Source organism: Corallococcus sp. M7, from assembly GCF_054512695.1.
Genome location: NZ_CM137252.1, coordinates 2797055 through 3026280 on the forward strand (window position 1 = coordinate 2797055; position 229226 = coordinate 3026280).

The window sequence follows — 229226 nt, forward strand, 5'->3', positions numbered from 1 at the left end:
CCATCGGCTCGGCGGTGGGGCGGCTGGACAAGCGCGTGCAGCAGATCGGGAAGATCGTCGAGTTCATCAACGGCGTCGCGGACAAGTCGGACCTGCTGGCGCTCAACGCGGAGCTGGAGGGCACCAAGGCGGGCGAGGTGGGGCGGGGCTTCTCGCTGGTGGCGGCGGAGATGCGCCGGCTCGCGGAGAACGTGCTGGAGTCCACGAAGGAGATCGAGGGGCTCATCGAGGAGGTGCGCGAGGCCTCCGCCGCCGCGGTGACGGTGACGAGCGGCGGTGTGCGCGCGGTGGAGACGGGGACGGGGCTGGCGGAGCAGGTGTCCGAGTCGCTTCGCCAGATTGTCGACCTGGCGGGGCGGACGTCGGACGCGGTGCGGATCATCTCCCGGTCCACGCAGCAGCAGCAGGCGGGCACGGATCAGCTCGCGGAGACGATGGCGGACATCCTCCGCATCACCCAGCAGAGCCTCAACGCGACGAAGCAGGTGGGCGCGGCGAATGGGGACCTGTTGGGGCTGGCGCAGGACCTGCGTGGCGTGGTGGAGCGCTTCCAGATCCACCAGGCGACCCTGCGCAAGGGGGGCGGCGGGTGAACCCCAGCGAACGGCTCCTCAAGCAGTTCCGCGACCTGGTCACGGTCCGTCTGGAGCGCATCAACCGCTCCCTGATGGAGCTGGAGTCCGGGGGCAACCTGGAGGCCGGGCAGCGGGTGCTGCGCGAGCTGCACGGGCTCAAGGGCGAGGCCCGGATGATGGGCTTCAGCGAGATCAACACGCTCGCGCACGAGATGGAGGAGTTGGTCCGGTGCGCGGAGCCGCAGCGCTACCGGCTGTCGTCGGAGTCCACCGACGCGCTGCTCGCCACGGCGGACACGGTGCTCGCGCTGTCGGGCGCGCTCCAGGCGGGAGAGCCGCTGCTGGCGGTGGAGACGCTGGTGGCGACGCTGCAGCAGCGGGTCATCGCGGAGTCCGCGCGTCCGGTGGAGGGCGGCCGGGCCGCGAAGGCAGAAAGCGCATCGCACCTCATCGTGACGGACCGCCGGGAGCCCTCCTCGGCCGTGGTGGTCCCCGCGCACTGGGGAGCGCCCACGTCACGCCCGGACGCGCCGGCGGGAGGTGCATCGCCGGGAGCCGCCGCCTCTCAGTTCCTCACGACAGCCCTCCGGACAGAGCCGTCCGGGAGTCCAACGGGAACGCAAGGGGAGACGCCTACCGCGGGTGGCGCATCGGGTAGCGCGCTCGGGAGTGCTCATCCAGGGCATGCCGCTGGATCAACGCCGGGCTCTCACGCTGTCCCGCCATCTCACGGAGCTGCACCGGGCGCACCGCATGGAAGCCCGGGGCCTGCCCAAACCGTGGGAGCCGCGCAGGGCTCTCACACAGTCCATCCTGGCTACGGAGCTGCACCGGGCGCAATGCACGCGAGTCCAGCTCCTGGCTACAGCGCAGGATCCGCGCCGGGCACTCACGCAGCCCATCCTGGCTATGGCGCGGCACCGGGCGCACCGCATGGGAGTCCTACTCCTGGCCAAACCGCGGGAGCCGCGCCGGGCTCTCACCCAGCCCATCCCGGTTACGGAGTGGCACCAGGCTCAATGTACGGGAGTCCAGCTCCTGGTCAGACCGCGGGAGCCGCGCCCGGCTCGCACGGGCTCCATCCGGGAGGCTCGGGCCATTCGCACCTCGTGGCCCCGGTGACGGGGAGCCCAGGAGGCTCTCAGTTCGTGGCCCCGGCGACGGGAGTCCCGGGAGGTTCGCACCTCGTGGCCCCGATGACGGGGAGCCCAGGCGGCCCTCAGTTCGTGGCTCCGGTGACAGGAGTCCCGGGAGGTTCGCACTTCGTGGCCCCGGTGACGGGGATCCCAGGAGGCCCTCAGTTCGTGGCTCCGGTGACAGGAGTTCCGGGAGGCTCGCACCTCGTGGCCCCGATGACGGGAAGCCTGGGAGGCTCTCAGTTCATGGCCCCGGCGACGGGAGTCCCGGGAGGTTCGCACCTCGTAGCCCCGATGACGGGAGGCCCGGGGAGTGCACACCTCGTGGCGCCCGCTTCCGGAAGCGCGGGGACTCATCTGGGCGGAGCCGCCGGCAGCCCTGGGAGTTCGCACCTCGTGGGCCCCGCGCCGGGCACGCCCTCGACTCCCGCCGCGTCTCCCGGCACGCGGATGGTCGACACCGCCCGCTCGCGCGTGCCCTCCACGACGAAGCACGCGACGGGCACGGTGCGCACCGGCGACGTCCGCATGGACACGGCCGTGCGCATCGGCGTGGCCAGCCTGGACATGCTCACCAGCGCGGTCACCAACCTGGGCCAGGTGGCCCGCCGCCGCGAGCTGGCCACCGCGCGCCGCCTGGAGCTCGTGCGCGAATTGAGCGAGCTGGCCCGCGCCGCGGAGGACCTGGGCCCCGCGGGTGTCGCGCTCGCGGAACGCCTGGGCCGCGCCAAGGAACTGGCCGCCACCCTGCACCGCGAGGCCAAGCTGCTCGCCAACGCGGAGCTGCGCGACCTGGATCAGGTGTCGGAGGAGATCCAGGGCCTGCGCATGCTGCCCCTCTCCGTCCTCTTCGAACCCTACCCCCGCATGGTCCGCGACCTCGCGCGGGAGCTGGGCAAGGAGGTGGAACTCGTCGTGGACGGCGAGGACACCCGCGCGGACCGCTCCGTCGTGGAGGCCCTGCGCGAACCGCTCATGCACCTGGTCCGCAACGCGCTGGACCACGGCCTGGAGACGCGCGTGGACCGCGTCGCCTCCGGCAAGCACCCCCGGGGCTGCCTCACCCTGCGCGCCGCCCGCGAGGGCAGCCGCATCATCCTGCGCGTGGAGGACGACGGCGCGGGCATGGATCCCGCGCTCCTGCGCCGCGTGGCCGTGCGCCGGGGCGTGCTGGACGAGCCCGCCGCCAACGCCCTGTCCGACGCCGCCGCGCGCGAGCTCGTCTTCCTGCCCGGCTTCACCTCGCGCGACGTGGTCACCGACCTGTCGGGTCGGGGCGTGGGGCTGGATGCCGTGCGTACCTCCCTCCAGGCCCTGGGCGGCGACGTGGGCGTGGAGTCCGCGCCCGGCTGGGGCACCATCTTCACCCTGCGCGTCCCGGTGTCCCTCACCGTGGCGCCCCTGCTCTTCGTCCAGGTCTTCGATGAGACGCTCGCCCTGAGCGCGGTCCACGTCTCCCGCGCCCTCAAGGTGGACGCCTCCGAGGTGGGAGAGGTCGCCGGTCGTCCCACCCTCCGGATGGAGGGCCGCGTGCTGCCCTTCGCCTCGCTGGCGTCGCTCCTGGGGCACGCCACCGAGCGCCCCGCCCGGGAGGGCGAGCTGGTGCTGGTGGTGAAGGGTCAGGGCATGGAGGCCGCACTGGCGGTGGACCGCGTCCTGGAGGAGCGCGTCCAGGCCATCCTCCCCCTGAAGGGCATCCTCGCGCGCTACACGCACCTCACCGGGGCCACGTCGCTCGCGGACGGGCGGCTGGCCATGGTGCTGTCCGCGGCCGCGCTGGCGGCGGGCGTGCATGGCGTCGCGCCCCTGAAGCTCGCCCGGCCCCCCGTGCGCGCCCCCGCGCCCCGCCGCCGCCGCATCCTGGTGGTGGACGACTCGCCCCTCACCCGGGAGCTGGTGGCCAACCTGCTGGAGGCGGTGGGGTACGACACCCTCCGGGCGCCGGACGGCCCCTCGGCGCTGGAGCAGCTGGAGCAGGAGGGCCCCCCGGTGGAGCTGGTCGTCACCGACCTGGAGATGCCGGAGATGGACGGCGTGGAGCTCACCCGGCGCCTGAAGACGGACCCGGCCCGCCGCGGGCTGCCCGTCGTCATCCTCACCACCCGGGGAGGGGAGGCGGACCGGGCGCGTGGGTTGGCGGCCGGGGCGGACGGCTACATCACCAAGGGCGACCTCGTCCGCCAGGACCTGGTGGACGTCGTGGGGCGGCTCCTGGCCTGAAGTCCCCGGAGACTTGGGGAGAGCGCCCGGGGCCCATCGCATTGCTATACTCCCGCGGCGCGTACGGGGTATTGAACGGACATGGGCAAGAAAGTGACGGTGCTGGTGGTGGATGACTCGGTCATCTGCCGTCAGCTCATCAGCGCGGCGTTGAGCGACGACCCGGACATCCAGGTCGTTGGCACCGCCGCGAACGGCCAGGAGGCCGTTGCCCTCACGAAGGAGCTGCGCCCCCACGTCATCACCATGGACGTGGACATGCCCGTGATGGACGGGCTCACGGCCGTGGAGCACATCATGGCCGAGTGCCCCACGCCCATCCTGGTGCTGACGGGCGATCCGCGCTCGCAGGCCCCCGCGCTGACGTACCGCGCGCTGGAGCTGGGCGCGCTGGCGCTTCAAATCAAGCCCGCCATCGACGCGGGGCCTGAGGCGTGGAACCTCACCAAGGAGGTGAAGCTCATCTCCTCCGTGCGCGTCATCCGCCACGTGCGCGGCCAGAAGCGCGGCGCGCCGGGGACGCCGCACACGCCCGCCCCGGTCCTGCCCGCGGCCTCCATGGGCATCGTCGCGGTGGCCGCCAGCACGGGCGGCCCGCAGGTGCTCTACCGGATGCTGTCGGAGCTGCCGGCGGACTTCCCGGCGCCCATCGTCATCGTCCAGCACATCAACGCCGCCTTCTCGGAGTCGCTGGCCAGCTGGCTCGCCAACGCGAGCAAGCTGAAGGTCCGCCTGGCGGTGGACGGCGACACGCTCCAGCCCGGGCTGGTGCTGGTGGCGCCGCCGGATCAGCACATGGTGGTGCCCGTGCGAGGCCGCGTGGCGCTCAAGCCCGGCGTGGAGCGCGACGGGCACATGCCCAGCGGCACCGTGCTCCTGGAGAGCGTGGCCAAGGTCTACGCCCGGCGCGCGGTGGGCGTGGTGCTCACCGGCATGGGCGCGGACGGGGCGGACGGGCTTTTGGCCATCAAGCAGGCCGGTGGCCTGGCGCTGGCGCAGAACGAGGAGTCCTGCGTGGTGTTCGGCATGCCGGGCGCGGCGGTGGAGCGCAAGGCGGTGGACCACCTCATCCACGGCGATGACGTCGCGGCCACCCTGGCGCGACTGGCGCGCGGAGAGTCGCTGGCCGCGAGCCGCTGACCTCGCATGACGTCCTCCTCCGAGCGCTGGGCTCCCGTCCACGCCTGGCTTCAGGCGCACACGGGCATGGCGCTGAGCGGGGTCCAGCAGCGGCGGTTGGACGCGCGGCTGGAGGCGCTGGGACACGGCCAGAACGCGGTGCGGCTGGTGGCGCACCTGCGCACTCCGGCGGGCGCGGCGGACCTGGCGCGGCTGGTGGACGCGGTGGCGGTGCACACGTCGGAGGTGTTCCGGGACGAGGTGCAGCTGTCCGCCTTCCGCGAGCACGTGCTGTCGCCCCGGGTGCAGCGCTCCAGGTTGCCGCTGCGCGTGTGGAGCGCGGGCTGCGCGGCGGGCGAGGAGGTCGCCACGCTGCTCCTCCTGATGGCGCAGGAGGGAGCGGACCCCGCAAGCCGCGTGCTGGGCACGGACATCTCCGAGCAGGTGCTCACCCGGGCGCGCGAGCTGAGCTTCCTGTCGGATGCGCTCCGGCGCGTGCCGGAGGCCGCGCGCTCGCGCTACTTCGAGCCGAAGGGCCGGCGCCACGTGCTGGTGGACTCGCTGCGCGCGCAGGCCGAGTTCCGGCGCCACAACCTGATGGAGGCCCCCTATCCGGAGGCCCCCGGGGGCGGCGGGTTCGACATCATCTTCTGCCGCAACGTCCTCATCTACTTCACCCCGGAGGCCTTCCAGCGCACGGTGCGCAACCTGGGGGAGCGGCTCGCGCCCGGCGGGGTGCTGGTGCTGTCCGCGGCGGAGCCCCTGCTCCAGGTACCCCCGGAGCTGCGGCTGTTGCCCAGCGAGCACGCGTTCTTCTACGTGCGCGAGGACGCCGCGCCCGCGGAGCCCGCCCGGCCGAAGCGGGACTCCGGCCGCTTCCCGAGCATCGCCACCGGCCCCACCACACCGAAGCCGGAAGCACCCGCCTCCCCGGCTCCGGACGAGGCCGCGATGGCCCAAGCGGACTGGCTCTTCTCGTGCGTGCTGGACGGGGTCTCCACGGGCGTCCCGGACGAGAAGTCCGAGCGCGACCTGCGCCGGTGCCTGGACCTGGATCCGGACCACGTCGCCGCCCGCTACCTGCTGGGGCTCCTCTTGGAGCAGTGCGGCCAGCCCGGCGCGGCCCTGGAGGCCTACCGCCGGGCCCTGCGGGCGGTGGAGTCCGGGCGGGCGCGGCCGGTGCCCTTCTTCCTCAACCTGCCCCGGCTCCGGGTGGCCTGCGCCCGGGCCGTGGAGCGGCTGGAGGCGGAAGGGGCACGCTGAAGGGCAGGGGGGCGGCCGGGCGTGACGCAAACAGAAGCGGCGCGCGGGGCACTTTGGACCTAGGATACGCGGCCCATGCGCAGGCTCGTGCTCTTCGCCCTGTTGACCGCCGCCGTTCCCGGCTGTTTCTACCCCGCCGACCGCGGCCGTGCCCTGGAAGCCAAGGTGGACCGGCTGGGCGCGGACAACGCCAAGCTGGCCGCGGAGCTGAAGGAGGCGCGCGACCAGCTCGCCGTCACCCAGCCGAAGCTCGACGAGAAGATCGCCCAGGTGACGCAGGCCCTGCAGAGCCTGGACACCGCCGCGCGCCGCAAGGACGCGGACATCGGCGTGCAGTTCCAGAAGACGGTGGAGGACCTGGCGCAGCTGCGCGGCCAGGTGGAGACGTACCTCTACAAGATTGGCGAGCTGGAGGCCGCGCTCGGCAAGAGCACGGAGGAGACCAACCAGCGGCTGCTGGCGCTCCAGGGCACGGAGGCGGTGAAGGAGGCCGAGGCCAAGAAGAAGGCCGAGGAGCTCCAGCGCCCCACGGACAAGAAGGAGTTCCTCGCGCTCGCGCAGGAGAAGGCCAAGGCCGGCGACGCGCTGCTCGCGCGCCAGCTCTACAACGAGTTCGTGAAGAAGTGGCCCAAGGACGCGCTCGTGGGCGAGGCCCACTTCGGCCTGGGCGAGACGTACTTCACGGAGTCCAAGTGCCGCGAGGCCCTCTTCGAGTACGGCAAGGTGGTGCAGGACTTCGCGAAGACGCCGTCCGCGCCGGACGCGTACCTGCGCTCCTCCGACTGCTTCCAGAAGCTGAAGATGAAGGAGGAGTCGAAGCTGGCCCTGGAGGAGCTGGTGAAGGGCTACCCCAAGTCGGACGCGGCCAAGACGGCGAAGACGAAGCTGGCGGAGCTGGAGAAGAAGCCCGCGCCGGCCCCCGCGCCGAAGAAGGCGAAGAAGTGATGCGCCCGCGCGCCCCACGGCTCGCTGCCCTGGCGCTCCTCTTGCTCCTGCCGCTGGTGGCGGGGGCCGCGCCGAAGAAGCTCGTGCTGCTCTTCACCGGAGACAATGGGGGCGAAGTCGCCCCCTGTGGTTGACGCCACAACCCGTCTGGCGGTCTGGCCAGACGAAAGACGGTCCTGAATGAGGAGCGCGCGAAGGGCGTGCCGGTGCTCGCACTGGACGCGGGCAACGCGCTCTTCAAGACCCTGGCGGAGGGCCCGGAGGCGAAGCCTCGCGCGGAGCTGGTGCTGGAGCAGCTGGACGCGCAGGGCTACGCGGCCATGGCCGTGGGCCAGCGCGACCTCGTGCTGGGCGTGGACTTCCTCAAGAAGAAGACGAAGGGCGCGAAGCTGAAGCTCGTGTCCGCGAACCTCGTGGACGCGAAGGGGCAGCCGCTCTTCCCCGCGTCGGTGGTGACGACGGTGGGCGGGCTGAAGGTGGGCATCCTCGGCGTGTCCCCGGAGTCATCGGACGGCACGGCCCTCTTGCCCGCGGGCGTGCGGGGCCTGCCGGTGGGGCCGGCGGTGACCTCCGAGGTGAAGCGCCTGCGCCAGAAGGAACAGGTGTCGCTGGTGGTGTTGCTCGCGGCGGTGCCCTACGTGGAGGCCGTGAAGCTGGCCCAGGGCGCCGAGGGCGTGGACTTCGTGGTGCAGTCGCACGACGGCCGGGGCGTGGGCATGGCGCAGCGCCAGGGCGTGTCCACGCTGGTGCCACCCGGAGAGCGGGGCCGCCAGGTCGCGAAGCTGGAGCTGTCCGTGGAGGGCAACGGTCCCTTCGCGGACCTCTCCGAGGCGAACCGCGCCCGGGAGAGCCAGCGCATGGTGGAGGCGAACATCGCGCGCGTGCAGGAGCGCCTGAAGGCGGAGAAGAACGAGGACACGCGCCGCTCGCTCCAGGAGACGCTGAGCTCCTTCGAAGCGCGGCGCGACGCCCTGGCCCGCACGGCGGCGGCGCAGGGCCCGGCGACGGGGCGCACCTACCAGCTGACGTACCTGCAACTGGGCGCGGACGTGGCGTCGGATGCCGCCGTGCGGAAGCAGGTGGAGCGCGTCGAGCCGCCCGGCTCCGCGGGTCACTGAGCTTTCGCGAGCGTGGCCAACCCCGTCCATCCTGGGACGGGGCTGAAACACCTGTTTCATTCCCTGTCGCGGGATGTGTCACGCCCGTTCCAGCCCTGCTGGAGAGCAGGCGGGCGCGGGGACATGGAACGCATGGCAGGTCGCTCTTCGACCGAATAATGTGATCAACAGGTTTCCTGGCCTCCCCCACGCCACTCGCACGACGAGTGGCGGGCCGCGCGTGATCGACATCGACCGGCACTGACCCTTTGGGCACTGCGTCCGGCTTTCCGGGCGTCCCTCGGGGCCGTGTCGTGTCCGGAGTTCGGAGTCAATTCGATGAGCAGCAGCGGTGATTTGTCGAAGCGGATCGCGAATCTGTCTCCGGAGAAGCGCGCGGAGCTGCTGAAGAAGATGGCCGCGCAGAAGAACGCGGCAGGGACTCCGGCGCGGGCGGCCTTCCCGCTGAGGGACCGAGCGAAGCCGGCGGAGCTGTCCTTCGCGCAGCAGCGGCTGTGGTTCATGGACCAACTGGCGCCGGGCAGTCCGCTCTACAACGTGCCCGTGGCGGTGCGGCTGGAGGGCACGGTGGACGTGCCCGTGCTGGAGCGCGCGCTGCGCGAGGTGGTGCGGCGCCACGAGTCGCTGCGCACGACCTTCCAGGGCACGGAGAGCGGGCCGGTGCAGCACTTCGCGGACGCGGCCTCGCTGGAGCTGGAGCGCACGGACGTGAGCGCGCTTGAGCCGGACGCGCGGGAGGCCGAGGCCTGGCGCCGGGTGCGGGAAGGGGCGCTGCGTCCCTTCGACCTCGCCACGGGCCCGCTGATGCGCGCGCTGCTGGTGAAGCTGGGGGACGCGGACCACCTGATGCTGGTGGCGATGCACCACATCGTGTCGGACGGGTGGTCGCTGGGCGTGCTCGTGCGCGAGGTGGCGGTGCTCTACGCCACGTTCCTGCAGGGCCAGCCGTCGCCGCTGCCGGAGCTGGCGGTGCAGTACGCGGACTACGCGGCCTGGCAGCGGGAGACGTTGCAGGGCGCGGCGCTGGAGCGGCAGCTGTCGTACTGGCGCGAGCAGTTGTCGGGCGCGCCGCCCGCGCTGGAGCTGACGACGGACAAGCCCCGGCCCGCGGCGCGCGGCTTCCGGGGCGCGCGCACGCCCATCCAGTGGCCGCGGGAGCTGACGGACGCGCTCCGGACGCTGGCGCAGCGCGAAGGCGCGACGCTGTTCATGGTGCTGCTGGCCGGGTGGCAGTCGCTCCTGTCGCGCTACTCCGGACAGGACGACGTGAGCGTGGGCTCTCCCATGGCGGGCCGGACCCGCTCGGAGCTCGAAGGCCTCATCGGCATGTTCGTCAACACGCTGGTGCTGCGCGCGCGCTTCACGCCGGAGCTGTCGTTCCAGGGGCTGGTGCGCCAGCTGCGCGAGACGATGGTGGGCGCGACGGACCACCAGGACGTGCCGTTCGAGAAGCTGGTGGAGGCGCTCCAGCCGGAGCGCGACTCGGGACGCACGCCGTTCTTCCAGGCGATGTTCGCGCTGCAGAACGCGCCGCGCGGGCCCGTGGCCGTGCAGGGCCTGAAGCTGAACGCGATGGAGGTGGACACCCAGACGGCCAAGTTCGACCTGCTCCTCCAGCTCACGGAGGCGGATGGGAGCCTGAGCGGCTACGTGGAGTACGACACCGACCTCTTCCACGCCGCCACCGTCGCGCGGATGGTGGAGCACCTGCGCGGCCTGCTGGAGTCCGCGGTGGCCCACCCGGCGATGCCCGTGGCCCGGCTGCCCATGGTGAAGGCCGCCGAGCGCCGCGTGCTGGCCGAGGACTGGAACCGGACGCAGGCGGCGTACCCGCGGGAGCGGCCGGTGCACGCGCTCTTCGCGGAGCAGGCGCGCAAGGCGCCGGACCGGGTCGCGGTGGTGCAGGGCGTGGATGGCCGGACGCTGACGTACGGCGAGCTGGACGCGAAGGCGAACCAGCTGGCGCACCACCTGCGCGGGCTCGGCGTGAAGCGTGGCACGCGGGTGGGCGTGTACGTGGAGCGCTCGTGGGAGATGGTGGTCGGGCTGCTCGGCATCCTGAAGGCCGGCGGCGCGTACGTGCCGGTGGACCGCAACTACCCCGCGGACCGCATCGCGCTGCTGCTGGGGGACGCGGGCGTGGGCGTGACGCTGACGCAGCAGTCGCTGCTGGAGAATCTGCCGGCCGGCGCGGGCACACCGCTCTGCGTGGACGCGGCGTGGGAGTCCATCCGCCGCGGACCGGAGACGGCACCGGACGTGGAGGTGGGCGGAGAGGACCTCGCGTACATCATCTTCACGTCGGGCAGCACAGGGCGTCCGAAGGGCGTGTGCGTTCCCCACCGGGGCATCACCCGCCTGGTGCTGGGCAACGACTTCATGCGCTTCAGTCCGGACGCGGTCTGGTCGCAGACGGGACCGGTGGCCTTCGACGCCTCGACGCTGGAGCTGTGGGGCTCGCTGCTGCACGGCGCGAAGCTGGTGCTGGCGCCGCCGCACGCGCTGACGCTGGAGGAGCTGGGCGCGCTGGTGAAGCAGGAACGCGTCAGCACGTTGTGGCTGACGACGGCGCTCTACGAGCAGATGGTGCTGCACCAGGGGGAGGTCCTGGCGGGCGTGTCGCAGGTGTTGTCGGGCGGTGACGTGATGCCGCCCCAGCGCGTGCGGGAGCACCTGGCGCGGCTGCCGGAAGGCCCGGTGCTGGTGCACGCGTACGGCCCGACGGAGAACACCACGTTCTCCACCACCCACACGATGACGGGGGGGATGCAGTTCGAAGGGTCGGTGTCCATCGGCAAGCCCATCGGGAACTCGACGGCGTACGTGCTGGATGCGCACGGCGACCTGGCGGGTGTGGGCGTGCCGGGGGAGCTGTTCGTGGGCGGCGAGGGCCTTGCCTGGGGCTACCTCCATCGCGCGGACCTCACGGCGGAGCGCTTCGTGCCTCACGCGTTCAGCACGGAGCCCGGCGCGCGGCTGTACCGCACGGGAGACAAGGCCCGGTGGAAGGAGGACGGGACGCTGGAGTTCCTGGGCCGCACCGACTTCCAGGTGAAGGTGCGTGGCTTCCGCATCGAGCTGGGCGAAATCGAAGGGGTGCTCGTCCAGCATCCGGACGTGGCGGAGGCCACGGTGGTGGTGCGGGGACAGGGTGTGGACAAGCAGTTGGTGGGGTATGTGGTCGCGAAGCCGGAGCGGACGCTCGACGCGGCGGAGCTCAAGGCACACCTGCGGCAGCGGCTGCCGGAGTACATGGTGCCCACGGCCCTGATGTCGCTGGACGCGCTGCCCCTCAGCGCCAACGGCAAGGTGGACCGCAAGGCGCTGCCGGAGCCGGAGGCCCCGCGCTCGGAGAAGGTCTTCGAGGCGCCCCGCACGGAGACCGAGACGAAGCTGGCGGCCATCTGGGCGCAGGTGCTGCGCGTGCCCCAGGTGGGCGTGACGGACAACTTCTTCGAGCTGGGCGGCCACTCGCTGCTGGCCACGCAGGTGGCCTCGCGGATCCGCGCCGGGTTCGGCGTGGAGCTGCCGCTGCGCGAACTGTTCGAGTCCGCCACCCTGGAGGCCCTGGCGCTCCGCCTTGAGCGAGCCACCCGCTCCGTCGTCCCGCCGCTGGCGCGGGTGTCGCGAGAGCAGCCCCTGCCGCTGTCGTTCGCGCAGCAGCGCTTGTGGTTCATCGACCAGTTGGAGCCGGGCAGCCCGGTCTACAACGTCCCGCTGGCGGTCCGTCTGGAGGGAGCGCTGGACGTCGCGGCGCTCCAGCGTGCGCTGGATGCGCTGGTGAGCCGTCACGAAGCGCTCCGCACGACCTTCACGTCGCATGAAGGCACGCCGGTGCAGGTGGTGCATCCGCCCTCGGCGATGCCGCTGGAGGTAGAGGACCTGCGCGGAGTCGAAGCGGGCGGGCGGGAGGAAGAGGCCCGCCGCCGGGTGATGGCGCAGGGGCTGCGGTCCTTCGACCTGTCACGAGGGCCGCTGGTCCGGGCGCAACTGGTGCGGTTGGAGGAGCACGACCACCTGCTCGCGCTCACGATGCACCACGCCATCTCGGATGGCTGGTCGTTGGGCGTGCTCGTGCGGGAGATGGGCGCGCTGTACGCGGCGTTCGTGCAGGGCCAGCCCTCCTCGCTGCCGGAGCTGCCGCTCCAGTACGCGGACTACGCGGCCTGGCAGCGCGGCTGGTTGCAGGGGGACGCGCTGGAGCGCGAGGTGTCCTTCTGGAAGGGCCGGCTCGCGGGAGCGCCCGCCGCCCTGGAGCTGCCCACGGACCGTCCGCGTCCGGCGGTGCGGGGCAACGCGGGCACGATGCACTTCTTCCAGTGGTCCCCCGAGATGACACAGCGCCTGCGGGCGCTGGCGCAGCGCGAGGGCGCATCGCTGTACATGGTGCTGCTGGCCGGGTGGCAGGTGTTGCTGTCCCGCTACTCGGGACAGACGGACATCAGCGTGGGTTCGCCCATCGCGGGCCGCACGCGGGCGGAGCTGGAAGGCCTCATCGGCTTCTTCGTCAACACGCTGGTGATGCGCGCGCGGGTGGACGGGGAGACGTCCTTCCGTGAGTTGCTGAAGCAGGTGCGGGGCACGGTGCTGGAGGCCTACGAGCACCAGGACGTGCCGTTCGAGAAGCTGGTGGAAGCGCTCCAGCCCGAGCGCAGCCTGAGCCACACGCCGCTCTTCCAGACGCTGCTGGCGCTCCAGAACGTGCCGCAGGGTGACCTGGGGCTGCCGGGCATGGCGCTCAAGCCGGTGATGATGGAGAGCCGCACGTCGAAGTTCGACCTGAGCGTCTTCTTCGTGGAGGAGGGCGAAGGGCTGCGGGGCTCGGTCGAGTACAGCACCGAGCTGTACGACGCCGCGACGGTGCGCCGGATGGTGGAGCACCTGCGGGTCCTGCTGGATGCGGCGCTGTCGCGTCCGGAGTCGGCCGTGTCCCGGCTGCCGATGGTGGACGCGGAGGAGCGCCAGCGGATCCTCGACGGTGGCAACCGCATGGCGGCGGAGGCCGTGGGCACGACGCCGGTGCACGCGCTGTTCGCCGAACAGGCCCGGAAGACGCCGGACGCGGTGGCGCTCCAAGCGCATGACGGGCGGACGTGGACGTACGGCGAGCTGGACGCGAAGGCGAACCAGTTGTCGCATCACCTGCGAAGCCAGGGCGTGAAGCGCGGCACGCGAGTGGGCGTGTACGTGGAGCGCTCGCTGGAGATGGTGGCGGGGCTGCTGGCCATCCTGAAGGCGGGAGGCGCATACGTGCCGGTGGACCGCAACTACCCGGCGGAGCGCATCGCGCTGCTGCTGGGGGATGCGGGCGTGGGCGTGACGCTGACGCAGCGGTCGCTGGTGGAGAAGCTGCCAGCGAGCGCGGGCACACCGCTGCTGCTGGACACGGTGTGGGCCGAGGTGGCCCGTCATCCGGAGACGGCGCCTCAAGTGGAGGTGTCGGGCGAGGACCTGGCGTACGTGATGTTCACGTCGGGAAGCACGGGCCGCCCGAAGGGCGTGAGCGTGCCGCACCGGGGCATCACGCGGCTGGTGGTGGGTACCGACTTCCTGCGCTTCGGACCGGAAGAGGTCTGGCTGCAACTGGCGCCGGTGGCCTTCGACGCCTCGACGCTGGAACTCTGGGGTGCGCTGCTGCACGGGGCGAAGCTCGTGCTCGCACCACCGCACGCGTTGGCGCTGGAGGAACTGGGAGCGCTGCTGCGAAAGGAGCGCATCAGCACGCTGTGGCTGACCGCCGCGCTGTACGAGCAGATGGCGCTGCATCAAGTGGATGCGCTGGCGGAGGTGACGCGGGTACTGGCGGGTGGCGATATCCTGCCAGCGCAGCGCGTGCGCGAACACCTGAAGCGACTGCCTCAGGGGGCTGTGCTGGTGAACGGCTACGGCCCGACGGAAAACACCACGTTCTCCACGACGCATGCGCTCACCCGTGACACGTCACTCGTGTCGTCGGTACCCATCGGCAAGCCGATTGGAAACTCGACGGCCTACGTGCTGGAGCCGCACGGAGACGTGGCGGGCGTGGGTGTCCCGGGTGAGCTGTTCGTGGGCGGCGAAGGCCTCGCCTGGGGTTACCTCTCCCGTGCGGATCTCACGGCGGAGCGCTTCATCCCCAATGCCTTCAGCCCGCAGCCCGGCGCGCGGCTCTACCGCACGGGCGACAAGGCGCGCTGGAAGGAAGACGGGACGCTGGAGTTCCTGGGGCGCACCGACTTCCAGGTGAAGGTGCGCGGTTTCCGAATCGAGTTGGGCGAAGTGGAAGCGGCCCTCCTCCAGCATCCGGACGTGGCGGAGGCCACGGCGGTGGTGCGCGACGTCGGCGGGGACAAGCGGCTCGTCGCGTGGCTCGTGGCGAAGCCGGGTCAGAATATCGACCCGAAGGCCGTGGAAGCGGAGCTGCGGCAGCGGTTGCCGGAGTACATGGTGCCGTCCGCCATGGGCGTGCTGGAAGCGTTGCCGCTCACGGCCAACGGCAAGGTGGACCGCAAGGCCCTCGCGGCACTGGATGCTCACGAGTCAGGCCCGGCCTACGAGGCGCCCCGCACGGAGGCGGAGCGGAAGCTGGCGGCCATCTGGGCGGAGGTCCTGCGCGTGCCCAGGGTGGGCGTGAAGGACAACTTCTTCTCGCTCGGTGGGCACTCCCTGCTGGCGACGCAGGTGGTGTCACGGCTCCGCTCGGAGCTTGGAGTGGAACTCTCGCTGCGAGTCCTCTTCGAAGCGCCCGTCCTGGAGGTCCTGGCCGAGCGGCTGGGAACGGCGACGCGTTCGCAAGTCTCGACGCTGGAGTCCGGCGCAAGCGGTGAGGCGCTTCCGCCGCTGTCGTTCGCGCAGCAGCGCCTGTGGTTCATCGACCAGTTGGAGCCGGCCAGCCCGCTCTACAACGTCCCGGTAGCGGTCCGGTTGCAGGGCACCTTGCAGCGAGGGGCGCTGGTCCGGGCCCTGAACGAAATCGTCCGGCGCCACGAGTCCCTGCGCACGACGTTCGAGCTGCACGAAGGTCAGCCCGTGCAGCGCATCCATCCGCATGCGCGCCTGTCCCTGGCGGACGTCGACCTGGAGTCCCTCACCCACGAGCAGCGGGAACAGGAGGTCCGGAGGCGGCTCGGGGCGGAGTTGGCGGAGCCGTTCGACCTGAACAAGGGACCGCTCATCCGGGCGAGCCTGTTGCGGCTGGACAACACCGACCACGTGCTGCTCATCACGATGCACCACATCGTGTCCGACGGCTGGTCGCTGGGCGTGCTGATCCGTGAGGTGGGCGCGCTGTACGCGGCCTTCTCCGCGGGGCAATCGTCGCCGCTGCCGGAGTTGTCCCTGCAGTACGCGGGATACGCGGCGTGGCAGCGAGGCTGGTTGCAGGGAGAGACGCTCCAGAAGGAAGTGGACTTCTGGAGGGGGAAGCTCGCCGGGGCGCCGCCGGTGCTGGAACTGCCGACGGATCATCCGCGTCCGGCGGTGCGAAGCAACGCGGGGGCGGTCCATGCCTTCCTGCTGCCGTCGTCGCTGTCCCAGTCGCTGCGAGAGCTCGCGCAGCGCGAGGGCGCGTCGCTGTACATGGTGCTGCTGGCCGGGTGGCAGGTGCTGCTGTCGCGCTACAGCGGTCAGACGGACATCAGCGTGGGGTCGCCCATCGCGGGCCGGACACGGGCGGAGCTGGAGGGGCTCATCGGCTTCTTCGTCAACACCCTGGTGCTGCGTGCCCAGGTGGACGGAGAGGCGTCCTTCCGTGACCTGCTCAAGGAGGTGCGGGGCACGGTGCTGGAGGCCTATGAGCACCAGGACGTGCCGTTCGAGAAGCTGGTGGAGGCACTCCACCCGAAGCGCAGCCTGAGCCACACGCCGCTCTTCCAGACGCTACTGGCACTCCAGAACATGCCCGAGGGAGAGGCACGCCTGCCCGGGCTGACGATGAAGCCGTTGGAGCTGGAGATCCGTACGTCGAAGTTCGACGTGAGCCTCTTCTTCACGGAGACGCCGCAGGGCTTGAGCGGAAGCGTGGAGTACAGCACCGACCTGTTCGAAGCGTCGACGGTGCACCGGATGGTGGAGCACCTGCGCGTGCTGCTGGAAGGCGTGGTGGCAAAGCCGGAGGAATCGGTGAACCGGCTCCCGCTGCTGACGGAGACGGAGCGCCAGCAGGTGCTGGTGGCGTGGAACCAGACGACCACACAGATTCCACGCGACGTGCCGGTACATGCACGTTTCGCGGAGCAGGCCCGGAAGACGCCAGACGCGGTGGCGCTCCAGAGGCCGGACGGGCGGACGCTGACGTACGGCGAACTGGACGCGAAGGCGAACCAGTTGGCGCACCACCTGCGAAGCCTGGGCGTGAAGCGAGGCACGCGAGTGGGCGTGTACGTGGAGCGCTCGTTCGAGATGGTGGCGGGCCTGCTGGCCATCCTGAAGTCCGGTGGCGCGTACGTGCCGGTGGACCGCAACTACCCGGCGGAGCGCATCGCGCTGATGCTGGAGGACGCGGGCGTCGAAGTGACGCTCACGCAGCAGTCGCTGCTGGAGAAGCTGCCGGCGAGCGCGGGCCGGCCGCTGCCGCTGGACACGGTGTGGAGCGAAGTCTCCCGTCAGTCGCAGGCGGCACCGCAGGTGGACGTCAGTGCCGAAGACCTGGCGTACGTGATGTTCACGTCGGGAAGCACCGGCCGTCCGAAGGGCGTGAGCGTGCCGCACCGGGGCATCAACCGGCTGGTGGTGGGCAACGGTTTCCTGCGCTTCGGGCCGGAGGAGGTCTGGCTGCAACTGGCACCGGTGGCCTTCGATGCATCGACGCTGGAGCTCTGGGGCGCACTGCTGCACGGGGCGAAGCTGGTGCTGGCGCCGCCGCACGCGTTGACGCTGGAGGAACTGGGCACGCTGCTGAAGCAGGAGCGCATCAGCACGCTGTGGCTGACCGCCGCGCTGTACGAGCAGATGGCCCTGCACCAGGTGGACGCACTGACGGGCGTGGCGCAGGTGCTCGCGGGCGGCGACGTGCTGCCAGCACAGCGCGTGCGCGAACACCTGAAGCGCCTGCCGCAAGGCGCGGTGCTGGTGAATGGCTACGGCCCGACGGAGAACACCACGTTCTCCACGACGTATGCGCTGACGCGTGACACGGCGCTCACCTCATCGGTGCCCATCGGCAAGCCGATTGGAAACTCGACGGCGTACGTGCTGGACGCGCACGGAGACGTGGCCGGCGTGGGCGTGCCCGGAGAGCTGTACGTAGGCGGCGAAGGCCTCGCCTGGGGCTACCTCAACCGCGCGGACCTGACGGCCGAACGCTTCGTGCCGAATGCCTTCAGCACGGAGCCCGGCGCGCGGCTCTACCGGACGGGAGACAAGGCACGCTGGAAGGAAGACGGGACGCTGGAGTTCCTGGGCCGCACCGACCTCCAGGTGAAGGTGCGCGGCTTCCGCATCGAGCTGGGCGAAATCGAAGCCGCGCTCCTGAAGCAGGACGGCATCGCGGAGGCCACGGTCGTGGTGCGCGACGTCGGTGGGGACAAGCGGCTGGTCGCGTACATCGTCGCGAAACCGGGCCAGAACATCGACCCGAAGGCGGTGGAGACGGAGCTGCGCAAGCACCTGCCGGAGTACATGGTGCCGTCCGCCATGGGCGTGCTGGACGCGCTGCCGCTCACGGCCAACGGAAAGGTGGACCGCAAGGCCCTGCCTGAACTCGATACGTCCAGCGCCGGGCGCGACTACGAAGCGCCCCGCACGGAGGCGGAGCGGAGGCTGGCGGCCATCTGGGCGGAGGTCCTCCACGTGCCCAGGGTGGGCGTGAAGGACAACTTCTTCTCGCTCGGCGGGCACTCGCTGCTGGCGACGCAGGTGGTGTCGCGGATCCGCATGGAGTTCGGAGTGGAACTCGCGTTGCGGGTCCTCTTCGAAGCGCCCGTCCTGGAGGCACTGGCCGAGCGGCTGGGAACGGCCGCGCGCTCGCGGCCCTCGGCGCTGGAGTTCGCCGCGAGCGGCGGGCCGGCCCCCCTGTCGTTCGCGCAGCAACGCCTGTGGTTCATCGACCAGTTGGAGCCGGGCACCTCGCTCTACAACGTCCCTGTCGCGGTTCGGCTGGACGGCGTGCTGGACGTGAGCGCTCTGGAAGAGGCCCTGCGTGAGGTCGTGCGCCGCCACGAATCCCTGCGCACGACGTTCGAGCGGCGGGATGGACAGCCCGTGCAGCGCATCCATTCCGATGCGCGTCTCCCGATGACGGAGATCGACCTGACGACGCTCCCCAGCGAGCAGCGGGAGCAGGAGGTCCGGCGGCGAGTGGGCGTGGAGCTTGCGTCGCCCTTCGACCTGAACAAGGGACCGCTCATCCGGGCGAGCCTGTTGCGGCTGGACAACACCGACCACGTGCTGCTCATCACGATGCACCACATCGTGTCCGACGGCTGGTCGCTGAGCGTGCTGATCCGTGAAGTCGGCGCTCTGTATGTGGCTTTCACGGAAGGCCGCCCGTCGCCCCTGCCGGAGCTGTCCCTGCAGTACGCGGGATACGCGGCGTGGCAGCGAGGCTGGTTGCAGGGAGAGACGCTCCAGAAGGAAGTGGACTTCTGGAGGGGGAAGCTCGCCGGGGCGCCGCCGGTGCTGGAGCTGCCGACGGATCGTCCGCGCCCGGCGGTGCGAGGCAACGCGGGAGCGGTCCACACCTTCGTCCTGCCGTCATCCCTGGAGCAGCAGTTGAAGTCGCTGGCCCGGGATGAAGGCGCGTCGCTGTACATGGTGCTGCTGGCGGGCTGGCAGGTGCTGCTGTCGCGCTACAGCGGCCAGACGGACATCAGCGTGGGTTCGCCCATCGCGGGCCGCACGCGGGCGGAGCTGGAAGGGCTCATCGGCTTCTTCGTCAACACCCTGGTGCTGCGTGCCCAGGTGGACGGAGAGGCGTCCTTCCGTGACCTGCTCAAGCAGGTGCGGGGCACGGTGCTGGAGGCCTATGAGCACCAGGACGTGCCATTCGAGAAGCTGGTGGAAGCGCTCCACCCCGTGCGCAGCCTGAGTCACACGCCGCTCTTCCAGTCGATGCTGGCACTGCAGAACATGCCCGAGGGAGAGGCACGCCTGCCCGGGCTGACGATGAAGCCGCTGGAGCTGGAGCTTCGGACGTCGAAGTTCGACGTCAGCGTCTACTTCACGGAGACGCCGCAGGGCCTGAGCGGAAGCGTGGAGTACAGCACCGAGCTGTTCGAAGCGTCGACGGTGCGCCGGATGGTGGAGCACCTGCGCGTGCTGCTGGAAGGCGTGGTGGAGAAGCCGGAGACAGCGGTGGGCCGGCTGCCCATGCTGACGGAAGCGGAGCGCCAGCAGGTGCTGGTGACGTGGAACCAGCAGCAGGCGGAGTACGAGCGCGACGCGACGATTCCGGCGCTCTTCGAGGGGCAGGCGAAGCGCACGCCCGAAGCAATCGCGGTGGTGAGCGGCAAGCAGCGGCTGACGTACCGGGAGGTGGAGGCCAAGGCGAACCAGCTGGCGCACCGACTGCGCAAGCTGGGGGTGGGCCCCGAGTCCCGCGTGGGTCTGTGCGTGGAACGCACGGCGGACGTGGTGGTGGGCACGCTGGGCATCCTGAAGGCCGGTGGCGCCTACGTGCCGTTGGATCCGAGCTACCCGAAGGAGCGCCTGGGCTGGCTGCTGGAGGATGCGCAGGGACCGGCGCTGGTGGCGCACTCGCACCTCTTGGAGTCGTTGCCTGCCTTCAGTGCGCAGGCGGTGTGCCTGGACACGGACGCGACGTTGGCCGCGGAGCCGAAAGAGGCACCGGAAGCAGGGCTGCGCCCGGAGAACGTGGCGTACCTCATCTACACGTCGGGAAGCACGGGCCGTCCGAAGGGCGTCGCGGTGACGCACCGGAATGCGATGGCGTTCCTGTCGTGGGCGACGGAGACGTTCACGGCAGAAGAGACGAAGGCGGTGCTGGCAGCGACTTCGCTCAACTTCGACCTCTCCGTCTTCGAGCTCTTCGCCCCGCTGGTGCGAGGCGGCAGCGTGGTGGTGGTGCGCAATGCCCTGCATCTGGCGGAGGAGAAGCCAGAGGCAGAGGTCACGCTCATCAACACGGTGCCCTCCGCGATGGCGCAACTGGTGCGGCTGAACGCCGTGCCGCCGTCGGTACGTGTGGTGAACCTCGCGGGCGAAGCCCTGCCGGAGACGTTGGCGAAGGGCGTCTACGGCATCCCCACGGTGAAGAAGCTCTACAACCTGTACGGCCCGTCTGAAGACACGACGTACTCGACGTGGTCGCTGGTCGGACGGAATGAGGTGCCGAACATCGGCCGCCCCCTCACCAACACGCGGGCCTACGTACTGGACAAGTACCTCCAGCCCGTACCGGTGGGAGTCGCGGGAGAGTTGTTCCTGGCAGGCGAAGGGCAGGCACGCGGCTACCTGCTGAGGCCCGAGTTGACGGCGGAGAAGTTCCTGCCGGAGGTGTACGGCCCCGAAGGCAGCCGCATGTACCGCACGGGCGACCGGGTGCGGTACCGCGCGGACGGCGTGCTGGAGTACCTGGGACGCGTTGACTTCCAGGTGAAGGTGCGCGGCTTCCGCATCGAGCTGGGCGAAGTCGAAGCGGCACTGCGTCAGCAGGAGGCGGTGAAGGAAGCCGTGGTGGTGGCGAAGGGGGAGGGTGCGGAGAAGCGCCTCGTGGCGTACGTGGCGCCGAAGGCCGGCGCGACGCTGGAGGCGGAGGCGCTGAAGGCGAGCCTGCGCCAGCGGTTGCCGGAGTACATGGTGCCCGGAGCCGTGGTGGTGCTGGAGGCACTGCCGCTCAACTCCAACGGCAAGGTGGACCGCAAGGCCCTGCCGGAGCCGGAGGCACCGGTCTCCACTCAGACGTACGAAGCGCCGCGCACGGAGATGGAGGCGAAGCTCGCGGCCATCTGGGCGGAGGTGCTGCATGTTCCGCGGGTGGGCGTGAAGGACGACTTCTTCGCGCTGGGTGGCCACTCACTGCTCGCGACGCAGGTCGTGTCGCGGGTGCGCGCGGAGACGGGCGCGGAGCTGCCGCTGCGCGCGTTGTTCGAGGCCTCCACCCTCGAGGCCCTGGCCCGACGGATGGAGACGGCGAACCGCGCCCAGGACTTCCTGCCGGGCGACACGGTCATGGACGCAGCGCCTCCGCTGTCCTTCGCGCAGCAGCGCCTGTGGTTCATCGACCAGTTGGAGCCCGGGACGGCGCTCTACAACGTGCCCGTGGCGGTGCGGCTGGTGGGCTCGCTGGACGTGGTGGCCCTGGAGCGGGCCCTGCGCGAGGTCGTGCGTCGGCATGACTCCCTGCGGACCACCTTCGAGGAGCGCGGCGAACAGGCCATCCAGGTCATCCAGCCCGCCCTGCCGTTGGAGCTGGGCCGGGTGGACCTGCGGACCGTCGACGAAGCGCTCCGTGAGGCGGAAGCCCGCAGGCAGGTGGAGCAGGAGATGCTCCGGCCGTTCGACCTGGTCCGCGGGCCGTTGATCCGCACCCGGCTGTTCACGCTCGGGGAGCGCGAGCACGTCCTCGTGGTGACGATGCACCACATCGTGTCGGACGGCTGGTCGCTGGGCGTGTTGATCCGCGAGGTGGGCGCGCTGTACGCGGCCTTCTCCGCGGGGCAGCCGTCGCCCCTGCCCGAACTGCCCGTGCAGTACGCGCGCTACGCCGCCTGGCAGCGCGGCCGGCTCCAGGGCGACGTCCTGGCGCGGCAGGTGGAGCACTGGAAGCGGAAGCTCGCGGGTGCGCCGCCGGTGCTGGAGCTGCCCACGGACCGCCCCCGGCCGTCCGAGCGGGGCATCGCGGGCGCGACGTACGCCTTCACCCTGTCCCGAACGCTGACGGGCGCGCTCAAGGCCCTGGCCCAGCGGGAAGGGGCCTCGCTGTACATGGTGCTGCTGGCAGGGTGGCAGGTGCTGATGGCGCGCTACAGCGGCCAGCAGGACATCAGCGTGGGGTCGCCCATCGCGGGCCGCATGCGCGCGGAGCTGGAGGGGCTCATCGGCTTCTTCGTCAACACGCTCGTGCTGCGCGCGAACGTGGAGGGCTCCCTGTCCTTCCGGCAGCTGCTCTCCCAGGTCCGCGAGACGGTGCTGGATGCGTACGAGCACCAGGAGGTCCCGTTCGAGAAGCTGGTGGAGGTCCTCCAGCCGGAGCGCAGCCGCAGCCACACGCCGCTCTTCCAGACGATGCTCACCCTCCAGAACATGCCGCTGGGTGAGCTGCGGCTTCCGGACCTGGCGCTCCAGCCGGTGAGCGTGGAGAGCCCCATCGCGAAGTTCGACCTGAGCGTGACGCTCATGGAGGTGTCCCAGGGCATCTCCGGCACGCTGGAGTACAGCACGGAGCTGTTCGACGCGGGCACCATCCAGCGGATGGTCTCGCACCTGCTCACGCTGCTGGAAGGCGCGGTGGCGCGCCCGGACACGCGCGTGTCCCGCCTGCCGCTGCTGACCGCCTCCGAGCGTGCCCAGGTGGTCTCCACCTGGAACGACACGGCCCTGGCCGTGGACTGGGATGGCTGCTTCCACGAGTGCGTGGAGCGGCAGGCGGTGCTCCGGCCGAAGTCGCTCGCCGTGCTGGACGGGGCGCACCAGTTGGACTTCGCGCAGCTCAACGCGCGCGCCAACCAGCTCGCCCACTGGCTGCGCCAGCGCGGGGTGGGGCCGGAGGTGCGCGTGGCGCTCTTCGTGGAGCGCTCCGTGGAGATGATGGTCGCCGCGCTGGGCGTGATGAAGGCCGGTGGCGCCTACGTGCCGTTGGATCCCGCCTGGCCGTCTGAACGGTTGGGCTGGCTGGCGAACGACTGCGGCGCGCGCTGGGTGCTCACCCAGCGGCGGCTCGCCGGAGCGCTCCCGGAGGGGCTCGACGTGCTGTGCCTGGATGACGCCGGACCGCTGGAGGAACTGGCGCGGCAGTCGCGGGAGAACCCGGCCCATCTGAGCCTCCCGACGCACCTGGCGTACATCATCTACACGTCGGGCAGCACGGGCCGCCCCAAGGGCGTGATGGTGCAGCACGCCTCGATGATGAACCTGCGCGCGGCGCACAAGGTGTCGACGTTCGCTGGAGTCAACGCGCCGGTGCGGGTGAGCTTCAACGCGCCGCTGGCCTTCGACGCGTCGGTGCAGCAGTTGGTGCAGCTGGCGGACGGCCACGCGCTGTGCATCGTGCCCGCGGACGTGCGCGAGGACGTGGCCCGCATGGCGGCGTGGCTGGAGGCGCACGAGGTGGACGTGCTCGACTGTACGCCGGCACACCTGCGCCTGCTGTTGGACGAGGGGCTCGGCACGCACCGGCCCATGCGCGTCCTCGTGGGCGGTGAAGCGGTGGATGAAGCGCTGTGGGCGCGGCTCGCGGCGCTCCCCGGCCTCAAGGCCTTCAACGTGTACGGCCCCACGGAGTGCACGGTGGACGTCACCGCGCGCCCCATCGTGGCGGACACGGTGCGTCCGGTGCTGGGGCGGCCCATGGCCAACCTGCAGGGCTACGTGCTGGACACCGAGCTCCAACCGGTCCCGGTGGGCGTGCCGGGCGAGCTGTACATGGGAGGCGCGGGGCTCGCGCGCGGCTATCTGGAGCGGCCGGAGCTGACGGCGGACCGCTTCATCCCGGACAGCCTGGGCTCGCAGCCGGGCGGACGGCTCTACCGCACGGGCGACCGCGTCCGCTGGCTGGCCACGGGCGAGCTGGAGTACCTGGGCCGCCTGGACTTCCAGGTGAAGGTGCGCGGCTTCCGCATCGAGCTGGGTGAGATCGAAACCGCGCTCGCGCAGCAGCCGGGCGTCAGCGAGGCCGTGGTGCTGGTGCGGGGCGACGGCGCGAACAAGCGGCTCGTCGGCTACGTCGTGGCGAAGGAAGGCCACGCGCTGGACGTGGACACGCTGCGCACGGGCCTGCGTCAGGGGATGCCCGAGTACATGATCCCCTCGGCGCTGATGGTGCTGGACGCACTGCCGCTCAACGCGAACGGCAAGGTGGACCGACGGGCGCTGCCGGAGCCGGAGGCCGCGAACGCGGCTGACGCCTACGTGGCCCCGCGCACGGCGACGGAGGCGAAGCTCGCGGCCATCTGGGCGGAGGTCCTGCGCCTGGAGCGAGTGGGCGTGAAGGACAACTTCTTCGCGCTGGGCGGCCACTCCCTGCTGGCGACGCAGGTGGTGTCGCGCCTGCGCACCTCGCTGGGCGTGGAGATGCCGTTGCGCCTGCTGTTCGAAGCGCCCACGGTGGAGGCGCTGGCACAGCGGCTCGCGCGGCTGGGGCGCTCCGGCGTGCCCATGCTGCGCGCCGGAGTGCGTCCGGCGTCGCTGCCCCTGTCCTTCGCACAGCAGCGGTTGTGGTTCATCGACCAGCTGGAGCCGGGCAGCCCGCTCTACAACGTGCCCAGCGTGGTCCGGCTGGAGGGCGACCTGGACGCCGCGGCGCTGGAGCAGTCGCTGCGCGAGGTCATCCAACGGCACGAAGCCCTGCGCACGACGTTCGAGGAGGAGGCGGGCCAGCCCGTCCAGCGGATCCACGCGTCCGTGGACGTGCCGCTGAACACCGTGGACCTGTCGGCCGCCGGAGAGGACGAGGCCCGGCGGCGGGTACTGGAGGAGATGGCGAAGCCCTTCGACCTGGTGCGGGGCCCGCTGCTGCGGACGCTGCTGCTGCGCCTGGGGGCGCGTGACCACCTGCTGGTGATCACGATGCACCATGCCGTGTCCGACGGCTGGTCCGTGGCGGTCCTGCTCCGCGAGCTGGGCATGCTGTACAGCGCGCTGGCTCGGGGACAGGCGTGGACGCCGCCGCCGCTGCCGGTGCAGTACGCGGACTACGCGGCCTGGCAGCGCGACTGGCTGCAGGGGGAGACGCTCCAGCGGGAGGTGGACTACTGGAAGCAGTCGCTGACGGGAGCGCCGCCGGTGCTGGAGTTGCCGACGGACCGTCCGCGTCCGGCGGTACGCACCAACGCCGGCACGACGCTGGGGTTCCGGCTGCCACTGGAGCTGTCCCAGAAGCTGAGCGCGCTGGCACAGAAGGAGGGCGCATCGCTGTACATGGTGCTGCTGGCCGGGTGGCAGGTGCTGCTGTCGAGGTACTCGGGGCAGACGGACATCAGTGTGGGTTCGCCCATCGCGGGCCGCACGCGAGCGGAGCTGGAGGGGCTCATCGGCTTCTTCGTCAACACGCTGGTGCTGCGTGCCCGGGTGGACGGAGAGGCCTCCTTCCGAGAGCTGCTGGATCAGGTCCGGGGGACGGTGCTGGGCGCGTACGAGCACCAGGACGTGCCGTTCGAGAAGCTGGTGGAAGCGCTCCAGCCCGAGCGCAGCCTGAGCCACACGCCGCTCTTCCAGACGATGATGTCGCTCCAGAACGTGCCCACCGAGGAGGCCCAGCTCCCGGGCCTGGTGCTCAAGCCGATGGAGTTCGAGGGCCGCACGTCGAAGTTCGACGTGAGCCTCTTTTTCACGGAGACGCCGCAGGGCCTGAGCGGAGGCGTGGAGTACAGCACCGACCTGTTCGAAGCGTCGACGGTGCGCCGGATGGTGGAGCACCTGCGAGTCCTGCTGGAAGGAGTGGTCGCGAATCCAGAAGAGGCAGTGGGCCGGCTGCCCATGCTCACGTCCGAGGAGCGCCAGCAGGTGCTGGTGACGTGGAACCAGCAGCAGGCGGAGTACGAGCGCGACGCGACAATTCCTCAGCTCTTCGAAGCGCAGGCGAAGCGCACGCCGAATGCCGTGGCAGTGGTGAGCGGCAAGCAGCGGCTGACGTACCGGGAGGTGGAGGCCAAGGCGAACCAACTGGCACACCGGCTGCGCAAGCTAGGCGTAGGCCCCGAGTCCCGGGTGGGCCTGTGCGTGGAGCGCACGGCGGACGTGGTCGTGGGCACGCTGGGCATCCTGAAGGCCGGTGGCGCCTACGTGCCGTTGGATCCGAGCTACCCGAAGGAGCGTCTGGGCTGGCTGCTGGAGGACGCGCAGAGCCCGGCCTTGGTGGCGCATTCGCACCTCTTGGAGTCGTTGCCCACCTTCAGTGCGCAGGCCGTGCTCCTGGACCGTGAAGAGGAGTGGGCGGAAGAGTCCTGCTGCCCGCCGACGCCGGAGGTGCGGCCGGAGAACGTGGCGTACCTCATCTACACGTCGGGAAGCACGGGCCGCCCGAAGGGCGTAGCGGTGACGCACCGGAACGCAGTGGCCTTCCTCGCGTGGGCAACGGAGACGTTCACGGCAGAAGAGACGAAGGCCGTGCTGGCGGCAACGAGCCTGAACTTCGACCTCTCCGTCTTCGAACTCTTCGCCCCGCTGGTGCGAGGCGGCAGCGTAGTGGTGGTGCGCAATGCCCTGCATCTGGCGGAAGAGAAGCTGGACGCGGAGGTGACGCTCATCAACACGGTGCCGTCCGCGATGGCGCAGTTGGTACGGCTGAACGCCGTGCCGCCCTCCGTACAGGTCATCAACCTGGCGGGTGAAGCACTGCCGGAGACGCTGGCGAAGGCCGTGTACGCGGTGCCGACGGTGAAGAAGCTCTACAACCTGTATGGCCCGTCGGAAGACACGACGTACTCGACGTGGTCGCTGGTGGGGCGGAATGAGGTACCGAACATCGGCCGGCCGCTCACCAACACGCGGGCGTACGTGCTGGACAAGTACCTCCAGCCCGTGCCGGTGGGAGTGGCCGGAGAGTTGTTCCTGGCAGGCGAAGGCCAGGCACGCGGCTACTTGCTGAGGCCGGAGCTGACGGCGGAGAAGTTCTTGCCGGAGGTGTACGGCCCCGAAGGCAGCCGCATGTACCGCACGGGAGACCGGGTGCGGTATCGCGCGGATGGCGTGCTGGAGTACCTGGGTCGAGTGGACTTCCAGGTGAAGGTGCGCGGCTTCCGCATCGAGCTGGGCGAAGTCGAAGCGGCACTGCGTCAGCAGGAGGCGGTGAAGGAAGCCGTCGTGGTGGCGAAGGGGGAGGGGGCGGAGAAGCGCCTTGTCGCGTACGTGGCGCCGAAGGCCGGCACCACGCTGGAGGCGGAGGCGCTGAAGGCGAGTCTGCGCCAGCGGCTGCCGGAGTACATGGTTCCCGGGACGCTGGTGGTGCTGGAGGCACTGCCGCTCAACTCCAACGGCAAGGTGGACCGCAAGGCCCTGCCGGAGCCCGAAGCTCCCAAGGCCGGAAGCACCTACGAAGCGCCGCGCACGGAGACGGAAGCGAAGTTGGCGGCCATCTGGGCGGAGGTGCTGCGAGTCCCGCAAGTCGGCGTGAAGGATGACTTCTTCGCGCTGGGTGGCCACTCGCTGCTCGCGACTCAGGTGGTGTCACGGGTGCGGGCAGCGATAGGCGCGGAGCTGCCGCTGCGTGCGTTGTTCGAAGCGCCCACGGTGGAGGCCCTCGCCCGCCGGCTGGAGAAGGCAGGGCGCGCGCAGGCACCGGCCATCGTTCCTGTGTCGCGGGAAGGCTTGTTGCCACTGTCGTTCGCGCAGCAGCGCCTGTGGTTCATCGACCAACTGGAGCCGGGCACACCGCTCTACAACGTGCCTGTCGCCATCCGGCTGGAAGGCGACCTGGACGTCGCGGTCCTGGCGCGAGCCCTGCGTGAGGTCGTGCGCCGTCACGAAGCCCTGCGCACGACGTTCGTCGCGGGCAACCCCGAGCCGGTCCAGCTGACCGCGTCCGACAGCGCCTTCACGGTGGAGGTGGAAGACCTGTCGGCGAACACCGCCGAAGTCCGGCGCCGCGTGGAGCAGGAGGTGCTGCGGCCCTTCGAGCTGGCACAGGGTCCCTTGATCCGGGCATTGCTGCTGAAGCTCGGCGCGCGCGAGCACGCGCTTACCGTCACGATGCACCACATCGTGTCGGACGGATGGTCGGTCGGGGTGTTGGTCCGCGAGGTCGGCACGCTTTACGCGGCGTTCGTGCAGGGCCAGCCCTCGCCGCTGCCGGAGCTGCCGGTGCAGTACTCGGGCTACGCGGCCTGGCAGCGCGGCTGGTTGCAGGGCGCGACGCTCCAGAGGGAGGTGGACTACTGGAAGCAGAAGCTCGCCGGTGCGCCGCCGGTGCTGGAGTTGCCCACGGACCGTCCGCGTCCCGCGGTGCGCGGAAACGCGGGCGCGACGCAGGGCTTCCTCTGGCCGCAATCGTTGGTCCAGGACCTGCGCGGCCTCGCGCAGCGCGAAGGCGCATCGCTGTACATGGTGCTGCTGGCCGGGTGGCAGGTGCTGCTATCGCGCTACTCGGGCCAGACGGACATCAGCGTGGGTTCACCCATCGCGGGCCGCACGCGCGCGGAGGTGGAGGGCCTGATCGGCCTCTTCGTCAACACGCTGGTGCTGCGTGCCCAGGTGGATGGAGACCAGTCCTTCCGGGCTCTACTCACGCAGGTCCGGGGGACGGTGCTGGGCGCGTACGAGCACCAGGAGGTGCCGTTCGAGAAGCTGGTGGAGGCGCTCCAGCCCGAGCGCAGCCTGAGCCACACGCCGTTGTTCCAGACATTGTTGGCGCTGCAGAACATGCCCGAGGGAGAGGCGCGCCTGCCCTCGCTGACGATGAAGCAGCTGGAGCTGGAGAACCGCACGTCGAAGTTCGATGTGAGCCTCTTCTTCACGGAGACACCGCAGGGCCTGAGCGGAGGCGTGGAGTACAGCACCGACCTGTTCGAGGCGTCGACAGTGCGCCGGATGGTGGAGCACCTGCGAGTCCTGCTGGAAGGCGTGGTCGCGAATCCAGAAGAGGCAGTGGGCCGGCTGCCCATGCTCACGTCCGAGGAGCGCCAGCAGGTGCTGGTGACGTGGAACCAGCAGCAGGCGGAGTACGAACGCGACGCGACAATTCCTCAGCTCTTCGAGGCGCAGGCGAAGCGCACGCCGAATGCCGTGGCAGTGGTGAGCGGCAAGCAGCGGCTGACGTACCGGGAGGTGGAGGCCAAGGCGAACCAACTGGCACACCGGCTGCGCAAGCTGGGCGTGGGCCCCGAGTCACGCGTGGGCCTGTGCGTGGAGCGCACGGCGGACGTGGTGGTGGGCACGCTGGGCATCCTGAAGGCCGGTGGCGCGTACGTGCCGTTGGATCCGAGCTACCCGAAGGAGCGCCTGGGCTGGCTGCTGGAGGACGCCCAGGGTCCAGCACTGGTGGCGCATTCGCACTTGCTGGAGGCACTGCCCGCCTTCAGCGCCCAGGCCGTGCTCCTGGACCGTGAAGAGGAATGGGCGGAAGAGTCCTGCTGCCCGCCGACGCCGGAGGTGCGGCCGGAGAACGTGGCGTACCTCATCTACACGTCGGGAAGCACAGGCCGCCCGAAGGGCGTGGCGGTGACGCACCGGAACGCGGTGGCGTTCCTGTCGTGGGCAACGGAGATGTTCACCGAGGAAGAGACGAAGGCCGTGCTGGCAGCGACTTCGCTCAACTTCGACCTCTCCGTCTTCGAGCTCTTCGCCCCGCTGGTGCGAGGCGGAAGCGTGGTGGTGGTGCGCAATGCCCTGCATCTGGCGGAGGAGAAGCCAGATGCGGAGGTGACGCTCATCAACACGGTGCCGTCCGCGATGGCGCAACTGGTGCGGCTGAACGCCGTGCCGCCGTCGGTGCGCGTGGTGAACCTCGCGGGCGAAGCCCTGCCGGAGACGTTGGCGAAGGGCGTCTACGGCATCCCCACGGTGAAGAAGCTCTACAACCTGTATGGCCCGTCGGAAGACACGACGTACTCAACGTGGTCCCTGGTGGGTCGTGGAGAAGTGCCGAACATCGGCCGGCCCCTCACCAACACGCGGGCCTACGTGCTGGACAAGTACCTCCAGCCCGTACCGGTGGGAGTCGCGGGAGAGTTGTTCCTGGCAGGCGAAGGGCAGGCGCGCGGCTACCTGCTGAGGCCGGAGCTGACGGCGGAGAAGTTCCTGCCAGAAGTCTACGGTCCGGAAGGCAGCCGCATGTACCGCACGGGAGACCGGGTTCGGTACCGCGCGGACGGCGCGCTGGAATACCTGGGGCGCGTCGACTTCCAGGTGAAGGTGCGCGGCTTCCGCATCGAGCTGGGCGAAGTCGAAGCGGCACTGCGTCAGCAGGAGACGGTGAAGGAAGCCGTGGTGGTGGCGAAGGGAGAGGGCGCGGAGAAGCGCCTCGTGGCGTACGTGGCGCCGAAGGTCGGCACCACGCTGGAGGCGGAGGCGCTGAAGGCGAGTCTGCGTCAGCGGCTGCCGGAGTACATGGTGCCCGGAGCCGTGGTGGTGCTGGAGGCACTGCCGCTCAACTCCAACGGCAAGGTGGACCGCAAGGCCCTGCCAGAGCCGGAGGCGCCGATCGCGCGGAACACCTACGAAGCGCCGCGCACGGAGACGGAAGCGAAGCTGGCGGCCATCTGGGCGGAGGTGCTGCGAGTTCCCCAGGTGGGCGTGAAGGACGACTTCTTCGCTCTGGGTGGCCACTCACTGCTCGCGACGCAGGTGGTGTCGCGAGTGCGCGCGGAGACCGGCTCGGAGCTGCCGCTGCGCGCGCTGTTCGAAGCGCCCACGGTGGAGGCTCTCGCTCGCCGGCTGGAGAAGTCCGGACGCGCGAAGTCATCGGCCCTCGTGCCTGTGTCACGGGGGGCATCGCTGCCGCTGTCGTTCGCGCAGCAGCGCCTGTGGTTCATCGATCAGCTGGAGCCGGGCACGGCGCTCTACAACGTGCCTGTCGCTGTGCGGATCGAAGGCGACCTGGACGTGGCAATCCTGGACCGGGCCCTGCGTGAGGTCGTGCGCCGTCACGAGGCCCTGCGCACGACGTTCGTCGCGGGCAACCCCGAGCCGGAGCAGCGGACCACGCCCGATAGCGCCTTCACGCTGGCGGTGGATGACCTGACGTCGAACACCGCCGAAGTCCGGCGCCGCGTGGAACAAGAAGTGCTACGGCCCTTCGATCTGGCACACGGTCCGCTCCTCCGCGCGCTCCTGCTGAAGCTCGACGCGCGCGAGCACGTGCTCGTCGTCACGATGCACCACATCGTGTCGGACGGGTGGTCGCTGGGCGTGTTGGTCCGCGAGGTCGGCGCGCTCTACACGGCGTTCGTGCAGGGCCAGCCCTCGCCGCTGCCGGAGTTGCCGGTGCAGTACGCGGACTACGCGGCGTGGCAGCGCGGCTGGCTGCAGGGCGCGACGCTCCTGAGGGAAGTGGACTACTGGAAGCAGAAGCTCGCGGGCGCGCCGCCGGTGCTGGAGTTGCCCACGGACCGTCCGCGTCCCGCGGTGCGCGGAAACGCGGGTGCGACCCAAGGCTTCCTCTGGCCGCAATCGCTGGCCCAGGGCCTGCGAGGCCTCGCGCAGCGCGAAGGGGCGTCGCTGTACATGGTGCTGCTGGCGGGCTGGCAGGTGCTGCTGTCTCGCTACAGCGGCCAGGAGGACATCAGCGTCGGTTCGCCCATCGCGGGCCGCACGCGCGCGGAGGTGGAGGGCCTCATCGGCTTCTTCGTCAACACGCTGGTCCTGCGCACGAACCTGTCCGGTGACCCCAGCTTCCAGGGCCTGCTCCATCAGGTGCGCGAGACCGTCCTGGAGGCGCAGGAGCACCAGGACGTGCCGTTCGAGAAGCTGGTGGAGGCGCTGCAACCCGAGCGCAGCCGCAGCCACACGCCGCTGTTCCAGACGCTGCTGGCGCTCCAGAACGTGCCCGTCGGTGAAGCCCGTCTGTCCGGCATGACGCTCAAGCCCGTGGAGATCGCTGGCGGGACGTCGAAGTTCGACCTGAGCGTCTTCTTCATGGAGACCGCGGAGGGCCTGAGCGGAACGCTCGAGTACAGCACCGACCTGTTCGAGGCCGCGACCGTGCGCCGCATGGTGGAGCACCTGCGCGTGCTGCTGGAGGGTGTGCTGGAGCATCCCGAAGCGCCGGTGTCACGGCTCCCCCTGCTGGACGCGGCCGAGCGTCGGCAGGTCGTGGAGGCCCGGAACCAGACGGCCACGCGGTACCCCCGCGAGGTGCCGGTGCATGCGCACTTCGAGGCCCAGGCCCGGAAGACGCCGGACGCGGTGGCGCTCAAGCTCGGGGCAGGGGAGAGGACCCTGACGTACGGCGAGCTGGACGCGAAGGCGAACCAGTTGGCGCACCACCTGCGAAGCCTGGGCGTGAAGCGAGGCACGCGAGTGGGCGTGTACGTGGAGCGCTCGTTCGAGATGGTGGCGGGACTGCTGGCCATCCTGAAGGCCGGTGGCGCGTACGTGCCGGTGGACCGCAACTACCCGGCGGAGCGCATCGCGCTGATGCTGGAGGACGCGGGCGTCGAAGTGACGCTCACGCAGCAGTCGCTGATGGAGAAGCTGCCGGCGAGCGCGGGCCGGCCGCTGCCGCTGGACACGGTGTGGAGCGAAGTCTCCCGTCAGCCGCAGGCGGCACCGCAGGTGGACGTCAGTGCCGAAGACCTGGCGTACGTGATGTTCACGTCGGGAAGCACCGGCCGTCCGAAGGGCGTGAGCGTGCCGCACCGGGGCATCAACCGGCTGGTGGTGGGCAACGGTTTCCTGCGCTTCGGGCCGGAGGAGGTCTGGCTGCAACTGGCACCGGTGGCCTTCGATGCATCGACGCTGGAGCTCTGGGGCGCACTGCTGCACGGGGCGAAGCTGGTGCTGGCGCCGCCGCACGCGCTGACGCTGGAGGAGCTGGGCACGCTGCTGAAGCAGGAGCGCATCAGCGCGCTGTGGCTGACCGCCGCGCTGTACGAGCAGATGGCGCTGCACCAGGTGGACGCACTGACGGGCGTGGCGCAGGTGCTCGCGGGCGGCGATGTGCTGCCAGCGCAGCGCGTGCGCGAACACCTGAAGCGCCTGCCGCAAGGCGCGGTGCTGGTGAATGGCTACGGCCCGACGGAGAACACCACGTTCTCCACGACGCACACGCTCACCCGTGACACGTCACTCGTGTCGTCGGTCCCTATCGGCAAGCCGATTGGAAACTCGACGGCGTACGTGCTGGACGCGCACGGAGACGTGGCCGGCGTGGGCGTGCCCGGAGAGCTGTACGTAGGCGGCGAAGGCCTCGCCTGGGGCTACCTCAACCGCACGGACCTGACGGCCGAACGCTTCGTGCCGAATGCCTTCAGCACGGAGCCCGGCGCGCGGCTCTACCGGACGGGAGACAAGGCACGCTGGAAGGAAGACGGGACGCTGGAGTTCCTCGGCCGCACCGACCTCCAGGTGAAGGTGCGCGGCTTCCGCATCGAGTTGGGCGAAATCGAGGCCGCGCTCCTGAAGCGGGACGGCGTCGCGGAAGCCACGGTCGTGGTGCGCGACGTCGGCGGGGACAAGCGGCTGGTCGCGTACATCGTCGCGAAGCCGGGCCAGAACATCGACCCGAAGGCGGTGGAGACGGAGCTGCGCAAGCACCTGCCGGAGTACATGGTGCCGTCGGCGATGGGCGTGCTGGACGCGCTGCCGCTCACGGCCAACGGCAAGGTGGACCGCAAGGCCCTGCCGGACCTGGACGTCTCCACGTCCCAGGCCGAGGACTTCGTCGCGCCCCGTGACGCGCTGGAGTCCCAGCTCGCGGCGGTGTGGGAAGAGGTCCTGGGCGTGAAGCCCATCGGGGTGCGCACCAGCTTCTTCGCGCTGGGAGGCCACTCGCTGCTCGCGGTCCGCCTGGTGGCCGCGCTGCGCGAACAACTGGGCCGCGATGTCCCCCTGGCCGCGCTCTTCCAGCACCCCACCGTGGAGGAGCTGGCGAAGCTGCTGCGCGCCGAGACGGAGACGTGGTCGCCGCTCGTCCCGCTGGAGAAGGGCGACGCGGGCCGCCGGCCCCTGTTCCTCGTCCACCCGGGTGGCGGCAACGTGCTCGCCTATCCGGAGCTGGCGCGGCTCCTGGGGCCCCACCAGCCTGTCTTCGGCATCCAGGCGCGTGGCCTCCAGGCCGGCCATGCCGTGGTGGAGACCGTGGAGGAGATGGCCACCCTGTACGTGGCCGCCATCCGCGCGGAGCAGCCGGAAGGGCCGTACCTCCTCGCGGGCTGGTCGCTCGGCGGCGTCATCGCCTTCGAGATGGCCCGCCAACTGCGCGCAAACGGCCAGGCCGTGGGGCTGCTGGCGCTGGTGGACGCCTTCGTCCCCGGCATCGGAGCGTCTTCCAGTGACGCCCCCAGGAAGGACCCTGACGCCAGCACGCGCGTCGCCTTCGCCCAGACGGTGGCCCAGGCCTTCTCCCTGACCCTGCCCGTGTCCGACGAGGCCCTGGAGCGCATGGAGGACGAAGCCATGCTGGGGACGCTCCTCGCCGTGGGCGTCCAGGCCGGCCTCCTGGAGGAAGCGACGGGCCGCGAGCAATTGCGCGCCCTGTTCCGCGTGTATCAGGCCAACCTGCGCGCCATGGACCGCTACGTCCCCAGCCCCTACGACGGACCGGCCCTGCTGCTCGCCGCGACCGAAGCGACCCCCACCCCCGGGGTGCCCCGCCACCGTGGCTGGGAGCCCTTCGTCCGGGGGGGACTGGACGTGAGGGACGTCCCTGGGGGACACCATCAACTCATGCAGGAGCCGTACGTGCGGCACGTGGCCACGCTGTTGCGCGAGGCCCTGGAGGACAAGTCATGACCGTTGAAACATCCGCGACATCCAGCGGGGGCTCACCGTGGCCCAACCGCATCATCCTGGCCATCTGGTTCGTGTGCTTCTCCGTGGGCTCGCTGGCCCACATCTCCATCGTGGCGAAGTACGGCCTCTTCGCGAATGATCCGGCGGACCCGCTGCCCATGCCGTTCGTCGTCGTGAACGAGCTGTTCACGGTGCTCAACCCGCTCACCATCGCGCTGCTCATCTTCAAGCGGCGGGCGGGCATCCTCTCCGCCCTGGGCGTGGTGGCGCTCGTCTACGTCCTCAACCTGGCGCTGATGGTGTGGTTCTGGACCGCGAAGCAGCACCTCCACATCGCGTGGCTGTACCTCAACGGCACCATGGGCGTGTTCATGGCCCTGACCGCGAAGCGCCTGTGGCGGGCCGCCCCGGAGGCGAAGGCCCTCCCACCTGCCACCACCCCGAGCCCGACCTAGCCTCACCGGGCCCCTGGCCCCCTGTCTGCCCGCCAGCCGGCCGCAGGGGAGGGGGCTCCGAGGCGAAACCCCCGGCCCGGACGCGCATCCTTGAGAAAGGCCGGGGGGATGGCTATAAGCCCCGGCCCACTACAACGCTGGACCTCCCTCCCATCCTGGGTGGGGGCAAGGCGCACTGGAGAGAAGCCATGAAGCCCGAACTGCACCCGGTCTATCCGCCCTCCCGCATCACCTGCGCGTGCGGCAACGTCGTCGAGACCAAGTCCACCCGCGGCTCGTTCAGCGTGGAAGTCTGCTCGAACTGCCACCCGTTCTTCACCGGCAAGTACAAGCTGCTGGACACGGCCGGCCGCATCGACCGCTTCAAGAAGAAGTACGCGAACAACGCGCCGGCCGCCAAGAAGGGCGCCAAGGCCGCCGAGCCCGAGAAGGCGTAGTCCTTCGGCTCGACAGCATCCGTAGCACCCCACGAGCAGGGTCGTGGAGGGCCTCGAAAGACAGAGGCGCTCCCGCCCTGCTCGCGGTGTTTCAGCTCCACGCGCGCGTCAAATTTTCGCGCGCGTTTTCGGTGCTACAGCCAATTACAGGCCAGAAATTCGACGTAGCAGCCAACTGACCGCACAGTCCGCCGCGTCCCAGAAAGACGTCTGTCCCAAAGACGGAGGCGTGATGTTCGCGGAAGCTGCTGCCCCTGCCCTGAAGGTTGTTCGACGCTCCCAGAACGACAGCGTCTTCGCGAAGCGCGGGGAGGCCTACACGCTGCTGCAGGGCGACAGCCTGGAGCTGATGGCCCAGCTGCCCGAGCAGTCCTTCGACCTCATCTTCGCGGACCCGCCGTACTTCCTCTCCAACGGCGGCACCACCTGCAAGGGTGGCAAGCGCGTCTCCGTGGCCAAGGGCCAGTGGGATGTGTCCCGCGGGGTGGAGGAGGACCACGCCTTCACCACGAAGTGGCTCGCCGCCTGCCAGCGCCTGCTGCGCCCCACCGGCACGCTGTGGGTGAGCGGCACCCAGCACGTCATCTTCAACGCCGGCTTCGCCATGCAGAAGCTGGGCTACAAGCTGCTCAACACCGTCACCTGGTACAAGCCCAACGCGAGCCCCAACCTGGCGTGCCGCTACTTCACGCACTCCACGGAGCTGCTCATCTGGGCCTCGCCGTCCTCCGGCGGCAAGCTGAAGCACGTCTTCAACTACCAGCGCATGAAGGCGGAGAACGGCGGCAAGCAGATGCGCGACGTGTGGAACCTGCCGCGCAACGGCGAAGAGGAGCTCACCGCCGACGGCTCCGGCCGCATGTGGACGCAGACGGCCCCGCGCGGCGAGGAGAAGGCCTTCGGCAGCCACCCCACCCAGAAGCCGGTGGCGCTGCTGGAGCGCATCCTGGAGGCGAGCTGCCCGGAGAACTCGCTCATCCTGGACCCCTTCAACGGCAGCGGCACCACCGGCGTGGCCGCCCTGAAGCACGGCCACCGCTACGTGGGCATCGACATGAACCCGGAGTACCTGGCCCTGTCCAAGAAGCGCCTGGACGCGGCCCTCAAGTAGTCCCGTCTCAGGCGCGGGTGAGGATGAGCTCCACGCCCTGCCGGGCGATGGGGTGATACCTCGCCCCGTTCTTCTCGAACGCCGCGCGCGCCACCTTGCGGTGGTCGCGCGACGAGGCGAGCACGCTGTAGAGCGGCTTCAGGTACTTCATCCGGCCCACCTCGCCGAGGAACTCCTCGGCCCGGCCGAGCGGAGCATCGAAGCCCGCGCGCAGCGCCGCCACCAGCCACGCGACCAGCACCTCCGAGTTGCGGCTGCCCGTGAGCGAGTACTTCGCGTCCAGCTCCCGGAAGACGTCCTGGCCCGTGTCCGCCGGCATGGACTCCAGGAAGAGCTGCCACTCGGTGGGCGTCCAGTCCTTCGTGTCCGCCTGCGAAGGCACCTTGCCGCGCAGCTTCTCCAGCGCCTCCAGCCGCGCGGAGGTGGGGCGGGGCGCGCCAGGCGGCACGCCGGGCCGGTTCAGGTACGCGTCCGCGTCCACCTTCGCCAGGGCCCCCGGCAGCTCCTCTTCCGTGAAGCGGACGAACTCCTCCGTGGTGAGCGCCTGGAAGCGGTACTTCGCCAGGTAGCGGCGCAGGAAGCCGTCGAAGGTGGGGCGGCCCACCGCGTCCTCCAGCGCGCGCAGGAGCAGGTAGCCCTTCTCGTAGGGAATCTGGGAGAAGGCCTCGTCCGGGTCCACGCCGGACAGGTGCGTGCGCAGCGCGGTCAGCTGCGGGTGCGCGCGGAAGTGGTGCAGCGCTTCATCCAGCGAACGGCGCCCCAGCGCCGCGTGCAGCGCCGCGACCTCCGGCCCCGCCAGCGCCTCCAGGATGCGGCGCTCCGCGAAGACGGTGAAGCCTTCGTTGAGCCAGAAGTGCTCCGCGGACGCGTTCGTCACCAGGTTGCCCGTCCACGAGTGCGCCAGCTCATGCGCCACCACGTTCACCAGGCTCTTGTCCCCCGCGATGAGCGTGGGCGTGAGGAACGTCAGGCGCGGGTTCTCCATGCCGCCGTAGGGGAACGATGGCGGCATCAGCAAGAGGTCGAAGCGCTCCCAGTCGTACGGCCCGAAGAGCGACTCCGCGGCCTTGAGCATGTCGTCCACGCCCGCGAACTCGTCCGCCGCGTCCTCCAGCGCCTCCGGCTCCGCCCACACCCGCGAGCGCGGCCCCAGCTCCTTGGACGTGAGGCTGCCCACCGCGAACGCCAGCAGGTACGGAGGCACCGGCTGCGGCATCTCGTAGTGCTCCTCCGCCTCCACGCCGTGCTCTTCACGCGCCACGAAGGACGCCGCCATCACGGACTTGAGCTGCTTGGGCACGCGCAGCGACGCGCGGTAGCGGATGCGGATCCGCGGCGTGTCCTGCAACGGCACCACGCTGCGCGCATGGATGGCCTGGCACTGGCTGAACAGGAACGGCTGCTGCCCTCCCGCCGTCTGTGACGGCGTCAGCCACTGCAGCGCGCTCGCCTCCGGCGACGTCCGGTAGCGCACCGTCAGTTGCTTCACCCCCGAGGGCAGCTCGATGCGCAGGCGGCTGCCAAGAATCGGTTCAGGAGGGGAGAGGATGTAGGGCAAGGGGCGACCCTGGGCATCCACCACGCCCCGGATGTCCAGGTCGCGGGTGTCCAGGTCGAGGGGGCCTGCTGACGCTTCCTTGAGGGTCAGCGTGGCCTCCGCGTGCAGGCGGCGCGTCCGGAAATCGACGCGGGCCTTCCACTCCAGCGTTTCGGTCTCAGGCTGCGTGCTGTCGTTGTACGAGTGCGGGTCGAGGCGAGCCATGGGGCCCGACTTGTAGTCGGGGAGCCGACCTCCTGGCGAGCACACCCGACGGCAATGCCGGTTGACTTCCGGGTCAATCGCCTACATTTGTGCAGTCCCCTACTTCCTTTCATGGGAGCCGATTTCCGATGACGACCCGGATCCGAAAAGTGGCGGTGCTTGGCGCTGGCGTGATGGGCAGCGGCATCGCCGCGCATCTGGCCAACTCCGGCGTGCGCGCCCTGTTGCTGGACATCGTTCCGCCCCAGGCCGCTCCGGGCGAGGACACCGCTTCCAAGGCGTTCCGCAACAAGTTCTCGCAGGGCGCCATCGCGAACCTGCGCAAGGCGAAGCCCAGCCCCATCGTGTCCGAGCAGGTGCTCGCCGCCATCGAAGTGGGCAACCTGGAGGACGACCTCGCGCGCCTGGGCGAGTGCGATTGGATCATCGAGGTGGTGAAGGAGGACCTGGCCGTCAAGCAGGCCCTGTTCGCCAAGGTGGAGAAGCACGCCCGCAAGGACGCCATCATCTCCTCCAACACCTCCGGTCTCTCCATCGTGGGCATGACGGAAGGCCGCGGCGCGGAGTTCAAGAAGAACTTCCTCGTCACGCACTTCTTCAACCCCGTCCGCTACATGAAGCTCCTGGAGCTCGTGGCGGGCCAGGAGACGAACCCGGAGGTCGTGAAGACCATCCACAAGTTCGGTGAAGAGGTCCTGGGCAAGGGCATCGTCTACGGCAAGGACACCACCAACTTCATCGCGAACCGCATCGGCGTGTACGGGATGATGCGGACCATCTCCGAGATGCAGAAGTCGGAGATGACCATCGAAGAGGTGGACAAGATCTTTGGCCCGGCCATGGGCCGCCCCAAGTCCGCCGTGTTCCGCACCGCGGACATCGTGGGCCTGGACACGTTCACCCACGTGGCGAAGAACTGTTACGACACGCTGACGCACGACGAAGAGCGCGACGTCTTCGCCGCCCCGGACTTCCTCCAGAAGATGGTGGAGAAGAAGATGCTGGGCGACAAGAGCGGCGGCGGCTTCTACAAGAAGGACCGCTCCTCCGGCGGCAAGGACATCCTCGCGCTGGACCTGAAGACGCTGGAGTACCGGCCGCAGGCGAAGGTGCGCTTCGACTCGCTGGGCGCCGCGAAGGACATCGAGAACGTCAAGGAGCGCGTGGCGTCCGTGATGAACGCGGACGACAAGGCCGGCAAGTTCGCCGAGCGCGTCACCCTGGACGTGCTGGCGTACTCCAGCCGCCGCATCCCGGAGATCGCGGACGACCTGGTCAACGTGGACCGCGGCGTGCGCTGGGGCTTCGGCTGGGACCTGGGGCCCTTCGAGGTCTGGGACGCCTACGGTGTCCAGAAGGGCGTGGAGCGCATGAAGGCGCTGGGCCTCAAGCCCGCCGCCTGGGTGGAGGAGATGCTGGCCAAGGGCCGCACGTCCTTCTACGGCGTGCAGGACGGCCGCGACACCTACTGGGACATCCCGTCCAAGTCCGTGAAGCCGGTGTCTGAGAACGCCCGCACCTTCCGCGTGGAGTACCTCAAGCGCGGCAACAAGAAGATCACCGGCAACGACAGCGCGTCGCTGTGGGACATGGGCGACGGCGTCACGCTCTTGGAGTTCCACTCCAAGATGAACTCCATCGACGATGAGATCATCGCGATGATGAACACCGCGCTGGATGAGACGGAGAAGAACTTCAAGGGCCTCGTCATCGGCAATGACGGCTCCAACTTCTCCGCCGGCGCGAACATCATGGCCATGCTGATGGCGGCCAAGAGCGAGGACTTCGACTCCATCCGCAAGATGGCGTCCGCGTTCCAGGCGGCCAACCAGCGCATGCGCTACAGCCCCGTGCCCGTCGTGACGGCGCCCTTCAACCTCACGCTGGGCGGCGGCGCGGAGGTCACCATGGGTGGCAACGCGGTGCAGGCCAGCGCGGAGCTGTACATGGGCCTCGTGGAAGTGGGCGTGGGCCTCATCCCGGGCGGCGGCGGCACCATGATGCTGCTGCGCAACGTGTTCGGCACCTACGCGGCGGACAAGGACTTCGACGCGCTGCCCTTCCTCAAGAAGGTGTTCCTCGCCATCGGCATGGCGAAGGTCGCGACGAGCGCGGAGGAGGCCCGCGAGATGGGCTTCCTGTCGCAGCAGGACGGCATCACGGGCAACCGCGACTTCCTCCTGTCGGACGCGAAGTCGCGCGTGCTGGGGCTGGCCAACGGCGGCTTCCGCCCGCCGCGTCCCACGCGCTTCCGGCTGCCGGGCCCCAACGGCGCGGCCACCATCGACATGATGCTGTACGACATGCAGCTCAACAATCAGATCAGCGCCCACGACCGGAAGATCGCGCAGAAGCTGGCGCGCGTGCTGTCCGGTGGTGACACGAGCCCCTCCGTGCTGGTGACCGAGGAGAAGCTGCTGGAGCTGGAGATGGAAGCGTTCCTGAGCCTCATCGGCGAGGAGAAGACCCAGGACCGCATGATGTTCATGCTCGAGAAGGGCAAGCCGCTGCGCAACTAGCGCGAGGCGTTTACCCAATGGTTTTCCAGACGCGAATTCCGAAGCACGCCCGGACGCTGTCCGGGCAGGGAGACATCTAAAATGTCCGGTCGAGTCGTGATTGCCAGCGCGGTGCGCACCCCCTTCACCCGCGCCCACAAGGGAGAGTTCAAGGACACGCGGCCGGATACGCTCGCGGCCCTTGCCATCAAGGAGGCCGTCGCCCAGGTCCCCGGCCTGAAGCCGGCGGACGTGGAGGACGTCATCATGGGCTGTGCCATGCCGGAGGCGGAGCAGGGCATGAACGTGGCCCGCAACGCGAGCCTGCTCGCCGGCCTGCCGGACACCGTCCCGGGCCTGACCATCAACCGCTTCTGTTCCTCGGGCGTGCAGTCCGTGGCGCAGGCGGCGCAGGGCATCAAGTCCGGCATGCTCCAGGTGGCCGTCGCCGGTGGCACCGAGTCCATGACCATGGTGCCCATGGGCGGCAACAAGGTCTCCGCCAACCCGGAGATCATGCAGAAGCTGCCGGAGGTCTACACCTCCATGGGCGCGACGGCGGAGAACATCGCCTCCCGCTACAGCGTCACCCGTGAGGACGCGGACAAGTTCGCCGCCGAGTCCCAGCGCCGCGCGGCCACGGCCCGCGAGCAGGGGAAGTTCAAGGAGGAGATCTTCCCCGTCACCACCACGATGTTCGACGAGGACGGCAACCAGAAGCAGGTGACCGTCACGGTGGACACCATCCTGCGCCCGGAGACGACGGTGGAGGGCCTGGCCAAGCTGCGCCCGGCCTTCAACGCCAAGGGCGTGGTGACGGCGGGCAACGCGTCGCCGCTGACGGACGGCGCGGCGGCCGCGGTGGTGATGAGCGAGGAGAAGGCGAAGGAGCTCAACGTCAAGCCGCTGGGCTACTTCGTGGACTATGTGGTCGCCGGCGTGCCGCCCGAAATCATGGGCGTGGGCCCGGTGCCCGCCATCCGCAAGCTGCTGGAGCGCAACAAGCTGAAGATTGAAGACATCAGCGTCTTCGAGCTCAACGAGGCCTTCGCGGCGCAGGCGCTGCACTGCATCCGCGAGCTGGGCATCCCCCAGGACAAGGTGAACCCGAACGGCGGCGCCATCGCCCTGGGCCACCCGCTGGGCGTGTCCGGTGCGCGCATGGTGGCCACCATCCTGCGCGAGCTGAAGCGCCGGGACGGCCGCTACGGCGTGGTGAGCATGTGCATCGGCGGCGGCATGGGTGCCGCGGCGCTGGTGGAGCTGGCGAAGTAGTCCGCTTCCCGTTCGCGCCCCCTGTGACTCGAAGGGGGCGCGAAGGGGATAAGTCAGGAGGCCGGGGCGTCCGGGTCGTTCACCGGGACGCCCGCCAGGCGCAAGACCCGCAGCGCGTTGGTGGTGTCCACCACCCCCTGCCGGAGCCGGTAGTCGAACACCATCTTCCCGTCCTCCAGGTGGTCGCGGAAGTGGACGTTCACCACGTGCGAGCCCGGCTCGTCCGCGAGCACCGCCAGCGACAGGTCGTGCGTCGTCACCGCGCCACACGCGCCGGAGGCGAGCAAGAGCCGCAGCACCTCGCGTGAGGCGATCTGGCGCTCGCGGGTGTTGGTGCCCAGCAGGATTTCGTCCAGCAGGAAGAGCGCCTGGCCCTTCGCGGCCGCCGCCGCGTCCAGCACCATCTTCAGCCGCAGCACCTCCGCGTGGAAGTACGACACGCCGCGCTCCAGCGAGTCCTTCACGCGCATGCTGGTGAGCACCTGCACCGGAGACAGCCGGAACGACGCCGCGGACACCGGCGCGCCCGCCAGCGCCAGCACCACGTTCGCGCCCAGCGCTCGCATCAGCGTCGTCTTGCCGCTCATGTTGGAGCCCGTAATCAAGAGCGCGTGACGCGGGCCGGGCAGGGACACGTCGTTGGGCACGGGCGCGTCCAGGAGCGGGTGTCCCAGCGCGGTGGCCTCCACGCTCGGGCCCTCGGTCTGCATCTGGGGCCAGGTGAAGGCGGGGCGGTCATGGGCCAGGCCTCCCAGGCAGCAGAGGGCCTCCAATTCCGCGAGCCCCTCGAACCACTGGCGCACGTCGCGGCCGTGGGCGGCTCGCCAGTTCTCCAGCGCGAAGAGGGCGTGGATGTCCCAGAGCGTGAGCCAGTGGACCAGGGGGTGGAACTGGTGCCGCTTGAACTCGATGAGCGAGTACAGCCGGCTGAAGCGCTGGAACAGCACGGACACCGGAGGCCCGCCCTGCGCCGTCAGTCCGGCCTGGAGCTGCTTGAGGCGCGGGTGTTCGAAGGACTGCTTCTCCACGCGCTCGAAGAGGGACGCGTAGCGCACGAAGCCGCGCTCGCCGCGCTCCACGCCTTCGTCCATCTGGCGCAGCGTGCGGCGCGTGGCCACGGCGATGCCCAGTTGTGCGAGCAGCCCCAGCCACACGAGGCTGTCTGGAATCACGCCGACCGTGCCCAGGATGAAGAGGGTGAGCGTCACCGGGGGCAGCAGGATGGCCAGGGGCCGTGACCAGCGGATGGCGTCCAGGGATGGGCCGGCCTCCGCCCACTGGATGAAGAGGGCCGGGTCCGCCTTGTCCTTCGCCACCACTCGGGCGTCCACGCAGAGGTCCTGGCGGAAGTCCACGCGCGGGGCCAGTTCGCGCGCGGCGCCCTGGCGGGTCACCACCGTCTCCGCGGAGGCCGGGGCGGACAGCCACGTGGCCAGCCGCTCCTCTCCCGCGCGCGTCGCCGTCTCGTTGATGAGCTGGAAGAGGCTGCCCTGGCCAAAGACATCCAGGTCGGTGGCGTAGAGGTGGTTGGGGGAGAGGAACCGCTCCCCCGTGTCCGTGAAGGAATGCCAGCCGCCCTCCAGCCGCGCCAGGCCGCGCTCGTTGAGCAGCACGAAGAGGCGCGCGCGCTGCTCCTTGAGGAACACCTGGTGGTGCAGCACCGCCAGCACGCCATAGACGGCGAGCGCCCCGGCCGCCGCCCACCACCAGGGCTTGGGCAGCCGGCCCATCAGCGTCAGCGCGGCCACGACGAGCGCCGCCACGAAGGCCACGGTGCGCAGGTTGGCGTACCGGGCGCTGACGCGGTCCAAGGCTGTCAGGTCCGCCTGGGCGGCGGCGCGGCGGTCGGTGTACGTGCGATGCGGGCTCTGGGACTCGGTCGGGACGGGCACGATGGCCGCGCATGCTGTGCGGCCCCCCGTCCGAGGGCAAGCGCTCAAGGCGCTCCGTCACGCTTCCGGTGCGAACCGACAACATTTCTTCCCGTTGGGAGCGCGTGGAGGCGAACGGGTACGGAGGGGACTGCTGGGGGCGGCGCCGTCCTGGCTCGACGATGACACAGGCGTCACGCGGCGCATCCCAGATGATATGGATTGGGAGGGTCTACACGGTGTCACAATGGCTCACGTCCGTGGCGATTGACTCGCTCGGGGGCGCTGGGTCAAAAACCGCCGCCTATGTCTCTGTCTCTCCATGGCATGCCCCTGCGGCTCATGAGCGTTCTGCTCATGTCCGTGTCTCTCGTGTTGTCCGCCTGTGGCAAGGATGAGCCGTCCGACCCGGACGGTGGTCCGTCGACGGGCCAGCAGGATGCCTCCACCGCGGACAGCGGCACGGATTCGGGGACCGGCCCTGTCGCTGACGCCGGGACGGATGCAGGCACCGACGCGGGAACGGATGCGGGGCCCGAGGAGGACGCGGGGACGGAGGCCGATGCAGGGGCGGAGGAGGACGCGGGGACGGATGCAGGGACGGAGGTTGATGCAGGGACGGAGGCCGACGCGGGGACGGATGCGGGGACGGAGGCCGACGCGGGGACTGAACGTTGTGGTGATGGTCTCAAGCAAGCCACGGAGGCATGTGACGACGGCAATACGGTCGGCGGCGACGGTTGTTCGGCGACCTGCGCTGCGATTGAGCCCGGATGGATGTGCGAACAGGAAGGTCAGCCGTGCGTCTGGATTCCGGTGTGCGGCGATGGCCGGGTGGATGGCACCGAGTCCTGCGATGACAGCAACACGGTGAGCGACGATGGCTGCGATACCTCGTGCCACCTGGAGCCGGGCTACACGTGCCCCGTCGCTGGCCGGCCCTGTGTCCCGACCGTCTGTGGCGACCGCAAGGTCGAAGGCACCGAGCAATGCGACGACGGCAACTACGACTTCGGCGATGGCTGCACGCCGCTGTGCACACGCGAGCCGCGCTGCTCCAACGGAGTTTGCCAGGGCGTCTGTGGCGACGGCCAGTTGCTGCCGAACAGCACGGCGGAGCAGTGCGACGACGGCAACACGCGAGCGAACGACGGCTGCTCTCCGACATGCCAGCTCGAGCCGGGGTTCACCTGCCAGGTGGTCGAGTCACCCCTTCCGGATCCGCTGACCCTGCCCATCGTCTACCGCGACTTCCGTGGGTACGACCTGCCGGCCTCAGCGGGACTGCCGCGGGGCCACATCGACTTCGAGAACGCGAACGGCTCGGAGACGGGCATCGTGGGCAGCACGCTGGATGCAGCGGGCAAGCCTGTCTATGCGAAGGAAGGCCTCAGCTCCCTCACCACCCATGGCCGGGCGGCCTTTGATCAGTGGTTCCGGGACGTGCCGGGCGTGAACAGGCCCCTCGTCAAGAGCCTGGCCCTCCCGCGTGGGTCGGGCGCCTCGTACCAGTTCGACGCCCCGGCCTTCTTCCCGCTGGATGACGCGGGCTGGGTGGCCTCCGGTGAGGAGCCCCTCCGTCCGGACAACAGCAGCCCCAGCGTGCTTCGCAACTTCAGCTTCACCAGCGAGACGCGCTACTGGTTCGAATACAAAGGCAACGAGGAGCTCTCCTTCCGGGGAGATGACGATGTCTGGGTGTTCATCAACGGCCGACTCGTGCTCGACCTGGGCGGGGTCCATGGCCCCACCACGGGCAGCGTCAATGTGTCGCAACGGGCCAGCGCGCTCGGCCTCATCATAGGGGGCATCTACGAGCTCGCGGTGTTCCAGGCCGAGCGCCACACGACCGGTTCTTCCTACCAGCTCACGCTCAACGGTTTTGGCTATCCCCTGCGCCACACCGAATGCGCACCCCATGGTGGGCTCACGGGAGCCTCCGGAGTTGACTCCCAGTAGGCCTCCGGGATTTGAATACCCCTCGTGTGGGGCGGTCGGGCCGGCCGTGTCCCGCCGAGGGGGCTTCACCCCATGTCGTTACCCAAGGTCGTGCTGGGCGGGGGGCTCGTCGCGAGCCTGCTCGCCGCGCCTTCCGCCGAGGCGCGCTTCGGCAAGCGCTCGGACTCCCACGAAACGTCGAAGCCCGTCCACGAGGCGACCGCCATCGGTTCGGACAGGGACGACGATTCGAAGAAGGACGACGAGAACAAGAACCCATCGTCCAAGAGCAAGAGGACGACCGTGGCCTCCACGGACGACACCTACGCGTTCAACTCGAGCGCATCCGACGATGCCGCCGCCGTCATCCTCGGCGCGCTCTTCGAGCTGATGTTCAGCGGCCTGGGCCAGGCCATCGCCCACACGGGGACCCACCACGGCCATGACGAGGGCGCTCCGGGCGAGCCACCCCAGCGCAACTCGCTGCGGCACGCCGTGCCACTCTCCTTCCGCGCGGGCGTGTTGGTGTCACCCGTGCCGGGCGGCACGGGCGTGGACTTCGACATCGGCTGGGACATGCAACGCTTCGGCGTGGACCTGCGAGTCTCTCGCCTGGTGGGCACGGGTGCGGGCGCGATGGCCTACGACACGCGGACGCTGGCGGAGATGCACGTGACGTACTCCCCCTACGTCCGGGAGGATCTGCGCCTGCGCGCGGAGGCGGGCGTCTCCACCCTGGACCTGCCCGGGCGCATCTACGTGGCGCCCAGCCTGGGCATGTCCGTGGAGGCGTGCGTCCTGGGCCCCCTGGACGCGGAGGCTCGCGTGCAGGTGTCGCCCGGGCCCTACCGGCAGCTGGATGCGCGCGCGGGGCTGGCGTTGCACCTGGGCAGCCTCATGCTGCGGGGCGGGGCGCGCTACCTGGCCCTGGACTCGGAGGTGGCCCCGCTGGGGCTGACCCTCGGCTTCGGCCCCGAGTTCGGCGCGGGCTTCGTGTTCTGAGGCACAAACACCACGGGCCCGGCCGCGAGTCATTCCCGCGGACAGGCCCGTTGGACGTCCCGAAGGGACGGTGGGGATTACTTCTCCTTGGAGGCCAGCTTGCGCAGGGCCTTCTGGTCGCGCACGCAGAGGATGCGGCCGACGTTGCCGAGCACGCCCTCGCGCTTCATCTCGTTGATGAGGGTGGACACGAAGGAGCGCGAGGCGCCCACCAGGTCCGCCAGGTCCTGCTGCGTGATGCCGCGCAGGTCCGTCTCACCACCGTGCGGGCAGCGCTCGCCGTGCGCCTCCACCAGCGTGAGCAGGGTGTCCGCCAGCCGGGCCGGGACCTCCTTGAAGGTCAGGCCCAGGACGCGCTTGCGCAGCGAGCGCACGCGGTCCGCGTAGGCGCGCACCACGTCCACCGCCAGGGCCGGACGGGCCTCCAACTGGGCGCGGAAGTCACGGCCCTCGATGCTCCACACCTCGGCCTCGCCCGCCGCCACGGCCATCTCCTCGATGGGCGTGCCTTCCGGGCGGAACAGCTCGCCGAACAGGTCGCCCGGGCGGAGGATGGAGACCACCGAGCGGGTGCTGTTCTTGCCAATGCGCATCAGGCGCACGCGGCCGGACTTCAGCAGGTACACGCGGTCCGACGTGTCGCCGGGGCGGTAGATGGTCGAGTTGTGCGGGAAGGACTCGACCTTGAAGTACCCCTTGAAGTCGATGGCTTCCTGGCCAGGGACCAGCTTGTTCGCGGTCACCATCATGCCGGAGGACGTCGCCTGCAGCGGCGCCACGACGTTGGAACCGATGGGGCCGAGGGGGCGGTTGAAGCCGTGCATGGGAGTCTCCTGGAAAGACGGAAAGGGATGGGGAAGGTTGGTCGCTGCTGCTGCTGCGGACGGACCTTGCCCTTTCCAAGAGGCGTGCCATGGGCACTTGAAGTATTCCCAGGGGAACAGTTCGAGGAATGCCGGGTACTTAGCGCTACGTCCCCGTTTCTCCCCCCCCACTGTGTCTAAAACCTGAAACAGAACGTTCAAACAGTCTGATCAGTTTGAACGAAACGTTAAAGCGCCACACCGGTTTGTCCGGGCTGGGACAGTGTCAGGAAGCATCCTTCACCGGATAAGGGTGCACCTGTGGACCGTGCCCCTGTGCGAGACCGAACTTTTGAAGCTTTCGTTCAAGGGTCGGACGGCTGATGCCCAGGATCTGACATGTGCGGCCCTTGTGGCCCTTGGTGACGGCCATGGCCCGGGCAATGAGCTGCCGTTCGGCCTCTTCCAGGGTGGGGATGAGGCTCACGTCGTCCACGGCGGGGGCGGCGAACATGCCGCTCGCGCCTCCAGGAGCGCGCTGCCCGGCGTCCAGGGGGCCTGAGGGGTTCGCCTCCAGGGCGGGCAGGTCGTCCCCCCGGAGCACGTCACCGGGCGCGAGCACCACGGCGCGGGTGAGGACGTTCTCCAGCTCGCGCACGTTGCCGCGCCAGGGGAGCAGGGTGAGGCGCTCCATCACCTCGTGGGGCACGCGGGTGACGCGCTTGTGTACCTTCTCGTTGATGCGCTCCAGGAGGTGCTTCACCAGGAGGGAGATGTCCTCGCGGCGCTCGCGCAGGGGCGGGATGAAGAGGGTGATGACCTTGAGGCGCTGGTAGAGGTCCTCGCGGAAGCGCCCCTGGGCCACCTCGTCCGCCAGGTTGCGGTGGGTGGCGGCGATGACGCGGGCGCGCAGCTTCACGCGCTTGACGCCGCCCACGCGCTCGAACTCGCGCTCCTGGAGCACGCGCAACAGCTTCGCCTGGAGCATCAGCGACATGTCGCCAATCTCATCCAGGAAGACGGTGCCGTCCTCGGCCAGCTCGAACTTGCCGGGCTTGCCGGACACGGCGCCGGTGAAGGCGCCCTTCTCGTGGCCGAACAGCTCGCTCTCCAGGAGCGTGTCCACGATGGCGGAGCAGTTGATGCCGATGAAGGGGCGGGGCTCGTCGTAGGAGTAGTTGTGGATGACGCGGGCGATGAGCTCCTTGCCGGTGCCGCTCTCGCCGTTGATGAGCACCGTCGCGCTGCTGCCCGTGACCTTGCCAATCTCCTTCACCAGCTGCTGCATGGAGGGGCTGGTGCCCACGATGTCGCCCAGGCGGACGACGGCGTTCTCGCGGTGGACCTCGTCCGCGCGGCGCGACAGCTGGCGGTACTCCAGCGCGCGCTCCACGACGAGGTCCAGCGCCGCCGGATCCGGGAAGGGCTTGTGGATGTAGTCGAACGCACCGGCCTTCATGGCCCGGATGGTCGTCTCCATGTCGTGGTAGGCGGTGACGAGGATGATGCGCGCGTCGCCGCACAGGGTCTTCATCTCCTCGATGATTTCCAGGCCCGTGCGGTCCGGGAGCATCATGTCCAGGATGACCACGCTGGGCATGTTCTCCTGGGCGGCCTTGAGGCCCGCGGCGGCGCTGGTGGCCGTCACCACCTGGTAGCGCGGCTGCCCGTCGTCCTGCTCGATCTCCTCGAAGTGCATCGTGAGGGTTTCGAGCAGCGACACGTCATCGTCGACGATGAGGAGGGTCTCCATGGGGTCCTCAGGCGGCGAACGTCAGCGTGAACACCATCCCCGGTTCCGCGCTCCCCTGGGCCGCCACATCGCCCCCCACACCCGTCATCACCCGCCGCAGGGCGGCCAGGGACAGCCCCGCGCCTCGCGCCAGCCGCGAGCCGAACGGGTCGAACAGCGTGCCCCGCTCCTCCGGAGGCAGGGCCGCGGCCGGATCATCCAGGATGAGGCTGACGTGGCCGGGGTCGTCCTGGCGCAGCGTCACCTGGACGCGGCCCTCTTCGGGCAGGCCCATGGCCACGTTGAGCAGGACTTGAGCGAGCACGGGCCTCAACCGGTTGGGATCCACCCTCACGCGGGGCAGGTCCGACTCTTCCTTCACATCCACCTCGATGCGGCGCTCGGCCAGTTCCGGGGCCACCATGGCGGTCGCTTCCTGGACGACCGAGCGCAGCGCGTGGGCATCCAGGTTCGCGGCGCTCTCGCGGCCGTACTCGGAGAGCAGCCAGAGCATGCGCTCCATGGTGCGGATCTCCCGGTTGGCGATGGTGAGCCGCCGCTTGTCCCGGTCCGACAGGCCGGTGTTCCGGGCCAGCGTCTGCACCGCCATCTTCACGGAGGACAGCGGGTTGCGGATCTCATGGCTGAGCGACGAGGACAGCTTGGAGATCTGCACCGGCGGGGCGCCCTCCAGCACGGCGCCCAGGTCGAGCACGCCCGCGGCGGCCTCCTCGCCGTCCATGCCCAGCACGAGCCGCAGGTGGTTGGCGGGAGGGTTGCCGCCGGGGCCTCCCGCGGAGACGGTGACGAACTCCACGGCGCGGCGGTCCTCGCGCGCTCGCGCATCCAGTTCGCGGGCGCGCTCCTGCGAAACCCCGAGCGCGGTGTGCAGGGATATGCCCACGAGCGCCTTGGCGTCGCGGCGCAGCACCTGGGCGCAGTCACCTTCGGCGCGTGTCACCCGGAGGTGAGGGGACCAGGCGAGCTGAGCGGCTTGCAGGAGATGGGCGTTCATTGGTGGACCTGAAACATACCGGGTAACGTCGAGCGCTGTCCTTATGACCAGCACCGCACGTCCTCCGAAGAACCTTGTGGCGGCCCTTCTGTTCCTGTCCGGGGCCACGGCGCTCGTCTATGAGCTGGTCTGGTCCAAATACCTGGGGAATGTGCTGGGCAACAGCGGCCAGGCGCACGCCGTCGTGCTGGCCACGTTCATGGGGGGGCTGGCGCTGGGGGCGTTTGTCTTCGGGCGGACAGCGGACCGGGTGAAGAACCCCCTGGCGCTCTACGGCGTGCTGGAGCTGGGCGTGGGCCTGTACGCGCTGGCGTTCCCGTACGTCCTGGGGGCGCTGGAGCACCTGTGGCTGGTCCTGGCCCCCCACGTGCCGGAGGGCCTGCGGGTGGCGCCGCGCCTGCTCGTGTCCTCGCTGTCCCTGGTGGTGCCCACGCTGCTCATGGGCGGCACGCTGCCGGCGCTGGTGCGCCACTTCGCGGCGAGCCTCGCGGGGGTGCGCAAGGAGCTGGCGCGCCTGTATGCCATCAACAGCCTGGGCGCGGCGGTGGGTGTCTACGTGGCGGGCACGCGGCTCGTTCCGCTGGTGGGCCTGTCCGCGTCCGCGCAGCTGGCCGCGGCCATCAACGTGCTGCTCGCGCTGGCCGCCCTGGCGCTGGCCCGCCAGCACCCGCCCGCGGTGACGGTGGGGGCGGCGGCCGCCGCGGAGGACGTGGCCTATCCCCGGCGGGCGGTGCGCGCCGCGCTCATCGGCGTGATGCTGTCCGGCTTCACGTCCATGCTGTATCAGGTGACGTGGATCCGCCTGTTGTCCATCGTGCTGGGGGCGTCCACGTATGCCTTCACGCTCATCCTGACGGCGTTCATCCTGGGCATCGGCCTGGGCAGCTTCTGGCTGATGACGCGCAAGGAGGGCGGGGACTCGCTGAAGCTGTATGGCTGGACGCAGGTGGGGCTGGTGTTGAGCCTCTGCCTGGCGCTGCCCCTGTACGTGCGGCTGCCGCACCTGTTCCGCTGGTCGGAGTGGATGCTCACGCGCGCGGTGGAGACGTGGCCCATCTTCCAGGGGGTCACCTTCATGTTCTGCTGCGCGGTGCTGCTGGTGCCCACGTTCATCATGGGCGTGGCGTTCCCGGCGGCGGCCCGCGTGGCCACGGCGAAGGTGTCCGAGGTGGGGCGCGAGCTGGGCGGCGTCTACCTGTGGAACACGGCGGGCACCCTCTCCGGCTCCGTGCTGGGCGGGCTGGTGCTGATGCCCTTCTGGGGCATGCAGGGCAACTTCATCGCGGGGGCGGTGGCGAACCTGGTGGCCGCGGCCCTGGCGTTCCACGCGCTGTCCGCGCCGAAGGACGGGGCGGGGGCGGTGCCCGCGTGGCGGACGTTCGCCCCGGTGGGCGTGGCGGCGGTGCTGGCAGCGGTGGTGCTGGGCGGCATGGTGGGCTGGCCGCAGCGGCTGTCCGCCATCGCCTCCATGCGCGCGTATCAGAAGCCGCCGGAGAGCTACGCGAAGCTGGTGGAGGAGACGGAGAAGGCGAACATCACCCGCTTCTACGCGGACGACACCTTCGCCACGGTGATGGTGGGGGACGTGCCAAGGGAGAACCTGCGCTTCCTGCGGATCAACGGCAAGACGGACGCCTCGAACGGGAGCGACATCGAGACGCAGGTGATGTTGGGCCAGATGGGCGTGCTGCTGCACCCGCGCGTCCCCAAGAACGTGCTCGTGGTGGGCGCGGGGTCCGCCGTCACGGCGGGCAGCGTGCTGACCCACCCGGTGGAGCGCCTGGACATGGTGGAGATCTCCCCGGCGGTCGTGGACGCGGCGCGCCTGTTCAAGGCGGACAACCGCAACGCGATGGAGGATCCGCGCACGCACGTGCACATCGACGACGCGAAGACGTTCATGGCGCTGGCGCCCATCCGGTACGACCTCATCATCAGCGAGCCGTCCAACCCCTGGGTCGCGGGCGTGGCGGGCCTCTTCACGCGCGACTTCTTCCAACTGGTGGACAAGCACCTGACGGAGGACGGCGTGCTGGTGCAGTGGATCCACACCTACGAGAGCAACCGCGAGCTGCTGCGGCTGGTGATGCGCACGCTGCAGGACACCTTCCCCCACGCCACGACCTGGCTGGGGCCGGATGACCTGATCCTGGTGGCCAGCCGCAAGCCGCTGTCGTTCGACGCGGCGGCGGTCGCCGCGCGCATGGCCCTGCCGGAGGTGAAGGCGGACCTGTCGCGGGTGGGGATCCAGGACATGTTCACCCTGTTGTCCAAGCAGGTGCACACCGAGGCCGGGTGGCGGACCTTCGCGGGAGAGGGCCCCCTCAACACGGATGATCACAACCTGCTGGAGTACGCGTCTCCGGTGGCGTTCTTCCTGGCGGACCTGGACGTGCGCGTGCAGGACGAGCGGCGGTCGCCGGACGGCGGCCCGGGGCTGCTCCTGCATCAGTACCTGCGCGACCATCCGCCCACCGCGGAGCAGGCCGCGGGGCTGTACCGCAACGTGCAGCGTTCTCATTCGAACAATGATCCGCTGGTCCGAGGCGTGGCGGCGCTGTGGCGCTCCCTGGCGCCGGAGGACCCCGCGGCGGCGCTCGCGCTGGCCCGGGCGGTGCTGGTGCAGGGGGACCTGACCCTGGCGGCGTCCCTCCTGGAGCCGGAGGTGGCCCGGGGCGGCCGTTCCCCCGAGCTGGTGACGGAGTATCTCAATCTGGTGACGGCGCGGATCTGGCAGTCGCGGACGGTGTGGACGCCCCTGAACGTGGACGGGGCGCTGGCGGTGGGCCGGGAAGTGGTGGCGCGCCACCCCGAGGACGCGAAGCTGCAGGCGGCGTTCAAGGCCTACTGCGAGGCCCTGCCGCCGGGCGCCTGCGCGGGGACGGCCGGGGTGCCCACGGCGGCCCCTGGCGGGCCCTGAAATCGCGGGGCGGAAGACTTGAGAGGCTCCAGGCCCGCGATATTCCTTGATCCGGCCCCCCATCCTCCCGATGACGGATGGAGGCGCTTGCCCGCCCGTTGTACTGTCTGTATCGACCCTGACTTCCCGCAGGGTGAGTTTTTCCACCGCTGCAACGACCCCCGGAGTTTCCCATGAACGCGATCGCGAAGGCCGCCCCGAAGAAGCAGTTCCGCAAGAACCGTGGTCAGGGCATGACCGAGTACATCATCATCGTTGCCCTCATCGCGATCGCCGCCATCGGCGTCATCACCCTGTTCGGCGACAACATCCGCAAGCTGTTCGGCGCCTCGGCCGCCGCGCTGGCCGGTGAGGACAACGTGGCCAACGACGGCCAGCTGTCCAACGAGAAGCTGAACAAGAAGACCATGAAGTCCTTCGGTCAGAACAACACCTACTGAGCCACGCTCGGCGGTGCGTGCAATGGCAGGTCCCTCCATCTGGAAGGGCCTGCCATTTTGCTTTTGCGGGCTGGAGGACTTCCAGGACTCAGGGGGCCGGGCGGGGAGCGGAGAAGCCCAGGCGGCGCAGCATCACCTTGCGGATGGAGGGGATGCGGAAGCGGAAGATGAATGCGTCCGCGAAGTAGTGCGCGAGCACGCACGCGAAGCCCAGCGAGGTGAACGCACGCAGCAGGGGGTTCGCCTGCGCGCCGCCGCCGATGCCCAGTGAGCCTCGCATGGGGCCCTCCAGCAGGAAGCCATGCAGCACGCCCAGCGCGAACAGCGGGAGCATGGACACGACCATCGCGGGCCAGATGAGCTTCTTGGTGAGGCGGGGAGCATCGCCCTCGCGAGGCTCCAGCATGCGGGCGCTGAGGAAGTAGTACTCCAGGCCGTGCATGCCCGGGAGCATCACGTAGCCCCAGGACGGCGCCACGAGCGCGAGGCCGGTCGCGGTCGCCATGCCCAGGAGGTAGAGCACCTTGGGGCCGCTGGTGGTGCCGGAGCGGAGCACGGAGCGGAAGAGCAGGAGGAAGTAGCCCAGCCAGATGGCGATGAGCACGGGCAGCGTCTGCCACGGAAGGACGACGCCCTGGCCCACGTCGAGGTAGGCGGGGGCGTCCGGGGCGGCGGACTCGGGGACGAAGAAGATGCGGACGAGGAGGATGGAGAGGAGCAGCGGGACGTAGAACTGCTGGAGCTTGCGCTCGAGCGGGGAGGGCGCGGGGAGGCCCTCCTGTCCCGCGCGAAAGCCATGCAGGGACCACAGGCCGCGTTGCTGGGACAGGGTGTGGTGCATGCCGAAGACGTTGAAGATGACGGCCACGGCGAAGGTGTGGAGGGAGCGGTCCGCGTAGAAGATGGCGAACAGCGCCGCACCCACGCCGAGCGTGCCCAGCGTCCCTGCGAGGATGGTGCGCGGCTGGTGGGGCGCGGCGGTGAGCACGTCGCGGTGCACGCCGAAGAGCAGGAACGTGAGGATGACGTGCGTGGCGTTGCCCAGGAGGTTCTGGGCGGTCCAGGCCAGCAGCCGGTGGGCGTTGTCCTCGGCGGCCGGGGCGAGGAACCCGCTGGCGACCGCGGCCACCAGGCTCAGGGCCAGGGGGATGCCCAGGATGGCGAGGTCGGCCCGGGGGGAGAACAGCCACAGGCGGCGAAAGCGCAGGGAGCCGGGCGCGGCCGGCGTGTCCTGCTCCGTAGCGGTGGCGACTCCGGGGCTCAGCGGTGTCATGGGACCGGGAGTATACCGGGTCTCCAGGGGCCCAGGACCCAGGCCGCCCGCCTGCCAGGCGGGAGGCAGGGGCGGGGTGGGGTGCCCGGGGTAGGGCTCACGCCGACGGAGGTGGGACGGATGCCTCGGGGAAGACAGGCCATCTCAATCGTCTGGATCTTCGTGGGGGCGTACCTGGGGCCTCGGTTGAGGGTCCTTCTCGCGCGGTACGTATTGGAAAGTCCATTGGGGAAGGGGCGGCCCTGCCCGGAATCGCGGTGCTGTGTTTGCTGTCCCTGGCGTTGGGCGCATTCGCCGCGTTCTGGACTTGGAGGTGGCGCTTCGAGCGCCAAACCCAGGAATGAGCGTGTCTCCCCGCTGGCTCCCACGATTGGGAATCATTGGATTGGTGTGCGGCTTCGGGCCGACGGTGCGTTATCAGATTCGAGACGGAGCCTGAGCTCGTCAGGATTCACATGAGGAGGACCAACCCCCCGTATCTGGTGGTCGATTTCGGAGACGGACAGCATGCGGTCTTCGATCCGGTGACGATGCGCTGTGTCTACTCGGATTGACGAGAGGTGGGAGTCCGCGTGGGTCTGTGTCTTGTTGTCCTTGAAGATGATGAGGATTTGAAGGAGGTCGCGGTTGGGGGATATTCGGACTTCAACGCGTTACGCGATTACGTCACTCGCGAGCTGGAGGCAGGGAAGCTGGGGTCTCGATTCCCTGTGTTCATCGTGCACTCGGATGGTGATGGCGAGTGGTCCGTCCCCGAATGCGAGCGGTTGCGTGATGAACTGGCGGTCATCGCAAGGGAGATGCAGGCGCGCCCACCGGTCGCTTTCGCGTCGGAGTGGCAACGAAGCGAGGCGGGCTCCATGGGCCTCGTGGCTCGAAACGCGTTCGAGTCGTTCCTCGCCGTGAGTGGCGGGTTCCTGGTGGAGCGTCTGCAGGACCTGGTGGCGTTCGCGCTCGAGCGCCGGGCCCCCATCTCGTTTCAGTGAGTTCCCGGGCCGGCGCCCTGCATGGATCCGCCCTTCGGGGACTCTTCCTAGGAGACGGGGTTCATCCTCCACCCACCCCGTGCTAAAACGGGGATGTCCATGGAAGGCCGACTGCTTCTGAAGAACTGCGCCGTGTTCCGTGCGGACGGTCGCGTCCGCCACGGCATGGCCGTCGTGGTCGAAGAGGGCATCATCCGCCGCGTCGCCCCGGACGCCGAGGTGCCCGTGCTCCCCGGTGACTGGGAAGTGGCCTGTCGCGGCCGGCTCGTCGCCCCCGGGCTCGTGGACTGTCACTCGCACATGGTCAACGGGCAGCTCCTGCCGCCCAATGGCGACTTCCTCCTGCGCCAGCCCCGCTCGCGCCTGGAGCGCATGCGCTCGGTGGCCAACCTCCTCACCGCCGAGGACGTGGAGGTCCTGACCCGCTTCGCCGCCGCCCGCGCGCTGCTCGATGGCGTCTCCCTCGTCGTGGACCACCTGTCGTGCCCCTCCGACGTCGCCGGCGCCCTGGAGGCCCAGGCCCGCGCCGCGAACGCGCTGGGCCTTCGACTCGTCACGTCCCACTCCACGCACAGTCTGGACGGCGCGGACGTGGCCAACGCCCAGGCGGACGCCAACGCCGACTTCGTCCGCCGCTACCGCGAACACCCCCGCGTCCGTGGCGCGCTCGGCTTCCACGCGTCCTACACCTGCGAGGATCCGCTCCTGGCCCGCATCGCGGGGCTTCGCGCGGAGCTGAGCGCGCCCGTCGTGTTCCACCTGGCGGAGAACGAGGACGACCTCTCCACCACCTACGCCACGCACGGCAGCCGCGTCGTCCCCCGCCTGGACGCGCTGGGCCTCTTGGGCCCCCACGCCATCGCCGGCTATCCGCGCGCCGTGGAGCGCTCCGAGTCCGAACGGCTCGCCGCCTCCGGCACCTTCATCGCCCTCACGCCCCGCGCCACCCGCTCCATGGACCGCGCGGCCGAGTCCGCCGATGGCGCGCTGTCCAGCCTCCACCTCGTGGGCCTGGGCACCGGCGGCCATGGCACCCTCCAGGAGGAACTGGCCGGGGCGCTCGTCAGCATGCTGTCCCTGGCGCGCTCCGGGCGCATGCCGGACCTGGATGACTCGCTGGCGCACCTGTTCGTCAGCGGCCCCGCGGAGCTGTGCACCCGCCTGTATGGCAAGCCGTCGGGCGGCGTGGACGAGGGCAGCATCGCGGACCTCGTCGTCTACGACGCCATCCCCGCCGCGGACCCGGAGACGGGCTACTCGCCGTACCTCCTGGGGCAGCTCACCGCCGCCCGCGTGGCGTGGACCATCGTGGATGGCCGCGTCTGCGTCCGCGAAGGGCAACTGGTGGGCAATGACTTCGTGGACCTGTCCCGGGACGCCGCCGCCGCGCTCGCCCGCGTCTGGTCCCGCGCACGGCTGGGTTCGTAGGGTAGAAGGGGCGCGTGAGTGCCCTGCCTCCCCGCCTCGTGGACCTGCTGCGCGCCTCCCGCGCCCGCCGGGGTCCGCTGCTCTCGGACCCCGCCACCTCCGCCTTCCGCCTGCTGAACGGCGCCGCGGACGGCGTGCCCGACGTGACCGCGGACCTCTTCGGCGACGTCGTCGTGGTCAGCCTCTACCGCGACCTGACCGACGCCGAGGAGGTCACCCTGCTCGACGCCGCCGTCGCCGCCTGGACGCCCCGGAGCGTCTACCTGAAGCGCCGTCCCCGCGAGGCGCGCGTGCTCGCCAACGTGGCGAAGGACGCGCTCGCTCCGGAGTCCGCCGCGCGGGGCGAACCCGTGGAGGACTTCGTCGCGAAGGAGAACGGCCTGTCCTTCCACATCCGCCCCGGACAGGGCCTCTCCGTGGGCCTCTACCTGGACATGCGCGACACCCGCGCGTGGCTCCAGACGCAGGCCTCCGGCCTCACCGTCCTCAACCTCTTCGCGTACACCTGCGCCTTTGGCGTGGTCGCGACGGCAGGGGGCGCGAAGCGCGTGCTCAACATGGACGCCAGCCGCCGCGTCCTGGAGTGGGGCGAGGAGAACGCGCGCCTCAACGGCCAATCCGTGGATCGCTACGACTACGTGGCTGGCGATGTCTTCGATTGGCTCGGGAGGCTCGCGAAGAAGGGGGAGTCCTTCGATGTCGTGGTCGCGGACCCTCCTTCGTTCTCCACCACCAAGACGACGCGCTTCTCCGCCGCCCGCGACTACGCCCGGCTGGCCGAGGCCGCGGCGAAGGTGGTGGCTCCCGGGGGCCGTCTGGTCGCCTGCTGCAACCTGGCGGGACTGCCCTCGCGCCGGTTCGAGGCCATGGTGCTGGAAGGCGTGACGCGGGCGGGCAGGGCGGGGAAGACAGCGGGGTCGCTCGGCCCCTCGGGGCTCGACTTTCCGACACCTCCGGGTGAGGAACCGGCACTCAAGGTGCACGTCGTCCAACTTCGTTAGCGCCTCCGGGTGGGGCGCGGCTAGATTGCTTCCATGGCTCCCGCCGCCTCCTCGCCCCCGCGCGATGCGTTCCGCTTCGGCAACTACCGGCTCATCGATCGGATCGCCGTGGGGGGCATGGCGGAGATCTTCCTCGCGCACCAGTTGGATGCCAGCGGTGACGAGACGCCCATCGTCATCAAGCGCATCCGTCCGCATCTGTCCAAGCACGCGGCCTTCGTGAAGATGTTCCTCAACGAGGCGCGGCTGGCCGCCCAGCTCAATCACCCCAACATCGTGCAGATCCACGACCTGGGGAAGATCGTCGACAGCTACTTCATCGCCATGGAGTACGTGTCCGGCCGCGACATGCGCCGCGTCGTGCCCAAGGCCGAGTCCCTGGGGATTCCCTTCCCCATGGTGTACGCGCTGAAAATCGCCTCCTGCGTCTGCGCGGGTCTGCACTACGCGCACCAGAAGAAGGACCGCTACGGCAACCCGCTCAACATCGTCCACCGCGACGTGACGCCGGAGAACATCGTCGTCGCGTTCGACGGCTCGGTGAAGGTGCTGGACTTCGGCATCGCCAAGGCCGCCAACCAGGTGGAGGAGACGCGCTCGGGGGAGATCAAAGGCAAGCTCAGCTACCTCTCCCCGGAGCAGTGCCTGGGCCGGCCGCTGGACTGCCGCAGCGACATCTTCTCGCTGGGCACCGTGCTCTACGAGTGGCTCACCGGCTTCAAGCTCTTCACCGGCGACTCCGACGTCGCCGTCATGCGCAGCATCACCGAAGCGAAGATCTACGCGCCGTCGTACTTCCGCGAGGACCTGCCGGAGCGCGTGGAGGCCATCCTGATGCGCGCGCTCGCCCGCGACCGCGAGCGCCGCTACCAGACGGCGCTGGAGATGCAGCGCGACCTGGACGCCTTCCTGGAGTCCTACGACTTCACGCCCTCGCCGCTGCACCTGGCCAACTTCGTCAAGCAGCTCTTCGAGGACGAGCGTCCGCAGGAATTGAAGCGCCTGTCCACGCGCCAGTCCTCCGCGCCCACGTCGGAGATGGCGCTGGAGGTGGCGGAGGTGGTGGCGAACGTGGATGGCCCGCCCACGGAGGCCATGCGCCTGGATGACCTCCCCACCACGGAGCCGCGCCTGCTCGCGCTGACCCTGGACCCCGCGCTGTACGAGAAGCTGGAGGCGCATGCGCGCAAGGCGAATGTCTCCCTGGCGAAGCTCGCGGCGGACGTGCTGGAGGGATGGCTGAAGTCGCGTTGAACCGCGTGCCCTTGCCCGCCCCATGCCCCGGCTGAAGCTGACGCTCGAATACGAAGGCACCCGGTACGTGGGCTGGCAGGTGCAGCCCAATGGCCCGTCCATCCAGTCCACGCTCCAGGACGCGCTCCAGAAGCTGCTGGGGGAAGAACGCGTGTTCGTGGCCTCCGCGGGCCGCACCGACGCGGGCGTGCACGCGACGGGGCAGGTGGCCTGCTTCGACACGCCGCGCGTGCTGCCGATGAAGGCCTACACCATGGGCCTCAACAGCATCCTCCCGCCGGACATCGCGGTGGTGGCGGCGGAGGAGGTGGCGGCGGAGTTCGACCCGCGCCGCTGGTCTCGCGGAAAGCGCTACCGCTACCGGGTGAGCAACCGGCGCACGCGCTCACCGCTGTTGCGCACGACGCACTGGGAGCTGTTCGCCCCGCTGGACGTGGAGGCCATGCGCCGCGCGGCGCAGGCGCTCGTGGGCCGGCATGACTTCTCCGCGTTCCGTGCCGCGGACTGCCAGGCCAAGCACCCGGTGCGAGAAATCCGGCAGATGCTTGTGGAGGGCGCTTCCGGCGACACCGTGGCCTTCGTGGTGGAGGGCACGGCGTTCCTCAAGCACATGGTGCGCAACCTGGTGGGCACGCTGGTGGAGGTGGGCAAGGGCCGCCGCCCCGAGGCCTGGGTGGCCCAGGTGCTGGCCTCGCGGGACCGCAAGCAGGCCGGGGCCACCGCGCCGCCACAGGGGCTGGTGATGGAGGAGGTCTTCTATGGCGACGGCCCGCCTCCTCGCTCGGCGGGGGACGCGGCTGTCGGGGAAGAGGACGAAGGGTGAGAGTGCGCTAGGCTTTCGGGCCGTGAGCTCCAAGCCTGGTGTCCTCGAACCCCTGCGCGTCCGCGTCCGGCGCTTCCAGTTCATCGTCGGACTGGGATTCCTGTCGCTGGTGGTGGGCGCGATGCTCAGCGTGTCGCTGGTGCTGCGCCTGCACGCGCGGGTGAACGCGCTGCCGTCCGACTTCCTGCGCATCCCAGTGGCGGTGGTGCTGGAGGACCTGTGGGTGCTCGCGGTGCTGCCGGCGCTCTGCTACGGCGCCGCGCGCATCGTCGCGCTGCGCACGTGGACCACCGCCGTGGGAGCCGCGCTGTCCGGTGGCGTATTCGTCATCGCGCTCAACTTCGTGCGCGACGGCATGGACAGCCTCACCACGGGCTGGAGCTTCGCGTCGGCGTTGCGGATCGTGGCCTTCGTGGGAGGCATCCTGCTGAGCGCCCGGGCCATCCGCGCGGGCCGCGCCGCCGCCGAGAAGGGCTCCGCGGAAGCCGAGGCGAAGGCCGCCGCCCGCAAGTCGGAGTACGACGAGTTCCTCAAGGCGGCCGAGGCTGGCGGCGCGAGGCTGGAGCAGCGCGAGGGTGGGGCCGCCGCCGAAGCTCCGGCCGCATCCCAGGAGGCGCCTGCCGCTGGGAATCCCGCTGCGACGCAGGCACCTGCCGCCACCGCGCCGACGGGCGACGCGAGCAGCGCGGGAGAGGCCACCGCGTCCTCGGGCGACGTGCCGAAGACGCCCGCGGCTTGAGGCCGCGAGCAGCGCGGGGGAGGCCACCGCGCCGACGGGCGACGCGAGCAGCGCGGGGGAGGCCACCGCGTCCTCGGGCGACGTGCCGAAGACGCCCGCGGCTTGATGACGGCAGACGACAGAGGCGGCCCCGGCATGGCGCCGAAGCCGCCTCGCATTCAATGACCTACGGGTAGCAGGCCGCCTGGCGCAGGCCGGTGTCCTCGGGGAAGCCGAGGGCCACGTTGAAGTTCTGCACGGCCTGGCCGGCCATGCCCTTCACCAGGTTGTCCAGCGCCGCCATCACCGCCACGGAGCGGCCCTTCGTCGCCACGGAGATGTCGCAGAAGTTGCTGCCCGTCACGGCCGCCACGCGCGGCGTGCCCTCCACGATGCGCACGAACTTCGAGCCCTCGTAGTAGCGGCGGTACGTCTCCGTCAGCGACTGCGTCACCACCGCGCCGCCGTGCTCCGGCCACTCGAACTGCACCGTGGCGAAGATGCCGCGCACCATGGGCGCCGAGTGCGGCACGAAGGCCAGCCGGTGCCGCTGCGAGCCGTGCGCCACCAGCATCACCTCCACCTCCGCCTCGTGCTGGTGCTCCAACGGCTTGTACGCGCGGAAGTCGTGCGCGCGCGTCGGGTGGTGCGTACCCTCGCCCGGCAGCGAGCCGGAGCCGGACGAGCCCGTCACGCCCGACACCGCCAGGAGCCCCAGCCCCTTCGTGGCCGCGATGGGCAGGAGTGCCAGCTGCACCGCCGTGGCGAAGCAGCCCGGGTTGGCGATGCGCTTCGCCGTCTTCACCTGCTCACGCTTCCACTCCGTGAGGCCGTAGGTGAACGTGCCCAACAGCTCCGGCGACGGGTGCGGCCGGCCGTAGGCGCCCGCGTACCGGCCCGGGTGGTCCAGGCGGAAGTCGGACGACAGGTCGACGAGCAGCAGCCGGTCCGCGAGCCCCGCGTCCGCCCACTGCTTCTCCATCCCTGCGAACTGCGATGCCAGGTCGCCGTGCCCCAGCGCGCTGAACACCACCGGGCGCGGCGAGTCCGCCAGCCAGCGCCAGTCCGGCTCCGCCTCGAAGCGGCCATCCACCAGGCCGCGCAGGTGCGGGTGCACCTTATGGATGGGCGAACCCGCGTGGTGCCGGGACACCACGCGGATGCCGGCGTTGCCGGGGTGGCCCGCGAGCAGCCGCAACAGCTCGCCTCCGCCGAAACCGGAGGCCCCCAGGATGTAGATGTGCGCAGGCGACGTCATGACTTCCTCCCCGCTCCCAGCTTGGGCGCGAGCTTCTCCACGATGAGATTCCCCAGGGCGTTCGGATCCGCGCGCGCGTTGCGAGCGGGCAGCCCCACCACCTGCTCCACGAAGCGCACGCCCACCGCGTTGTCCGTGGCGGGCCCGGCCACCATGTCCATCTCGATGCCGTACACCTCGCGCAGGTGCCGCACGCCGCCGGCCGCGCCCACCGGGTCGTTCGCGCACAGGATGTACGCGCCGCCCAGCGCCTTGAGCTCCGGGTCCGCCAGGATGGCCTGCACGCCGTACTCACCCATGATGCCGTCGCCCGTCTCCGCGACGATGACGTCCACTTCCTGGGCCGCCATCTCCGAGAAGACGATCCGCGCCACCTTGGACGCGGTGCGCGCGCCGGTGCACACGACGCCCGCGTCGGTGAAGTCCATCACCACGTCCGCGCCGCTGTCCTGCATGGACAGGGTGTCCCGCATCAGCGACACACCCGTGAGCTTCGCGCCGCCCACGCGGTAGCCCGCCTGGGCGAGCTTCCGCACCACCACGCTGGCCGCGTACGTCTTGCCCGCGTTCATGCAGGTGCCCACCACGTACACCACCGGGCACGTCACCGCCCGCGACGTGCCCTTGAGCGCGCCGGTGGAGATGTGCGCGTGCTGGCCCGCGCGCGACTGGAACTCCGGGAAGGTGAGGACCTGGCCCAGCACCTCCGCCTCGAACGGCGGCCCCACGCCCGGATTGTGCGACGTGCACTTCCCGATGACGCCGCCCATGTTGAGGATGTTGAGCTTGTCGCCCACCGTGACGGACGCGGGCACGATGCCCTCGTAGCCGTGCAGCGCGTTGCGGTGGCCCAGCGCGCCCACGACGATGTCGCCCGCGTGGAGCGTGACGAGCCGACCGTTCACGTCCTCCAGCTGGTTGTAGACGCTCTTCTCCCCGTGGATGCGCACCGCGATGACGGCGCCTTCCTCGCACTTCACCTCATCCGTGAGGTGCACCGTGCGCCCCACCTGGAGGTTGCGGGTGACACTTCCCACCTTGTCGACGTGGATCTTCATGTCGTCACTTCGCTTTCTGCGAGAGCATCTGCGCGACGCCGTAGAGCTTGGCGAACCCCGCCGCCTCCGTCCCCGTCCACAACACGTTGGCCTCTCCGTACGTGGCCACCTTCGCGTCCATCAGCGAGTGCGGCGAACGCACGCCTTCCACGACGTGGGCGCGCGGGGTGAGCACCAGCTTCACCTCGCCCGTCACGCGGTCCTGCGAGGAGGCGAGGAACGCCTCCAGGTCCTTCACCACCGGGTCGAAGAAGTGCCCTTCGTGCAAGAGCGACCCGTACAGGTTGCCCACCGTCTCCTTCCAGAAGAGCTGCTTGCCCGACAGCACCAGCTTCTCCAGCTCGCGGTGCGACGCGATGAGCAGGTGCGCCGCCGGGGCCTCGAAGCCCACGCGGCCCTTGATGCCCAGGATGGTGTCGCCCAGGTGCACGCCCCGGCCGATGCCGTACGGACGGCCGATGGCGTTGAGCTTCTCCACCACGTCCACCGCGGACATCGCCTGGCCATCGAGCGCCACCGGCACGCCCTTGTCGAAGGAGATGATCAGCGGCCGGGGCTTCAGGTCGGTGGGGATTTCACCCCCGGGGAAGGCCGCCTCCGGCAGGGTGCTCCACGAGTCCAGCGTCTCGCGGCCACCCACGGACGTGCCCCACATGCCCTCGTTGACGGAGTACGTGCCCGTCTTCGCCGGCATGTGGAAGCCGCGCTCCGCGAGGAAGGAGATCTCCTGCTGACGGGAGAGCGCCAGGTCGCGGATGGGGGTGATGAGCTGCAGCTGCGGCGCGAGCGTGCGGAAGGCCACGTCGAAGCGGACCTGATCATTCCCCGCGCCGGTGCTGCCGTGGGCCACGGCCTGCACGCCCAGCTTCTCCGCCATGCGCACGGCCTCCACGGCCTGACAGGCGCGCTCGGCGGAGACGCTCAGCGGGTAGAGCTGGCCGCGCAGCACGTTGCCGGCGATGAGGAAGCGCAGGTAGCCCTGGAACAGGGTGTCGCGCGCGTCCACCGTGTGGTGCGCCACCGCGCCCAGCTTCTGGGACAGGGCCTGGATGCGCTCCAGCTGCTCGGGCGGGAAGCCGCCCGTGTCCACGGTGACGGTGGTGACGTCCCAGCCCTGCTCGCGCAGGTACACCGTGCAGAAGGCGGTATCGAGGCCACCGGAGAACGCCAGCACCACGGACTTCTTGCTCATCTTCGGACTCCTGTTGCTGCGAAAGGGGGTGAGGAAGCTTTCAGGGGGCCCAGACGCGGATAGCGGCCTCGGCCTGCTGTGCGTGGGTGCGCGTGAGCCAGTCGCGCGCATCCGCCAGTTCCTCGCGCGCGGTGGCGAGGCCCAGGTTGCCGGCGCCACCCAGGTGGGTGGCCGTCAGCGCGCCGCGGTCCGGCTGGAAGGTGCCTTCGTTGAGCTGACGGCCCACCTCCCGGTACGCGTCGCGGAAGGGCTGGCCCTTGGCCACGAGCGCGTAGGCGTGGTGCGCGGCGTAGAGCGTGTCGTCGCACGCCGCGCGCGCCTTCTCCGCGTTCACCTTCAGCGCGGGCACCAGCCGCGCCAGCACGTCCAGCAGCGCCTTGGCGCTGGTGAGGGCCTGGAGGGTGGGGCGCTTCAGCAGTTGGAAGTCACGGTGGTAGCTGGAGGGAAGACCGCCGGCCACCGCCTCCACCTGGTGCGCAAGGCCGCGCAGCTCGCGGCAGCGGCCCCGGGCCAGCTCCACCACGTCCGGGTTCTTCTTCTGCGGCATGATGGACGAGCCGGTCGTGAAGGCATCCGGCAGGGCCAGGAAGCCGAACTCGTCCATGCTGTAGAGCTGCACGTCCCAAAGCCACTTCTCCAGAGTGCCCGCCACCGAGCACGCCCAGGTGAGCAGCGCTGCTTCATGCCGCCCCCGACTGTCCTGCGCGTCGATGGGGCTGCGTTGAACCCGACTAAAACCGAGCAACCGCGCGACATATTCACGGTCGATGGGCAGCGGCACACCGAAGCCCGCGGCGGCGCCCAGCGGGCAGCGGTCGAGCCGCCCCCACACGCCCTTCAGCGCCTCCAGCTCCTCCAGCAGCCCTTCGGCGAACGCCATGCCCCACAGGCCGAAGGTGGACGGCATCGCGCGGCGCAGGTGCGTGTAGCCGGGCAGGGGCAGGTCCGCGTGCGCGTCCGCGAAGTCCAGGAACGTGCCCGCCAGCTCCGCCGTGCGCGCACCCAGCGCGAGCAGCTCCTCGCGCATGAACAGGCGCAGGGCCAGCAGCACCTGGTCGTTGCGCGAGCGCGCCAGGTGGATGCGCTTGCCCGCCTCGCCGGTGCGCTCCACGAGCGCGGCCTCCAGCGCGGTGTGGCCGTCCTCCTGCTCCGGGCGGATGGTGAAGCGGCCCGCGCGGGCCTCGTCATGGAGCGCGTGCAGGGCGCCCACGAGCGACGCGGCGGCCTCCGGCGCGAGCAGCCCCACGTGCGCGAGCATGCGCGCGTGCGCGGCGCTGCCCAGCGCGTCGTGCGGAACGAGCGACAGGTCCACCACGGGGTCGTCGCCCACGGTGAAGGCGTGGATGGCCGCGTCCAGCGGCTGGCCCTTGCCCCACAATGTCTCAGCCACGCGACACCTCCCCGGCATAGCCGTGCAGCAGTCGTCGATAGAACGCGAGCCCCGCCTCCAGCTCCGCGCGCGTGAGGTACTCGTTCGCCTGGTGGCTCCGGAGCGTGTCGCCCGGACCCACCTTCACCGCCGGGAGGTCTCCCAGGAACGCCCAGTCGGACGTGGTGCTGGAGCCCACCGTGTCCTGGCCCGACGCCACCACCGCCGCGCGCACCAGCGGGTGCGACGCATCCGTGCCCTTGGGCAGGTAGCGCGCGGAGTGCACCACCACCTCGCTCTCCAGTGCCCGGCCCACGTCCTCCGCCACCTTCGCGTGGTCCATGCCCGGCGTGGTGCGCAGGTCCACGAAGAACTCGCACCGGTCCGGCACCTGGTTGCGCGCGAGGCCCCCGGACACCTGCGTCACCTGTGCCCGCGCCTCACCCAACAGCGGGTGCGCGGGGAATCGCAGCGCGGACACGGCCTGGATGTCCCGGGCCGCCTTGAGGATGGCGTTGGACTCCGAGCCCAGGCCACCCGTGTGCGCGTGCGCCACGTGGCCGCTCTTGCCGTGCGCCACGCAGCGCAGGAGCAGCATGCCCCGCTGCGCCGTGCAGGGCTTGAGCGACGTGGGCTCTCCCACGATGGCGGCGTCCAGCGGCCCCAGCGTGGGCAACAGCGGCCCCAGCCCCTTGCCGCCCGTCTCCTCCTCGGCGGTGAGCGCGAAGACGCACTCCACACCCTTCGGCGCGCCTTCTTCGAGGAACGCCTTCGCGGTGAGGAGCATGGCGGTGACGCAGCCCTTGGCGTCGTTGGCGCCCAGGCCGTAGAGCGTGTCGTCCTTCCACACGGCCTCGTGCGGCTCCGTGTTCCACCCGGCGCACGGCTTCACCGTGTCCAGGTGGGAGTTCACGAGCAGGCGCTTCGGCCCGCTGCCCACGCTGAACCACACGTTGTGGCCCTGGCGGTGCACGCGGGCACCCCAGGACTCCGCATGGCCCGCGACGAGGTCCGCGATGCGGGCCTCGTCGCCGGAGACGCTGGGCGTGGCGACCAGCGCGGTGAGCAGCTCGGCGGGGTTCAACCCTTGGCCTCGCCGTGCTTCACCGGGTGCTCGCGCACGACCATGGTGCCGCTGCCCTCGTTGGTGAAGACCTCCTCCAACAGGGCATCGGACTGCTTGCCGCTCACCAGGTGCACGCTGCCCACGCCGCCCACCAGCGCGTGGCGCATGGCGTGCGCCTTGGGACGCATGCCGCCCGTGAGCCGGCCCTCGGCCTCCAGGGACGCCAGGTCCGACAGCGTGGCCAGCGAGATGAGCGACGAGGGGTCGGAGACGTCCTTGAGGAGCCCCGGCACCTCCACCATGAAGAAGAGCTTCTCCGCGTGCAGCGCCGCCGCCAGGGCCGCCGCCACCGTGTCCGCGTTGGTGTTGTACACGGCGCCGTCCTGGCCGCCCGACAGCGGGGCGATGACGGGCACGTAGTCGGCGGAGCGCAGGTGCTCCACGACACGCGTGTCCACGGACTCGATGTCGCCCACGAGGCCGTAGTCCACCATGCGCCCCTGGGTCTCGCCGGGCTCGGTCACCAGCACGGGCGGGCGCTTGCGCGCCTTGATGAGGCCCGCGTCCACGCCGGACAGGCCCACCGCGGGCACGCCCGCGGCCTGGAGGTCCGCGAGCAGGTCCGTGTGCAGCTTGCCCGCCAGCACCATCTTCGCCGCGTCCAGCACGGGCGCGGAGGTGACGCGGCGGCCGGCCACCTTCTCGATGGGCAGGTGCAGGGCGTCACAGAGCGAGTCCAGCTCCGGACCGCCGCCGTGCACCACGACGGGACGGATGGAGAAGGCCCACAGCAGGGCGATCTGCTCGCACGCCGTCTTGCGGGTGCGCGGATCCGTCAGCACGGCTCCGCCCAGCTTCACCACGAAGGTCTTGCTGCGGAACTGCTTCACGTACTTCGCCGCGTTGCGAAGCGCGGCGTACGGGTCGGGAGACAAAGGCACGGTGGACCTCTGAGAAGTCGAAAGGGGACGAAGAAGAGCGGGGCGGCGGGCTTCTAGAGGCTCAGCCGCCGCGCATCCAGGCCAGGAGGGCGCGCTGCACGTGGTAGCGGTTGCCCGCTTCGTCCACGACGCGGCTGCTGGCGTGATCCAACACCTCGTCGGCGACCTCCACGTTGCGGCGCACGGGCAGGCAGTGGAGGAAGGCCGCGTCCTTCGAGGCCTTCGCCATGTGCCGGCGCGTGGGCATCCAACCCGAGTACGACGCGAGCAGCGCCGCCACGTCCGTGGGCGTGGCTGCCGTCTGGGCGGTGGGGCCCCAGGACTTCGCGTACACGGCGCGGCTGCCCACCAGCGCCTCGTCCTGGTCGTGCGTGTACGTGATGCTGCCGCCGGTGGCCTTGGCGTACGCCTCCGCCTCCGCGCGCACGGCCGGGTGCAGGTCGAAGCCCGGCGGATGCGCCACGCGCACCTCGCAGCCCGCGGCCGCCGCGGACAGCAGGAACGAGTTCGGCACCGCCTTGGGCAACGGCTTGATGTGCGGCGCCCAGGTGAGCGTCACCGGCAGCTTCTTCGTGGTGCCGAACGTCTCGCGCAGGGTGAGCGCGTCCGCCAGTCCCTGGCAGGGGTGCTCGCGCGCGGACTCCATGCTCACCACCGGCACGGTGGCCCACTTGCGGAAGGCGTTGATGACGGGGTCGGCCTCGTCCTCCTCGTCACCGCCACCCTGGGAGAAGGTGCGGATGCCGAGCATGTCCACGAAGCGCGACAGGACGGGCGACGCCTCCTTGATGTGCTCCGCGCGGTCCGCGTTCATCACCGCGCCGGGCCGGTCCTCCAGCTTCCACACGCCAGAGCCCACGTCGAGCACGATGGCGTGCCCGCCCGCGCGCAGCATCACCGCCTCGAAGGACGTGCGCGTGCGCAGGGACGGGTTGAAGAACACCATGCCCAGGAGCTGCCCCGGGAAGATGTGGCCCGGATCCTTCTGCTTCCACGCGGCCGCCTGCGAAAGGACCGCCTCGACGCCTTCCGGGCCCAGGTCCTGAATGCGGGTGACATGCTTCATGGGCTTCGTGCTCCCCCGGCCGCGCCGGATGGATGGGGACTGCTGAATATGCACTTGAATTCGTGCATATTCGTTGAGGAGGCGCGGATATTATGCAGAACGGCGCAGCGCGCAAGAACATTCACTGGGATTTTTCATGCGCCTTGCGTGCGTATTCAGCCGCATGCATGGTGAACGTGAATGAACCTGGACGACGCCATCCTTGAGCTCATCTCCCGGCAGGACGTTCCGGATCAGTTCGTCCTGCAGTCGTTGCTCGAAGAGGCGGGGCACACGCCCAGCCAGTCCACGCTGTCGCGGCGGCTGAAGAAGCTGAGCGTGCAGAAGGTGAACGGGCGCTATCAGCGCGCGGAGCCGCCTGCGGCGCCCGTGGCGCTCGCGCCGTCGGTGACCATCATCGAGGCGCCGCCCAACATGCTGGTGCTGAAGACGGCGCCCGGCTACGCGCAGATCTTCGGGCTGGCGCTGGACCGCGAGGAGCCGGAGGGCCTGGCGGGCACGGTGGCGGGTGACGACACCATCTTCATCGCGGTGAGGGATCCGTCGTACCTGCGGGACGTGCGCGAGGCGGTGGAGGAGCTCATCCAGCGCGGCCCGTGAACGGGAAGCGGCGCACGGACTCCCACGGGCCGCCGAGGTAGCGCCAGAGCAAGAGCGCGGGGGCGTGCGAGTCGAAGGCGGACCAGCCCGCGCCCAGCTCCACGAGCGCGGCCTTCGCCTCCTCCACGGTGGCCTTGTTCATCAGCGTGACGTGGGGACGGAAGGGCTGACGGTCCTGCGGCGTGAGCCACTCCACGTAGGCGCGGGACAGCTCGCGGTGCACGGGCACGAGGCCGGGCGCTTCCACGTCCACCGCCATGCCGCGTCCCAGGCTCCGCAACTTCGTGAAGCGCAAGCCGGGCGCGGGGCGCTCGGTGACGACCTCGAGCGCGGCCTCCACGGCGTCCTGCTCGTGCGCGGGCAGGTGGTGGAAGAGGGAGACGTGCGCCGGGATGAGGTTTCGCTCGGGCGGGAAGTAGCGGCGGCGCAGGCCGTCCAGGCGTGTGAAGGCTTCCGGCTCCAACTCGGCGGTGACGAGCAGCGGGGCTTCGGGGAGGGCGGCCATGCGGCGCACACCTTCCGTCCGAAGCCCCGGGGGCACAAGAGGGGCCTACTTCTGCGAAGCGAAGAAGGCCCGCAGCGAGTCGTCGGCCTTCTTGCGGTATTCCGGCAGACGCGAGCGCTCCGCCTCGGCGAGGGCCTTCTTCACGCCCGCCGCGTCGAGGTCGTGGGTGTAGACCGGCGTGCCGGGCTGCTGGCGCCACGAGTCCGTGATGCCGCCCGCGTCGATGGCGTCGAAGCCCAGCTCCTCCACGAGCTTGAGGACCTTGGCGCGGTGCTCGGGCGGATCCCCGGCGATGGGCAGCGCGACGCGGCCGGGCGTGCCCTTGGGCGTGCCCTTCTCCAGGAGGCTCTTGAAGAAGATGTTGTTGAAGGCCTTGATGACAGGGCGGCCGAGATGGCTCGCGACCCACTCGCTCTCCGTCGTGCCGTCGAGGAGGGCCGCGATCTGCCCGTCGCGCACGGGGTAGTAGTTGCCCGTGTCGATGACGACGACGTCCTTCGGCACGTTCGCGAACAGGCCCTTCGGCAGGTCCGGCACGGCCTTCTGGGGGATGGTCACGACGACGACCTCGCCCGCCTTCGCCGCCTCTTCGACAGTGACGGCCTTCGCGCCCGTCTCCTTCGCGAGGTCGCGCAGTGTCTCCGGCCCGCGTGAGTTCGCGATGGACACTTCATGGCCCAGCTGCGTCCACCTGCGAGCCAGGGTCCCGCCAATCAGCCCCGCGCCAATGATTCCGATCTTCATGTCGTTCTCCACCAGGAAGTGAATTCCGCGACGGCAAGCGCCGGTCGGATGCCCGACCTTTTTCCGCGATGCGCGGGACCTGGCGGGTTTGTCGCGTCCCCGGGCGGGGAGGGGCCTTCCTCAGGGGCGGACCCATTCGCTAGCATTCCCGCTTGACCGGTCCTTGGGAGCCCGGCCGTTGCCATGGCGAACAATCCATCCGAGCTGGTCGCGGCATTCCGGGGGGCCGCGCGACCCCTGACCTCCGAGGAGGAGGCGGGGCTCCCGGCCATGCTGGACTCCCTCCTGGAGCGCTGTGAGGCGGCGTGGCCCGGCATCCAGTTGGAGCCCGGTCCCTTCGTCGCGCACCTGGGCCAGCACACGCCCTCGGGTGAGCCTCTCGCGCAGGCCCTGTCCGCGCTGCACTGCGAGGACCTGTACCTGGCGCTCGCCGCGCTGGACGGACAGCGGGCCGCGCTGGATGCGCTGGAGTCGGCCGTGCTGGTGCCGGCGGGGCGAGCGGTGCGCCGCGTGGAGGACTCGGACGCGTTCGTGGACGAGGTGCTCCAACTCACGCGCCTGCGGCTCCTGGTGGAGGAGGGCGGCCGCGCGCCGCGCCTCACGGAGTACGCGGGCCGGGGACCGCTGCGGCGGTGGACGGAGGCCGTGGCGCTGGGCATCGCGCTGTCGCTCAAGCGCAAGCCGGAGCGGAGCACGCCGCTGGATGACGCGCTCATCGCCGCGGATCTGGGCGCGGCGGATCCGGAGCTGGAGCACATCCGCCACCGCTACCGTCCCGCCTTCCGCGCCGCCTTCGCGGAGGCCCTGGGCTCCCTCTCGCCGCGCGACCGCAACCTGCTGCGCATGGGGCTGGTGCAGGGCCTGGGCGTGGAGTCATTGGGCGCGCTGCACCAGGTGCACGCCTCCACGGTGTCGCGGTGGATGGCGAAGGCGCGCGAGGCGCTCCTGGTGCACACCCGTCAGGGCCTGGCCCGGCGGCTCGCGCTCGACACCTCCCAGTTGGACAGTCTGCTGCGCGTGCTCGACGGCAGCCTGGAGCTCAGCCTCGCATCCCTGCTGAAGGAAGGGTGACTCCCTCCATGCCCGAGTCCACCGCCCACCTCGACGAGGTCGAGCTGCTCGACCTCGCGGACGGCATTCCGTCGCAGTCCCTGCGCGAGCGCGCGGAAGCCCACCTGGACACCTGCGCGTCCTGCCGCGAATCCCTGGCGGAGTTCCTGCGCGTGCGCGCCGCCCCCGCGCCGGACGTGCACGCCGCGCGCACCGCGGTGATGCTGTCGGATCCGCTGACCCGCTCCGTCAGGCCGCGCATCCCCCAGGTGGCGCAGGGAACGCTGCTGGGGCGCTACGTGGTGCTGGAGCGGCTGGGCGCGGGAGGCATGGGCGTCGTCCATGCGGCGTATGACCCCAGCCTCGACCGGCGCATTGGCCTGAAGCTGCTGCGCGCGCCGCCTTCCTCGGGCGGCTCCCAGGGGATGACGGAGCGGCTGCTGCGCGAGGCCCAGGCCGCCGCGCGCACGCGTCACCCGCACGTCGTCGCCGTGCACGACGTGGGGACGTTCGGAGACGTCGTCTTCATCGCCATGGAGCTGGTGGACGGCGGCACGCTGCGCCAGTTCCTCCAGGCCGCCGACAGGCCCTGGCGCGACGTGGTGCGGCTGTACGTCCAGGCGGGCAGGGGGCTCGCGGCGGCGCACGCGGCGGGCGTGGTGCACCGGGACTTCAAGCCGGACAACGTGCTCGTGGACAAGGAGGGCCGCGCCCGCGTGACGGACTTCGGTCTGGCCCGCCTGGAGTCCGCCGGGGACGTGGGCCCTGACACGGCCAGCCCCGCGCTGGCGCCTGGCAAGGCCGCGTCTCCCAGGAACACCTCGGGAGACGCCGCGTCGCCGAAGGGGGCTCCGCTGGTCACCAGCGTCGCGGGCACTCCCGGCTACATCGCGCCGGAGGTGCTCACGGGCGCCCCCGCCGACGCGCGGTCGGATCAGTACGCCTTCTGCGTCTCGCTGTACGAAGGGCTGCACGGACAGAAGCCCTCCGCCTCGGAGTCAGGCGGCCTGTCGAACCGGAGCAACGTCCCGCGAGCCGTGCACGCGCTCATCGTGCGTGGGCTGTCAGCGGATCCCGCGGCCCGCCATCCCTCCATGACGGTCCTGCTCGACGCTCTGGAGCGCGCGGCCTTCCCACGCACTGGCGCGAAGAGGGTGGCGGCGGGCGTGGGCGCGGGCCTGTTCGCCATCGCGGCGGCGGTGGTGTTCGCGCGAGGCCCGTCTCCCTGCGCGGATGACCCCACGCGGCTCCAGGGCATCTGGGACGCGGACCGCAAGGCGGCGCTGCTCAAGGCCTTCCAGGCCACGGGCGCTCCGGACGCCGTCGCCGCCCATGAGGCCACCGCCCGGACGCTGGACGCCTTTGCCTCCGGTTGGAATGACAGCCGCCGTGATGCATGCCTGGCCACGCACGAACACGGCACCCAATCCACCGCGGTGCTGGACCTGCGCAACAACTGCCTGGAGCGCCGCCGCCGTGAGCTGACCTCGCTCACGGAGGTGCTCTTCTCCGCGGACCGCGTGGGCGTGGCCAGCGCTCCAGAAGCCGCGCAGGCGCTGAGCCCGCTGTCGCGCTGCGCGGACGTGGAGGCCTTGTCCCAGCCGGTGCCCCCACCAGAGCGGCCCGAGGTCGCGGCTCGCGTGAAGGCCGCCTACGCGAAGCTGGACGACGCACGGGCCCGCCTGGGCGCGGACCGGTGGCAGGACGCCGTGGACCGCGTCGCCCCCATCGTGAAGGAGGCGGAGGCCCTGGGCTACAAGCCGCTGTTGGGCGAGGCCCTGCTCATCGAAGGCGAGGCCCGCGCCTTCCTGCGCGAGGAGGCCGCGGGACCCGCGCTGCGCCGCGCGATGCTGGCGTCGCTGGCGGGCCGCGACGACCTGCGCGCCGCGGAGGCCGTCGTCCACCAGGTCTTCGTCGACGGCGAGGTGACCCAGCGTCCGGAGCAGGCCAAGGCCCACGCCGACGAGGCCCGCTCGCTCCTGGAGCGCTCCGGGGGCAACCTGGAGCTGGAGTCCCAACTGCTCGCGTACGAGGGCAACTCGCTGGAGCAGCAGTCGCGCTCGTCGGAGGCGCTGCCCGTGATCCAGCAGGCGCTCGCGCTCCAGGAACGGCTGCACGGCCGTGACTCGCCAAGGCTCGCCCGCGCGCTGCTCACGCTGGCCTCCACCCAGCGCTCGATGGGGCGCGCGGAGGAGGCGCTCGCCACCATCCAGCGCGCCAGGAACGTGCTGGAGGCCGCCTACGGCCCGGACCACCCGAAGGTCGCCATCACCCTCAACAACATGGGCGGGACCCTGATGGAGCTGCGGCGCTACGAGGAGGGGCATGCGGCCTTCCTGGAGACCCTGCGCCGCTACGAGCGCATCTACGGCCCGGACCACCAGCCCCAGCGCTACGTCGCCGGCCTGCGCTCGAACCTGAGCGCGGCGGCCTTCCGCATGGGCCGCTACGAGGAGTCCGAGCGCCGCATGCTGGAGGCCCGGGCCATCTACAAGCAGCTGTTCCCCAAGGGCTCCATCTTCCGGATCCGCTCGGGCACCAACCTGTCGCAGATCCTCATGTACCAGAGCCGGGTGGCGGACGCGCAGGTGCTGCTCCAGGAGATGGAAGAGGAGGTGGTGGCGGCCCGAGCCGATGGCCGCAGCGATCCCGCCTTCGCGTCAGTGTCGCGCTGCCAGGCGGAGGCCTGGATGCGACTGGGACAGACCGAGCGTGCCGTCGCGGCGGCGAAGCGCTCCGTGGCCATCGTGCGGGAGCTGAAGGGGGAGACCGAGCTGGGAGAATCGCTGCGCGTCCTGGCCGTGGCCCTCACCCGGGCGAAGCAGCTCAACGAGGCCCGGGACGTGGCGCGAGAGCTCCTGACCCTGCACCACAAGCTCGCGGGCGCGGAGACCCGGCCTCCCATGGAGATGGAGGAGATGATGGCCGAGCTGTCCCTGGAGCGGGGCGAACTGGACGAAGCCCGCGGGTGGGCGGAGCGCTCCCTGGAGGCCTGGGGCCAGACGGCGGCCCCGCCCCTGGAGATGGCCAACATCCGCTTCGTCCTGGCCCGCGCGCTGCGCAAGGCCCACGCCGAGCCGGAGCGGGCCCGCGCCCTGGCCACCGCCGCCCGCGACGCCGTGCTCTCCACCGCCGAGCCCCGGCTGCTCAAGCTCCCCGAACTGGACGCGTTCCTGCGGGAGCGCTGAGGCGCGCGGGGCTGCTAGGGTCCCGCTCCCTATGCGAACCCTCGTTGGACTGAGCTCGTCGGGCTGGACGGAGAAGGCCCGCTGGGCGTTGGACCACCACCGCGTCGCCTACCGCTACCAGGACTACGTCCCCCTCATCCAGGAGCGCTGGCTGCGCAAGCAGGTGGCGCCCGGCGTGAAGCCCTCCGTGCCGCTGCTCGTGGATCCGCCCCAGCCGGCCACGCACGGCTCGTTCGCCATCGCGAAGCACGCGGAAGGGGTGGGGCAGGGCAGCCCGCTCTTCCCGGCCGCGCAGGTGGACGCCATCACCGCGTGGAACGACATCAGCGAACACGTGCTGGACCTGGCGCGCGCCTACGCCATGCCGCGCATGCTGACGAACGCCCGCGCCCAGGCGGAGATGCTGCCGAAGTTCGTCCCCGGCTGGCTGCGCCCGGTGTTCGCGCCCTCCGCGCGCCTGGGCATGCGCTTCGTGGTGAAGAAGCACCAGGTGGCGGACACCTCGCCAGAGGCCATCGAGGCCGCCGTCGCCCCCTCCTACGAGAAGCTGCGCGCCGCGCTGGGCGGCCGGCCCTACCTGCTGGGCGAGGGCTTCACCTACGCGGACATCACCACCGCCGCGATGCTCGTGCTCCTGGGGCCGCCCGCGGACCGGCACCTGCCCATGGGGCCGGGCACGCGCGAGGTGTGGACCCATGCGGGGCTCGCCGCCCGCTTCCCGGACCTGCTCGCGTGGCGCGACGCGCTCTACGACAAGCACCGCCGCACCTGAAAAACACCCCGGGCCGCCTCCCGGTGAGGGAAGGCGGCCCGCCGTGTGAATCACCGGTGCTTGAGGCTGGCTACCCCGCCTGCTTCACACCCTTCGAGTTGTCCACCAGCACCTTGGCGAAGGTGAGCCCGTCGGGGCCCGCGTCCGCCTGGATGTGCTCGCCCGGCGCGAACTCGCCGTTCAGCACCTTGAGCGCGAGCGGATCCAGCAGGTACTTCTGCACCGCGCGCTTCAGCGGCCGGGCACCGTAGGTCGGGTCGTAGCCGCGCTCCGCCAAAAGCTCCCGCGCGCTGTCCGTGAGGTCCAGCGTGAGGCGCTTGGCCTGGAGCAGCTTCTGGAGCCGGCCCAGCTGGATGTCCACGATGCGGTAGATGTCCTTCTTGCGCAGCGGCTCGAAGACGACGATCTCATCCACGCGGTTGAGGAACTCCGGCCGGAAGTGGCCGCGCAGCGCTTCCATCACCTCGCCGCGCGTCTTCTCGTTGAGCGTGTCCGTGCCCGCCATGCCCTCCTGGATGGCCTGCGAGCCGATGTTCGACGTGAGGATGAGCACCGTGTTGCGGAAGTCCACCGTGCGGCCCTGGCTGTCCGTCACCCGGCCCTCGTCGAGAATCTGGAGCAGGATGTTGAACACGTCGTGGTGGGCCTTCTCGATCTCGTCGAAGAGCACCACCGTGTACGGCCTGCGGCGCACGGCCTCCGTCAGCTGGCCGCCCTCCTCGTAGCCCACGTAGCCCGGAGGCGCGCCCACGAGCCGGGACACCGCGTGCTTCTCCATGTACTCGGACATGTCGATGCGGACCATGGCCGTGTCGTCGTCGAAGAGGAACTCCGCCAGCGCCTTGGCCGTCTCCGTCTTGCCCACGCCCGTGGGGCCCAGGAAGATGAACGAACCGATGGGGCGGTTCGGGTCCTGCAGCCCGCTGCGCGCGCGGCGCACGGCGTTGGACACGGCTTCAATCGCGCTGCGCTGGCCAATCACGCGGTCCGCGAGCCGGTCCTCCATCTTGACCAGCTTCTGCATCTCGCCCTCCATCAACTTGGAGACCGGGATGCCCGTCCACTTGGCCACCACGGAGGCGATGTCCTCGGAGTCCACCTCCTCCTTGAGGAACTTCTGGTTCTTCTGGAGCTCCGCCAGCTTCTCGTTCTGCGCGGCGACTTCCTTCTCCAGGCCCGGGATGACGCCGAACTTCAGCTCCGCCGCGCGGTTCAGGTCGCCCTGGCGCTCGGCCGCGGCCTGGTCGTTGCGCGCCTTCTCCTGCTTCTCCTTGAGCGAGCGCAGCGCCGCGATGGCCTTCTTCTCCTCGTCCCAGTGGGCCTTGAGCGAGTTGAACTTCTCGTTCAGGTTCGCGAGCTCCTTCTCGATGGTGGTCAGGCGCTCACGCGAGTGCGGGTCGGTCTCCTTGCGCAGGCCCTCGCGCTCGATTTCGAGCTGCGTCACCTTGCGGCGGATGTCGTCGATCTCCGTGGGCATGGAGTCGATTTCGATGCGCAGGCGGCTGGAGGCCTCGTCGACCAGGTCGATGGCCTTGTCCGGCAGGAAGCGGTCCGCGATGTACCGGTGGCTGAGCGTGGCCGCCGCGACGAGCGCGGAGTCCTGGATGCGCACGCCGTGGTGCACCTCGTAGCGCTCCTTCAGGCCACGCAGGATGCTGATGGTGTCGTGCACCGTGGGCTCGCCCACGAACACCGGCTGGAAGCGGCGCTCCAGCGCGGCGTCCTTTTCAATGTGCTTGCGGTACTCGTCCAGCGTCGTCGCGCCAATGCAGTGCAGCTCGCCGCGCGCGAGCGCCGGCTTGAGCATGTTGCCCGCGTCCATGGCGCCCTCGGCCTTCCCGGCGCCCACGAGCGTGTGCATCTCGTCGATGAAGAGGATGATTTCCCCCGCCGCGTCCGCGACCTCCTTGAGGACCGCCTTGAGGCGCTCCTCGAACTCGCCGCGGTACTTGGCGCCGGCCACCATGGAGCCCAGGTCCAGCGTGATGAGGCGCTTGTTCTTCAAGCCCTCCGGCACGTCGCCGTCCACGATGCGGCGGGCCAGGCCTTCGGCGATGGCCGTCTTGCCCACGCCCGGCTCACCGATGAGCACCGGGTTGTTCTTGGTGCGGCGGCTCAAGACCTGGATGCAGCGGCGGATCTCCTCGTCGCGGCCGATGACGGGGTCCAGCTTGCCGCTGCGCGCGGCCTCCGTGAGGTCGCGGCCGTATTTCTCCAGCGCCTGGTAGGTGGACTCCGCGTCCGCGCTCGTCACGCGCGAGGAGCCACGCACTTCCTTGAGGCCCGCCTGCACGCGCTCGCGCGTCACGCCGGAGGACTTCATGGCCTCGCCGACGGCGCCCTTGTCCTGGGTCAGCGCGAGCAGCAGGTGTTCGGAGGAGGTGAACTCGTCCTTCAGCGCCTTGGCCTCGTCCTCGGCCTTGTCGAAGGTCTTCATCAGGCGCTGGCTGAGCATGGCGCTCTCGCCGCCCTGGATGCGCGGGAGCTTCTGGAGCGCTTCGCCCAGCCGGCCCGCGAACAGCTTCACGTCCACGCCAATCTTGCGAAGCAGGGGGTCGACGATGCCGTCCTTCTGCCCCAGCAGTGCCGCGGCGAGGTGCTCCGGCTCGTAGTGGGGATTGTCGGCCCGGCGGGCCAGGGACTGACCCTCCTGGATCGCCTCCTGCGCCTTCACCGTGTATTTGTCGAGTCGCATGACCTCAACGTAAGGGTCAGGGACCCCTTGGCAAGGCGACACTGCCCGTATGCCCTGCGTTTTCCCCGGAATACTTTGAGCCGCTGGAAGCGGCCGGGAAAGCGTGGTGGCGAAGTTGCCAGGGGGTGGGGGGGTCGGTTATAGGCGGCGCCCATCCTCGGGGGCTTCACTCTGGACGCGCACGGCGGCTATCTCGTTCGACTCGACACCTTCTCCGGGTTGGCGCTCGTGCGTCTGGCCCGGGAGGCCCTGTCGATGGACAGCGTGCCGGCCGCCACGGCGCTGCGCGTCACCATCAACCGCCGCCGCAAGGTGGTGCGCCTGGCCTTCCTGGGGCCCTTCTCGCAAGGAAGGCAGGGCGCCCACTGGTACGCGGCGCACCATGCCCTGGCCCGCCTCCTGTCCGCCGCCGCCAACGCCACCGTGCACGCCTACGTGTACGACGCGGACGAGGGCGAAGAGGTCATCGCCTACGGCAACGGCCGCCGGGTGGGTGGAGAGAAGGTGGTGTACGAGGACGCGGAGCTGCCGTGTCCCCTGGAGGAGCTGGATGACGAGGCCTTCGCCCGGCTCCAGTCCCGCTGGCCCATGGGGCACCTGGCGTACGTGTTCGGCCTGACGCGGGACGAGCTCCTGCGCATCCCCCAGGCCCCGCTGGCCCGCGTGCTGCCGCTGGAGGGCACGGCCGCCGTCTCCGAAGCCGACGCGATGGCCGCCCTGGAGGCGCTGCTGCTGGGGCCCGCGCTGCCGCGCGCGGAGTCGGACGCGGGCTGAAGCAGCACGGCCGGCCTTCCCTCGCCGCGCCGCGTCAGCCCTGCTCGGACTTCAGGGGTCTTCCGTCGGTCCGTCGAGCGTGACGATGGCGTCTCGCACGCCCTCGCTGCGGAAGTACTGGGCGAGCACCGCGAAGCCGCCGGCGACGAGCACCGTGGGCACCACCGCGGTGAGGGTCATCAGGGACGGGACGAGCGCGTAGAGCTGCTGCGCCGTGGCCGGGTCCTGGAACTCCGGCAGGCCCTTGAGCCCCTCCACCATGGCCTGGCTGGTGTGGCGGGCCACGACGGTCCACTGGGCCCCGTCGATGGTGCGCATCAGCGCGGCGAAGATGCCCGCGCCGCCGATCATCTGCCGGAAGCCGTCCCGGGGGATGCCGTCCGGGGAGCGCAGCATGCGGCTGGAGGCGAAGAAGAGCAGGGTGCAGGCCACCGTCAGCCCGGTCAGCACCAGGGCGCGGGACTCGCGCATGGGGGAGAGCGCGGACAGCTGCGCCTCCATGATGGCCTGGGTGACGGCGGGGTCCTTGCCCAGCAAGGTCAGGGTGGGGGTGTGCTCCCGCTGCGCTTCGCGGTGGGCCTCGAAGTTCATCATGACGGAGGCCTCGCTGCAGGCGAGGAACCCCGTCAGGGTGGAGAGCATCAGGCACAGCCCGGCGGCGATCCGCACACCCCGGGGCAACCCCCCCGGGCGGGTGACTTCAGGAGGCTTCACTTCCGGCTTGCCTCCACGTAGCGCATGCGAAGGTCGGACAGGAGGTTGTCCACCAGCTTCTCCTCCTCCGCGGTGAGGTTGCCGCGCGTCTTCTCGCGGAGCATCGCCAGGAGGTCCAGGTTCTGCCGGGCCGAGGGCAGGTCCTTCTCCATGCGGCCCGTCTCCGGGTTCGGCGCCCCACCCAGGTGGATGAGGACGGCGGAACCCAGTCCGACGATGAAGGTGCTGAACGACAGGGACTCCTCGGAGGCGGGGCTCGCTTCCCCCGTCATCACGAAGGTCTCACCCCGCTTCTCCGAAGGGCTCATTCGGACGCCTTGTCCTCTTCGTCGGCCGGCTCGTCGGCGTCGTCGGACTCGTCCGCGTCGTCCTCGTCGGAGGCGTCGTCGTCCGTGTCGTCCTCGTCCTCGTCATCGAAGTCGTCGTCGATGTCGCCGTCCATCTGCGTGTCGATGGGGACGGCCTTGTCGGCCACGTCCGGCAGCTCCTCGAGGTGCTTCTTGTAGGCGTCCTCGTCCACCTGGCCGCTGCGCTGGTAGCGCTCGGCGGTGCGCTTGTCGAGGTGCTTCGGGTTGATGCCATCGGCCATGATTCAAATCCTCGGAATTGCTTGGAAAACAGCGCGGCACCTTATAGCAGGAGGGGCGCCTGTCAACGCTGGTGTCCCAGTCCCGGAAACCGATGAACGTCTCGCCCCGCCCCCCGCTTCCCCAAGGCCCCTACCTGCTGTGCGACGACAGCATCCGCCCGGAGCTGCCCCTGGTGGACAAGGCCGGGCGCCTGCTCGAAGGCGGTGCCCGGGTGCTCCAACTGCGCATGAAGCACACCCCTCCCCGGGAGGCCCTGGCGGCGGCCCGGGCGGTGGTGGCGCTGTGCCGGCGGGCGGGCGCGGTGTGCCTCATCAACGACCGGGTGGACCTGGCGCTCCTGTCGGACGCGCACGGGGTGCACGTGGGGGACGAGGACCTGCCTCCGGAGGCGGCGCGGGAGCTGCTGGGCGCGGGCCGGTACGTGGGCGTGACGGCGCGCGGGACGGAAGGGGCGAAGGCGGCCCGGGCGGCGGGAGCGGACTACGTGGGCGTGGGGCCGCTGTTCGGCACGACGACGAAGGTGGTGGCGGCGCCGGTGCTGGGGCTGGAGGCCTTCCGGCGGGTGGTGGCCCAGAGCCCGCTGCCGGTGGTGGGCATTGGCGGCGTGGGCCTGTCCAACATCGCGAGCGTGGCGGCGACGGGGGCGCACGGCGCGGCGGTGGTGTCCGACGCCCTGCTCGCCCAGGACATCGCCGAGCGCGTGCGTCAGCTTTCGGCGGCGTTTGACAGCGCGCGGGGGACTGGCCTCTAAGAGGCGGTACCCCCACCATGAACCATCCGCCTCCGCGTCATCACGGGACGACGCCGCGCCGTCCCAACATCGGCCTCAGCCCGGACTGGGCCCAGCCGGCCGACTCCGCCTTTCCCCGCTACGAGCTGAAGGTGCCCTACGCGGAGGCGGTGCTGCGCGCGGGGGGCCTGCCCTTCGTGCTGCCGTACACCGACGACCCGTCCTGCGTGGACGCCTACCTGGAGCGGGTGTCCGGGCTGGTGGTGACGGGCGGCGCGTTCGACATCCCTCCGTCCGCGTATGGCGAGGAGGTCCGCGAGGGCATGGGGCCGCTGAAGGAGGGCCGCACGGCCTTCGAGGCGCAGCTCATCCGCGGCGCGCTCAAGCGCAACCTGCCGGTGCTGGGCGTGTGCGGCGGCATGCAGCTGCTGGCCGTGGTGCTGGGCGGCACGCTGTTCCAGGACATCCTGCGGGAGGTTCCTGGCGCGCGAGACCACGAGCAGAAGCACGACCGCACCCAGCCGCAGCACCCGGTGGAGGTGAAGAACGGCACGCTCCTGGCGGAGGCCGTGGGGCACGGGCAGTTGATGGTGAACTCCACGCACCACCAGGCGGTGAACAAGCCGGGCACGGACGTGACGGTGAGCGCGGTGTCGCCGGACGGCGTGGTGGAGGCGATTGAGTCCACCGTGCACACCTTCGCGCTGGGCGTGCAGTGGCACCCGGAGCTGATGCTGGGGACCATCCCGGTGCACCTGGGCGTCTACAAGGCGCTGGTGCAGAAGGCGCGAGAGCACCGCCGGTGAGGCCCCGGGTCCTGCTGCTCGCGGGACTGGAGCCCACGGGCAGGGCCGGGCTCCTGGCGGACGTGGCCGCGGTGCGGGCGCGCGGCGGCGACGCGGTGGCGGTGCCCACGGCCCAGACGGCGCAGGGCTCGCACACCTTCGCGGTGGTGCCTGCCTCCCCGCGCATGCTGGCCGCGCAGGTGACGGCCGCGCGCGAGTGGGGCCCCCTGCACGCGGTGAAGTGGGGCGTGGTGCCCGGGCCGTCCCAGCTGGCCACGGCGCGGGCGGCGCTCAAGGACGCGGACGCGTGGTGGGTGGTGGACCCGGTGGTGCGCTCGTCCCGGGGGCAGGCGCTGTCGCGGCTGACGGCCCGGCACTACCTGGCGCTCGCGGGCCCGCGCGTGCTGGTGACACCGAACCTGGAGGAGGCCGCGTGGCTTTTGGGCCGGCCCGCGCTGGGCACGGTGGAGGACGCGCAGGAGGCCGCGGAGGCGCTGTGTCAGCGCGGCTTCGGCGCGGTGCTGGTGAAGGGCGGGCACCTGCCGGAAGGGCAGGGGTTGGCGGACGTGCTAGCGTACTCCGGGCGCACGGTGGTGATGCGAGGGCGCCGGTTGAAGCGGCCCCCCGAGCGCCGGGGCACGGGCTGCCGGCTGGCGTCCGCGCTGGCGGCGGAGCTGGGCCGGGGCACGGGGCCGGAGGCCGCGGTGCGAGCGGCCCGTGAGCACGTCACGGGCTACCTGCGCACCGGCCGGGACTGAGGCGAAGGGCTACTCGCTCCGGGCGCGGCTTTCGAAGCGCGTGTACTCCGCGAGGAACACCAGGTCCACGGACCCGATGGGGCCGTTACGCTGCTTGGCGACGATGAGCTCCACGGGGATGACCGTGTTGCCGCCGCCACCTCCGCCCCCGCCGCCACCACCCCCGCCCCCACCACCGCCTCCTTCGCCGTCCTCCTCCGTCTCACGGTGGATGAACATCACCACGTCGGCGTCCTGCTCGATGGAGCCGGACTCACGCAGGTCGGAGAGCATGGGCTTGCCGCCCTTGCGTTCCTCCACCTTACGGCTGAGCTGGCTGAGGGCGATGATGGGCACCTCCAGCTCCTTGGCCAGCTGCTTGAGCGCACGGGAGATTTCAGCGACTTCCAGCTGGCGGCTCTCCACCTTGCCCTTCTGGTGCATCAGCTGGAGGTAGTCGATGACGATGAGCGACAGGCGCGGATCCTTCTGCTTCACGCGCCGCGCCTTCGCGCGCAGGTCGAACGGGGACAGGCCGCCGGAGTCGTCGATGTAGATGGGCGCGTTGTAGAGGGCGCCGGCCATCTCCTGGAACTTCTCCTCGTCGTGCGGGGACAGCCGGCCGCCGCGCAGCTTCTTCATGTCCACGCGCGCGGTGGACGCGAGCAGACGCATGAGCAGCTGATCCGCGGGCATTTCCAGGCTGAAGATGCCGACGGCCTTGTTCTCCTTCAGCGCCGCATGCACCGCGATGTTCATGGCGAAGGACGTCTTGCCGATGCCGGGACGCGCCGCGAGGATGATGAGCTCACCGGCGTGCAGGCCGGTCAGCTGATTGTCAAGGTCGATGTATCCCGTGGACAGGCCCGTCACGCCCGTCGCCGCGGTCTTCATCTTGTCGAGCAGGTCGAGCGTCTGCTCCATCAGCTCGCTGACCGGACGCAGGTCGCCTTCGCGCTTCTTCTCCGCGAGGAGGAAGACCTTGCGCTCGGCCTCGTCGAGCAGGACCTCCAGCTCGCCCGTCTCCTGGCTGGCGAGGTCTTGAATCTCCCGGCCCACGTTGGCCAGGCGCCGGCGCAGCGCCTGGTCCTTGACGATGTGGGCGTACTGGACGGCGTTGGCCGCCAGCGGGACCACCTGGTCCAGGCCCATCAGGTACGCGGGGCCGCCCACAGCGACGAGCTGGCCCAGGACCTTGAGCTCCTCCGCGAGCGTCAGGTGGTCTACCTGCTTGCTCTGCTGATCCAGCCGCATCATCGCGGCGAAGATCTGCGCGTGCGAAGGGCTGGCGAAGTCGTCCGCGTGGACGACCTCCGCCACGGGCGTGATGAGCCCGTTGTCCGCCAGCACGGCGCCCAGCACCGCGCGCTCCGCGGCGAGATCCTCGTGGACCCGCCGTCCTTCCCTACCGTCCAGGACGTTCTGCATGGCTGCTTGGAACCTCTACAGGCAGCGTCTGACACGTTCCAGCGGACGTCCAGTTTCCAGGCAACAGACCTGTAGCACCCGGTAGGTCCGGGAGGGATGCCGCGACCCGCCGTGGCACCCGGGCCCGGCCTCCCGGTGAACCGACCCGCCGCGTCGGGCTATTCGGCGGCGCCCCACTGCTGGAGGAAGGCCTCCCGGTAGGTGCGACTGAGGATCACCGTGGAGCCGTCCTTGAGCACCAGGATGCCGTCCCCATGGGTCCACGGCTCCAGCCGGGCCACGGCCTCCAGGTTCACCAGGTCGCTGCGGTGCACGCGCACGAAGCGGGTGGGGTCCAGGCGCTCCTCCAGGGCCCGCAGCGTCTGGCGCACCAGGTGTTCGCCCTGGGCCGTGAAGAGCCGCACGTACTTGTCCTCCGAGGACAGGCGCCACACGGTGTCCAGGCGCAGGGGGACCCAGCCCTCGCCCACCTTCACCACCAGGCGCTCCAGGGGGCGCTCGGGGCGGGCCCTGGCCACCGTGGCGAGCAGGGCATCCAGCGCGGCGGAGCCGTGCGCGCCCGCGCTCAAGAGCGCATGGGCCTTGTCGAGCGCCCGGGTGAAGCGGCCGGCGTCATAGGGCTTGAGGAGGTAGTCCGCCGCGTGGGCCTCGAAGGCCTGGAGCGCGAAGCGTTCATAGGCGGTGGAGAAGATGACCGCGGGGCAGGCCTCCGCCCCGAGCGCCTCCAGGACCTCGAAGCCGGTGAGCCCGGGCATCTGCACGTCCAGCACCACCAGGTCCGGCCGCAGCGACTCGATGCGCGCGAGCGCCTCCGTCCCGTCCTGTGCCTCGCCCACGCAGGTGAAGCGCGCGTCATCCGCCAGCAGGCGCTTCACCTTCGCGCGAGCGGGCGCTTCGTCGTCCACCACCAGCACGCGGAACACCGTCACGAGTCCTCCTCCCGGCGCTCCCGATGCGTCCGCGTCGCCACGCACGTTGCCCTCATGACGCCTCCACCCGGGCCGCATCGAGGGGCAGCCACACCGTCACGCGCGCGCCGCCTTCGGGGCCTGCACCTCGCTCCACTCGGGCGCGGTCGCCATGCAGCAGCGTGAGCACGCGCTCCAACTGCGTCAGGCCCACGCCGGGCCCGGAGGCAGGGGAGGGCGCCCCGAAGCCGCGCCCGGTGTCCTCCACCTCCAGCGCCCAGCGGTCCGCTTCCGCACGCGCGCGGATGCGCACCTCCAGCGCGCCGCGCAGGTCCTGGTTGTGCTTCACCGCGTTCTCCACCAGCGTCTGGAGCGCGAAGCAGGGCACGCGCTGGGACTCCAGCCCCGGCGCCACGTCCCACCGCACGTCCAGGCGGTCTCCGAAGCGCGCCGCGAGCAAGGCGACGAAGCGCTCGGTGTGCCCTCGCTCCTCGGAAAGCGTCCAGGTGGGCTCGGTGCGCTCCAGGCTCGCGCGCAGCAACTGGCCCAGGTCGCTCAACAGCCGGTCCGTGCGCGGCAGGTCCTCGTACATCACCGACCCGATGGTGTGCAGCGCGTTGAAGAGGAAGTGCGGGTGCAACTGGCCCGTGAGCGACTGGAGCTGCGCGGCCCGCAGCTCGCCCTCCAGCTCCGCCGAGCGCAGCGCGCGGGCCTGCCGCTCCCGCCACTCGTTGAGGAGCGCGATGACCGCGCAGCCCAGGCCGTAGGTGATGAGGTCCTTCTGCGCCTCCATGGGCAGCGCGTACACCGGAGGCCCCAGGTCGTAGTCCCCCAGGTCCAGCAGCGCGTAGACGCCGTGCCGCAGCCCCGCCATCAGCGCGATGTGCAGCGAAGTGAAGACGAGGAACGCCGCCGCGTGGATGCCCAGGAAGCGCGCCCAGCCCACGCGCAGTGACGGCGCGTTGAGCACCGCCGTCATCAGCACGGGGAGCAGCAGCGTGACGGCGAGCGCGCTGGTCATCTCCCAGATGAACGCCGGTGCCCAATGGCCCGGGTGGGGCCGCATGAGCTGCATCAGCCGCACCGCGCTGCCCTGCCAGACGCCCAGCACCAGCCCGAACGCCAGGAGCTTCAGCGCCGGACGCAACCGCAGCCGGGGCCAGCGCCACCGCGGGGATGCAGCTTCGTCCCAGGCCCTCACCCCACGGCCTCCGGCGTGAGGACCGCCGGACGCGCGGCCCGGGGCTTCATCCCGAAGAGCGGCCGCAGCCACGACACGCGGGACACGCCTTCACACAGCGCCAGCGTCACGGCGAAGGACAGCGTGAGCACCGCGAGGAGCATGGCCCAGGGGCCTACCGGCAGGCGCAGGCACAGGGAGCCCACGCAGATGATGACCGTCTGGTGGAAGATGTAGAACGGATACGACAGCGCCTGCGCGTGCGGAAGCCACGCGGGGGACGTGCGCACGTGGTGCCGCGCCCAGGCCATCGCCGTCAGCAGCCCGCTCCAGATGAGCACCGTGCCCCCCACGATGGCGGGCACCACCGGCATCACCGGCCACGGCCACACCACCTCCACCACCAGCGCCGCCAGGGCCACGGCCAGGAGCCCGTGGCGCAGCGACACCAGCCGGTCCCACACGCCCGGGCAGCGGCCCAACAGGTGCCCGTAGAGAAACAGCAGGCCGTAGTGGATGAAGGTGCGCGGATCATCCAGCAGCGCGTGCGTCTCCGGGAAGTCGCGCAGGAGCACCCGGTTGAGCGCCAGCGGCACGACAAGCCACAGCACGTTCACCCCACGCGACAGCCACGCGTCCGCCCACGCGAGGAACCGCGCCCCGGCCTGCGTGCGCAGCGCCGCGAAGAGGGGCAGGGCCAGCAGGCAGTAGACGAACAGGTAGGCCACGAACCACAGATGGTGCCAGCTGAAGCTGCCCGCGGGGTAGGGCACGAAGTCGAACACCGTCGGGTAGAACGCGGCGTAGCTGCCCTGGATGCGCCCCTGGTGCAGCCGCTCCACGTAGATCTGCGGCGGCACCACCACGAACATGCCGAACACCAGCGGCAAGAGCAGCCGCTTCGCCCGGTCCTTCGTGAACGCGCCCAGGCCGCGCCGCCGGAGCGCGAACGCGGTGCCCGCTCCGGAGATGACCATCAGCAGCGGCATGCGCACCAGGTGCAGCACGGACATCACGGGCTCCAGCACCGGCAGCGCCTGGGGGCTCTTGATGTGCCACTCCCAGGTGTTGAACATCATCCCGGTGTGGAACAGGTGCAGCACCACGATGGCCAGCACCCGGAGCCAGTCCAGGTCGGGGTGGTGCGCGGCGGCGGGGCGGAGTGGGGCGCTCATGCGGTGGGGACCTCCTGACGGTGTCCGCCGCTGAAGTACCCACGCCAGGTGCCCTGGCTCCACGCGGATGCCGTGAAACGGACCCCGCGCGGCGCGAGCCGGACGGGCCCGGAACCCAGCAGACGCGAAAAGGGCCGCCCGGTCGCCCGGACGGCCCTTTCCTTGAAGCGATGGGAGCGCTTCAGGTGAAGCGGTGGACTACTCGGCCACCACGTCGACCTTGATCTTCGCCGTCACCTCGCGGTGCAGGCGCAGCTCCACGTCGTAGCTGCCCAGCGACTTGATGGGCTCGGCCAGGTGCAGCTGGCGGCGATCCACCTGCTGGCCCTGGGCCGCGAGCGCCTCGGCGATGTCCAGCACCGTGACGGAGCCGAACAGCTTGTCCTGCTCGCCCACCTTGCGCTTGATGGTGACCTTGACGGCGCCCAGCTTCTTGGCCTGCTCGTCGGCAGCGCCCTTCAGCTTGGCGTTGCGCGCCGTCTGCACGGACTTCTCGTGCTCCAGCTGACGCAGGTTCTGCTCGCTCGCCAGGACCGCCTTCTTGCGCGGCAGCAGGAAGTTACGGCCGAAGCCGTCCTTCACCGTGACGAGCTCGCCGGACTTGCCGAGGTTGTCGATGTCCTCACGCAGAATGACCTTCATGTTCCTGTCTCCTGTGTTGCGGACCGGCGACTAGCCGACCACCGCGTTGTAGGGGAGGAGCGCGATGCCGCGGGCGCGCTTGATGGCCACCGCCACCTCACGCTGGTGCTTCGCGCAGTTGCCGGAGATGCGGCGGGGGATGATCTTGCCGCGCTCGGTGACGAAGTACTTCAGCGTCGCCTGGTCCTTGAAGTCCACCGACGCGTTCTTCTCCGCGCAGAACCGGCAGACCTTCTTGCGGCCGAAGCCACGACCACCGCGCTTGTCGTCGTCGCCGCCCATGCCGCGGTCGCCGCGATCGCCACCACGGTCGCGGTCGCCGCCGCGATCACCACCACGGTCGCCACCGCGCGAACCGCCGCCGTAGCCGCCGCCACCACCGGGGCCGCGGGAAGCGCCCGCGCCCTGCTTGCTATCCATGCCGTTGCTCATGAACGTTCTCGTTTCCTGGAAGGTTGGGGGAAGGTCCCGACAGAGGCGTTACGCCTCCTCGGCGGACTCCTCTTCCGAATCGCCACCCGCGAACTCGGACGACTCGCCGCGGAAGCCACCCTCGCGCTCGGCGGGAGCGCCCGGACGGGTCTCCTCGACGTCGCCGGCCAGCTTGAGGTCCTCGAGCACCGGACGCGACTCGGGATCCACCTCGTCCGCGATCTTCACGGAGATGTAGCGGGTCACGTCGTCGATGTTGCGCAGGTTGCGCTCGATCTCCGCCACCAGCTTGCCGTCACCCAGGAAGCTCGTGTGGACGTAGATGGCGCGGGGCTGCTTGGCCACGGGGAACAGCGTCTTCTTCTTCCCCCACACCGTGAAGCGGAGGACCTTGCCACCCTCACGCGAAACGATGCCGCGGACGCGCTCCTTGAGCTTGTCCACGTTGTCGTCGGTCACGTCCGGCTTGACCAGGAAGATGGTCTCGTACTCACGAAGCCGCTTGGCGGCCTGCGTCTCTGCCATGTTTCTCTCCCCTTGGGGTCGAGTGCCCCCCGGACCATCCGGGGAGCGGGGAAACGGCCGGAGGCCCTCGAAGGCCACCACCGGGGACGGGAAATCCTCTCGCGCGCCCGTCACCGTCGCGCCTTGGCCCGTGCGTGAACACGGGAAGCTTTGAAAGAACATCCACCGGAAGAAGCGTGGGACGCACTCCGGGGGAAGGGGCTTCTAAGAGGACCCCTTGCGCAAAGTCAAGGGGAGCCAGGAGGCTGAGGGGACGGCAGGCGGCCCGCCCGGGGCTTCAGGCCCGGCGGTTGTGGCGGTTCATCGCCGTGGAGAGCCCGTCCCGCACCCAGCTCTCCGCCATGTCCGCCGCCTTGCCGATGAGCTCCTCCAACTGGCGGCGCTCGCCGTCGTCGAAGTTGGACAGGACGTAGCCCGCCACGCGCTCCTTGGCGTTGGGGCCCTCCGGCTTGCCAATGCCCACCCGCACGCGGATGAAGGCGTCCTCGCCCAGGCACTGCACCATGCTCTTGAGCCCGTTGTGCCCGCCCGCGCCGCCGCCCGCCTTGAGCTGCAGCCGCCCGAAGGGCAGGTCCAGCTCGTCGTGCACCACGAGCACGTCCTGCACCGCGACCTTGTAGAAGCGCGCGGCCTCCGCCACGGAGCGGCCGGACAGGTTCATGTATGTCTGCGGCTCCACGAAGAGGATGCGCTCGCCGCCCAGGCTTCCCTGGCCCACCCGCGCCTGGAACTTGTCCTGCGTGAGCTCCGCGCGGGCGCGCGCCAGCAGCGCGTCCACCACCATGAACCCGACGTTGTGGCGGTGGCGCTCGTACTCGCGCCCGGGGTTGCCCAGCCCGCAGATGAGCTTCATGGACGGCTCCCAAGGAGGGTGGGGGCTGGAAGGGGCCCGCACCCGGAAAAAGACAGCGGGGCAGGCCCTGGAAGAGGCCCGCCCCGCGAAGAGACACCGAACGGCGGAAGAGGACTACTTCTTCGCCGGGGCCTTGGCCGCGGCCGCCGCGGGGGCCTTCGCGTCGCCCGCCTTCGCGTCGCCCGCCTTGCCCGCCGCCGCAGGGGCCGCGGCAGCAGCAGCCGCCGCCGGAGCCGCCTCCGCCGCTTCCGGCGCGGCGATGGTCGCGATGGTGTAGTTGACGTGCGTCTTCACGGACACGCCCTCGGGGAGCTTCACGTCGTTCACGTGGAGGGCTTCCGCGATCTTCAGGTTGGTGACGTCCACTTCAATCTGGAGCGGGATGGCGCCGGGGAGCGCCCAGACCTCCAGGTTGCGGCGCACCTGGGTGAGCAGACCGCCGTCCGCCACGCCCGCGGCCTTGCCGGTGAGCACCACGGGGATGTTCACCTTGACCTGCTCCTTCTCGCTCACGGCGATGAAGTCCGCGTGCAGGATGTCGCGGGTGAGCGGATCCATCTGGTAGTCCTTCAGGAGGACCTGCTGATCGTTGCCCGCCAGCTTCAGCTGGATGAGCGTGTTCAGCTTGTGCGGGGTGTTGATGGCCGTGCGGATGCCCTTGGGGTCCACGGAGATGTGCAGCGGCGCCTTCAGGTGCTTGCCGTAGACGACGGCGGGAACGCGGCCGGCGGCGCGCAGGCGGCGGGCCACGCCCTTGCCGGAGTTGTCACGGGCCTGCGCTTCGAGGGTGCTCTTTTCGGTGGCCATGGAAGGCTCTCTTTTCGGTGGGTACCGCGGTGTTCACCGGCGTCTGGGCGCCCTCGGCATCCCACCCCCATGGTGGGCCCCGAAGACGGCGCCCGGGCCGTTGTGACGGGCCCATGGAACCGGTGGAGGGGGCCGGACATGCCAGCCCCCGGGGTCCTTCGTCAAGCCGCCCGGGCCCCAGGCGGCGTTTCGCCTGGCTGCGTCCGGGCAGGCCCGGACGACGTCAGACGAACAGCGAGCTCAGCGAGTCCGCGCGGTGGATGCGCGCGATGGCCTCACCGAAGAGGGCGTCCGTCTGCAGGGCGCGGATCTTCGGGCACGCCTTGGCGTTGGCCGCGAGCGGCACCGTGTCCGTGAAGACGACCTCCTCCAGGACGGAGTCGGTGATGCGCTGGATGGCGGGGCCGGACAGGATGGGGTGCACCGCGTACGCGAGCACCCGGCGCGCGCCCTTGTCCTTCAGCGCCGCTGCCGCCTGGGCGAGCGTGCCCGCGGTGTCCACCATGTCGTCCACCAGGATGGCGTCCTTGCCCTTCACGTCGCCAATGAGGTTCATCACCTCCGAGGCGTTGGGGCGCGGGCGGCGCTTGTCGATGATGGCCAGCCCCGTGTTCAGCCGCTTGGAGTAGGCGCGCGCGCGCTCCACGCCGCCGGCGTCCGGGCTGACGATGACCAGCTCGCTCGACTCCGGGAAGCGCTTGCGGATGTCCTCCAGGAACACCGGCGAACCGTAGAGGTGATCCGAGGGCATGTTGAAGAAGCCCTGGATCTGCCCGGCGTGCATGTCCATGGACACCACCCGGTTGACGCCCGCGACCTCCAGCATGTCCGCCACCAGCTTCGCGGTGATGGGCGTGCGGGCCGCCACCTTCCGGTCCTGCCGCGCGTAGCCGTAGTAGGGCATCACCGCGGTGATGGAGCCTGCGCTCGCCCGCTTGAGGGCGTCGCACATGATCAAGAGCTCCATCAGGTGGTGGTTCGTCGGCGGGCACGTGGACTGGACGATGAAGACGTCCTGTCCGCGTACGTTCTCGCCGATCTCGACGTGGATCTCCCCGTCGGAGAACGTGTCCACCGTCGCCTTGCCCAGGGGACGCTGGAGGTATTCGCAGATGCGATGCGCCAACGCCGGGTTGGAGTTCCCGGCGAACACCTTGAAGTCACGCGACGGCTGCATGGGGGCGCTGACTAACCCGTGAGCGCCCCGAATGGAAGTTCGTTAGTCGAGTTCAGCCGCCACGGGACCGAGCGTCCCGTTCTGCGCCTGGTGAAGGTGTTTCTCGTACTCGATGAGGATGACCCGCTCCATCTGGCTTCGCGTGTCCGCGTTCAACGGATGGGCGATGTCCTTGTAGGTCCCGTCCTTCCGTTTTTTCGCGGGCATCGCGATGAAGAGCCCGGTGGAGCCGTGGATCACCTTCAGGTCGCGCACGACGAAGCAGTGATCCAGGGTGATGGTGACGTACGCCTTGAGCTTGTCCTCTTCGACCGGAAACACCCGGACGTCGGTGATGTTCATGGTCCCCCCCCGAACCTGGAAGGCCGGAGCTACGGGGAAGCCTGGGACAGACCGAAGGTGAAAAGCAAGCACCCCCTACCTGTCGCGCCGGGGACCGTTCACTGCTCCGCTAGCCGTCATGCCCCGAAGGGCCAATGACTCACCAGGTGGGTGAGGAAGGCCAGGTGGTAGACCACGATGATGGCGTAGACGACGGCGCCCGCGCGGATGGCGAAGCGGCTGGCCTTGAGCCGGCGGTGCAGGCACAAGAGGCACAGCCCCGCGTTCACGATGAGCAGCTTGGAGAACATGAAGAGCAGCGGCGACTGCTCGTACGCCACGCGCATCACCGGGTTGAGCTCCTCCGCCACCCCCAACTGCAGGAAGAGCAGGGTGAAGAGCCCGTCCAGCAGGTTCAGCATGAGCAGCGCCACCGACGCCGGTGACGTGTAGAAAGAAGCCTGCTGCGCCCAACCCCCTGCCTGCACCTCGTTCGCCGTCGCCGCCACGCCCCACCCCCAAGGTTTCCGTCCTGCTACCCAGGGCCAGGGCTATTCAAATCCCTTGCCAGGGCTTCCGGGACTTCATGGGAAGCAGCCGGGCAGGCGGCGGAGGAGGGGGGCTTGCCGGGCTGGAAACGAAATTGACGGGAAGGGGTGGGTCGCGGAGATTGGCCCCGCCCAGCCACACCCCGACGAGTGCCCATTGCATCAATTCCCCAAAGATATCGGGTGGATAGAGGTCATCTGCGGATCGATGTTCTCCGGCAAGACGGAGGAATTGATCCGCCGCGTCAAGCGCGCGCTGTACGGCCGGCAGAAGGTGCGCGTGTTCAAGCCGCGCATCGACACGCGCTACGACGACACGCAGGTGGTCAGCCACAGCCAGTTGAAATTGACGTCCCTGCCCATCGAAAGGGCTGAAGAAATTTTCCGGCACCTGTCTCCCGACACACAGGTGGTGGGCATCGACGAGGTGCAGTTCCTGGGCGGAGAAGTGGTGCAGGTGTGCGAGGCGCTCGCCCAGAAGGGCATGCGCGTCATCTGCGCGGACCTGGACCAGGACTACCAGGGGCGCCCCTTCGAACCCATGCCGCAGCTGATGGCGGTGGCGGAGTACGTGACGAAGGAGCTGGCCATCTGCGCGGTGTGCGGAAACCCGGCCAACCGTTCGCAGCGCATCATTGGCAGCGAGGAGCGGGTGGTGGTGGGCGCGGCGGGTGCCTACGAGCCGCGCTGCCGCAAGTGTCACGTGGCGGAACCCGCGGAGGCGAGCCCTCCGCAGACGCTGAAGCTGTTCGACTGAAAGCCGGAAGCCGCCTGTCCTACCCGGCGCGGGAGCCCCATCCGATGCGCGACACCCTCTACGCGAACGTGCCCTTCAAGTTGAACGAGATGGCCCACCACTATGGGCCCAACGTCCACCTGGTGGGAAATCCGTTTCTCCTCTCCCAACTGGCCACGCTGTGCGCCAAGGGCACGCTGCAGCCGCAGATCAACCGGCTGGTGGAGCAGCTCTACACGGACCTGGTGAAGACGGTCATCAACGCGGAGTTCCCGCGCAAGATGGTGACCATTCCCACGCGCATGATCGACTCCACGCCCCTGGGCATCTACCAGGGCGAGGTGGTGGACCCGCAGCTGCGCGTGGTGACGGTGAACATCGCGCGCGCGGGCACGCTGCCGTCGCAGGTGACGTACGACCTGCTCAACTTCACGGTGGATCCGTCCCTGGTGCGCCAGGACCACATCATCATGAGCCGGATGATCGACGCGGCCCAGGCGGTGGTGGGCTCTGAGATTGGCGGCGCGAAGATTGGCGGGGACGTGGACGACGCGTTCGTGCTGTTCCCGGACCCCATGGGGGCCACGGGCGGCAGCCTGGCCACGGCCATCCAGCTGTACAAGACGCGGGTGCCCGGGAAGGCCCGTCGCATCATCACGCTCAACCTCATCGTCACGCCGGAGTACCTGCGCCGGATGACGACGGAGCACCCGGACGTCATCATCTACGCGCTCCGTCTGGACCGCGGCCTGTCCCCGCCGGAGGTGTTCGGCACCGCGCCGGGCCTGCTCTGGGAGAAGGAGCGGGGGCTGGATGACCGGCAATACATCGTCCCCGGCGGCGGCGGCTTCGGGGAGATCATGAACAACGCCTACGTGTAGAGGGAGCACCCGGTGACGACGTTCCACGAGAAGGATGTCGGCGTCCTCATCTCCGAGGAGGCCGTGCAGGCGCGCGTGAAGGAGCTGGGCGCGCAGATTACCCGCGACTACCAGGGCAAGGAGCTGACGCTCATCTGCGTGCTCAAGGGCTCCGCGTTCTTCGCCATCGACCTGGCGCGGGCCATTGATTTGCCGCTGACGCTCGAGTTCCTGGGCGTGTCCAGCTACCACGGCGGCACGGAGTCCACGGGCGAGGTGCGCATCACCACGGACGTGTCCAAGCCGATGGCGGGCAAGCACCTGCTCATCATCGAGGACATCATCGACACGGGGCTCACCATGAGCTTCCTCCTGGAGAACCTCCGGGCGCGCCACCCGGCGTCGGTGAAGATCTGCTCGCTCCTGGAGAAGCCCGCCCGGGCCAAGACGAAGGTGGACATCGACTACAAGGGCTTCGTCATCGAGGACAAGTTCGTCGTCGGGTACGGCCTGGACTACGGCGAGAAGTACCGGAACCTGCCGTTCATCGGCATCTGGAAGCACGTCTGAGAAGCGCCTGATGGACCCGGGCGCCCCTCCCTTCGGGGTGGGGGCCTTGAGTCTTCGAGGACCCCGTTCACGCGCCGCACGGCGGCCGTGTGCAGGGCCCTCGCGCGTTCTGGGGCGCACGCATGCACAGCCTCTCCTCTGGACACTGAGGAGGCTTGAACATGCGAGACGGGAACGTGAGGGCTCCCCCGCGGTCGGCGACAGTGGGCGGGGACGCGATGCAGAAGTACCTGGCGGAGGCCGTCGGCACGTTCGTGCTGGTGCTCGGCGGGGTCGGGGCGGCGGTGCTGGCGGGCGACCGCATCGGCTTCCTGGGCGTGGCCTTCGCCTTCGGGCTGTCGCTGCTGGCCATGGTCTACACGATTGGCCCCATCTCCGGCTGCCACGTGAATCCGGCCGTGACGGTGGGCCTGCTGATGGCGGGCAAGTTCGACAAGCGTCACCTGGCTGGCTACGTCATCGCGCAGTGCGTGGGCGCCATCGTCGCCGCGGGCGTGGTGCTGCTCATCGCGAAGGGCGCGCCCGGTGGCTACTCCGCGGGCGCGGAGGGGCTGGGCAGCAACGGCTACGGGGCGGCGTCGCCGGAGGGCTATGGCGGTGGGGCGGCCTTCCTCACGGAGGTGGCGCTCACCTTCCTGCTGGTGCTGACGGTGCTGGGGGCCACGGACTCGCGCGCGCCGGTGGGCTTCGCGGGCGTGGCCATTGGCCTGGTGCTGACGCTCATCCACCTGGTGGGCATCCCCATCACCAACACGTCGGTGAACCCGGCGCGCAGCCTGGGGCCGGCGCTCTTCGCCGGAGGGGACGCCCTGCGCCAGTTGTGGCTGTTCATCATCGCGCCGCTGTTGGGCGCGGCCTTCGCGTCCGCGGTGTACCGGCTGGTGAACCGCCCGGCGGTGCAGATTACCGCCACGCGCGCGGAGCAGGCGACGGACGAGGAGCGCCGCGAGCGCGTGACGGGCCGGCGCGACGTGGAACACCCCGTTTGAAACACGAAGGCCGTGCCTCGCTGCTGTCGCGGGGCACGGCCTTGAGTGTGTGAAGCAGGGGAGGGGGCCTAGAAGGCGGCGTCGAAGACGACGTCGTTGGCGGCGCCCACGCCCACGGCGACCTGGTAGGACGACACGCGGCGCTCGAAGAAGTTGGTGAGCTCCTGCACGTCCTGCAGGTCCATGAAGTGCAGCGGGTTCTTGGTGTGGAAGATGGGGGCCATGCCCAGCATCTGGAGGCGCTGGTCGGCCACGTACTCCAGGTAGCCGCGCATCTCTTGCACCGACAGGCCCATCACGCCGCCGCTCAGCAGGTCCTGGGCGAACTGCGTCTCGCACTCCACCGCGTCGCGCATCATCTGCACGACGTCCTTCTCCATACCCGCGTCGAAGAGGTCCGGCTCCTCCTTGCGCGCGGTCTTGATGGCCTCGAAGGCGAAGGCCATGTGGGCGGACTCGTCGCGGAACACCCAGTTGGTGCCCGCGGCCAGGCCGTTCAGCAGCCCCTTGCTGCGCAGGAAGTACACGTACGCGAAGGCCGCGAAGAAGAAGAGGCCTTCAATGCAGCCCGCGAAGCAGATGAGGTTCAAGAGGAACTGGCGGCGGTCCGACTTGGAGCGGACCTGATCCAGCGCCTGGATGCTGTCCATCCACTTCATGCAGAAGCGCGCCTTGCGCTGGATGGACGGGATGTTGTCCACCGCCGCGAAGGCCTTGGCGCGCTCCGCCGGGTCCGGCACGTAGGTGTCCAGCAGCGTCAGGTAGAACTGGACGTGCAGGGCCTCTTCGTACAGCTGGCGCGACAGGTACATGCGCGCTTCGGGCGCGTTCAGGTGCTTGTAGAGGTTGAGCACCAGGTTGTTGCCGACGATGGAGTCGCCCGTGGCGAAGAAGGCCACCAGCCGGTGGATGAGGTGACGCTCCGCGTCCGTCATCTTCGAGCGCAGGTCCACCAAGTCCGTGGAGAAGTCCACCTCCTCCACCGTCCAGGTGTTCTTGATGGCGTTGCGGTACATCTCGAAGAAGACGGGATACGCCATGGGGCGCAGCGTCAGGTTCATTCCCGGATCGAGCAGCATTGCTTCGGCACTCCCTTACGAAACGAAGGACGGGTGGGGTGGGGGACGGCCAGGGCTACTGGCACGCCTCGCACGCCTCGGGGTTTTCCAGCGAGCACGCCACCGCTTCCGCCTCCGCGGTCACCGTCTGCGGCGCGGGCGTGGGGGCGGCGGTGAGGGTCGGGCCGCCCTGACCCACGGTGGCCTTGGCGATGCGGGTCGCCGGGCGCGAGCGCAGGTAGTAGGTCGTCTTCAGCCCCTTCTGCCACGCGTAGAAGTACATCGAGGACAGCTTCCCGATGTTGGGCGTCTCCACGAAGAGGTTGAGCGACTGGCTCTGGTCGATGAAGGCGCCGCGGTCCGCGCCCATGTCCAGCAGCGAGCGCATGGGGATCTCCCACGCGGTGCGGTAGATGGCGCGCAGCTCCTCTGGCAGCTCCGTGAGGTCCTGCACGCTGCCTTCGGCCAGCTTGATGCGGTTGCGGGTGTTCTCGTTCCAGAGGCCCAGCTGCTGAAGGTCGCGCACCAGGTAGCGGTTCACCTGGAGGAAGTCACCGGACAGCGTCTCGCGCTTGAAGAGGTTGGACACCTGCGGCTCGATGCACTCGTAGCAGCCGGCGATGGACGCGATGGTGGCCGTGGGCGCGATGGCGATCATCAGCGAGTTGCGCAGGCCCACCTTCATGATGCGCGAGCGCAGCGCGTCCCAGCGCAGCGTGTCCTCGGGCACGATGCCCCAGCTGTCGAACTGGAGCTCGCCCTTGGCCGCGCGCGTCTCCGGGAAGGACGGGTGCGCGCCGAACTGCTCCGCCAGGTCGGAGGAGGTGACGAGCGCCGCGTAGTAGATCTCCTCGGAGATCTTCTTGGACAGGTTGCGTGCCTCCACGGAGTCGAAGGGCAGGCGCAGCTGGAAGAAGACGTCCTGGAGGCCCATCAGGCCCAGGCCCACCGGGCGCCAGCGGCGGTTGGAGTCCGCGGCGGTGGGGATGGGGTAGTAGTTGAGGTCGATGACGCGGTCCAACTGCTTGAGCGCGAGCATCGCGTTGGAGCGCAGCAGGTCGAAGTCGAACTTCCCGTCCTTCACCATGCGGCCCAGGTTGAGCGAACCCAGGTTGCACACCGCCGTCTCACCCTGGCTCGTGACCTCCAGGATCTCGGTGCACAGGTTGGACAGGTGGATGACGTTGCCCGGCTGGCCCGTCTGGTTGCTCTTGCGGTTGGAGATGTCCTTGAAGGTCATCCAGCCGTTGCCCGTCTGGGCCAGCACCTTCATCATCCGGGCGTACAGGTCGCGCGCCTTCACCTTGCGCACGGCCTGGCCCTGCGCTTCCGCCTCCACGTAGGCCTTCTCGAAGGCGTCGCCGAAGAGGTCGGTGAGGTGGGGGGTGGCCTTCGGGTCGAAGAGGCTCCACTCCTGGTCGGCCTCCACGCGGCGCATGAAGAGGTCCGGCACCCAGTTGGCCAGGTTCAGGTTGTGGGCGCGGCGGGCCTCGTCACCGGTGTTGTCGCGCAGCTCGAGGAAGTCCTCGATGTCCGCGTGCCACGTCTCCAGGTACACGCAGCACGCGCCCTTGCGCTTGCCGCCCTGGTTCACCGCCGCCACGGACGCATCCAGCGTCTTGAGCCACGGGACGATGCCGTTGGAGTGGCCGTTGGTGGACTTGATCAGCGAGCCGCGCGCGCGCACGCGGTGGTACGCCACGCCGATGCCGCCGGAGAACTTCGACAGCATCGCGATGTCCGAGTACTTCTTGTAGATGGCGTCCAGCTCGTCCGCCGGCGAGTCCAACAGGAAGCAGCTGGAGAGCTGCTCGTGGCGCGTGCCGGAGTTGAACAGGGTGGGGGAGGAAGGGAGGTACTCCAGCGAGCTGAACAGGCGGTAGAGCTCGATGGCCTCGCGCGCGTTGTCGCCGGACAGGGCGCACGCCACGCGCAGGAAGAAGTCCTGCGGCGTCTCGATGACTTCGCGCGTCTGCGGGTTCTTGAGCAGGTAGCGGTCGTAGACGGTGCGCAGGCCGAAGTACTCGAACAGGTCGTTGCGGACCGGGTCGATGGCGGCGTTGAGCTTGCGCGCGTTGGCCTGGACGAAGGTGAGCAGACGGTCCGCGATGAGGCCGTGCTTGTGGCCGGCGGCGACGGACTGGCTGAAGGACTGGATGTCCTGGTTGCTGACCTCCTTCTGGATGAAGGTGGAGAGCAGGCGCGCGGAGAGCCGGGCGTACTCGGGCTCCTCCACGATGAGCGCCGCGGCGGTCTGGATGGACAGGCTGTCCAGCTCCCGCGTGGTGGCGCCGTCATACAGACCGCTGATGGTCTTGGTGGCCACGCGCATCACGTCCACGCGGGACAGGCCCACGCAGGACTTGCCCACCGCGCGGACGATCTTGTTGAGGTCCACCGGCTCCGCCGTGCCGTTGCGCTTCTTCACCCGCATGGTGGTGGCGAAGTCGCCGGGAGCCGACGAGGCCTGCGTGGCGGGCGCCACGGTGGCGGAGTCGGGGGGCGGCGAGGCGACGACGTTCGGCTTCAGGGGCGTCTGGACGGTCAAGGGCGTCTCACTTCCAGGCAAGGCAATAGCGGAGCCACCGGGGCGGACTGACCCCGTGGGTGATGGCTACCGGAGATGGGAGGGAGGAACTGACTTCCGATCAGGACCCGGGGGCTTGGCGACAGCGGCCCGACATGTAGCGAATTGTGAGGCAGGTGTGTGTGTCGATCAAGAAAACCACACCAGCCTCCGGGTTCCGGGAGCGAGCCCCCGGACTTGGGGGCAACCGCTCGGACAAACCCAAGCTATGGGGGGTCACCCGGTGTGTCAACGCTAGATCCTGTGTAAACCTGCCCGGAGGGTCGGATCGATCATTGCAATCTATGATCACTTGTCGACGCACTTTGGGGCGTCTTCCGGCCGACATTTACATGGCCGGAAAAGCCCATCCGGGACCGTCTTTTTCATGGGGTCACCCAACCCCTGGAGATCAGGGCTGGGCGCCAGCGTCGGGGGTTGGGGCGGCTGACGGAGGCGTTCCAGACGTGTCACCGGCGGGTGACGGGGCGGGCTGACGGGGCGCCGGTGCTACAGGGGTGTTGTCCGGGGCGCTCTCGCTGTGGACGGCGCGGCGCAGGGCCTCCTCCAGTTCGCGGGCGGTGGGGCCCACGGTGGTGAGCATCTGGTTGGCGGCGCGGGCGTGGCGGTTCTCCGTCTCCGCGGCGAGCTTGAGCTGGGCCAGGCCTTCCGACACGAGGCGGCGGGCGTCCTCCAGCTTCTGGCGCGCCTGGTAGAAGGCCACGTCGGTGAGCATGGACTGGAGGCTGCGGCGCTGCTCCTCGGTGATGCCGGCGAGCTTCTCCGCGCGGCGCAGATAGTAGAGGCCGCGCTCCACCTTGGCGGGCTCGCCGGACGCGATGCGCGGGCGGGCCAGGGTCTCCAGGAGGGGGAAGAGGGCGCGGTCCAGGTCGTCCCGGTCGGTGAACTTCTGCTGCGTCAGCAGGGTGACGTCTTGGCCCTCCAGGGGGAGGGGGGCGTAGGCGTCCGCGAGGCGCGGGTCTCCGGGGCGGTAGGCGGCGGCGCCGGTGGGCATGGCGCGGCCCTTCATCACCACCAGCTCGCCGTTCTCCTGCACGACGGTGAAGGTGCGGGCGTTGAGCTGGCCCAGGAGGAAGACGACGCCGCCACCCAGGCCCAGGATGACGAGGAAGACGACGAGCCGGGTGAAGGTGCGGCGGGCCCGGTAGCCGAATCCCTGCGGTGAATGGGTGGTCATGTCGCCTGCTCTCCGGTCGGACGGGCGTGGGCCCGTGGGGGTCGAAACCTGAAATTGGGTCTTCTGGGACTCCAACGCTACAGTTTGCGCCCCGCCGGGATCATCATTTGCAATCCACCTTTCGTCGCATGGGGCCCAGTGAACTGCTGCCCCGCTACATCTTCGCGGAGAGCCTGTTCGCGCGCCGGCGCGTGCTCGAGGTCGACGCCGTGGCATCCACGGGCGGCGAGAGCGCGCGCTTCCTGGTGGAGCGGGGCGCGCGCACCGTGGTGGCGTGCGACGCGGACGTGGCCGCGGTGGAGGCGGCGCAGAAGGCCCATGCGCACCCGCAGGTGCGCTACCGCGCCAACGTCTATGACGACCTGGAGGCGGGAAGCTTCGACCTGGTCCTGGTGACGGACCTGGCGCCCTACGTGCGCGCGCCGGAGCTGTTGGCGGAGCTGGCGCGGCTGGTGGCCCGGCAGGGCTTCCTGGTGGGCGGCCTGCGCAACATCGCGGGGCTGGCGCTGCCGCAGTTGCTGGAGCCGGAAGAGACGGTGCCGCCCACGTATGGGCAGCTGCTGGACGCGCTGACGGCGCACTTCCCCCATGTGGAGGTGGCCACGCAGTCGCCGGTGCTGGGCTACCAGCTCGCGTTCGAGCGGGGCGAGGGGTTGCAGGTGGACGGCTCGCTCGTGCGGCACAGCGAGGCGGCGTACTTCGTGGTGATGGCGGGCCTGGAGCCGGCGCGGGTGGTGGACCCCACGTGGGTGCAGCTGCCGCCGGAGCCACTGGCCTTCACGCGCGGCAAGCTGGACGAGGTCGCGGCCCGGGCGAAGACCTGGGAGGAGCGGGCGGGGCGGCTGAAGGAGGCGGTGTCGAAGCTCCGCGCGGAGATTGGCGACCGCGAGGCGGAGGTCGTGGCGCTCAAGCCGGCGCTGGAGGGCGCCCGGCAGGACATGGCGCGGCTGACCGCGCAGTTGGAGCAGGCCCGGGGCACGGTGGAGTCCGCGCGCGAGCGGGACGACCTGAGCAGCCGGCTGCGGCGCCGTGAGCTGGAGTTGCAGGTCGCCACGGAGCGGATCGCGGACGCGGACCGGCGGCTGGCGGCGCAGCGCCTGGAGGTGGAGGCGGCGCAGCGTGCGCAGGCGGACGCGGGCGTGCAGGTGCTGGCCGCGCAGGAGACGCTGCGGCTGGAGCGGGCGCGGCGCGAGGAGACGGCGGCGACGCTGGACGAGGCTCGCGAGCGGCTGACGCAGGCGTACACGGAGGTGCGCGCGCTGCAGGATGAGCTGGGCTCGCTGCGCATCGACCGGGAGCGGGACCGGCTGGCGGCGGAGCGCGCGCAGGACGGGGCGGAGGACAAGCGCCGTCAGGCGGAGGCGGCTCGCGAGCGGGAGCTGCGCATCGCGGAGCAGTACTCGACGGCGCTCGCGGCGGTGGAGCACCTGAAGGCGGAGCTGGCGCGCGCGCAGGAGTCGGCGCGGACGGCGGGCGACGCGGTTCCGGTGAAGGACGCGGAGCTGGCGCGGGCGCGCCGGGAGCTCGCGGAGGCCCAGCAGCGGATGCACTCCGCCGAGGGGGCTCGCAAGGACGCGGAAGGACGGCTCGCGGAGCGCGAGGCGTTGCAGCGCGGCCTGGAGACGGAGCTCGCCAGCGCGCGTGCGGCGGAAGCGCGGCTGCGGCAGGAGCTGGAGGGCCGCGCTCAGTCGGAGTCGGCGGCCCGGGCGCTGGCGGCGCGGTTGGAGGAGGAGCTTCACGCGGCCGGGCTGCGCCTGGCGTCGTTGGAGGCGGAGCAGAAGCGCGTCGAGTCCGCGCAGCATGTGGCGGGGCAGCGCCTTGCGGCGGCGGAGACGGAGCGCGTCCGCGTGGAGGCCGCGCTCGTCCAGGCCATCGACGCGGAGCGGGGCCAGGCGCAGGCACGGCTGGAGGAGGCGCTGGCCCAGGCTCGCGCCGAGGCCGACGAGCGGGTGACGAACGCGCTGGCCGCCGCGCACTCCGACGCGGATTCGCGGCAGGAGCGCGCGCTGGCGGAGGCCCGCGAGCTGGAAGAGGCACGGCTCGCGAAGGCGGTGGAGGAGGAGCGGGCTCTCGCGGAACTCGAGCTGGAGGAGGCCCGTGAGCAGGCGGCGGCCCGGCTCGCGCAGGCGCTGGAGGAGGAGAAGGCTCTCGCGGAACTCTCGCTGACGGAGGCCCGTGAGCAGGCGGAGGCCCGGCTCGCGCAAGCGCTGGAGGAGGCCCGGTCCGACGCGGATGCCCGTGTCGAGCGGGCCCTGGCGGATGCTCGCGAGGCGGCTCAGGCGCTGGCGGCGAACCGGTCCGACGCGGACACCCGTGTCGAGCGCGCGCTAACGGATGCTCGCGAGGCGGCTCAGGCGTTGGATGCGGCTCGGGCCGACGCGGATGCCCGTGTCGAGCGCGCGGTCGCCGAGGCGGCTCAGGCATTGGCGGCGGCTCGGGCAGATGCGGATGCCCGTGTCGAGCGTGCCGTCGCGGACGCGGCTCAGGCGTTGGCGGCGGCTCGGGCTGAAGCGGATGCCCGTGTTGAGCGCGCCGTCGCGGACGCGGCTCAGGCGCTGGATGCGGCTCGGGCTGAAGCGGATGCCCGTGTCGAACGCGCTCTGGCGGAGGCTCGGGCCGACGCGGATGCCCGGGTGGCGAAGGCGGTCGCGGACGCCGCGGCTGAACGGGCCGCGGCCCTGGCGGAGGCGGAGAGCCGGCGCGAGCAGGCGCTCACCGAGGTCCGTGCCACGGCCTCGGCTCAGCGGAGCCGGCAGTTGGCGGATGTCGAGACTCGGATCGCGCAGTCCCTCGCGGAAGCGCGTGCCGAGGCGGAGGCCGAACGGGCCCAGGCGCTGGCCGAAGCCCGCGCCGAGTCCGAGGCCGAGCGGGTCCGGCAGTTGGAGGAAGCCGAGCTCCGCGCTGCGCGGATGCTCGCGGAGGTGCGTGCTGAAGTCGAAGCTCGCGCGGCCACCGCGCTCGCTGAAGCCCGTGCTGAATCGAGCGGCCAGACGGAGCAGGTACTCGCCAACGTGCGCGCGGAGGCGGAGGCCCGGCTCACGGCGGCGGAGGCGCGTGCCACCGAGGCCCTTGAGGCCGCGGTCGAGCAGGCCCGTTCCGAAGCCCGGGACACCCTGGCCCGCGAGGTGTGGGAACACGGGGCCCGGCTCGCGGAGTCGAACCAGGCGCGCGAGGCCGCCGAGGCGCGGAACACGGAGCTGGAGGCAACGCTCCGCTCGCTGCGGCAGCAGTTGACCGACTCTGAAGCCCTGGCTGCGCTCATCCAGGAGGACCTGGCTCGGGAGCAGAAGGCCCGGGCCTCGGTGCAGGCGGAGCTCGACGCGGCTCGTGAGTCCCTGACCCATGAGCAGGAGCGGGGGGCTCGCTGGGAGGCGTTGCTCGCCGATACCCAGGCGCAGTTGCTGTCGGAGCGCGAGCAGCAGGCCCGCGCGCAGGTGGCGCTCGCGAACCTTCAGGAGTCGCTCGACGCGGAGCGGGCCCTTCGTGCCCGGCTGGAGGGCTCCGAGTCCTCGTGGAACGAGGCGCAGAGCGCACTGGAAGCGGACCGGCTGCGGCTGGATGCCGCGCTGGGCGTGGCGCGCACGGTCCTGGAGGAGGAGCGCGCGCAGCGGGCCCGGTTGGAGACCTCGTTCGCCCAGCTCCAGCAGGACTCCGCTTCGGCACAGGAGGCCCGGACCCAGCTCGAAACGGAGCTGTCGGCGGCGCGTGCCGCGCGGATGTCCACCGAGTCCGCCTTCGAGCAGACGCGGCAGACCCTTACGGAGGTCCAGGCCTCCTTCTCCGAAGCGCAGCGCACGAACGAAGCCGCTTTGCTGGAGCTGAGGCAGTCCCTCGCGGCGTCGGAAGACGAGGCGCGTGGTTACGCCCGGCAACTGGAAGAGGCGAAGCAGTCGCAGGCGGCCCTGGATGCGACGGTGCGCGAGCTTCGCGCGGAGCTCACCGAGGCGCGGCGGTCCGAGGTCGAAGCGCTGTCATCGCTTGATGAGGCGCGTACACAGGAGGCTGCGCTCCGCTCGGAGTTGGAGACCTTGCGTGAGCGCCTGTCCGAAGCGGAGCAGGCACGGGCCGCCGTCCAGGCACGGCTCGCGGAAATCGAAGCCCGCCGTGCCGAGGATGCCGCGCGCCTGACTTCGCTGGATCAGGCCCTCGCGGAGGCGGAGTCCCGGCAGACCACGGAGACCGGGCGCCATGCGGCGTTGGCGCGGACGCTCGCGGAGGCCGAGGCTCGGCTTGCCTCCGAGTCGACGCGGCGCTCCGAACTGGAAGCGGCGCTCGCGGAGGCGGAGTCCCGGCAGGCTGCCGAATCCACGCGACGTGCCGAAATCGAAACGGCGCTCGCGGAAGTGGAGGCCAAGCAGGCCTCCGGAGTCCACGCGACGTGCTGAGCTGGAAGCGACGCTTGCGGAGGCCGAGGCCAAGCAGGCCTCTGAGTCCACGCGACGTGCTGAGCTGGAAGCGACGCTCGCTGAGACTGAAGCCAGGCATGCCACTGAATCCGCGCGGCGTGCTGAGCTGGAAGCGGCCCTCGCGGAGACTGAGGCCCGGCAGGCCGCTGAATCCGCGCGGCGTGCCGAGCTCGAAGCATCTCTTTCGGAGGCCGACGTCCGGCAGGCCGCGGAGTCCACCCGCCGTTCCGAATTGGAAGCGTCCATCGCCACGGCGGAGTCCACGATTGCCGCCGAGGCCGCTCGCCGCTCCGAGCTGGAAGCTTCGTTGACGGAGGCGCAGTCCCGCCTCGCCACCCTGGAACAGGCACTGGCGGACGCGGAGAAGCGTGCGTCCTCCGAGACGTCTCGCCGTGTTGGGCTGGAAGCCTCCCTGACGGAGGTGGAGTTCCGGCTCGCCGCGGAGACCGCGAACCTCAGCGCGCTGGAGGATTCGCTCGCGCAGGCCGAGGCCCGGCTCGCGGAAGGTTCGCAGTCGCAGGACGCGGCACGCGAGTCCGAAGCCCGGGCGGCACGTCTCACGGAGTCCCTGACCGCGCGCGAACAGGAACTGCGCGAGGCCAGTGCCCTGCGGGTCTCCATGGAAGCGCAGCTGGAAGGCGCGCTCTCGCGGACCGAGCGGCAGCAGCAGGACCTGGACGAACTGCGCGCGCAACTGGGACTGAAGGAACAGGAGCTGACGGCCCTGCGCGCGGAGACAGCCCGGTTGGGTGCCGCGCACCAGGAGTTGATGCGTCTGGGCTCCGAGCTGCAACGGGCTCACGCCGCGCTGCATGAGCGGAGCCAGCAGGTCGGCCGGCTGGAAGCGGAGCTGGTGGACGCCAGCGACCGGCTCGCCGCGACGCGCGAGCACGCGGAAGTGCTCGTGGTGCAGCTTGAAACCGCGCGCCGTTTCGCGGGCAAGGCCACGACCCTGGAGTCCTCGCTGGAAGGCCTGCGCGCGGAACTGGAAACCGCACGCGCGGAAGCGGCCCGGCTCACGGAGACCGTCCAGACCGGGAACGAGCGCACCGCCACCCTGGAAGCACAGCTCGCGGAGCTCACCACTCGCGCGGAGCGGGAACGGACCGACCTGGAAGCCCGGCTCGCGGAAGCCACCGCCCAGGCCGGTACGGAGCAGGCCGAGCTGGAGCTGCGCCTGACCGAAGCGCTCACCAGCGCCGGCACGGACAAGGCCACGCTGGAGCTCCGCCTCAACGAGGCAGCCGCTAGATCCGGCCTGGAAAAGGCCGAGCTGGAGACGCGCCTCAACGAGCGTCTCGCAAGCGCCGAAGCAGAGAAGGCCGAACTGGAGACGCGCCTCAACGAACTCCTCGCCAACGCAGGGACGGAGAAGGCGGAACTCGAAACACGTCTTGCCGAACTGGAAGTGCGGCTCGCGGAGGCCACCGCTCAGGCCGGCACGGAGCGGTCGGACCTCGAAGCCCGGCTCGCGGAGCTCACCGAACAGGCCCGCGAAGAGAAGTCCGCCATTGAAGCCCAGCTCGCGGACATCACAGCCCGCGCCGCGGCGGAGCGCGCTGAACTCGAAGCCCGCATCGTGGACCTCGCCGCCCAAGCGGACTCCGCGAACGCCGAGCGCGACGCCTCTCTCTCTGAAGCCCAGGCGCGCGCCGCCACGGAACAGGCCGAACTCGAAGCCCGCCTTGCCCAGTCCGCCGAACAGACCCGCGAAGCCCTCGCCGCCATGGAGGCCCGGCTCGCCACGGCGCTGGAGGACGCGCGGACCGAACAGGCTGCGCTGGAGTCCCGCGTCGCCGCCCTGACCCAGGCCGCCGCGGACGCCGAGGCCCATGCGCGCCGCGCGGACTCCGAACGCGAGCGCCTCCAGTCGGACCTGACCGTCGCCCGCGCCGCCCGCGTCCGCCTGGAGGGTCGCACCAACTCCCTGGAGACCGCCGCCGCGGATGCCGCGCGCCTCCTGGACACCGAGCGCGCCGAACGTGACCAGCTCTCCGCCCGGATCCGCGAACAGCAGGCCCGGCTGGAAGCGCTGGAGACCGAACGCGAGACCCTGGTCCAGGCCCTGGAGGAGGCGAAGTCCGCCACCCCCGCGCCCCCGGAGGACGTGCTGGAGATGGCCGCGGAGATGGAGGTCCTCCAGGCCCACGTGGAGAAGATGCAGGACCAGCTCGCCGCCCGGGAGGCCGAACTGGCCGAGCTGCGCCGCGCCAGCGCCCCCGCCACCCCCGGGGCCTCGCGCCGGGCCATGCCCGCACTGGACGTTCCTGCCGCGCCCAAGAAGGTCGGCGAGCGCGAATAAACGCGGGCGTCTACACTTGCCCCCGTGGACGCAAGCGAACGCATCTTCAAGTACCACGGCCTGGGCAACGACTTCGTCGTCCTGGACCGCCGCCGCACCGGCGTGGACATCAACGCGGAGCAGTCCCGTTGGCTGTGCGACCGGCGCCGGGGCATCGGCGCGGATGGGGTGCTCGCCCTCCTCCCGTCATCCCGCGGCCTTGCTCGCATGGTCGTCCACAACGCCGACGGCAGCATCGCGGAGATGTGCGGCAACGGCCTGCGTTGTGCGGTGAAGTATCTGGTGGACCACTCCGGCCAGCACCCCGCGCTCATCGACGTGGAGACCGGGGCCGGCGTGCTCACCTGCGAGCCCGGCTACGGTGACGGCGGCGTCGTCGGCGTGGATATCTCCATGGGCCCGGCCCGGCTGGTGGCCGCGAACCTGCCCTCCGGGACGACCGGCCAGCCCTTCGTGAGCGCCCCCGTGCCCGGTCATGAAGGCCTGCTCGGCACCGCGGTGAACATGGGCAACCCGCACCTGGTGCTCCTGGACCAGCCCCTGGAGGCCGCCGAGCGCCTGGGCCCCGGCCTGGAGCGCCACCCCGCCTTCCCGGACCGCACCAACGTGGAGTTCGTCCGCGTGGACGAGGACGGCCTCACCGTCGTCGTCTGGGAGCGCGGCTGTGGCCTCACCCAGGCCTGTGGGACGGGGGCGTGCGCGTCGGCGGTGGCGGCCGTGCTGGCGAAGCGCCTGCCCTCGAATGCCTGGCTGCGCGTCACGCTGCCGGGCGGTGACCTGAGAATCCGCGTTCCGGACGACCTGTCCGACATCCGGCTCCGAGGCCCTGTGGCCTTCGTCTTCGAAGGCGTTGTCGCGCTTCCAAGGGCCCGATAGCCTTCGGTTTTCCTCCCTTCGCCCCCCGAGCGCCGTGGCCGGTCCCATCCTCGTCGTCGACGACGACCTGTTCTTCCGACAACTCGCCACGGACCTGCTGTCGCGCCGGGGGCACCGCGTGGTGGCGGTGGAGAACGCCACCCTGGCCCTGGAAGAGGTGGCCCGGGCGACGTTCGACCTGGTGCTCACCGACGTGGTGATGCCCGGCGTGGACGGCTTCGCGCTCACCGCGCGCCTGCGCGAACGCGACCCCGAGCAGGAGGTCATCCTCGTCAGCACGCGCGACGACGTGCAGGGCTCGGAGGTCGCGCTGCGCCTGGGCGTGGCGGACTGCCTCGTCAAGCCGGTGGAGGAGTCGGACCTGCTGCTCGCGGTGGACCGCGCCATGGAGCGCGCCCAATTGCGACACGAGCGCGCCCGGCTCCAGGACGAGAACCTGGAGTTCGCCCGCTTCCACAACCTCCAGCAGCGCTGCCTGGAGCTGCTCTCCCATCCGGACCTGGAATGGCTCCAGGAGCGCGTCATCGCGGACCTGGGCGCGGTGTGCGACGCGCAGAGCGCCGCGCTGTGGGTGGTGGACGACCGGGGAGACCTGGCGCTGCGCTCCTACCGGGGCCTGCTCGACAAGCAGTTCCTGCCGGAGAAGATGAGCCCGGAGGGGCCGCTGTCCCTGCGCCTGCGCGAAGCCGCTCCGTGGCTCGCGCGCGATGAGCGCTCGCCGGTGCTGTACGTGCCGCTGGTGGCCGCCGGGGAGGTGATGGGCCTGGCGCAGCTGTCGGATCCGCTCACCGGCGACTTCCGGCTGGAGCACACGCGCGACGCGAAGGTGCTGGCGGACTTCGCCGCGGTGGGCGTGAAGAACGGCCGCAAGCTGATGGCGCTCCAGCGCCTGGGCCTGCGCGACCGCGACACGGCCGCGTACAACCTCAGCTACTTCACCGACTACGCGTCCAAGGAGATCTACAAGGCGCGCAGGTACGGGCGCACGTTCTCGCTCCTGACCTTCAGCATCGACAACCTGCCGCTGGTGCGCGTGCGGCTGGGCGCGCAGGACGCGAAGAAGGCGGTGCGCGGCATCATCAAGGCGCTCAGCAAGATCATCCGCGACTCGGACGTCATCGCGAAGGCGAGCGACCAGGAGTTCTACCTCCTGCTGCCGGAGACGGACTTCTTCGGCGCCATGATGTTCGTGCGCCGCGCCGTCGCCGCCGTGCGCGACGAGCCGGAGGTGCAGGACGTGGAGCAGCGCCTGCCGCTGGCGCTCGTGGGCGGGGCCAGCACGTTCCCGAAGGACGGAGAAGACTTCGACGAGCTGGTGCACCGCTGCCGCCGCCGCATGGACGAGCGCCGCGCGTCGCTCCAGCGCCGGCTGATGCTGGACGGGCTGCCGTTCTGGGACGAGGTAGACCTGCTCCTGGGCACGCCCAACAGCCCGCGTCTGCCGACGGACGACCGCGCGGAGCCCAGCCGCAGGGGCAAGGTGGCGGACGTGCTCTTCGACGAGCTCCAGGTGGAGATCGCCCGGGAGCTGGTGCGCGACCCGGGCTCGCGCGGGTTGCTCTACGTGGGCGGTCCGGAGATCCGCGCGGACCTGCCGCTGGCGGTGGGGCTGGAGCAGGCGCCGCCGGACCTGTCGTCTCGCATCTACCTGTTGGGCCGCCGCGTGGACCTGGAGTCGCACGCGGCGCTCACGCCGGTGTTCCTGGAAGGGGATGAGCGGGTGGCGCGCCACGAGTTCATCCTCTGGCTGTCGGAGAGTGCGTCGTACGCGCTCATCCAGCGGCGCGGGCGGGGCGCGACGTGGGGGTTCCACACCTCGGACACCGCGGTGGTGGACGGGCTCATCTCCAAGCTGCAGGCCGAATACGACCTGCAGCCCTACTGACGTCACGAAGCGGAGCAAGCGACCTTGGCCCAGGTGCGGAAGATCCTCATCGCCGACCCCGACCTCGACTCGGTGCGCGCGCTGTCGCGGGCGCTGCGCACGAAGGGCTATCAGGTGCACTACGCGCCGGATGGCTCGCGGGCGCTGGAGGTCGCGGTGCTCCGGCACCCGGACCTGACGCTCTTCGACGAGGCGTGCCGGCTGCTGGACGCGCGCACGTTCGTGCAGATCCTCCGCACCAACCCGCGCACGGAAGACATCCCGGTGGTGCTCACCACCTCCAGCCTGGACTCGGACCGGGCGCGGGGCATGCGGGACGGCACGCTGCGCAAGCCCTTCAACCTGGACGAGGTGCTCAGCCGCATCGAGCACATCTTCCGGCGCAACGAAGCAGCCAAGGACCTCAAGAGCGAGCAGCAGGAAATCGAAGGTTCGCTCAGCCAGCTCAGCATCCCGGACCTCATGCAGATTTTGGGCATGAACAAGCGCAACGGGCGCCTGGCGCTGGAGCGCGGTTCGGAGCGCGGGGAGATCACCGTCTCGGACGGGCGCACGGTGAATGCGCGGCTGGGGAGGGTGGAAGGGGAGAAGGCGCTGTTCCGGCTGCTGGCGTGGACGGAGGGCAACTTCACCTTCACGCCTGGAACCAGCGCCGCGCGTCCGCGCATCAACCGCGCCATGGACGACGCGCTGCTGGAGGGCATGCGCCAGTCGGACGAGGTGAACCGCCTGTTGCCGGGCCTGCCGCCGCGCCACACGCGGCTGATGCTGGCGCCGGAGGTGGACCTGTCCGAGGAGCAGCACCCGGTGACGGCGCAGGTGATGGAGTTGCTGCGCCAGCCCCGCGCGCTGGGCGAGGTGCTGGACCTGGCGCCCGCCACGGACATGGAAGTGCTGGGCGTGCTGTCCACGCTGCTCCAGAAGGGCGTGGCACGCCCCACGGAGAGCGAAGGCCAGAACCTGGGCGCGGGAGACCTCATCGGCGCGGCGGAGGTGCACGCGCTGCGCGGACGTCTGTTGCGCACGCGGACGCTGGCGAAGGTGGCGACGGCGAAGGTCTTCGTGTGTGGCAGCGGTTCATCCGCGGCGCGCCGCATCCTGGCGAGGGTGCCGGGGCTGGAGGCGATGTCGGCGGATCCCACCGCGGTGAAGAGCGGCTTCGGGACGCTGGGGCGCCTGGAGCTGAGCGACGTGCTCAACGTGGACTTCTGCGTGCTGCCGCCCGCGGAGGCCGCGCGCCCGCTGTGGCGTCCGTTCAGCGCGGGAGCCATTGGCGCGCTGTTGATGGACAACTCGGAGCCGGCGGTGCGGCTGGCGCACTACCTGGCGTGGGAGGTCCGCATCCCCATCGTGGTGGTGGGCACGGAGGTCCCGGCACCGCTGCAAGGCGCTCCGGCGGGAGTGATCGCGCCCGGTGAAGACCTCACGGAGGCCCTGCGCGCCATGCTGGTCCAGGCGCTCAACCCCGCGCCCACGCTGCCCGGTGTCACGCAGGTGCAGCGCGCGTCCGTGACGCCTCAGTGAGCGCTCAGCTCCGGCGCTCCAGGTACATGGGGAGCGCGCCCTTGGGCCGCAGCGTCAGGTGCGAATCCGGCTCCAGCGTGAAGCCGGGCGCTTCGCGCAGGCGGTAGCGCTGGGCCACGGTGGCCAGCACGAGCTGTGCCTCCATCATCGCGAAGCTGTTGCCGATGCACTGCCTTGGCCCGCCGCTGAAGGGGAAGTACGCGAAGCGGTGGCGCTTCGCCGCGGCCTCGGGGGCGAAGCGCTCGGGGCGGAAGGCCTCCGGCTCCTCCCAGAAGTCCGGATGGCGCTGCGTGACGTAGGGGCTCACGTCCACCCACGTCCCCTTCGGGATGTGGAAGCCGCCGATGACGTCGTCCTCCTCCACGCTGCGGCTGAAGATGACCGCCGCCGGGTACAGCCGCATCGTCTCCTCCACCACCTGCTTCGTGTACCCGAGCTTCGGCACGTCCTCCACCGTGGGCGCGCGTCCTCCGAGCACCGCGTCCAATTCCGTGTGCAGCCGGGCCTCCACCTCCGGGTGCTTCGACAAGAGCCCCCACACCCAGCTCAGCGACGTGGCCGTCGTCTCATGGCCGGCGAGGAGCATCGTCATCACCTCGCTCCCCAACTGCTCGTCCGTCATGCCCTCGCCCGTGTCCTCGTCGCGCGCGAGCATCAGCATGGAGAGCAGGTCGCCCGTGTCGTCACCGCGCTCGCGCCGCGTGGCGATGATGCCCTGCACGGTCCCCATCAGCGTGGCGCGCGCGTCGCGGAAGGCGCGGTCGTAGCGGGTGGGCAGCACCGGCGGCAGCATGCGGAAGGTGCGGAAGCGCTCGGCGATCTGCTGGCTCAGCTCGGTGAAGGACGCGCCCACCTGTCCGGCCTGGGCCTCCACGGAGGCGCCGAAGAGGGCCTCCCCGACGATGGCCAACGTCAGCCGCATCATCTCCTCGTTGATGCCCACGGGCGTGCCGTTCGCGGCGGCCGTCTCCCAGCGCTGGAGCAGCCCTTGCGTCTGCCGCACCATCCCCGCGGCCATGCCCGCGATGCGCTGCCGGTGGAAGGCAGGCTGCGCGAGCCGCCGCTGCCGGAGCCAGAAGTCTCCCGTGCTCGTGAGCAGGCCATTGCCGGTGATCCACCGGCCCATGCGGTAGCTGAGGTGGTCCTTCGTGTAGTTCTTCACGTGGTCCTGCAACACGTGCTTCACGGCGTCCGGATGCGCGACCAGGTGCGAGCGCATGGGGCCCAGCCGGTAGCGCACCACGTCGCCGTACTGGCGATGGAGTCCTCGCAGGCAGCCCAGGATGTCGCGGCGCACGTCGGGCAGGATGCCCATGAGCAGGTGGCCCCGGGGGCCCGGGGGTTGGCGGGTGACGGCGGCGGTGGCGGTGGCGGTGGTCATCGGGCGCTTCCTCCTGGAGGGAGGTATCGCGCTCCCATGTCCCGCGTGCATGGTCCCGGGGCGCCAACGCATTGTCCGTGGGCGCCACCGCGCATTGCGAGGGGAGGGGACGTCAGGCCATGCTGTCCCGTGATGCGTCCCCAGACGCTCCAATCCTCGCTGTTCCGCCCCCTGTTCCAGGTGGGCGAGTCGCTGGGCATCGCCCGTGCGCTGCTGCTCGAAGCGGTGGGCGTGGACGAAGCCCTGCTCGCGCGGCCGGACGTGCGCGTTCCCTACGCGGCGCTCCAGCGCGTGTGGACCCTTCTCGTGGAGGTGGGCGGCTCCGAGCCGCTGGCCGTGCGGCTCGCGCAGGCACTGGAGCCCACCCACGTGGGGCTCGTGGGCTACGTGCTGGTCAACAGCCCCGACCTGCGCACCTCCCTCCAGCGCTATTGCCGCATCCACGCGCTGTTGGATCCGCGCACGACGTGGCGCGTCCTCCAACTGCCCGGGATGATGCGCGTGGAACTGGAGCTGGATCCGCAAGACGCCTGGGCCTCGCGCCTGAAGCACCCCGTGGAGGGACTGCTCGTGGCGATGGTGGCCAGCGGCCGCGAGCTCAGCGGCGAGGACTGGCGCCCCACGCGCGTGTGCGTCACGCATCCGCGCCATGCGGCTTCGCAGGCCGTGGAGGAGTTCCTCGGCGTCGGCATCGAATACGGCGCGAGCGCCAACCTGGTGCAGGGCGACGAGGCCGCCGCGAAGCTCCCCATCCGCCACGCGGACATCGAGCTGGGCAACCTGCTCCACGCCCGCGCCGAAGCGGAGCTGGCGCGGGTGGAGGCCCACGAGGTCCGCTCCTGGCGCGAGCGCGTGGAGGAGGTGCTCGCGGCCCAGCCGCGCACGGGGGACCTCATCCCCGCGGACGTGGCGGCGCGGCTCGCGGTGAGTGAGCGCACGCTCCAGCGCCGCCTGCGGGAGGAGGGCGTCACGTTCGCGGGCCTGGAGGATGCCGTGCGCCGCGACCGCGCCTTCCAGCTCCTGCGCGACGGACAACTGCCCCACTTCGAGATCGCCTTCCTCCTGGGCTTCAGCGACCCCAGCGCCTTCACCCGCGCCTTCCGCCGCTGGAGCGGAACGACGCCGGGGCAGTGGCAGGTGTCCCAGGCCGCGAAGCCCTGAAGGAGGCAGGCGCCGGAATCCGTCCCTCGCGCGGAATGTTTTCTCCCTGGGCGCGGCACACGGCCTCGCCGGAGAGGGGAACACGGATGATCAAGACGCTGAGGGACGCGGAAGAGCTGGTGCGCACGCGCCACGTCATCACCGAGGTGCCCACCCACGGGCCCACGTCCCTCGTCGAACAGGTCATGGGCGGCAGGCCCACCGGCAGCTGGCGCGACCATGCGAAGGGGCGCCTCGCGTACCGGCTGGGGCGCATGCTGCGCGCGTCGAAGGACGTGCTCGCGGTGCGGCTGGTGGAGGGCAAGGTCGCCTTCGTGGACCCCACGCTCTGGCCCGCCGTCTACCGCGTCGCCATGGAGCCCTCGCGCCGCCGTCCCTCACTCCAGGGGCTGTCCCCGGACGCACGCGCGCTGCTCTCCACCGTGGAGCGGGACAAGCGCGTCCCCCTGGACAAGGAAGGCCCGTGGACCAAGGCGCGCGAAGCGCTGGAGGAACGGCTGCTGGTCCACTTCTCCGAAGCGCAGGATGACGACGGCCGCCATGTCGCGGTGCTGCGCTCGTGGCGGGACTGGGCCTCTCCCTCGCTCAAGGCGGACGCGGCCCGGCTCTCCTACGAGGACGCCCAGGCGCGGCTGCGCGCGGCGTGCGACGGGGCGCCCACGGGACTGGGGCCCTGGGTGTTCTAGACACGACGGGCGTCAGGCCGCCTCGTCCAAGACCTCCAGCGCGTCACGGACTCCAGGCAGCCGGGCGAGCAATTCGTACTCCGCGGGCTGGAGCATGGACACGCGACGGCCCGCGACGCGCTCCATCCACAGCTCGATGCGGTGGTCTCCGTCCGGGTTGACCTGGCGGGAGATGCGGGCCCGGCGGCCCTCCTTGTGACAGGCCAGGATGTCCTGCTGGAGGCTGCGCAGACGGCGGAACACCTTCAGCGCCATTCGACCCTCGGGGGTGTCGAACGTGTGGAAATGCCGGTTCCGCGACAGCGGCCGGCTGGGATCATGAAGCCTCTCCACGAGGCGGCGCACGAAAGGGTCCATCGACGGAGAAGGATAACATCCGCTACCCTGTCCCTCAGCGATGCCCCATCGATTTTTCCCCCGTCCCTGGACGCTCGTCCTGCTCCTGCCGCTTGCCTGCAAGGACCCGGAGACGGCGGCCGCACAGAAACAGGCCGTCCAGGTCCAGAACTCCCTGTCCCAGGGGCGTGAGGCGCTCACGAAGGGCCAGTACGGCCGCGCCATCGGCGAGCTGCAGAAGGCCGCCAATGCCGCGCCAGAGAGCGTGGAGCCGCTCCTCCTCCTGGCCAAGGCCCACCAGGGCGCCGGCAACCCGGGCGCGTCCATCCTCACGCTCAAGCAGGCGGAGGGCCTCATCCCGGGCACGGACCCGGTCATCCAGAAGCAGCTCTCCGACCTGTACCTGCGGGAGGGGCAGATTCCCCAGGCCATCTCCACGCTGGTGTCGCTGCGGGACGAAGGCAAGCTGCCCAAGGAGGACATCCTGTCGCTGGCCCGCCTCCAGGCGCGGCAGGGGCACCCGGATGATGCCTTCACCACGCTGGAGCGCATCCTCCGCGAGAACCCGGACGACGCCGCGACGAAGACCGTGGAGGCCGAAATCCTGCTCATGAAGGGCGAGGAGCTGCTCGCGGCCAACCTGATGGACCGCGTGCTCCAGGGGACCCCCAGCTTCACGCCCGCACGGCTCTTGCGCGCGCGCTACTTCCTGATGAGCGGCGTCAGCGACATGGCGGAGGCGGACCTCCAGTCCGTGCCGCCCGAGGACGCGGACACCACGGACGTGGTGGCGATGAAGGCCCGCGTGCTGATGGCGCTCGGGCGTCCGGCCGAAGCGGAGGGCGCGCTGCGCAAGCTCCTGGAGGACGACGCGGAGAACGCGGAGGCCACCGCGTGGCTGGCGGAGATCGTCTGCGCCCAGGGCCGCGCGTCGGAGGCCCAGCAGCTGGTGGACCGCGCGCTGCACCTGCGCCCGCGCTTCGCCCGCGCGCTGTACGTGCGCGGCCGCGTGCTGGAGGAGCAGAGCGACGCGCGTGGAGCGGAGGACAGCTACCGCTTCGCCCTCAAGGCGGAGCCCGCCTTCCCGCCCGCGCTGTCGCGCATGTGGCGGCTGCACCTGAAGGCCGGCCGCAAGCCGGAGGCGCAGGAGGTGCTCGAGCGGCTGACGAGCCTGAACGAGGCGACCGTGGAGGAGAAGGCCGCGCTCGCGAACCTCTATGCGCAGTTCGAGACGCAGCTGCCGCGCGGCAAGAAGCTCATCGACGAGGCCCTGAAGCGCGAGCCGCAGAACCCCGAGTACCTGCGCATCCAGAAGGCCATCGACAAGGCGACGCCCAAGAAGAAGAAGGCCCCGACGGGGCCCGTCATCATCCGCGGGCGGCGCTGACGGCGGGCGCGGAGGAGGGCAGCCCTTCCGCGTCCATGACGACCTTCTCCAGCGCCTTGAGCCCCTTGCGCTGGCCCACCGCCACCACGAGCAGGTTCTCGCGGGTGAAGTAGCGCCGGGCCACCTCGCGCACCCGCGCGGCCGTCTGCCGGTCCACCTGATCCGCGCGGTGGCCGAACGTCTCCGGCCGGCGGAACAGCTCCACGCCGCCGAACCACCCGGCCAGCTCGCCCGGCGAGTCCTGGGAGAACTCCAGCAGCATCCGGTGGCGGCGCTTGGCGCGGTTCAGCTCCTCCTCGCCCGCCTCCTTCTCGCAGAGCTCGGAGAGCACGCGCAGCGCCTCCGCCACCACGAGCGACGCCTTCTCCGGCGCGCTGGCCGCTTCAATCTCGAAGAGGCTGAGGTCGTGGTACGTGTCCAGCCCGGCCTGCACCGAGTACGCGAGGCCGCGCTTCTCCACGATCTCGAACGGCAGCCGCGACGACAGTCCGTCGTCCAAGAGGCGCCGGAGGATCTGCAGCGCGGGGAAGTCCTCGTGCTGCTCCGGCACGGCGCGGAAGGTGAGCTTGAACTCCGTCTGCGACTCGTCGTGGGAGACGAAGTGGAAGTGCGGTCCGGGGCCCAGCGGCGGCGGCGCGCTCTCCGTGGTGGCGCTGCCCTTGGGCAGGTGGGCGAAGGCGCGCTCGGCCAGGGCCAGCACCTCCGAGTGCTTCACGCTGCCCGCGGCGGACACCACCAGGTTGCCGGCCACGTAGTGCCGGGCGAAGTGCTCCAGCACCTGGGCGTGGGTGAGCGCCTTCACGGACTCGCGGGTGCCCGCGATTTTGAGCGACAGCGGGTGGCCGGGGAACAGCAGGCGCTTGGACAGGTTGTCCAGGTCGATGTCGCGCCCCTTGTCGTCCACCTCGTCGAGCATCTCCTCCAGGATGATCTGCCGCTCCACCTCCATGTCGGTGAGGCGGGGGCGGGTGAGCATGTCGCCGATGACGTCCAGGCCCACGCTCAGGTGCGACGGGTGCAGCGGGGTGTAGTAGTAGCCGTGGTCGCGGGTGGTGGCGCCGTTGAGGTTGCCGCCCACCTCCTCCACGGCCGCGTTCATCTTCACCGTGTCCGGCCAGGCCTCGCTTCCCCGGAAGAAGAGGTGCTCCAGGAAGTGGCTGACGCCGTTGTTCTCCACCGTCTCATGACGGCTACCGGTCCTTACGTAGACGGCCAGGAGGGCGGTGTGCAGGTGGGGCGTTTCGACGGTGACGACGCGCAGCCCGGAGGGCAGCACGTCCCGGTACGGTGTAAAGCTCATGCGCGAGGAAGCCTTAACACGAAGGTCGTTCCCTGGCCGGGAATACTCTGGCAGGAGAGCGAGCCCCCGTGGGCCTGGAGGATCTGTTGGCTCACCGCGAGCCCCAGGCCCGTGCCGCCCTCCTTGGTGGTGAAGAAGGGCTCGAAGAGGTGGCGGCGGGCCTCCTCGGTCATGCCAGCGCCGGTGTCCCGCACGGTGACCTCCACGTCGCCCTCGTGCGGGGCGGTGGCCACGGTGAGCCGGCCTCCCGTGGGCATGGCCTCGCGGCTGTTGCGCAGCAGGTTGAGGAACACCTGCCGCAGCTGGCCCTGGTCCGCGAGCACGCGGGGCGTGTCGGGCGCGAAGTCGCGCACCACCTCCACGCCCGCGCGCACCAGCTCCTCGCGGGTGAAGTCGAGCACGCCGTCCAGCACCGCGATGATGTCCTCCGGCTCCAGGTCCGGCCGGGCGGGGCGGGCCATGCGCAGGTACTGCTCGGTGACATCGGTGAGGCGGTCCACCTCATGGGTGACGGCGGAGAGCAGCTCGCGCGCCTCCGTGGCGGTGTCCTGCGAGTCGAACCGAGCGCTGTCCACCGCGTCCTGGAGCAGCTCCACGTTGAGGCCGATGGAGGACAGGGGGTTTCTCACCTCGTGCACGATCTGGGCGGAGATGCGGCCCACGGCGGCCAGCTGCTCCGCGCGCATCAGCGCTTCGGCCTGCGACTTGAGCTGCGCCTCGCGCGCCTGGAGTGAGCGGGCCATCTGGTCGAACTCGCGCGCGAGCAGGGCGACCTCGTCCGCGCCGCGCACGCCCAGTTGGGCGGAGTAGTCGCCCCGGCCGATGCGGGACACGCCTTCAATCAGCGTGCGCACCGGGCGCAGCGTGCGGGCGGACCAGGCGGTGACGCCCACGCCCACGCCAATGGCCATGATGGACAGCGCGATGATGGTGAGTCCCGTCCTGCGCTCGCGCTCCTCCGCGCCGTCCACGCGCTCGCGGATGCGGTTGGTCAGCGTCGCGCGCAGCACGCGCAGCTCCCGGCCGATGGCGCTCTCCAGCTGGCGCAGCTCGGCGGTGGCGCGGGCCACCTCCCGGCTCTCGGGGGACTCGGACGCGAGCGCGGCGAACACGGCCTCCACCGCGTGGCCGTAGGCCTTGGAGTTGCGTGACAGCTCCGCGAAGCGCGAGTCCAGCTCCATCACGAAGGGGACCTCGCCCTCCGGGGCGAAGGTGAGCACCTCGCGGGCCTTGGCACGGGCGGCCTCCAGGCGCTGGGCCATCTGGGGCGCGTAGTACAGGCTCGCCAGCCGGATGAGCGCGCGGCGCGTCTCCACGCTGTTCTGCTCCAGCACGCGCTCGGTGTCCTTCTCCTGGCTGGTCTGGAAGGTCTCCAGCGCGGCGGCGTCCTGGGACAGCTGGAGGTAGCCCTGGCTGACCAGGCGGATCTCCAGCCGGTTGCGGTGCAGCTCCGCCACGCTGAAGAGGGAGACCGCCCCGAACGTCAGCAGCACCAGCGCGTAGCCCAGGAAGATGCGGGTGGCGAGCGAGAGCTTCATGGAGGAGGGGACAGGACATACGTCCTGACGTGGGCGCATTACAGCGCAATCCCCACCCCGCCGCCTGCTTCCGGCCGTCTGGACTCCACCCCTCCGGGGAGGGGGGCTGGTAGCGTTCGCCGCATGGCTCCGCGCTTCGTCCGCTCCACGCTCCTCGCCGCCGCCCTGGTGTCCCTCACCCCTGCCTGCGGGGAGAAGGAGGTCCGCCCCTCCCTGGACCTGCTCACGGCCTCCTGCGCTGGCACCCAGCCCCTGGCCGGGGTGACGCACCTGCGCTTCCGCGTGACGGGGCCGGGGCTCGACACGCCCCGCGAGCGGGTATCGACGGTGGAGTGGGCCCCCGAGGACGTGCCGGCCCTGCCGCCCGGCAATGCGCGGGTGCTGGAGGTGCGGGCCTACGTGGGGGCGCCGGACCAGGGCGGACAGCTGGTGTCGCTGGGGCGCAGCACGCCGTTCGACGTGGCGGAGGGGCAGGCGCCCCAGGTGCGGATGTTCCTGCGGCGGCTGGGGGAGTTCGTGCCGGTGAACCTGGCGTCGGACCCGAGGACCTGCTCGTTGCCGGCCGAAGCGCGCGCGGCGCACACGGCCACGACGCTTCCGGATGGCAGGGTGTTGATCACCGGTGGTTACCTGCCCCAGCCGAATGGCACGCGGCCCGTGTCGGGAACCTCGGAGGTCTTCAATCCGGCGGACGGCACGTTCAGCGTCGGGCCGGCCGTGGGCGCGAGGGCCTTCCACACGGCATCGCTGCTGCCGGATGGCCGCGTGTTCGTGGCGGGCGGCGCGGAGTCCTTCGCCCCCATGTCGTTGCAGTCCACGGCGCGCCTCGTGGACGTGACGACGGGCGCGGTGGATGAGCTCAAGCTCAATCTGGCGCGCTACCAGCATGCGGCGGCGGTGGATGCGGAAGGACACGTGGTGCTGGTGAGCGGACGCGCGGCGGACGGCAGCACGGTGAGCGACATGGAGGGCTTCGACGCGACCACGGGGCTCTTCGTGTCTTCCGGCAGGTCGATCCACCGCACGGACGTTGCGCTGGCGGTGAGGCCGGACGGGATGAACATCCAGGTCGTGGGGGGCGTTGATTCCATGAAAAAGGCCGATACGGACGTGTCGGCCTTCAGGTTCCAGAACGGTTCCCTCTGGTTCCTGGCGGCAGGGACGGATCTCCGCGTCGGCAGGCAGGGGGCCGCCGTGGCGATGTTGGGCCGCGCGGACGAGTCTCCAGAGCTCCTGGTCATGGGCGGGTTCGACGGCGCGGATCCAGTGCAGGGCGCGCGGCCCGTGGGCTCCTCCGAGTTCCTGGACGGTGTGATCGCCGTGCGTGAAGGCCCCGCGCTGATGCCCCGGAGCAACCTGTGCGCGGTGACGCTGAAGGACGGCCGCATCGTGGCGCTGGGCGGGCGGGGCACCGGCTTCGGCACGACGTACGCAGTGCCGTGGGCGGAGCTGATCACCCCGCACGCGGGCGCGCAGCCCACGGTGCTGGGCCTGACGCTGATGCCGCAGCCGCGTGTCTGGCACACGTGCTCCGCGCTGCCGGACGGCTCCGTGCTCGTGGTGGGCGGCGTGGACGACAGCACCGGAGAGAGCCGCCCCAACACCGAAGCCCTGGTGGTGATGCCGCCCCCGCGCGACTGAAGATGCTACGGTCCAGGTTCCATGAGGGACTGTCTACCTGTCCGGTTTGCCCTGGCCCTGGTGCTGCTCCTGACGGCCACTGAGACCATCGCGCGTGAACAGGAGGGACCGGCGATCCGCACGGTGCTGCTGTCGGAGCACCCGTCGGACTCTGCGCCCACCCTCTACGTGAAGGGGAAGGTGACCACGGTCCTCCGTTTCGAGACGCCCGTGGATCCGGCGCGGACCCGCATGCTGGCGTGGGAGGGCCGGTTCGAACCGCTTCTCGCGGGCGGACGCAAGGTGGTCGTGGAGCCTCTCCAGGACCTGGGGGAGGACGAAGGCGTTCCCTTGTTGGTGACGCTCGCGAACGGCAAGCAGGTGCCATTCGTGCTCAAGCCCGCGGAGGAGGGAGGGCGGAACGCGGTGGATCAGCAGGTGAACGTGTTCGAGGACCCGCGTGGCCATGACGCCATGTACTCGACGCTGATGGACTCGCTCAAACAGCAGCGCACCCTGGAGGCGGAGAATCATCGTCTGCGGGAGGAAGAGCAGTCCGCGGATCACGCGCTGGCGACGCTCCTGGCCCAGGGGAACCTAAAGCACACGCCCTTCATCCGTCGCCAGGGTTGGCGCCTCAAGGAAGAGGGAGCGGACATCCTGGTGGAGGTGCTCTCCAGCAAGACGCTTCCGAAGATGGCGGTGTTGTTCACCCTGACCAACCGCGACGCGAAGAAGCCGTGGCGGATGATGGAGGCCCGGTTGTCCACGGTGTCTGGCGGGGCTTCCCGTGCGTTCGCGCTGCGCATGCAGAAGGAGGAGATTGCTCCGGGCGCCGTGGGCCGCATCGCCGTGGTCGCTGACGACAGCGCCTTCCAGTCGCCACAGGGGCTGGAGCAACTGGCGCTGGAGTTGTTCCGGTCCGACGGCCTGTCCCAGGCCTACCTCGTCCTGGAACAGCGTTTCATCCGGGAGTAGATCGACGCGACATGAACGCACCGCGCAAGTGGTCCCCGGTTGCCCTCGTGCTGGCCCTGTCGCTGGGCTGCACCACGACCCGAGGGGGCGTGGGGCTTCATTCGGACGGGACGCCCAAGCCCGAGGACTGCCCCGAGGACGCACTGAATACGATGCGGATCCTCCGCCTGCGCGTGGGTGACGGAGCGAATGTCACGCTCGACATCAACCAGGACGACGTCAGCCCCATCACGCTCTACGACGGCCCCGTGGAGAGCATGCTGATCTCCAGCCTCGGACCTCTTGAAACGACCACCCGCCTCTATGGACGGGTGTGGACCGGAGGCCCCCAGGTGGTGGTCCGGTACTACGAGGCGCATCCACCCGACGGCGACAAGATCCCCATCTGCGCCGTGGCGCGGCTCTCCAAGGGACAGCTGCGGAAGCGCCCCGACTCCAAGCCAGGGACGGCCATCCTGGAGTTCTCCTCGGCGGGCGTCGACATCGTCGAGTCCTACCGCTGAAACACGAAGGCCCCGCGTCCCAAAGAGGGGACCGCGGGGCCTCTGTGCTTCACGCCGGAAAGCGGCTCAGGCGTTGGACGGCGGAGCCTCGGAAGGCTTCGCCTCGCCCTCGGGGGTGGACGCCGGCTCGGCGGCGGCCGGGGCCTCCGTGGGCGTGGCCGCGGCGGCGGCGCGGGCCTCCGCTTCGGCGCGGGCGCGGGCCTGCTCGTCGCTGCGCTGGTCGCTGGCGGCGACCTCGTCCGGCGTCAGCTCCGTGCGGTCCGCGAGCATGCCCGTCTTCTTCTCCAGGTCCTTGATGGCCCGGCGAAGCAGGTCGCGCTCCAGCAGCGTGCGGTTGAGGCGCTTCTCCAGCGCCTTGTACTTGTCCTTGCCCAGGTCGGCCTCGGACTTCGTCACCGCCAGGATGCGCGCGTGCGTGTCGGCGCGGCCCTTGAGCCGGCGGACTTCCTTCTCCAGCTCCGCGGCGCGAGCGCGGTCCTTGTTCGCCGCCTGCTCCAGGCGGTTCATCTTCTCGCGGTCCGCGTCGTTCAGCTCGCGGTAGCGGCGCACGGGCTCCGCAGGGGCCACAGGCACGGGCGTCACGGCGACCGCCGCGTTCACCACGGGCTCGCTCGCGGGCGCGGCGATCTGATCCGCGGGCGCCGCGGCCGGAGCAACAGCGGCGGCGGGGACGGCGGCGGGAGCGGTCGTCTGCGCGGGGGCGGCGGCCTCACGGCGGCGGGGGCCATTGCGCGACTCGGTCTCCGCGCGCAGCCGGGCGTTCTCCGTCAGGGCCTGCGCCAGCTCCGCGCGGGTCTGCTCCAGCTGGATGCTGGCGTTGCGCTCCACCTCGGCGCGGGCCTTCACCAGGTCGTTCGAGCCCTTCTCGCCTTCCTTCTGCTCGAAGAGCTTCCGCTTGGTCTGCTTGAGCTGCTCCTTGACCTCCTGGAGCTGCGCGCGCTGCTCGTCCAGCTCCTTCTGCTTGCGCTGGACCTCCGATTCCGCCTTCGCGCGCGCCTTGCTCTCGGACTCCAGCTCGCCCCGGAACGACGGCGCGGAGGTGGACGAAGAGAGCGAGGGACGGCCCGCGTTGGCACCAGCGCCGCTCTTGTCTCCGAAGAGCAGCAGACCGAGCGTCACGGCGAACCCGATCGATACAAGGATGAGTGCAACCAGCAAGGGAACGACCTCCACAGGAAGATGCAAAAAGCGGGGCAGCCTACCGCTGGGACATGGCGCGTCAAGGCTTCACTGGCAGGCAACCCGGCGGGCCCCACCCGCCGCGCTGGCCGGGTCGCGGCGTCCGCCTGCATTCCGGCTCCCCCGTCAGCGCCGACCTGGGGCACGCTCGCGTCCCATGGCGCACCTGGAGCTGAAGCCGAAGCGGGACGTGTCGAGCTTCCGCAAGCTCGCCATCGGCAGCTGGGCGACCGCGTATGACCCCACGGTCTACGGAACACTGACGGTGCGCATGGACGCCGCGCTCGCCTGGCTGGAGGCCTTCCACCAGCGCACCGGCGTGCGGCTCACCGCGACCCATCTGGTCCTCAAGGCCATGGGCGAAGCGCTGCGCCGCTGTCCGGACGCCAACGCGCTGCTGCGCTACCAGCGCATCTACCTGCGTCAGCGGATCACCGTGTGCGCGGTGCTCCCGGGGGCTGATCAGCGCGGCCTCACGCCCGTGCGCATCGAGGACGTGGACAAGAAGTCCGTGCACGAGCTGGCGCTGGAGGTGGAGTCCACCGCGGCGCGCGTGCGCGAGGGACGGGACGCCCGGGTGGAGCAGGGCCGGAGCCTGCTCGAGCGCGTGCCACACCTGCTCCTGCACCGCTTCACCGGGCTCGTGTCGTTCCTCGCGTACACGTTGAACCTGGATCCATCTTGGCTGGGCCTGCCAAGGGATCCATTCGGTGCCGCGGTGGTGGTGGACGTGGGCGAGCTGGGGCTGGAGACGGCGTACCTGCCGCTGGCGCCCTTCACCCGCGTGCCCATCTTCCTCGCGCCCGGAGCGGTGCGGCAGGTGGCGGTGGTGGAGGAGGGCAGGGTGGTGCCCGGACACGTGATGAACATCAACGCGTCCTTCGACCACCGCTTCCTCGACGGCTACCACGCGGGCGTCATCGCCAGCACGCTGCGCGAGATGCTGGAGCACCCGGAGGCGTCCTTCGGCCCGCTCCCGGATTTGTCATCGGAATAGCCCGCCGTCAGCGGGGCTCGCGCACGCGCCGCCGCCGCACCGTCTCCGCGCCGCCCAGTGACTCCAGCACCGCCGCGAGCACCCGGCGCGTCTCGTCAATCACCTGCGCCCCCTGCGCGCGGCGGAAGCGGGTCTCAAGCTCCGCCCGCAGGGCCCGCGTCGTGTCCACGGCGGCATGTCCCCGCTCGGACAGGCGGATCCGCCGGGTCCGCGCGTCGTCGGAAGGCGCCGCCTCCACGATACCGAGTGTCCGCAGCTCCGCGACCGTCTTGGACGCCGCCTGCTGCGTCACGCCCAGGCGCTCCGCCAGCCCGCTGATGGTGCGCGGCGCCTCCAGCAGGTGCTGCACCACGTAGCCATGCCCCTGCCGGAGTCCCGGGAAGCCCGCCGCGTGCACCTGCTCCAGCACCAGCGCGTTCACCCGCATGCCCACGAAGAGGGCCAGATGTCCCAGGTCCAACGCCTCCAGCTCCAGACTGCCCCCGCGCGCTCGACGTGCCATGCCCCCGTCTTGCATTCACAACCACAGTTGTGCAATCACGGTTGTGAAACCGGGGTTGTGGAATTCCTCCCGGGACCCGGTCCAGGAGCCCGCCATGTCCCAGTCCTCGCCGAACCTGGAGTTCACCCGGCGCTACCTCCAGGCCCTGGAAGCAGGGGCGACGGGAGAGGCGCTCGCCGCCTTCTTCCACCCGGAGGTGCGCCAGCACGAGTACCCGAACCGCCTGACGGTCCAGGGGGCGACGCGCGACCTGGCGGCGCTGCTGACCTCCGCCGAGCGGGGCCAGAAGGCCGTGTCGGCCCAGCGCTACGAGGTGAAGTCCGCGCTCTGCGATGGGGACACCGTCGCCATGGAGGCGGAGTGGAGCGCGACGCTGCGGGTGCCCCTGGGGAACCTGCCCGCGGGTGGGACGATGCGGGCGTCACTTGGCATGTTCTTCACCTTCCGCGACGGCCGCATCATCTCCCAGCGCAATTACGATTGCTTCCAGCCCTTCTGACCGCGTCCGCTCCCACGCGCGAAGCGTCCGGGGGGCTGGCCCACGCGCTTGCTGAATGCCGCGGTGAAGGTGCTCGCCGAGCTGTAGCCCACGCGCTCGGCCACCTCCGTGATGGAGAGCTCCTGGCCGCGAAGCAGTCCCCTCGCGACGGCCATCCGCCAGTCCAGCAGGTACTCCATGGGAGGCAGGCCCACGGTGCGCGTGAAGCGCTCGAAGAACACCGAGCGCGAGAGCGCCGCGCTCTTCGCGAGCTGAGCCACGGTCCACGGACGCGTGAGGTAGCGGTGCATCTGCCGGATCGCGGGCGCGAGCCGCGCGTCCGCCAGTCCGCGCAGGAGCCCCGGAGGTGTGTCGCCGCTCGGCGTTGAGCGCAGCGCTTCGATGAGCAGCAACTCCACGAGCCGCGTCAGCACGAGCTCGCGCCCCGAGCGCTGTTCGCTCGTCTCGTCCCTGACGAGCTGGACCAGCGTGGAGAGCCGCTCCACGCCGCGCACGTGCACCAGGACCGGAAGCAGCGACACCATCAAGGCCGCGTCCGGCGAGTCGAAGACGAAGTAACCCCCGAGCAGCCGCGCGTCCGGGCGACCGCCACGCCGACCGTGACGCACCTCCCCGGTGGGGGAAGGGGCCACCTTGGGGTCGACACGTTCGGGCGTCACCGGCTCGAATCCGGAGAGGGTGAAGCCTGGCGTGGCCGGCAGCAGGACGAAGTCGCCCCCCTCCAACGTCAGGGCCGGCTGCCCGTCGACGGCCAACCGGCAGCGCCCTTCGAGCACGGCACAGAAGCTGGGCTGACCGAAGTCCGAGTAACGCACTCCCCATGCGCCCGCTCCGCTGATGCCCTTCGAGAAGATGGCCCTGGGCTGAAGCAGCGCGATGACTTCCGAGAGGGGGTCGGTCATGGCCGGACGATAGCAAAAGAAATACGGACTCCCCGTGGTGGAGCGTCCTGGGTGCCGCCGGTACCTTCAGAACATCGACGCCGCGCGAATCGCGGCAAAGGAGACGGCATGAAGACGGTGCTCATCACGGGGTGCTCTTCCGGTTATGGACTCGAGACGGCACGCCACTTCCACGCCCAGGGCTGGAACGTGGTCGCCACCATGCGAACGCCGCGGGAGGGCGTCCTTCCTTCCTCGGACCGGCTGCGCGTGGTGCCGCTCGACGTGACGAAGCCGGAGAGCATCGCCGCCGCGCTGGAGGCGAGCGGGCCCATCGACGTGCTCGTCAACAACGCGGGCCTGGGGCTCATGGGCGCCTTCGAGGCCACGCCAATGTCCACGGTGCGCGAGGTGTTCGAGACCAACGTCTTCGGCGTCATGGCGATGACGCAGGCGGTGTTGCCACGGCTTCGCGCACGCAAGTCGGGTGTCATCGTGAACGTGACCTCCAGCGCGACGCTGGCCCCCATGCCGCTGGTGGCCGTCTACACCGCGAGCAAGGTGGCCATCGAAGGGTTCACGGAGTCGCTCGCCTTCGAGCTCCAGGAGTTCAACCTGCGCGTGAAGCTCGTCGAGCCGGGCTATTGCCCGAGCACCCGCTTCACGAGCAACGGCACCCCCCGGATGGAGGGGCTGTTCCCCGAAGCGTATGCGCCTTTCGCCCAGCGCATCTTCGCCTCGCTCGGACAGCCCTCCGCGGTGACGCGCGAATCCGACGTGGCCGAGGCCATCTGGCATGCCGCGAACGACACGTCGGAGACGCTCCGCTTCCCGGCCGGGCCAGACGCGGTGGCGCTGGCCCGGTCGGCGTGAACCGCCGGGAGCCCGCTAGTACGCGTACTCCCAGCCGCCACGGCCGCGGGCGCGCTGGCCCATCCGCGCGCTCATCTCGCGCAGCCGGCGCACGCGCTCCGGGATGGGCGGGTGCGTGGAGAACAGCGACATCACCCCGCCGTGGTGCAGCGGGTTGACGATGAACAGGTGCGACGTCGCGGGGGCCCGGTCATACGGCATGGCCTCCGCGCTTCGCTCCATCTTCAACAGCGCGCTCGCCAGCGCATCCGGGTCGCCGCACAGCTCCGCGCCCGTGGCGTCCGCGCCGTACTCGCGCGAGCGGCTCACCGCCAACTGCAGCAGCGTGGCCGCGATGGGCGCCACCAAGAGCAGGCCCAGGTTGGACAGCGCTCCGGCCACGCCACCGTCCCTGTCGTCGTCGCCGCGGCTGAGCATGCTGCCGCCGAACCAGAAGAGCATCTGCGCCGCGTAGCTGATGATGCCCGCGAGCGTCGCCGCCACCGTGCCGATGAGGGTGTCGCGGTTGCGCACGTGGCCAATCTCGTGCGCCAGCACGCCCTCCAGCTCGCGCCGGTCCAGGATGTCCATGATGCCCGCCGTCACCGCGACGGCCGCGTGGCTCGGGTTGCGGCCCGTGGCGAACGCGTTCGGCTGCGCGGTGGGGAGGAGGTAGACCTTCGGCTTCGGCATGCCCGCCCGCGCGGCCAGCCGCTCCACCATCTCATGCAGCCACGGCGCCTGCTCGTAGGACAGCGGCTGGGCGCCATGGATGGCCAGCGCGATGCGGTCGCTGAACCAGTACGAGCCGAAGTTCATCACCACCGCGAAGAGGCCCGCCATCATCAGGCCCTGCGCGCCGCCCAGCCGCTGGCCGATGACGAGCACCAGGCCCGTCAAGCCCGCCAGCAGCACGGTCGTCTTCAATGCATTGCCCAGCCGGTGCCACCCGCCGCCCTTGAGCGCCGGTGCGGCCGGTCCTCGGGTTGTCATGTGGGGGTCACGCTGCGCCATGTTCCTCGTTCCGTGCCTTTCGCCCCGCCATGGGGGCCACACGAAACGTAAGCAGGAGCAAGGGGGCGTCAACGTAACGGGTCCAGGCTACCCCGGAGGCCCATGGCCCCGGCTGCCGCCCGTCCCAAAGGTAGTGCCGGCCTTAAAGATAGAAACGATCCGCCACGCCCGCCGTACGCTGAAGGATGGCGCTCCACCCGAGCCAGACGTCAATGCCACTGTCGCCCGCCTTCGACTCGCTCCCCAGGGCACCGAGCGAGCCCGTGCAGCCCGCCACCATGCCCAGCCCGGACTCGCGCACGTGCTCGAGGAGCGCACGCACGGTGGGCATGCCGCGCGCCTCGAAGCGGTCCGCCACGTCCTCGCGTCCGGCGAAGTCCGGTTCATCCAACCTGTCCATCAGGAAGCGTTCCAGCGCCCACCAGAACAGGTACACCTCCACGCGCCGTCCGGCCGCGGTCGCCGCCGCCGCGATGGAAAGACCCTGGTGCACCCGGTCGTATTCGCCACTGTGCAGGAAGACGACGACCCTGTTGTCCGGCGCGCTCACGCGGTGGCTCATACCGTCCAGAAGCCACTGCGTCCATTCACACCCGGGGGGTGACCGCCGGGGCCCTTTGGCTTGCACCTCGGCCCTGGCGCTTGGTAGGAACCTTACGACCTTCCAGGCTTACAGGTTTTTTGCAGCGACAGCACGGGTGGCTTTCAGCGACATGGGCGACGAGACGACAGCCAGACGGAAGGATGCCCACCTCGACCTGTGCGCGACCGGCGATGTGGAACCGGCACAGAACTCCACGCTGTTGGAGGACGTGCACCTCATCCACTGCGCCATGCCGGAGATGGCGGTGGAGGACGTGGACCTGTCCACGCCGTTTTTGGGCAAGCGCCTCCAGGCGCCGCTGCTCATCACCGGGATGACGGGTGGCACGGACCGCGCGGGCGCGGTGAACCGGGACCTGGCGCTGCTCGCGGAGCGGCACGGTCTGGCGTTCGGCGTGGGCAGCCAGCGCGCCATGGCGGAGCACCCCTCGCGCGCGGCGTCGTACGCGGTGCGCGACGTGGCGCCCACGGTGGCGCTCCTGGGCAACATCGGGCTGTACCAGGCCATTGGCCTGGGCGTGGACGGCGTGCGGCGGTTGATGGACGCCATTGGCGCGGACGGCATGGCGCTGCACCTCAACGCGGGCCAGGAGCTGACGCAGCCGGAAGGCGACCGCGACTTCCGCGGCGGCTACCGCGTGGTGGAGGAGCTGGCGCGCGCGATGGGCGACCGGCTGCTGGTGAAGGAGACCGGGTGCGGCATCGGTCCGGACGTGGCGCGGCGGCTGGTGGAGCTGGGCGTGCGCAACGTGGACGTCTCCGGGCTGGGCGGCACGTCGTGGGTGCGCGTGGAGCAGCTTCGCGCGGTGGGCTCGCAGGCGCAGGTGGGGGCGGAGTTCAGCGGCTGGGGCATCCCCACCGCGGCGGCCATCGCCAGCGTGCGCAAGGCAGTGGGACCGGAGGTCCGGCTCGTGGCCAGCGGCGGCGTGCGCAGCGGGCTGGAGTCCGCGAAGGTGCTCGCGCTGGGCGCGGACCTGGCGGGCATGGCGCTGCCGCTGTTCCGGGCCCAGCAGCAGGGCGGGCTCCCGGCCGCGGAGGAGGCGCTGAAGGTCATCCTCACGGGCCTGCGCCAGGCGCTGGTGCTGACGGGCAGCCGCTCCGTCGCCCAGCTGCGGCAGCGGCCTCGCGTGGTGACCGGCGCGTTGAAGGATTGGTTGGCGGCGTTGTGATGCAGGGTGGATCCCAGGTTGGGAAGGAAGAACATGTCTGACACCGTGACGTCCCGGCTCGCCGGATTCCACAAGCTGCCCCTGGAGGAGCGCCTGGCGCGCATTGGCCAGATGTTCCGGCTGACCGAGGCGGAACTGGAACAGCTGCGCGGCGAGAACGGCCTGGACCTGTCCATCGCCAACCAGATGATCGAGAACGCGGTGGGCACGTTCTCCCTGCCGCTGGGCCTGGGCCTGAACCTCAACGTCAACGGGCGCGACTACCTGGTGCCCATGGCGGTGGAGGAGCCCTCCGTCGTGGCGGCGGTGTCGTTCGCGTCGAAGATCGTCCGCGAGGCGGGCGGCTTCTACGCGGAGGCCGACGAGTCGATGATGATCGGCCAGGTGCAGGTCTCCAACTACGGTGACCCCGGCCGCGCGTCCGAGAAGATCCTGGACGCGAAGGATGAAATCCTCGCCCTGGCGAACAGCTTCCACCCGGCCATGGTGGCCCGCGGCGGTGGCGCGAAGGACGTGGAGGTGCGCCTGTTGCCCGCGCCGGAGGGGCCGCGCGGCGAGCCGCTGCTCATCGTCCACCTGCTCATTGACGCGCAGGAGGCGATGGGGGCGAACCTCATCAACACCATGGCGGAGGGCGTGGCGCCGCTCATCGAGCAGCTGACCGGCGGCCGCGTCTACCTGCGCATCCTGTCGAACCTGGCGGACAAGCGGCTCGCGCGCGCCACGTGCCGCATCCCGCTGCCGCTGCTGGCGGACTTCGGCCTGCCGGGCGAGGTCATCGCCGAGGGCATCGCCCAGGCGAGCCGCTTCGCCGAGGCCGACCCGTACCGCGCCGCCACGCACAACAAGGGCGTGATGAACGGCATCGACGCGGTGGCCATCGCCACGGGGCAGGACTGGCGCTCCATCGAGGCCGGTGCGCACGCGTTCGCCTGCCGCAAGGGGCAGTACCGCCCGCTGTCCACCTGGTACCTGGAAGAGGGGCACCTGGTGGGCCGCATCGAGCTGCCGCTGGCGCTGGGCCTGGTAGGTGGCCCCATCAAGATCCACCCGGGCGCGCAGGTGGCGCTCAAGCTGATGCGCGCCACCAGCGTGCGTGAGCTGTCCATGGTGTTCGCGGCGGTGGGCCTGGCGCAGAACTTCGCGGCGCTCCGCGCCCTGGGCTCCGTGGGCATCCAGAAGGGCCACATGGCCATGCACGCGCGCAGCGTCGCCGTCACGGCGGGCGCGCGCGGCGGGGACGTGGAGAAGGTGGCCAACCTGCTGGTGAAGGCCGGGCACGTGAAGGTGGAGAAGGCGCGGGAGATCCTCGCGAACCTGCCGCCGGAGACGCCCGCCGTCGCCACCCTCACCAACGGCTGACGTCCGCCCCCGGGCGCTTCCCGACGCGGGAGCGCTTGACGGGGCAGGGCGGTGCGCGGAATGAAGGCGCCCGCCCCCTTCGCGTGTGCCCGGTGCCATGACTTCCGCAACGAATCCCCTGGTCGCCTTCGGTGCCGGCAAGGTCATCCTGCTGGGCGAGCACAGCGTGGTGTACGGCTACCCGGCCATCGCGGGTCCCCTGAGCATTGGCGTGGTGGCGCGCGGTGGGCCTTCGCGCTCGTGCGTGCTGGACGTGCCGGTGACGGCGGACGCGGCGCAGAAGCGGATGATGCGCAAGGCGTTCGCGCGGGCGGCGAAGCTCGTGGGCGAGCCCAGGGTGAAGGTCACGCTGGAGCCGCAGCTGCCGCTGTCCGCGGGGCTGGGCAGCTCCGCGGCGCTGGCGGTGGCCACGTCGCGCGTGTTGCTACAGGCGGCGGGGCAGGCGCCCACGGCGAAGGCGACGGCGCGGCTGGCGTGGGAGATGGAGCAGGAGTTCCACGGCACGCCGTCCGGCGTGGACCACACCACGAGCGCGGAGGAGAAGCTCATCCTCTACCGGCGGGTGCAGTCGCCGGCGGGCGTCACGGGCCGCGCGCGCGCATTGAAGAGTCCGCGGCCGGTGTCGGTGGTGGTGGCGCTGGCGGGCGCGCGGAGTCCCACGAAGCTGACGGTGGGGGCGCTGCGCGAGCGGCAGGCGCGGTGGCCGGAGCGCTACAAGCGGCTCTTCGCCCAGGTGGGGAGGCTCGTCACCGAGGCGGCGCAGGCGGTGGAGTCGGGCGACCTGGAGGGGCTGGGGGACGCGATGAACGTCAACCAGGGCCTCCTGAACGCGCTGGGGCTGTCGTCGCCAGCGTTGGAGGACATGGTGTTCCGGCTGCGCTCGCTGGGCGCGCTGGGGGCCAAATTCACGGGGGCAGGAGGTGACGGTGGCGCGGTCATCGGCCTCTTCCCCGAACCGGAGCCCGTGGTCGCGCGGTTGACGCGCGACGGCGTGCGCTGCTTCGCGAGTCAGCTCGCGGGGCCTCGGGTCCAGGGAGACATTCCATGAAGGCAACGGTCCGGGCGCATCCCAACATCGCGCTCGTGAAGTACTGGGGAAAGCGCGACGACGCGCTCATCCTCCCGCACCAGTCCAGCCTGTCGCTGACGCTGGCCCCCATCCACGTGACGACGACGGTGGAATTCGGAGCGCCGTCGGACACGGTGGAGTTGCACGGTCACGTGGCCAAGGGCAGCGAGCGCGACCGCGTGCTGCGCCTGCTGGACGCGGTGCGAGTGCAGGCGGGGCGCGACCTGGGCCCCGCGAAGGTGGTGTCGCGCGGGGACTTCCCCATGGCGGCGGGTCTGGCCAGCAGCGCGGCGGGCTTCGCGGCGCTGGCGGTGGCGGGGCGCGCGGCGGCGGGGCTGCCGCAGGACACGCGGGCCTCCAGCATCCTGGCGCGGCGGGGCAGCGGCTCCGCGTGCCGCAGCGTGCAGGGCGGCTTCTGCGAGTGGATGCGCGGTGAGCGCGAGGACGGCGAGGACAGCTACGCCGTGCAGCGCTTCGACGCGGGCCACTGGGCGGACCTGCGCATGGTGGTGGCCATCCTCGACCGCGGCGAGAAGGAGGTGAAGTCGCGGGACGGGATGAAGAACACCGTCGAGACGAGCCCCTACTACCCGGCCTGGGTGAAGGACGCGGAGGCGGAAGTCCCCCGCGCCCGGGAGCTCATCGCGAAGAAGGACCTGGAGGCGCTGGGCGAGCTGTGCGAGCGCAACGCGTGGCGCATGCACTCCACCTCGCTCGCGGCGGATCCGCCGCTCTGCTACCTGAACTCGTCGACGCTGGGGCTCATCCAGCACCTGCGCGAGCAGCGCAAGAAGGGCGTGCCGGTGTGGTTCACGCTCGACGCGGGTCCGAACCCGGTGCTGCTGACGGACGCGGCCCACGAGGTCGCGGCGGAAGCCCTGGCCCGAGCCTGCGGAGCCGTGGACGTGGTGCGCTGCGTGCCCGGCGGTGACGCGACGCTGCTCACCGAGCACCTGTTCTGACGAGCGGCGCATGACGCTGGAGCGGCCGTGAGGCTCCAGCGAACTCCCTGGCGGAATGATTCCAACGCATGCGCTGGGCCTGCGCACGGCACGCCGCGCGTGGAAGAGGTGACACACGGATGGACCGAGCGCTCTCCGCCCCAGGCAAGCTGTTCATCTCCGGCGAGTACGCCGTGCTGTGGGGCGGCGTGTCGCGCCTCGCGGCCGTTGCGCCCCGGACGGCCGCCTATGTGCGCAGGCGGCAGGACTCTCGCGTGCACATCTGCCTGGAGGAGGGGACGCTCCAGGGGCTCACCACGCCCCGAGGCGTGAAGTGGGACCGCGAGGTGCCCGCCGGCTTCTCCTTCGTCGCCCGCACGCTGGATGAAGCCCTGCGCGCGCATGGCCGCGCGAGCGTGGGCTTCGACGTGGCGGTGGCTCCGGGCGCGCTCGGCCCGGGTGGTCACAAGCTGGGCATCGGCGGCAGCGCGTCCGCGACGGTGCTCGCCGCGGAGGCCGCGCGCTTCGTGCTGGAGGAGAAGTTCGACGTCCTCAAGCTCGCCCTCACCGCGCACACGCTGGGGCAGGGCGGCAAGGGCAGCGGCGGCGACGTGGCCACGAGCTTCGCCGGCGGTGCCGTGCGCTACCGGCGCTATGACGTCACCGCGCTCGCGGACGCCGCCAACACCGGCCGCTTCAACGCCGCGCTCGCCGAGTCCCCACCGGTGGATCTCTGGCGCATGCCCGTGCCTCGCGTGTCCATGCTCTACGCCTTCACCGGCGAGAGCGCGTCCACGAAGCTGCTCATCGGCCAGGTGGAGGCCCGCCTCGCGGAGGCAGGCCGCAAGGCCTACGTGGAGCGCTCGGACGCGTTGGGCCACGCCATCGAGGACGGCCTGGGCGGCGGTGACTTCCGCGCCTTCTCCGAAGCCGTGAAGGCCCAGCACGCGCTGCTCTTGGAGCTGGGCCCGCTGGAGACCGAAGGCATGCGCCGCGTGCTCGCCATCGCCGCGTCCTACCACTGCGCGGGCAAGCTCTCCGGCGCGGGCGGCGGTGACGGCTGCATCCTCTTCGCCCCGGATGCCCAGGCGCGCGAAGCGCTGCGCGAGGGCTTGGAGTCGCGTGGCTTCCTCACGCTGACGCTCGACGTGGAGCAGGGCGTGCGCGGTGAAGCGCAGGCGGATGCGCGGCTTCGCGGCTGGGTGGACGCGCTCACGTGAAATTCCGCGCGGCGCGCGCCCGGGCCCGCCGTTAGAACATGTGACCGAACGTGATGTAGAAGCGCTGACGGCCCGTCTCGGTGGAGCGCGCGTAGTCCATGCGCACCACGGCCGCGCGGCGCGAGAAGCGCAGGCCGCCGCCGATGCCCGGGTGCCACTCATGCCACTTGCCGTCCGTCACTCCCGGATGCCACACGCGGCCCAGGTCCAGGAACACCACCGCGCCCAGCGCCAGCGGCTGCCCGAAGAAGGACATCCGCGCCGCCTGGAAGCGCAACTCGGAGTTGCTGAACGCCTTCACGTTGCCGGCGAAGCGGTTGCGCTCGATGCCGCGCACGCTGCTCATGCCGCCAATGCCCTCGGACACGTTGACGCCGCCCGTGGTCATCCACTCGAAGAACGGCACCTCCCCGAAGAGCATGTCCAGCGTGAGCCGCTGCGCGAAGATGAGCCGCGGGGTGATGCGGATGTAGCGGCGCTCGCTCAGCGTCACGCCCGCGTACTGGTAGCGGCTGAAGGTGGCCAGGCCCGACACGCGCAGCGCGATCTCCTCCACGCCGCCGGACGTGGGGTCGGACTCGTCGTCGCGGGTGTCCCAGAGCGCGCCCGCGAGAATCTGCCCACTGGGCCCGCCCTCGATGCCGATGGGCTTCTCCTGCGCCAGGATGGACGTCTCGTAGGGTGACACGCGCGTGTAGCGCCAGCCGTAGCCCACGTACGACTGGAACGGGTGCTTCTCACCGAAGGGCCGCCCGCGCAGCCGCACCCAGAGGCCCGGCGAGCCCTTGTCGTAGTTGTAGCGCTCGTCGTCCACGTCCCCCCGGAAGTCCGGGGCGGACAGGTTGCCCGCGCCGAAGAAGGGGCTGCTCTTCTCCTGGCGGTACTCCAGCCGTCCCTCCAGACGCAGGGGCCCCAGCAACTGCGGCCCGTCGTAACGGAGGTAATGATTCATGGCGCCGCGCGCGGTGAAGAACACCTGCGCGGACAGGGCATGCGCGTAGGGCGTCTTGCTGCCGTCGCCATAGAGGTACATGCCGCCGACAGCGCCGTAGCCGAAGCCCTGATCCGAGCTGAAGGAGAGGAGCGGCAGCGCGATGCCGTCCATCGTCGGCGTCCGCTTCACCGGCGCGAGGCCGGGCGCCGAGCGGCCGGCGGCCACGGCGCTCAGCGACATCAGCAAGAAGAAGAGGAAGACGACTGGAGCCAGCATCGAAACCCCGTGAAGCCCCGAGGGGGCGCATCGATTCCAGCCCGGGACAGCCAGCTCATCCGCCCGCCTGCTCTCCAAGAGAGCAACGCGGCCCCGGAAGCTCCTGTCCCCCTGAATGCCCATTTTGCCTTGGGGGATGGGGGAGCCGTCAACGTGCGCGAAAGTCTCAACGAGCTCGTCAGCGAGAATTCACGAAACTGGGCGAATACCCTCGTCCGGAGGATTGGATCGAAAGTTCCGCCCGTGGCGGCCCGTCGGCCCCGGAACGCTCTGCTCGTCCACCTGGACGGTGTGCCCAAGGCGCTCCTCGACGAAGCCATTGTCACAGGGCGCATGCCCTTTGTTTCACAGCTGGTCCGCTCTGGCGCGTATCACCTGGAGAACGCATTCTGGGGCGCACCCACGTCCACGCCGTTCTTCCAGGCGGGGCTGCTCTACGGCCTGCGGCATCCGAACCTGCCGGGCTACAGCTGGTACGACCGGGCGCTCGGCCGCAAGGTGCAGATGAACACCCCGGGCGACGCGATGGCCATCGACGCGCGCCTGCGCGGCCACGGCCGCACGAGCCTCCTGGACCACGGCGGCCACACGTACTTCTCGCTCTTCCACGCGGGCGCCATGAACCGCATGTGCATGAGCACGCTGTCGAGCTTCAAGCTGATGGCGCGCTCGTTCGCGTACGAGATTGAAGGCCTGGGTTCGGCGCGCACGAAGAGCGCGTGGGACTTCCTGCGTTCCTTCGGCATGGAGTCCTGGCAGGCCGTGCGCGAGGTGCGCCAGTGGGCGCGCTCCGTCAACGACTGGCGCCACGAGCAGGGTTTCCTCGTGAGCCGCATCCTCCTCCAGCGGTTGGGCTGGAGCTTCGCGTACACCAAGTCCCTGGTGGACATGGTGCGCGGCGTGCCGCTCATCTACCTGGTCTACGGCAACTACGATGAGGTGGCGCACCGCCGAGGCCCGCGCTCGGAGCTGGCGATGCAGGAGCTCCACCGGGTGGACGCGTCGCTGGCGGAGCTCTTCGCCGTGGCCCGCGCCGCGCCGGAGCCCTACGACGTCATCCTCCTGTCGGATCACGGCCACGTGGACAGCCTGCCGCTGGAGCAGCGCCAGGGCCGGCGCCTGGAGGCCGTCCTCTTAGAGGGCGAGGTGCCGCCCCTGAAGGACGATGTGCGCCGCGGCCTGCTGGATGGGCGCCAGGCTCCCGCCCCGGACACCGCCGCGCGCGAGCCCTTCATCCCGGTGGTGGTGGAGGCCGGCAACTTCGCGCACATCTACCTGAGCGGCCGTCCCGCGCCGCTGGAGGCGCGCGAGCTGCTGGCGCGGCATCCGGAGGTGCTGGCCCGCGCCACGAACAACCCGGACATCGGCATGGTGGCGATGCGTCGGGGCGCGGAGGCGGTGGTGGTGATGGGCGGAGGCGTCTACGGCCCGGAGGACCTGGACCGCGCGCCGCTCACCACCGAGTACAGCAAGCGCGCCGTGGCGGACTTCCTCCACGGACTGCCGCGCATGGATACCGCGGGGGACCTGGTCCTCTTCGGTGAAGCCGTGCAGAAGGGCGGCACGGTGGGCTTCGCGTGGGAGTTCGGCTCGCACGGCGGCCTGACGCGCGTGGAGTCCGACAGCCTGGTGATGTGGCCCGCGAACGGTCCGGTGGACCTGTCCGGCCTGGGCCACTGCGCGGCGCTGCACGAGCGCCTGGCGGAGGCCTACCTGGACACCGGCTCGCCGCGGATTCTCCATTGAAACCGAGGAAGGGGAGGACCATGCGGCTTCCCAACGCCGGTGGACGCACGTGGCTCAAGGTGCTGGGTGGGGTGGTGGGGCTCGTCCTGTCCCTGCTGCTGCTCTCCACCGCGTTCTTCAAATGGAACCTGAGTGGCTCCGGGGACCTGCTGACACCGCGCTTCCCCCTGGACAAGTTCGTCCGAGACCTGCCGGGGCACCTGGTGTGGCTGGTGCCGTTCATGCTCCTGCAGGCATCGCTGGTGCCGCTGCGGGCGGTGCAGTGGCAGGCCACGCTGCGCAGGCCCATCCCGTTCAAGGACCGCTTCCAGCTCGTGGGCATTGGCGTCTTCGTGCACAACGCGCTGCCGGGAAAGCTGGGCGAGGTGACGCGCTCGTTCCTCCTGTCGCGCACCCACAACCTCCCCTTCATCCGGTGCCTGGGCTCCGTGGGCGTGTGCAAGCTGATGGAGTTCGCCTGCCTGATGCTGCTGGTGGCCCTGTCCTTCCTGGGCCCCTTCGGCGAGACCATGGCCCACTTCCGCACGGAGCTGCACGTGGCGCTGTCGCTGTGCATCGGCCTGGTGGCGCTGGTGGTGCTGCTGGCCCACTGGGCGGCGCCCCTGGGCCGCTGGCTGCACCAGCGTCACACCATGCCCCGCGTGGACAGCTTCCTGAACCACGTGGGCGAGGGCCTGGGCACCGCGCGCTCCTTCAAGGGCATGGCGAAGGTGTTCTTCTTCTCCATCTTCCCGGTGTTCGCCTCCGCGCTGGCGTACGGCCTGGCGCTGCATGGCGTCCACATCCCCGGGGGCCTCTTCGCGGGCGCCGTGGTGCTGGGCGCCATCTCCCTGGGGCAGTCGCTGCCGGGCGTCCCGGCGGGCATGGGCATCTACTACTTCGTCACCAGTTGGGCGGCGCGCGCGCTGGGCTCGCACCCGGAGGACGCGGCGGCCTTCGCCACGCTCACCCACCTGGGCACCGTCATCAGCCAGGTGGCCGTGGGCGCCTGGTGCGTGCACCGCTCCAAGCTGCGGATCCGCGACCTGCGCAAGGGCGGCCGGCTGGCCAACGCCGCCGCGCACCACGTGGCGCACGAGGCCGTGGAGCCCGCGCCTCCCTGAGCCGGAAAACAAAAAGGGCCCCGACTTGTGGTCGGGGCCCTTCTTTACTGCAGTGCCCAGGAGAGGACTCGAACCTCCATGCCCTTGCAGGCGCTAGACCCTGAATCTAGTGTGTCTACCAATTCCACCACCTGGGCAGGTGGCTCGCGGTGCCTCGCGGCGCCGTGATGGGCGAGACGTATAGAGAACCTCCCCCGCCCGGTCAACACCCTTTTTTCCGCCTACTTCTTCAGCGGCCAGCGGCCCTCGGACTCGAGCTTCCGGCGGATGGCCGGGTTCTCGTCCATGAAGGCGACCAGGGACTCCTCGGTGATCTCCACCGTGACGTCCTCGCCGCCGACCTCCGTCTGGCAGGACAGGCGGGAGTACGGCCGGACGTCGAAGCCCATGTCCAGGCGGTCCATCTCGTCGTCCCGCTGCTCACTCAGCGAGTCCAGGCCCTTGCGGACCCAGACATGGCAGGTGGAGCACCCGCACACGCCGCCGCAGCTATGGCCCACCTGGGCCTCGCCCTTCTCGGCGGCGTCCAGCAGGGTGGTGCCCGGGGGCACGTCCACGGCGACCTCGGCCAGGGGGCTCTTGAAGGTGACCTTGGGCACGGCTCAGTACTCCTCCACGGAATGGCCGGACACCACCTGGGTGATGGCGCGGTTCATGACCCGTTCGATGAACGCCCGGGACGCCTCGTCCAGCGCGTGCAGGGCCTCCTTCACGGCCAGGTAGTCCTTGCCCTGCGCGGCCTCGCGCACGCGGGCAATGGCGGCCTGGATGGCCTCCGGCTCGCCGGCCTCTAGCAGGGTCGCGTTCTCGCGCAGCTGCCGGTCGGCCTCGGAGAGGACGCGCTCGGCCTCCACCTGCTGCTCGCGCAGCTGGCGGGCCTGGATGTCGTCCTCCGCGAAGTCGATGGAGTCGAGGAGCATCTTTTCAATCTCTTCCTCCGTCAGGCCATGGCTGGGCTTCACGGTGATGGCCTGCGCCACGCCGGTGCTCTGCTCCTTGGCGGTGACGGACAGGATGCCGTCCGCGTCCACCTGGAAGCGCACCTCCACGCGGGCCATGCCGGCCGCCATGGAGGGGATGCCGGAGAGCGTGAAGCGCGCGAGGCTGCGGTTGTCCTGCACCAGCTCGCGCTCGCCCTGCACGACGTGCACGTCCAGGCCCGTCTGGCCGTCCTTGAACGTGGTGAACACCTGCGCCGCCGCCGTGGGGATGGTGGAGTTGCGAGGAATCAGCTTCTCCGTGATGCCGCCCATCGTCTCCAGGCCCAGCGACAGGGGGATGACGTCCAGCAGCAGCACCTCGTCCTGACGGTCGCCGTCGGTGAGGAGGCTCGCCTGGACCGCCGCACCGAGCGCCACGACCTGATCCGGATCGATGTCGCCCAGGGGCTCGCGGCCGAACAGCTCCGCCACGAAGCGGCGCACCGCGGGCACGCGGGTGGATCCGCCCACCAGGATGACGCCGTCCAGCTCGCCTGCCGCCACGCCCGCGTCCTTCAGGGCCCGCCGGCACACCGCGCCCGTCTTCGCCACGAGCGGCTGGATCCACGCCTCGAAGTCCGCGCGGGACACCGGCTGGGAGTGGCCCTCCACGCTGAGCGTGACCTCCGCCGCGTCAGTGAGCGCCTCCTTCGCCTTCCGAGCGGCGGCCATCAGCTCCGCCACCTGCGCGGGAGTGGGGGCCTGGACGCCCCGCTTCTGGAGCACGTGCTGCGCAATGGCGCGGTCGAAGTCGTCGCCGCCGAGGGCCGAATCGCCGCCGGTGGACTTCACCTCGAAGACGCCGTCCTCCAGCTTGAGGATGGAGATGTCGAACGTGCCGCCGCCCAGGTCGTAGACGGCGAACATCCCCTGGCTGCCCTTGTCCAGGCCGTACGCCAGCGCGGCGGCGGTGGGCTCGTTGAGCAGGCGCAGGACTTCCAGGCCCGCGAGCTTTCCCGCGTCGCGGGTGGCCTGGCGCTGGGCGTCGTCGAAGTAGGCGGGCACGGTGATGACGGCCTGCTCCACCTTGCCGGAGAAGTGCGCTTCGGCGCGGCGCTTCAGCGAGCGGAGAATCTCACCGGACACCTCGATGGGCGTCACCGGCTGGCCACCGGCCACGTTGAAGCGCACCACGTTGGCGCCGGGTGCGAAGTCGTAGTGGCCCAGCTTGCGCGTCTCCGGATCGTCCGGGCTGCGGCCCATGAAGCGCTTCACCGACACGATGGTGTCCGTGGGGGCCTCGGCCGCGAGCTTCCGGGCGCGAACGCCCACCACCACGCCGCCGTCCTTCCCGTAATGCACCACGGAGGGCAGCAAGAGCGAGTCGCCCTCATCCACCGGAACGCACCGGGGCTTGCCCTGCGACACGGACGCCACCAGCGAGTGGGTGGTCCCCAGGTCGATGCCCACCACGTGGCCCTTCGGCTTGAGCGGGTCGTGGATCTGCAGATAGCCGTTGTTGCTCACGCGAGCACCTCCTCCTCGAACGCGTCCACCTGCTCGAGGAAGCGCGTGAAGTAGCGCACCCGCCCCAGCGCGTGCGATGCCTTTCTCACCCCGTCCGGAGAATCCCCGGCGGCCTCCAGCGAACCGAGCGCCGCGACGGCCTCCTGGAGCGCCGCCGCCTTGCGGCCCGCCACGTCCTTCGCCATGGCCTGGGCCCGGGGCAGGTCCTTCGCGGCGATGGCCTCATCCAGGGCCTCGCGCAGCTCCATGACCTCCTCCAGGAACTCCAGGGGCATGTCCTTCTGGGCGCCCGCGTCCTCGCGGTCCAGGTCCACGCCGTGGAGCTTGAGCAGGTAGAAGGCGCGGCGCACCGGGTCCTTCAGCGTCTTGAAGGCCTCGTTGAGGGCGGTGGTGCCCTCCACGGCGGCCAGGCGCGCCTTCGCGTCACCCGGGCCGACGCGGTCCGGATGCAGCTGGAGCGACAGCTCCCGGTACTGCTTCTCCAGCGCCGGCACGTCCACGGCGTGGGAGCGGGGCAGCCCGAACACGTCGAAGTGGGTCCTCACGGTGCGCACATCCTCATGGGGGGAAACGAAAAAGGGGCCCGGCACCGGGCCGGACCCCTGCTGCCCGCTCCCTGACCAACGGGGCGGGCGGGAAGGCCATGTGGGCTCAGACGGAGAAGCTCTCTCCGCAGCCGCACGCGGCCTTGACGTTGGGGTTGTTCAGCTTGAAGCCGGACGCCATCAGCGTCTGCTCGAACACCAGCTCCGTGCCGATGAGGTACAGGTAGCTCTTCGGATCCACGAAGACGCGCACGCCGTCGCGCTCGAACACCTTGTCGCGCTCGCGGGATTTCTCCGACCACTCCATGGAGTACTGGAGGCCGGAGCACCCGCCGCCCTTCACCGCGATGCGCAGGCCGGCGTCCGGCGTCTGGCGCTCTTCCAGCAACTGCTTGAGGCGCGCCACCGCGCTGTCCGCCAGGCCAATGCCCTTGGGGGCCGGCTTGGGGGGCGTCTGAGGGGCCTGGGTCGTCTGGGCCTGCTCGTTCATGGAGTCGTCCTCGATCCTGGAAGAGATGCCGCGCGAAAGCTTCAGGCCTGCCGCGACGCGCGCTTCTTCTTGAAGTCTTCGATGGCCGCCTTGATGGCGTCCTCGGCCAGCACGGAGCAGTGGATCTTCACCGGAGGCAGCGCCAGCTCCCGGGCCACGTCCTTGTTGGAGATGGTCATGGCCTGATCCACCGTCTTGCCCTTCACCCACTCGGTGACGAGCGAGCTGGACGCGATGGCGGAGCCGCAGCCGAAGGTCTTGAACCGCGCGTCCTCAATCACGCCCGAGTCGCTGATCTTCAGCTGGAGGCGCATCACGTCGCCGCAGGCGGGGGCGCCCACGAGACCGGTGCCGACGTTCGGGTCGTTCTTGTCGAGCGTCCCCACGTTGCGGGGGTTCTCGTAGTGCTCGATGACCTTCTCGCTGTAAGCCATGCGTCTAACGCTCCTTCATCCACCAACGCTTGAACTGATGCGCCATCCGGGCAACCGATGCGCGGCCGGGCGGGCGGGGGGTTCCGTGCCCGGCGGGAAGTCTTGAGAGGAGGGGAGCGCCTAGTGGGCGGTCCACTCGATGCTCTTGAGGTCGATGCCTTCCTTGGCCATCTCGTACAGGGGGCTCATGTCTCGCAACTTGCGGACTTTGTCCACCACGAGGCGGATGACGAAGTCGACCTCCTCCTCCGTGTTGAAGCGGCCCAGGCCGAAGCGGATGGAGCTGTGCGCCATGTCCTCCTCGACCCCCAGCGCGCGCAGCACGTAGGACGGCTCCAGCGACGCGGACGTGCACGCGGAGCCGGAGGACACCGCGACGTCCTTGATGGACATCATCAGGGCCTCGCCCTCCACGTAGGAGAAGGAGATGTTGAGGCTGCCCGGCATGCGGTGCTCCAGGCTGCCGTTCACCGTCACCATGTCCAGCTGCTCCATGATGCCGGTGCGCAGCCGCTCGCGCAGGCGGAACAGGCGCGCCGCTTCCTCCGGCAGGTCCTGCCGCGCGACCTCCGCCGCCGCGCCGAAGCCGACGATGGACGCCACGTTCAGCGTGCCGCTGCGCATGCCGCGCTCGTGACCGCCGCCGTCCACCATGGGCGCGATGCGCACGCGCGGCTTGCGGCGCACGTAGAGGGCGCCCACGCCCTTGGGGCCGTACATCTTGTGCGCGCTGATGGAGGCCAGGTCGACGTTCATCTTCTCCACGTCGAAGGGCACCTTGCCCACGCCCTGCACCGCGTCGCAGTGGAAGAGGATGCCGCGCTCACGGCACAGCTTGCCAATCTCCGCCACCGGCTGGACCACGCCGATCTCGTTGTTGGCGAACATGATGGAGACGAGCACCGTCTTGGGCGTCATCGCCGCGGACAGCTTCTCCAGGCTCACGCGGCCGTCGCGCTCCACGTCCAGGTAGGTGACGCGCGCGCCACCCGTGGGCATCTCCGCCCACTTCTTGTACGTGTCGTCCGCGTCCAGGTTGAACTTCGCCGCCAGCTCCGGGACCTCTTCCGGGGTGACGTCGCGCTCGGCCAGCTGTCCCAGGCGCAGCAGCTTGAGCTCGTCCAGCCGCTCCTGGCGCACGCGCTCCAGGCGCTTGCAGGTGTCCAGGACGGCCTTGTGCTCGGTCTTCAGGGTGATGATGTGGTCGCCCTTGGACTTGTAGAACTCGATGACGCCCTTGATGGCCAGGTTGTCGGACTCGGTGGCGCCGGAGGTGAAGACGATCTCCTTCTCCGACGCGCCGATGAGGTCCGCCACCTGCCGGCGCGCCTTCTCCACCGCGGCCTCGGCCTTCCAGCCGAACGCGTGGTTGCGGCTGGCCGCGTTGCCGAAGTCCTCGCGGAGGTAGGGCAACATCGCCTCCAGCACCCGCGGGTCGAGCGGGGTGGTCGCGTGGTTGTCCATGTAGATGGGCAGGTTCAGCATGAAGTCCTCAGGAAGAAGTGACGCAGGAGGGTGGAACACCCCTCCGCTCCCCGGCGACGCGGTGGGTCCGCGCGCAGCGGCAGGGTCTACATGGGCCCACACGAATGTGGACCGGACTGGTCAATTATAAAATCGACCCCCCTCGGGTCAAGGGAACATGGGGTCCGGGGCCCCTGTCCGCGACGCACCGGGTCGTGGAGTGCGCCGGCACGGTTCAACGCTCCTCCAGAGTGGCGCACTCCGGCTGCGCCAGGTTGGCGCGGGGTGATCCGAAACAGCGCTTCGCGCGCCCATAAGTGCCCGTTTCGTGGCCCCGCCGGGCATGGCCGGGCGCCTGCACTGGAGCCGGCGCGGAGGGTGCCAAACATGAGCGCCAACGCGAAGTCGCAGGCCCGGAACAACGCCCAGGACACGCAGCAGGAGGGGATGGGGCGGCCGTCGCTGATCCGCCTGGAGGGAGGGCTGGAGCGCTCGCGCTACGCGGACGGCTGGCGGGCGGGCAAGCCCGCGGAGGACCCCGACAAGGTGAAGAAGTGGGGCCTCATCACGGCGCGGCCCAGCGAGTTCCTCATCCACATGCGCCGGGGGCGCGTGCGCGAGGTGAGCGGCCAGGGCGCGAGCTGCTTCAAGCTGCCGGGCGACTCGGTGGCCATCGTGCCCACCAGCATCCAGCGCTTCCAGTTCACCGCGGATCAGGTGACGAGCGAGAAGGTGGGTGTGGCGGTGACGGGCCTGGCGGTGTACCGCATCGCGGATCCGCTGGTGGCCTTCCGGATGCTCAACTTCAGCTACCCGGAGCGCGCGCAGGAGAAGCTGGCGGAGCTGCTCGGGGAGATGTTCGTGGGCGCGGCGCGCCGGCTGGTGGCGAACCTCACCGTGGAGGAGTGCCTCACCCGGCGCAAGGAGGGCATCGCGGAGGAGCTGATGCGCGAGATCGCGCCGGTGCTCTCCGGGCGGGGCCGGCTGGAGGACCGCACCGACACCGGCTGGGGCGTGCTGCTGGACACGATTGAGATCCAGGACGTGCGCGTGCTCTCCAGCGCCGTCTTCGAGCACATGCAGGCCCGCTTCCGCCGTGAGCAGGAGCGGCAGGCGCGCGAGGCGGAGCTGGCCAAGGAGCGCTTCGTGCGGCGCGAGGAGACGGAGGCCGAGCGCGTGCTCAACCTCCAGAAGCTCGCCGCGAAGGAGGAGGTCCGTCAGCGCACGCAGGCCACGGAGGAGCAGGCGCGGCTGGAGCAGCTCGCGGTGGAGGCGCGGCTCGCCCAGGCGAAGATGGAGCAGGTGCGCCAGCAGCAGCAGGAGCGCACCTCCGTGGAGCGGGAGGTCGCGCTCGCGAAGCTGACCGCGCAGGAGGAGGTCCGCACGCGCACGCAGGCCCTGAAGGAGCAGGCCCGCCTGGAGGCGCTGGCCACGGACGCGCGGCTGGAGGAGGCGCGGCTCACGAGTGAACGGCAGCTCGCGTACAACCGCGCGCAGGGTGAGCTGGAGCAGCTGCGCTGGGAGCAGGAGGCGGAGGCCGCCAAGGCGCAGGTGGAGCTGGAGCGGATGCGCCGCCAGCAGGAGGCGGAGGCCACGCGTCACGAGGTGCGGCTCGCCGAGGCCCGGCAGGAGGCCGAGCAGCTGTCCGCCCGGCTCCAGGTGCTGCTGGCGAAGCAGTCCATCGCGGAGGCGGAAGCCGGCATCGCGGAGCTGGAGCTGCGGCGCACCCGCGCGCAGCAGGGGCTGGAGATGGATCGCGCGAAGACGCTGCGCGACATCGAGAACTCGGTGAGCCCGGAGGTCATCCAGTTGACGTTGGCGCAGCAGCTGCCGCAGGTGGCGGCGGCCTTCCAGCAGCAGATGGGCGAGGTGCACGTGACGGCGGTGGATGGAGCGAACCCCTTTGGCTACATCGCCGCCGCCGTGGAGGGCGTGATGGGGTTGGCGCGCTCCGCGGGGCTGAAGGTGCCTGCCTCCCCCGCGCAGATGCCTGTGGGGTAGCCGCGTCGCCAGCCTCCGCATATAGAAGGGAGCCTCGAAGGTCCGGACGCGCGGAGGCGTAAGGCACGCATGGACACGAAGAAGCTGATGCTGGCGGCGGTGGTGGCGGGCGTGGCGGTGGCGGTGGTCCCGTGGCTGTTGCCCACGGGCCCGAGCGCCGGGCTGGACGCGGCCCGGTTCCTGGAGTCCGGGAACCTCGCGTGGGGCGCGCTGGTGGTGTTCGCCGGCGGCCTGCTCACGGCGATGACGCCGTGTGTGTACCCGCTCATCCCCATCACCGTGTCGGTGTTCGGCGCGAGGAAGGCGGAGGCGCGGGGCCGCTCGCTGGCGCTGACGACGTCGTACATCGTGGGCATGGGCGTGGTGTTCAGCGCGCTGGGCATCCTGGCGGCGAAGACGGGCCAGGCCTTCGGCTCCATGCTGGGCAGCCCCGTGGTGGTGGTGGGGCTGGCCGTGTTCCTGCTGCTCTTGGCCTCGTCGATGTTCGGCGCGTTCGAATTGGCGCTGCCGTCGTCCATGCAGACGAAGCTGAGCAACGTGGGCGGCACGGGCATCGCGGGCGCGTTCGTGATGGGCAGCGTGTCCGGCTTCCTGGCGGCGCCGTGCACCGGGCCGGTGCTCACGGGCCTGCTGGCCTTCGTGGCGAAGTCCGCCAACACGACGCTGGGCGCGACGCTGCTGTTCATCTACGCGCTGGGCATCGGCGTGCCGTTCTTCCTCATCGGCGTGTTCACCGTGCGCCTGCCGCGCGGCGGCGTGTGGATGGAGTGGGTGAAGAGCGTGCTGGGCATCATGCTGGTGGCGCTCGCGTTCTCGTACCTGAAGGACGCCTTCCCCTGGGCGCGCGACACCGTGAAGGCGCTGGGCGCCGAGGTGGGCCAGGTGCCCGGCGCGGTGCTGGCCGCGGTGCTGGTGGTGGTGGGCGTGCTCGTGGGCGCGGTGCACCGCTCGTTCAAGGAGGGCGCGCGCGACTTCGGCTTCAAGGCGCTGGGCGTGGCGCTGGTGGTGGGCGCGCTGGTGGTGCGCGGCGGCGCGCTGGACGCGCGGCCCACGGGTGAGCTGTGGGTGCGCATGGGCCTCCAGGAGCGCCCGGTGGCGCCGTCCTGGCAGTGGCACCACGTGATGCCGGCGAAGACGGCGACCTTCGACGCGAGCCAGTTCGAGCAGGTGCTCGCGGCGGCGAAGAAGGAGGGCCGCCCGGTGCTCATCGACTTCTTCGCGGACTGGTGCGCGGCCTGCAAGGAGCTGGACCGGCTGACGTACCCGTCCACGGAGGTCATCTCCCAGGCGCAGGACAGCCGCTTCCTCACCATCAAGATCGACGCGACCAACAGCGAGGACCACCTGGACGCGCTGATGGAGAAGCTGGGCGTGGAGGGCCTGCCCACGGTGGCCTTCGTGAACCCGGACGGCACCGTGCTGACGAAGCCGCGCGTGACGGGCTTCCTGGAGCCCGTGCCCTTCGCGGCGGAGATGCAGAAGGTCGTCCTCCAGTAGGTCGCTAGAGGTAGTTCTCCCAGCCGAGCCGGCCGCGGCTCGCGAGCACGCGTTCAATCATCAGCTCGTGCAGCGTGAGCAGCGGCTTCGCGATGTCCTCGCCCTCCAGCCGCGCGAGCGCGCCGGCCATGGCCTCCAGCGTGGACATCCCGTCCGGGTGCGGCGGCTTGCGCAGGCGGCGCGTGTCCGGCGCGGGCGGCGGCAGCCTCATGCCTGGCAGCCGGCGCAGGGCGGGCACCCGCTGCACCATGCGCCGCGCCTGCGCCCAGCTCCCGTCGATGATGACCAGCCGCTTCGGCGGCGGCCCCTCCGCCTCCGGTGCGTCCGGGAAGAGCAGCCACGTGTCCGGCGTGTCCAGCACCGACGCGTCGAAGGGCGCTCCAGGCGCGCCGTAGGACACGATGTGGCAGCGGGGCAGGGCCAGCGCCGCGATGCGCGCCGTGTTGGTGCTCTTCTGCGACTCCTTGTTGTGCCGGATGATCAGCAGCTCCGTGCGCGTGGGGATGACGGGCACGTCCGCGCACAGGCACAGGGCCGTGGGCAGGTAGCAGCGCGCACAGCGGCCCGACAGGTCCTCCGGGGTGCTCGACCTCATTTCGCCGCGGTGCGGTAGCGCTCCATCAGGGCTCGCGCTTCACGCAGCTTCTCCTCGACGAAGCGGTCGTCCGCGTCCGGCTCGTACTCGGCGTCCGGCGGATCCAACTGGAAGAGGGCGGACAGGCTCGCGGGGGCGACCTCCAGCCACTCGGACGTGCGGGTGAGCGCGGCCTGCCGGCGCCCGGCGAAGGTCTCCGGCCCGTCCTCCGGGCCGCAGCGACAGATGCGCGCGGAGTCCCCGGACACGTCCACGTAGAGCCCCAGCACCTCCGCGTCCACCTCCGCGGCCAGCGCGCAGGTGGCCTCGCTGACGTAGGCCGCCATGGCCTGCGCCGCGCTGCGCTCCGTCAGCGAACGCACCAGGTAGACCTGCCACCCGGCCTCCGTGAGCGCCCCGGCCTCGCTCAGCGGGGCCAGCTCCGCCGGCGGCGCCTGGATGCGCGACAGGAGCCGGCGCACCGGGACCTCCAGCCGCTCGAGCCGGGCGTTCGACGCGGGGCAGAAGAAGACCACGCGGTACTCTCGGCTGTCGGCGGCGGTTTCCATGGGCATACGGCGGTGGCCCAAGAGGACCAAAGGACTCCCCAGGCATGCAAGGGGGGAGTTACGCCGGAGGACGCTTCCCGTGTCCCCAGGGGGCTTCCTCCGGGGCCGGAACACGACGCGGCGAGACGCGCATTTTCCGCCCCCTTTTTCACGCCGGGTCCGACACGCGCCACCCCCGGAGGCAGGTCACACCCATGGAGAGACATTGGGCCGGGGAGTCCCTGGATGTCTGTCTATTCCATGCAAGGAATTGGCGTCTGCTTGAAGTGTTGCAGCCGTACTGGCCGCCGTGAGGCGTAAAGAAGCGCGACAGCGTTTGTCGCATCCGTGAGAAAAAAAGAATCCGGCCCTCGGCGTTCTCTGGAGGGAAGGGAGGCGGTCGCATGGTGCCAGGGAGGGAGGAGCCGCCAGTCCGGGAGGGCTCTGGAGGGGAGTTCGCCGCGTTCGCGATCCGCCATCAGCCGGTGCTGGTCGCCATCGCGCGCAATGTGTGTGGCAAGAGTGCCAGTGATTGCGACGACCTGGTGCAGGACGTGCTCTTGCGCGCGCTCCTGCAATGGGAGCGGCTCAAGCGCTGGCCGGAGCCCGCACGCCGCGCGTGGCTGGTGCGCGTGCTGCACAACCGGTTCCTGGACCAGTGCCGCCGCCAGGGCGCGGAGACGGACCGCCGGGTGGATCTGCACAACGTGCACATGCTCTTCGAGGATCCGGAGGACGCGCCGGAGCCCGAGCAGTGGGAGTGCGTCACGGAGGACGAGCTGCGCCAGGCCGTGGCGCGGCTCAACGAGAAGCTGCGCCAGGCGTTCGAACTGCATGCGCGGGGCCTCCGCCATGCGGAGATCGCCCGGCGGATGAACACCCCCAGCGCGGGAACGGTGGGCACGTGGCTCTTCCACGCCCGCCGCCGCCTCAAGGCCATGCTCCACGACACCGCGGAACGCCGCCGCCAGGAGAGGGAACGATGAGCACCGCCGCGTGTGAGGACCTTCAGCCCTTCCTGGACGGCAGCCTGTCCGCCGAGGACCAGCGCCGCGTCCGGGGCCACCTGGCCACCTGTGACGTCTGCGCCCGCCGCTTCCACGACCTCCTGCAACTGGAGATGCTCGCGAGGCTCGCGCTGGAGGACGCGGCGGAGAGCGAGCGCTGGGTGTCCGCCCGCCAGGCCCGCGACACGGTGCCCGGAGCCGACTGGGACGACGTGCCGGAGAACTGGCCCGGGGAGGTGCTCGCCGCGCCGCCGCCTCCGGAGCGCGAGGGCCGGGCGTGGCACCAGGGCGCCCGCCGCTTCCGCCGCCGCTGCCCGGGGTGCGCCAACTGCTGCCCCTGGTTCGCGAAGACGGAGGCGGTGGAGGCCGTCAGCGCGCCGCGCCTGCCGTGCCCGCGCACCAGCCGCTCCGGTGCGACGCTGCTGCGCCCCCGCACGCGCCGCTGAGCGCACGGGCTCCGGCCGCCTGCTCCTCCCTGGGGGGCAGGCGGGGGAGCCAGCGGCGAACGCTGTCAGCGGAATCCACCAAGGATTGCTCCCGCTCGCGTTTCGCAAGAGACGGGAGGCGGCCTCGCGACTCGGGGCCCTGACGCTCGATGGATCTCTGGTGCAAGAAGCTCTACCGGTTCCTGGATGGGGAGCTGGAATCGGGGGACGAGGAGCACTTCCGGCTCCATCTGGCCCTCTGCCGTGCGTGCGCCAGCGGGCTGCATGATGCCATGCAGTTGGAGATGCTCAGCGTCCAGGCCCTGTGTGGCGCCGTGGCGCACAACGACGCGCCACCACCCCCCGCACCCGTCCGCGCGCCCGTCCGCTTCCCGTTGCCACAAGGCCGGTGGCGGCATGCGCTGGGCGCGGTGCTGGCCATGGGGCTGGGAGCGCTTGCCGCGTTCATGACCGGGGACGGCTTCCGGCCGGGAGACGCGTGGCGGGCGGATGCGTCCGCGCGGGAGCTGGAGGCGCGCATCGCGTACCCGGCCGCGGACCGCTACCTGCCCTACGTCCCCGTCCGGACAGGGGCGGGGGACGCGGCGGCGCTCGCGAGCGACCCGCCGGTGCCCCTGCGGACCCTGGCGGCGCTGGAGGAGCGGGGGGACCTGCACGGCATCGCGGCGGCCTACCTCGTGCGTGGCGAACTGCGTCAGGCGTCGGACTTCCTGGCGCGCAGCGCTCCCTCGCTGGACCGGGACAGCGACCGGGCCGTGGTGGCGATGGCGGCCGGAGAGTGGCGGCGCGCCCTGGACCTGCTCGAAGGCGTGCTGCGTCAGGCGCCGGACCACCCCCAGGCCCTGTGGAACCGGGCGCTGGTGCTCAGGGCCATGGGGCGCCCGCTCCAGGCGGCGGAGGCCTTCGAGGCCGTGGCCCGCCGGGGGGAGCCGGGGTGGAGCGAAGAGGCCGGAATCCGGGCCCTTGCCCTGCGGCAGGGGGGCTCCTTCTTGAAATGATTAGCCGCGACCCAAGGATTCTGGCGGTCGGCGTCTAATTATCGAGGCGCGGCGTGGCGGCGGCGGCGAGGGGGACGGAAAGGCACCGCACCCGGGGGGAAGCGATGTACCGCATCGATGCGTGGAGCCAGGGGGACGGCGCGCTGTGGGCGCCCGGTTCCAACGGGGGCGCGGGCGTGCGGCCGGAGGACGAGGCCCGGGAGACGAAGGGGTACCGGGTCGACGAGCAGGAGGGGGACGGGGAAGAGGACTCCCGGCACGAGGGTGGGGAATCGCTCCTCGATTTTGAAGACAGCGACCTGGATTGGGTCGCCAGCTACTGAGGTAACGGCGCGCGCGGTTGGATGTCCGCGCTCCACGCGGCCTTCGGGGGAGGGCCGCCGCTTCCAGCGGATTCGCGGGCCGTGAGGCCTCGCGGGTTCCAGGTGTCCCGGACCGGGGGGGACGGGATCCGGAAGTGTGTGGGAGCGAGGACATCCGAGCGGGTGAGCAGGTGGGAATGCGCCCCAGGCCCTCCGTTCCCGGACCCCATGGGTTCCGGGAGCGGGGGGCTTCGGTTTTTTGGGCGAGCTAGGCTGCTCCACCTTCTTCCCGACCTGGAGTTCCCGACATGAAGCGTTGGCGCGCAGTCCTGCCCGCCCTGAGCCTGGGCTGTCTGGTGGCATGTGCCACCGTTCCCGTGAGCGCCCCCACCGCGCTCGCCACGTCACCGGTACCGCCGCCGTCCCAGGAGCGGGCCCTGCGCGAGGCCTGGCTGAAGGAGCGGCACGGGCTGCTCCTGGACATGATGCGCCGGCACGGCGTGGCCATGTGGGTCGTGGTCAACGAGGAGTTCCACGATGATCCGCTGACGGCCTGGGTCGCGCCGCCCATTCCCTACGCGGGCAACCGCGACGTGTTCGTCTTCGTGGACGCGGGGGACGCGGGGCTCCAGAAGGTCGCGTTGACGGGCTACGCCACGGAGGCGGTGACGCGCTTCTTCGAGTCGCCCCCGGTGGAGCGCAAGCAGGCGGAGGCGCTCGCGGACCTGGACGCGCGCTACCACCCACGCACCATCGCGCTGGCCATGGACGGGCGGCGGGGCGTGACGCGCAGCCTGACGCACGACACCTACAAGTGGCTGGTGGAGGCGCTGGGCCCGTCCGCGCAAGAGCGCTTCGTGAGCGCGGCGCCGCTCATCGAGGAGTACCTGGACACGCGGCTGCCCGGTGAGTTCACGCCCTACCGCGACCTGGTGGTGCTGACGGAGTCGCTGGTGAAGCGGGCGCTCTCCAATGAAGTCGTGGTGCCCGGCAAGACGACGGTGGGGGACGTGCGCCGCTGGCTCTACGACGCGCTGTTCGAGGCGCGCGTGGGCACGTGGTTCCAGCCGGACCTGCGCGTGCAGCGGCAGGGCATGAAGGACGGCTTCTCCCGAGGCTTCCTGGCGGTGGCGGACGAGGCGGTGGTCATCCAGCGCGGCGACCTCGTGCACGTGGACTTCGGCGTCTCTGCGCTGGGGCTGAGCACGGACTGGCAGAAGATGGCCTACGTGCTGAAGGACGGGGAGACGGACGCGCCGGAGGGGCTGAAGCGCGCGCTGGAGAACACGCGGACGCTGCAGGACGCGCTGATGCTGCGGGCGTCGCGGCCGGGGCGCTCGTCCGCGGACGTCTACGACGCGACGATGGCGGAGATGAAGGAGCGGGGCATCGAGGCCAAGGTCTACAGCCATCCCCTGGGCGCGCAGGGCCATGCGCTGGGCGCGTCCATCGACTTCCGCGCGGCGTCGCGCTCGGAGGCGCCACGGCTGTTGCGCAAGGGCTCGTACCTCGCCGTCGAGCTGAACACCGTCACGCCCGTGCCAGAGTGGGGCGGGCAGAAGGTGGCGGTGATGCAGGAAGATCCGGCGTACCTGACGGACGAAGGCTGGCGGTTCTTCGTGCCGCGCCAGGACGCCTTCTATCTCATCCACTGACGACACGAAGGGAGCGGACGTGATGCGCGGGGGCAGACCATGGACGACGTTCGGAAGAGGGGCGTGCGCACTGCTCCTCCTGGGAGTAACGGGATGCAGTGCCGCCAGTGGGGACGAAGCCCCCGCGCGGCAGGAGAGCCCGCTGGCCTCGGAAGCGCCGCTCCGGCCGCCGCGCGCGGTGGACAGCCTGCTCAGCCTGTTCGACCAGACGGCCTCCGTGGTGGAGGGTGAAGTCACGGACGTGCGCGGTGAGTATTCGCCGCGCACGGGCCCGTGGACGGTGGTGACGCTGGGCAACGTGCGGGCGCACCTGGGCGCGGCGCCGAGGGAGCTGCGCCTCAAGCAGGCCGGAGGCGAGCTGCCGGATGGACGGCAGCTCGTGGTGAGCCATGTGCCCCGCTTCGTCCGGGGCGCGCGCTACGTGGTCTTCCTGCGCAACACCGGGTGGAGCCTGTCGCCCGTGCTGGACGAGCACGCCTTCCGCGTGGAGTCGGTGGCGGGCCGGGAGGTGCTCGTAGGGGCCGAGGGCGGGCTCGTGGAGGGCCTGGGCTCGGCGGGCGTGCAGCAGACGGCGCCGGTGTTCGAGACGGTGGACCTGCAGGGCGCCCGCCCGGCGCTGCGCGCGGAGGCGCAAGCCCGGGGGGCTCCGGAGGGGCTGGAGCGGGAGGCATTCCTCTCGCTGCTCCAGAACCACCTGCGCGCGCGCGGGCTCACCGTGACAGGTGCGTTCCGCGAAGAGCCCGTCACCACCGCGTCGTCGCTGTCCGTGCCGGTGACGCCCGCTGCGGCGTCGCCTGCGGTGCCGAAGGCCGTTCCCCTCCAGCCCGAGCGGGACATCCCGCCCGGCCAGCCGTGATGAGGTCCGCCATGAAGACAACGACATTCGTGGGCATCGTCGCCGCGCTGGTGCTGGGTGGCATGGAGGCGGGCGCCGCCGCCTGGGACACGTGCAACGGGACGCCGGTGAAGTGGTACAGCGGGCCGGTCGTGTACCGGAACCGGTGCAGCATCCCGGACTCCGGCAACGTCAACTCGGCGTACTGGAACGGCTTGAGGCAGTGGGACGACCTGTCTCACATCGTCAGTGGCTTCAACGTGAACGCGGCGACGGACTGCTCGCTGGACCACAGCGACGGGCAGAACGAGATCGGCCTGTGTGACCGGGCGGCCATCGACGGGAACAACGGCGTGACGTACTCCGTCGTGGGCCTGTGCTTCATCGGGAGCAACGGCATCGACGAGGCGGACATCTGCATCGCCAGCGACCTGGACTTCACGCCGCGCACCGGTGAGGCGTTCGGCACGTCGGGCCGGAGCACGTTCGTGCACGAGGCGGGGCACTTCTTCGGCTTCAAGCACGAGGGCGGGCACAGCATCCTGCGCACCTCGCCGCCGCACCTGGTGACGGGCGGCTACGAGTCCTCCACGCTGTGGCCCACGAACGCGCAGGGCATGAACACGCTGTATGGCTATTCGGTGACGAAGTCGAACCTGCTGCCGTCCGCCATGGGCGTGGTGGGGGACGTGGCGCAGACGCTGGATCCGGCCGGCACGAAGACGGTGTGCCGGGGCACGGTGCAGAGCGCGAAGTTCTACGTGGGCAACATGGGCAACGCGGCCGCGACGTCCTACGGGATGCGCGTGCGCCTGAGCCCGACCGCGCCGCCGAATGGCTACTACGAGTCCACCAACGTGGTGGCCACGTTCAACCACTCGCTGGGAGCGTTCTCGGAGGGCATCTACTCGCTGGGCTTCACGGTGCCGACGACGCTGCCGTTCACCACGTACTACGTCTATCTGGACATGGATCCGGCGGGCACGGTGGACGAGCTGAAGGAGAACGACAACACCACCGTCAGCGCCATGGTCCTGCGGGTAGGGTGCTGAGCATGCGGCACGGGGCCGTGATGGCGGCGCTGCTGCTGAGCGCCTGCGCGAAGCCGAAGGAAGAGCGGGTGGCGTCGCGTGATGCCCTCACGGCGGCGGAGCGTCCGCAGCCGCGAGGCGCGGCCACCGTGCGCACGGTTGAGGGCACCTATTCAGCCCCGTCCGTGCGGTTCAGCGCCGACTTCCTGGGGGAACCGCCCGTGACCTTGTGGCTGGTCGCGCTGAGCGCGCAATCGGACGACGGGGGGACCTGGCGCTTCCGCATGGCGGTGGATGAGAAGTTCGTGACGTCGAAGCACGCCACTGCTCGGATCATCCCGCAGACGGCGCTGGGCCCGGGCCTCGCGGTGGTGGACTCCCAGGTGGCCAGGGGGCCCGAGATGATGATGGACGAGGGCACCCTGGAGCTGACCGTCACCGGGAAGCAGGCGAAGGGTGAGGTCCGGATGAAGGACGGAAGCGTGCGCGCGACGTTCGAAGGACCGCTCACCGTCGAGTGCACGGTGCCACCCGCGTGGCTGGGCGGAGCGAACGCGCCCGTCCCGTCCTCTCCCGATGACGGGACGGTCCGGGTGCCCGATGAGGCACTGGCCACGAAGCAATGCCGGGCCGTGGCGGACGCCTTCCGCTAAGGCCGGACCCCAGGGGGATGGAAACGCGGCCCGAGGAATGCGGCTCCTCGGGCCGCCGGACTACGCCGCGGGGCGCGGTCCTCCTCTGTCCACGGAGCATCCCATGCAGGCTCGTTTCCTCCGCTCGTGTGTCCTGGCCACGCTGTCCGCGTTGTCCCTCCTCGCCTGCGGCGGTGGTGCGCCCGAAGCAGAGCCGGTGAGCCCGGAGGCGACGGAGCGCGAGTCCGTCACCCAGGCCTCGGTTTCGTGCGTGGATGAGTGCTACCAGGCCTCCTCGTGGTGCCCGGCTCAGTGTCAGGTGACGTATGAGCAGTGCGCCGCGGCCATCTCCATCTGCTACGACTCGTGCAACCGCGGCGTAGGCCCCTGGTTGCCCTGCTGAGTCGCGAGCGCGGCCCGGTCGCCAGGATGGGGCCGGGTCCGCCTCACTCCGCGTCGCGACCGCTCACGTCGGCCCAGGCCAGCCCGAAGCGCGCCAGGTACTTCCGGAGCCGGTCCGCGTCGTTGACGCTCTTCTTCTGCGCACGCGACTGCGCGAACAACATCCGGCCCGCGTCGGACAACGAGCGCGCGGAGCGGCACACCGTCACCACGTCCGCGAGCTGCACGCGGTCGAATCGGTCCAGCTCCGCCGCGCGCGTGGCACCCATCACCTCCACCAGCACGTCTTCTCCCGCTGATGTCGCCGCGCCCGCGGGCCGCCACTGCGCTCTCAGGCGGTCCAGTTCCTCGTCCACCACGTCGCGCGTCATGCGCCCACCGGCCGCCAGCGTGGACATGCGCAGCACCGCCGCGTTGAGGTCGCGGAAGTTGCCGCTCCACCGGCCTTCGGGGGACGTGGCGAAGCGCAGGAAGTGCTCCTGCGCTTCCTTGCTCATCGTCACCCGCGTCCCCAGTGTCTGGGACGCTTGATCCAGTTCGTATTGCAGGTTGGGCGCGATGTCCTCTGGACGCTCGCGCAGCGCAGGCAGCCGGAAGGTCCACAGGTTGATGCGCGCGAGCAGGTCCTCGCGAAACCGCCCTCGCTCCACGTCCAGTTGGAGGTCGCGGTTCGTCCCCGCGATGAGCTGGAAGTCGCTCTCCGCCTCCTTGTCCGCGCCCACCGGCAGGAACCGCTTGTCCTCCAGCGCGCGCAGCAACATGGCCTGCTCGTCCGCGCCCAGCTCTCCAATCTCGTCCAGGAAGAGCACGCCGCCGTTCGCCTGCCGCATCAGTCCGGGCCGGTCTCCCACCGCGCCCGTGAACGCGCCCTTCACGTGGCCGAAGAGCGTGGACATGGCGCCGTCACCGCGCAGCGTGGCGCAGTTCAAGTCCACGAACGGTCCCGTCACCTGGTTGCGCGCCTTCTTCAGCGCGTAGATGCGCTTCGCGAGCTGTGACTTGCCCGCGCCCGTGGGCCCCGTCAGCAGCAGCGGCGCACGGGACTGCACCGCCACCTGCTCGATCCGCTCGATGAGCCGGTTGAAGGCGGCGTTGCGCGTGTCGATGCCGGACTTGAGGAATGACAGGCCTTCGCGCTGCTGTTGCCGGAAGCGCGCCGCCAGCGTGTCGTAGTTCGACAGGTCCAGGTCGATGATGGCGTGCGTGCCCACCGCCCCGTGCTCCTTCCCCTTGCCAGGGGACGTCTGCACCAGCCGGCCCGGAATCAGCCGGCTCTCCACCAGGAGGAACATGCAGATCTGCGCGATGTGCGTGCCCGTGGTGATGTGCACCAGGTAGTCCTCTTCCTCCGGATGGAAGGAGCTCGCGCGCACGTGGTCCAGGAGCGCGCCGTAGGTCTCCTCCAGGTTCCACGGATCCCGGATGGGCAGTGACGTGAGCCGCACCTCCGTCTCCGGAGACACCTGCGCGATGTCGTCCCGGATGACCGCCGCCAGCGACGTCCCATGGGGCGGGTGCAGCAGCTCCAGCCGGTGCACCAGCAGGTCCTCCTGCTGACACAGCGACACCGTGGGCCGCCATCGCGCCCAGCGCTGCGCCCCCATCCCCGTGTCCAGCGTCGTCCCCAGCATCCCGATGACGACCGTCCGCCGCGCCTTCGCCTTTTGAGCCATCAGGATAGGTATTTATCCCATGGGATACGGATTTCCAGCCTGCCCCGGTGGTTTCCCTCGGGAACGGCGTTGGCACGCCGGCTGCTCTAGCTCCCCCACGTGACCGGGACACAGAGCCCGCGTCGAACGACCGAAAGGTGCAGAGCCATGGACCGCATGAATGCGAACTACGAGGTGCTGTCGGACGAAGCGGGCCGCCCCATCAAGGCGTGGACGGTGGGGGTGCCGTTCGAGGACGAGGCGAAGAAGCAGCTTCGCAACCTCCGTGGCCTGCCCTTCATCCACAAGTGGGTCGCCGTGATGCCGGACGTGCACCGCGGTTACGGCGCGACGGTCGGGAGCGTGGTGCCCACGGTGGGCGCGGTGGTGCCGGCGGCGGTGGGCGTGGACATCGGATGCGGGATGATCGCCGTGCGCACGACGCTGCGCGCGGATCAGCTGCCGGACTCGCTGCGCGGGGTGCGCTCGGCCATCGAGGCGGCCGTGCCGCACGGCCGTACGGACAACGGCGGCCGGAATGACCGTGGCGCGTGGAAGGACTCGCCCGTGACGCATACCGCCGCGTGGACCGCCTGGCGGAAGGGTACGCCCAGATTGTCGCGAAGCATCCTCGCATCGGCCGCGGGCCGGAGCTGGCGCACCTGGGAACGCTGGGAACGGGTAACCACTTCATCGAGCTGTGCGTCGATGAGTCGGATGGCGTGTGGCTGATGCTGCACTCGGGGTCGCGCGGCGTGGGTAACCGCATCGGAAGCCACTTCATCGAGCTGGCGAAGCAGGACATGGAGCGCTTCTTCATCCACCTGCCGGACGCGGACCTGGCGTACCTGCCGGAAGGAACGGAGCACTTCGAGGACTACGTCTTCGCGGTGAGCTGGGCGCAGGACTTCGCGGCGATGAACCGCGAGCTCATGCTGCACTCGGCGGTGGAGGCCCTGAAGGCGAGCGGTGAGCTGCCTCCGTTCGAGCTGTCCGAGTCCGCGGTGAACTGCCACCACAACTACATCTCGCGCGAGCACCACTTCGGAAAGAACTGCTTCGTGACCCGCAAGGGCGCGGTGCGGGCGCGCGAGGGCGACATGGGAATCATCCCCGGCAGCATGGGGGCCCGTTCCTACATCGTCCGCGGGAAGGGAAACGCGGATGCCTTCCACTCGTGCAGCCACGGCGCGGGCCGGGTGATGTCGCGCGAAGCGGCGAAGAAGCGCTTCACGCTGGAGGACCACGCGAAGGCGACCGCGGGCGTGGAGTGCCGCAAGGACGTGGACGTGATTGACGAGACGCCGGCCGCGTACAAGCCCATTGACGCCGTGATGGCCGCGCAGGCGGACCTGGTGGAGGTCGTCCACACGCTGAAGCAGGTGGTGTGCGTGAAGGGATAGCCGAAGCAGTCCCACCCGTCGCCCCGCGGAGGTGCTCATGCCGGGATGAAGACACCGAGGCGCCCGTTCCCCCCAAGAGGTCCGCGAAAGCGGCCGTTAAGGGTGGGGGAGCGGGCGCCGCTATTTTTTGTAATCAGGGATGGGATGCTGCATCCGTCCGCGAGCGCGCAAAGGAGCACCACGCACATGGTTCGCATCGATGGTTCACAGGGGGAAGGGGGCGGCCAGGTGCTGCGCACCGCGCTGGCGCTGTCGCTAGTGACGGGCACGCCGTTCGAGATGGTCAACGTGCGCGCGGGCCGCGCCAAGCCGGGCCTGCTGCGTCAGCACCTCACCGCGCTCAAGGCCGCGGAGACCGTGGGCGCCGCGGAGGTGACGGGCGCGGAGCTGGGCTCCAAGCAGCTGTCCTTCCATCCGCGCGCGTTGTCCGCGGGCAACTACCACTTCGCGGTGGGCTCGGCGGGCAGCGCGACGCTGGTGCTCCAGACGGTGCTGCCCGCGCTCCTGCACGCGGAAGGGGCCTCCACGCTGATGCTGGAGGGCGGGACGCACAACCCGGCGGCGCCGCCGTTCGACTTCCTGGAGAAGACGTACCTGCCGCTCCTGCGCCGCATGGGCCCGCGCGTGGACGTGACGCTGGATCGTCCCGGCTTCTATCCGGCCGGTGGTGGCCGCTTCCGCGTGGACATCCAGCCCGCGAAGCTCCAGCCGCTCCAGTTGCTGGAGCGCGGCCGGGTGCTGCGCACGGAGGTCGTGGCCCAGGTGGCGGCCATCCCGTTCGACGTGGCGAAGCGCGAGCTGGACACCGTGGCCGCCGTGCTGAAGCTGCGGCCGGATCAGCAGCGGCCGGAAGAGCTCAAGCGCTCCTACGGTCCGGGCAACGTGCTGCGCGTCGAAGTGGAGAGCGAACACGTGACGGAGGTCTTCACCGGCTTCGGTGAGCGCGGCAAGCGCGCGGAGACCGTGGGCGAGGAGGTGGCCGCGAAGGTGAAGCGCTACCTGGACGCGGGCGTGCCCGTGGGCGAACACCTGTGTGATCAGCTCCTCTTGCTGTGTGCCCTGGCGAAGGGCGGCCACTTCCGCACGGTGGCGCTGGACAGCCATTCGCTCACGCAGCGCGAGACGATGGCGCACTTCCTCGACGTGAAGGTGGACGTGCGGGAGCTGGAGCGCGACGTCCATGAGGTGACGGTGCGCGCCTGACGTGGGGATGGGGCAGGGCGGTGCCCCCTTGTCCGGCCGGACGCCCGGCGGTCGGACGAGGCGCGCGTTCAGCGGAACGCAACCCATGACGTTACCTCGCAGCCTTCCTACGTTGTGACCCGTGGGGGAGGCTGCCCGTGGCGGAAGTCCCTGAAGTCGAAATCATCGTCCGAGACCTGAAGCAGGCCGTCGTGGGCCGGCGCTTCGTGGGCGCGGAGGTCCTGATGCCCGCGGCGGTGCGCTTCGCCTCGCCGCCGGACTTCATCCAGAACCTCACGGGCCGCAAGGTGCTCGCGGCCGAGCGGCGCGCGAAGTTCATGCTGCTCACGCTGGATGACGGGCAGACGCTCGCGCTGCACTTCATGCTCTGGGGGGAGTTGCAGCTGCGGCCCGTGGGAAGCGAACGGCCTCCCTCGACGCTCGTCGTGCTCACGCTGGAGGGCAACGAAGAGCTCCAGCTCACGGACACGTTGGGCTACGCGCGCGTGGCGCTGGGGCCCACGGCGCTGCTGTCCTCGCAGCTCAAGCTGGAGGAGCTGGGGCCGGAGGCGCTGGGTGAGACCTTCACTCCAGAGGTCCTGGCGAAGCTGCTTCGCCGCAGGCGCAGTGCGCTCAAGACGGTGCTCCTGAACCAGCGCGTGCTCGCGGGGCTGGGCAACCGCGACGCGGACGAGAGCATGTGGGTCGCGGGCATCGACCCGCGGCGGCTGGCGTCGTCCCTGTCTCCGGCGGAGCTCGTCCGGCTGCACCAGGGCATCCGCGACGTGCTGGAAGAGGGCCTGCGGTTGCGCGGCACGCAGCGCGACCTGTTCGGCGTGCAGGGACAGGCGAAGCACCGGCGCAACATCTTCGGCAAGACGGGAGCACCCTGTCCCCGCTGCGCCACGCCCGTGTCTCACCTGCGCATTGGCGGCCGCAACACGCACTGGTGTTCGCACTGCCAGCCCGCGGACGGCGCCTCGACCGAGGCCCCGGCGCAGACGTCACTGCTCTGAGCTGGTATGAACGGGAGTGTGTCCGACGTTCCCGCCCCCTCGCCCCTGTCGCTCGATGACGCGCTCGCGCGCGCGAGCGAAGAGCTCCAGTTCCCCAGCTACTACCAGTCCAGCGTGCGCCCGCTCCTGCGCGACCCTGAAGGCCGCTGGCCGCACTGCTGCGGTGGAGGCTGCGAGCCGTGCGCCCAGACGCTCATCCGCGTCGCGATGCGCGCGCTGGAGCTGATGGGCACGCCGCGCCAGAGCCCGCCACCGGACTTCTAGGGGACTTCTAGAAGAGCCGCGTCCCCAGGCCCACGCGCCCGGTGAGCCCCAGCCGCGTCTGGCCCGCGCCCGCGCGCTCCTGGAACGTCTCCACGCCCACCTGTCCCGCCGCGAGCAGCGACAGGTTGCCACCCAGGTAGACCTCCACGCCAAGGCCGCCCAGCGCCTGGAAGCGCCGCTGCTTTTCGCCCGTGAGCCCCAGGTCGATGGGCAGGTCCACCAGGCCCAGTACCGCCACGGTGTCCGCCACGCGGTAGCCCGCCACCATCCCCGGCAGGATGCGCACCAGCACGCCGGAGAAGTTGTCGTCGTCCATGTACGTGGAGCCGGAGTTGAGCACCAAGCCCACGCCCAGCGTCGGCGCCAGCCCGAACCTGCCGCTCCGCACCACCTCCTTGCGGCCCACGAGCTCCAGTGACGCGCCCAGCTTGAACCAGTCGAAGCGCGCCCGCGCCTCCACCTCCAGCGCGCCCAGGCCCTGCCGGAACCCCAGGCCCACCTCCGGCGCGCCCGTGTAGCCATAGAGCGCCGTCGCCCCCGCGGGCAGCATCACCGGAGCCACCACGGAGCCCAGCGGGTCCTCCTGCGAGAAGGAGACGTCGGCGTCCTGGGCGGAGGCGAGGGTGGGCAGGACGAGGAGGGCGAGCAGCGGTCCGAGGCGCGTCATGGCGCGCACCCTAGCTTGGCTTGCAGCCTGGCCAAAACCCAACGAATCCAGGGACTTGGGGGCAGGTTGTACATTCGGCCGGGTTCCCTGGAAGAATGGGGAATCCATGGTTGCCTACCTGCACGCCGCACCGCCTCCTGAAACCTCCACGCCCTCGGGAGGTCGTGACGCACTCGACCTGCCGGGTGGGAGCGGAGGTTGGGTGCTGCTCGTGGGGGAGACGGCGCGGCCCGCGGTCGCGGCGGCGCTCGCCCGCGAGGGCTTCGAGCCGGTGCTCGTGGATGGGGCCCGCGCGGCGCTGGAGCGGCTGGGCCTGGAGGCGGGCGGGACGCTGCCGGACGTGGCGCCCACGGATTCGAAGGACGAGTTGCCCCGGCTGGTCATCATCGACGCAGACCTGCCGGACGGTGACGGCTTCAGCCTTTGCGGCGTGCTCCGCGCGGACCCGAAGTGCGCGCACCTGCCGGTGCTGCTGGTGGCGAAGTACGCGGAGGAGTTCCACCGCGACCTCGCCGCGGGCGTGGGCGCGGACGAGTACCTGGTGGAGCCGGTGGACGCGCGCGACGTGGCGGTGCTCGCGCGGCTCAAGGCGGGACGGCGCGGCGAGGAGGACGTCTACGACGCGCACACCTCGACCCTGCCGCTCGGGGCGCTGGTGCGCGCCCTCCTGTCCGGCGTGCGCTCGGGGCGGGTGGTGCTGTCGGAGGACTCGGGCGCGCTCTTCTTCCGCCATGGCCTGGTGGTGGACGCGGCCTTCCACGGCGAGCGCGGCAGCCTCGCGTTCCGGCGCCTGCTGTGCTTCGGCACGGGCGCGTACACGGTGACGTTCGGCCCGGAGCTCCAGCGGGGCAGCTTCTCCATGGACCGCGCGTTCCTGTGCGAGCAGGTGGTGCCGGGCCTGGAGCGCTTCGAACAGCTGCGCGTCAAGGGCCTCCCCCTGGCGGCGCGGCTCACGGTGGACTTCAACCGGCTGTCGCAGGAGCTGCCCTCCCTGCCGGAGGACGTGGAGCAGGTGGTGCGCCTCTTCGACGGGCGGCGCACCGTGCGCGCGATGCTGCTGGAGTGCCGCTTCCCGGAGGCCCTGGCCTACGAGGCGGCGACCCGCCTGTTCATGCTGGGCGTGCTGGTGCCCGCCATCCTGGTGGAGGAGCGCGAGCGCGCCCGGGAGTCCGCGGGGCCGCCCCGCCTCTTCGAGCCCGTCCTGGCTCCCGATTCCGGGTCGGAGCCCGGGCCGGACGCGTCGTGAGGGTTTGACTCGGGCGGCCTGCTCGGGGCACAAGGCCGGGAGCGCCACGGGCTGAACGCCCGTCCACCTCTCGCCGAAGCCGCCGCCATGTCCGGTCACAACCGCTGGTCGAAACTCAAACGCCGGAATGCCGTCCTGGGCGTGGCCAAGGGCAAGCTCTACTCCAAGGCCATCAAGGAGATGACCGTCGCCGCGCGCCTGGGCGGCGGTGACCCGTCCAGCAACGCCCGCCTGCGCGTGGCCGTGGCCCAGGCGCGCGAGTCGAACATCCCGCGCGACACCATCGAGCGCGCCATCAAGAAGGGCACGGGCGAGCTGGCCGGCGAGTCCTACGAAGAGGTGACGTACGAGGGCTATGGCCCCGGCGGCGTCGCGCTCATCATCGAGTGCCTCACGGACAACCGGAACCGCTCCGCCAGCGACGTGCGCAACCTCCTGAGCAACTACGGCGGGAACATGGGCGCGGAGGGCGCCGTGGGCTGGATGTTCCACAAGAAGGGCGTCATCACCGTGAAGCCCGGCCCCACCGAGGACCAGGTGATGGAGCAGGCCCTGGACGCAGGCGCCGAGGACGTCGTGGACCAGGGGCCGGACGGCTTCGAGGTGCGCACCGCCCCGGCGGACCTGCACGCGGTGGGCGCGAAGCTGGAGGCCGCGGGCCTGCCCCTGGGCGAGCAGAAGTGGACCTTCGTGCCGCAGAACACCGTGAAGGTGGAAGGCGACAACGCGAAGCGCCTGTTGAAGCTGATGGACGCGCTCGACGACAACGACGACGTGCAGCACGTGCACGCCAACTTCGAAATCGACGAGTCCCTGATGGAGTCGCTGTCCACGTAACGCCCCGGCAAGGGCGCGTGGGAAAGGAACGGGCCGGTGCGGGTACTCGGCGTGGACCCTGGCAGCCGCTTCATGGGCTTCGGGGTGGTGGAGGAGAAGAAGGGCAAGCTCGTGCACCTGGGCCATGGCGTCATCAAGGTGGTGGAGTCCGCGCCCCTCGCTGAACGCCTGAAAGACCTGCACGCCGCCTTGAGCGCCGCGCTCGGGCGCTACCAGCCGGAGGCCGTGGCGGTGGAGGGCCTCTTCACCTTCCGCAACGCCAGAAGCGCCCTGGTGCTGGGCCACGCGCGTGGCGTGGCGCTGCTCGCCGCCGCGCAGGCGGGCCTGCCCGTGCACGAGTACGCCCCCGCCAGCGTGAAGAAGTCCGTGGGCGCCAGCGGCGCGGGCGGCAAGGACGCCGTGGCGCGCATGGTGCGCACGCTGCTCGGCGTGGATGAGGCGACGCTGGAGCGCGCGGATGCCAGCGACGCGCTCGCCGTCGCGCTGTGCCACTTGAACCAGTTCCGCGTGGGCATGCCCCGCGCCAGCGCTCCCGGCAACGGCAAGCGCAAGGGGGCCGCGTCGGTGCTCGCGGACCGCCTGTCGTCCGCCTACCAGCGCCCGGAGACCCGCCGATGATCGCCCGGCTGCGTGGCAACGTGTTGGAGAAGGGTGCTGAAGACGCCGTCGTCGACGTGAACGGCGTGGGCTACCGCGTGAACCTGTCCACCGTGTCGCTGGGCAAGCTGCCCGCGGACGGCCAGCCGGTGGACCTGCGCATCCGCACCGTGGTGCGCGAGGACGCCTTCGAGCTCTTCGGGTTCCTCTCCCCCGCGGAGGAGGAGCTCTTCCAACTGCTCAACACCGTGTCCCGCGTCGGTCCGCGCATGGCCCTGGGCGTGATGTCCGGCATGGAGGTGGGCGAGCTCATCGCGGCGCTGTCGCGCGGTGAGACGAGCCGGCTCGCGAAGATCCACGGCGTGGGCAAGAAGACCGCCGAGCGGCTCGTCCTGGAGCTCAAGGAGAAGGTGCGCAACCTCCACTCGGAGGGCATCGCGAAGGGCACCACCCCGCGCGCGCCCGTCACCTCCGGCAACAAGGCGGACCTCGTCTCCGCGCTGCTCAACCTGGGCTACAAGCAGCCCCAGGCGGAGAAGGCCGCGGACGTCGTCATCGCGCAGCTGGGCCCGGACGCCTCCTTCCAGGCACTCTTCCGCGAGGCCCTCAAGGCCCTGCGCTCCAGCCCGTGACCTCCGGACATCGCTTTCGCCCTCCAGGGCGAGACGCGGTGCTTCAGGGGGCGTGAAATCCTCGGAAAATACGCGCAAGGCTTTTTCCTGTAGGAATCCACTGTCGTCGCACGGCGAACGCTCCTGGCGTTCGCCTGCCGTCATCTGGGGATCCACGCCGCTCACGGTCTGACACCCCTGAGCAATCCTGGCCGGCCATGAGCTGGCCCATTCCGCTGCAAACATCAATTTCCAGCCCAGGTGCGGTGGTCCCGAAAGGGCCCCGCCGCGCCGAGGAGGCGTGTGTCATGGCGGCGTGGCGTGGTGTTCCGGTCGTCGTGGTGTTGCTCTCCGGTGTCATCGGGGTGGGGTGCGGCGGGGTCGAAGGCGAGGACGTGCCGGCGGTGGATGAGGTGGCGGCGGCGCTGGACTCGGTGGCTTCTGGAGGCGCGCAGCCGTGTGGTCCTTCGGCGCGGCTCGTCGGGGACGTCCGGCGCGGCGCGGAGGGCTCGGCGCCGGAGACGCTGGTGGAGGTGGGCGGGCAGGTCTTCTACGCCGCGGATGATGGCGTGTCCGGCCGCGAGCTGTGGGTGACGGATGGGAACGCCACGGTCGCGCGCCGGGTGAAGGACGTGCGGCCCGGAGCGTACGGCGGCACGCCGCGCTTCCTCACGCGGATGGGCGGGCGGCTCTTCTTCGTCGCGGATGACGGCGCGCACGGGCCGGAGCTGTGGCTGTCGGACGGCACCGAGAAGGGCACGGTGCTGGTGGCGGACATCCGGCGCGGGGCGCAGGGCAGCGCGCCGGACGGGCTGACGGTGGTGGGCAGCCGGCTGTACTTCACCGCGGATGACGGCGTGCGCGGCCGGGAGTTGTGGAGCACGGACGGCACGGCGACGGGCACGCAGCTCACGCAGGAGTTCGCGCGCGGGCCGGGCTCGCTGGTCCTGGACGACCTGACGGAGTGGAACGGGAAGCTCGCGCTGGTGGCGTACGGCGACGCGGTGACGCTGTGGGTGGTGGACGCGAGCTCCGGAACCTCGCGGGTGCTCTTCCGCGCCCCGGATCAGTCCGTCGTCTTCGCGCTGACTCCGGCGGGGAAGGACCGCCTCTTCTTCCTCGTGGACGTGGGCTTCGGCGAGGCGGACCTCTGGGTGACGCGGGGCCAGCCCTTCCTCACCTTCCCGTTGATGCACTTCGCGGGGGACTACCCGTCGGAGCTCACGCCGCTGGGCAGCGCCGTGTACTTCATGGCCGGCGCGGAGGGCTTCTTCGGCGAGCCCGGGGACCTGTTCCACGGCGGCGAGCTGTGGAAGAGCGACGGCACGCTCCTGGGCACCCGCCTGGTGAAGGACGTGCGGCAAGGGCCCCTGGGCTCGCTGCCCTCCGGGCTGACGGTGCTGGATGGGCGGCTGTACTTCTCCGCGGATGACGGCGTGCACGGCCGCGAGCTGTGGAGCTCCAACGGCACGGCGCAGGGCACGGTGCTGGTGCAGGACGTGGAGCCGGGGCCCGAGGGCAGCACTCCCACGTCCTTCGCGGTGGTGGACGGGTGGCTCTTCTTCTCCGCGACGACGGCCGGCCGGGGCCGCGAGGGCTGGTACTCCAACGGCGAACCGGGCCGCGTGGACCCGATGCGCGACATCGCGCCCGCGGGGCTGGACGCGAACCCCCACGGCTTCGTGCGCGCGGGCAGCTCCGTCTTCTTCCTCGCCACGGACCCGGGACAGGGGGAGGAACCCTGGGCGCTGCCCTTCCTCCCCGCGGCCCGCTGCGCCCTCCTGGAGCCCTGAGGACCTACGCCGCGCGCCGCACCGCGGGCGTGGGGTGCAGCCCGCCCGTGTTCGGCGCGGGCAGCACCACGGTGGGCCCCAGGCCCGGGGCCAGCAGGTGCGCGGTGAGCAGCGAGGACGGGTGGAAGTTGATGAACGACGCGTCATGCGCGGACGGGCCCGCGAAGAGCTTCTCCACCACCATGGACGCGTACTGCTCCAGCGAGTCCTCGCGCGTGTTGCCGTTGAGCACCACCTCCCAGCCCATCTGCTCCGCGAAGCGGCGCACGCCGGGGATGCGCGACAATAGCGGCGTGTAGCTCTCCGTGCTCACGCCGTTCTCGCTCACCACGAACACTTCGTTCGCGGTGGCCACCGCCAGGGACATGTTCCCCTGCGTGTGGCCGGGCGTGCTGAGCAGCGCCGCGCCCTGGCCCAGCCACGTGTCGCCGTCCAGCAGCACCACGCGCTCGTCCGGGATGTCCGCGCCGCCGGGCACGAACCACACGTGCTGCATGGGGTGCAGGTGCTTCACCATGGTCCACTCCGCGCGCTGCACCAGCAGCTTCGCCCGGGGGAAGACGGGCGGCGCGCCGTCACCGCCCAGCCAGCCGCGCAAGTCCTGGATGTGCAGGTGGTCGAAGGCCAGGTAGTCCACGTCCGACGGCGTCAGCCCCAGCTGCTCCAGGTAGCCCTGCACCGTGCCGTGGCGGGTGGACATCACCTTGTCGGAGAGGAAGGCGCCGTAGCGCTCGCGCAGCGCGCGGTAGAAGGGCGCCGCGTGGCCCCGCTCGTAGTCCGTGGGGTTGAAGAGCAGGGTGCGCCGCTGGCCGGTGCCGGCCTCCGCGAACTGCACCACCTGCATCCGGTTGGTCATCATCACGTAGGGCGCCGGGGACAGCGCCGCCCCGCTGAAGGCGAACAGCGTGGGGTAGGGGAACGTGATGAGGTCGCAGGTGGCCACCGCCGCCACCGGGCCTTCCCGGACGAAGGCCTCGCGGGCCTCCTGCGCGGCGCGGCGCAGCTTCTGGAGGCGGGGGCCGGGCGAACGCTCGGCGCGGGCCTCGGGCAGGAGGGGCAGGGGACGGAACGGGGCGGAAGCGGAAATCATGACGCGACTCCCTTCGGGCAGGGGGACGAGCCCCCTGGCTGGCCGGTCGGCGTGCCACTCCGAGTCTAGCGCCGCCAGAAGGGCAGCGACACGCGCCCCCTTCGCTGTATAGGGTCGGAATGGCGATGGCGAGGAAGTCCGACGACACCCTCTCGGGAGATGTTCAGCCGGAAGACATCCGGTTGGAGGCCTCCCTGCGCCCACGCACCTTCGACGAGTACGTGGGGCAGGGGACGGTCGTCGAAAAGCTCAAGGTTTACGTGGCCGCGGCCCGGAGCCGGGGTGACGCGCTGGACCACTGTCTGTTCTCCGGCCCCCCGGGCCTGGGCAAGACGTCGCTCGCGCACATCATCGCGAACGAATTGGGCGTGGGCATCCACGTCACCAGCGGCCCCGCGCTGGAGAAGAAGGGCGACCTGGCGGGCCTGCTCACCAATCTCAACGAGCGGGACATCCTCTTCATCGACGAGATCCACCGCCTCAACGCCGCCGTGGAGGAGTACCTCTACCCGGCGATGGAGGACTTCCGGCTGGACATCACCATCGACACCGGGCCCGCAGCCCGCGCGATGAAGATCGACCTGCCGCCCTTCACGCTGGTGGGCGCCACCACGCGCACGGGCCTGCTCACGTCCCCGCTGCGCGACCGCTTCCAGATCCAGGACCGCCTGGAGTACTACGAGCCGAAGTTCCTGGAGCAGATCCTCGACCGCTCCGCGCGCATCCTCGGCGTGCCCATGGACCGCGCCGCCAGCCGCGAGGTCTCCACCCGCTCGCGCGGCACGCCCCGCATCGCGAACCGCCTCTTGCGCCGCCTGCGCGACTTCGCCCAGGTGGAGGGCAACGGCCGCATCACCTACGACCTGGCGCACGACTCGCTGAGCCGCCTGGGCGTGGACGCCAGCGGCCTGGACGCGATGGACCGCAAGATCCTCCTCACCATCCTGGAGAAGTTCGGCGGCGGCCCGGTGGGCGTGGAGACCATCGCCGCGAGCGTGGGCGAACAGCGCGACACCATCGAGGACGTCTACGAGCCCTTCCTCATGCAGGAGGGCTTCCTCATGCGCACGCCCCGCGGCCGCACCGCCACGCTGCGCACCTACCAGTACTTCAAGAAGACGCCGCCCCCCAGCTCCCCACAAGGGGCGCTCTTCTAACCCGCACCCCGTCCCGCCATGAGCCAAGCCCCCGCCGCCGTGCCCACGGTCCTCCCCAGTCCCCGCGACTACTACGGCGACCTGATGCGCGCCTCGCAGGCCACGCGCGCGGGCTTCCTCGCTGAACGCGAGCGCTGGCTGCGCGGCGTCCCGGTGGAGGGCCGCGAGGAGCTGCTCTTCGAGTTCGAGATGTGGCTGCGCGCCGTGGAGCGCTACCTGAACCTCCACAACGCCGTGGTGGACGCCCGCGCCCGGCCGCTCGTCACGCGCGACTTCCACGAGGAGCTGGTGGACGTGCGCGACGCCATGGAGCGCGCCGTGCGCGTCGCCCGGCACCTGCAGGACCCGGACAGCGACCCGAAGATGGTCTTCCGCAAGTACGTGGAGACCCAGCTCGCGGACGACCGCGTGCGCCGGCTGCTCATCGAAGAGGAGCTGGATCAGGAGACCCCGCCGGAGAGCCTCTTCGTCGTGCGCGAGGCGTTCGACGCGCTGAAGAACCTGCTCGACAACCTGCTCCAGCTGCCGCTCATCGGCCTGTCGCTGTTCCAGGACGTGGGCAAGCTGACGCTGCGGGAGATCGTCCTCAACCGCTACTTCCGCCCCTTCCGCCCGCTGGAGTTCCGCGTCGAGTACGACCGGCTGCGCTCCGTGCGCCTCTTGGATGTCCTGGGCACGCTGCCCCAGGACACGCGGCCGCTCTTCACCACCGCGTTCCTGGGCCTCTTCCGCGTGCTGCACTACCTGACGCACGTGGATCCGGAGTCGCAGCCGCCCGTGCCGCGCCGCGTGCGCGTGCTCCTGTCGCTGGTGCGCGGCGAGGTCTCCGCCGTGGCCAGCTACCTGCACACGGAGCTGTCCCCCAAGGCCGGCCCCAAGCACCTGCAGGCCGCCACGCTGCGCGCCGCGCGAGACCTGGCCCGCGAGACGGACCGCATCTCCCGCGAGGTGCTGGTGGACCTGGACCGCGACCCCGCCGCCCCCCTGCGCGCCGCGGAGGCCTTCACCACGCTGTTGCGCCAGCAGATCGTCGCGCTGGTGGACGCGCTGGCCCCCAACGGCTCGCTGGGGGATGAGGCCTTCGCCCACCTCACCAGCGCCCAGGACGCCGCGCTGCGCCTGCGCAAGGACCTGTGGGTCTACGCCCAGCTGTGCCGCGCCGCCGAAAGCCACCTGCGCGCGGAGGACGTGACCGCCGCCGAGCGCGTGCTGGAGGCCCTCAAGTCGTTCCTCGACTACTTCCACGACGGCGGCTACCAGTTGCTGCGCTACGCGGACTACGACGCCTTCGACCGCTTCACCTCGCTGCTGGTGGAGTTGCCCTGGCCCCCGGAAGGCCCCGGCATCCGCAGCCGCCTGGCGGAGGACCTCCGGCGGTTTTCACAGACGCTGGAGACCACCTTCCACGCCGTCAGCCGCCGCTCGCTCCTCCAGGGCCGCGGCTTCGACCGGCCGGACGCGGAAGCCCTGCGCGATCGCTTCCTGCCGCCTGCCCGCTGACCCACCCTCCCAGTCACGATTCCCGTCAAGCCCCGGACTCCCGGTATGTCCGGGATGTGCGTTTGCTTCCGGGCACTCGCCTGCGATAGAGACGCGCCCCTGTCACGTGGGTGACACGCACTCCCGGTTGGTTCGAAACCATTCGGGGGCCCCGGAGTTCGAAGGATGAATTCCGGACATCGCTGTCACGGTGGGAGGAGCAGTGGTGGGTTTCCCAAGAGGGGTGTCCGGACTTCGGTCAGGTCCATCCCCCGTCCCGGCGGACCGTGCGCGAGCAGTTCCAGGGGGTTGGGAAGGGCAGGGCCTCCCCTTCAGGCAATTCTTGTGTCACGGCCGCGTGGCATGTTGATTGCTCCTATGTGCAGCGCGTCAGACCGCCGTGGAACGGCCTGACGGGGCCATACCCCGCGTATGTCAGTACGAAGCAGTCCCTAGAGGCGACACCGACATGCTCCAGCTCAACGACTTCCAGCGCACCCTCTCCCAGCCGGCCATCTGCCGCGGCGTGGGGCTCCACTCCGGGTTGCCCGTGACGCTGACCCTGAAGCCCGCGCCCGCGGGGCATGGCATCGTCTTCGTGCGCACGGACCTGGCGCGCCCGGTGAGCATCCCCGCGCTGGCGGAGTACGTGGTGGACACGTCGCTGGCCACCACCCTGGGCCGGGACGGCGTGAAGGTGGGCACGGTGGAGCACCTGATGTCCGCGCTGGCGGCGCTGGGCATCGACAACGTGCGCGCGGAGCTGGACGGGCCGGAAGTGCCCATCATGGACGGCAGCGCGGCGCCCTTCACCCACGCCATCATGGAGGCCGGGTCGCACGAGCTGGACGCGCCGCGCGAGTACCTGGTCATCAAGAAGAGCGTGGTGGTGCAGGACGGCGACAAGCAGGCCTCGCTCACCCCCGCCCGTCGCTTCCGCATCAGCTGCACCATCGACTTCGAGCACCCCGTCATCCAGGGCCAGTCGTTCGACGTGGACGTGAACGACCGGGGCTTCTCGCGTGAAATCTCGCGCGCCCGCACCTTCGGCTTCCTGCGCGACGTGGAGAAGCTCAAGACGCTGGGCCTGGCGCGCGGCGGCTCGCTGGAGAACGCCGTCGTCGTGGACGAGGCCGCCATCCTCAACCCGGACGGCCTGCGCTTCCCGGACGAGTTCGTGCGCCACAAGATTTTGGACGCCATCGGCGACGTGTCGCTGTTCGGCCGGCCTGTCATTGGCCACATGACGGCGTTCAAGACGGGCCACGCGCTCAATCACAAACTGGTGCGCAAGGTGCTGGCGGACCCCTCCAGCTTCGACATCGTCACCGCGCGCCGCCGCGACGTGGAAGGGCGTGAGCCGGGCCGCGCGAGCCTCGCGGGCGCGTTGGAGTTGGAGCCCCTGGTCGCCTGAACACTGGACTGGCAATTCCTTGCCAGTCCCGGGGACCTCTATTAAGTCGGCGGGCTATGTCCATGCGCTCTACTCGCATCGCCCTGGCCGCTCTCCTCGCGGCATCCCTCACCGCCGGCTGCAACAAGGAGAAGGCGCCGGCCAATGCCCAGGCGCCCTCCGCGCAGGCCCAGGCGGCCAACGCCTCCGAGCCGGCGCCGGACACCGTGGTGGCCACCTTCGGCAACAACGAGAAGGTCACCTTCGGTGAGCTGAACGAGCGCATCAAGGAGCCGCTGGCGAACCTGGACAAGCAGAAGTTCCAGCTGCGCAAGCGCGGCCTGGAGGGGCTCGTCACGGAGCGCCTGGTGAAGGCCGAGGCGACCAAGCGCGGCATCACCGAGGACCAGCTGCTCAAGGCGGAGATCGACGACAAGATCCCCGCGCCTCCGGAAGAGAAGATCAAGGAGGTCTTCGAGGGCGCCAAGGGCCAGCTGCCCCCGGGCGCGACCTACGAGCAGATGAAGCCGCAGATCGTGGACTTCCTGTCCGGCCAGCAGAAGCAGGAGCAGGCCCAGAAGTTCTTCGACTCGCTGCGCGCGGGCGCCAACGTGAAGTACGAGCTGCCCGAGCCCCCGCGCCCGCCCGCGGAGCGCAAGCAGGTGGCCGCCACCGGCCCGGCGAAGGGCCCGGAGAGCGCGCCGGTCACCATCGTGGAGTTCAGCGACTTCCAGTGCCCGTTCTGCAGCCGCGCCATCGGCACGGTGGACGAGGTGACGAAGCAGTACGGCGACAAGGTGCGCCTGGTGTTCCGCCAGTTCCCGCTGGACTTCCACCAGCAGGCGCAGAAGGCCGCCGAGGCCTCGCTGTGCGCGAACGAGCAGGGCAAGTTCTGGGAGATGCACGACAAGCTCTTCGCCAACCAGAAGGCGCTGGGCGTGGATGACCTGAAGAAGTACGCGGGCGAGCTGAAGCTGGACACGGCCAAGTTCAACACCTGCCTCGACTCCGGCGAGAAGGCCGCTCAGGTGAAGGCGGACATGGCGGACGGCTCCAAGGTGGGCGTCAGCGGCACGCCGGCGTTCTTCATCAACGGCATCATGCTGTCGGGCGCGCAGCCCCTGGACGAGTTCAAGAGCATCATCGACGCGGAGCTGAAGGGCGCGAAGTAGTCCTCGCAGCGCCTGCAGGGAGGGATGCGGTGGCGTCCAAACCCAGGGCCACGCCCCGCGTGAGCGGTGAGGCGGCTTCGCTCGAACTGGAGCGGCCGCTCGCCGCCGTCGTCTCTCCCACCCGGCCCCTTTCGGCGCACTTCCTGGCGCCGGAGGGGCTGGTGCTCCTCCCGGAATCCCACGGCGCGGCCGGCTTCTTCGCCGGCAGCCTGGGGACGCTCTCGGTCGAGGAAGTATTTGCCCAGATCCTCTCGGGCATCCGCACCGGCCAGCTCGTCGTGCAGCACGGCGGCGTGCGCCGCACGGTGGCCTTCCGCGACGGACAGGTCGTCTTCGCCACCTCCAGCGAGCGCTGGGAGCGCCTGGGCGCGGTGATGGTGCGGCTGGGGCTCCTGACGGAAGCACGGCTCACCCAGGCCCTGGCGCAGGTGACGCCCGCGCGGCGCATCGGCCAGGTGCTCACGTCGCAGGGCATCGTCTCCGAGGCCAGCCTCTACAGCGCGATGACCTTCGTGGTGCGCGAGGTGGTGCTCAACCTCTTCGAGATGGTGGAGGGCAGCTTCCTCTTCCTGGAGGCGAAGGCCCCGGCGGTGGACGCGGTGAAGCTGCCGGAGCGCACGCGCGACCTGGTGCTCACCGGCATCAAGCGCGCGGAGGAGACGGGCCGCCTGCGCCGCCGCTTCCCGGACGACATGCGCGTGACGCCCGGCCCCCAGGGCGCGCTGCCCGGCGAGGAGGCCCTGTTCGCGAAGCTGGGCGAGGGCACGACGCTGGGCGCGCTCCGGGCCGCCTACGCGGGCAGCCAGTACGCCTTCTACAGCGGCGTGGAGGAGGCGGTGCGCGGCGGCCACCTGGCCGTCCGGGCCGCGGAGCCCACTCCGGCCCCGGGCCCCGCGGTGGAGGGCATGGCCTGGGAGCTGTTGTCCGCGGAGGAGCGCTACAACCTCCTCTTGTCGCTGGTGCACCGCGCGCTGCGCGAGGCGGGCCGCGACGTGGACCTCCTGCGCGGCTTCGTGGAGTCGCCGCCGCCGGGCCTGGAGGAGGCCTACCACGGCGTCACGCTGGGGCCGGACGGACGCGTGGACGTGGCCCGGCTGCGCGCCAACGTGTCCACCAGCGGCGGTGAGGCGGTGGGCCGGGCCATGGCGCTGGAGGCGCTGGACGCGTTCGTGTCCTACGCGCTGTTCTCCGCGCGCAACGTGCTGCCAGCGGACGTGGCGGAGCGGCTGGCCAACACCTACCGCACCCTCCAGGGCGGCCTGACGTAAGGCAGGGCCCTCGCGGGAAGTTTCCACCGTCTGACAGCGCACACCGCCCCCGTGTGCCCCTGGCGGGCCCGGAGGTGGGTGTCCACGTTCCTCCCCACGGCTGGTGGCTGGCGGGGGACGAGCGACATGGGCGCGATGCGGATGTTGGGTTGGGGTGTGCTTCTGCTGAGCACGGCGTGCGGCGCGTCCCGGACGGCGGTGACGAAGGCGGAGCCCGGCACGGGCGGCTCCGGCACGGCTTCGGACGAGTCCGTCGTCGCGTCCACCACGCGGCGCTACGTGGACGAGGACCTGGGCTTCGAGATCATCCGGCCCACGGCGGAGTGGCAGCTGGACGAGACGAACGAGCGCACCCCGGAGGGGCTGGCGATCCCCGTCATCCTGCGCCACCGCGTGACGGGCGCGCAGGTGGTGCTCCAGGTGGCGCCCGGCGTGGCCACGCCCGTGCAGTTCGCGGAGCGGCTGACGCAGGGGCTGCGCCAGCAGCCGGGCTTCACCACCACCGACCCGCAGCCCATCGCGCTGTCGGACAACGCGGTGGGGTTCGACTTCCAGGTGGGCGAGGGCGTGCGCGGCAAGGTGGCCGTGCGCGAGGGCAACTCCGGCCGCGTGCTGATGATGCTGGCCACCTGGCCCACGGAGGCCACCGCGGGCATCACGGAGAGCGTGGACGCCCTGATGGCGGGCGTCCGTCCGCTCCCGGAGCCGAGCGTGGCCGTGCGTTCAACGCCCCGGACGCCCTGAAATGGGAAGGCCCCAGGCCCCACGCCGCTGAAGCGTGGGGGCCCGAGGCCCGTGAAACCCCACGTCGACTTGCGCGGGGACTTAAGCGCGGGCCGGCTTGCCCTTGGCGGCCTTCGGAGCCTTGGCGGCCTTCGGCGTCTTCGCGGGGGCCTCGGCCTTCACGGGCTCCGGCTGCGAGGCGACCTCCGCGGCCTTGCGGCGCACCAGCTCCACCAGGGTGCGCGCGCCCACGCCCGTGCCGCCCTTGTTGAGGTAGCCGCGCTCCTTGGGGCTGTTGGACGGACCGGCGATATCCAGGTGCACCCAGGGCGTGTCGCCCACGAACTCCTTGAGGAAGAGGGCCGCGTTGATGGCGCCGCCCCAGCGCTCGCCGGAGTTCTTCATGTCCGCCACTTCAGAGCGCAGCGCGTCCTTCTGCAGGTCGCTGACGGGCAGGCGCCACATCTCCTCGCCCGCGGCGCGCGCGGCGGTGAGCACGCTGTTCACCGTGTCGTCGTCGTCGCCGAAGGCGCCCACGATGTAGTTGCCCAGCGCCACCATGCACGCGCCCGTGAGCGTCGCCAGGTCGATGATGGCGGACGGCTCGTGCTCGCCGGCCCAGGTGAGCATGTCGCCCAGCACCAGGCGGCCCTCCGCGTCCGTGTTGGTGATCTCCACCGTCTTGCCGGAGCGCGCGGTGAGGATGTCGCCGGGCTTGTACGCCGTGCCGGACGGCATGTTCTCGCACGCGCCAATGAAGGCGTGCACGGGGAAGGGCGGCTTCACCACGGAGCCGATGACCTTCATCGCGGCCAGCACCGCCGCGGAGCCGGCCATGTCCGTCTTCATCTCCACCATGCCCTCGGTGGGCTTGAGCGACAGGCCGCCCGAGTCGAACGTGATGGCCTTGCCCACCAGCGCCAGCGGGGCGCGCCGGGCGTCCTTCGCGTTCTTCGGCGTGTAGACCAGGTGGATGAGCCGCGGCTCCTGCACGCTGCCGGCGGTGACGCCCAGGAACATGCCCATGTTCAGGCGTTCAATCTCCTTGCGCCCGCCAATCTCCGCGGTGAGCCCGCCCTCCTTGGCGGCCTGCTGCGCGGCCTGCGCGAGCTTCGTGGGCGTCACCACGTTGGGGGGCTCGTTGACCAGGTCGCGCGCCCAGTTGACGGCCTCCGCCAGCTTCAGGCCCAGGTGGAGCGCGTCGTCCAGCGCGCGCGACTTCTCCGTGCCCTCCGGCAGCGACAGCGTGGCGCTCTTCAGCTTGGGGGCGCCCTTGTCCTCGCGCGCGGAGGACTTGTACTTGTCGAAGCGGTAGACGCCCAGCTCCAGGCCCTCCACCACCGCGCGCACGGCCATCGCCGCGTCCTCCGTGGCGGGCACGCGGAAGCCGATGGCGGTCGCCTTCAGCCGCTGCGCCGTCTTCGCCGCGCGGCCCGCGGCCAGCCGCAGCACCTCCGGCTGGAAGCGCGCGCGGTTGCCCAGGCCCAGGAGCAGGACGCGGTCCGCGCCCAGCTTCCCCAGCGTGTGCACGAGGAAGGACTGGTCCACCTTGCCCTTGAAGCCCTCCTGGGTGGCGGCGGCGCGCAGCTTGCCGTCCAGCGCCGCGTCCGCGGCCGTCAGCGGCGCGGGGGCGGAATCACCCAGCTCGCCCTCGAAGAGGGGGATGACGAGCAGCTCACCGCTCACCGGCGCGGCTTCACCGGAGACGAGACTGAATTGCATGGCGACGTGGACTCCTGTGCTGAGGGAGGGGGTGATCCGAGGGGCGCGACTGTAGACGCGCCGCGTGTTGCTCGCAAAGCGCTGGTTGCCACTCCGGCATTGCATTGCCCCGGCGCGCTGGATAGCTGTGGACTCCCAATGCCCACCCTGTTGCTGCATCTGACGGCCATCGAACGGTTGGCCGCCCATCCGGACGGCCTCCCCGCCGACTGGGTGCGCGCCTTGTCAGAGGACCTGCCGTACGCGCGCTTCGGCGCGGCGCTGCCGGACCTGCCGCTGTGCGCCGGCGTGCGCGGGGGCCTGGGCGTGATGATGCAGCCGGACACCGGCTGGCCCCCCTTCGCGCGGCTGTACCACGAGCGCGCCCCGGTGGGCCTGGGCCTGAAGATGGCGGAGCTCGTCGCCTCCGGCGCCCTCGTGGGCACCGAGGCTGGCCTGGCCATCCTCGCGGGGTACTTCACGCACCTGAGCCTGGACCGGCGCCTCCACCCGCTGGTGGACCAACTGGTGCTGCGCCACCGCCGCAAGGGCGAGCGGACCTGGGACGCACGGCGTCAGGTGGAGTGGGCCCAGACGCTCTTCTTCCTGCGCCAGCAGGACGGCACGGACGGCGTGGGCACCGCCCGCATCCGCGAGAAGTTCCAGGTGGTGAAGAGCTCCGGCATCCCCCTGCGAGGCATTGGCCGGGGCATCTACGAGCTGGTGCGCCTGGCGTCGCAGGACCGCGTGGGACAGGCCCCCACCAAGGCGGAGCTGGATGGCTGGGTGCGCGGGCTCTACGTCTCCGGGCTCTTCCTCTCCAGTCCGCTCGGCCGCATGCGGGCCCTTCCGGCGTACTCGCAGCTCTCCTTCCAGGAGCTGTACCGCAATGATCACTTTGACTTCGCCGTGGAGCTGGACGCCGCGCTGGAAGTGACGCGCGGGCTGATTCGCAGACTGCACGGCTACATGGCGCGCGGCACCTACACGCCGCGCACGCGCGCGCGCTTCCTGGAGGAGTTTCCAGAGGGAACGCTGGGCGCCACCGCCGCGTAGTGAACGGATCCACACGGCCCGCGTCCCGGTGCCGTGTCCGCGTGCAGGGCATCCAACCGATCGAGCAGGTTGCCCTCGGGGATGTGGCGCTATCCGAAGCGGGGAGTGCCTCCTATCCTCGATAGGGAATGACGGTCTTGCTCCTCATGGCGGCGGGTGTGTTGGCGGGTGGGTTGGGGGCGCTCCTGGGCATCGGGGGCGGCATCGTCCTGGTCCCCGTCCTGGTGTTGGGATTCGGAATCCCGCTGGAGCAGGCCGTCCCCGCGAGCCTGATGTGCGTGGTGGCCAACTCCTGCGCCGCCGCCGCCAGCTACGTGGAGAACAAACTGAGTGACCTGCGGCTGGGGCTCACCCTGGAGCTGGCGACGGTGATGGGCGCCATCGTCGGGGGCCTGGTGGCGGCCTTCGTCGCGGAGGCGATGGTGGCCGTGGTGTTCGGCCTCTTCACGCTCTTCGTTTCCCTTCAGATGCTGCTGATGCGCCGCCCCGTCCAGGAGCCTTCGACGGCGGCCAACTACGAGCCCGGCAACTACCCGCTGGGCATCTCCGGCTCCTTCGTGGCGGGTGGGCTGTCCGCGCTGCTGGGCGTGGGCGGTGGCCCGCTGAAGGTGCCGCTGATGACCTACGGCATGCGCGTGCCCTTCAAGGTCGCCAGCGCCACCAGCAACCTGATGGTGGGGGTCACCGGCGCGGCGAGCGTCGCCGCGTACGCGTGGCGCGGCCAATTGAATCTCGGGCTCGTGGCGCCGTTGGTCGTAGGGGTGCTGGCCGGAGCATCCGTGGGCAGCAAGCTGATGATGAGGACGCCGACCGCGGTGCTGAAGAAGCTCTTCGCGGCGGTCCTGCTGATTGTGGCCGGACAGATGTTGTGGAAGGGAGGGGAGGGGCTGTGGCCGAGCGTATGGAAATGAGTGAAGCGGAGCCTGAACTACCCGGGGTCCATCCGTCGATGATGGTGCCGGAGGCTGGACCGCCACGTCGCAACGCGCAGGCGACGTCGGTGGCGTTGGACCCGGAGTTCCATGAGGAACTCCACGACGAGCTCCCGCAGGAGCCCATCACCCAGCCGGAGGTGCTCCCACGCGAGCGCCGGTGGGGGAGGCGGCTCGCCGCCGGGGAACGATGGATTGCCCGCGTGCTGCGCACCGGGGCCATCACCAGCGGCTGCATGTTCGTCACGTCGCTCGCGCTGGAGTTATTGCCACGCGACGAGTCCGTGCACGTGGCCATCGACCTGTTGCGCAAGGGCGCGGCGTCCATGCTGCTGGTGACGCCGGTGGCGCGGCTGGCGATGGCGGGCACGCTGCTGGGCCTGCGCGGCGAGTGGCGTTACGCCGCCATCGCCGCGGGCGTCATCGGGTTGCTCGCGCTGGCGGTGGGCGCGGGCTTCCAGGCCTCGAATCGAAGTCGGACGCGAAGGAAGACCGCGCGCGGGGCTACACGCCGCGCGCGGCGAAGTGCGCGAGCACGTTCTTCACCTTCGCCACTTCGTCGTGCTGCTTCAGGTCCTCGTACATGGGCAGCACGGCCTCGAACTGCTCGCGGGCCGCGGCGTAGTCCTGCAGGTAGTAGCAGGACAGCCCCAGGTCCCATCTCGCGCGGGCCTCGTAGACGTGGTCGTGCAGCTCGCCGTACACGTCCACCGCGCGCAGCAGGTGCGGCCGCGCGTTGTCGTGGTGGCCCAGGAGGCCCTCGGACTCACCCAGGAGCAGGTGCCCCAGCGCGAGCGCCTCCGGATCCTCGCCCTGCTCCAAGAGCGGCACGGCCTCCAGGAAGCGCTTCCTGGCGGGCTCGTACTCGCCCTTGGCCATGCGCAGGTCGCCAATGTCCAGCAGCAGCCGCGCGATGCGCTCGTTGTTGCGCGTCTGGCGGTAGAGGATGAGCGCCTCCTGGTACTTCTCCTCGGCGCCGTCGGCCTCGCCCATGGCGCGCAGGGACTCGCCGATGCAGGCGCGGGAGAGCGCCTCGCCTTCGCGGTCGCGCGCCTCGTTGAAGAGCAGGGCGGCGGTGGCCATGTGCTCGATGGCGCTCTTGTGATCCTCGAAGTAGGCCTTCACCACGCCCAGGCCGAAGAGCGCCTGCGCCTGGCCGGGCTTGTTGCCCGCGGTCTTGAAGAAGCCGTAGGCCTCTTCGTAGTGCTCGCGGGAGGCCGCGTGGTCCTCCAGCATCCCGTACAGCTCCGCCAGCGCCACCAGCCCCTGGCCTACTTCCGAAGGCGAGCCGGTGATGCGCAGCGGGGCGAGCGCGTTCTTCTGCTTCTGGATGGCGTCGTGGATGTGGGCGCGTTCGTTGTCGGACGGGTGCATGTCAGTTCTCGTGAACCTTGCGGCGGCGGGCGCCCCTGTCCAGCGAATCGTGCTTCTCGCTGGGTTCAGCACCGTTGCCATCGGCTTCCGCGTTTCCGTTGCGCTCGGCCTTCTCCTTCTCGTGGACCAGCAGCGGGGAGAAGAAGCAGTCCTTCTTCGTGTACTCGTCGAAGGCGAACGCGAAGCGGTAGCTGGCCGCCGCGCGCTGGTTGCAGTCCGTGCGCTCGCAGAAGCGGCAGGAGATGCCGCTGGGGATGGCGTCCTTGCGCAGGTCGTTGGTGGGCAGGCCGTACGCCAGGTACTTCGCGTTCTCCGCGTGCGTGCCCAGGCCGATGGAGTACGCCGTGCCCTTCACGATGGAGCCCTCAATGGGCTGCAGCTGCACCTTCGCGAAGCAGAAGTACGTCGTGCCGTCCGGCATGATGGAGTACTGGCGCGTAATCTGGGACGGGTTGAGGAACGCCAGGTGCACCGCCCACTTCGCGCAGGAACCGCCGCCGGACGCGAAGCGGATGCCGGTGCCGCTGTAGCGCTTGGAGATGTTCCCCGCGATGTCCGCGCGCAGGAAGTGGAAGGGCAGGCCCTGGCGCTTGGGGTCGGACAGGTTGCAGATGCGGTGGGCCACCGTCTCGTAGGTGGTGCCGAAGATGTTGGAGAGCAGCTCCACGTCGTAGCGCGTGCGCTGCACCTCCTTGAAGAACTCGCCGTAGGGCAGCATCAGCGCGCCGGCGAAGTAGTTCGCCAGGTTCACCTTGATGAGGCGCTCCGTCTCCCCGTGGCGCATGCGGCCCGCGCCCAGGATGCGCTCCACCAGCTTCTCGCGGTCCATCACCATCAGGCCAATGGACGCGGCCACCTGGAACTTCAGCGGCTGCTCCGTGAGGTCCGGCGACAGCGTGAGCGTGCGCGTGTCCAGATCCAACCGGCGCACCACGGACGAACCGCTGGCCGCGCGCTCAATCTGCACCTTGAAGTCGAAGCGCTCCTCCAGCATGCGGATGAGGTTGCTGCTGGTGAGCTGCTGCTCCAGGCGGAAGTCGCGGCGCAGCCCCTCCGCCTGCTCCTCCAGCTCCGGGAAGTAGTTGCGGTGCTTCTCCAGGAAGTCGCTGACCTCGTCGAAGGGCGAGTAGTCGAAGCGGACGCCCGGCGTCGCGCTGCCCAGTCCGGAGGTGGAGCCCTGCGTGCGCGTGCGCTCCTCCACGTTGAGCTGCGCGAGCACGTTCTCCAGCTGCGTGCGCGTGTTCTTGTAGAGGTTGAACAGCGCGGCCACGGTGCCGGCCAGCTTCGGCTCCGCGGACAGCGACTGGAGCGACTCCGAGTCGATGTCCAGGCTCTTGAGCAGCGGTTCATCCAAGAGCTTCGCCAGGGCCTCGTCCACGCGGCCCTCGCCCAGCGTGGACATGAACTGCTCGGGGTCCTGTTCGAAGTAGCGCAGCGCCTTCCACAGGAGCGGGAAGGGCATCACGCGCTTGCCCTTCTCGATGAGGTTCAGGTACGCGGGGGAGACGCCCAGGTCCTTCGCGGCGTCCGCCTGCTTGATGTTGCGCTGCAAGCGGAGGCCTCGAAGCTTCAGCCCCACGTTCGCATTCAGAGCGTTGTCGTTGTTCATGGCTCCAACCCCCGGTGGGCCGCGTCAGGAAGCGCGCTTCCGACACCGGGTCTCTGGATCCACTCTGCAAACCGATTTACCGATTTGCAATGAACGTTTTCGGATCGCTGCAGCGCTGTCCCGCAGGCGACGCGCGAAGGGTTGACTGCCTCCACCCTGGCCTTACAGGGACGTAATCCCATGTAATCACGGGGCTTTCAGGCGCTCCGGGTGTGCGGCGGCGGCGCCCGTCCCCCGCGCTGTGAACGCTTGACTGACGCGGCGCGACAGGACTGGGGAAAAGTCAGTAAACGGGCGCCAGATTTTTTACAGAGTATTAACGCGTTTCCGGGAGCCGCTGGAACACGAGCGCCACGTTGGTGCCGCCGAAGCCGAAGGAGTTGCTCATCACGGCGTTCACGCGCGTCTCGCGGGCGGTGTTGGGCACGCAGTCCAGCGGGATGCGCGGGTCCTGGTTCTCCAGGTTGATGGTGGGGGGCAGCACGCCGCGGGTGAGGGCGAGGATGCTGATGACGGCCTCGGCGGCGCCGGCCGCGCCGTTCATGTGGCCCGTCATCGACTTGGTGGAGGAGATGGCGAGCGCCTTCGCCGCGTCGCCGAACACCTTCGCGATGCCCTCCATCTCCAGCACGTCGCCGATGTCCGTCGAGGTGCCGTGGGCGTTGAGGTAGCCGATGTCCGCGGGGGTGAGGCGCGCGTCCTTGAGGCAGGCCCTCATCGCGCGCTGGGCGCCCTCGTGGCCGGGCGCGGGCGAGGTGACGTGGTAGGCGTCGGAGCTGGCGCCATAGCCGGTCAGCTCCGCGAGGATGCGGGCGCCCCGGGCCCGGGCGTGCTCGTACTCCTCCAGGACGAGGATGCCCGCGCCCTCCGCGAGCACGAAGCCGTCGCGGTCCTTGTCGAACGGGCGGCTCGCCGCCTGGGGCGCGTCGTTGCGGTTGGACAGGGCCTTCATCGCGGCGAAGCCGCCCACGCCCAGCATGGAGATGGGGGCCTCCGCGCCGCCGGCCAGCGCCACGTCGAACTCGCCGCGCTGGATGCCGCGCATCGCCTCACCGATGGCGTGCGCGCTGGTGGAGCAGGCGGAGTTGGTGGACCAGGACGGGCCCTTGATGCCGTGGCGCATGGAGATGTAGCCGGGCGCCATGTTGATGATCATCTGGAGGATGAAGAAGGAGCTGATGCGGTCCGGCCCCTTCTCCAGCGCCTTGCGGTGGGTCTCCTCCAGGCTGCTGATGCCGCCGATGCCGGAGCCGATGACGGCCGCCACGCGCTCGGCGTTCTCCTCGGTGATGACCAGGCCGGAGTCCTCGAGCGCCATGTCCGACGCCGCCACCGCGAACTGCGCGAAGCGGTCCATGCGGCGCACCTCGCGCCGTTCGATGTAGTCCTCCGGGTTGAAGCCCTTCACCTCACCGGCGAAGCGGCAGTCCAGCGCGCTTGCGTCGAACAGGGTGATGGGCCCCACGCCGCTCTTGCCGTTCACCAGCGCGTCCCAGCTCTTCTCCACGCCGATGCCACACGGGCTGATGAGCCCCATTCCCGTCACCACGACGCGCCGCTGTTCCATCGCGCACTCCTTGACCCCGCATGTTGAACGGGATGGTATTATGACCATCCTTCCATGAGTTCAAGCGATAGGGAGCGCCGATGAGCGAGCAAGCAGCGAATCCGCGTACGCGGACGGTGACGTGGCGGGACCCCCGGGAGGGGGCCTCCGCGGCGAAGAAGCTGTCGGGGCTGGAGTACCTGCGCGCCATCCAGCGCGGAGAGCTGCCTGGGCCGCCCATCGCGGAGCTGATGGGCTTCACCCCGGTGGAGGTGGAGGAGGGCCGGGTGGTGTTCGCGGTGCAGCCGGGCGAGCACCACTACAACCCCATTGGCATGGTGCACGGCGGGCTGGCCGCGACGCTGATGGACTCCGCGATGGGGTGCGCCATCCACACGATGCTGCCGGTGGGCGCGGGCTACACCACGCTGGAGCTTCACGTGAACTACGTGAAGGGCATCGCGCACGACACGGGACAACTGTTGTGCAGGGGCGAGGTCATCCACCTGGGCGGCCGCGTGGCGACGGCGCAGGGGCGGCTGGTGGATGAGAAGGGCACGCTCTACGCGCACGGCACCACGACGTGCATGCTGTTCCGTCCGCCGGGCGCGGGCGGCAAGGAGTAGGGCGATGCGCTACACCGCTGAACACAAGCAGGCCACGCACGCGCGCATCCTCGCGGCGGCGGAGAAGCTGTTCCGCGCGGAGGGCTTCAGCGGTGCGAGCGTGGAGCGGGTGATGCGGGCCGCGGGCCTGACGGTGGGCGGCTTCTACGCCCACTTCACCTCCAAGGAATCGCTGCTCGCGGAGTCGCTGCGCGCCTTCATGTCCGCGAACAGGACGCGCTGGCTCGCGGGGCTGGAGGGGATGCGGGGGCCGGCGTTCCTGGATCGCTTCGCGCGGCGCTACCTGGACCAGTACGACCGGGACACGGGCGCCACGGCCTGCATGATGCCGTCGCTCCTGTCGGACCTGACGCGCGCGGCGCCGGAGGTGCAGGCCGCGTTCGCCCAGGGCCTGGAGGACCTGGTCGGCCAGGCCCAGACGCACCTGCCCGCGCGCGAGGGCGCCACGCCCCGGCAGCAGATGCTGGCCACGGTGACGCTGTGCTTCGGCGCGATGACGCTCGCGCGGGCCACCGCGTCGCAGCCGCTGGCGGGGGAGCTGTTGGACGCGGCGCGCGCGCTGCTCGTCGCGGGGCCTCCCGTGGAGGAGAGCGCCAGGAGTGACGTGCCTCGCGCGCACGCGGCGCCGCGGAGGGTTCCCGCCTCGCGCGAGAAGGCGCCTTCCCGGAAGCGCCGTGCCGGGTCCATCGCGGAGGCGGAGCGCACGCCCGCGCGCCGCGCGCGGAAGAAGCCCCTCTGAGCGGAAGTCTCATGGGCGCGTCCCCGTGCGTCGGCATTCCGGGCTGGACGGCATGGGGGCCGCCGTGGAGTCCTTCCGGGCGGACCGCGGACCGTGGGGGCAGGGTGCACGCAAGGAAGACGACGGTGGCCCGCGCATGGCTGGTGGGGCTCGCTCTCGCGCTGGGGGCGTGCGCCTCCGTGCCGCTCGCGCCTCCCTGGGAGGACGTGCCCCTCCGCTATGACATCACGTACACGCACGACCCCTCGCCACGCCTGAATGTGGAGGTCGTCCTGCCGCCGTCGCCTCCGGGCGTCTTCCCTGGCTCATTCCTCTTCCGGCAGCCGGGGCGCGAGAGCTCCGTCATCGCGACGTTCGGGAACGGGAGCAGGGCCGAGATCTTCCCCCGGGACGGCGTCGTGCGAGTGCCCGAAGGGGCGCGAAGCCTTCGCTATCACTACCCGCTGGCCTCCTCTTCCCGAGGGGGCGGCAGGTCCTTGTTCGGGGGCATGGGGGAAGGCGACACGTGGCACGTGGGCGGCAAGGCCTACCTGCTGACCCCCAGCCGCGTGACGCCCGACCTGCGCGTGGAGCTCACCGTGTCCGGCGCGGACGCGCTCCTGCCATGGACTCCCGATGAAAGGGGCGTCTACCACCTGCGCGGTGAGGACCTCATCGACGCGGGCTTCCATTCCTTCGGCGGCAGGCGGTGCCAGGTGCACGTCGGTGCCTCCGTGTTGGAGGTCGCGCTGCTGGGAGAGTTCACGCACCTGACGGACGCGGACATCTGCGCGTGGCTGGAGCAGGCCGGGCGTGAGGTCGTCACCGTGCGCAAGTCCTTCCCTTATCCGCGCGTCACCGTGCGCGTCGTGCCCGTGCCCGGCGACGACACGCCCGGAGTCTTCGGCATGACCTTGTGGAGCTCGCCGCCCAGCATCTCCATCCTCGTGGGGCAGGACGCCACCGCCGCGTCCTTCGCGAAGGACTGGGTCGCGGTCCACGAGATGCTGCACCTGACGCACCCGGCGTTGGTGCCCCGGGTGGCCTGGCTCACCGAGGGACTGGCCACCTACTACACGGAGCTCGCCCGCGCGCGCTCCGGACGCCAGTCGGCCCAGCAGGCCTGGCAGGAACTGGTGAACGGCTTCGCTCGCGGTCGGGCCGCCTCGCGCTCACGCCCCATGAAGGAGGTCGTCGCCGAGCAGCGGAACTTCATGGGCATCTACTGGACCGGCGCGCTCTTCGCGCTCCACCTGGACGTGGAGCTGCGCCGCGTGACGAACGGCCGCGCACGGCTGGAGGACGTGCTGGAGCTGCTCGCCACGCGCGGTCCCACCGCGACGCTCGAAAGTTTTGGTGACGCCGTGGACACGGTCGCGGGCCAGCCGCTGTTCGACGCGCTGCTCGCCCGTCACCTTTCAGGGCCTGCCTTCGCTGCGTTGGACCCGCTGCTCGAAGACCTGGGCGTCCGAATTGACCCAGGCGGCGTCAAGCTCCATGCTGCGCCGGGCAGTGGGTTGCGTGAGGCACTGGACGGCGAGCGGACCCCGGACGACGCGGGGTGAACACCTGGAAAGAGAAAGGGCCGTAACCAATTCCCGGCTGTCGCGTATCGCATGCATCCGCGAGGTTCGCGGCATCCGTAGATGAGGTCCGCCATGTTCCGCAGCGTCCTGATGCTCGCCGCCACCCTGTCGCTGTCCGCGTCCGCCGCGGAGCCCGCGGCTTCCGACAAGCACTTCGTCTTCCATGATCCGAACAGCCGCGACACGGTGATGTTCGTGCTGGACGCGCCGCTGGAGGTCATCAACGGCCTGTCCAACCAGGTGACGGGCCGCGTGGACGTGAAGGGCCAGAAGGCCAGCGGCCGCTTCCAGGTGCCGGTGAAGTCCATCAAGACGGGCAACGAGACGCGCGACGGCCACCTGCAGAACGACCGCTGGCTGGACGCGGCGAAGCACCCGGACATCGTCTTCGAGTTCAAGGACCTGGCCCTGCCCGCGCCGCTCGCCAACGCGAAGCCGGTGGTGCTGAAGACGAAGGGCACCTTCACCATCCACGGCGTCACGCGCGAGGAGCCCGTGGAGGTGACGGCCACGTACCTCCAGGAGACGGCCGAGACGAAGAACCGCGCCGCGGGCGAGCTGCTGCGCGTGCGCGCGAAGTTCCAGATTCCCCTGGAGGCCTACGGCATCAAGCGCACCGAGGCGCTGCTGCTGAAGGTGGGCGAGCGGGCCGAGGTCACGGTCGACGCCTGGGGCTCCACGCAGTTCAAGCCGTAGCGATTTGTCGTCAGTCCCCCCGTAGTCACACCCCACGCGGTACGAAAGGAAGCAACACATGAACGTCAAGGCTCTTGCGGCGGTTGTCGGCACCCTGTCCCTCGGCGCGCTGGCCACCGGCTGTGCGTCCAACAAGGCGGCGGAGGGCAGCAAGGTGCACGCCGCTTCGCCGGGCGCGGCGGAAGGCGCCGAGGCCAGCTGCAGCAACAAGCCGGCCGACGCGGCCGCTCCCGCCGCCGCCCCCGCCGCGGCCCCTGAGAAGGGCGCCGAGGGCTCCTGTGGCGCCGGCTCCTGCGGCGCTGGCTCCTGCAGCGGCAAGAAGTAGTCACTCCCCGGGAGGGCCTGCGTGACAGGTCTCCTCCCAGGCTCGCGGGCGGCGGGAAGAGTCCTTCCTGCCGCCCGTGTTGTTTCCACCTTCTGTCCCTGACTCGCAGGAGCGCCGCATGCCGTTCCCCCGCTACGCAGACCGCCATGGATTGAAACCGCTGGGGGCGGGCATCGGGTTGCGCCGCGACTTCTACGAAGCGCTGCCGCGCACGCCGCGCGCGCTGGACTGGGTAGAGATCATCCCGGAGAACTTCCTCACGCTGGGCGGCCGCTCCCAGCGCGCCCTGGACGCGTGCCGCGAGCGCTGGACGCTACTGCCGCACGGCGTGGGCCTGAACATCGGCGGGCCGGACGCGCTGGATGACGACTACGTCACCCGCCTGGCCGCGCTGGTGAAGCGGCTGGACGCGCCGTTCTTCTCGGACCACCTGTGCTACTCGCGGCTGGGCGGCGTGCACCTGCATGACCTGCTGCCGCTGCCCTTCACGGAGGCCGCGGTGGAGCACGTGGTGCCGCGCGTGCGCGAGGTGATGGCGCGCGTGGAGCGCCCCTTCCTGCTGGAGAACCCCAGCTACTACTCGGCCATGCCGGGCGGCACGCTGAGGGAGGCGGACTTCCTGCGCCAGGTGGTGGAGGCCGCGGACTGCGGGCTGCTCCTGGACGTGAACAACGTCTGGGTCAACGCGAAGAATCATGGCTACGACCCGCGCGCCTTCGTGGACGCGCTGCCCCTGGAGCGCGTGGTGCAGGTGCACCTGGCCGGCCACGACGTGCGCGAGACGGTCCTCATCGACACGCACGGCGACCGCGTCTGCGATGACGTCTGGTCGCTGTACCGCTACACGCTGGAGCGCACCGGCCCCGTGTCCACGCTGATGGAATGGGACCAGGCCATCCCGTCCCTGGACGCAGTGCTGGACGAGGCGGACCGGGCGCGCGCCGTGCTCGCGGAGGGTGCGCGATGAAGCCGTCGCTGAAGCACTTCTTCGACAGCATGGACGCGTACCTCGCCGGGCCTCCTGGCGCGGAAGGGCTGTTGAAGCTGTCCGCGTCGCACCCGGGCTGGGACGTGGATCCGGAGCGCATGGCGCTCTATGGCCAGTTCGTGCGCGGCCACGTGCGCTCCACGCTGGAGAAGCTCTTCCCGCTGACGCGCAAGGCGGTGACGCCGGAGGCGTGGGACGCGCTGGTGGAGGGCTACACCCGCACGCGCCCCGCGCGGCACTACGAGCTCAACCGCCTGGGCGAGGGCTTCGCGCCCTTCGTCTCGGACGCCGCCGCCGCGAAGGGATTGCCGCCGTTCCTGCCCGCGCTCGCGCGCTTCGAGTGGACGGACTTCGCGGTGTTCGCCTCCGAGGAGGACCTCCCGGACGCCGTCGACCGCCTGTCGCCCAACCCCACGCTCACGGTGCTGGAGCATCCCTACCGGCTCTGCGCGTTCGTGCGGGCCCGGGGCGCGGAGAGCGTGCCGGCGGAAGGGGAGGAGCTGGCGCTGCTCTGGCGCCATCCGGAGCGGCTGATGACCTTCTACATGGAGGCCACGCCGCCCGCGCTGCTGGTGCTGAAGATGGCCGTGGAGGGCCTGTCCGAAGAGGCCGTCGTCCAGGCCACCGGCATGTCCGCCGCGGACCTCCACGCGGAGGTCATGCGCTTCGCGAAGGATGGCCTCGTGCTGCTCCCCGAGGCACGCGCTTCGGACAGCGCGTCTCCGAGCTGAGGCGCGCGATGCGCCGCCCGCCCGTCCTGCGGCTCAGGGGGTGGGCGGAGGCGTAGGCGGGGGCGTGGTCGGGGGCGAAGCCGACCTTCCGAGCATGAGCGCCAGCATCATCCGAACCAGGATGAGGAGCTTGGCCCCGATCAGGTCCACGACGATCTTTCCCCGACCCGGCCCGCTTGGGTCATTGGCGGCCCGTGACTGGGTTTCCACCACGCCCCGGGCGGGCTGGGCGGCCAGGCGGACCGTGGCGGATCCTCCGGTGGAAGCCAGTGCCACCCGGTTGGGGTCAAAGACATCCACGACGATGCCCTGGCCGCCCGGTCCGGAAGGATCCTTGTGCACGTGTCCGCCCTTCGGCGGCTGGACTGGATTCGGCGCCGCGGGCGGGCGCGGAGGGAAGAGCGTGAGACGCGAGAGGAAGCTCATGGCCACTCCAGAGGGGAAGGACTTCTCATTATCCAAGGACGGATCAACGAGTTGCGGCAGCGGGTGAAGGGCGCCGGGCCTGCTGCCAACGCTGGACGTTTTCAGCCTGCGTGCGCCACGTCGGGCCGGATTGTTGGAAGGTGATCAGCGCCTGATCCGCGAGCGCGAGCGCCTGCGCCCGGTCCTCGCCCGCGTCCCACCGTGCGCGAGCGAGCTCGAACTGGAGCTCGGCGGTGCGCACGGCGTTCCAGCCCAGGGGCTGGATGATGTCCAGGGCGCGTTGGGCGGCCACGCGGGCCTTCCCCGGCTCCTTCAGGTCCAGCCAGGTCCGGGCCAGCTCCGTCAGGCCGGAGACGAGCATCGCGTGGCGGGGGCCATCCGTGGCCTCGCGCGCGGCGAGCACCTGCTCCAGCTCCACCGCGGCCTCCCGCGCCTGGCCGGCCTTGCGAAGCGCCCGGGCCCGCTCCTCGCGCACGCGCAGGGTGGCGTTGCTCCGGGAGCCGGACAGCCGCTCCTGGAGGGCCAGGACCTTCGCATAGCGCTCCAGTGCCTGCGGCAGCGCGCCCTGCTGTTCCTCCATCTGGGCCAGGTATTCGAGCGACAGCGCGTATTCGACATGGTCCTCGCCGAACGCCTGGGCGGTGAGCGCGAGCGCGCGTTCATGATCCTGACGGGCGAGCGCGAACGTGCCCATCGCTTCGTGGACGAGGCCCAGTTGGTTGTGCAGCCGCACCGTGTCCAGGTGCGTGTCCCCGAGCATGGTGCTCCGGATCTCCAGGGCCTCGGTGTAGAGCGGCACGACGGGCGCCGGTCCCTCCAGGCGCTGGCGGACCTCGCCCATCAGCACGAGCGTGTCCGCGACCGCGGGATGGCGCGCGCCCAGCCGCTTGCGCTGGATGTCGAGCACGCGCTGGTAGAGCGCCAGGGCCTCGCCGGGCGCGTCCTGACGCAGCCGGATCCGCGCGACGTTGGTGCGGCTCTTCGCCGTCTCCGGATGATCCGCGCCGAGGACGCGCTCGCGGATCGCGGCGGCACGCTCGAAGTGCTCGCGAGCCTGGGGCAGCAGCCCTTCGCCAAAGGCCACCGCGCCCAGGTTGTGCTCAATCTGTGCCTCCACCTCCTCCGCGGGGCCGGTGCGCTCCAGCAGCGCCCGCGCCTGCGCCGCGTGCTCCAGGCCCCGGTCGGCGTGCTCCAACTCGTAGCCCGTCACGAAGACGAGGTCCGTCTCCGAGCGTGCCGCGAGCAGGTCATGCCGGCCGGCGAGCGCCGCGCGCATGCTCTCGGTCCAGCGCTGCTCGGCCTCCGCGTAGTGCGCCAGCCGCAGCTCGAACCAGCCCATGGCGTGCAGGGCCTCCGCCTCCAGCGGCCGGTACGAAAGCTCGCGCGCCACCGCGAGCACGGCCTGGGCATCCCCCAGGCCCTGGACATAGCGCCCGGTCTCCAGCAGCACCTGCGCGCGGGCGAGCTTCGCGCGTGCATCCGTGAGCTTCGCGGCCACGCCGGGGCCCTCCGGCGGCGGCACCACCGCGAGGAGCGACTCCACGCGCGCGCAGTCCGACACGCGCGGCAGCTTCTGCGAGGCCTCGGCCGCCTTCGCCACGAGCGGCGCGTCCGCGTGCTCCAGCACGTCCGCGAACACGCCCAGCGATTGCAGCCGTGAGTCCAGGCACGCCATGCGCAGGGCCAGCACGGACTCCGGCTGCTCCTGCCGCACGCGCGTGGACTGACAGGTCTGGACGTAGCCCTGCTCCCAGCTCCGCGCGTAGTCCTCCAGGTTGCGCACCACCGCGTCCGCGGCCTCCGAGGCCAGCGGGCTGCCAGTGGCCGCCAGGGCCCGCTTCACGTTCTCGCCGCGAGCCGCGCTCCAGACCGTCGCCATGCGCGAGGGCGCGCCGTCGCAAGGGTCGGACGCGCCCTTCGACATGAGCACGAGCGCTCCCACCATCGCGAGCGCGCCGGAGCCCAGCGCCAACCAGGCGTGCCTGTGGGTCGGGGTCTTCGACAGGGCCTCCAGCAGCGCGTCCATGGACGGATGGCGGTCCGCGGGCGACACGCTCAGCCCACGCACCACCGCGCGGCGCACCCACGCAGGCACGCCGGTCTCCTTCGGCGGTGCCTGGATGCGGCTGAAGTCCGGGGGCTGTCCCCTGGCGAAGGGACGGACGCCGAAGAGGGCTTCATACAGCGCGACGCAGAAGCTGAACTGGTCACCGCGCGCGTCACCGGGCTCGCCCTTCCACTGCTCGGGCGGCATGTACGCGGGCGTGCCCATGATGGAGCCCGTGCGGGTGAGGTCCACCGGGCCGGGCGTGGGCGTCACGCCCTCGGGCAGCGACTCCGGGGGCAGGGCCGGGGAACCCTCCGGCAACCGCGCGAGCCCGAAGTCCGTCACCCGCACGCGGCCCCGGTCATCCACCAGCACGTTGTCCGGCTTGAAGTCGCGGTGGATGAGCTGCGCCGCGTGCGCCGCCGCCAGGCCCTGGCCCGCCTGCCGGAACGCGCCGAGCACCTCGCGCCACGTGCGCGGCTGCTCCTTCAGCCACTGGCGCAGCGTGCGGCCTTCGATGAACTCCATGGCCATGAAGAGCCGGCCGTCCACCGTGCCCACGTCGAAGACGGTGATGACGTGGGGATGGGACAGCCGCGCCACCGCCTGCGCCTCACGCAGGAGCCGCTGCTCCAGCTCCTGTGCGCCGTCACCCTGGAGCGAGCGCACCAGCTTGAGCGCCACCTTGCGGTCGAGCTGCGGATCATACGCGCTCAACACCACGCCCATTCCTCCGGAGCCCAACCGGTCGATGACGACGTAGCGGCCCAGCACGGTGCCTCGCTGGAGCTCCGCGTCCGGAACACGGAGGCGGCCCGTGTCGGGACGCTCCGGGGGCTTCACCTCCAGCAGGGTGGACGGGTCGCTGCCCCGCGCCGCCTCCGCCACCAGCGCGAGGCACGTGGAGCACGCATCCAGGTGCGCCTCCACCGCGCGCGCCTCCACTGCGCCGAGCGAGCGCGCGCAGTACGCCAGGAGGGTGTTCTCGTCGGGACAGGTCATGGCGGCCTCAGCGCAGAAGGTGGCGCACGCTCAGGTCCAGTCCGCTCAGGAGCGACAGGGCCAGGCTGTGCAGTTCCGGGGCATCGACGTCCAGCCGGCGGCGCAGCTCGGCGTGGGTCCGCTCCGCGAGCGTGTCGCGCGCGTCCTTCAGCCAGCGCGTCATGGTCGCGCGGCTCACGCCATGCACCCGGCCAATGTCCTCCACGCCCACGTTCTCCACCAGGTGCAGCCGGAGGATGGTGCGCTGCCGGGGCTCCAGCGACGCGAGCGCCGAGGCGATGGCCGCCTCGATGTCCGCGTGGTGGCGGTGCTTCAGCGCGGCGAAGGATGCGTCCCCGGCGGGCAGCAGCGTGGGGAGCAGCGCTTCGGCCGGACGCGCGGCGCGCTCGCGCAGTTCGGTCATCGCCAGTCGCAGGGCGACGGTGCGCACCCACGCCTCCAGCGGTCCACGGCCGTCGTACTCCGCCATGCGCGGAGGCCCGTCTGGCCGGTGCAGCAGGAGCCGCTCCCGCAGCCGTTGCAGCGCCTCGTCCACCACGTCCGGCGCGATGCCCCGGCGGGCCAGGGCCTGACGCGCGGCGGGGATGTGCTGGCGCTCGAAGTGGGCGAGCGCCGTGGGCAATCCCCGTGCGCACGCGCACGCCAGGAACAGGTCCTCCGCGTGTGGAAGCGGTGCACCGCCCGCGGCCGTCGTTCGCGCGGCGAGGTGGGCGAGGAAGTCCTCGCGCGAGAGCTCCACCCCAGGCCACGCGGCGCGGGCCCGGAGATAGACGGCGTCGGCGGGGGCGGACGGCTCCATGGGGCAGGGGAGTCTAGCCGGAGGGGACTACCCGATTCCGAGCTGGCGGCGGACCTCGGCCGCGGAGTCGGTCACCTGCTGGACGTACAGGCCGGAGTCGTTCTCCGACGGCGGCGCGTAGCGGTTGACCAACGCCGTCCAGTCGCCGCTGTCCAGCTCGGCGCGGTAATGCGTCCCCAGCAGCTTGAAATACGCCTCGATGCCCTGCTCCAGCGTGGGCCAGCCCGCGAAGCTGCCGTAGGCATCCGGGGACGTGAAGGCCTCATAGGCGCCCTCCTGGCCCACGAACTTGAGGTTGCCCGGGTTGTTTGCCCCCACGGACGCGCCCGCGGTCCCCCACTGCGACTCCTTCCACAGCATCGCGAGCGCCAGGTCGATGGGCACGTCGTACTTCTCCGCCATCTGCATCAGGAACTCGCCCTGGCCCGCGAAGCCGGACTCCGCGATCGACATGGCGCCCGGCGCCAGCCGCACGGACTCCAGCGCCTGCCCCTGCGAGTCGGTGGGCGCCACGCCAGCGGGCGGATGGATGGCGACGGAGTAGCCGCCGTACTGGTGCTCGCCGAGGAAGCGCTGGAGCTCCCCGGGCGTCATCTCCGTCACGGTGCTGGACGGATCATGCACGATGAAGTTGCCCTCGGGCGTCATGCCCGTGACGGCGATCCAGTGCCCGCCGCTGAAGCTGCCGGAGGTGAACGGCGGTGATTCGTTCTGCAGCATCACGTGGCTCTCGCCGTTGACGGCCACCAGGTTGCCGGACGCGAGCTGCTCTTCAATCCAGCCCACGTCCGTGCCCGGGTTGACCTCCGACGTGAGGCCGTTGTTCGCGGCCATCCGCTGGATGTCCGCGTAGCCCACGCCCGCCGACGTGATGCCCACGCCCTGGCCCAACTGGTTGATGAACGCGCCGTCGGACATCTCCGTGCCGATGCCGTAGCCCTTGAGGATCATCGCCATCGTGGTGGGGCCGCAGTTGGACTGCTGGTTCCAGTCGTCCTCGGTGCCCTGCGACGACATCTGCTTGATGGACGGAACGGGGTAGCGCTCACCGGGCCGCGCCGAACCGCCAGGGGCGCCCGTCCCCGGAGTGCCCGGGGAAGCGCCAGGCATGCCCGGCGCGGAGCCCGGAGCCGTGGGGAGCTGGAGCGTCTCGCCCGCGATGATCAGGTCCGGGTTGGTGAGGCCGTTGAGCTGGACGATCTGATTCGCGATGGCCTCCACCGGGCCCGGCACGCCCTGCTGCATCAGGTTCCAGGCGATGTCGCCCACGGTGTCACCCGGCTGGATGGTGTAGCTCGTCGTGGCCGGAGCCCGCGGAGCCAGGGCCGCGCCCACGTCGCGCAGCCGCTCGCGCAGCACGGCCTGCCGGAGGACGTCACCGAGGTTCTCCTTCCCGTCGCGAAGCGCGCCCGCGGCGTCCTTGAGCTTGGAGCGCAGCACGGCCTCGCGCAGGTCCTCCACGGAAGGGCGGGGCGCTTGCGGAAGGACGGGCCCCCGAGGCTCGAAGCCGTCCGGCGCGCGATGCGCGACAGGGGCACGGCCAGCCGAGCCCGGCGCGGGGTTCGCCACGGGAATGGGACGGGAGGAACGGGAAGGAGACAGGGAAGAGAGGAGAGAGCGGATGGTCATTTCAAACTCCGAAGCCAGCGTTTGAAATGTTTGTCGATAAAATGCGAATTGTTGTTTCGTGCCTCCGGGATGATTTGGCGGAAGAGAAAACCCCAGTGAATTCAGTGGCTTGAAGAAAAATAAAGGAAAGATGAGCCACTAATCCAGCCCGCCCCGTCTACCTGTCGGGACGGTTGAAACAATGTCTCAAGCGGCGTCTGTCTTTGAGTGGAGACCTTGGAATTCCCACGCGGGGAAACGTCATCTTCCGGGCGCTTCGCCGCAGCACGTCAAAGCGCCGGCGCCCTTCGCGGATCCTTTCGTGAAGACGCATGGGTAGGTTTGCGTCCAACATCGCGCAGGAAACCCACCCGGAGGTTTTTCCCATGAAGAAGACGCTGACCGCCGTGCTGCTGTCGCTGACCCTCGCCGCGCCCGTCATGGCCAAGGACATCGCGGGTGTGAAGTACCCGGACACCGCCACCGTGGCCGGCAAGGAGCTGAAGCTCAACGGCGTGGGCCTGCGCAAGAAGGCCATCTTCAAGGTCTACACGCTGGGCCTCTACGTGGAGAACCCCACGCAGGACGCCACCGCGCTGCTCAACGCGGATGAAGTGAAGCGCGTGCGCATGTTCATGAAGCGCGACCTCAAGAAGGATCAGATCACCGAGGCCATCGAGAACGGCTTCAAGAAGAGCGCGGGCGCGAACATGCCCAAGCTCCAGGCGCGGCTGGACGCCTTCAAGGCCGCCATCCCCGCGGAGGTGAAGGAGGGCCAGGAGCTCAACCTCACCTACGTGCCGGGCAAGGGCACCACCGTGCAGGTGACCGGCGGCCAGTCCATCGACGTGGAGGGCAAGGACTTCGCGGACGCGCTCTTCTCCGTGTGGCTGGGCAAGGACCCCGTGGACAGCGGCCTCAAGGACGGCATCCTCGGCAAGGAGGACTGACGCTCCTCCACGCTTCACCCGGAGTCTCGCGCGCGCCCCCGGAGCGACCCTTCTTCACGGAAGGGGCGTTTCGCGGGGCGCCGTCGTTTCTTCGCGGCCCCGCCATTGCTTCAATGGTGGACAGCGGACGGCGCCCCTGTCACACGCGGATGAGTTGAAGCTGGAATGCCCCCGTGCATCAGGGGTTGATGCGCGCCGGATTCTCACCCCTTGTCCGTGCTGGAGAACGCTTTGAAGCGATTGGCCCTCTTCGCCGCCTCCTGTGTCCTTGGCGCCGCCTGCAAGACGGCGGAGCCCACCCCCGAGCCGCCCCAGGCCTCCTCCCCGGCCCCCGTGGCCGCCGCCGCGCCGGCCACGCCCGCGCCGGAGGCCCCCGCCGTGCCCATGTCCGAGCGCCCCATGCCCCCGGGCCTGGACGCCGCGGTGATGGACCCGTCCGTGAACCCCTGTGACGACTTCTACCAGTACGCGTGTGGCGGCTGGCTGAAGGCCACGGAGATCCCCGCCGAGCGCGCGCGCTGGAGCCGCGGCTTCGAGACGGTGGCCGAGCGCAACCAGACCGTGCTGCGCGACATCCTCACGAAGGCCGCGGAAGGGCAGGGCGAGGGCACCCCGGAAGAGAAGAAGCTGGGGGACTTCTACGGCTCCTGCATGGACGAGGCGAAGCTGGAGCAGTCGCTGCCCACGCTGCGCACGTACCTGGCGAAGCTCAATGGCCTGAAGAGCCCGCAGGCGGTGGCCAGCGCGGTGGCGTGGCTGCACGCGCGCGACGTGAACGCGCTGTTCCGCGTGGGGTCGGATCAGGACCAGAAGGACGCCACGCAGGTCATCGCCATCGTGGACGCCGGGGGCCTGGGCCTGCCGGACCGCGACTACTACCTCAAGCCCGACGTGAAGATGCGCGAGGCGCGCAACGCCTATCAGGCGCACGTGCAGAAGGTGTTCGAGCTCTTGGGCGACGCGCCCTTCGTGGCCAGCCGCAAGGCCATTGGCATCCTCGCCATCGAGACGCGCCTGGCCAACGCGCGGCTGCCCAAGGAGGAGCGGCGCGAGCCGGAGAAGGTCTACCACCGCCTGGAGCGCCAGGGCCTGAAGAAGCTGGCGCCCGCCTTCCAGTGGGACACCTACTTCGCGGAGGTGGGGCTGCCCGCGGGTGAAGCGCTCAACGTGACGGAGCCGAAGTTCTTCTCGGAGGTGTCCGCGCTGGTGCGTCAGCAGCGCCCGACGGACATGGGGCCGTACCTCTCCTACCACCTGGTGAAGGACGTGCAGACGGCGCTGCCCAAGGCGCTGCGCGACGAGTTCTTCCGCTTCGAGTCCACGGTGCTCACCGGCGCCAAGGCGGACCTGGCGCGCTGGAAGAAGTGCGTGGACGCCACGGACGACGCGCTGCCGCACGCGCTGGCCAAGCCCTTCATCGCGCGCACCTTCGGCGCGGACGGCAAGGCCACCACGCTGGACATGGTCCAGCAGATTGAGCAGTCCTTCGAGCGCAACCTGGACACGCTGTCCTGGATGGACGCGGAGACCAAGGCCCAGGCGTTGGTGAAGGTGAAGAAGATCACCAACAAGATCGGCTACCCGGACCAGTGGCGCACCTACGACGGGCTGACGGTGTCGCGCGACTCGTACCTGGACAACCTGCTGGCGGCGGACGCCTTCGAGCAGGCGCGCCAGCTGCGCAAGGTGGGCCAGCCGGTGGACCGGCAGGAGTGGTTCATGTCCCCGCCCACGGTGAACGCCTACTACAACGCGGCCACCAACGAGATCGTCTTCCCGGCGGGCATCCTCCAGCCGCCGTTCTTCGGGCGGGACGCGTCCGCGGCGGTGAACTTCGGCGCCATGGGCATGGTGGTGGGCCACGAAATCACCCACGGCTTCGACGACGAGGGCCGCCAGTTCGACGCGGACGGCAACCTGCGTACGTGGTGGACCCCGGCGTCGGACAAGGCCTTCCGCGAGCGCGTGTCGTGCGTGAAGAACCAGTATGACCAGTACACCGCCGTGGACGACGTGAAGGTGAACGGCAAGCTCACCCTGGGCGAGAACGTCGCGGACCTGGGTGGCCTCAAGCTGGCGTACGCGGCCATGGAGGCCTACCTGGCCAAGCACCCGGACCAGGCGGCGAAGGCGAACTCCTACCGCTTCACGCCGGGGCAGCAGTTCTTCCTCGCGCACGCGCAATCGTGGTGCTCGAAGATTCGTAATGAAGCTGCGCGGCAGCGGGCGCTGACGGATTCGCACTCGCCGGCGTTCCTGCGCGTGAAGGGGCCGGACGTGAACCTGCCGCAGTTCCAGCAGGCCTTCTCCTGCCCCGCGGGCTCGCCGATGGTGGCGCCCGCTGCGAACCGCTGTGAGGTCTGGTAAGGCTTCGGCCCTACCTGGAGGACGGCATGTCTATCTGCTCGTGGCTGGTGTTGGGCGGTATCGCGGGCTGGCTGGCCAGCATCATCAAGGGCACCAACGCCCGGATGGGGATGTTCGCCAACATCTTCGCCGGCATCGTGGGTGCCATGCTGGGCGGCTGGGTGTTCAGCTTCTTCGGTGGCAGCGGCGTGACGGGCTTCAACCTGTACTCGCTGCTGGTGGCCACGGTGGGCGCGGTCATCCTGCTGTCCATCCTGCAAGCCATCCGGAAATAGAGCTCCAGCGTCGCTGCCTAGAAGAGCGACAGCTGGGGTGAGGTGGAGGGCCGCGCGGGACGCCGGAAGGTGTCCGGCGCGGCCTCCGTGACGGATGACGCGCGCATGCCCACCTTGCGCGCCGCCGTCGCGAAGAGCTGGTGGATGGTCTGCGCGTAGAGCCCTTCGCCGCGCATGCGGTGCTTGAAGCGGCTGTCGGTGAGCTCCCCGCCGCGCGTCTCGCGGATGCGGTGCAGCACCCGGTCCGCTCTCAGGGGCAGCTTCGTGCGCAGGCGCTCCTCGAACACGGCCTGCACGGGGCCGGGAAGCCGCAACAGCGTGTAGTGCGCGCGCGTGGCGCCGGCCTCACGGGCCGAAGCGAGCACCCGCGCGATGTCCTCGTCATTGAGGCCCGGGATGATGGGGGCCACGGACACGGCCACGTCGATGCCGGCCTCCGTGAGCTTGCGGATGGTGGCCAGGCGCCGCTTCGGTGTGGCGACGAGCGGCTCCATGGCGCGCGCCAGCTCCTCGTTGTGGAAGGGGAGGCTGATGCTCACGAACAGCCGCGTCTGTGCCGCCAGCCGCTGGAGCACGTCCAGGTCGCGTTCAATCAGCACGCCCTTGGTCACGATGCCCACGGGGTTGCGGTACTCGGCGCAGACCTCCAGGCACTGGCGGGTGAGCCGGAGCGACGCCTCCAGGGGCTGGTAGCAGTCCGTGACGCCGCTGAAGACGACCGTCTCTCCCTTCCACGACGGACGGTCGAAGGCTTCGCGCAGCAGCTCCGGGGCGTTGGGTTTGACGACGAGGCGCGTCTCGAAGTCGGTGCCCGCGCCGAAGTCCAGGTACTGGTGCGTGGGGCGCGCGTAGCAGTAGGCGCAGGCGTGGAGGCAGCCCCGGTACGGGTTGACGCTCCAGGAGAAGCACACGTCGGGGCTGTCGTTGCTCGCGATGATGGAGCGGCTGTGGTCCTCCCAGACTTCCAGGCGCGCGGGGGGAATCTCGTCCAGGTACTCCACCGCGGTGCTCGCCCAGGGGTTGGGCGGATTGTCGACAGGGCGGGCCTTCACCCACCCAGGGTGATGCTGAATGCCCGTTCAGTCAAGGCGACTGACCGTCGCACGGGACTTGAACCCATGGTGGACCGTCCTCAGCTTCGCGCCAATCCTCGACAGGAGGGCAGCGGGATGGTCCGGTGGAAGTGGGCGTCGTTGGGCGTGGCGGTGTGGCTGGGGGCGGTGGGCTGTGGCTCCCAGACGGAAGTGAACGAAGGGCCGCCGGTGGACGTCCCTCCCGAGGAGGTGACTCCCGTCGACGTGGAGCCACCCCCACCGGGGTCGGGGTCGTCGCAGGAGCCCCAGGAGGCGGCGCCTCCGCCCACGGAGCCCTCGGAGGAAGAGGTGCCGCCACCGCCACCTCAGGAGGCGTCCTGTCCTCCGCTGGACCTGGGGCGCACGCCGGACGAGGGGCTCGTCGAGGAGCGGCCCCGGGAGCTGTTCTGCGAGCTGTCTCCCGACGCCTGTGACGCCTTGCGTCCCGGCCACGCGCGGCGCGCGATTCCGCGTCCCTGCCGCGTCTGGGACACGACGCCGTACAGCTCCGGGGACTACCAACTGGAGCACGATGCGCTCGGGCGCCTGGACTCGTTCCTGACCTTCCCCGACTGGTACGAGGGCTTCAAGTACGACGCGTGTCACCGGTTCGTGGCCCACTACATGATGCCAGCCGGGTCCATGGCCAACTACGACGACATCTGGACGCGCGCGGCGGACGGACAGCTCCTGCGGTGGGAGCACGGGCACTTCAATTCGATCGCCGAGATGGTCATGGAGCGCGATGCGCGGGGGTGGCTGCTCGGCGCCACGACGACGTGGAGCTATTCGGGCTACAGCCACACGACCCTGACGCAGCGGTACACCCTGGACGCGCAGGGCCGCATCCTGGGCGCCGAGGGCATGTCCCCGGACCCGGAGAAGGGGCTGCAGTTCCGCGAGGAGCGCCGCTACGACGCGGCGGGAGCGCTGACGGAGGTCAGCCGCCGTGGCCCCACGGGAGCGCTGCTCGGGCTCAAGGGGTTCTCGGAAGGACGGAGGGTTCGGTCCGTCGATGCGCAGGGCACCGAGAAGCGCTGGAGCTACGGCCCTGATGGGAGGCTGGAGCGCTACGAAGTCGGACCGCACGTGGACGGCGACGAGGGGACGTACAGGCCGCTGGTGATGGAATACCAGTATGGGGACGACGGACGCCTGCTGCGCATCCTCCGGACGAAGCAGGTGGGGACGGACGGCGCCTCATTCGAGACGGTTTCCGTCTCGGAGTACCGCTACGCGGAGGATGGCCGCATCCTCCGGCGGGAGGACCGCGACGGGGCCAGCGAGAAGGTCACGACGACGTACGAATACGACTACGTCTGCGAACCGGACGGCCGCTGAGGCGCGTCAGAGCAGCGGGCCGCACCCGAGCGTCGTCTCCAGGGCCGTGCGCAGCTTCGTCTTGAGCTGCGGACGGCCCATGGCGCCCCGCAGCGGGTTGAGCTTGTTGCGCACCTCCGTGAGGTTCGCCACCGTCACGCCCTGCGCGGTCGCGGCGACGTAGGTGACGCCCTGGGCCCGCAGGGGCGTGAAGAGGTGCTGGCGGTGGTGGGGTTCGAACAGGGCCCCGGGGACCGCGTTGTGCTGGCCGCCGTACCACGTCAGCCAGTCGAACAGGCCCTGGCCAATGGCATGGGCCTCCGTGCTCAGGGTGCCGTTCATGTTCTGGGTCATGCCCTCCGCGTGCGCGCGGCACATGTCCGTCGTCATCAGGAGCACGCGCGCCATGGGGGCGACGTTCTGGAACTGGTTGAGCCAGGCGTCCACCCGGCCCGTGTTGAGGGCGGTGACGATGCGGTCCACCTCCTCGCGGATGCCGGCCAGGATTTCGTTCGGGTACGTGACGGCCTGGACCCAGGGGCCGTTGGGCGCGGTGCTGAACCCCGCGTTGACCTCCGTCTGATCGTAGGGCGCGGACACGTTGCTGGCCTGCCACTGGCCCCGGTAGAGGTCGGTGGTGAAGACGCCACCCACCATGCTGTGCGGCGGCGGGGCGATGCGGAGCACCTGGGACAGCGCGGCGTGGGCGATGGGGTTGTCATTCGGCCCCGGGTAGTTGAAGCCCATCTCCGCGTCGATGAGGTGGGGACCCTGCGCCGTGGCCATCACGTTCTCGTGATGGAGGTCGGTGATGCCGAACACCGCCGACACCGTGATGAGCCGGCCCAGCTTCCGGAAGTACGTGGGCTGATCCACCAGGGCAATCTGCCGCGTCTTCGCGACCATCTGCATGTAGCCGTACTCACCCCGCGCGTGCGGAAACGCGACGATGCGGATGGCCGGAAGGTCCGCGTCGAGCGTGGTGAAGAGGCTGTCGGTGTACGGCATCAGGGCGGGGTAGTGCGTGCGGCAGAGGAGGTACGACTGCGGGTCGCCCATGAGCAGCAACTGGAAGGTGAGGTCGGACGGCTTGTAGACGACCCGCCCGCCGCAGGAGAACCGCAGCAGCGCGACGCGGTGGCCCGCGTGGTGGGGATCGCTGCCGGTGACGTTCACGTCGGCCAGGCCTCCGGTGATGCCGAAGGCGTTCTGGAGCAGGGCGCGGTCCCCCATGATGCGGCCCACCAGCGAAGCGCCGAAGTCCACGTGGGCCCGCACCAGGTCCTGGATGATCCGCCAGACGCGGTCCGTGGGCGTCTCCGCGAGCGTCTTCACCGAACCCAGCGCGTTGCGGCCCACGCTCCAGGCGAAGCTGAGCGGGCGCAGGTTCCAGGCGTTGTCCACCGCGCCCCACTCCCTGCGCGCGGACAGCCCGGCGGCGGCGGAGCAGGGGCCGTAGAGGTCCATGGCCGTGCGGTGGAGGAAGTTGTTCGCCAGCAGGGTGCCAGTCAGGTTCTGGAACCCCGCCAGCTTGAGCGCGCCCGCCAGTTGGCTCACGACCTGCTTGAGGGCGTCCTTGATGAACGGCTTGACCGCGTCCACGCGCGGGGGCGCGCCCTGGATGACCGCCGTCCCCATGAACGTCGTCACTTCGTTCAGCGCGTCGTTGATCTCGGTCTCGTACATGGCGGAGGGCCCAGGGGAGGAACGGCAACGTTCACTGCCAGGCAGTCTACCTGCCCTTCAGTGCGAGCCATCCATCCCCTGTCGGAGGGGGAGCACTCCCTCCGTCAGGGCCTCCGCGTGGACTCAACGGGTCTGTTGGGTGTCCGTGGTCGGCTGCTGGGGCGACTGGGGGTTCTCCACCGTGCAGCCGCAGCAGCAACCACTCGACGTAGAGATGCAGGCGACGCCCGGCCCACAGTTGCAGGTGCTGCCATCGTCGCCCTTGCATTCAGCGGCGGCCGCGCCCTGGGGGCCAGGGTTCGTCTGGCGGATCTCCTCACCCGGCGAGGACTTCAGGGATGCGGCTTCCTCCCGAGGGGCCTGGGCGGAGTCCTGGGCTTCCGCGACACCACATGCTTGGAGCGACAACACAGCGGCTGCGAGAGCGAACAGCTTGAACATGCTCTTCATTGGGGGCGCCTTTCCTGGGTTGTTCTGCCTTTGCTGCGAAGCCACGATGCGTTTGGGATTGCGCAATGTCAAACACAGACGGACCCGCAGTGAGGGGGTTCGCGGCCATTCGAGAGGAGAGCGTGGGGGCTGTCATGCGCATTCGCGGGGAATGGAATGCGTTGCATGGCAATCCCTCTCCAATTGGGACGGCTGCCTGCCTGGTGACCGTGGGGAGCGCGCGAACCCGGGGGCCCGGAAACACGAAGGCCGGTGGTTCCGCGAAGGAACCACCGGCCTTTGTCTCTTCAGAGCGGCGGAAGGGATTCGAACCCTCGACCCCGAGCTTGGGAAGCTCGTGCTCTACCAACTGAGCTACCACCGCAGGCGCTGCGTGAAGCGGGACCCAAAGTAGGGGCGAGGCCCTGCCTTGTCAACGGGAAGAATCGCCTGGGTCTTCCAGTGGGAAGGTCTCCGCGCACGCGGGGCTACTACTCCCCCTCCTCGACGGTGAGCTGGTACGAGTCCTGGAAGTTCGCCTCGCGGTTCTTCGCGTCGCGCACCTCGAAGACGTAGACGCCCGGCTCCGCGCTGTAGCGGATGGTCTCCGGCTGGTCGCCCTTGGCCCGGTCGGACGTCTGCACCAGGGTCAGCTTCCCGTCCGGCTGCACGCGGTGCAGGTAGAGCCCCACGTCCACCTTGAGGATGCCCAGCAGCGTCGCGGTGATGGCCGTGCGCACCGGCCGGTCGGACAGGTCCACGCGGAAGTAGTCCACGTCCTTCGCCGGGTACACCGTGCCGCGCACCGCCTTGCCCAACGTCAGGTCCTGCGCGCGGTCGGCGGTGTTGTTGGGCTCGCGCTCCTCGCTGCCGTTGTCCGGCACCGTCGTCACGCTGATGCGGTAGGGCTGGTCCGCGTTCTCGAAGTCCTTCACGAACTTGCCGTTCACCTTCCGGAACGAGCCCTCCACCCGGAAGTAGCAGGTGCCGCTGCACGCCACGTTGTTCAGCCGCTCCGGCTCCTTGATGGCGCCGTCGTTGGCCTTGAGCAGCACCGTCTCCTTCTGGCCGTCACCCTGCGGCGGCTCCACCATCGACAGCGTCAGGTCCAGGCGGTCCACGCCCGACAGCTCCACCTTCGCCAGCACCGGCTCGCGCGCGTTCAGCACGTAGTGGTCCACGTCCGACTTGGGCGACAGGAAGCCCTCTCGGAAGCCCGCGCTCGTCAGTGGCGTGGCCTTGAGCAGCTCGTCGTTGGGCTCCAGCTCCGCGTGCGCCCCCGCCTCCTCCTGGGACACCGTCAGCGTGTAGGGCACCTGCGCGTTGTACGTGCGCCGCTGCGCCTTGCCCGTGCCCGTCCAGCCGCCCTTCACCACCACGTAGACCACCCGGTCCGTGGCCCTCACGCCGATGTTGCGCAGCGCGAGCGGCTCGCCCTCCTTGCCCTGCAGCGTGAAGAGCGGCGCCTCCGCGGCGGACAGCACCGAAATCTCCGGCCGCACGCCCTCCACGGCGGACAGCTCGATCTTCAGCGCCACCGAGGGAATCTCGGGCTCGGGCGGCGGCATGCCCGCGTCCACCGCCTGGGCCGCGGCCACTCCGGCCAGCTCCCCGGGCGCCGTGGGCATCGCCCCCTCGGGCGGCGGCGCGGGCGGCTCTCCGCCTCCGAACGTGCCCTCGGGGGAGGGGGCCGCGGTGTCGTCGATGACCGGCGTCTCGTCCGGCACGGACGGCGGCGGCACGGCGGCGGGCGTCGAACCCGGAGCCGGCGCACCCGGGACCGGTGCTCCGCTGTCCTGGACCGCCGGGACTTCACCCTCGGGGGTGGCGGGGCCGGGCAGCTCCACCCGGTACCAGTCCTCGTCTCCGGAGTGCCCCAGGAACGCCGTCACCGTCTGCCCCAGCGGCAGCGCGGCGGCGTCCACGGCGCGGTCGTTGGGCTCGCGCTCCTCGCCGTCGTTGGGCTGGCGGTACTTCACCTCCAGCGTGTACGCCCCGCCCATGCCCTTGCGCGCGGGCGACACCACCAGCCAGCGCTCCTTCTCCACGTAGAGGTTCGGAAGGCGCTCTCCCTTGCCCTCGCCCTCGCTGTTCACGCCCACCAGCCGGTTGCGGTCCTGGTCGTAGACGTCCAGCTTCACGTCCCCGCCGGGCAGGCCCGTCACCGTCACGTCCGCGATGCGCGGAGTGCCGGGGGCCAGCCGGTACCAGTCCTCGTCCAGCTTGTTGGGCTCCGCGGCCAGGCCACCCGTCACCACGCTGTCGCGCGTGACGGCCAGCGCCTGGTCGGGCCGCTCGTTGGGCTCCTTCTCCGTGAGGGCGGCGGGGCCCGTCTCCTCCACGCCCGCGTCCGGCACCTCCGCCGGCACGTCCTTCTTGCACGAGGCCACCCCCAGCAGCCCCAGGACACAGACCCAGCCCCAACGTCGCATCACGTCTTCCTCCTCGGTCGGTCCGCCTTGTCGGCCTGGGCGTGTCCGGGTGTCAAGCACCCCCAACCCCCGGCGGGCCGCTTTCATCCGTGCCACCGGGGCGTCACGTGGAGAACGCCCGGTCCGGTGCGAACGGAAGGTGCACACCCGGACTGGAGCCCCGGGGCGGGGACGATCCAAGATGCGCCCCATGCGACGCCTGTCCCTGGCCTGCCTGCTGTTCGTGTCTCCGTCCGTCCTCGCCGCCGCGCCCGCCGCGCCCGGCTATGCCCAGGCGGAGGCCTGGCTGGAGAAGGAGGCGCGCCCGGACCACTACGTGCCCCTCAACCTCCTGGATGGCCGGGACACCACCGTCTGGTGCGCGGAAGGGGAGAAGCCCTCCCACGTCTTCATCGGCTTCAAGGAGCCCGTCACCCTGGACGAGGTGCGCGTCTACACGGGCGACGGCACGTCCCGCGACGCCTTCAAGGCCAACGGCCGCGTGCGCAAGTTCACCCTCACCAGCGTGGACGCGTCCCGCAGCGTCACCGTGCAGGACAAGCGCGGCCTGCAGGCCGTGCCCCTGTCCCAGCCGCTCTTCGGCGCGCGCTTCATCCTGGAGGTCGCGGACCGCTTCCCGGGCGCGAAGGAGGACAGCCCGGTGTGCCTCACCGACCTGGTCCTCTACTCGGGCGGAAAGCCCCTCAACGGCCCCGCGCTCGCCACCCGGTACAAGTACGACGCGCGCGTGTCCCGCTCGTGGGCACCTGGTTCGGTGGCCACGAGGGCGCGCCGGAGCGCTTCCTGTCCTTCTTCGTGGACGGCACCTGGCGCTTCTCACTGGAGCCCCTGGAGACGCCCGAGCCCACCACCGTCGTCAGCGGCACCTACACGGTGTCCGGCAACAAGGTGACGTTGGACATCCCGAAGAAGGGCAAGGTGACGGCCCGCTTCGAGCGGACCCCCGCCGGCGAGGGGCCGAAGTCGGCCGCCGCGCTGTCGCTGGACGGGTCGCTCCCCGAGGAGTGGGGGAGCACCTTCCGCGCCCAGCCGTGAGGCGAGGCGGGCGCCTGGAAGAACCGGGCGCCCACTGAACCTGGGGCCAGGGGCCTAGATGGCGGCCTTGGCCTTCCGCTTCGCGTCGAAGTTGCGGAAGAAGGTGACGATCTCCTGCTCGGCGGCCTTCACGTCCGTGGCGTCCGCGAACTCCGACTCCAGGAAGATGCCGCCGCAGGACTCGCAGGTGTCGTAGTGCAGCGGATGCTGCCGGTCGCCACCGTCGATGCGTACGAAGTCCACCTGGCAGTCCGGGCACTGCCCTGTCAGGGCCTCCGCGTCGACCTTGCCCCCGAGTTGCTCCAGACCGGGCAGGTTGTTGTGAAGGAGGATGCGGCGCAGGTCCGAAACGTCGGTCCACAGGCCTCCGCAGTCTCCACACTTCCGCAACGTCTCGTGATCTCCTTCGAGATCAGTCATCTCGACGCTGCAACCGGGGCAATTCATGGGGCGGCTCGTTCTCCTGAAAGGGGGAGCGGAGGGTGCTCCCCAGTGAATGGAGAATGATAAGTCGCCCAAAAATTGGGATGCAACCCGTGCGGCGGCTTCTGTTGGCAACGTGCCGTCAGCCAGCCCCTCAGGCTCAGGCCCGCTCCTTCACCCGGCGGATGTCCGCCCCCAGGCCCCGCAGTTTGCGCTCCAGCCGCTCGTACCCGCGGTCCAGGTGGTAGACGCGGCTGACCTCGGTCTGCCCGTCGGCCCGCAGGCCGGCCAGGATGAGCGACGCGCTGGCGCGCAGGTCGGTGGCCATCACCGGCGCCCCGCTGAGCGCCTTCACGCCCTTCACCACCGCCGTGTGCCCCTGGATGGTGATGTCCGCGCCCAGCCGGTGCAGCTCCGGCACGTGCATGAAGCGGTTCTCGAAGATGTTCTCGGAGATGACGGACGTGCCGTGGCTCACCGTCATCAGCGCCATCAACTGCGCCTGCATGTCCGTGGGGAAGCCCGGGTGCTCCGTGGTGGTGATGTTCACCGACTTGAGCGACCTGGGCGCCTTGCAGCGCAGACCTCCGCCCTCGGCGGTGATGGTGCAGCCCGCCTCGCGCAGCTTGTCGATGACCGCGTCCAGGTGCTCCGGGCGTGCGTGCTTCACCAGCACGTTGCCCCCGCTGATGGCCGCCGCGACCAGCAACGTGCCCGCCTCGATGCGGTCCGGGAGGATGGCGTGGTCCACCGGGTTGAGCGACTCCACGCCCTCGATGGTGATGACGGACGTGCCCGCCCCCTCGATCTTCGCGCCCATCTTGTTGAGGACGCGCGCCAGCTCCTCCACCTCCGGCTCGCGGGCGCAGTTCTCCATCACGGTGCGGCCCTTCGCGAGCACCGCCGCCATCATCACGTTCTCCGTGCCGGTGACGGTGATGACGTCGAAGTTCACCATGCCGCCCTTGAGCTGCTTGGCCCGGGCCTCCACGTAGCCCTCGGTCAGGTGGATGTCCGCGCCCAGCGCCTTCAGGCCCTTCAAGTGCTGATCGATGGGCCGCGCGCCAATGGCGCACCCGCCCGGCATGGACACGCGCGCCCGGCCGAAGCGCGCGACGAGGGGCCCCAGCACCAGGACGCTGGCGCGCATGGTCTTCACCAGGTCGTAGGGGGCCTCCGGGGTGATGTTCCCCGCGATGCTGATCTCACACGTGTCCGCCTTCTTGCCGGTGAGCCGCGCGGCCTCGCAGCCCATGGTGCGCAGCACCTCCAGCATCGTGGCCACGTCCGCCAGGTCCGGCACGTTGCGGAAGGTGGTGGTGCCATCCGCCAGCAGCGCGGAGGCCAGGATGGGCAGCGCCGCGTTCTTCGCGCCGGAGACCTCCACCTCGCCGTGCAGCGCGGTGCCACCCTTCATGACGATCTTGTCCATGTCTTTGACGTGCCTTCTCTTTTACGTGCGGCTGCCGGGCCGCGCGTCCCGTGGCCGTCAGGCCGCGGGCTGTGTCCCGAACGCCATGCGTTCACGCCGCTCCAGGTCCTTCTCCACGCGCGCGTCCGAGTACCCCGCGGCCCGCAGGAGCTCCAGGACGGCGCTGCCCTGGGTCTCACCCATCTCCAATGCAAGCAATCCGCCAGGCTCCAGCACCCGCCGGGCGCCCTGAATCACCCGCCGCAGCGCCACCAGCCCGTCCGGTCCGCCGTCCAGCGCCAGCCGGGGCTCGCGCCGCACCTCGGCGGACAGCCCGGCGATGTCGCCCGAGTCGATGTACGGCGGATTCGACACCACCACCCGGAACGTCGCGTCCGGGGGCAGGGGAGAGAACAGGTCGCCCTCCAGCACGCTCACGCGCTCGGCCACGCCCAGGGCCTGCGCGTTCTCACGGGCCAGCGCGCACGCGTCCCTGGACAGGTCCGTGGCCAGCACCGTCGCCTGGGGCCGCTCCGCCGCCACGCTGATGGCGATGCAGCCGGAGCCCGTGCACACGTCCAGCACGCGGCTGGGAGCATCCTTGGGCACCGCGTGCAGCACCGCCTCCACCAGCAGCTCCGTCTCCGGCCGGGGGATGAGCACGCGCGCGTCCACCTTGAACGGGCGGTTGTAGAACTCCTTCGCGCCCGTCAGGTAGTTGGTGGGCTCGCCCGCGAGCCTGCGCTCGATGAGCGCCTTGAAGGCGGCCAGTTCGTCCTTGGACAGCGGCCGGTCCAGGTCCACGTACAGGCGGACCCGGCCCGTCTTGAGCACGTGCGCCAGGAGGATTTCCGCCGTGAGCCGGGGCGCGTCCACTCCGCGCTTCTCGAAGTGGCCCGTCGTCCAGGTGAGGATCCGGCGGATGGTCCAGACGTCGCTCATGATTCGCTGGGGGGCCGCCCGCCACCCGTCTGCGCCTTGAGGGCCTCGGCCTGGTAGTGGGTGCGGCACGCGGTGATTACTTCGTCCACGTTGCCCACCATGATGGCCGGCAGGTTGTGCACCGTGAGGCCGATGCGGTGGTCGGTGAGCCGGTCCTGCGGGAAGTTGTAGGTGCGGATCTTCTCGCTGCGGTCGCCCGTGCCCACCTGGCCGCGGCGCATGGAGTCGCGCTCGTTGCGGATGCGCTCCTGCTCGATTTCGTAGAGCTTCGCGCGCAGCATGCGCATGGCCATGGCGCGGTTCTTCCCCTGGCTCTTCTCCTGCTGGCACTTCACCACGATGCCGGACGGCTTGTGGATGAGGCGCACCGCGGAGTCCGTGGTGTTGACGCTCTGGCCGCCGGAGCCCGTGGAGCGCATCACCTGCATCTCGATGTCCGCCGGGTTCACCTGCACGTCCACGTCCTCCGCCTCCGGCATCACCGACACGGTGATGGTGGAGGTGTGGATGCGGCCCTGCGTCTCCGTGGCCGGCACGCGCTGCACGCGGTGGACGCCGGACTCGTACTTCAGGTTGCTGAACACCGCGTCGCCGGACAGCGTCACCGTGGCGTCCTTCACGCCGCCGGCGTTGCCCGCGCTCATGTCCAGGATGTCCGCCTTCCAGCCCCGGCGGTCCGCGTAGCGCAGGTACATCTGCATGACCTCTTCGGCGAAGAGGGCCGCCTCGTCGCCGCCCGCGCCCGCGCGGATCTCCAGGATGACGTTCTTCTCGTCATTGGGGTCCTTGGGCAGCAGGAGGATCTTCAGCGACGCCTCCAGCTCGTCGCGCTGCGCCTTCAGGCCGGGCAGGGCCTCCTTGGCGTAGGCCTTCTCGTCGGGGTCGGAGCTGGACAGCCACGCCTCGACCTCGTCCAGGTCCGCCAGCACCTTGCGGTAGGCGCGGAAGGTCTCGACGAGCTTCTCCAGCCCGGCGCGCTCCTTGGACACCTTCTGGAGCTTCGCCGTGTCGGCGAGGATATCGGGGTTCGACAGGTCGGCCGTGAGCCGCTCGAAACGGCGCTCGACCTCTTCCAGTTTGTCAATCATGCGTGGTTCCCGGGGCGTCTTGCCCCGTTGGGCGCCCCGTGGCAAGGGCCGAGGGCGTCAAGGAAAACCTTGGCCGTATGGGCAGCGGCATGTAAGAACGGCCCCCGTCGCCGCCCGGTGCGGCTTGAATCACGCTCAACACGGAGTCCTTCCACATGGCCGCACAGAAGGGGAATCGTTCCAAGAAGAAGCTGAAGAACCGCGCCAAGACCCGGAAGGCGCAGCTGAAGCGCCGCCGCACGCGCTTCAAGCGCGGCCAGCGCAACAACAAGTAGTCCCGGTAGCTACTGCCCCCCTCTCACGCTGGAGGAGGGGGGCGGCTGGCTCCCTGCTCCCTCTGCTTCCAACGCCGGGAGCATCCGCTCCAGCCCCTGCGTCCCCTGCGACGCGGTGCGCAGCAGCGTCATCACCCCTTCGGCCTCGGCACCCGTGACGGGCACCGGCTGGACGGGAAACTCGGGGTAGCGGTCGGTCCTGAGGGGCAGCACGTCACTGGACACATAACCCGTGGAGTCGAAGCGCGCCCGCCACAGGACGCTGCGCTTGTCCCGGGGGTTCCAGTTCCCGCCGAACACGAAGTTGCCCAGCGAGTAGAGCACCGGCTTGCCCTGGTACAGCTCCATGGACTGGAGCACGTGCGGGTGGCTGCCCAGCACCCCCGCCGCCCCCGCGTCGATGGCCGCGTGCGCCAGCCGCACCTGGTACGGCTCCGGGGTGGTGTTGCCCTCGATGCCCCAGTGGAAGAAGGGGAGCACCAGGTCCGCCTGGGCCCTGGCCGCCGCGATGTCCTCGCGCAGCATCCGCTCCATCACCTCCACGTCGGAGAAGTGCCCGGCCACGCCCGGCGTGGTGTCCGTGGCGTAGACCTCCCGGGGCTCGATGTTGCGCGTGCCCAGGAAGAAGTAGCCCAGGAACGCGACCTTCAGGCCCCCCACGGTGAGGATGGCGGGGCGGCGCGCCTCCGCCAGGGTGCGGCCCGCGCCGAAGTAGGGGATGCGCGCGGCCTCCAGGGCGGTGAGGGTGTCCAGCAGCCCCTGCGCGCCGTAGTCCATCATGTGGTTGTTGGCCAGGCTCACCACGCCCACGCGGCCCGCGGTGAGCACGTTCACCAGCTCCGGGCGCGCGCGGAAGTTGAAGTTCTTGGGCAGCTTCACCGTGCTGTCCGTGTACGGGCACTCCAGGTTCACGACGAACAGGTCGCCGGAGTCCACGATGGGCATCACCTCGCGGAAGCCGTACGCGAACATCTCCTCGCGCGTCTTCCCCTTGGCCACCTGATCATCGAAGTACTCCTCGTAGTGGTAGCCCACCGTCACGTCGCCGCCCACCACCAGCGTCACCGGGCGGGCGGGGGCTGGAGGGGCCGGCTGGCCAGCGGGTTGTCCGGTATCGGACCCGGCTGGCGTGGCCTCGGGCGGAGGGGCTGCCGTGGCGGCGCCAGGCTCCAGCCCCGGGGGAGGGGAGGCGGGCGTCACGGGGCGGGGATGACAGGCGGAAAGCGACAGCAGGAGCAGCAGGGCGGCGTGGCGCATGGGCAAGGGGAAACTCTACCTTGCACGGGGAAACGCGCGACGCGTAGATTGCCGCGCGCCCATGGCCCGGGAAAAGGACAACATCGCTCTGTCCGATGAGCACAACACCCGCGGCATCGAGCTGGCGGACCGGGGCTGGCTGGACGAGGCCATCAAGGAGTTCAAGAAGGCCATCGACCTGGACCCCACGTCGGCGCACGCGCACGACAACCTGGCCACGGTCTACGCGGAGAAGAAGCAGTTCCGCGAGGCGCTGGGCGAGTACCTCACCGCGCTCAAGCTGGAGCCGGAGAGCGCCACCGCGCACTACAACCTGGCCTGCTTCCTCTCCACCCACGCCAGCGAGATGGCCGTGGAGGAGTACAAGGAAGCCATCGAGCTGGATCCGGAGTACCCGGACGCCCACCTCAACCTGGGGCTCACCTACGCGGACCAGGGCCGGGTGGAGGAGGCGATGCGGGAGCTGCACTCCGCCATCGAGCTGGACCCGCAGGACGCCTTCCCCCGGCACGAGCTGGCGGCGCTGATGATGGACGAGGGGGACTACCGCTCCTCCATCACCCAGCTGAAGGAAGTGGTGCGGCTGGAGCCGGACAACTTCGAGGCGCAGCTGGACCTGGGCATCTGCTACGCCCAGAAGGGCTTCTACGCGGAAGCGGAGCGCGCCTACGAGCGCGCCCGGGCGCTCAACGCGGAAGACCTCCTGCTCAACTACAACCTGGCGGCGCTGTACGCGCTGTGGGGCCGTCCGAAGGACGCCGTCCAGTACCTGCAGAAGGCGCTGGCGGCGGACCGGCAGAAGGTCCTGGGGTGGCTGTCCGCGGACCCCATGTTCGACGTGCTCAAGGGCGATCCGGACTTCGAAGCCCTCTTCTGAGGGAATCACACAATGGAATGGGTTTTCCTGGGGCTGGCGCTGCTGCTGGTCGTCGCGAACGGCTTCTTCGTGGCGACGGAGTTCGCCATCGTGAAGATCCGCGCCACGCGCCTTCAGTCCCTGGTGGACGAGGGCACGCCCGGCGCGGCCACGGCCCTGAAGATGGTGAGCGAGCTGGACGCGTACCTGTCCGCCACGCAGTTCGGCATCACGCTCGCGTCGCTGGGCCTGGGCTGGCTGGGTGAGCCCGCGTTCGAACACCTGCTGCACCCGGTGGTGGAGAAGGTGCTGCCGGAGGCGATGGCCGCGAAGTACGGCTCCACGGCGGCGGGCATCATCGGCTTCAGCATCATCACGTTCCTGCACATCGTGATGGGGGAGCTGGCGCCCAAGAGCGTCGCCATCCAGCGCGCGGAGCAGACGACGCTCGCGGTGGCGCTGCCCATGCGCGCGTTCTACTTCCTCTTCTACCCGGCCATCCGGCTGCTCAACTGGCTGGCGGGGCTGGTGCTCAAGGCCGTGGGCCTGCACTCCGCCAGCGAGACGCACGAGGCCACCAACGAGGACGAGCTGCGCGTCATCCTGCACAGCTCCGCGGAGGCCGGCGCCATCACCACGGCGCGCGCGGAGCTGTTGGAGCGCGCGCTGGAGATGGCGCAGAAGACGGCGCGCCAGGTGATGGTCCCCCGCAACCAGATGCGCTACCTGGACGTGGAGGAGGCGCTGGACCGCAACGTCATCGACGCGCGAGCGTCCGGGCACACGTGGCTGCCGGTGTGCCGGGGCAACCTCGACGAGGTCGAGGGCGTGGTGAACGTGAAGGACCTGTTCTTCCTCCTGTCGCGCGGCGAATTGCGCAGCCTGTCGCAGGTGCAGCGCCCGGTGCTCTTCATCCCGGAGAACGCGACGCTGGAGCAGCTGCTCGCGGAGTTCCGCCGCCGGCGCCGGCAGATCGCCATGGTGGTGGACGAGCACGGCGGCACGTCCGGGCTGGTCACCATCGCGGACGTGGTGGCGGAGGTGGTGGGCGACGTGGCGGAGCTGGGCCGGCGCGTGGAGGAGGTGCGGGCGCTGCCTGGAGGCCGCTTCGAGCTGCCCGGCACCGCGCAGCTGGACGACCTGGAGGCCCAGCTGGACGTCACCTTCGACCTGAGCGACGACGAGAAAGGCGAGGTCACGACCATCGCCGGCTACCTGATGACGAAGCTGGGCCGGGTGCCGGAGAAGGGCGACAGCCTCAAGCTCGACATGTGGCGCATCCTCGTGGAGGAGGTGGACGGCCCCCGCGTGGTGCGCGTCACGGTGGAGCCGCAGTCACGCCCCACGGCGCTTCCCAAGGACGGAGGCGGCCGCCCCTCGGAGCCGCCCGTGTCCTCCGGCGAGACGGGTTGAAGGTCCGGGTCCTGTTGGTAGGAGGCGTCGAGGAGGCCCGGCCGTTCCCACGGCATGGGCCGCGAAGGCCTGAACGACGCGAGTAGGAGCGGCTCGCTCCCTTGCTGCCGTTACCCGCGTACCTCCTGCTTCCGGAGGGGCTGCACCAACGCCCTGCTTGCCTGACGGGGGGCGGCCGCTCGCGCAACGCAGGAGCGGCCCGCCGTACGCACCGCGCGCGGCTCGCCCCCTGTGACGGGAAGTGGGACATGCGCGGGGGCCTCACCCGCCGATGGGGCAGGGCCGTCTGGTCACGCCGTGAGCGTACACGGGGGCTGGGCGGCTTCCCTGAGGGTGCCGTGCGGCGGACGGGATGTGCAGCGTTCGAGTGGGACCGCCGACGTCATGCCGGCGTCACGGCGTGCGCCCAATCGAGGCCCCTCATGCAAGCGCTGTCGTACGAAGGACCCTGGCGGGTGACGGTCAGGGAGAAGGCGGACCCGCGGATCGAGCATCCGCAGGACGGCATCGTGCGTGTGGAGACCGCGGCCATCTGCGGCTCGGACCTCCACATCCTGCACGGGTTGATCCCCGACACCCGCGTCGGCTCCACCTTCGGTCACGAGTTCGTCGGAATCGTCGAGGAGGTGGGGCCTCACGTGAAGGGCGTGCGCCCCGGCGACCGCGTGGCGCTGCCATTCCAGATCTTCTGCGGCGCCTGCTACTACTGCCAGCGCGGCCTCACTTCCTGCTGCAACAACACCAACCCGGGCACGGACGCGGCGACCGGCATGTACGGCTACTCGCACACGATGGGCGGCTACGACGGTGGCCAGGCCCAGTACGTGCGCGTGCCCTTCATCGGCGTGGACGCGGAGCGGGTGCCCGAGGACGTGTCGAGCCTGGACGCGCTGCCCGTCACCGACGCCTTCCCCACCGGCTACCAGGCGGCGGAGATGTGCGACATCAAGGGCGGGGAGACCGTCCTGGTGCTCGGCTGCGGTCCGGTGGGCCTCTTCGCCATGTGGTCGCTGTGGGCCATGGGCGCCGGGCGCGTCATCGCCGTGGACGGAGAGGATTACCGGCTTGCCTTCGCGCGGCGCTGGCTCGGTGTGGAGACGCTCAACTTCCGCGACGTGGACGTGGTGACGGCGGTGAAGGGGATGACCGAGGACCTCGGCGCGGACGCCTCCATCGATGCGGTGGGCGCCGAGGCCGCGGGCTCGGCCACGCACCGCGCGCTCGGCATCTACGCGAAGCTGGAGGCAGGCAGCCCGCAGGCGATCAACACCGCCATCCACGCCACGCGCAAGGGCGGCGTCATTTCCGTCATCGGCGCGTACGGTCCGCCCTTCACCGGCGTGGACCTCGGCACGTACATGAACAAGGCGCAGACCATGCGCACCGGCCAGGCGAGCGTGAAGCGCTACATGCCCCACCTCTTCGAGCACATCCGCGCCGGACGCATCCGTCCCTCGGAGGTGCTCACGCACCGCGGGCCGCTCGAGGACGCCCCCGCGCTCTACCGGACCATGGCGCGCAAGCACGACGGCTGCATCAAGGTCGCCCTGTTCCCCAACGGCCCCACCATCCACTAGCCCCGGAGAGACACCATGCAGACCCAAGTGACGCAGGAGAATCTCAGCGAGCCGCAGGTGACCAACCTCGACGACATCTACCATCACTCCGGCTACAAGGCCGTGCAGGCGCCGCGCCGGCCCGCGTACTGGGGCGTGGATCGCGATTATTCGCGCCGCCCCGGCGTTCCGAGCCACCGCGAGCCACGGCTCTGGCCCAACGCGCGCGAGGACATCGTGCCGATGGATCCGGCCCGCTCCGCGCCCTTCAAGCACGGGCGCAGCAACCGGGAGTGGCCGCCGGTCTTCGGCACCGTCTGCCAGCCCAAGGGCCTCTCCGGCCTGGTGCGCAGGTGGGCCAGCAGCTTCCCGGACCACAAGCCCCAACACTGGCTGCTGAAGATACTGGGGGACCGGGTGGACTCGTTCGAGCACCGGCTCGCCAGGCTCGCGCCCATCGCGCTGCCACTCGCGGCCATGGGGTTCGTCGGCCGCCTGTACCTTTCGAACAACCGTTGACCCGCGCCGACAGCGGACCGACCCCCACCGACTTCCTCACCGCCAGCATGTACGTCGGCGGCAACAGCGTCTCCATCGTGGGGGGCAGCAACTTCTTCCGCGGACGGGGGCCTTCAAGTTCTTCTTCTTGTTCAACTCGCTACGGAGCTGGCGCGCGCGCCCTTCCCGGAGGATCCCCAGGAGGGCCCCGGTCCCTGCACCAGGACACCCTGGGTGACAGCGCCATGTGAGCGACCCTGGCGTAGCCGTGGGCAGTGCGCTTCGCGAACAGGCCCTAGCTCTTGGTGGGCTTCACGGTCTTCTTCTTCGCGCCGCCCTGGATGGCCGCCGGCTTCACCTTGGCGTTGGGCCGGTCCACCTTGAGCAGCTCCAGGTTCGTCTCTCCGTCCGTGGTCAGCTTCAGGATGCCCACGTCCGGGGCGAACCACATGAAGCTCTCCATGGAGCGGCCCTCCGCGCCGGGGCGGCTGGCGCGGGCCGTGGTGATGTTCTTGATCTTCAGCGCCTTGAAGGTGCCCGCCGCGACGGTGATCTCCTCCTCGCCCACCACCGTGGCCTCCTTGTCGAAGGTCGTGGCGATGGTGGGGCGCAGGCCGCCCTTCTTGGCCGGCGGCTGGAGCTTCACGGACAGGCTGTTCTTCCAGGTGCCCCCGGGGACCATCACGGACGGCGCCGGCACGGCCGCGCCCTCCGCGTTGACCACCTGCACGTCCATGCCGGACGCGGACAGCAGCGTGCCCTCCAGGCCGCCCAGGCCCGTGCGCACGCCGTTGGCGTCACAGGTCAGGTCCGTCTGACCGCTGCGCCCCTTGAGGCTCACCGCCAGCGTGGCCTTCACCGTCCCGTCCGGGTTGGGCGCGACGTCCTTCGTCGCCAGCACCAGCTCCGACGAGCGGCCCGCCCGGTAGGTCAGCGACAGGCCTTCCTCCATGGGGAACCAGGGGTTCGGACAGGGGGACGGTGCCGCCGCCACCACCATGTCAGACCGGGGTGCTACCTGGGACGTCGGGGACGCACCGACGAGGAGCGACATGGCAAGCAAGGGCTGAAACGTAGGACGCCTCCAGAAAGATCAAGAGGAAGGTAGGGTGGGCCGGCTGCTTTGCAAGGGTGACGCAAGCTCGCTCACCTACCGGCCTGTAGCACTAGACATAGGGTCATGCGTGGCATGGTCACGCTTGATTCGCGGTGGGGTGCGTTGGTACTCCTGCCGAACGCTGCGGAGCCGATTTTCCGGCCTCGCGCGCGTTTTCACCCCGTCTCACGACGGCCTGTTGGGAGCCCGCTGGCATGCGAATCAAGCGCCTGGACATCACCGGCTTCAAGTCGTTCATGGAGCGGAGCGTCTTCTCGTTCGACGAAGGCGTCACGGGCGTCGTCGGCCCCAACGGGTGTGGCAAATCCAACGTCGTGGACGCCATCCGCTGGGTGATGGGCGAGCAGAGCGCGAAGAACCTGCGCGGCCGCGGCATGGAAGACGTCATCTTCAACGGCTCGGAGAACAAGCCGCCCCTGTCCATGGCGGAGGTGTCGCTCACCTTCCTCGTGGACGACACGGACACGCTGGCGCCCCAGTACCAGGGCTTCAGTGAGATCACGGTGACGCGCCGCCTGTTCCGCAACGGCGACTCCGAGTACCTCATCAACAAGACCGTCTGCCGCCTGCTGGACATCACCGAGCTGTTCCTCGGCACGGGCGTGGGCACCAAGGCCTACTCCATCATCGAGCAGGGCCGCGTGGGCCTCATCGTCTCCAGCAAGCCGGAGGACCGCCGGCACCTGCTGGAGGAGGCCGCGGGCGTCACCAAGTACAAGGCCCGCCGCAAGGCCGCCGAGCGCAAGATGGAGGCCACCGAGGCCAACCTCCTGCGCGTCAACGACATCACCAACGAGCTGGAGAAGCGGCTCGACACGCTGTCTCGCCAGGCGAAGAAGGCGGAGAAGTACCGCAAGCTCAAGGCGCGCATGCGGGAGATCGACCTGCACTCCACCAGCCACCGCTCCCTGGAGCTGATGGCGGAGAAGCGCGTGCTCCAGTCACGCCTGGAGAACCTGGGCGGCGAGGAGCGCGAGGGCCTGGACAAGGTGAAGGAGCTGGAGGAGGTCATCACCCGTCGCCGCGCGGAGCTGGACGCGGAAGGGGCGGCCCTCCAGCAGTACGCCGGCGAGGTGCACGCGCTGGAGAGCGCCCTGCAGCGCGAGGCGCAGGAGCTGTCCTACGGCCGCCGCGACTTCGAGGAGACCGGCACGCGCGTGGAGTCCGCGCAGGCGGAGCTGGACGCGCTGCTCGCGCGGCAGGCGGAGGTCGTGCGGACCATGACGGCCCGCGAGGCGGAGCTGTCGGGCATCGCCGGCTCGTACAAGGAAGACGAAGTGGCCATGGCGGTGGCCCTGGAGGAGCAGCGCCGCGTCTCCGTGCTCCAGACCGAAATCTCCCTGCGCCTGGAGCAGGAGCGGGCGGGGCTGGTCGCCGTGGCCACGCGCCTGGCGAACCACGAGAGCAACCTGGTCAACCTCGCGCGCCAGCGCGCGGACCTGGAGGCCCGCCGCGCGAAGCTGGGCGGTGAGCTGGAGGCCCTGCGCGCCCAGGAGCAGGAGCTGGACGCCGTGCGCACCCAGGCGGCCAGGCACGTGGAGGACACGCGCCACCTGGCCTCCGAGCTGGCCGAGCGCCGGGGCCAGGAGGAGGAGGCCCTCACCCGCACGCGCGAGGCCTTCACGGAGAACGAGGTCCAGGTCATCGCGCTGCGCGAGGAGCTGAGCGACAAGCGCAGCCGCCTGTCCTCCCTGGAGGACATCCAGAAGAACTACGACGGCTTCGACCGGGGCGTGCGCGCCGTCATGGTGCGCGCGGCGGAGGCGGCCCGCGAGCAGGGCATCTTCGGCCTGGTGGCGGACGTCCTCACGGTCACCAACGCCCGCTACGAGCGCGCGGTGGAGGCCGCCCTGGGCGAGCGGCTCCAGCACGTCATCGTGGACAGCCGCGAGAAGGGCGTGGAGCTGGTGGAGTACCTGAAGGGCCACGCCGAAGGGCGCGGCACCTTCCTGCCGGTGCCCTCCGGAGAGCAGGCCCGCGCCTACGTGGAGCCGGACCTCTCGCGCCCGGGCGTCCTGGCGCACGCGCTCAAGGAAGTATCCTGCGAGCCCGCGCTGGAGCCGGTGCTCAAGCTGCTCTTGGGCGACGTGGTCATCGTCCAGGACCTGGTCGCCGCGCGCGAGTACGCGGAAACCACCCCCGTGCCCGTCACGCTCGTGACGCTGGACGGTGAGGTGTTCCGCGCGGACGGCTCCATCACCGGCGGCGAGCGCGAGGGCGCGGCGGTGGGCGCGCTCCAGAAGAAGCGCGAGATCGCGGAGCTGGCGGCCGAAGTGGCCCGGGTGGAGGAGCGCTACAACGAAATCCTGACCCGCCACTACACGCTCCAGAAGCAGATGGGGCAGGCGGAGGCCGTCCTCAAGGGCCTGGGCAAGGAGCAGCACGCGGAGGAGGTCAACCTGGCCAGCCAGGAGAAGGACCTCCACAAGGCGAGCGAGGACCTGGCCCGGGTGCGCGAGCGGCTGCGCTCCCTGGAGGGCGAGGAGGGCCAGCTCGCGCAGAGCCACACCGCGCTCGCGAACGAGGAGGAGTCCAGCCGCGGCGAGGTGGCCCACGGCCAGGCGGACCGCGAGGCGCGCGAGGAGCGCGTGCGCCAGTACGCGGGCGAGCTGGAGGGGCTGCGCCAGCGCGCGGACACGGCGTCCTCGGACCTGATGGGCCTGCGCGTGAAGGTGGCCGCCGGCAGCGAGCGCGGCGAGTCCGCGCGCAAGGAGCTGGAGAGCCTGGTGGCGCAGCGCCGGGACATGGAGGCGCGCGTCAGCCGCCTGCAGGCCACGGTGACGGAGGGCCGCGCCAAGGTGGAGACGCTGCAGGGCCGGCTCGCGGAGCTGGAGTCCACCAAGGACCAGCGGGCGGAGGAGCACCGCGTGGCCGCGGAGGCCCTGGAGGCCCGCCGCACCGCGCACACCACCGCCACCGCCGAGGTGCGCGAGCAGGACACCGCCTTCCGCGAGCTGCGCGGCCGGCTGGACGAGCTCATGCAGGGCCTGTCGCAGATCACCCTGCGCGAGAAGGAGATTGGCCTGGAGCTGGAGCACCTGGCCGCCGGCATCCGCGAGCGCTACCAGCTGGAGCTGTCCGCGGAGCTGCACAACTACCACCTGCTGGCGCCGCTCTCGCCGGAAGTGGAGAGCGAGCTCAAGGACCTGCGCGCGCAGGTGGAGAAGATGGGGGAGATCAACCTCACCGCCATCGACGAGCACGCGGAGCTGTCCAAGCGCTTCGAGTTCCTCTCCTCCCAGCGTCAGGACCTCCAGGCGTCCATCAGCCAGTTGAAGGAAGCCATCGTCCGCATCGACGCGACGAGCCGCGAGCGCTTCAAGCAGACCTTCGACGTGGTGAACGACAAGTTCCAGGCCATCTTCCCGCGCCTGTTCGGCGGTGGCCGCGCCAGCCTCATCCTCACGCAGGAGGGCCCCAACGGTGAGCCGGGCGTGGAGATCGTCGCCCAGCCGCCGGGCAAGAAGCTCCAGAGCGTCAACCTGCTCTCCGGTGGCGAGAAGGCCCTCACCGCCGTGGCGCTCATCTTCGGCATCTTCCTCATCAAGCCCACCCCCTTCTGCCTCCTGGACGAGGTCGACGCCCCGCTGGATGAGGGCAACGTGGGCCGCTACAACGACATGGTGAAGGAGATGAGCCGCCAGTCGCAGTTCATCCTCATCACCCACAACAAGCGCACCATGGAGATCGCCGACACGCTCTACGGCGTCACCATGGAGGAGCCCGGCATCTCCAAGCTCGTCAGCGTGAAGATGCGCGAGGCCTCCGCGCACAACGACGACAAGGTCCCCGCCGCGTCGTAAGGCGCGGGGCAGGGCGGTCGCGCGAAAGAAGACGGGCGCCCCGGGATGTTCCCCGGAGCGCCCGTTGTCATTTCAGCGGCTTGAGCGAAGGACTACTTCTTCTTCGCCGGCGAGTAGCTCTTCTTCGGGCAGGCGCCCTGGTCCGCGGCCAGACGCTGCTGGGCGGCGGAGAGGTCCTTCTGGGTGTTGGCCAGGGCCTCCTGGCTGGCGGTCTCCACCGGGGCCCAGTCTTCCTTCTGGGCCTTGAGCTGCTGCACCAGCGTCAGGGTCGTCTGGTCCACCGTCTCCTGCGCCTTGAGCGCGTCCACCCACTTGGTGGCCGAGTCCACCAGCGCCTGGCACTTGGAGGACAGCTCGTCGAAGAGCTTGTAGTCCTTCGTCTTGGTGTACTTCTGCACGACCGCGTCATACGTGTCCGCCGCGTTGGTGCGCGCGCCGAAGGCGATGGCGGACGCGGCGGCCGTCTGGGTGCGCGCCAGCTCCAGCTGGAAGAAGCGCAGCTCCGGCGGCATGCTCGCGGAGGCCTCCACCGGGGCCTGCGAGTTGAAGAACACGAAGCGGAACGGGAACTTCAGCTCGCCGGACGTCGTCGCCGGCATGGCGGCGATCTTCGCCTGCAGGCAGGACGCCAGCTGGTCGCCTTCCGTGCTGCCGGAGGGCTTGAAGACGACCTCCGTCGGGTTGGGCTGGCCCTTCACGATGTGGATGTCGGACGTCAGCACCGGCGGCGTGGACGCCTTGAAGCCGGCGAAGCAGTCGCACCAGCTCTTCTCCGCCAGGCGCACCGTGCCGGAGAAGTCCGAGCCCTCGTTGATGCCCATGGTGACGGAGGGGTTGTTGGCGGTGGCGTGGTCGTACTCGTAGGAAGCCTCCACCGGCTTCGCGTCCGCCGCCAGCGCCGCGGGCTTCACGTGCGTGTCCAGCACCTGCTGGATGCAGGCCGTGCCGGCCGGGGTGAGGTTCTCACCGGAGACGGCGTGCGTGGCGCCCTGCGCGTTGACGGTGGACTTCACCGTCACCTTGGTGCTGGCGGCCGCGCCGCGGTTGGCCGGATCCACCAGGCACTCCAGCACGTCCGGGCGGACGCTCAGGAGCGCGCCCACGAGGACACCCTCGTTGGCGGGGGCGGGCAGGGTCTGCTCGTGCGGGAAGCAGGTCGCCAGGTCGAACGGGGGCTGGTTGGTGATGCGCAGCCGCTCTTCCTTGGTCATCTGCTTCTGACCCTCGGCGGGGGCGTCGGTCTTCTGCTGGCCCGCACAGGCGGCGGTGAGGATGACGGAGGCGACGGCGAGACGCTTCAGCATGGTGAGGCTTTCTCCCGGTTGGGGTGAGGGGGACTGCGTTCGGACGCTCACTTCTCCAGGCCCTCGGCGTTCTTGAGGTCCTTGAGGCGGAGCCCGTTCTTCTTCAACAGGCGGTAGAGGCTCTGCATGGACAGGCCGGTGCGCTGCTCCGCGGCCTTCATGTCGAAGGCCACCTCGCGCATCACCTCCGCGAAGTACAGCCGCTCGAAGTCCGCGAGCACGCGGTCCTTCGCTTCGTGGTACGGCATGCCGGTGACAATGGCGGCCACGTTGGTGGCGGGCTCGGTGCCTTCCGTGCGCTTGGGCGCGTGCGCCAGGAAGTCCAGCCAGCTGGTGTTGCCCGTCTCCTGCATCAGCGCGCCGCGCTCCAGCACGTTGCGCAGCTCGCGCACGTTGCCCGGCCAGTCGTAGCCCTCGAAGAGGGCCAGCGTCTGCGGCGTCAGCTCCAGCGCGGCCTTCATGCCGCGCGACAGGGCCTGCGACAGCGTGGGGATGTCGTCGCGGCGGGTGCGCAGGGGCGGCAGCTTCACGCGCGCCACCGCGAGCCGGAAGTAGAGGTCCGCGCGGAAGCGGCCCTGCCGCACGTCCTCCTCCAGGTTGCGGTGCGTGGAGGCGATGACGCGCACGTCCACCGCCACCGGCTGCCCGTCCAGGGACGGCACCTCGCGCGTCTCGAGCACGCGCAGGAGCTTGCCCTGCACGGACAGGGGCAGCTCGCCCACCTCGTCCAGGAAGAGCGTGCCGCCGCGCGCCGCCTCGAAGATGCCGCGCGCGCCCTTGTCCTCGTTCTCCCCGGCGCGCAGGCCGCCGAACAGCTCGCGCTCCGCCTTCTCCTCGGAGATGAGGTTGCAGTCCACGACCTTGAAGGCGCCGTGGCGGCGCAGCGAGTGCTGGTGCACCGCGCGCGCGGCCAGCTCCTTGCCCGTGCCCGTCTCACCCTCGACGAGCAGGTTCATGTCCTCACGCGCGATGCGGCGCAATTCCGTGAAGACCCAGCGCATCTTCTCCGAGCTGCCCACGAGCTGCCCGAAGGACTCCGCGCCGGCGACCTCCACCTCCGTCGCGCGCGCGGCCACCTTCACGGCCAGCTTCGTCTTGCCCAGCTCCACCTTGTCGCCGCTGGAGACGAAGGCCTGCAGGATGCGGCGCCCGTCGAGGAACGTGCCATTGCGGCTGCCGGTGTCGCGCAGCAGCAGGCCCTGCGGCAGCCGCTCCACCTCCAGGTGACGGCGGCTCACCGTCGGGTCGCTCAGCACCAGGTCGCCCGCGGCGTCGCTCCCCACGCGCACCAGCGAGTCCTGGGTGGTGACCTTCTTGCCCTTGTCCGGACCGCCCACCACCTCGACCGTCCACTCGTGAAGGGGAACGCGGGTGGCCTGGGCCTCGCGCTCCGCGTGGACGGTTTCGGTGACATCCGGTCTGTCAATCATGGTCACGGACCCCTGGTCGCAACGGGGCGTGGGGGGCAAAAACACCCCTCGTCGCCCTCAATCCCGCCTCTTTAGGGGGGACTGCACACACGGGGCAAGCGGAACAAGTGGACGCGGAAACGTCCGTTGAAGATGAAGACAGAAGGGGTCCGGCCGCCCCAACCGGGGACGTCGGGCCTGCCTTCCGGATTTCCCCCGGGCCTCAGTACTTCGCGGGGGCGTCGCTCGCGGGGAACGACTCCTTGGACTGCTCGTCCACCTCGTCGTCGCCGGGGCTGCCGCCGGAGCGCACGCTCGCGTTGGTGGGGCCCTTCACCTCGCGCGTCGGGACCTCCGCGTTCGCCTTGCTGCGCCTGGTGCCCTTGGACTCAGCGCCTGATGCAGCCGCACGGCCCGTGCCGGCCTGCGCGTTCATCATGCGCGCGCCCAGCAGGTTCTTGGCCCGCTCGGCCAGGTTGCGCTGCTCGTCCTGCCAGTCGCGGAAGAGCTGCGCCAGCTCCTGGTCTCCCGCGGCCTCCGCGTCGCGCAGGTACTGTGCGCTCACCGACGCGCCCTTGAGCAGGTGGTAGAGCGTGCTGATGAGGTCGTGGTGTTCATCCCGGGTCCCCGTGACTTCCTGTCCGCCCGCCATGGTGTTCCTCCCGTGAAAGGGGTGAATGCCTTGAGGAAGAAGGTAGGCACGGAAGGACGCGGGTGGCGTCCGGGCACGGGGCCCGGCCGCCTGGCTGCTCAAGCCTGGAGCATGGGGTCCAGCTTGCCCTCGCGGTCCAGCGCCGCCATGTCGCTGTAGCCGCCCACGTGCGTGTCGCCGATGAAGATCTGCGGCACGGTGCGCTGACCGTTGCTCATCTCCACCAGCTTCGCGCGGGCGTCGTCGTCCCCGGTGACGTCCACCTCTTCGTAGGCCACGCCCTTGCGCTTGAGCAGGTCCTTCGCCCGCACGCAAAAGCCACAGTAGGTCGTCGTGTAGATCTTCACGGGCTTCATGGATTTCCTCCGGGTCTCTTGATGCCAAACCTAAGGGGCCGTTGCGCGGGTGGCCACGGCCTTCGCGCGTGCCTGGCCCCTTGAAACACGACGGCCCCCGGGACCCTGGTGGGCGCCGGAGGCCGTCAAATCCCGTCCCCGGATGCGGCGGGGAAGGGTGGGGCGACTACATGCCCATGCCGCCCATACCGCCCATGCCACCCATGCCGCCCATGCCACCGCCGGCGGCGCCCTTGTCGTCGTCCGCCTTCGGGCGGTCGGCGACCATGGCCTCCGTGGTGAGCATCAGCGAGGCGACCGACGCCGCGTTCTGCAGCGCGGTGCGGCTCACCTTGGCCGGGTCGATGACGCCCGCGGCCAGCAGGTCCTCGTAGGTGCCCGTGGCGGCGTTGAAGCCGAAGGCGCCCGTGCCCTCCTTGACCTTGTTCACCACCACGCTGCCCTCCAGGCCGCCGTTGCCGACGATCTGACGCAGCGGCTCCTCGACGGAGCGACGGATGATGTCCACGCCGGACTTCTCACCGTCGGCGACCTTCAGGTTCTCCAGGGCCTTGAGGCAGCGGATGTAGGCCACGCCGCCGCCGGGGACGACGCCCTCTTCCACGGCCGCGCGGGTCGCGTTGAGCGCGTCCTCCACGCGGGCCTTCTTCTCCTTCATCTCCGTCTCGGTCGCGGCGCCCACGTTGATGACGGCCACGCCGCCCACGAGCTTCGCGAGGCGCTCCTGGAGCTTCTCACGGTCGTAGTCGCTGGAGGTCTCCTCCACCTGGGCGCGGATCTGCTTCACGCGCGCCTCGATCTCCGACTGGCTGCCCGCGCCGTCGACGACCGTGGTGTTGTCCTTGTCGATGGTGACGCGCTTCGCGCGGCCCAGGTCCTGGAGCGTCAGCGTGTCCAGCTTGATGCCCAGGTCCTCGGCGATCATCCGGCCGCCGGTGAGGACCGCGATGTCCTCCAGCATGGCCTTGCGGCGGTCGCCGAAGCCCGGCGCCTTCACCGCCGCCACGTTCAGCACGCCGCGGATCTTGTTCACCACCAGGGTGGCCAGGGCCTCGCCCTCGACCTCCTCGGCGATGATCAGCAGGGGCTTACCGGCGCGCGCCACCTGCTCCAGGATGGGGAGCAGGTCCTTCATCGACGAGATCTTCTTCTCGTGGATGAGGATGAGGGCGTCGTTCAGCACGACCTCCATGCGCTCCGGATCCGTCACGAAGTACGGGGACAGGTAGCCGCGGTCGAACTGCATGCCTTCCACGACGTCCAGGGTGGTGTCCAGGCCCTTGGCCTCTTCCACCGTGATGACGCCCTCCTTGCCGACCTTCTCCATCGCGTCCGCGATGATCTGGCCGATGGTGGTGTCACCGTTCGCGGAGATGGTGCCAACCTGGGCGATCTCCTTGTTGCCCTTGGTCGGCTTCGCCAGCGTCTTCAGCTCGGCGGTGATGGCGGCGACGGCCTTGTCGATGCCGCGCTTGATGTCCATCGGGTTGTGGCCCGCGGCGACCAGCTTCGCGCCCTCGCGGAAGATGGCCTGCGCCAGCACGGTGGCCGTGGTGGTGCCGTCACCCGCGACGTCGGAGGTCTTGGAGGCGACCTCCTTGACCATCTGGGCGCCCATGTTCTCGAACTTGTTCTCCAGCTCGATTTCCTTCGCCACCGTCACGCCGTCCTTCGTGATGGTGGGGGAGCCGAAGCTCTTCTCGATGACGACGTTGCGGCCCTTGGGCCCCAGGGTCACCTTGACCGCGTCGGCCAGGATGTTCACGCCGCGCAGGATGGCGTCGCGCGCGCGCACTTCGAAAATGATGTCCTTCGCCATGGTCTGAATCCTCTAGAAGTTGGGAGTGGGAAGACGAACGGCGGGCTTCACTTCTCGATGATGCCCAGCACGTCCTCTTCGCGGAGGATGAGGTGATCCTCGCCGTCCAGCTTGATCTCCGTGCCCGCGTACTTGGAGAAGAGGATGGTGTCGCCGGCCTTGATGTCCATGGCGCGCACCTTGCCGTCCTCCAGCACCTTGCCGTTGCCGACGGCGATCACCTTGCCCTCGAGCGGCTTCTCCTTCGCCGTGTCGGGGATGAAGAGGCCGCCCTTGGTCTTGTTCTCCTCGGCGACGCGCTTGATGATGAGCCGATCCTGCAGGGGACGAATCTTCATGGCTTGCTCCTGTGAATCGCGGCGGCCGGAGGCGGACGGAAGGTCCGGACCGGGAGCCGCAGGGGTGGTTGAAAAAGGGCCTGTGGGCCCCGGCGTTGGCACTCGCACCCGCTGAGTGCTAACGCCCAGGCGCGGCGGATAATAACCAGGGACTTCACCTCGTCAAGCGACGTCGGGACATCTGTCCGGATGCCGCTAAAGTCCCGTCCTGATTGGGCTTTTCCCAAAAACATTCCCACCTGTCACACCTGCCCGCCAGGCCGTGCGGGGTGTCAGGACGTTGGCACTCGCCCCGGACGAGTGCCAGCGTAAGTGCTTGATAAGACTCAGGTGCCTTTTGCCGGCGCCCGGCGACGTGACTACGCTTGCTTGAAGCGTGTCCTGGTGGGTCCGGGCGCTGGCCCGGGGGCCTTCCAGGCTTCATCCGGGAGGTGTGCTCGATGAGCGGACTGGTGACGTCCTCTTCCTCGCTGAAGGAGTTCTTCCGGGAGCTCCTCTTGGAGGTCTCGGCCCGGCAGCGGGTGGCGCTGGGCGAGTCCACCGAGTTCTACCTGGTGAACCTGCTGGCGGAGTTCGCGGCCACGGACAAGCTGTTCAGCCGTGACGCGGAGGGCCGGCGCGACCACGAACCGCTGGCGGAGCTGTACCACCGCTCGTTGCAGCAGGAGCGCGAGGAGCGCATCCGCACGCTGCGGCGGCTGGGCGACGTGTCGCTCTACAAGGTCGGCTTCTTCTCCGGCGCGCTGCAGCAGGGAATGGTGGGCCCGGACTACTACATCCAGATGGGCGGCGCCGCGTACGGCCAGGTGGCGGAGCTGGTGCCCGCGGGCGGCTTCACCGGCGTGTACCGCGAGCTGTGCGACAAGTTCCGTTCGCTC

Annotated in this window: 180 protein-coding genes, 2 tRNA genes and 3 pseudogenes (2 of these 185 running past the window's edge); 105 read left to right on the forward strand and 80 right to left on the reverse strand. The window is 70.3% G+C overall.

The features are described from left to right. Both ACX114_RS11675 and ACX114_RS11680 read left to right on the forward strand, forming a co-directional pair. Positions 1 to 593 carry the 3' portion of a methyl-accepting chemotaxis protein gene (locus ACX114_RS11675; RefSeq protein WP_459297601.1) on the forward strand. 1168 nt of this gene lie to the left of the window's left edge, so 593 of the gene's 1761 nt are visible here — the last part of the coding sequence; the start codon falls outside the window, past its left edge; the stop codon is at positions 591 to 593. Beyond that, positions 590 to 775, forward strand: a pseudogene (locus tag ACX114_RS11680) (Hpt domain-containing protein); the annotation flags it as partial. The gene ACX114_RS11675 and the pseudogene ACX114_RS11680, both read left to right, overlap by 4 nt. Positions 776 to 822: 47 nt before the next feature. Here the strand turns inward: ACX114_RS11680 and ACX114_RS11685 are convergent. Then, a complete protein-coding gene (locus tag ACX114_RS11685) occupies positions 823 to 960 on the reverse strand; it encodes a hypothetical protein (RefSeq protein WP_459300425.1) in 138 nt (45 codons plus the stop codon). Between the two features lie 1045 nt (positions 961 to 2005). Between ACX114_RS11685 and ACX114_RS11690 the strand changes: the two genes are divergently transcribed. From ACX114_RS11690 to ACX114_RS11735, 10 genes are all read left to right on the forward strand, one after another. Beyond that, positions 2006 to 3931: a hybrid sensor histidine kinase/response regulator gene (locus tag ACX114_RS11690; RefSeq protein WP_459300132.1), complete on the forward strand. Its 1926-nt coding sequence runs from the start codon at positions 2006 to 2008 to the stop codon at positions 3929 to 3931. 81 nt (positions 3932 to 4012) lie between these two features. Beyond that, complete coding sequence (cheB, locus tag ACX114_RS11695) at positions 4013 to 5071, forward strand: chemotaxis-specific protein-glutamate methyltransferase CheB (RefSeq protein WP_459297603.1); 1059 nt, start codon at positions 4013 to 4015, stop codon at positions 5069 to 5071. 6 nt (positions 5072 to 5077) lie between these two features. Further along, the gene (locus tag ACX114_RS11700) at positions 5078 to 6313 is read left to right on the forward strand and encodes a CheR family methyltransferase (protein ID WP_459297605.1); all 1236 of its coding nucleotides are present in this window, start codon (positions 5078 to 5080) and stop codon (positions 6311 to 6313) included. A 75-nt stretch (positions 6314 to 6388) separates the two neighbouring features. Continuing rightward, positions 6389 to 7258: a tetratricopeptide repeat protein gene (locus ACX114_RS11705; protein WP_459297607.1), complete on the forward strand. Its 870-nt coding sequence runs from the start codon at positions 6389 to 6391 to the stop codon at positions 7256 to 7258. Further along, entirely contained in the window at positions 7258 to 7392 is a 135-nt protein-coding gene (locus tag ACX114_RS11710) for a hypothetical protein (protein WP_459297609.1), read from the forward strand. The genes ACX114_RS11705 and ACX114_RS11710 overlap by 1 nt, the downstream gene beginning before the upstream one ends. Before the next feature lie 66 nt (positions 7393 to 7458). Continuing rightward, the gene (locus tag ACX114_RS11715; protein ID WP_459297611.1) at positions 7459 to 8376 is read left to right on the forward strand and encodes a bifunctional UDP-sugar hydrolase/5'-nucleotidase; all 918 of its coding nucleotides are present in this window, start codon (positions 7459 to 7461) and stop codon (positions 8374 to 8376) included. A 318-nt stretch (positions 8377 to 8694) separates the two neighbouring features. Further along, the gene (locus ACX114_RS11720; RefSeq protein ID WP_459297613.1) at positions 8695 to 34857 is read left to right on the forward strand and encodes a non-ribosomal peptide synthetase; all 26163 of its coding nucleotides are present in this window, start codon (positions 8695 to 8697) and stop codon (positions 34855 to 34857) included. Then, a complete protein-coding gene (locus tag ACX114_RS11725; protein WP_459297614.1) occupies positions 34854 to 35312 on the forward strand; it encodes a hypothetical protein in 459 nt (152 codons plus the stop codon). Before ACX114_RS11720 ends, ACX114_RS11725 begins: the two co-directional genes overlap by 4 nt. 188 nt (positions 35313 to 35500) lie before the next feature. Beyond that, positions 35501 to 35749, forward strand: a complete 249-nt coding sequence (rpmE, locus tag ACX114_RS11730) for a 50S ribosomal protein L31 (protein ID WP_014395188.1) — start codon at positions 35501 to 35503, stop codon at positions 35747 to 35749. A gap of 232 nt (positions 35750 to 35981) precedes the next feature. Then, positions 35982 to 36860 carry a DNA-methyltransferase gene (locus ACX114_RS11735; protein ID WP_459297616.1) on the forward strand — a complete coding sequence of 293 codons (879 nt, stop codon included), beginning with the start codon at positions 35982 to 35984 and terminating at the stop codon, positions 36858 to 36860. Positions 36861 to 36867: 7 nt separating this feature from the next. On the opposite strand, the gene ACX114_RS11740 is transcribed toward ACX114_RS11735, so the two are convergent. Next, positions 36868 to 38622, reverse strand: a complete 1755-nt coding sequence (locus ACX114_RS11740; RefSeq protein WP_459297618.1) for a M1 family metallopeptidase — start codon at positions 38620 to 38622, stop codon at positions 36868 to 36870. Positions 38623 to 38750: 128 nt separating this feature from the next. Here ACX114_RS11740 and ACX114_RS11745 point away from each other — a divergent pair, with 128 nt between their 5' ends. Further along, positions 38751 to 41141, forward strand: a complete 2391-nt coding sequence (locus ACX114_RS11745) for a 3-hydroxyacyl-CoA dehydrogenase/enoyl-CoA hydratase family protein (RefSeq protein ID WP_459297620.1) — start codon at positions 38751 to 38753, stop codon at positions 41139 to 41141. An 81-nt stretch (positions 41142 to 41222) separates the two neighbouring features. Beyond that, complete coding sequence (locus ACX114_RS11750; protein ID WP_014395192.1) at positions 41223 to 42395, forward strand: thiolase family protein; 1173 nt, start codon at positions 41223 to 41225, stop codon at positions 42393 to 42395. Positions 42396 to 42448: 53 nt separating this feature from the next. On the opposite strand, the gene ACX114_RS11755 is transcribed toward ACX114_RS11750, so the two are convergent. After that, complete coding sequence (locus ACX114_RS11755) at positions 42449 to 44287, reverse strand: MutS-related protein (RefSeq protein ID WP_459297622.1); 1839 nt, start codon at positions 44285 to 44287, stop codon at positions 42449 to 42451. Positions 44288 to 44623: 336 nt separating this feature from the next. Here ACX114_RS11755 and ACX114_RS11760 point away from each other — a divergent pair, with 336 nt between their 5' ends. Further along, complete coding sequence (locus ACX114_RS11760) at positions 44624 to 46225, forward strand: DUF4215 domain-containing protein (RefSeq protein WP_459297624.1); 1602 nt, start codon at positions 44624 to 44626, stop codon at positions 46223 to 46225. Positions 46226 to 46297: 72 nt separating this feature from the next. Continuing rightward, positions 46298 to 47206, forward strand: coding sequence for a hypothetical protein (locus tag ACX114_RS11765; RefSeq protein WP_459297626.1), 909 nt, complete (start codon positions 46298 to 46300; stop codon positions 47204 to 47206). A 77-nt stretch (positions 47207 to 47283) separates the two neighbouring features. On the opposite strand, the gene mrpC is transcribed toward ACX114_RS11765, so the two are convergent. The 3 genes from mrpC to ACX114_RS11780 form a co-directional block, all read right to left on the reverse strand. Next, entirely contained in the window at positions 47284 to 48030 is a 747-nt protein-coding gene (mrpC, locus tag ACX114_RS11770) for a Crp/Fnr family transcriptional regulator MrpC (RefSeq protein WP_014395195.1), read from the reverse strand. Positions 48031 to 48295: 265 nt separating this feature from the next. Next, positions 48296 to 49762, reverse strand: coding sequence for a sigma-54-dependent transcriptional regulator (locus ACX114_RS11775; protein WP_459297628.1), 1467 nt, complete (start codon positions 49760 to 49762; stop codon positions 48296 to 48298). 7 nt (positions 49763 to 49769) lie between these two features. Further along, a complete protein-coding gene (locus ACX114_RS11780; protein WP_459297630.1) occupies positions 49770 to 50756 on the reverse strand; it encodes a sensor histidine kinase in 987 nt (328 codons plus the stop codon). Positions 50757 to 50832: 76 nt separating this feature from the next. Here ACX114_RS11780 and ACX114_RS11785 point away from each other — a divergent pair, with 76 nt between their 5' ends. Both ACX114_RS11785 and ACX114_RS11790 read left to right on the forward strand, forming a co-directional pair. Then, the gene (locus ACX114_RS11785) at positions 50833 to 53676 is read left to right on the forward strand and encodes a fused MFS/spermidine synthase (protein WP_459297632.1); all 2844 of its coding nucleotides are present in this window, start codon (positions 50833 to 50835) and stop codon (positions 53674 to 53676) included. Positions 53677 to 53849: 173 nt separating this feature from the next. Further along, positions 53850 to 54116, forward strand: coding sequence for a hypothetical protein (locus ACX114_RS11790; RefSeq protein WP_459297634.1), 267 nt, complete (start codon positions 53850 to 53852; stop codon positions 54114 to 54116). 88 nt (positions 54117 to 54204) lie between these two features. Here ACX114_RS11790 and ACX114_RS11795 read toward each other — a convergent pair whose 3' ends face one another. Continuing rightward, complete coding sequence (locus ACX114_RS11795) at positions 54205 to 55389, reverse strand: hypothetical protein (RefSeq protein ID WP_459297636.1); 1185 nt, start codon at positions 55387 to 55389, stop codon at positions 54205 to 54207. Positions 55390 to 55961: 572 nt separating this feature from the next. Between ACX114_RS11795 and ACX114_RS11800 the strand changes: the two genes are divergently transcribed. The 6 genes from ACX114_RS11800 to ACX114_RS11825 all read left to right on the forward strand — a co-directional run bounded on the left by ACX114_RS11800 (position 55962) and on the right by ACX114_RS11825 (position 61620). After that, positions 55962 to 56375 (forward strand): Imm70 family immunity protein, encoded by a 414-nt coding sequence (locus tag ACX114_RS11800; protein WP_459297638.1) that lies wholly within the window; start codon positions 55962 to 55964, stop codon positions 56373 to 56375. A 99-nt stretch (positions 56376 to 56474) separates the two neighbouring features. Then, positions 56475 to 57803 (forward strand): amidohydrolase family protein, encoded by a 1329-nt coding sequence (locus tag ACX114_RS11805; RefSeq protein ID WP_459297640.1) that lies wholly within the window; start codon positions 56475 to 56477, stop codon positions 57801 to 57803. A gap of 14 nt (positions 57804 to 57817) precedes the next feature. After that, a complete protein-coding gene (locus ACX114_RS11810; RefSeq protein WP_459297642.1) occupies positions 57818 to 58804 on the forward strand; it encodes a class I SAM-dependent rRNA methyltransferase in 987 nt (328 codons plus the stop codon). A gap of 33 nt (positions 58805 to 58837) precedes the next feature. After that, a complete protein-coding gene (locus ACX114_RS11815; protein WP_459297644.1) occupies positions 58838 to 60058 on the forward strand; it encodes a serine/threonine protein kinase in 1221 nt (406 codons plus the stop codon). 22 nt (positions 60059 to 60080) lie between these two features. After that, entirely contained in the window at positions 60081 to 60881 is an 801-nt protein-coding gene (gene truA / locus ACX114_RS11820) for a tRNA pseudouridine(38-40) synthase TruA (protein WP_459297646.1), read from the forward strand. A gap of 22 nt (positions 60882 to 60903) precedes the next feature. Next, on the forward strand, positions 60904 to 61620 hold the full coding sequence (locus tag ACX114_RS11825; protein WP_459297648.1) for a hypothetical protein: 717 nt from the start codon (positions 60904 to 60906) through the stop codon (positions 61618 to 61620). Between the two features lie 166 nt (positions 61621 to 61786). Here ACX114_RS11825 and argC read toward each other — a convergent pair whose 3' ends face one another. From argC to ACX114_RS11860, 7 genes are all read right to left on the reverse strand, one after another. Next, a complete protein-coding gene (gene argC / locus ACX114_RS11830) occupies positions 61787 to 62857 on the reverse strand; it encodes an N-acetyl-gamma-glutamyl-phosphate reductase (protein ID WP_459297650.1) in 1071 nt (356 codons plus the stop codon). Beyond that, the gene (locus ACX114_RS11835) at positions 62854 to 63915 is read right to left on the reverse strand and encodes a hypothetical protein (RefSeq protein WP_459297652.1); all 1062 of its coding nucleotides are present in this window, start codon (positions 63913 to 63915) and stop codon (positions 62854 to 62856) included. The genes argC and ACX114_RS11835 overlap by 4 nt, the downstream gene beginning before the upstream one ends. 4 nt (positions 63916 to 63919) lie before the next feature. Continuing rightward, the gene (gene argG / locus ACX114_RS11840; RefSeq protein ID WP_459297654.1) at positions 63920 to 65107 is read right to left on the reverse strand and encodes an argininosuccinate synthase; all 1188 of its coding nucleotides are present in this window, start codon (positions 65105 to 65107) and stop codon (positions 63920 to 63922) included. Positions 65108 to 65147: 40 nt separating this feature from the next. Next, positions 65148 to 66497, reverse strand: a complete 1350-nt coding sequence (gene argH, locus ACX114_RS11845) for an argininosuccinate lyase (RefSeq protein WP_459297656.1) — start codon at positions 66495 to 66497, stop codon at positions 65148 to 65150. Next, positions 66490 to 67560, reverse strand: coding sequence for a M20/M25/M40 family metallo-hydrolase (locus ACX114_RS11850; RefSeq protein WP_459297658.1), 1071 nt, complete (start codon positions 67558 to 67560; stop codon positions 66490 to 66492). The genes argH and ACX114_RS11850 overlap by 8 nt, the downstream gene beginning before the upstream one ends. Continuing rightward, on the reverse strand, positions 67557 to 68483 hold the full coding sequence (argB, locus tag ACX114_RS11855; protein WP_459297660.1) for an acetylglutamate kinase: 927 nt from the start codon (positions 68481 to 68483) through the stop codon (positions 67557 to 67559). Before argB ends, ACX114_RS11850 begins: the two co-directional genes overlap by 4 nt. A 61-nt stretch (positions 68484 to 68544) precedes the next feature. Next, on the reverse strand, positions 68545 to 69549 hold the full coding sequence (locus ACX114_RS11860) for an N-acetylornithine carbamoyltransferase (RefSeq protein ID WP_459297662.1): 1005 nt from the start codon (positions 69547 to 69549) through the stop codon (positions 68545 to 68547). 180 nt (positions 69550 to 69729) lie between these two features. Here ACX114_RS11860 and ACX114_RS11865 point away from each other — a divergent pair, with 180 nt between their 5' ends. Continuing rightward, the gene (locus ACX114_RS11865) at positions 69730 to 70149 is read left to right on the forward strand and encodes an arginine repressor (RefSeq protein ID WP_459297664.1); all 420 of its coding nucleotides are present in this window, start codon (positions 69730 to 69732) and stop codon (positions 70147 to 70149) included. Here the strand turns inward: ACX114_RS11865 and ACX114_RS11870 are convergent. Together ACX114_RS11870 and ACX114_RS11875 are read right to left on the reverse strand one after the other, a co-directional pair. Next, positions 70130 to 70654 (reverse strand): 2'-5' RNA ligase family protein, encoded by a 525-nt coding sequence (locus ACX114_RS11870; RefSeq protein WP_459297666.1) that lies wholly within the window; start codon positions 70652 to 70654, stop codon positions 70130 to 70132. The two genes, ACX114_RS11865 and ACX114_RS11870, sit on opposite strands and share 20 nt — an antisense overlap. 45 nt (positions 70655 to 70699) lie before the next feature. Continuing rightward, entirely contained in the window at positions 70700 to 71398 is a 699-nt protein-coding gene (locus ACX114_RS11875) for an NADPH-dependent F420 reductase (protein WP_459297668.1), read from the reverse strand. Between the two features lie 270 nt (positions 71399 to 71668). On the opposite strand from ACX114_RS11875, the gene ACX114_RS11880 reads away from it, so the two are divergent. From ACX114_RS11880 to ACX114_RS11890, 3 genes are read left to right on the forward strand one after another with little or no spacing between them, the layout of a single operon-like run. Then, positions 71669 to 72469, forward strand: coding sequence for an RNA polymerase subunit sigma-70 (locus ACX114_RS11880; protein WP_459297670.1), 801 nt, complete (start codon positions 71669 to 71671; stop codon positions 72467 to 72469). 8 nt (positions 72470 to 72477) lie between these two features. Next, the gene (locus ACX114_RS11885) at positions 72478 to 75636 is read left to right on the forward strand and encodes a protein kinase domain-containing protein (protein ID WP_459297672.1); all 3159 of its coding nucleotides are present in this window, start codon (positions 72478 to 72480) and stop codon (positions 75634 to 75636) included. Between the two features lie 31 nt (positions 75637 to 75667). Beyond that, positions 75668 to 76408, forward strand: a complete 741-nt coding sequence (locus ACX114_RS11890) for a glutathione S-transferase C-terminal domain-containing protein (RefSeq protein WP_459297674.1) — start codon at positions 75668 to 75670, stop codon at positions 76406 to 76408. A gap of 70 nt (positions 76409 to 76478) precedes the next feature. Here the strand turns inward: ACX114_RS11890 and clpB are convergent, their stop codons facing one another. Then, positions 76479 to 79103: an ATP-dependent chaperone ClpB gene (gene clpB / locus ACX114_RS11895; protein WP_459297676.1), complete on the reverse strand. Its 2625-nt coding sequence runs from the start codon at positions 79101 to 79103 to the stop codon at positions 76479 to 76481. A gap of 228 nt (positions 79104 to 79331) precedes the next feature. Between clpB and ACX114_RS11900 the strand changes: the two genes are divergently transcribed. Then, positions 79332 to 79877: a hypothetical protein gene (locus tag ACX114_RS11900; protein ID WP_459297678.1), complete on the forward strand. Its 546-nt coding sequence runs from the start codon at positions 79332 to 79334 to the stop codon at positions 79875 to 79877. Between the two features lie 51 nt (positions 79878 to 79928). On the opposite strand, the gene ACX114_RS11905 is transcribed toward ACX114_RS11900, so the two are convergent. The 3 genes from ACX114_RS11905 to ACX114_RS11915 are packed head-to-tail and all read right to left on the reverse strand — an operon-like array spanning position 79929 to position 81180. Then, positions 79929 to 80591, reverse strand: coding sequence for a hypothetical protein (locus ACX114_RS11905; RefSeq protein WP_459297680.1), 663 nt, complete (start codon positions 80589 to 80591; stop codon positions 79929 to 79931). Continuing rightward, positions 80588 to 80899 (reverse strand): DUF1844 domain-containing protein, encoded by a 312-nt coding sequence (locus ACX114_RS11910; RefSeq protein WP_120556071.1) that lies wholly within the window; start codon positions 80897 to 80899, stop codon positions 80588 to 80590. Before ACX114_RS11910 ends, ACX114_RS11905 begins: the two co-directional genes overlap by 4 nt. Further along, entirely contained in the window at positions 80896 to 81180 is a 285-nt protein-coding gene (locus ACX114_RS11915; RefSeq protein ID WP_459297682.1) for a hypothetical protein, read from the reverse strand. The genes ACX114_RS11910 and ACX114_RS11915 overlap by 4 nt, the downstream gene beginning before the upstream one ends. 92 nt (positions 81181 to 81272) lie before the next feature. Between ACX114_RS11915 and thiE the strand changes: the two genes are divergently transcribed. Genes thiE through thiD form a run of 3 tightly spaced genes read left to right on the forward strand, consistent with a single transcriptional unit; the run spans position 81273 to position 83454 of the window. Further along, positions 81273 to 81932, forward strand: coding sequence for a thiamine phosphate synthase (thiE, locus tag ACX114_RS11920; protein WP_459297684.1), 660 nt, complete (start codon positions 81273 to 81275; stop codon positions 81930 to 81932). 17 nt (positions 81933 to 81949) lie between these two features. Further along, complete coding sequence (locus ACX114_RS11925) at positions 81950 to 82717, forward strand: gamma-glutamyl-gamma-aminobutyrate hydrolase family protein (protein ID WP_459297686.1); 768 nt, start codon at positions 81950 to 81952, stop codon at positions 82715 to 82717. Further along, positions 82714 to 83454 (forward strand): bifunctional hydroxymethylpyrimidine kinase/phosphomethylpyrimidine kinase, encoded by a 741-nt coding sequence (gene thiD, locus ACX114_RS11930; RefSeq protein ID WP_459297688.1) that lies wholly within the window; start codon positions 82714 to 82716, stop codon positions 83452 to 83454. The genes ACX114_RS11925 and thiD overlap by 4 nt, the downstream gene beginning before the upstream one ends. A gap of 9 nt (positions 83455 to 83463) precedes the next feature. On the opposite strand, the gene dnaB is transcribed toward thiD, so the two are convergent. The 12 genes from dnaB to ACX114_RS11990 form a co-directional block, all read right to left on the reverse strand. After that, the gene (dnaB, locus tag ACX114_RS11935; protein ID WP_459297690.1) at positions 83464 to 84861 is read right to left on the reverse strand and encodes a replicative DNA helicase; all 1398 of its coding nucleotides are present in this window, start codon (positions 84859 to 84861) and stop codon (positions 83464 to 83466) included. A 158-nt stretch (positions 84862 to 85019) separates the two neighbouring features. Continuing rightward, complete coding sequence (locus tag ACX114_RS11940; protein WP_459297692.1) at positions 85020 to 85790, reverse strand: LytR/AlgR family response regulator transcription factor; 771 nt, start codon at positions 85788 to 85790, stop codon at positions 85020 to 85022. A gap of 52 nt (positions 85791 to 85842) precedes the next feature. Beyond that, entirely contained in the window at positions 85843 to 86970 is a 1128-nt protein-coding gene (locus ACX114_RS11945; RefSeq protein ID WP_459297694.1) for a sensor histidine kinase, read from the reverse strand. Then, entirely contained in the window at positions 86967 to 88124 is a 1158-nt protein-coding gene (locus ACX114_RS11950; RefSeq protein ID WP_459297696.1) for an acyltransferase family protein, read from the reverse strand. Before ACX114_RS11950 ends, ACX114_RS11945 begins: the two co-directional genes overlap by 4 nt. A gap of 198 nt (positions 88125 to 88322) precedes the next feature. After that, the gene (gene rplI / locus ACX114_RS11955; protein WP_014395238.1) at positions 88323 to 88766 is read right to left on the reverse strand and encodes a 50S ribosomal protein L9; all 444 of its coding nucleotides are present in this window, start codon (positions 88764 to 88766) and stop codon (positions 88323 to 88325) included. 30 nt (positions 88767 to 88796) lie between these two features. Beyond that, entirely contained in the window at positions 88797 to 89198 is a 402-nt protein-coding gene (gene rpsR, locus ACX114_RS11960) for a 30S ribosomal protein S18 (RefSeq protein WP_459297698.1), read from the reverse strand. 48 nt (positions 89199 to 89246) lie between these two features. Then, on the reverse strand, positions 89247 to 89723 hold the full coding sequence (gene rpsF, locus ACX114_RS11965) for a 30S ribosomal protein S6 (protein WP_459297700.1): 477 nt from the start codon (positions 89721 to 89723) through the stop codon (positions 89247 to 89249). A 277-nt stretch (positions 89724 to 90000) separates the two neighbouring features. Then, a complete protein-coding gene (gene pth / locus ACX114_RS11970) occupies positions 90001 to 90576 on the reverse strand; it encodes an aminoacyl-tRNA hydrolase (RefSeq protein ID WP_459297702.1) in 576 nt (191 codons plus the stop codon). Between the two features lie 114 nt (positions 90577 to 90690). Beyond that, entirely contained in the window at positions 90691 to 91383 is a 693-nt protein-coding gene (locus ACX114_RS11975; RefSeq protein ID WP_459297704.1) for a 50S ribosomal protein L25/general stress protein Ctc, read from the reverse strand. A 223-nt stretch (positions 91384 to 91606) separates the two neighbouring features. After that, on the reverse strand, positions 91607 to 92560 hold the full coding sequence (locus tag ACX114_RS11980; protein WP_459297706.1) for a ribose-phosphate pyrophosphokinase: 954 nt from the start codon (positions 92558 to 92560) through the stop codon (positions 91607 to 91609). A 42-nt stretch (positions 92561 to 92602) separates the two neighbouring features. Beyond that, positions 92603 to 92902 (reverse strand): septation regulator SpoVG, encoded by a 300-nt coding sequence (gene spoVG, locus ACX114_RS11985; RefSeq protein WP_014395244.1) that lies wholly within the window; start codon positions 92900 to 92902, stop codon positions 92603 to 92605. 116 nt (positions 92903 to 93018) lie between these two features. Further along, the gene (locus tag ACX114_RS11990; protein ID WP_459297709.1) at positions 93019 to 93390 is read right to left on the reverse strand and encodes a DUF5658 family protein; all 372 of its coding nucleotides are present in this window, start codon (positions 93388 to 93390) and stop codon (positions 93019 to 93021) included. Positions 93391 to 93586: 196 nt separating this feature from the next. Here ACX114_RS11990 and ACX114_RS11995 point away from each other — a divergent pair, with 196 nt between their 5' ends. From ACX114_RS11995 to aqpZ, 4 genes are all read left to right on the forward strand, one after another. Next, the gene (locus tag ACX114_RS11995) at positions 93587 to 94186 is read left to right on the forward strand and encodes a thymidine kinase (protein WP_459297711.1); all 600 of its coding nucleotides are present in this window, start codon (positions 93587 to 93589) and stop codon (positions 94184 to 94186) included. A 44-nt stretch (positions 94187 to 94230) separates the two neighbouring features. Continuing rightward, positions 94231 to 95046, forward strand: coding sequence for a uracil phosphoribosyltransferase (locus ACX114_RS12000; protein ID WP_206798124.1), 816 nt, complete (start codon positions 94231 to 94233; stop codon positions 95044 to 95046). Between the two features lie 12 nt (positions 95047 to 95058). Then, entirely contained in the window at positions 95059 to 95595 is a 537-nt protein-coding gene (hpt, locus tag ACX114_RS12005; protein ID WP_459297713.1) for a hypoxanthine phosphoribosyltransferase, read from the forward strand. A gap of 161 nt (positions 95596 to 95756) precedes the next feature. Continuing rightward, a complete protein-coding gene (gene aqpZ / locus ACX114_RS12010) occupies positions 95757 to 96584 on the forward strand; it encodes an aquaporin Z (protein WP_459297715.1) in 828 nt (275 codons plus the stop codon). A gap of 68 nt (positions 96585 to 96652) precedes the next feature. On the opposite strand, the gene ACX114_RS12015 is transcribed toward aqpZ, so the two are convergent. The 3 genes from ACX114_RS12015 to ACX114_RS12025 all read right to left on the reverse strand — a co-directional run bounded on the left by ACX114_RS12015 (position 96653) and on the right by ACX114_RS12025 (position 101406). Next, a complete protein-coding gene (locus tag ACX114_RS12015; RefSeq protein ID WP_459297717.1) occupies positions 96653 to 97663 on the reverse strand; it encodes a ribonucleotide-diphosphate reductase subunit beta in 1011 nt (336 codons plus the stop codon). Between the two features lie 55 nt (positions 97664 to 97718). Next, complete coding sequence (locus ACX114_RS12020) at positions 97719 to 100190, reverse strand: ribonucleoside-diphosphate reductase subunit alpha (RefSeq protein ID WP_459297719.1); 2472 nt, start codon at positions 100188 to 100190, stop codon at positions 97719 to 97721. Between the two features lie 430 nt (positions 100191 to 100620). Then, positions 100621 to 101406 (reverse strand): IF-2 protein, encoded by a 786-nt coding sequence (locus ACX114_RS12025; protein WP_459297721.1) that lies wholly within the window; start codon positions 101404 to 101406, stop codon positions 100621 to 100623. A 128-nt stretch (positions 101407 to 101534) separates the two neighbouring features. Between ACX114_RS12025 and ACX114_RS12030 the strand changes: the two genes are divergently transcribed. The 5 genes from ACX114_RS12030 to ACX114_RS12050 all read left to right on the forward strand — a co-directional run bounded on the left by ACX114_RS12030 (position 101535) and on the right by ACX114_RS12050 (position 112399). Further along, positions 101535 to 105791, forward strand: a complete 4257-nt coding sequence (locus ACX114_RS12030; protein ID WP_459297723.1) for a methyltransferase domain-containing protein — start codon at positions 101535 to 101537, stop codon at positions 105789 to 105791. A 253-nt stretch (positions 105792 to 106044) separates the two neighbouring features. Next, positions 106045 to 108114, forward strand: coding sequence for a coiled-coil domain-containing protein (locus tag ACX114_RS12035; RefSeq protein ID WP_459297725.1), 2070 nt, complete (start codon positions 106045 to 106047; stop codon positions 108112 to 108114). 24 nt (positions 108115 to 108138) lie between these two features. Then, positions 108139 to 108990: a diaminopimelate epimerase gene (gene dapF / locus ACX114_RS12040; protein WP_459297727.1), complete on the forward strand. Its 852-nt coding sequence runs from the start codon at positions 108139 to 108141 to the stop codon at positions 108988 to 108990. A 34-nt stretch (positions 108991 to 109024) separates the two neighbouring features. After that, complete coding sequence (locus ACX114_RS12045; protein WP_223741839.1) at positions 109025 to 110875, forward strand: GGDEF domain-containing response regulator; 1851 nt, start codon at positions 109025 to 109027, stop codon at positions 110873 to 110875. Positions 110876 to 110899: 24 nt separating this feature from the next. Further along, the gene (locus ACX114_RS12050; RefSeq protein ID WP_459297730.1) at positions 110900 to 112399 is read left to right on the forward strand and encodes a DUF4388 domain-containing protein; all 1500 of its coding nucleotides are present in this window, start codon (positions 110900 to 110902) and stop codon (positions 112397 to 112399) included. 4 nt (positions 112400 to 112403) lie between these two features. Here ACX114_RS12050 and ACX114_RS12055 read toward each other — a convergent pair whose 3' ends face one another. After that, a complete protein-coding gene (locus ACX114_RS12055; protein WP_459297732.1) occupies positions 112404 to 113780 on the reverse strand; it encodes a cytochrome P450 in 1377 nt (458 codons plus the stop codon). 132 nt (positions 113781 to 113912) lie between these two features. Here ACX114_RS12055 and ACX114_RS12060 point away from each other — a divergent pair, with 132 nt between their 5' ends. Next, positions 113913 to 114941 carry an AraC family transcriptional regulator gene (locus ACX114_RS12060; protein ID WP_459297734.1) on the forward strand — a complete coding sequence of 343 codons (1029 nt, stop codon included), beginning with the start codon at positions 113913 to 113915 and terminating at the stop codon, positions 114939 to 114941. A gap of 86 nt (positions 114942 to 115027) precedes the next feature. Continuing rightward, a complete protein-coding gene (locus ACX114_RS12065) occupies positions 115028 to 115627 on the forward strand; it encodes an RNA methyltransferase (protein WP_459297736.1) in 600 nt (199 codons plus the stop codon). 12 nt (positions 115628 to 115639) lie between these two features. Here the strand turns inward: ACX114_RS12065 and ACX114_RS12070 are convergent, their stop codons facing one another. Further along, the gene (locus tag ACX114_RS12070; RefSeq protein WP_459297738.1) at positions 115640 to 115882 is read right to left on the reverse strand and encodes a hypothetical protein; all 243 of its coding nucleotides are present in this window, start codon (positions 115880 to 115882) and stop codon (positions 115640 to 115642) included. A gap of 142 nt (positions 115883 to 116024) precedes the next feature. Here ACX114_RS12070 and ACX114_RS12075 point away from each other — a divergent pair, with 142 nt between their 5' ends. After that, on the forward strand, positions 116025 to 117350 hold the full coding sequence (locus ACX114_RS12075; protein ID WP_459297740.1) for a tetratricopeptide repeat protein: 1326 nt from the start codon (positions 116025 to 116027) through the stop codon (positions 117348 to 117350). On the opposite strand, the gene ACX114_RS12080 is transcribed toward ACX114_RS12075, so the two are convergent. Both ACX114_RS12080 and ACX114_RS12085 read right to left on the reverse strand, forming a co-directional pair. Further along, positions 117331 to 118650, reverse strand: a complete 1320-nt coding sequence (locus ACX114_RS12080; protein ID WP_459297742.1) for a M16 family metallopeptidase — start codon at positions 118648 to 118650, stop codon at positions 117331 to 117333. The two genes, ACX114_RS12075 and ACX114_RS12080, sit on opposite strands and share 20 nt — an antisense overlap. After that, positions 118647 to 120188, reverse strand: coding sequence for a sensor histidine kinase (locus tag ACX114_RS12085; protein WP_459297744.1), 1542 nt, complete (start codon positions 120186 to 120188; stop codon positions 118647 to 118649). Before ACX114_RS12085 ends, ACX114_RS12080 begins: the two co-directional genes overlap by 4 nt. 123 nt (positions 120189 to 120311) lie before the next feature. On the opposite strand from ACX114_RS12085, the gene ACX114_RS12090 reads away from it, so the two are divergent. The 3 genes from ACX114_RS12090 to ACX114_RS12100 are packed head-to-tail and all read left to right on the forward strand — an operon-like array spanning position 120312 to position 123289. Continuing rightward, a complete protein-coding gene (locus tag ACX114_RS12090) occupies positions 120312 to 121829 on the forward strand; it encodes a Kelch repeat-containing protein (protein ID WP_459297746.1) in 1518 nt (505 codons plus the stop codon). A 60-nt stretch (positions 121830 to 121889) separates the two neighbouring features. Further along, a complete protein-coding gene (locus tag ACX114_RS12095; RefSeq protein WP_459297748.1) occupies positions 121890 to 122786 on the forward strand; it encodes a DUF2381 family protein in 897 nt (298 codons plus the stop codon). An 11-nt stretch (positions 122787 to 122797) separates the two neighbouring features. Beyond that, the gene (locus ACX114_RS12100) at positions 122798 to 123289 is read left to right on the forward strand and encodes a serine/threonine protein kinase (RefSeq protein WP_120618180.1); all 492 of its coding nucleotides are present in this window, start codon (positions 122798 to 122800) and stop codon (positions 123287 to 123289) included. A 66-nt stretch (positions 123290 to 123355) separates the two neighbouring features. On the opposite strand, the gene ACX114_RS12105 is transcribed toward ACX114_RS12100, so the two are convergent. Further along, positions 123356 to 124447 (reverse strand): cell envelope biogenesis protein TolA, encoded by a 1092-nt coding sequence (locus ACX114_RS12105; RefSeq protein ID WP_459297750.1) that lies wholly within the window; start codon positions 124445 to 124447, stop codon positions 123356 to 123358. A 178-nt stretch (positions 124448 to 124625) separates the two neighbouring features. Here ACX114_RS12105 and ACX114_RS12110 point away from each other — a divergent pair, with 178 nt between their 5' ends. Continuing rightward, positions 124626 to 125465, forward strand: coding sequence for a 2-oxo acid dehydrogenase subunit E2 (locus tag ACX114_RS12110; RefSeq protein ID WP_459297752.1), 840 nt, complete (start codon positions 124626 to 124628; stop codon positions 125463 to 125465). A 7-nt stretch (positions 125466 to 125472) separates the two neighbouring features. On the opposite strand, the gene ACX114_RS12115 is transcribed toward ACX114_RS12110, so the two are convergent. Beyond that, positions 125473 to 125967: a MarR family winged helix-turn-helix transcriptional regulator gene (locus ACX114_RS12115; RefSeq protein ID WP_459297754.1), complete on the reverse strand. Its 495-nt coding sequence runs from the start codon at positions 125965 to 125967 to the stop codon at positions 125473 to 125475. Positions 125968 to 126061: 94 nt separating this feature from the next. Here ACX114_RS12115 and ACX114_RS12120 point away from each other — a divergent pair, with 94 nt between their 5' ends. Next, positions 126062 to 126466 (forward strand): nuclear transport factor 2 family protein, encoded by a 405-nt coding sequence (locus ACX114_RS12120; RefSeq protein ID WP_459297756.1) that lies wholly within the window; start codon positions 126062 to 126064, stop codon positions 126464 to 126466. Here the strand turns inward: ACX114_RS12120 and ACX114_RS12125 are convergent. Then, on the reverse strand, positions 126442 to 127368 hold the full coding sequence (locus ACX114_RS12125; RefSeq protein ID WP_459297758.1) for an AraC family transcriptional regulator: 927 nt from the start codon (positions 127366 to 127368) through the stop codon (positions 126442 to 126444). The two genes, ACX114_RS12120 and ACX114_RS12125, sit on opposite strands and share 25 nt — an antisense overlap. Positions 127369 to 127476: 108 nt before the next feature. On the opposite strand from ACX114_RS12125, the gene ACX114_RS12130 reads away from it, so the two are divergent. After that, the gene (locus ACX114_RS12130; RefSeq protein WP_459297760.1) at positions 127477 to 128220 is read left to right on the forward strand and encodes an SDR family oxidoreductase; all 744 of its coding nucleotides are present in this window, start codon (positions 127477 to 127479) and stop codon (positions 128218 to 128220) included. A 15-nt stretch (positions 128221 to 128235) separates the two neighbouring features. Here the strand turns inward: ACX114_RS12130 and ACX114_RS12135 are convergent, their stop codons facing one another. Together ACX114_RS12135 and ACX114_RS12140 are read right to left on the reverse strand one after the other, a co-directional pair. Next, entirely contained in the window at positions 128236 to 129192 is a 957-nt protein-coding gene (locus tag ACX114_RS12135) for a zinc metalloprotease HtpX (protein WP_459297762.1), read from the reverse strand. Positions 129193 to 129355: 163 nt separating this feature from the next. Then, positions 129356 to 129763: a hypothetical protein gene (locus ACX114_RS12140; RefSeq protein ID WP_459297764.1), complete on the reverse strand. Its 408-nt coding sequence runs from the start codon at positions 129761 to 129763 to the stop codon at positions 129356 to 129358. 163 nt (positions 129764 to 129926) lie between these two features. On the opposite strand from ACX114_RS12140, the gene fni reads away from it, so the two are divergent. The 5 genes from fni (at position 129927) to ACX114_RS12165 (ending at position 135577) form a co-directional block, all read left to right on the forward strand. Beyond that, positions 129927 to 130985 (forward strand): type 2 isopentenyl-diphosphate Delta-isomerase, encoded by a 1059-nt coding sequence (fni, locus tag ACX114_RS12145; RefSeq protein ID WP_459297766.1) that lies wholly within the window; start codon positions 129927 to 129929, stop codon positions 130983 to 130985. A 33-nt stretch (positions 130986 to 131018) separates the two neighbouring features. Beyond that, positions 131019 to 132347 (forward strand): hydroxymethylglutaryl-CoA reductase, degradative, encoded by a 1329-nt coding sequence (locus ACX114_RS12150; RefSeq protein WP_206798100.1) that lies wholly within the window; start codon positions 131019 to 131021, stop codon positions 132345 to 132347. Between the two features lie 97 nt (positions 132348 to 132444). Next, entirely contained in the window at positions 132445 to 133395 is a 951-nt protein-coding gene (gene mvk / locus ACX114_RS12155) for a mevalonate kinase (protein WP_459297768.1), read from the forward strand. Then, positions 133392 to 134378, forward strand: a complete 987-nt coding sequence (mvaD, locus tag ACX114_RS12160) for a diphosphomevalonate decarboxylase (protein ID WP_459297770.1) — start codon at positions 133392 to 133394, stop codon at positions 134376 to 134378. Before mvk ends, mvaD begins: the two co-directional genes overlap by 4 nt. Positions 134379 to 134497: 119 nt before the next feature. Further along, positions 134498 to 135577 (forward strand): mevalonate kinase family protein, encoded by a 1080-nt coding sequence (locus ACX114_RS12165; protein ID WP_459297772.1) that lies wholly within the window; start codon positions 134498 to 134500, stop codon positions 135575 to 135577. A 31-nt stretch (positions 135578 to 135608) separates the two neighbouring features. Here ACX114_RS12165 and omp85 read toward each other — a convergent pair whose 3' ends face one another. Then, positions 135609 to 136787 (reverse strand): Omp85 family outer membrane protein, encoded by a 1179-nt coding sequence (omp85, locus tag ACX114_RS12170; RefSeq protein WP_459297774.1) that lies wholly within the window; start codon positions 136785 to 136787, stop codon positions 135609 to 135611. 153 nt (positions 136788 to 136940) lie between these two features. Between omp85 and ACX114_RS12175 the strand changes: the two genes are divergently transcribed. Next, entirely contained in the window at positions 136941 to 138533 is a 1593-nt protein-coding gene (locus ACX114_RS12175) for an alkaline phosphatase family protein (protein ID WP_459297776.1), read from the forward strand. A 20-nt stretch (positions 138534 to 138553) separates the two neighbouring features. Further along, positions 138554 to 139636, forward strand: coding sequence for a lysylphosphatidylglycerol synthase transmembrane domain-containing protein (locus tag ACX114_RS12180; RefSeq protein WP_459297778.1), 1083 nt, complete (start codon positions 138554 to 138556; stop codon positions 139634 to 139636). 53 nt (positions 139637 to 139689) lie between these two features. Here ACX114_RS12180 and ACX114_RS12185 read toward each other — a convergent pair. From ACX114_RS12185 to ACX114_RS12215, 7 genes are all read right to left on the reverse strand, one after another. After that, positions 139690 to 139773 (reverse strand) — tRNA-Leu (locus ACX114_RS12185). 84 nt (positions 139774 to 139857) lie between these two features. Next, the gene (locus ACX114_RS12190) at positions 139858 to 140235 is read right to left on the reverse strand and encodes a 2Fe-2S iron-sulfur cluster-binding protein (RefSeq protein ID WP_014395282.1); all 378 of its coding nucleotides are present in this window, start codon (positions 140233 to 140235) and stop codon (positions 139858 to 139860) included. 3 nt (positions 140236 to 140238) lie between these two features. Next, positions 140239 to 142083: a Fe-S protein assembly chaperone HscA gene (hscA, locus tag ACX114_RS12195; protein ID WP_459297781.1), complete on the reverse strand. Its 1845-nt coding sequence runs from the start codon at positions 142081 to 142083 to the stop codon at positions 140239 to 140241. Next, positions 142080 to 142628: a Fe-S protein assembly co-chaperone HscB gene (gene hscB, locus ACX114_RS12200; RefSeq protein ID WP_459297783.1), complete on the reverse strand. Its 549-nt coding sequence runs from the start codon at positions 142626 to 142628 to the stop codon at positions 142080 to 142082. Before hscB ends, hscA begins: the two co-directional genes overlap by 4 nt. A 106-nt stretch (positions 142629 to 142734) precedes the next feature. Next, entirely contained in the window at positions 142735 to 143118 is a 384-nt protein-coding gene (locus tag ACX114_RS12205; RefSeq protein WP_223741816.1) for a HesB/IscA family protein, read from the reverse strand. A 41-nt stretch (positions 143119 to 143159) separates the two neighbouring features. Then, entirely contained in the window at positions 143160 to 143552 is a 393-nt protein-coding gene (gene iscU / locus ACX114_RS12210) for a Fe-S cluster assembly scaffold IscU (RefSeq protein ID WP_120553652.1), read from the reverse strand. Between the two features lie 120 nt (positions 143553 to 143672). Continuing rightward, the gene (locus ACX114_RS12215; protein WP_459300134.1) at positions 143673 to 145034 is read right to left on the reverse strand and encodes an IscS subfamily cysteine desulfurase; all 1362 of its coding nucleotides are present in this window, start codon (positions 145032 to 145034) and stop codon (positions 143673 to 143675) included. Between the two features lie 369 nt (positions 145035 to 145403). Here ACX114_RS12215 and ACX114_RS12220 point away from each other — a divergent pair, with 369 nt between their 5' ends. Together ACX114_RS12220 and ACX114_RS12225 are read left to right on the forward strand one after the other, a co-directional pair. Continuing rightward, positions 145404 to 147017, forward strand: coding sequence for an SPFH domain-containing protein (locus tag ACX114_RS12220; RefSeq protein WP_459297786.1), 1614 nt, complete (start codon positions 145404 to 145406; stop codon positions 147015 to 147017). 69 nt (positions 147018 to 147086) lie between these two features. Further along, entirely contained in the window at positions 147087 to 148514 is a 1428-nt protein-coding gene (locus tag ACX114_RS12225) for a protein-disulfide reductase DsbD family protein (protein WP_459297788.1), read from the forward strand. A gap of 4 nt (positions 148515 to 148518) precedes the next feature. Here ACX114_RS12225 and ACX114_RS12230 read toward each other — a convergent pair whose 3' ends face one another. Both ACX114_RS12230 and ACX114_RS12235 read right to left on the reverse strand, forming a co-directional pair. Further along, positions 148519 to 149109: a tRNA-uridine aminocarboxypropyltransferase gene (locus tag ACX114_RS12230; RefSeq protein ID WP_459297790.1), complete on the reverse strand. Its 591-nt coding sequence runs from the start codon at positions 149107 to 149109 to the stop codon at positions 148519 to 148521. Continuing rightward, the gene (locus ACX114_RS12235; RefSeq protein WP_014395291.1) at positions 149106 to 149657 is read right to left on the reverse strand and encodes a hypothetical protein; all 552 of its coding nucleotides are present in this window, start codon (positions 149655 to 149657) and stop codon (positions 149106 to 149108) included. The genes ACX114_RS12230 and ACX114_RS12235 overlap by 4 nt, the downstream gene beginning before the upstream one ends. 383 nt (positions 149658 to 150040) lie before the next feature. Between ACX114_RS12235 and ACX114_RS12240 the strand changes: the two genes are divergently transcribed. From ACX114_RS12240 to ACX114_RS12280, 9 genes are all read left to right on the forward strand, one after another. Then, positions 150041 to 150622, forward strand: a complete 582-nt coding sequence (locus ACX114_RS12240; protein ID WP_120564062.1) for an RNA polymerase sigma factor — start codon at positions 150041 to 150043, stop codon at positions 150620 to 150622. Next, positions 150619 to 151089 (forward strand): anti-sigma factor family protein, encoded by a 471-nt coding sequence (locus ACX114_RS12245; RefSeq protein ID WP_459297793.1) that lies wholly within the window; start codon positions 150619 to 150621, stop codon positions 151087 to 151089. Before ACX114_RS12240 ends, ACX114_RS12245 begins: the two co-directional genes overlap by 4 nt. 149 nt (positions 151090 to 151238) lie before the next feature. Further along, positions 151239 to 152087 carry a zf-HC2 domain-containing protein gene (locus tag ACX114_RS12250; protein ID WP_459297794.1) on the forward strand — a complete coding sequence of 283 codons (849 nt, stop codon included), beginning with the start codon at positions 151239 to 151241 and terminating at the stop codon, positions 152085 to 152087. A gap of 104 nt (positions 152088 to 152191) precedes the next feature. After that, positions 152192 to 152410, forward strand: coding sequence for a hypothetical protein (locus ACX114_RS12255; RefSeq protein ID WP_459297796.1), 219 nt, complete (start codon positions 152192 to 152194; stop codon positions 152408 to 152410). Positions 152411 to 152697: 287 nt separating this feature from the next. Next, positions 152698 to 154044, forward strand: coding sequence for a M24 family metallopeptidase (locus ACX114_RS12260; RefSeq protein ID WP_459297798.1), 1347 nt, complete (start codon positions 152698 to 152700; stop codon positions 154042 to 154044). Positions 154045 to 154066: 22 nt separating this feature from the next. Next, entirely contained in the window at positions 154067 to 154900 is an 834-nt protein-coding gene (locus tag ACX114_RS12265) for a hypothetical protein (RefSeq protein WP_459297800.1), read from the forward strand. Between the two features lie 11 nt (positions 154901 to 154911). Then, positions 154912 to 155931, forward strand: a complete 1020-nt coding sequence (locus ACX114_RS12270) for a hypothetical protein (protein ID WP_459297802.1) — start codon at positions 154912 to 154914, stop codon at positions 155929 to 155931. Positions 155932 to 155933: 2 nt separating this feature from the next. After that, complete coding sequence (locus ACX114_RS12275; RefSeq protein ID WP_459297804.1) at positions 155934 to 156563, forward strand: hypothetical protein; 630 nt, start codon at positions 155934 to 155936, stop codon at positions 156561 to 156563. 103 nt (positions 156564 to 156666) lie between these two features. Beyond that, positions 156667 to 156945, forward strand: a complete 279-nt coding sequence (locus ACX114_RS12280) for a hypothetical protein (RefSeq protein WP_459297806.1) — start codon at positions 156667 to 156669, stop codon at positions 156943 to 156945. Between the two features lie 43 nt (positions 156946 to 156988). Here ACX114_RS12280 and rtcR read toward each other — a convergent pair whose 3' ends face one another. Beyond that, on the reverse strand, positions 156989 to 158617 hold the full coding sequence (gene rtcR / locus ACX114_RS12285; RefSeq protein ID WP_459297808.1) for an RNA repair transcriptional activator RtcR: 1629 nt from the start codon (positions 158615 to 158617) through the stop codon (positions 156989 to 156991). Between the two features lie 147 nt (positions 158618 to 158764). On the opposite strand from rtcR, the pseudogene ACX114_RS12290 reads away from it, so the two are divergent. The 4 genes and pseudogenes from ACX114_RS12290 (at position 158765) to ACX114_RS12305 (ending at position 162461) form a co-directional block, all read left to right on the forward strand. Next, positions 158765 to 159999 (forward strand): annotated as a pseudogene (locus tag ACX114_RS12290) (RtcB family protein). A gap of 186 nt (positions 160000 to 160185) precedes the next feature. Next, positions 160186 to 161202, forward strand: a complete 1017-nt coding sequence (gene rtcA, locus ACX114_RS12295) for an RNA 3'-terminal phosphate cyclase (protein ID WP_459297810.1) — start codon at positions 160186 to 160188, stop codon at positions 161200 to 161202. A 137-nt stretch (positions 161203 to 161339) separates the two neighbouring features. Beyond that, positions 161340 to 162197 (forward strand): Fpg/Nei family DNA glycosylase, encoded by an 858-nt coding sequence (locus tag ACX114_RS12300; protein ID WP_459297812.1) that lies wholly within the window; start codon positions 161340 to 161342, stop codon positions 162195 to 162197. Positions 162198 to 162203: 6 nt separating this feature from the next. Then, positions 162204 to 162461 (forward strand): hypothetical protein, encoded by a 258-nt coding sequence (locus ACX114_RS12305; RefSeq protein WP_199746896.1) that lies wholly within the window; start codon positions 162204 to 162206, stop codon positions 162459 to 162461. A 7-nt stretch (positions 162462 to 162468) separates the two neighbouring features. Here ACX114_RS12305 and ACX114_RS12310 read toward each other — a convergent pair whose 3' ends face one another. Then, complete coding sequence (locus ACX114_RS12310; RefSeq protein ID WP_459297814.1) at positions 162469 to 163128, reverse strand: hypothetical protein; 660 nt, start codon at positions 163126 to 163128, stop codon at positions 162469 to 162471. Positions 163129 to 163234: 106 nt separating this feature from the next. Between ACX114_RS12310 and ACX114_RS12315 the strand changes: the two genes are divergently transcribed. The 5 genes from ACX114_RS12315 to ACX114_RS12335 all read left to right on the forward strand — a co-directional run bounded on the left by ACX114_RS12315 (position 163235) and on the right by ACX114_RS12335 (position 168212). Further along, on the forward strand, positions 163235 to 164374 hold the full coding sequence (locus ACX114_RS12315) for a response regulator (RefSeq protein WP_459297816.1): 1140 nt from the start codon (positions 163235 to 163237) through the stop codon (positions 164372 to 164374). An 87-nt stretch (positions 164375 to 164461) separates the two neighbouring features. Next, the gene (locus tag ACX114_RS12320; RefSeq protein ID WP_459297818.1) at positions 164462 to 165211 is read left to right on the forward strand and encodes a YebC/PmpR family DNA-binding transcriptional regulator; all 750 of its coding nucleotides are present in this window, start codon (positions 164462 to 164464) and stop codon (positions 165209 to 165211) included. 36 nt (positions 165212 to 165247) lie between these two features. Further along, positions 165248 to 165829, forward strand: coding sequence for a crossover junction endodeoxyribonuclease RuvC (gene ruvC, locus ACX114_RS12325; RefSeq protein WP_459297820.1), 582 nt, complete (start codon positions 165248 to 165250; stop codon positions 165827 to 165829). Continuing rightward, positions 165826 to 166440, forward strand: a complete 615-nt coding sequence (gene ruvA, locus ACX114_RS12330) for a Holliday junction branch migration protein RuvA (protein WP_459297822.1) — start codon at positions 165826 to 165828, stop codon at positions 166438 to 166440. Before ruvC ends, ruvA begins: the two co-directional genes overlap by 4 nt. 287 nt (positions 166441 to 166727) lie before the next feature. Next, entirely contained in the window at positions 166728 to 168212 is a 1485-nt protein-coding gene (locus ACX114_RS12335) for an ELWxxDGT repeat protein (protein WP_459297824.1), read from the forward strand. Positions 168213 to 168216: 4 nt separating this feature from the next. Here ACX114_RS12335 and ACX114_RS12340 read toward each other — a convergent pair whose 3' ends face one another. Next, complete coding sequence (locus tag ACX114_RS12340; protein WP_459297826.1) at positions 168217 to 169302, reverse strand: MBL fold metallo-hydrolase; 1086 nt, start codon at positions 169300 to 169302, stop codon at positions 168217 to 168219. Positions 169303 to 169421: 119 nt separating this feature from the next. Between ACX114_RS12340 and ruvB the strand changes: the two genes are divergently transcribed. From ruvB to ACX114_RS12370, 6 genes are all read left to right on the forward strand, one after another. Then, entirely contained in the window at positions 169422 to 170459 is a 1038-nt protein-coding gene (gene ruvB / locus ACX114_RS12345; protein ID WP_014395312.1) for a Holliday junction branch migration DNA helicase RuvB, read from the forward strand. A gap of 18 nt (positions 170460 to 170477) precedes the next feature. Then, on the forward strand, positions 170478 to 171959 hold the full coding sequence (locus tag ACX114_RS12350) for a hypothetical protein (RefSeq protein WP_459297829.1): 1482 nt from the start codon (positions 170478 to 170480) through the stop codon (positions 171957 to 171959). 448 nt (positions 171960 to 172407) lie between these two features. Further along, complete coding sequence (lpxC, locus tag ACX114_RS12355; RefSeq protein ID WP_206798066.1) at positions 172408 to 173352, forward strand: UDP-3-O-acyl-N-acetylglucosamine deacetylase; 945 nt, start codon at positions 172408 to 172410, stop codon at positions 173350 to 173352. Positions 173353 to 173408: 56 nt separating this feature from the next. Then, complete coding sequence (locus ACX114_RS12360) at positions 173409 to 174503, forward strand: thioredoxin domain-containing protein (RefSeq protein WP_459297831.1); 1095 nt, start codon at positions 173409 to 173411, stop codon at positions 174501 to 174503. Between the two features lie 29 nt (positions 174504 to 174532). After that, complete coding sequence (locus tag ACX114_RS12365) at positions 174533 to 175771, forward strand: DUF4388 domain-containing protein (RefSeq protein WP_459297833.1); 1239 nt, start codon at positions 174533 to 174535, stop codon at positions 175769 to 175771. 126 nt (positions 175772 to 175897) lie between these two features. Beyond that, entirely contained in the window at positions 175898 to 176515 is a 618-nt protein-coding gene (locus ACX114_RS12370; RefSeq protein WP_459300136.1) for a hypothetical protein, read from the forward strand. Positions 176516 to 176596: 81 nt separating this feature from the next. Here ACX114_RS12370 and ACX114_RS12375 read toward each other — a convergent pair whose 3' ends face one another. Then, entirely contained in the window at positions 176597 to 178216 is a 1620-nt protein-coding gene (locus ACX114_RS12375) for a leucyl aminopeptidase (protein WP_459297835.1), read from the reverse strand. A 138-nt stretch (positions 178217 to 178354) separates the two neighbouring features. On the opposite strand from ACX114_RS12375, the gene ACX114_RS12380 reads away from it, so the two are divergent. The 3 genes and pseudogenes from ACX114_RS12380 to ACX114_RS12390 all read left to right on the forward strand — a co-directional run. Further along, complete coding sequence (locus tag ACX114_RS12380; RefSeq protein ID WP_459297837.1) at positions 178355 to 179251, forward strand: hypothetical protein; 897 nt, start codon at positions 178355 to 178357, stop codon at positions 179249 to 179251. A gap of 128 nt (positions 179252 to 179379) precedes the next feature. Beyond that, entirely contained in the window at positions 179380 to 180162 is a 783-nt protein-coding gene (locus ACX114_RS12385; RefSeq protein ID WP_459297839.1) for a sulfite exporter TauE/SafE family protein, read from the forward strand. Between the two features lie 38 nt (positions 180163 to 180200). Then, a pseudogene (locus ACX114_RS12390) lies at positions 180201 to 180647 on the forward strand (hypothetical protein); the annotation flags it as partial. A gap of 40 nt (positions 180648 to 180687) precedes the next feature. Here the strand turns inward: ACX114_RS12390 and ACX114_RS12395 are convergent. The 3 genes from ACX114_RS12395 to fabF form a co-directional block, all read right to left on the reverse strand. Further along, entirely contained in the window at positions 180688 to 181557 is an 870-nt protein-coding gene (locus tag ACX114_RS12395; protein WP_459297841.1) for a tetratricopeptide repeat protein, read from the reverse strand. Position 181558: 1 nt separating this feature from the next. Further along, positions 181559 to 183166, reverse strand: coding sequence for a helix-turn-helix domain-containing protein (locus ACX114_RS12400; protein ID WP_459297843.1), 1608 nt, complete (start codon positions 183164 to 183166; stop codon positions 181559 to 181561). A gap of 316 nt (positions 183167 to 183482) precedes the next feature. Further along, positions 183483 to 184733, reverse strand: a complete 1251-nt coding sequence (gene fabF / locus ACX114_RS12405; protein ID WP_459297845.1) for a beta-ketoacyl-ACP synthase II — start codon at positions 184731 to 184733, stop codon at positions 183483 to 183485. An 80-nt stretch (positions 184734 to 184813) separates the two neighbouring features. On the opposite strand from fabF, the gene ACX114_RS12410 reads away from it, so the two are divergent. The 7 genes from ACX114_RS12410 to ACX114_RS12440 all read left to right on the forward strand — a co-directional run bounded on the left by ACX114_RS12410 (position 184814) and on the right by ACX114_RS12440 (position 190382). Beyond that, positions 184814 to 185338, forward strand: coding sequence for a PaaI family thioesterase (locus ACX114_RS12410; protein ID WP_459297846.1), 525 nt, complete (start codon positions 184814 to 184816; stop codon positions 185336 to 185338). Positions 185339 to 185342: 4 nt separating this feature from the next. Further along, positions 185343 to 186077, forward strand: a complete 735-nt coding sequence (locus ACX114_RS12415; RefSeq protein WP_459297848.1) for a TetR/AcrR family transcriptional regulator — start codon at positions 185343 to 185345, stop codon at positions 186075 to 186077. Between the two features lie 125 nt (positions 186078 to 186202). Next, positions 186203 to 187621, forward strand: a complete 1419-nt coding sequence (locus ACX114_RS12420; RefSeq protein WP_459297850.1) for a hypothetical protein — start codon at positions 186203 to 186205, stop codon at positions 187619 to 187621. A 93-nt stretch (positions 187622 to 187714) separates the two neighbouring features. Continuing rightward, positions 187715 to 188338 carry a YceI family protein gene (locus ACX114_RS12425; protein WP_459297852.1) on the forward strand — a complete coding sequence of 208 codons (624 nt, stop codon included), beginning with the start codon at positions 187715 to 187717 and terminating at the stop codon, positions 188336 to 188338. Between the two features lie 58 nt (positions 188339 to 188396). Further along, positions 188397 to 188663: a hypothetical protein gene (locus ACX114_RS12430; RefSeq protein WP_120580712.1), complete on the forward strand. Its 267-nt coding sequence runs from the start codon at positions 188397 to 188399 to the stop codon at positions 188661 to 188663. 118 nt (positions 188664 to 188781) lie between these two features. After that, on the forward strand, positions 188782 to 189630 hold the full coding sequence (bufB, locus tag ACX114_RS12435) for an MNIO family bufferin maturase (protein WP_459297854.1): 849 nt from the start codon (positions 188782 to 188784) through the stop codon (positions 189628 to 189630). After that, complete coding sequence (locus ACX114_RS12440) at positions 189627 to 190382, forward strand: HvfC/BufC N-terminal domain-containing protein (protein ID WP_459297856.1); 756 nt, start codon at positions 189627 to 189629, stop codon at positions 190380 to 190382. The genes bufB and ACX114_RS12440 overlap by 4 nt, the downstream gene beginning before the upstream one ends. Before the next feature lie 469 nt (positions 190383 to 190851). Here the strand turns inward: ACX114_RS12440 and ACX114_RS12445 are convergent, their stop codons facing one another. Genes ACX114_RS12445 through ACX114_RS12455 form a run of 3 tightly spaced genes read right to left on the reverse strand, consistent with a single transcriptional unit; the run spans position 190852 to position 196285 of the window. Continuing rightward, on the reverse strand, positions 190852 to 193857 hold the full coding sequence (locus tag ACX114_RS12445; RefSeq protein WP_459297858.1) for a tetratricopeptide repeat protein: 3006 nt from the start codon (positions 193855 to 193857) through the stop codon (positions 190852 to 190854). 7 nt (positions 193858 to 193864) lie between these two features. Further along, positions 193865 to 194656, reverse strand: a complete 792-nt coding sequence (locus ACX114_RS12450; RefSeq protein ID WP_459297860.1) for a sigma-70 family RNA polymerase sigma factor — start codon at positions 194654 to 194656, stop codon at positions 193865 to 193867. Positions 194657 to 194683: 27 nt separating this feature from the next. After that, on the reverse strand, positions 194684 to 196285 hold the full coding sequence (locus tag ACX114_RS12455; protein WP_459297862.1) for a C39 family peptidase: 1602 nt from the start codon (positions 196283 to 196285) through the stop codon (positions 194684 to 194686). A 365-nt stretch (positions 196286 to 196650) separates the two neighbouring features. Here ACX114_RS12455 and ACX114_RS12460 point away from each other — a divergent pair, with 365 nt between their 5' ends. The 3 genes from ACX114_RS12460 (at position 196651) to ACX114_RS12470 (ending at position 199856) form a co-directional block, all read left to right on the forward strand. After that, positions 196651 to 197214: a chalcone isomerase family protein gene (locus ACX114_RS12460; RefSeq protein ID WP_120564097.1), complete on the forward strand. Its 564-nt coding sequence runs from the start codon at positions 196651 to 196653 to the stop codon at positions 197212 to 197214. A 231-nt stretch (positions 197215 to 197445) separates the two neighbouring features. Further along, positions 197446 to 199581: a M13 family metallopeptidase gene (locus ACX114_RS12465; protein WP_459297864.1), complete on the forward strand. Its 2136-nt coding sequence runs from the start codon at positions 197446 to 197448 to the stop codon at positions 199579 to 199581. A gap of 26 nt (positions 199582 to 199607) precedes the next feature. Next, entirely contained in the window at positions 199608 to 199856 is a 249-nt protein-coding gene (locus ACX114_RS12470) for a GlsB/YeaQ/YmgE family stress response membrane protein (protein ID WP_459297866.1), read from the forward strand. 17 nt (positions 199857 to 199873) lie between these two features. Here the strand turns inward: ACX114_RS12470 and ACX114_RS12475 are convergent, their stop codons facing one another. Continuing rightward, the gene (locus ACX114_RS12475) at positions 199874 to 200908 is read right to left on the reverse strand and encodes a PA0069 family radical SAM protein (protein WP_459297868.1); all 1035 of its coding nucleotides are present in this window, start codon (positions 200906 to 200908) and stop codon (positions 199874 to 199876) included. Between the two features lie 117 nt (positions 200909 to 201025). Between ACX114_RS12475 and ACX114_RS12480 the strand changes: the two genes are divergently transcribed. Beyond that, on the forward strand, positions 201026 to 202270 hold the full coding sequence (locus tag ACX114_RS12480) for a hypothetical protein (protein WP_459297870.1): 1245 nt from the start codon (positions 201026 to 201028) through the stop codon (positions 202268 to 202270). 6 nt (positions 202271 to 202276) lie between these two features. Here ACX114_RS12480 and ACX114_RS12485 read toward each other — a convergent pair whose 3' ends face one another. The 3 genes from ACX114_RS12485 to ACX114_RS12495 all read right to left on the reverse strand — a co-directional run bounded on the left by ACX114_RS12485 (position 202277) and on the right by ACX114_RS12495 (position 206796). Further along, positions 202277 to 203935 carry a DUF4135 domain-containing protein gene (locus ACX114_RS12485; protein WP_459297872.1) on the reverse strand — a complete coding sequence of 553 codons (1659 nt, stop codon included), beginning with the start codon at positions 203933 to 203935 and terminating at the stop codon, positions 202277 to 202279. 741 nt (positions 203936 to 204676) lie between these two features. Further along, a tRNA-Gly gene (locus tag ACX114_RS12490) sits at positions 204677 to 204749 on the reverse strand. Between the two features lie 106 nt (positions 204750 to 204855). Further along, positions 204856 to 206796 carry an ABC transporter substrate-binding protein gene (locus ACX114_RS12495; RefSeq protein WP_459300138.1) on the reverse strand — a complete coding sequence of 647 codons (1941 nt, stop codon included), beginning with the start codon at positions 206794 to 206796 and terminating at the stop codon, positions 204856 to 204858. Positions 206797 to 206986: 190 nt separating this feature from the next. Here ACX114_RS12495 and ACX114_RS12500 point away from each other — a divergent pair, with 190 nt between their 5' ends. Next, a complete protein-coding gene (locus tag ACX114_RS12500) occupies positions 206987 to 207688 on the forward strand; it encodes a discoidin domain-containing protein (RefSeq protein ID WP_459297874.1) in 702 nt (233 codons plus the stop codon). After that, positions 207670 to 207831, forward strand: a complete 162-nt coding sequence (locus ACX114_RS12505; protein ID WP_459297876.1) for a hypothetical protein — start codon at positions 207670 to 207672, stop codon at positions 207829 to 207831. The genes ACX114_RS12500 and ACX114_RS12505 overlap by 19 nt, the downstream gene beginning before the upstream one ends. Before the next feature lie 54 nt (positions 207832 to 207885). Here the strand turns inward: ACX114_RS12505 and ACX114_RS12510 are convergent, their stop codons facing one another. The 5 genes from ACX114_RS12510 to ACX114_RS12530 form a co-directional block, all read right to left on the reverse strand. Continuing rightward, positions 207886 to 208278: a zf-TFIIB domain-containing protein gene (locus tag ACX114_RS12510; protein ID WP_459297878.1), complete on the reverse strand. Its 393-nt coding sequence runs from the start codon at positions 208276 to 208278 to the stop codon at positions 207886 to 207888. Positions 208279 to 208414: 136 nt separating this feature from the next. Continuing rightward, on the reverse strand, positions 208415 to 209686 hold the full coding sequence (murA, locus tag ACX114_RS12515) for a UDP-N-acetylglucosamine 1-carboxyvinyltransferase (protein ID WP_459297880.1): 1272 nt from the start codon (positions 209684 to 209686) through the stop codon (positions 208415 to 208417). A gap of 57 nt (positions 209687 to 209743) precedes the next feature. Next, a complete protein-coding gene (gene prmC / locus ACX114_RS12520; RefSeq protein ID WP_459300140.1) occupies positions 209744 to 210610 on the reverse strand; it encodes a peptide chain release factor N(5)-glutamine methyltransferase in 867 nt (288 codons plus the stop codon). Next, entirely contained in the window at positions 210604 to 211695 is a 1092-nt protein-coding gene (prfA, locus tag ACX114_RS12525; protein ID WP_459297882.1) for a peptide chain release factor 1, read from the reverse strand. Before prfA ends, prmC begins: the two co-directional genes overlap by 7 nt. Before the next feature lie 284 nt (positions 211696 to 211979). Further along, positions 211980 to 213227: a CapA family protein gene (locus ACX114_RS12530; protein WP_459297884.1), complete on the reverse strand. Its 1248-nt coding sequence runs from the start codon at positions 213225 to 213227 to the stop codon at positions 211980 to 211982. 61 nt (positions 213228 to 213288) lie between these two features. Here ACX114_RS12530 and ACX114_RS12535 point away from each other — a divergent pair, with 61 nt between their 5' ends. The 4 genes from ACX114_RS12535 to ACX114_RS12550 all read left to right on the forward strand — a co-directional run bounded on the left by ACX114_RS12535 (position 213289) and on the right by ACX114_RS12550 (position 217571). After that, positions 213289 to 214104 (forward strand): tetratricopeptide repeat protein, encoded by an 816-nt coding sequence (locus ACX114_RS12535; protein WP_459297886.1) that lies wholly within the window; start codon positions 213289 to 213291, stop codon positions 214102 to 214104. Between the two features lie 12 nt (positions 214105 to 214116). Further along, the gene (locus ACX114_RS12540) at positions 214117 to 215496 is read left to right on the forward strand and encodes a hemolysin family protein (RefSeq protein ID WP_459297888.1); all 1380 of its coding nucleotides are present in this window, start codon (positions 214117 to 214119) and stop codon (positions 215494 to 215496) included. 422 nt (positions 215497 to 215918) lie between these two features. After that, a complete protein-coding gene (locus ACX114_RS12545) occupies positions 215919 to 217073 on the forward strand; it encodes a zinc-dependent alcohol dehydrogenase (RefSeq protein WP_459297890.1) in 1155 nt (384 codons plus the stop codon). Between the two features lie 15 nt (positions 217074 to 217088). Next, on the forward strand, positions 217089 to 217571 hold the full coding sequence (locus ACX114_RS12550; RefSeq protein WP_459297892.1) for a hypothetical protein: 483 nt from the start codon (positions 217089 to 217091) through the stop codon (positions 217569 to 217571). Positions 217572 to 217845: 274 nt separating this feature from the next. Here the strand turns inward: ACX114_RS12550 and ACX114_RS12555 are convergent, their stop codons facing one another. Further along, positions 217846 to 218502, reverse strand: a complete 657-nt coding sequence (locus ACX114_RS12555) for a TapB family protein (RefSeq protein WP_459297894.1) — start codon at positions 218500 to 218502, stop codon at positions 217846 to 217848. A gap of 359 nt (positions 218503 to 218861) precedes the next feature. On the opposite strand from ACX114_RS12555, the gene smc reads away from it, so the two are divergent. Further along, positions 218862 to 222470, forward strand: a complete 3609-nt coding sequence (gene smc, locus ACX114_RS12560) for a chromosome segregation protein SMC (RefSeq protein WP_459297896.1) — start codon at positions 218862 to 218864, stop codon at positions 222468 to 222470. Positions 222471 to 222562: 92 nt separating this feature from the next. Here smc and ACX114_RS12565 read toward each other — a convergent pair whose 3' ends face one another. From ACX114_RS12565 to groES, 6 genes are all read right to left on the reverse strand, one after another. Then, on the reverse strand, positions 222563 to 223774 hold the full coding sequence (locus tag ACX114_RS12565; RefSeq protein WP_459297898.1) for a hypothetical protein: 1212 nt from the start codon (positions 223772 to 223774) through the stop codon (positions 222563 to 222565). A 47-nt stretch (positions 223775 to 223821) separates the two neighbouring features. After that, a complete protein-coding gene (locus ACX114_RS12570; protein ID WP_206798035.1) occupies positions 223822 to 225204 on the reverse strand; it encodes a sigma 54-interacting transcriptional regulator in 1383 nt (460 codons plus the stop codon). 202 nt (positions 225205 to 225406) lie between these two features. Further along, positions 225407 to 225835: a hypothetical protein gene (locus tag ACX114_RS12575; protein ID WP_459297900.1), complete on the reverse strand. Its 429-nt coding sequence runs from the start codon at positions 225833 to 225835 to the stop codon at positions 225407 to 225409. Between the two features lie 98 nt (positions 225836 to 225933). Next, complete coding sequence (gene grxC, locus ACX114_RS12580) at positions 225934 to 226191, reverse strand: glutaredoxin 3 (protein WP_206798033.1); 258 nt, start codon at positions 226189 to 226191, stop codon at positions 225934 to 225936. Positions 226192 to 226357: 166 nt separating this feature from the next. Continuing rightward, the gene (gene groL, locus ACX114_RS12585; protein WP_459297902.1) at positions 226358 to 228010 is read right to left on the reverse strand and encodes a chaperonin GroEL; all 1653 of its coding nucleotides are present in this window, start codon (positions 228008 to 228010) and stop codon (positions 226358 to 226360) included. A gap of 47 nt (positions 228011 to 228057) precedes the next feature. Next, positions 228058 to 228348 carry a co-chaperone GroES gene (gene groES, locus ACX114_RS12590; RefSeq protein WP_014395362.1) on the reverse strand — a complete coding sequence of 97 codons (291 nt, stop codon included), beginning with the start codon at positions 228346 to 228348 and terminating at the stop codon, positions 228058 to 228060. 440 nt (positions 228349 to 228788) lie between these two features. Between groES and ACX114_RS12595 the strand changes: the two genes are divergently transcribed. Beyond that, on the forward strand, positions 228789 to 229226 hold the 5' portion of the coding sequence (locus ACX114_RS12595) for a hypothetical protein (RefSeq protein ID WP_120621900.1). It continues 162 nt past the right edge of the window; the window shows 438 of its 600 coding nt (coding positions 1–438); it begins with the start codon at positions 228789 to 228791; its stop codon lies beyond the right edge, outside the window.

What these genes read in the sequence shown, in the direction of transcription:
- aqpZ (WP_459297715.1), top strand. Translation starts at nt 95,757, where the DNA reads ATGCGAGACGGGAACGTGAGGGCTCCCCCGCGGTCGGCGACAGTGGGC.
- ACX114_RS11690 (WP_459300132.1), top strand. Translation starts at nt 2,006, where the DNA reads ATGACGGGAGGCCCGGGGAGTGCACACCTCGTGGCGCCCGCTTCCGGA.
- ACX114_RS12535 (WP_459297886.1), top strand. Translation starts at nt 213,289, where the DNA reads ATGGCCCGGGAAAAGGACAACATCGCTCTGTCCGATGAGCACAACACC.
- ACX114_RS12445 (WP_459297858.1), bottom strand. Translation starts at nt 193,857, where the DNA reads ATGACCTGTCCCGACGAGAACACCCTCCTGGCGTACTGCGCGCGCTCG.
- ACX114_RS11925 (WP_459297686.1), top strand. Translation starts at nt 81,950, where the DNA reads ATGAACCATCCGCCTCCGCGTCATCACGGGACGACGCCGCGCCGTCCC.
- ACX114_RS12460 (WP_120564097.1), top strand. Translation starts at nt 196,651, where the DNA reads ATGAAGAAGACGCTGACCGCCGTGCTGCTGTCGCTGACCCTCGCCGCG.
- ACX114_RS11885 (WP_459297672.1), top strand. Translation starts at nt 72,478, where the DNA reads ATGCCCGAGTCCACCGCCCACCTCGACGAGGTCGAGCTGCTCGACCTC.
- ACX114_RS12335 (WP_459297824.1), top strand. Translation starts at nt 166,728, where the DNA reads ATGGCGGCGTGGCGTGGTGTTCCGGTCGTCGTGGTGTTGCTCTCCGGT.
- ACX114_RS12235 (WP_014395291.1), bottom strand. Translation starts at nt 149,657, where the DNA reads ATGGAAACCGCCGCCGACAGCCGAGAGTACCGCGTGGTCTTCTTCTGC.
- ACX114_RS12225 (WP_459297788.1), top strand. Translation starts at nt 147,087, where the DNA reads ATGGACACGAAGAAGCTGATGCTGGCGGCGGTGGTGGCGGGCGTGGCG.
- omp85 (WP_459297774.1), bottom strand. Translation starts at nt 136,787, where the DNA reads ATGCTGGCTCCAGTCGTCTTCCTCTTCTTCTTGCTGATGTCGCTGAGC.
- ACX114_RS11805 (WP_459297640.1), top strand. Translation starts at nt 56,475, where the DNA reads ATGGAAGGCCGACTGCTTCTGAAGAACTGCGCCGTGTTCCGTGCGGAC.
- ACX114_RS11760 (WP_459297624.1), top strand. Translation starts at nt 44,624, where the DNA reads ATGTCCGTGTCTCTCGTGTTGTCCGCCTGTGGCAAGGATGAGCCGTCC.
- ACX114_RS12570 (WP_206798035.1), bottom strand. Translation starts at nt 225,204, where the DNA reads ATGATTGACAGACCGGATGTCACCGAAACCGTCCACGCGGAGCGCGAG.
- dnaB (WP_459297690.1), bottom strand. Translation starts at nt 84,861, where the DNA reads ATGCAGAACGTCCTGGACGGTAGGGAAGGACGGCGGGTCCACGAGGAT.
- ACX114_RS12230 (WP_459297790.1), bottom strand. Translation starts at nt 149,109, where the DNA reads ATGAGGTCGAGCACCCCGGAGGACCTGTCGGGCCGCTGTGCGCGCTGC.
- ACX114_RS12055 (WP_459297732.1), bottom strand. Translation starts at nt 113,780, where the DNA reads ATGACCACCGCCACCGCCACCGCCGCCGTCACCCGCCAACCCCCGGGC.
- ACX114_RS11735 (WP_459297616.1), top strand. Translation starts at nt 35,982, where the DNA reads ATGTTCGCGGAAGCTGCTGCCCCTGCCCTGAAGGTTGTTCGACGCTCC.
- ACX114_RS12510 (WP_459297878.1), bottom strand. Translation starts at nt 208,278, where the DNA reads ATGAATTGCCCCGGTTGCAGCGTCGAGATGACTGATCTCGAAGGAGAT.
- ACX114_RS11705 (WP_459297607.1), top strand. Translation starts at nt 6,389, where the DNA reads ATGCGCAGGCTCGTGCTCTTCGCCCTGTTGACCGCCGCCGTTCCCGGC.
- ACX114_RS12015 (WP_459297717.1), bottom strand. Translation starts at nt 97,663, where the DNA reads ATGCTGCTCGATCCGGGAATGAACCTGACGCTGCGCCCCATGGCGTAT.
- ACX114_RS12575 (WP_459297900.1), bottom strand. Translation starts at nt 225,835, where the DNA reads ATGGCGGGCGGACAGGAAGTCACGGGGACCCGGGATGAACACCACGAC.
- ACX114_RS12110 (WP_459297752.1), top strand. Translation starts at nt 124,626, where the DNA reads ATGGCGCACCTGGAGCTGAAGCCGAAGCGGGACGTGTCGAGCTTCCGC.
- ACX114_RS11870 (WP_459297666.1), bottom strand. Translation starts at nt 70,654, where the DNA reads ATGGCCGCCCTCCCCGAAGCCCCGCTGCTCGTCACCGCCGAGTTGGAG.
- smc (WP_459297896.1), top strand. Translation starts at nt 218,862, where the DNA reads ATGCGAATCAAGCGCCTGGACATCACCGGCTTCAAGTCGTTCATGGAG.
- ACX114_RS11740 (WP_459297618.1), bottom strand. Translation starts at nt 38,622, where the DNA reads ATGGCTCGCCTCGACCCGCACTCGTACAACGACAGCACGCAGCCTGAG.
- ACX114_RS12030 (WP_459297723.1), top strand. Translation starts at nt 101,535, where the DNA reads ATGGGGCCCAGTGAACTGCTGCCCCGCTACATCTTCGCGGAGAGCCTG.
- ACX114_RS12080 (WP_459297742.1), bottom strand. Translation starts at nt 118,650, where the DNA reads ATGAGCTTTACACCGTACCGGGACGTGCTGCCCTCCGGGCTGCGCGTC.
- mvaD (WP_459297770.1), top strand. Translation starts at nt 133,392, where the DNA reads ATGAAGGCAACGGTCCGGGCGCATCCCAACATCGCGCTCGTGAAGTAC.
- ACX114_RS12205 (WP_223741816.1), bottom strand. Translation starts at nt 143,118, where the DNA reads ATGAACGAGCAGGCCCAGACGACCCAGGCCCCTCAGACGCCCCCCAAG.
- ACX114_RS12400 (WP_459297843.1), bottom strand. Translation starts at nt 183,166, where the DNA reads ATGAACAACGACAACGCTCTGAATGCGAACGTGGGGCTGAAGCTTCGA.
- ACX114_RS12385 (WP_459297839.1), top strand. Translation starts at nt 179,380, where the DNA reads ATGACGGTCTTGCTCCTCATGGCGGCGGGTGTGTTGGCGGGTGGGTTG.
- cheB (WP_459297603.1), top strand. Translation starts at nt 4,013, where the DNA reads ATGGGCAAGAAAGTGACGGTGCTGGTGGTGGATGACTCGGTCATCTGC.
- ACX114_RS12395 (WP_459297841.1), bottom strand. Translation starts at nt 181,557, where the DNA reads ATGCACCCGTCCGACAACGAACGCGCCCACATCCACGACGCCATCCAG.
- ACX114_RS12370 (WP_459300136.1), top strand. Translation starts at nt 175,898, where the DNA reads ATGGGCGCGATGCGGATGTTGGGTTGGGGTGTGCTTCTGCTGAGCACG.
- ACX114_RS11915 (WP_459297682.1), bottom strand. Translation starts at nt 81,180, where the DNA reads ATGGCCGATGGCATCAACCCGAAGCACCTCGACAAGCGCACCGCCGAG.
- ACX114_RS12485 (WP_459297872.1), bottom strand. Translation starts at nt 203,935, where the DNA reads ATGTACGAGACCGAGATCAACGACGCGCTGAACGAAGTGACGACGTTC.
- ACX114_RS12150 (WP_206798100.1), top strand. Translation starts at nt 131,019, where the DNA reads ATGTCTGACACCGTGACGTCCCGGCTCGCCGGATTCCACAAGCTGCCC.
- ACX114_RS12565 (WP_459297898.1), bottom strand. Translation starts at nt 223,774, where the DNA reads ATGCTGAAGCGTCTCGCCGTCGCCTCCGTCATCCTCACCGCCGCCTGT.
- ACX114_RS12455 (WP_459297862.1), bottom strand. Translation starts at nt 196,285, where the DNA reads ATGACCATCCGCTCTCTCCTCTCTTCCCTGTCTCCTTCCCGTTCCTCC.
- ACX114_RS12265 (WP_459297800.1), top strand. Translation starts at nt 154,067, where the DNA reads ATGCGCGGGGGCAGACCATGGACGACGTTCGGAAGAGGGGCGTGCGCA.
- bufB (WP_459297854.1), top strand. Translation starts at nt 188,782, where the DNA reads ATGCCGTTCCCCCGCTACGCAGACCGCCATGGATTGAAACCGCTGGGG.
- ACX114_RS12555 (WP_459297894.1), bottom strand. Translation starts at nt 218,502, where the DNA reads ATGGAGGAAGGCCTGTCGCTGACCTACCGGGCGGGCCGCTCGTCGGAG.
- ACX114_RS12135 (WP_459297762.1), bottom strand. Translation starts at nt 129,192, where the DNA reads ATGACAACCCGAGGACCGGCCGCACCGGCGCTCAAGGGCGGCGGGTGG.
- ACX114_RS12245 (WP_459297793.1), top strand. Translation starts at nt 150,619, where the DNA reads ATGAGCACCGCCGCGTGTGAGGACCTTCAGCCCTTCCTGGACGGCAGC.
- ACX114_RS12025 (WP_459297721.1), bottom strand. Translation starts at nt 101,406, where the DNA reads ATGACCACCCATTCACCGCAGGGATTCGGCTACCGGGCCCGCCGCACC.
- rplI (WP_014395238.1), bottom strand. Translation starts at nt 88,766, where the DNA reads ATGAAGGTCATTCTGCGTGAGGACATCGACAACCTCGGCAAGTCCGGC.
- iscU (WP_120553652.1), bottom strand. Translation starts at nt 143,552, where the DNA reads ATGGCTTACAGCGAGAAGGTCATCGAGCACTACGAGAACCCCCGCAAC.
- ACX114_RS11750 (WP_014395192.1), top strand. Translation starts at nt 41,223, where the DNA reads ATGTCCGGTCGAGTCGTGATTGCCAGCGCGGTGCGCACCCCCTTCACC.
- prfA (WP_459297882.1), bottom strand. Translation starts at nt 211,695, where the DNA reads ATGATTGACAAACTGGAAGAGGTCGAGCGCCGTTTCGAGCGGCTCACG.
- ACX114_RS12440 (WP_459297856.1), top strand. Translation starts at nt 189,627, where the DNA reads ATGAAGCCGTCGCTGAAGCACTTCTTCGACAGCATGGACGCGTACCTC.
- ACX114_RS12180 (WP_459297778.1), top strand. Translation starts at nt 138,554, where the DNA reads ATGCGGCTTCCCAACGCCGGTGGACGCACGTGGCTCAAGGTGCTGGGT.
- ACX114_RS12100 (WP_120618180.1), top strand. Translation starts at nt 122,798, where the DNA reads ATGAACGCACCGCGCAAGTGGTCCCCGGTTGCCCTCGTGCTGGCCCTG.
- ACX114_RS11780 (WP_459297630.1), bottom strand. Translation starts at nt 50,756, where the DNA reads ATGAACGCCCATCTCCTGCAAGCCGCTCAGCTCGCCTGGTCCCCTCAC.
- ACX114_RS12430 (WP_120580712.1), top strand. Translation starts at nt 188,397, where the DNA reads ATGAACGTCAAGGCTCTTGCGGCGGTTGTCGGCACCCTGTCCCTCGGC.
- ACX114_RS11720 (WP_459297613.1), top strand. Translation starts at nt 8,695, where the DNA reads ATGAGCAGCAGCGGTGATTTGTCGAAGCGGATCGCGAATCTGTCTCCG.
- ACX114_RS12310 (WP_459297814.1), bottom strand. Translation starts at nt 163,128, where the DNA reads ATGACGCGCCTCGGACCGCTGCTCGCCCTCCTCGTCCTGCCCACCCTC.
- ACX114_RS12120 (WP_459297756.1), top strand. Translation starts at nt 126,062, where the DNA reads ATGTCCCAGTCCTCGCCGAACCTGGAGTTCACCCGGCGCTACCTCCAG.
- ACX114_RS12375 (WP_459297835.1), bottom strand. Translation starts at nt 178,216, where the DNA reads ATGCAATTCAGTCTCGTCTCCGGTGAAGCCGCGCCGGTGAGCGGTGAG.
- mrpC (WP_014395195.1), bottom strand. Translation starts at nt 48,030, where the DNA reads ATGCACGGCTTCAACCGCCCCCTCGGCCCCATCGGTTCCAACGTCGTG.
- rtcR (WP_459297808.1), bottom strand. Translation starts at nt 158,617, where the DNA reads ATGGCTCAAAAGGCGAAGGCGCGGCGGACGGTCGTCATCGGGATGCTG.
- ACX114_RS11875 (WP_459297668.1), bottom strand. Translation starts at nt 71,398, where the DNA reads ATGAAGATCGGAATCATTGGCGCGGGGCTGATTGGCGGGACCCTGGCT.
- rpsF (WP_459297700.1), bottom strand. Translation starts at nt 89,723, where the DNA reads ATGGCAGAGACGCAGGCCGCCAAGCGGCTTCGTGAGTACGAGACCATC.
- ACX114_RS12000 (WP_206798124.1), top strand. Translation starts at nt 94,231, where the DNA reads ATGCGCGACACCCTCTACGCGAACGTGCCCTTCAAGTTGAACGAGATG.
- ACX114_RS12060 (WP_459297734.1), top strand. Translation starts at nt 113,913, where the DNA reads ATGCGTCCCCAGACGCTCCAATCCTCGCTGTTCCGCCCCCTGTTCCAG.
- ACX114_RS12305 (WP_199746896.1), top strand. Translation starts at nt 162,204, where the DNA reads ATGAACGGGAGTGTGTCCGACGTTCCCGCCCCCTCGCCCCTGTCGCTC.
- ACX114_RS12500 (WP_459297874.1), top strand. Translation starts at nt 206,987, where the DNA reads ATGCGACGCCTGTCCCTGGCCTGCCTGCTGTTCGTGTCTCCGTCCGTC.
- ACX114_RS12550 (WP_459297892.1), top strand. Translation starts at nt 217,089, where the DNA reads ATGCAGACCCAAGTGACGCAGGAGAATCTCAGCGAGCCGCAGGTGACC.
- grxC (WP_206798033.1), bottom strand. Translation starts at nt 226,191, where the DNA reads ATGAAGCCCGTGAAGATCTACACGACGACCTACTGTGGCTTTTGCGTG.
- ACX114_RS12360 (WP_459297831.1), top strand. Translation starts at nt 173,409, where the DNA reads ATGTCCATGCGCTCTACTCGCATCGCCCTGGCCGCTCTCCTCGCGGCA.
- ACX114_RS12250 (WP_459297794.1), top strand. Translation starts at nt 151,239, where the DNA reads ATGGATCTCTGGTGCAAGAAGCTCTACCGGTTCCTGGATGGGGAGCTG.
- ruvA (WP_459297822.1), top strand. Translation starts at nt 165,826, where the DNA reads ATGATCGCCCGGCTGCGTGGCAACGTGTTGGAGAAGGGTGCTGAAGAC.
- ruvB (WP_014395312.1), top strand. Translation starts at nt 169,422, where the DNA reads ATGGCGATGGCGAGGAAGTCCGACGACACCCTCTCGGGAGATGTTCAG.
- ACX114_RS12315 (WP_459297816.1), top strand. Translation starts at nt 163,235, where the DNA reads ATGGTTGCCTACCTGCACGCCGCACCGCCTCCTGAAACCTCCACGCCC.
- ACX114_RS11860 (WP_459297662.1), bottom strand. Translation starts at nt 69,549, where the DNA reads ATGAAGCATGTCACCCGCATTCAGGACCTGGGCCCGGAAGGCGTCGAG.
- ACX114_RS12220 (WP_459297786.1), top strand. Translation starts at nt 145,404, where the DNA reads ATGAGCGCCAACGCGAAGTCGCAGGCCCGGAACAACGCCCAGGACACG.
- ACX114_RS12530 (WP_459297884.1), bottom strand. Translation starts at nt 213,227, where the DNA reads ATGCGCCACGCCGCCCTGCTGCTCCTGCTGTCGCTTTCCGCCTGTCAT.
- rpsR (WP_459297698.1), bottom strand. Translation starts at nt 89,198, where the DNA reads ATGAGCAACGGCATGGATAGCAAGCAGGGCGCGGGCGCTTCCCGCGGC.
- ACX114_RS11880 (WP_459297670.1), top strand. Translation starts at nt 71,669, where the DNA reads ATGCTGGACTCCCTCCTGGAGCGCTGTGAGGCGGCGTGGCCCGGCATC.
- ACX114_RS12450 (WP_459297860.1), bottom strand. Translation starts at nt 194,656, where the DNA reads ATGGAGCCGTCCGCCCCCGCCGACGCCGTCTATCTCCGGGCCCGCGCC.
- ACX114_RS11765 (WP_459297626.1), top strand. Translation starts at nt 46,298, where the DNA reads ATGTCGTTACCCAAGGTCGTGCTGGGCGGGGGGCTCGTCGCGAGCCTG.
- ACX114_RS11975 (WP_459297704.1), bottom strand. Translation starts at nt 91,383, where the DNA reads ATGGCCACCGAAAAGAGCACCCTCGAAGCGCAGGCCCGTGACAACTCC.
- clpB (WP_459297676.1), bottom strand. Translation starts at nt 79,103, where the DNA reads ATGCGACTCGACAAATACACGGTGAAGGCGCAGGAGGCGATCCAGGAG.
- ACX114_RS11725 (WP_459297614.1), top strand. Translation starts at nt 34,854, where the DNA reads ATGACCGTTGAAACATCCGCGACATCCAGCGGGGGCTCACCGTGGCCC.
- rtcA (WP_459297810.1), top strand. Translation starts at nt 160,186, where the DNA reads ATGGTTCGCATCGATGGTTCACAGGGGGAAGGGGGCGGCCAGGTGCTG.
- ACX114_RS12425 (WP_459297852.1), top strand. Translation starts at nt 187,715, where the DNA reads ATGTTCCGCAGCGTCCTGATGCTCGCCGCCACCCTGTCGCTGTCCGCG.
- ACX114_RS11685 (WP_459300425.1), bottom strand. Translation starts at nt 960, where the DNA reads ATGACCCGCTGCTGCAGCGTCGCCACCAGCGTCTCCACCGCCAGCAGC.
- fabF (WP_459297845.1), bottom strand. Translation starts at nt 184,733, where the DNA reads ATGGAACAGCGGCGCGTCGTGGTGACGGGAATGGGGCTCATCAGCCCG.
- ACX114_RS11710 (WP_459297609.1), top strand. Translation starts at nt 7,258, where the DNA reads ATGCGCCCGCGCGCCCCACGGCTCGCTGCCCTGGCGCTCCTCTTGCTC.
- ACX114_RS12415 (WP_459297848.1), top strand. Translation starts at nt 185,343, where the DNA reads ATGCGCTACACCGCTGAACACAAGCAGGCCACGCACGCGCGCATCCTC.
- rpmE (WP_014395188.1), top strand. Translation starts at nt 35,501, where the DNA reads ATGAAGCCCGAACTGCACCCGGTCTATCCGCCCTCCCGCATCACCTGC.
- mvk (WP_459297768.1), top strand. Translation starts at nt 132,445, where the DNA reads ATGACTTCCGCAACGAATCCCCTGGTCGCCTTCGGTGCCGGCAAGGTC.
- ACX114_RS11700 (WP_459297605.1), top strand. Translation starts at nt 5,078, where the DNA reads ATGACGTCCTCCTCCGAGCGCTGGGCTCCCGTCCACGCCTGGCTTCAG.
- ACX114_RS11890 (WP_459297674.1), top strand. Translation starts at nt 75,668, where the DNA reads ATGCGAACCCTCGTTGGACTGAGCTCGTCGGGCTGGACGGAGAAGGCC.
- ACX114_RS12115 (WP_459297754.1), bottom strand. Translation starts at nt 125,967, where the DNA reads ATGGCACGTCGAGCGCGCGGGGGCAGTCTGGAGCTGGAGGCGTTGGAC.
- ACX114_RS11815 (WP_459297644.1), top strand. Translation starts at nt 58,838, where the DNA reads ATGGCTCCCGCCGCCTCCTCGCCCCCGCGCGATGCGTTCCGCTTCGGC.
- lpxC (WP_206798066.1), top strand. Translation starts at nt 172,408, where the DNA reads ATGCTCCAGCTCAACGACTTCCAGCGCACCCTCTCCCAGCCGGCCATC.
- ACX114_RS12070 (WP_459297738.1), bottom strand. Translation starts at nt 115,882, where the DNA reads ATGGCGCTGAAGGTGTTCCGCCGTCTGCGCAGCCTCCAGCAGGACATC.
- groL (WP_459297902.1), bottom strand. Translation starts at nt 228,010, where the DNA reads ATGGCGAAGGACATCATTTTCGAAGTGCGCGCGCGCGACGCCATCCTG.
- ACX114_RS12545 (WP_459297890.1), top strand. Translation starts at nt 215,919, where the DNA reads ATGCAAGCGCTGTCGTACGAAGGACCCTGGCGGGTGACGGTCAGGGAG.
- ACX114_RS12065 (WP_459297736.1), top strand. Translation starts at nt 115,028, where the DNA reads ATGATCAAGACGCTGAGGGACGCGGAAGAGCTGGTGCGCACGCGCCAC.
- ACX114_RS12260 (WP_459297798.1), top strand. Translation starts at nt 152,698, where the DNA reads ATGAAGCGTTGGCGCGCAGTCCTGCCCGCCCTGAGCCTGGGCTGTCTG.
- ACX114_RS12470 (WP_459297866.1), top strand. Translation starts at nt 199,608, where the DNA reads ATGTCTATCTGCTCGTGGCTGGTGTTGGGCGGTATCGCGGGCTGGCTG.
- ACX114_RS11910 (WP_120556071.1), bottom strand. Translation starts at nt 80,899, where the DNA reads ATGAGCCCTTCGGAGAAGCGGGGTGAGACCTTCGTGATGACGGGGGAA.
- ACX114_RS11835 (WP_459297652.1), bottom strand. Translation starts at nt 63,915, where the DNA reads ATGAAGATCCACGTCGACAAGGTGGGAAGTGTCACCCGCAACCTCCAG.
- ACX114_RS11790 (WP_459297634.1), top strand. Translation starts at nt 53,850, where the DNA reads ATGAACGCGATCGCGAAGGCCGCCCCGAAGAAGCAGTTCCGCAAGAAC.
- ACX114_RS12090 (WP_459297746.1), top strand. Translation starts at nt 120,312, where the DNA reads ATGGCTCCGCGCTTCGTCCGCTCCACGCTCCTCGCCGCCGCCCTGGTG.
- ACX114_RS11795 (WP_459297636.1), bottom strand. Translation starts at nt 55,389, where the DNA reads ATGACACCGCTGAGCCCCGGAGTCGCCACCGCTACGGAGCAGGACACG.
- ACX114_RS12125 (WP_459297758.1), bottom strand. Translation starts at nt 127,368, where the DNA reads ATGACCGACCCCCTCTCGGAAGTCATCGCGCTGCTTCAGCCCAGGGCC.
- ACX114_RS12275 (WP_459297804.1), top strand. Translation starts at nt 155,934, where the DNA reads ATGCGGCACGGGGCCGTGATGGCGGCGCTGCTGCTGAGCGCCTGCGCG.
- pth (WP_459297702.1), bottom strand. Translation starts at nt 90,576, where the DNA reads ATGAAGCTCATCTGCGGGCTGGGCAACCCCGGGCGCGAGTACGAGCGC.
- groES (WP_014395362.1), bottom strand. Translation starts at nt 228,348, where the DNA reads ATGAAGATTCGTCCCCTGCAGGATCGGCTCATCATCAAGCGCGTCGCC.
- ACX114_RS12085 (WP_459297744.1), bottom strand. Translation starts at nt 120,188, where the DNA reads ATGAAGCTCTCGCTCGCCACCCGCATCTTCCTGGGCTACGCGCTGGTG.
- thiE (WP_459297684.1), top strand. Translation starts at nt 81,273, where the DNA reads ATGAACGTCTCGCCCCGCCCCCCGCTTCCCCAAGGCCCCTACCTGCTG.
- spoVG (WP_014395244.1), bottom strand. Translation starts at nt 92,902, where the DNA reads ATGAACATCACCGACGTCCGGGTGTTTCCGGTCGAAGAGGACAAGCTC.
- ACX114_RS12480 (WP_459297870.1), top strand. Translation starts at nt 201,026, where the DNA reads ATGGTCCGGTGGAAGTGGGCGTCGTTGGGCGTGGCGGTGTGGCTGGGG.
- ACX114_RS11745 (WP_459297620.1), top strand. Translation starts at nt 38,751, where the DNA reads ATGACGACCCGGATCCGAAAAGTGGCGGTGCTTGGCGCTGGCGTGATG.
- ACX114_RS11775 (WP_459297628.1), bottom strand. Translation starts at nt 49,762, where the DNA reads ATGGAGACCCTCCTCATCGTCGACGATGACGTGTCGCTGCTCGAAACC.
- ACX114_RS12075 (WP_459297740.1), top strand. Translation starts at nt 116,025, where the DNA reads ATGCCCCATCGATTTTTCCCCCGTCCCTGGACGCTCGTCCTGCTCCTG.
- ACX114_RS12380 (WP_459297837.1), top strand. Translation starts at nt 178,355, where the DNA reads ATGCCCACCCTGTTGCTGCATCTGACGGCCATCGAACGGTTGGCCGCC.
- argC (WP_459297650.1), bottom strand. Translation starts at nt 62,857, where the DNA reads ATGACGTCGCCTGCGCACATCTACATCCTGGGGGCCTCCGGTTTCGGC.
- ACX114_RS11980 (WP_459297706.1), bottom strand. Translation starts at nt 92,560, where the DNA reads ATGCAGCCGTCGCGTGACTTCAAGGTGTTCGCCGGGAACTCCAACCCG.
- ACX114_RS12340 (WP_459297826.1), bottom strand. Translation starts at nt 169,302, where the DNA reads ATGATTTCCGCTTCCGCCCCGTTCCGTCCCCTGCCCCTCCTGCCCGAG.
- ACX114_RS12495 (WP_459300138.1), bottom strand. Translation starts at nt 206,796, where the DNA reads ATGCGACGTTGGGGCTGGGTCTGTGTCCTGGGGCTGCTGGGGGTGGCC.
- murA (WP_459297880.1), bottom strand. Translation starts at nt 209,686, where the DNA reads ATGGACAAGATCGTCATGAAGGGTGGCACCGCGCTGCACGGCGAGGTG.
- fni (WP_459297766.1), top strand. Translation starts at nt 129,927, where the DNA reads ATGGGCGACGAGACGACAGCCAGACGGAAGGATGCCCACCTCGACCTG.
- truA (WP_459297646.1), top strand. Translation starts at nt 60,081, where the DNA reads ATGCCCCGGCTGAAGCTGACGCTCGAATACGAAGGCACCCGGTACGTG.
- ACX114_RS12350 (WP_459297829.1), top strand. Translation starts at nt 170,478, where the DNA reads ATGAGCCAAGCCCCCGCCGCCGTGCCCACGGTCCTCCCCAGTCCCCGC.
- ACX114_RS12240 (WP_120564062.1), top strand. Translation starts at nt 150,041, where the DNA reads ATGGTGCCAGGGAGGGAGGAGCCGCCAGTCCGGGAGGGCTCTGGAGGG.
- ACX114_RS11865 (WP_459297664.1), top strand. Translation starts at nt 69,730, where the DNA reads ATGAACCTGGACGACGCCATCCTTGAGCTCATCTCCCGGCAGGACGTT.
- ACX114_RS12165 (WP_459297772.1), top strand. Translation starts at nt 134,498, where the DNA reads ATGGACCGAGCGCTCTCCGCCCCAGGCAAGCTGTTCATCTCCGGCGAG.
- ACX114_RS12270 (WP_459297802.1), top strand. Translation starts at nt 154,912, where the DNA reads ATGAAGACAACGACATTCGTGGGCATCGTCGCCGCGCTGGTGCTGGGT.
- ACX114_RS12130 (WP_459297760.1), top strand. Translation starts at nt 127,477, where the DNA reads ATGAAGACGGTGCTCATCACGGGGTGCTCTTCCGGTTATGGACTCGAG.
- ACX114_RS12255 (WP_459297796.1), top strand. Translation starts at nt 152,192, where the DNA reads ATGTACCGCATCGATGCGTGGAGCCAGGGGGACGGCGCGCTGTGGGCG.
- ACX114_RS12280 (WP_459297806.1), top strand. Translation starts at nt 156,667, where the DNA reads ATGCAGGCTCGTTTCCTCCGCTCGTGTGTCCTGGCCACGCTGTCCGCG.
- ACX114_RS12410 (WP_459297846.1), top strand. Translation starts at nt 184,814, where the DNA reads ATGAGCGAGCAAGCAGCGAATCCGCGTACGCGGACGGTGACGTGGCGG.
- ACX114_RS11950 (WP_459297696.1), bottom strand. Translation starts at nt 88,124, where the DNA reads ATGAGCGCCCCACTCCGCCCCGCCGCCGCGCACCACCCCGACCTGGAC.
- ACX114_RS12540 (WP_459297888.1), top strand. Translation starts at nt 214,117, where the DNA reads ATGGAATGGGTTTTCCTGGGGCTGGCGCTGCTGCTGGTCGTCGCGAAC.
- ACX114_RS12320 (WP_459297818.1), top strand. Translation starts at nt 164,462, where the DNA reads ATGTCCGGTCACAACCGCTGGTCGAAACTCAAACGCCGGAATGCCGTC.
- argG (WP_459297654.1), bottom strand. Translation starts at nt 65,107, where the DNA reads ATGAGCAAGAAGTCCGTGGTGCTGGCGTTCTCCGGTGGCCTCGATACC.